Source organism: Azospirillum tabaci, from assembly GCF_014596085.1.
GTDB lineage: Bacteria > Pseudomonadota > Alphaproteobacteria > Azospirillales > Azospirillaceae > Azospirillum > Azospirillum tabaci.
In genome coordinates, this window is sequence record NZ_JACCJY010000003.1 from 56,935 (window position 1) to 282,530 (window position 225,596).

The 225,596-nt window shown below is 68.0% G+C and carries 201 protein-coding genes, 1 tRNA gene and 1 pseudogene (2 of these 203 only partly in view); 86 read left to right on the forward strand and 117 right to left on the reverse strand.

The genetic code is table 11. From position 1 onward, the window contains the following. The 3 genes in view from surE to H0B54_RS05355 are tightly spaced (at most 28 nt apart) and all read left to right on the forward strand, a layout consistent with a single transcriptional unit that may run on beyond the window. On the forward strand, positions 1-354 hold the final stretch of the coding sequence (gene surE / locus H0B54_RS05345; protein WP_188259529.1) for a 5'/3'-nucleotidase SurE. Its footprint begins 429 nt before the window's first position; only the last 354 of its 783 coding nucleotides appear in the window; the start codon falls outside the window, past its left edge; the stop codon is at positions 352-354. Positions 355-382: 28 nt separating this feature from the next. Next, the gene (locus H0B54_RS05350) at positions 383-1,036 is read left to right on the forward strand and encodes a protein-L-isoaspartate(D-aspartate) O-methyltransferase (protein ID WP_094302409.1); all 654 of its coding nucleotides are present in this window, start codon (positions 383-385) and stop codon (positions 1,034-1,036) included. A gap of 26 nt (positions 1,037-1,062) precedes the next feature. Further along, positions 1,063-2,352, forward strand: coding sequence for a peptidoglycan DD-metalloendopeptidase family protein (locus H0B54_RS05355; RefSeq protein WP_343068904.1), 1,290 nt, complete (start codon positions 1,063-1,065; stop codon positions 2,350-2,352). Here the strand turns inward: H0B54_RS05355 and H0B54_RS05360 are convergent. Then, positions 2,309-3,166, reverse strand: a complete 858-nt coding sequence (locus tag H0B54_RS05360; RefSeq protein WP_183178507.1) for an ATP-binding protein — start codon at positions 3,164-3,166, stop codon at positions 2,309-2,311. The two genes, H0B54_RS05355 and H0B54_RS05360, sit on opposite strands and share 44 nt — an antisense overlap. Before the next feature lie 138 nt (positions 3,167-3,304). Between H0B54_RS05360 and H0B54_RS05365 the strand changes: the two genes are divergently transcribed. The 5 genes from H0B54_RS05365 (at position 3,305) to H0B54_RS05385 (ending at position 7,578) form a co-directional block, all read left to right on the forward strand. Continuing rightward, the gene (locus tag H0B54_RS05365) at positions 3,305-4,045 is read left to right on the forward strand and encodes a hypothetical protein (RefSeq protein ID WP_188259531.1); all 741 of its coding nucleotides are present in this window, start codon (positions 3,305-3,307) and stop codon (positions 4,043-4,045) included. Positions 4,046-4,156: 111 nt separating this feature from the next. Next, positions 4,157-4,528: a preprotein translocase subunit YajC gene (yajC, locus tag H0B54_RS05370; RefSeq protein ID WP_094302412.1), complete on the forward strand. Its 372-nt coding sequence runs from the start codon at positions 4,157-4,159 to the stop codon at positions 4,526-4,528. Positions 4,529-4,564: 36 nt separating this feature from the next. Then, on the forward strand, positions 4,565-6,163 hold the full coding sequence (gene secD, locus H0B54_RS05375) for a protein translocase subunit SecD (protein ID WP_188259532.1): 1,599 nt from the start codon (positions 4,565-4,567) through the stop codon (positions 6,161-6,163). Positions 6,164-6,174: 11 nt separating this feature from the next. Beyond that, a complete protein-coding gene (gene secF / locus H0B54_RS05380) occupies positions 6,175-7,128 on the forward strand; it encodes a protein translocase subunit SecF (protein WP_094302414.1) in 954 nt (317 codons plus the stop codon). Between the two features lie 72 nt (positions 7,129-7,200). Beyond that, positions 7,201-7,578: an Mth938-like domain-containing protein gene (locus H0B54_RS05385; protein ID WP_094302415.1), complete on the forward strand. Its 378-nt coding sequence runs from the start codon at positions 7,201-7,203 to the stop codon at positions 7,576-7,578. An 87-nt stretch (positions 7,579-7,665) separates the two neighbouring features. Here H0B54_RS05385 and H0B54_RS05390 read toward each other — a convergent pair whose 3' ends face one another. The 4 genes from H0B54_RS05390 to H0B54_RS05405 all read right to left on the reverse strand — a co-directional run bounded on the left by H0B54_RS05390 (position 7,666) and on the right by H0B54_RS05405 (position 11,501). After that, positions 7,666-8,271 carry a superoxide dismutase gene (locus H0B54_RS05390; protein WP_188259533.1) on the reverse strand — a complete coding sequence of 202 codons (606 nt, stop codon included), beginning with the start codon at positions 8,269-8,271 and terminating at the stop codon, positions 7,666-7,668. A 68-nt stretch (positions 8,272-8,339) separates the two neighbouring features. Further along, positions 8,340-9,650, reverse strand: coding sequence for a hydroxysqualene dehydroxylase HpnE (gene hpnE, locus H0B54_RS05395; RefSeq protein ID WP_188259534.1), 1,311 nt, complete (start codon positions 9,648-9,650; stop codon positions 8,340-8,342). Between the two features lie 9 nt (positions 9,651-9,659). After that, entirely contained in the window at positions 9,660-10,583 is a 924-nt protein-coding gene (hpnD, locus tag H0B54_RS05400; RefSeq protein WP_188259535.1) for a presqualene diphosphate synthase HpnD, read from the reverse strand. Between the two features lie 45 nt (positions 10,584-10,628). Continuing rightward, complete coding sequence (locus H0B54_RS05405; protein ID WP_094302418.1) at positions 10,629-11,501, reverse strand: squalene/phytoene synthase family protein; 873 nt, start codon at positions 11,499-11,501, stop codon at positions 10,629-10,631. A gap of 120 nt (positions 11,502-11,621) precedes the next feature. Between H0B54_RS05405 and H0B54_RS05410 the strand changes: the two genes are divergently transcribed. Continuing rightward, positions 11,622-12,476 carry a phytoene/squalene synthase family protein gene (locus H0B54_RS05410; RefSeq protein WP_188259536.1) on the forward strand — a complete coding sequence of 285 codons (855 nt, stop codon included), beginning with the start codon at positions 11,622-11,624 and terminating at the stop codon, positions 12,474-12,476. Positions 12,477-12,486: 10 nt separating this feature from the next. Here H0B54_RS05410 and H0B54_RS05415 read toward each other — a convergent pair whose 3' ends face one another. The 5 genes from H0B54_RS05415 to uvrA form a co-directional block, all read right to left on the reverse strand. Further along, positions 12,487-14,565, reverse strand: coding sequence for a methyl-accepting chemotaxis protein (locus H0B54_RS05415; protein WP_188259537.1), 2,079 nt, complete (start codon positions 14,563-14,565; stop codon positions 12,487-12,489). A gap of 104 nt (positions 14,566-14,669) precedes the next feature. After that, positions 14,670-16,034 carry a methylenetetrahydrofolate--tRNA-(uracil(54)-C(5))-methyltransferase (FADH(2)-oxidizing) TrmFO gene (trmFO, locus tag H0B54_RS05420; RefSeq protein WP_188259538.1) on the reverse strand — a complete coding sequence of 455 codons (1,365 nt, stop codon included), beginning with the start codon at positions 16,032-16,034 and terminating at the stop codon, positions 14,670-14,672. Between the two features lie 142 nt (positions 16,035-16,176). Beyond that, the gene (locus H0B54_RS05425) at positions 16,177-16,653 is read right to left on the reverse strand and encodes an SRPBCC family protein (protein WP_188259539.1); all 477 of its coding nucleotides are present in this window, start codon (positions 16,651-16,653) and stop codon (positions 16,177-16,179) included. Between the two features lie 184 nt (positions 16,654-16,837). After that, on the reverse strand, positions 16,838-17,038 hold the full coding sequence (locus H0B54_RS05430) for a hypothetical protein (RefSeq protein WP_094302422.1): 201 nt from the start codon (positions 17,036-17,038) through the stop codon (positions 16,838-16,840). 115 nt (positions 17,039-17,153) lie between these two features. After that, positions 17,154-20,006: an excinuclease ABC subunit UvrA gene (uvrA, locus tag H0B54_RS05435; protein ID WP_188259540.1), complete on the reverse strand. Its 2,853-nt coding sequence runs from the start codon at positions 20,004-20,006 to the stop codon at positions 17,154-17,156. A gap of 479 nt (positions 20,007-20,485) precedes the next feature. On the opposite strand from uvrA, the gene H0B54_RS05440 reads away from it, so the two are divergent. Then, positions 20,486-20,983 carry a single-stranded DNA-binding protein gene (locus H0B54_RS05440; protein ID WP_188259541.1) on the forward strand — a complete coding sequence of 166 codons (498 nt, stop codon included), beginning with the start codon at positions 20,486-20,488 and terminating at the stop codon, positions 20,981-20,983. Positions 20,984-21,166: 183 nt separating this feature from the next. Next, positions 21,167-21,472, forward strand: coding sequence for a twin-arginine translocation signal domain-containing protein (locus H0B54_RS05445; protein ID WP_188259542.1), 306 nt, complete (start codon positions 21,167-21,169; stop codon positions 21,470-21,472). Here the strand turns inward: H0B54_RS05445 and H0B54_RS05450 are convergent. The 6 genes from H0B54_RS05450 to H0B54_RS05475 form a co-directional block, all read right to left on the reverse strand. Continuing rightward, positions 21,432-21,779, reverse strand: coding sequence for a hypothetical protein (locus H0B54_RS05450; protein WP_188259543.1), 348 nt, complete (start codon positions 21,777-21,779; stop codon positions 21,432-21,434). The genes H0B54_RS05445 and H0B54_RS05450 overlap by 41 nt on opposite strands. Then, positions 21,776-22,027, reverse strand: coding sequence for a hypothetical protein (locus H0B54_RS05455; protein ID WP_188259544.1), 252 nt, complete (start codon positions 22,025-22,027; stop codon positions 21,776-21,778). Before H0B54_RS05455 ends, H0B54_RS05450 begins: the two co-directional genes overlap by 4 nt. Before the next feature lie 146 nt (positions 22,028-22,173). Then, positions 22,174-22,626 carry a hypothetical protein gene (locus tag H0B54_RS05460; protein WP_188259545.1) on the reverse strand — a complete coding sequence of 151 codons (453 nt, stop codon included), beginning with the start codon at positions 22,624-22,626 and terminating at the stop codon, positions 22,174-22,176. 155 nt (positions 22,627-22,781) lie between these two features. After that, positions 22,782-23,408: a calcium-binding protein gene (locus tag H0B54_RS05465; protein WP_188259546.1), complete on the reverse strand. Its 627-nt coding sequence runs from the start codon at positions 23,406-23,408 to the stop codon at positions 22,782-22,784. Between the two features lie 256 nt (positions 23,409-23,664). Further along, positions 23,665-23,853: a hypothetical protein gene (locus H0B54_RS05470; protein ID WP_094302430.1), complete on the reverse strand. Its 189-nt coding sequence runs from the start codon at positions 23,851-23,853 to the stop codon at positions 23,665-23,667. 41 nt (positions 23,854-23,894) lie between these two features. Beyond that, a complete protein-coding gene (locus H0B54_RS05475) occupies positions 23,895-24,047 on the reverse strand; it encodes an entericidin A/B family lipoprotein (RefSeq protein ID WP_094302431.1) in 153 nt (50 codons plus the stop codon). 194 nt (positions 24,048-24,241) lie between these two features. Between H0B54_RS05475 and H0B54_RS05480 the strand changes: the two genes are divergently transcribed. The 3 genes from H0B54_RS05480 to coaD all read left to right on the forward strand — a co-directional run bounded on the left by H0B54_RS05480 (position 24,242) and on the right by coaD (position 29,223). Continuing rightward, positions 24,242-25,621 (forward strand): MATE family efflux transporter, encoded by a 1,380-nt coding sequence (locus tag H0B54_RS05480; RefSeq protein ID WP_172428354.1) that lies wholly within the window; start codon positions 24,242-24,244, stop codon positions 25,619-25,621. 200 nt (positions 25,622-25,821) lie between these two features. Then, complete coding sequence (gyrA, locus tag H0B54_RS05485) at positions 25,822-28,653, forward strand: DNA gyrase subunit A (protein WP_188259547.1); 2,832 nt, start codon at positions 25,822-25,824, stop codon at positions 28,651-28,653. 21 nt (positions 28,654-28,674) lie between these two features. Then, a complete protein-coding gene (coaD, locus tag H0B54_RS05490; protein ID WP_094302433.1) occupies positions 28,675-29,223 on the forward strand; it encodes a pantetheine-phosphate adenylyltransferase in 549 nt (182 codons plus the stop codon). A gap of 157 nt (positions 29,224-29,380) precedes the next feature. Here the strand turns inward: coaD and H0B54_RS05495 are convergent, their stop codons facing one another. After that, positions 29,381-29,557: a hypothetical protein gene (locus tag H0B54_RS05495; protein WP_188259548.1), complete on the reverse strand. Its 177-nt coding sequence runs from the start codon at positions 29,555-29,557 to the stop codon at positions 29,381-29,383. A gap of 149 nt (positions 29,558-29,706) precedes the next feature. Then, a pseudogene (locus H0B54_RS30485) lies at positions 29,707-29,892 on the reverse strand (calcium-binding protein); the annotation flags it as partial. A gap of 155 nt (positions 29,893-30,047) precedes the next feature. Between H0B54_RS30485 and H0B54_RS05505 the strand changes: the two are divergent. From H0B54_RS05505 to H0B54_RS05515, 3 genes are all read left to right on the forward strand, one after another. Further along, positions 30,048-30,123: transfer RNA gene (locus H0B54_RS05505), tRNA-Lys, on the forward strand. Positions 30,124-30,343: 220 nt separating this feature from the next. Next, positions 30,344-31,168, forward strand: coding sequence for a ferritin family protein (locus H0B54_RS05510; protein ID WP_188259549.1), 825 nt, complete (start codon positions 30,344-30,346; stop codon positions 31,166-31,168). A 10-nt stretch (positions 31,169-31,178) separates the two neighbouring features. Then, the gene (locus tag H0B54_RS05515; protein WP_188259550.1) at positions 31,179-32,186 is read left to right on the forward strand and encodes a YihY/virulence factor BrkB family protein; all 1,008 of its coding nucleotides are present in this window, start codon (positions 31,179-31,181) and stop codon (positions 32,184-32,186) included. Between the two features lie 26 nt (positions 32,187-32,212). Here the strand turns inward: H0B54_RS05515 and H0B54_RS05520 are convergent, their stop codons facing one another. The 6 genes from H0B54_RS05520 to hflX (H0B54_RS05545) all read right to left on the reverse strand — a co-directional run bounded on the left by H0B54_RS05520 (position 32,213) and on the right by hflX (H0B54_RS05545) (position 40,685). Continuing rightward, positions 32,213-33,175 (reverse strand): acetyltransferase domain-containing protein, encoded by a 963-nt coding sequence (locus tag H0B54_RS05520; RefSeq protein ID WP_188259551.1) that lies wholly within the window; start codon positions 33,173-33,175, stop codon positions 32,213-32,215. 47 nt (positions 33,176-33,222) lie between these two features. Beyond that, the gene (locus tag H0B54_RS05525; protein ID WP_188259552.1) at positions 33,223-34,173 is read right to left on the reverse strand and encodes a sensor histidine kinase; all 951 of its coding nucleotides are present in this window, start codon (positions 34,171-34,173) and stop codon (positions 33,223-33,225) included. A 216-nt stretch (positions 34,174-34,389) separates the two neighbouring features. After that, a complete protein-coding gene (locus H0B54_RS05530; RefSeq protein WP_188259553.1) occupies positions 34,390-36,372 on the reverse strand; it encodes an ATP-binding protein in 1,983 nt (660 codons plus the stop codon). 293 nt (positions 36,373-36,665) lie between these two features. Next, the gene (gene ilvD / locus H0B54_RS05535; RefSeq protein ID WP_188259554.1) at positions 36,666-38,531 is read right to left on the reverse strand and encodes a dihydroxy-acid dehydratase; all 1,866 of its coding nucleotides are present in this window, start codon (positions 38,529-38,531) and stop codon (positions 36,666-36,668) included. A gap of 166 nt (positions 38,532-38,697) precedes the next feature. Then, positions 38,698-39,144 carry a DUF2934 domain-containing protein gene (locus H0B54_RS05540; RefSeq protein ID WP_188259555.1) on the reverse strand — a complete coding sequence of 149 codons (447 nt, stop codon included), beginning with the start codon at positions 39,142-39,144 and terminating at the stop codon, positions 38,698-38,700. 134 nt (positions 39,145-39,278) lie between these two features. Further along, positions 39,279-40,685, reverse strand: coding sequence for a GTPase HflX (gene hflX / locus H0B54_RS05545; RefSeq protein ID WP_094302442.1), 1,407 nt, complete (start codon positions 40,683-40,685; stop codon positions 39,279-39,281). Positions 40,686-40,831: 146 nt separating this feature from the next. On the opposite strand from hflX (H0B54_RS05545), the gene H0B54_RS05550 reads away from it, so the two are divergent. From H0B54_RS05550 to H0B54_RS05565, 4 genes are all read left to right on the forward strand, one after another. Next, positions 40,832-42,478 carry a phospholipid carrier-dependent glycosyltransferase gene (locus tag H0B54_RS05550; protein WP_246472346.1) on the forward strand — a complete coding sequence of 549 codons (1,647 nt, stop codon included), beginning with the start codon at positions 40,832-40,834 and terminating at the stop codon, positions 42,476-42,478. 56 nt (positions 42,479-42,534) lie between these two features. Next, positions 42,535-43,269, forward strand: a complete 735-nt coding sequence (locus tag H0B54_RS05555; protein WP_188259556.1) for a TetR family transcriptional regulator — start codon at positions 42,535-42,537, stop codon at positions 43,267-43,269. Between the two features lie 137 nt (positions 43,270-43,406). Further along, complete coding sequence (locus H0B54_RS05560) at positions 43,407-43,835, forward strand: phasin family protein (RefSeq protein WP_014197176.1); 429 nt, start codon at positions 43,407-43,409, stop codon at positions 43,833-43,835. Positions 43,836-43,959: 124 nt separating this feature from the next. Further along, positions 43,960-44,295 (forward strand): tRNA-binding protein, encoded by a 336-nt coding sequence (locus tag H0B54_RS05565; protein ID WP_109069539.1) that lies wholly within the window; start codon positions 43,960-43,962, stop codon positions 44,293-44,295. Between the two features lie 65 nt (positions 44,296-44,360). On the opposite strand, the gene rimO is transcribed toward H0B54_RS05565, so the two are convergent. Beyond that, the gene (gene rimO / locus H0B54_RS05570; RefSeq protein WP_174440158.1) at positions 44,361-45,725 is read right to left on the reverse strand and encodes a 30S ribosomal protein S12 methylthiotransferase RimO; all 1,365 of its coding nucleotides are present in this window, start codon (positions 45,723-45,725) and stop codon (positions 44,361-44,363) included. 346 nt (positions 45,726-46,071) lie between these two features. Between rimO and H0B54_RS05575 the strand changes: the two genes are divergently transcribed. Further along, positions 46,072-46,509, forward strand: a complete 438-nt coding sequence (locus H0B54_RS05575) for a MarR family winged helix-turn-helix transcriptional regulator (RefSeq protein ID WP_094302447.1) — start codon at positions 46,072-46,074, stop codon at positions 46,507-46,509. A gap of 18 nt (positions 46,510-46,527) precedes the next feature. Here the strand turns inward: H0B54_RS05575 and H0B54_RS05580 are convergent, their stop codons facing one another. The 7 genes from H0B54_RS05580 to H0B54_RS05610 all read right to left on the reverse strand — a co-directional run bounded on the left by H0B54_RS05580 (position 46,528) and on the right by H0B54_RS05610 (position 55,018). Continuing rightward, positions 46,528-46,758, reverse strand: a complete 231-nt coding sequence (locus H0B54_RS05580) for a formate dehydrogenase subunit delta (protein WP_188259557.1) — start codon at positions 46,756-46,758, stop codon at positions 46,528-46,530. Between the two features lie 23 nt (positions 46,759-46,781). Beyond that, the gene (fdhD, locus tag H0B54_RS05585) at positions 46,782-47,579 is read right to left on the reverse strand and encodes a formate dehydrogenase accessory sulfurtransferase FdhD (RefSeq protein ID WP_188259558.1); all 798 of its coding nucleotides are present in this window, start codon (positions 47,577-47,579) and stop codon (positions 46,782-46,784) included. A 28-nt stretch (positions 47,580-47,607) separates the two neighbouring features. Then, positions 47,608-50,436: a formate dehydrogenase subunit alpha gene (gene fdhF / locus H0B54_RS05590; RefSeq protein ID WP_188259559.1), complete on the reverse strand. Its 2,829-nt coding sequence runs from the start codon at positions 50,434-50,436 to the stop codon at positions 47,608-47,610. A 19-nt stretch (positions 50,437-50,455) separates the two neighbouring features. Continuing rightward, a complete protein-coding gene (locus H0B54_RS05595; RefSeq protein ID WP_188259560.1) occupies positions 50,456-52,036 on the reverse strand; it encodes a formate dehydrogenase beta subunit in 1,581 nt (526 codons plus the stop codon). Then, positions 52,033-52,521: a formate dehydrogenase subunit gamma gene (locus H0B54_RS05600; protein WP_188259561.1), complete on the reverse strand. Its 489-nt coding sequence runs from the start codon at positions 52,519-52,521 to the stop codon at positions 52,033-52,035. Before H0B54_RS05600 ends, H0B54_RS05595 begins: the two co-directional genes overlap by 4 nt. A 156-nt stretch (positions 52,522-52,677) precedes the next feature. Next, positions 52,678-53,622, reverse strand: coding sequence for a LysR family transcriptional regulator (locus H0B54_RS05605; RefSeq protein ID WP_094302452.1), 945 nt, complete (start codon positions 53,620-53,622; stop codon positions 52,678-52,680). 130 nt (positions 53,623-53,752) lie between these two features. Continuing rightward, a complete protein-coding gene (locus H0B54_RS05610; protein WP_188259562.1) occupies positions 53,753-55,018 on the reverse strand; it encodes a multidrug effflux MFS transporter in 1,266 nt (421 codons plus the stop codon). A gap of 344 nt (positions 55,019-55,362) precedes the next feature. On the opposite strand from H0B54_RS05610, the gene H0B54_RS05615 reads away from it, so the two are divergent. Continuing rightward, complete coding sequence (locus H0B54_RS05615) at positions 55,363-58,860, forward strand: hybrid sensor histidine kinase/response regulator (RefSeq protein ID WP_246472347.1); 3,498 nt, start codon at positions 55,363-55,365, stop codon at positions 58,858-58,860. A gap of 33 nt (positions 58,861-58,893) precedes the next feature. Here the strand turns inward: H0B54_RS05615 and H0B54_RS05620 are convergent, their stop codons facing one another. The 3 genes from H0B54_RS05620 to H0B54_RS05630 all read right to left on the reverse strand — a co-directional run bounded on the left by H0B54_RS05620 (position 58,894) and on the right by H0B54_RS05630 (position 61,252). Beyond that, positions 58,894-59,856, reverse strand: a complete 963-nt coding sequence (locus tag H0B54_RS05620; RefSeq protein ID WP_188259564.1) for an EamA family transporter — start codon at positions 59,854-59,856, stop codon at positions 58,894-58,896. A gap of 115 nt (positions 59,857-59,971) precedes the next feature. Then, positions 59,972-60,514, reverse strand: coding sequence for a DUF2934 domain-containing protein (locus H0B54_RS05625; protein ID WP_094302456.1), 543 nt, complete (start codon positions 60,512-60,514; stop codon positions 59,972-59,974). Positions 60,515-60,676: 162 nt separating this feature from the next. Next, positions 60,677-61,252, reverse strand: coding sequence for an acyloxyacyl hydrolase (locus tag H0B54_RS05630; protein WP_343068905.1), 576 nt, complete (start codon positions 61,250-61,252; stop codon positions 60,677-60,679). 246 nt (positions 61,253-61,498) lie between these two features. Between H0B54_RS05630 and H0B54_RS05635 the strand changes: the two genes are divergently transcribed. From H0B54_RS05635 to H0B54_RS05650, 4 genes are all read left to right on the forward strand, one after another. Beyond that, positions 61,499-63,070: a bifunctional aminoglycoside phosphotransferase/ATP-binding protein gene (locus H0B54_RS05635; RefSeq protein ID WP_188259565.1), complete on the forward strand. Its 1,572-nt coding sequence runs from the start codon at positions 61,499-61,501 to the stop codon at positions 63,068-63,070. A 138-nt stretch (positions 63,071-63,208) separates the two neighbouring features. Next, the gene (locus tag H0B54_RS05640) at positions 63,209-64,075 is read left to right on the forward strand and encodes a universal stress protein (protein ID WP_188259566.1); all 867 of its coding nucleotides are present in this window, start codon (positions 63,209-63,211) and stop codon (positions 64,073-64,075) included. 150 nt (positions 64,076-64,225) lie between these two features. Beyond that, entirely contained in the window at positions 64,226-64,486 is a 261-nt protein-coding gene (locus H0B54_RS05645) for a hypothetical protein (RefSeq protein WP_188259567.1), read from the forward strand. A gap of 224 nt (positions 64,487-64,710) precedes the next feature. Then, the gene (locus tag H0B54_RS05650; RefSeq protein WP_094302459.1) at positions 64,711-65,070 is read left to right on the forward strand and encodes a hypothetical protein; all 360 of its coding nucleotides are present in this window, start codon (positions 64,711-64,713) and stop codon (positions 65,068-65,070) included. A 61-nt stretch (positions 65,071-65,131) separates the two neighbouring features. Here the strand turns inward: H0B54_RS05650 and H0B54_RS05655 are convergent, their stop codons facing one another. The 3 genes from H0B54_RS05655 to folK all read right to left on the reverse strand — a co-directional run bounded on the left by H0B54_RS05655 (position 65,132) and on the right by folK (position 66,573). Further along, positions 65,132-65,290, reverse strand: a complete 159-nt coding sequence (locus H0B54_RS05655; RefSeq protein WP_172428358.1) for a hypothetical protein — start codon at positions 65,288-65,290, stop codon at positions 65,132-65,134. A gap of 205 nt (positions 65,291-65,495) precedes the next feature. Continuing rightward, positions 65,496-65,903, reverse strand: coding sequence for a dihydroneopterin aldolase (locus tag H0B54_RS05660; RefSeq protein ID WP_246472348.1), 408 nt, complete (start codon positions 65,901-65,903; stop codon positions 65,496-65,498). Between the two features lie 163 nt (positions 65,904-66,066). Continuing rightward, positions 66,067-66,573, reverse strand: a complete 507-nt coding sequence (gene folK, locus H0B54_RS05665; protein ID WP_094302461.1) for a 2-amino-4-hydroxy-6-hydroxymethyldihydropteridine diphosphokinase — start codon at positions 66,571-66,573, stop codon at positions 66,067-66,069. A 234-nt stretch (positions 66,574-66,807) separates the two neighbouring features. Here folK and H0B54_RS05670 point away from each other — a divergent pair, with 234 nt between their 5' ends. The 3 genes from H0B54_RS05670 to H0B54_RS05680 all read left to right on the forward strand — a co-directional run bounded on the left by H0B54_RS05670 (position 66,808) and on the right by H0B54_RS05680 (position 68,554). Continuing rightward, the gene (locus H0B54_RS05670; protein ID WP_188259568.1) at positions 66,808-67,269 is read left to right on the forward strand and encodes a hypothetical protein; all 462 of its coding nucleotides are present in this window, start codon (positions 66,808-66,810) and stop codon (positions 67,267-67,269) included. Positions 67,270-67,369: 100 nt separating this feature from the next. Further along, complete coding sequence (locus tag H0B54_RS05675; RefSeq protein ID WP_188259569.1) at positions 67,370-68,044, forward strand: SRPBCC family protein; 675 nt, start codon at positions 67,370-67,372, stop codon at positions 68,042-68,044. 129 nt (positions 68,045-68,173) lie between these two features. Further along, positions 68,174-68,554 carry a c-type cytochrome gene (locus H0B54_RS05680; protein WP_035676169.1) on the forward strand — a complete coding sequence of 127 codons (381 nt, stop codon included), beginning with the start codon at positions 68,174-68,176 and terminating at the stop codon, positions 68,552-68,554. An 85-nt stretch (positions 68,555-68,639) separates the two neighbouring features. Here the strand turns inward: H0B54_RS05680 and pepN are convergent, their stop codons facing one another. Then, positions 68,640-71,297: an aminopeptidase N gene (pepN, locus tag H0B54_RS05685; protein ID WP_188259570.1), complete on the reverse strand. Its 2,658-nt coding sequence runs from the start codon at positions 71,295-71,297 to the stop codon at positions 68,640-68,642. A 241-nt stretch (positions 71,298-71,538) separates the two neighbouring features. Here pepN and H0B54_RS05690 point away from each other — a divergent pair, with 241 nt between their 5' ends. The 3 genes from H0B54_RS05690 to H0B54_RS05700 are packed head-to-tail and all read left to right on the forward strand — an operon-like array spanning position 71,539 to position 74,076. Further along, positions 71,539-72,264, forward strand: coding sequence for a hypothetical protein (locus H0B54_RS05690; RefSeq protein ID WP_188259571.1), 726 nt, complete (start codon positions 71,539-71,541; stop codon positions 72,262-72,264). Positions 72,265-72,269: 5 nt separating this feature from the next. Continuing rightward, complete coding sequence (locus H0B54_RS05695) at positions 72,270-73,454, forward strand: M48 family metallopeptidase (protein ID WP_188259572.1); 1,185 nt, start codon at positions 72,270-72,272, stop codon at positions 73,452-73,454. Positions 73,455-73,458: 4 nt separating this feature from the next. After that, positions 73,459-74,076, forward strand: coding sequence for a hypothetical protein (locus H0B54_RS05700; RefSeq protein WP_188259573.1), 618 nt, complete (start codon positions 73,459-73,461; stop codon positions 74,074-74,076). Positions 74,077-74,147: 71 nt separating this feature from the next. On the opposite strand, the gene H0B54_RS05705 is transcribed toward H0B54_RS05700, so the two are convergent. The 11 genes from H0B54_RS05705 to H0B54_RS05755 all read right to left on the reverse strand — a co-directional run bounded on the left by H0B54_RS05705 (position 74,148) and on the right by H0B54_RS05755 (position 83,519). Further along, a complete protein-coding gene (locus H0B54_RS05705) occupies positions 74,148-74,504 on the reverse strand; it encodes a HesB/IscA family protein (RefSeq protein WP_014197143.1) in 357 nt (118 codons plus the stop codon). Positions 74,505-74,521: 17 nt separating this feature from the next. Beyond that, entirely contained in the window at positions 74,522-74,929 is a 408-nt protein-coding gene (locus tag H0B54_RS05710) for an iron-sulfur cluster assembly protein (RefSeq protein ID WP_014197142.1), read from the reverse strand. Positions 74,930-74,952: 23 nt separating this feature from the next. Beyond that, complete coding sequence (gene sufU / locus H0B54_RS05715; protein WP_094302464.1) at positions 74,953-75,420, reverse strand: Fe-S cluster assembly sulfur transfer protein SufU; 468 nt, start codon at positions 75,418-75,420, stop codon at positions 74,953-74,955. Then, complete coding sequence (locus H0B54_RS05720) at positions 75,417-76,679, reverse strand: cysteine desulfurase (protein ID WP_188259574.1); 1,263 nt, start codon at positions 76,677-76,679, stop codon at positions 75,417-75,419. Before H0B54_RS05720 ends, sufU begins: the two co-directional genes overlap by 4 nt. Positions 76,680-76,693: 14 nt before the next feature. After that, positions 76,694-78,052 (reverse strand): Fe-S cluster assembly protein SufD, encoded by a 1,359-nt coding sequence (gene sufD, locus H0B54_RS05725; protein WP_188259575.1) that lies wholly within the window; start codon positions 78,050-78,052, stop codon positions 76,694-76,696. 2 nt (positions 78,053-78,054) lie between these two features. Beyond that, positions 78,055-78,807, reverse strand: a complete 753-nt coding sequence (gene sufC / locus H0B54_RS05730) for a Fe-S cluster assembly ATPase SufC (protein ID WP_040134065.1) — start codon at positions 78,805-78,807, stop codon at positions 78,055-78,057. Positions 78,808-78,839: 32 nt separating this feature from the next. Beyond that, positions 78,840-80,327, reverse strand: a complete 1,488-nt coding sequence (sufB, locus tag H0B54_RS05735) for a Fe-S cluster assembly protein SufB (protein WP_137141032.1) — start codon at positions 80,325-80,327, stop codon at positions 78,840-78,842. Between the two features lie 49 nt (positions 80,328-80,376). Next, positions 80,377-80,859: an SUF system Fe-S cluster assembly regulator gene (locus tag H0B54_RS05740; RefSeq protein ID WP_188259576.1), complete on the reverse strand. Its 483-nt coding sequence runs from the start codon at positions 80,857-80,859 to the stop codon at positions 80,377-80,379. A 286-nt stretch (positions 80,860-81,145) separates the two neighbouring features. Beyond that, positions 81,146-82,087 (reverse strand): hypothetical protein, encoded by a 942-nt coding sequence (locus H0B54_RS05745; protein WP_246472349.1) that lies wholly within the window; start codon positions 82,085-82,087, stop codon positions 81,146-81,148. An 11-nt stretch (positions 82,088-82,098) separates the two neighbouring features. Beyond that, positions 82,099-82,515 carry a phage holin family protein gene (locus H0B54_RS05750; RefSeq protein WP_188259578.1) on the reverse strand — a complete coding sequence of 139 codons (417 nt, stop codon included), beginning with the start codon at positions 82,513-82,515 and terminating at the stop codon, positions 82,099-82,101. Continuing rightward, positions 82,512-83,519: a hypothetical protein gene (locus H0B54_RS05755; RefSeq protein WP_188259579.1), complete on the reverse strand. Its 1,008-nt coding sequence runs from the start codon at positions 83,517-83,519 to the stop codon at positions 82,512-82,514. Before H0B54_RS05755 ends, H0B54_RS05750 begins: the two co-directional genes overlap by 4 nt. A 261-nt stretch (positions 83,520-83,780) precedes the next feature. On the opposite strand from H0B54_RS05755, the gene H0B54_RS29655 reads away from it, so the two are divergent. The 7 genes from H0B54_RS29655 (at position 83,781) to H0B54_RS05790 (ending at position 93,150) form a co-directional block, all read left to right on the forward strand. Next, entirely contained in the window at positions 83,781-85,217 is a 1,437-nt protein-coding gene (locus H0B54_RS29655; RefSeq protein WP_246472350.1) for a MerR family transcriptional regulator, read from the forward strand. 798 nt (positions 85,218-86,015) lie between these two features. After that, complete coding sequence (locus H0B54_RS05765; protein ID WP_094302616.1) at positions 86,016-86,555, forward strand: hypothetical protein; 540 nt, start codon at positions 86,016-86,018, stop codon at positions 86,553-86,555. Further along, positions 86,548-87,348 carry a response regulator transcription factor gene (locus tag H0B54_RS05770; RefSeq protein ID WP_172428359.1) on the forward strand — a complete coding sequence of 267 codons (801 nt, stop codon included), beginning with the start codon at positions 86,548-86,550 and terminating at the stop codon, positions 87,346-87,348. The genes H0B54_RS05765 and H0B54_RS05770 overlap by 8 nt, the downstream gene beginning before the upstream one ends. Continuing rightward, positions 87,329-88,960, forward strand: a complete 1,632-nt coding sequence (locus H0B54_RS05775) for a sensor histidine kinase (RefSeq protein WP_094302473.1) — start codon at positions 87,329-87,331, stop codon at positions 88,958-88,960. The genes H0B54_RS05770 and H0B54_RS05775 overlap by 20 nt, the downstream gene beginning before the upstream one ends. A 145-nt stretch (positions 88,961-89,105) precedes the next feature. Further along, positions 89,106-91,691: a cation:proton antiporter gene (locus H0B54_RS05780; protein ID WP_188259580.1), complete on the forward strand. Its 2,586-nt coding sequence runs from the start codon at positions 89,106-89,108 to the stop codon at positions 91,689-91,691. 16 nt (positions 91,692-91,707) lie between these two features. Further along, on the forward strand, positions 91,708-92,634 hold the full coding sequence (locus H0B54_RS05785) for a DMT family transporter (RefSeq protein WP_188259581.1): 927 nt from the start codon (positions 91,708-91,710) through the stop codon (positions 92,632-92,634). A gap of 117 nt (positions 92,635-92,751) precedes the next feature. Continuing rightward, positions 92,752-93,150 (forward strand): hypothetical protein, encoded by a 399-nt coding sequence (locus H0B54_RS05790; RefSeq protein WP_014197122.1) that lies wholly within the window; start codon positions 92,752-92,754, stop codon positions 93,148-93,150. 16 nt (positions 93,151-93,166) lie between these two features. Here the strand turns inward: H0B54_RS05790 and H0B54_RS05795 are convergent, their stop codons facing one another. The 5 genes from H0B54_RS05795 to rimI form a co-directional block, all read right to left on the reverse strand. Beyond that, on the reverse strand, positions 93,167-94,651 hold the full coding sequence (locus H0B54_RS05795; RefSeq protein ID WP_188259582.1) for an alkaline phosphatase D family protein: 1,485 nt from the start codon (positions 94,649-94,651) through the stop codon (positions 93,167-93,169). A 251-nt stretch (positions 94,652-94,902) separates the two neighbouring features. Beyond that, positions 94,903-95,082 carry an anti-sigma factor gene (locus tag H0B54_RS05800; RefSeq protein ID WP_246472351.1) on the reverse strand — a complete coding sequence of 60 codons (180 nt, stop codon included), beginning with the start codon at positions 95,080-95,082 and terminating at the stop codon, positions 94,903-94,905. Positions 95,083-95,462: 380 nt separating this feature from the next. Beyond that, the gene (locus tag H0B54_RS05805) at positions 95,463-95,936 is read right to left on the reverse strand and encodes a sigma-70 family RNA polymerase sigma factor (RefSeq protein WP_014197118.1); all 474 of its coding nucleotides are present in this window, start codon (positions 95,934-95,936) and stop codon (positions 95,463-95,465) included. Between the two features lie 466 nt (positions 95,937-96,402). Then, a complete protein-coding gene (locus H0B54_RS05810; RefSeq protein ID WP_188259583.1) occupies positions 96,403-97,884 on the reverse strand; it encodes a RimK family protein in 1,482 nt (493 codons plus the stop codon). Further along, positions 97,884-99,077 (reverse strand): ribosomal protein S18-alanine N-acetyltransferase, encoded by a 1,194-nt coding sequence (gene rimI, locus H0B54_RS05815; protein ID WP_246472352.1) that lies wholly within the window; start codon positions 99,075-99,077, stop codon positions 97,884-97,886. Before rimI ends, H0B54_RS05810 begins: the two co-directional genes overlap by 1 nt. A 289-nt stretch (positions 99,078-99,366) precedes the next feature. Between rimI and H0B54_RS05820 the strand changes: the two genes are divergently transcribed. The 5 genes from H0B54_RS05820 to H0B54_RS05840 all read left to right on the forward strand — a co-directional run bounded on the left by H0B54_RS05820 (position 99,367) and on the right by H0B54_RS05840 (position 107,134). Further along, positions 99,367-101,865, forward strand: a complete 2,499-nt coding sequence (locus H0B54_RS05820; RefSeq protein ID WP_188259584.1) for a glycogen/starch/alpha-glucan phosphorylase — start codon at positions 99,367-99,369, stop codon at positions 101,863-101,865. A gap of 285 nt (positions 101,866-102,150) precedes the next feature. Continuing rightward, positions 102,151-103,164 carry an aspartate-semialdehyde dehydrogenase gene (locus H0B54_RS05825; protein WP_188259585.1) on the forward strand — a complete coding sequence of 338 codons (1,014 nt, stop codon included), beginning with the start codon at positions 102,151-102,153 and terminating at the stop codon, positions 103,162-103,164. A gap of 166 nt (positions 103,165-103,330) precedes the next feature. Continuing rightward, entirely contained in the window at positions 103,331-104,938 is a 1,608-nt protein-coding gene (locus H0B54_RS05830) for a peptide chain release factor 3 (RefSeq protein WP_188259586.1), read from the forward strand. A gap of 218 nt (positions 104,939-105,156) precedes the next feature. Then, on the forward strand, positions 105,157-106,734 hold the full coding sequence (locus H0B54_RS05835; protein WP_188259587.1) for a sensor histidine kinase: 1,578 nt from the start codon (positions 105,157-105,159) through the stop codon (positions 106,732-106,734). Beyond that, the gene (locus H0B54_RS05840; protein ID WP_246472353.1) at positions 106,727-107,134 is read left to right on the forward strand and encodes a response regulator; all 408 of its coding nucleotides are present in this window, start codon (positions 106,727-106,729) and stop codon (positions 107,132-107,134) included. Before H0B54_RS05835 ends, H0B54_RS05840 begins: the two co-directional genes overlap by 8 nt. 10 nt (positions 107,135-107,144) lie before the next feature. Here H0B54_RS05840 and H0B54_RS05845 read toward each other — a convergent pair whose 3' ends face one another. The 8 genes from H0B54_RS05845 to H0B54_RS05880 all read right to left on the reverse strand — a co-directional run bounded on the left by H0B54_RS05845 (position 107,145) and on the right by H0B54_RS05880 (position 114,544). Further along, positions 107,145-107,924 (reverse strand): LamB/YcsF family protein, encoded by a 780-nt coding sequence (locus H0B54_RS05845; RefSeq protein WP_188259588.1) that lies wholly within the window; start codon positions 107,922-107,924, stop codon positions 107,145-107,147. Then, complete coding sequence (locus tag H0B54_RS05850; RefSeq protein WP_188259589.1) at positions 107,921-109,018, reverse strand: 5-oxoprolinase subunit C family protein; 1,098 nt, start codon at positions 109,016-109,018, stop codon at positions 107,921-107,923. Before H0B54_RS05850 ends, H0B54_RS05845 begins: the two co-directional genes overlap by 4 nt. Beyond that, on the reverse strand, positions 109,015-109,737 hold the full coding sequence (gene pxpB, locus H0B54_RS05855; RefSeq protein ID WP_188259590.1) for a 5-oxoprolinase subunit PxpB: 723 nt from the start codon (positions 109,735-109,737) through the stop codon (positions 109,015-109,017). The genes H0B54_RS05850 and pxpB overlap by 4 nt, the downstream gene beginning before the upstream one ends. An 11-nt stretch (positions 109,738-109,748) precedes the next feature. Further along, on the reverse strand, positions 109,749-111,050 hold the full coding sequence (locus H0B54_RS05860) for a TRAP transporter large permease (protein ID WP_188259591.1): 1,302 nt from the start codon (positions 111,048-111,050) through the stop codon (positions 109,749-109,751). 3 nt (positions 111,051-111,053) lie between these two features. Then, positions 111,054-111,563, reverse strand: coding sequence for a TRAP transporter small permease (locus H0B54_RS05865; protein ID WP_094302485.1), 510 nt, complete (start codon positions 111,561-111,563; stop codon positions 111,054-111,056). A 123-nt stretch (positions 111,564-111,686) separates the two neighbouring features. Beyond that, the gene (locus H0B54_RS05870) at positions 111,687-112,673 is read right to left on the reverse strand and encodes a TRAP transporter substrate-binding protein (RefSeq protein WP_188259592.1); all 987 of its coding nucleotides are present in this window, start codon (positions 112,671-112,673) and stop codon (positions 111,687-111,689) included. A 19-nt stretch (positions 112,674-112,692) separates the two neighbouring features. Beyond that, entirely contained in the window at positions 112,693-113,538 is an 846-nt protein-coding gene (locus tag H0B54_RS05875; RefSeq protein ID WP_188259593.1) for a putative hydro-lyase, read from the reverse strand. A gap of 43 nt (positions 113,539-113,581) precedes the next feature. Further along, positions 113,582-114,544, reverse strand: coding sequence for a LysR family transcriptional regulator (locus H0B54_RS05880; protein ID WP_188259594.1), 963 nt, complete (start codon positions 114,542-114,544; stop codon positions 113,582-113,584). A 163-nt stretch (positions 114,545-114,707) separates the two neighbouring features. On the opposite strand from H0B54_RS05880, the gene H0B54_RS05885 reads away from it, so the two are divergent. After that, positions 114,708-115,892, forward strand: coding sequence for an efflux RND transporter periplasmic adaptor subunit (locus H0B54_RS05885; RefSeq protein ID WP_343068906.1), 1,185 nt, complete (start codon positions 114,708-114,710; stop codon positions 115,890-115,892). After that, positions 115,889-119,011 carry an efflux RND transporter permease subunit gene (locus tag H0B54_RS05890; RefSeq protein WP_188259596.1) on the forward strand — a complete coding sequence of 1,041 codons (3,123 nt, stop codon included), beginning with the start codon at positions 115,889-115,891 and terminating at the stop codon, positions 119,009-119,011. The genes H0B54_RS05885 and H0B54_RS05890 overlap by 4 nt, the downstream gene beginning before the upstream one ends. A 54-nt stretch (positions 119,012-119,065) precedes the next feature. On the opposite strand, the gene H0B54_RS05895 is transcribed toward H0B54_RS05890, so the two are convergent. Further along, positions 119,066-119,953 (reverse strand): LysR family transcriptional regulator, encoded by an 888-nt coding sequence (locus H0B54_RS05895; RefSeq protein ID WP_188259597.1) that lies wholly within the window; start codon positions 119,951-119,953, stop codon positions 119,066-119,068. Between the two features lie 266 nt (positions 119,954-120,219). Between H0B54_RS05895 and H0B54_RS05900 the strand changes: the two genes are divergently transcribed. Further along, on the forward strand, positions 120,220-120,969 hold the full coding sequence (locus H0B54_RS05900; RefSeq protein ID WP_188259598.1) for a sulfite exporter TauE/SafE family protein: 750 nt from the start codon (positions 120,220-120,222) through the stop codon (positions 120,967-120,969). A 3-nt stretch (positions 120,970-120,972) separates the two neighbouring features. Here the strand turns inward: H0B54_RS05900 and H0B54_RS05905 are convergent, their stop codons facing one another. The 3 genes from H0B54_RS05905 to H0B54_RS05915 are packed head-to-tail and all read right to left on the reverse strand — an operon-like array spanning position 120,973 to position 125,937. Next, positions 120,973-124,104: an efflux RND transporter permease subunit gene (locus H0B54_RS05905; RefSeq protein WP_188259599.1), complete on the reverse strand. Its 3,132-nt coding sequence runs from the start codon at positions 124,102-124,104 to the stop codon at positions 120,973-120,975. Positions 124,105-124,120: 16 nt separating this feature from the next. Beyond that, on the reverse strand, positions 124,121-125,281 hold the full coding sequence (locus tag H0B54_RS05910) for an efflux RND transporter periplasmic adaptor subunit (RefSeq protein ID WP_188259600.1): 1,161 nt from the start codon (positions 125,279-125,281) through the stop codon (positions 124,121-124,123). Then, positions 125,278-125,937, reverse strand: coding sequence for a TetR/AcrR family transcriptional regulator (locus H0B54_RS05915; RefSeq protein WP_188259601.1), 660 nt, complete (start codon positions 125,935-125,937; stop codon positions 125,278-125,280). Before H0B54_RS05915 ends, H0B54_RS05910 begins: the two co-directional genes overlap by 4 nt. Before the next feature lie 340 nt (positions 125,938-126,277). Between H0B54_RS05915 and H0B54_RS05920 the strand changes: the two genes are divergently transcribed. Then, positions 126,278-127,357, forward strand: a complete 1,080-nt coding sequence (locus tag H0B54_RS05920; RefSeq protein ID WP_188259602.1) for a transglycosylase SLT domain-containing protein — start codon at positions 126,278-126,280, stop codon at positions 127,355-127,357. A gap of 267 nt (positions 127,358-127,624) precedes the next feature. Then, positions 127,625-129,574 (forward strand): methyl-accepting chemotaxis protein, encoded by a 1,950-nt coding sequence (locus tag H0B54_RS30170; RefSeq protein WP_343068907.1) that lies wholly within the window; start codon positions 127,625-127,627, stop codon positions 129,572-129,574. Between the two features lie 39 nt (positions 129,575-129,613). On the opposite strand, the gene H0B54_RS05930 is transcribed toward H0B54_RS30170, so the two are convergent. Continuing rightward, positions 129,614-129,964, reverse strand: coding sequence for a hypothetical protein (locus H0B54_RS05930; protein ID WP_188259603.1), 351 nt, complete (start codon positions 129,962-129,964; stop codon positions 129,614-129,616). 179 nt (positions 129,965-130,143) lie between these two features. Here H0B54_RS05930 and H0B54_RS05935 point away from each other — a divergent pair, with 179 nt between their 5' ends. Then, positions 130,144-131,133: a small ribosomal subunit Rsm22 family protein gene (locus H0B54_RS05935; protein WP_188259604.1), complete on the forward strand. Its 990-nt coding sequence runs from the start codon at positions 130,144-130,146 to the stop codon at positions 131,131-131,133. Between the two features lie 3 nt (positions 131,134-131,136). On the opposite strand, the gene H0B54_RS05940 is transcribed toward H0B54_RS05935, so the two are convergent. Continuing rightward, the gene (locus H0B54_RS05940) at positions 131,137-132,255 is read right to left on the reverse strand and encodes a DNA topoisomerase IB (protein WP_188259605.1); all 1,119 of its coding nucleotides are present in this window, start codon (positions 132,253-132,255) and stop codon (positions 131,137-131,139) included. A 145-nt stretch (positions 132,256-132,400) separates the two neighbouring features. Here H0B54_RS05940 and H0B54_RS05945 point away from each other — a divergent pair, with 145 nt between their 5' ends. From H0B54_RS05945 to H0B54_RS05955, 3 genes are all read left to right on the forward strand, one after another. Next, complete coding sequence (locus tag H0B54_RS05945) at positions 132,401-132,724, forward strand: hypothetical protein (RefSeq protein WP_188259606.1); 324 nt, start codon at positions 132,401-132,403, stop codon at positions 132,722-132,724. A gap of 73 nt (positions 132,725-132,797) precedes the next feature. Continuing rightward, positions 132,798-134,423 (forward strand): alpha-glucosidase family protein, encoded by a 1,626-nt coding sequence (locus H0B54_RS05950; RefSeq protein ID WP_188259607.1) that lies wholly within the window; start codon positions 132,798-132,800, stop codon positions 134,421-134,423. A gap of 167 nt (positions 134,424-134,590) precedes the next feature. Continuing rightward, the gene (locus H0B54_RS05955) at positions 134,591-135,697 is read left to right on the forward strand and encodes a TRAP transporter substrate-binding protein (RefSeq protein ID WP_094302501.1); all 1,107 of its coding nucleotides are present in this window, start codon (positions 134,591-134,593) and stop codon (positions 135,695-135,697) included. Between the two features lie 60 nt (positions 135,698-135,757). On the opposite strand, the gene H0B54_RS05960 is transcribed toward H0B54_RS05955, so the two are convergent. Next, positions 135,758-136,375 (reverse strand): glutathione S-transferase family protein, encoded by a 618-nt coding sequence (locus H0B54_RS05960; protein ID WP_343068908.1) that lies wholly within the window; start codon positions 136,373-136,375, stop codon positions 135,758-135,760. Positions 136,376-136,580: 205 nt separating this feature from the next. Between H0B54_RS05960 and H0B54_RS05965 the strand changes: the two genes are divergently transcribed. The 3 genes from H0B54_RS05965 to H0B54_RS05975 all read left to right on the forward strand — a co-directional run bounded on the left by H0B54_RS05965 (position 136,581) and on the right by H0B54_RS05975 (position 139,487). Beyond that, entirely contained in the window at positions 136,581-138,392 is a 1,812-nt protein-coding gene (locus H0B54_RS05965) for an extracellular solute-binding protein (RefSeq protein WP_188259609.1), read from the forward strand. Between the two features lie 17 nt (positions 138,393-138,409). Continuing rightward, positions 138,410-138,814 carry a response regulator gene (locus H0B54_RS05970; RefSeq protein ID WP_188259610.1) on the forward strand — a complete coding sequence of 135 codons (405 nt, stop codon included), beginning with the start codon at positions 138,410-138,412 and terminating at the stop codon, positions 138,812-138,814. 220 nt (positions 138,815-139,034) lie between these two features. Continuing rightward, positions 139,035-139,487 carry a hypothetical protein gene (locus H0B54_RS05975; RefSeq protein ID WP_188259611.1) on the forward strand — a complete coding sequence of 151 codons (453 nt, stop codon included), beginning with the start codon at positions 139,035-139,037 and terminating at the stop codon, positions 139,485-139,487. Between the two features lie 48 nt (positions 139,488-139,535). Here the strand turns inward: H0B54_RS05975 and H0B54_RS05980 are convergent, their stop codons facing one another. Both H0B54_RS05980 and H0B54_RS05985 read right to left on the reverse strand, forming a co-directional pair. Continuing rightward, positions 139,536-140,732 carry an E22 family MetX-like putative esterase gene (locus H0B54_RS05980; protein ID WP_188259612.1) on the reverse strand — a complete coding sequence of 399 codons (1,197 nt, stop codon included), beginning with the start codon at positions 140,730-140,732 and terminating at the stop codon, positions 139,536-139,538. Between the two features lie 103 nt (positions 140,733-140,835). After that, positions 140,836-141,156, reverse strand: coding sequence for a heavy metal-binding domain-containing protein (locus H0B54_RS05985; RefSeq protein WP_014197078.1), 321 nt, complete (start codon positions 141,154-141,156; stop codon positions 140,836-140,838). A 219-nt stretch (positions 141,157-141,375) separates the two neighbouring features. Between H0B54_RS05985 and H0B54_RS05990 the strand changes: the two genes are divergently transcribed. The 6 genes from H0B54_RS05990 (at position 141,376) to H0B54_RS06015 (ending at position 145,580) form a co-directional block, all read left to right on the forward strand. Further along, on the forward strand, positions 141,376-142,011 hold the full coding sequence (locus tag H0B54_RS05990) for an XRE family transcriptional regulator (protein ID WP_188259613.1): 636 nt from the start codon (positions 141,376-141,378) through the stop codon (positions 142,009-142,011). Positions 142,012-142,362: 351 nt separating this feature from the next. Then, entirely contained in the window at positions 142,363-143,319 is a 957-nt protein-coding gene (locus H0B54_RS05995) for a YqaJ viral recombinase family protein (protein ID WP_188259614.1), read from the forward strand. 31 nt (positions 143,320-143,350) lie between these two features. Then, positions 143,351-144,130, forward strand: a complete 780-nt coding sequence (locus H0B54_RS06000) for a hypothetical protein (RefSeq protein ID WP_246472354.1) — start codon at positions 143,351-143,353, stop codon at positions 144,128-144,130. Positions 144,131-144,171: 41 nt separating this feature from the next. Next, positions 144,172-144,495, forward strand: a complete 324-nt coding sequence (locus H0B54_RS06005; RefSeq protein ID WP_246472355.1) for a hypothetical protein — start codon at positions 144,172-144,174, stop codon at positions 144,493-144,495. A 39-nt stretch (positions 144,496-144,534) separates the two neighbouring features. Further along, on the forward strand, positions 144,535-144,855 hold the full coding sequence (locus H0B54_RS06010) for a hypothetical protein (protein WP_188259616.1): 321 nt from the start codon (positions 144,535-144,537) through the stop codon (positions 144,853-144,855). An 89-nt stretch (positions 144,856-144,944) separates the two neighbouring features. After that, positions 144,945-145,580: a LysE family translocator gene (locus H0B54_RS06015; RefSeq protein ID WP_188259617.1), complete on the forward strand. Its 636-nt coding sequence runs from the start codon at positions 144,945-144,947 to the stop codon at positions 145,578-145,580. Between the two features lie 15 nt (positions 145,581-145,595). Here H0B54_RS06015 and H0B54_RS06020 read toward each other — a convergent pair whose 3' ends face one another. Together H0B54_RS06020 and H0B54_RS06025 are read right to left on the reverse strand one after the other, a co-directional pair. Beyond that, positions 145,596-146,705: a diguanylate cyclase domain-containing protein gene (locus H0B54_RS06020; RefSeq protein ID WP_094302510.1), complete on the reverse strand. Its 1,110-nt coding sequence runs from the start codon at positions 146,703-146,705 to the stop codon at positions 145,596-145,598. A gap of 104 nt (positions 146,706-146,809) precedes the next feature. Continuing rightward, a complete protein-coding gene (locus H0B54_RS06025; RefSeq protein WP_188259618.1) occupies positions 146,810-149,179 on the reverse strand; it encodes a Tex family protein in 2,370 nt (789 codons plus the stop codon). A 395-nt stretch (positions 149,180-149,574) separates the two neighbouring features. On the opposite strand from H0B54_RS06025, the gene hyfB reads away from it, so the two are divergent. Genes hyfB through H0B54_RS06055 form a run of 6 tightly spaced genes read left to right on the forward strand, consistent with a single transcriptional unit; the run spans position 149,575 to position 156,788 of the window. After that, positions 149,575-151,632 carry a hydrogenase 4 subunit B gene (hyfB, locus tag H0B54_RS06030; protein ID WP_211109207.1) on the forward strand — a complete coding sequence of 686 codons (2,058 nt, stop codon included), beginning with the start codon at positions 149,575-149,577 and terminating at the stop codon, positions 151,630-151,632. Further along, entirely contained in the window at positions 151,629-152,585 is a 957-nt protein-coding gene (locus H0B54_RS06035; RefSeq protein ID WP_188259619.1) for a respiratory chain complex I subunit 1 family protein, read from the forward strand. The genes hyfB and H0B54_RS06035 overlap by 4 nt, the downstream gene beginning before the upstream one ends. Before the next feature lies 1 nt (position 152,586). Beyond that, positions 152,587-153,249, forward strand: a complete 663-nt coding sequence (locus tag H0B54_RS06040) for a hydrogenase-4 component E (protein WP_094302513.1) — start codon at positions 152,587-152,589, stop codon at positions 153,247-153,249. Then, positions 153,246-154,703, forward strand: coding sequence for a hydrogenase 4 subunit F (locus H0B54_RS06045; protein ID WP_188259620.1), 1,458 nt, complete (start codon positions 153,246-153,248; stop codon positions 154,701-154,703). The genes H0B54_RS06040 and H0B54_RS06045 overlap by 4 nt, the downstream gene beginning before the upstream one ends. 10 nt (positions 154,704-154,713) lie before the next feature. Then, positions 154,714-156,255 (forward strand): hydrogenase large subunit, encoded by a 1,542-nt coding sequence (locus H0B54_RS06050; RefSeq protein WP_188259621.1) that lies wholly within the window; start codon positions 154,714-154,716, stop codon positions 156,253-156,255. Positions 156,256-156,266: 11 nt separating this feature from the next. Further along, positions 156,267-156,788, forward strand: a complete 522-nt coding sequence (locus H0B54_RS06055) for an NADH-quinone oxidoreductase subunit B family protein (protein ID WP_188259622.1) — start codon at positions 156,267-156,269, stop codon at positions 156,786-156,788. A 7-nt stretch (positions 156,789-156,795) separates the two neighbouring features. On the opposite strand, the gene mazG is transcribed toward H0B54_RS06055, so the two are convergent. The 17 genes from mazG to H0B54_RS06140 form a co-directional block, all read right to left on the reverse strand. Beyond that, positions 156,796-157,605: a nucleoside triphosphate pyrophosphohydrolase gene (gene mazG, locus H0B54_RS06060; protein ID WP_188259623.1), complete on the reverse strand. Its 810-nt coding sequence runs from the start codon at positions 157,603-157,605 to the stop codon at positions 156,796-156,798. Positions 157,606-157,791: 186 nt separating this feature from the next. Continuing rightward, the gene (locus H0B54_RS06065) at positions 157,792-158,211 is read right to left on the reverse strand and encodes a hypothetical protein (RefSeq protein WP_188259624.1); all 420 of its coding nucleotides are present in this window, start codon (positions 158,209-158,211) and stop codon (positions 157,792-157,794) included. A gap of 69 nt (positions 158,212-158,280) precedes the next feature. Beyond that, positions 158,281-158,550 carry a hypothetical protein gene (locus H0B54_RS06070; RefSeq protein ID WP_246472356.1) on the reverse strand — a complete coding sequence of 90 codons (270 nt, stop codon included), beginning with the start codon at positions 158,548-158,550 and terminating at the stop codon, positions 158,281-158,283. Positions 158,551-158,683: 133 nt separating this feature from the next. Further along, on the reverse strand, positions 158,684-159,496 hold the full coding sequence (locus H0B54_RS06075) for an inositol monophosphatase family protein (RefSeq protein ID WP_188259626.1): 813 nt from the start codon (positions 159,494-159,496) through the stop codon (positions 158,684-158,686). Further along, positions 159,493-160,023 carry a hypothetical protein gene (locus tag H0B54_RS06080; protein WP_246472357.1) on the reverse strand — a complete coding sequence of 177 codons (531 nt, stop codon included), beginning with the start codon at positions 160,021-160,023 and terminating at the stop codon, positions 159,493-159,495. The genes H0B54_RS06075 and H0B54_RS06080 overlap by 4 nt, the downstream gene beginning before the upstream one ends. A 102-nt stretch (positions 160,024-160,125) precedes the next feature. Further along, complete coding sequence (locus H0B54_RS06085; protein ID WP_035675976.1) at positions 160,126-160,410, reverse strand: hypothetical protein; 285 nt, start codon at positions 160,408-160,410, stop codon at positions 160,126-160,128. 171 nt (positions 160,411-160,581) lie between these two features. Then, on the reverse strand, positions 160,582-161,841 hold the full coding sequence (gene hflX, locus H0B54_RS06090) for a GTPase HflX (protein WP_188259628.1): 1,260 nt from the start codon (positions 161,839-161,841) through the stop codon (positions 160,582-160,584). A 52-nt stretch (positions 161,842-161,893) separates the two neighbouring features. Further along, positions 161,894-162,142 carry an RNA chaperone Hfq gene (hfq, locus tag H0B54_RS06095; RefSeq protein ID WP_035675971.1) on the reverse strand — a complete coding sequence of 83 codons (249 nt, stop codon included), beginning with the start codon at positions 162,140-162,142 and terminating at the stop codon, positions 161,894-161,896. Between the two features lie 95 nt (positions 162,143-162,237). After that, positions 162,238-162,936, reverse strand: coding sequence for an HAD hydrolase-like protein (locus tag H0B54_RS06100; RefSeq protein WP_188259629.1), 699 nt, complete (start codon positions 162,934-162,936; stop codon positions 162,238-162,240). Further along, a complete protein-coding gene (locus tag H0B54_RS06105; RefSeq protein WP_188259630.1) occupies positions 162,933-163,796 on the reverse strand; it encodes a D-amino-acid transaminase in 864 nt (287 codons plus the stop codon). Before H0B54_RS06105 ends, H0B54_RS06100 begins: the two co-directional genes overlap by 4 nt. A 42-nt stretch (positions 163,797-163,838) precedes the next feature. Beyond that, a complete protein-coding gene (trkA, locus tag H0B54_RS06110) occupies positions 163,839-165,215 on the reverse strand; it encodes a Trk system potassium transporter TrkA (RefSeq protein ID WP_188259631.1) in 1,377 nt (458 codons plus the stop codon). 43 nt (positions 165,216-165,258) lie between these two features. Beyond that, the gene (ntrX, locus tag H0B54_RS06115; protein WP_094302525.1) at positions 165,259-166,659 is read right to left on the reverse strand and encodes a nitrogen assimilation response regulator NtrX; all 1,401 of its coding nucleotides are present in this window, start codon (positions 166,657-166,659) and stop codon (positions 165,259-165,261) included. Continuing rightward, positions 166,649-168,970, reverse strand: coding sequence for a sensor histidine kinase NtrY-like (locus H0B54_RS06120; protein WP_188259632.1), 2,322 nt, complete (start codon positions 168,968-168,970; stop codon positions 166,649-166,651). Before H0B54_RS06120 ends, ntrX begins: the two co-directional genes overlap by 11 nt. A 186-nt stretch (positions 168,971-169,156) precedes the next feature. Beyond that, positions 169,157-170,602: a nitrogen regulation protein NR(I) gene (gene ntrC, locus H0B54_RS06125; protein WP_094302527.1), complete on the reverse strand. Its 1,446-nt coding sequence runs from the start codon at positions 170,600-170,602 to the stop codon at positions 169,157-169,159. Beyond that, a complete protein-coding gene (locus H0B54_RS06130) occupies positions 170,599-171,801 on the reverse strand; it encodes a two-component system sensor histidine kinase NtrB (protein WP_188259633.1) in 1,203 nt (400 codons plus the stop codon). Before H0B54_RS06130 ends, ntrC begins: the two co-directional genes overlap by 4 nt. Then, entirely contained in the window at positions 171,801-172,787 is a 987-nt protein-coding gene (gene dusB / locus H0B54_RS06135) for a tRNA dihydrouridine synthase DusB (protein WP_188259634.1), read from the reverse strand. Before dusB ends, H0B54_RS06130 begins: the two co-directional genes overlap by 1 nt. 124 nt (positions 172,788-172,911) lie before the next feature. Further along, the gene (locus H0B54_RS06140) at positions 172,912-173,727 is read right to left on the reverse strand and encodes a cytochrome C assembly family protein (RefSeq protein WP_094302530.1); all 816 of its coding nucleotides are present in this window, start codon (positions 173,725-173,727) and stop codon (positions 172,912-172,914) included. 198 nt (positions 173,728-173,925) lie between these two features. Between H0B54_RS06140 and H0B54_RS06145 the strand changes: the two genes are divergently transcribed. Both H0B54_RS06145 and H0B54_RS06150 read left to right on the forward strand, forming a co-directional pair. Further along, the gene (locus H0B54_RS06145) at positions 173,926-175,122 is read left to right on the forward strand and encodes a bifunctional 2-C-methyl-D-erythritol 4-phosphate cytidylyltransferase/2-C-methyl-D-erythritol 2,4-cyclodiphosphate synthase (RefSeq protein WP_188259635.1); all 1,197 of its coding nucleotides are present in this window, start codon (positions 173,926-173,928) and stop codon (positions 175,120-175,122) included. Between the two features lie 71 nt (positions 175,123-175,193). Then, the gene (locus H0B54_RS06150; RefSeq protein ID WP_188259636.1) at positions 175,194-175,697 is read left to right on the forward strand and encodes a CinA family protein; all 504 of its coding nucleotides are present in this window, start codon (positions 175,194-175,196) and stop codon (positions 175,695-175,697) included. 13 nt (positions 175,698-175,710) lie between these two features. Here the strand turns inward: H0B54_RS06150 and H0B54_RS06155 are convergent, their stop codons facing one another. The 8 genes from H0B54_RS06155 to H0B54_RS06190 form a co-directional block, all read right to left on the reverse strand. Further along, complete coding sequence (locus tag H0B54_RS06155; RefSeq protein ID WP_094302533.1) at positions 175,711-176,178, reverse strand: type II toxin-antitoxin system RatA family toxin; 468 nt, start codon at positions 176,176-176,178, stop codon at positions 175,711-175,713. A 29-nt stretch (positions 176,179-176,207) separates the two neighbouring features. After that, positions 176,208-177,164 (reverse strand): lipoyl synthase, encoded by a 957-nt coding sequence (gene lipA, locus H0B54_RS06160; RefSeq protein ID WP_188259637.1) that lies wholly within the window; start codon positions 177,162-177,164, stop codon positions 176,208-176,210. Between the two features lie 262 nt (positions 177,165-177,426). Continuing rightward, positions 177,427-178,824, reverse strand: a complete 1,398-nt coding sequence (gene lpdA / locus H0B54_RS06165) for a dihydrolipoyl dehydrogenase (RefSeq protein ID WP_188259638.1) — start codon at positions 178,822-178,824, stop codon at positions 177,427-177,429. A gap of 13 nt (positions 178,825-178,837) precedes the next feature. Beyond that, the gene (locus H0B54_RS06170; RefSeq protein WP_188259639.1) at positions 178,838-180,187 is read right to left on the reverse strand and encodes a pyruvate dehydrogenase complex dihydrolipoamide acetyltransferase; all 1,350 of its coding nucleotides are present in this window, start codon (positions 180,185-180,187) and stop codon (positions 178,838-178,840) included. Positions 180,188-180,200: 13 nt separating this feature from the next. Beyond that, positions 180,201-181,598 carry a pyruvate dehydrogenase complex E1 component subunit beta gene (locus H0B54_RS06175; RefSeq protein ID WP_188259640.1) on the reverse strand — a complete coding sequence of 466 codons (1,398 nt, stop codon included), beginning with the start codon at positions 181,596-181,598 and terminating at the stop codon, positions 180,201-180,203. Between the two features lie 78 nt (positions 181,599-181,676). Beyond that, positions 181,677-182,693 (reverse strand): pyruvate dehydrogenase (acetyl-transferring) E1 component subunit alpha, encoded by a 1,017-nt coding sequence (gene pdhA / locus H0B54_RS06180; RefSeq protein WP_188259641.1) that lies wholly within the window; start codon positions 182,691-182,693, stop codon positions 181,677-181,679. 212 nt (positions 182,694-182,905) lie between these two features. Further along, entirely contained in the window at positions 182,906-183,277 is a 372-nt protein-coding gene (locus tag H0B54_RS06185; RefSeq protein WP_188259642.1) for an FtsB family cell division protein, read from the reverse strand. A 165-nt stretch (positions 183,278-183,442) separates the two neighbouring features. Then, the gene (locus tag H0B54_RS06190) at positions 183,443-183,829 is read right to left on the reverse strand and encodes an acyl-CoA thioesterase (RefSeq protein WP_188259734.1); all 387 of its coding nucleotides are present in this window, start codon (positions 183,827-183,829) and stop codon (positions 183,443-183,445) included. 197 nt (positions 183,830-184,026) lie between these two features. Here H0B54_RS06190 and parE point away from each other — a divergent pair, with 197 nt between their 5' ends. The 3 genes from parE to H0B54_RS06205 all read left to right on the forward strand — a co-directional run bounded on the left by parE (position 184,027) and on the right by H0B54_RS06205 (position 187,485). Beyond that, on the forward strand, positions 184,027-186,015 hold the full coding sequence (gene parE, locus H0B54_RS06195; RefSeq protein ID WP_188259643.1) for a DNA topoisomerase IV subunit B: 1,989 nt from the start codon (positions 184,027-184,029) through the stop codon (positions 186,013-186,015). Between the two features lie 55 nt (positions 186,016-186,070). Beyond that, the gene (locus tag H0B54_RS06200) at positions 186,071-186,835 is read left to right on the forward strand and encodes a hypothetical protein (RefSeq protein WP_188259644.1); all 765 of its coding nucleotides are present in this window, start codon (positions 186,071-186,073) and stop codon (positions 186,833-186,835) included. 92 nt (positions 186,836-186,927) lie between these two features. Further along, a complete protein-coding gene (locus H0B54_RS06205) occupies positions 186,928-187,485 on the forward strand; it encodes a hypothetical protein (protein WP_188259645.1) in 558 nt (185 codons plus the stop codon). Positions 187,486-187,500: 15 nt separating this feature from the next. Here the strand turns inward: H0B54_RS06205 and H0B54_RS06210 are convergent, their stop codons facing one another. Both H0B54_RS06210 and H0B54_RS06215 read right to left on the reverse strand, forming a co-directional pair. Beyond that, entirely contained in the window at positions 187,501-188,205 is a 705-nt protein-coding gene (locus H0B54_RS06210) for an alpha/beta fold hydrolase (protein ID WP_188259646.1), read from the reverse strand. A 36-nt stretch (positions 188,206-188,241) separates the two neighbouring features. Continuing rightward, positions 188,242-188,784: a hydrolase gene (locus H0B54_RS06215; RefSeq protein WP_188259647.1), complete on the reverse strand. Its 543-nt coding sequence runs from the start codon at positions 188,782-188,784 to the stop codon at positions 188,242-188,244. Positions 188,785-189,061: 277 nt separating this feature from the next. On the opposite strand from H0B54_RS06215, the gene H0B54_RS06220 reads away from it, so the two are divergent. The 4 genes from H0B54_RS06220 (at position 189,062) to H0B54_RS06235 (ending at position 194,284) form a co-directional block, all read left to right on the forward strand. Further along, positions 189,062-190,624 carry a DEAD/DEAH box helicase gene (locus tag H0B54_RS06220; RefSeq protein WP_188259648.1) on the forward strand — a complete coding sequence of 521 codons (1,563 nt, stop codon included), beginning with the start codon at positions 189,062-189,064 and terminating at the stop codon, positions 190,622-190,624. 6 nt (positions 190,625-190,630) lie between these two features. Next, the gene (locus H0B54_RS06225; protein WP_014198771.1) at positions 190,631-190,873 is read left to right on the forward strand and encodes an Lrp/AsnC ligand binding domain-containing protein; all 243 of its coding nucleotides are present in this window, start codon (positions 190,631-190,633) and stop codon (positions 190,871-190,873) included. Positions 190,874-191,056: 183 nt separating this feature from the next. Further along, positions 191,057-193,462, forward strand: coding sequence for an LPS-assembly protein LptD (locus tag H0B54_RS06230; RefSeq protein ID WP_188259649.1), 2,406 nt, complete (start codon positions 191,057-191,059; stop codon positions 193,460-193,462). A 96-nt stretch (positions 193,463-193,558) separates the two neighbouring features. Then, complete coding sequence (locus H0B54_RS06235) at positions 193,559-194,284, forward strand: hypothetical protein (RefSeq protein WP_188259650.1); 726 nt, start codon at positions 193,559-193,561, stop codon at positions 194,282-194,284. Here H0B54_RS06235 and H0B54_RS06240 read toward each other — a convergent pair. The 4 genes from H0B54_RS06240 to H0B54_RS06255 are packed head-to-tail and all read right to left on the reverse strand — an operon-like array spanning position 194,281 to position 198,344. Then, positions 194,281-196,293, reverse strand: coding sequence for an O-linked N-acetylglucosamine transferase, SPINDLY family protein (locus tag H0B54_RS06240; RefSeq protein ID WP_188259651.1), 2,013 nt, complete (start codon positions 196,291-196,293; stop codon positions 194,281-194,283). The two genes, H0B54_RS06235 and H0B54_RS06240, sit on opposite strands and share 4 nt — an antisense overlap. A 13-nt stretch (positions 196,294-196,306) precedes the next feature. Further along, complete coding sequence (locus tag H0B54_RS06245) at positions 196,307-196,642, reverse strand: YdbL family probable chaperone protein (RefSeq protein ID WP_188259652.1); 336 nt, start codon at positions 196,640-196,642, stop codon at positions 196,307-196,309. Then, positions 196,639-196,905, reverse strand: a complete 267-nt coding sequence (locus tag H0B54_RS06250; protein ID WP_188259653.1) for a YnbE family lipoprotein — start codon at positions 196,903-196,905, stop codon at positions 196,639-196,641. Before H0B54_RS06250 ends, H0B54_RS06245 begins: the two co-directional genes overlap by 4 nt. Next, entirely contained in the window at positions 196,902-198,344 is a 1,443-nt protein-coding gene (locus H0B54_RS06255; RefSeq protein ID WP_188259654.1) for an intermembrane phospholipid transport protein YdbH family protein, read from the reverse strand. The genes H0B54_RS06250 and H0B54_RS06255 overlap by 4 nt, the downstream gene beginning before the upstream one ends. Before the next feature lie 260 nt (positions 198,345-198,604). Between H0B54_RS06255 and H0B54_RS06260 the strand changes: the two genes are divergently transcribed. Then, positions 198,605-199,132 carry a peptidylprolyl isomerase gene (locus tag H0B54_RS06260; RefSeq protein ID WP_246472358.1) on the forward strand — a complete coding sequence of 176 codons (528 nt, stop codon included), beginning with the start codon at positions 198,605-198,607 and terminating at the stop codon, positions 199,130-199,132. A 99-nt stretch (positions 199,133-199,231) separates the two neighbouring features. On the opposite strand, the gene H0B54_RS06265 is transcribed toward H0B54_RS06260, so the two are convergent. Then, positions 199,232-201,877, reverse strand: a complete 2,646-nt coding sequence (locus tag H0B54_RS06265) for a protein kinase domain-containing protein (protein WP_188259655.1) — start codon at positions 201,875-201,877, stop codon at positions 199,232-199,234. A gap of 278 nt (positions 201,878-202,155) precedes the next feature. On the opposite strand from H0B54_RS06265, the gene H0B54_RS06270 reads away from it, so the two are divergent. After that, entirely contained in the window at positions 202,156-203,094 is a 939-nt protein-coding gene (locus tag H0B54_RS06270; protein WP_188259656.1) for an aldose 1-epimerase, read from the forward strand. A 16-nt stretch (positions 203,095-203,110) separates the two neighbouring features. On the opposite strand, the gene H0B54_RS06275 is transcribed toward H0B54_RS06270, so the two are convergent. Together H0B54_RS06275 and H0B54_RS06280 are read right to left on the reverse strand one after the other, a co-directional pair. After that, positions 203,111-203,920: a lysozyme inhibitor LprI family protein gene (locus H0B54_RS06275; protein ID WP_188259657.1), complete on the reverse strand. Its 810-nt coding sequence runs from the start codon at positions 203,918-203,920 to the stop codon at positions 203,111-203,113. Between the two features lie 12 nt (positions 203,921-203,932). After that, complete coding sequence (locus H0B54_RS06280; protein WP_188259658.1) at positions 203,933-204,859, reverse strand: hypothetical protein; 927 nt, start codon at positions 204,857-204,859, stop codon at positions 203,933-203,935. 258 nt (positions 204,860-205,117) lie between these two features. Here H0B54_RS06280 and H0B54_RS06285 point away from each other — a divergent pair, with 258 nt between their 5' ends. The 3 genes from H0B54_RS06285 to H0B54_RS06295 all read left to right on the forward strand — a co-directional run bounded on the left by H0B54_RS06285 (position 205,118) and on the right by H0B54_RS06295 (position 212,143). Beyond that, positions 205,118-208,462 carry a transglutaminase family protein gene (locus tag H0B54_RS06285; protein WP_188259659.1) on the forward strand — a complete coding sequence of 1,115 codons (3,345 nt, stop codon included), beginning with the start codon at positions 205,118-205,120 and terminating at the stop codon, positions 208,460-208,462. 191 nt (positions 208,463-208,653) lie between these two features. Next, positions 208,654-211,185, forward strand: coding sequence for a circularly permuted type 2 ATP-grasp protein (locus H0B54_RS06290; RefSeq protein ID WP_343068909.1), 2,532 nt, complete (start codon positions 208,654-208,656; stop codon positions 211,183-211,185). Next, positions 211,163-212,143, forward strand: a complete 981-nt coding sequence (locus H0B54_RS06295) for a transglutaminase family protein (protein ID WP_211109208.1) — start codon at positions 211,163-211,165, stop codon at positions 212,141-212,143. The genes H0B54_RS06290 and H0B54_RS06295 overlap by 23 nt, the downstream gene beginning before the upstream one ends. 202 nt (positions 212,144-212,345) lie before the next feature. Here H0B54_RS06295 and H0B54_RS06300 read toward each other — a convergent pair whose 3' ends face one another. The 3 genes from H0B54_RS06300 to H0B54_RS06310 form a co-directional block, all read right to left on the reverse strand. Further along, positions 212,346-215,468 carry an efflux RND transporter permease subunit gene (locus H0B54_RS06300; RefSeq protein WP_188259660.1) on the reverse strand — a complete coding sequence of 1,041 codons (3,123 nt, stop codon included), beginning with the start codon at positions 215,466-215,468 and terminating at the stop codon, positions 212,346-212,348. Between the two features lie 4 nt (positions 215,469-215,472). Then, positions 215,473-216,606 carry an efflux RND transporter periplasmic adaptor subunit gene (locus H0B54_RS06305; RefSeq protein WP_188259661.1) on the reverse strand — a complete coding sequence of 378 codons (1,134 nt, stop codon included), beginning with the start codon at positions 216,604-216,606 and terminating at the stop codon, positions 215,473-215,475. Between the two features lie 142 nt (positions 216,607-216,748). Then, a complete protein-coding gene (locus H0B54_RS06310; RefSeq protein ID WP_188259662.1) occupies positions 216,749-217,117 on the reverse strand; it encodes a hypothetical protein in 369 nt (122 codons plus the stop codon). A 167-nt stretch (positions 217,118-217,284) separates the two neighbouring features. Here H0B54_RS06310 and H0B54_RS06315 point away from each other — a divergent pair, with 167 nt between their 5' ends. Next, entirely contained in the window at positions 217,285-218,100 is an 816-nt protein-coding gene (locus H0B54_RS06315; protein WP_188259663.1) for a phosphodiesterase, read from the forward strand. Here H0B54_RS06315 and H0B54_RS06320 read toward each other — a convergent pair. Beyond that, positions 218,058-218,918, reverse strand: coding sequence for a glycosyltransferase family 2 protein (locus tag H0B54_RS06320; protein WP_188259664.1), 861 nt, complete (start codon positions 218,916-218,918; stop codon positions 218,058-218,060). The two genes, H0B54_RS06315 and H0B54_RS06320, sit on opposite strands and share 43 nt — an antisense overlap. A gap of 261 nt (positions 218,919-219,179) precedes the next feature. Here H0B54_RS06320 and H0B54_RS06325 point away from each other — a divergent pair, with 261 nt between their 5' ends. Beyond that, a complete protein-coding gene (locus H0B54_RS06325) occupies positions 219,180-219,806 on the forward strand; it encodes an ATP-dependent Clp protease proteolytic subunit (protein ID WP_094302560.1) in 627 nt (208 codons plus the stop codon). A 117-nt stretch (positions 219,807-219,923) separates the two neighbouring features. Here H0B54_RS06325 and H0B54_RS06330 read toward each other — a convergent pair whose 3' ends face one another. Continuing rightward, on the reverse strand, positions 219,924-220,136 hold the full coding sequence (locus H0B54_RS06330) for a hypothetical protein (protein WP_188259665.1): 213 nt from the start codon (positions 220,134-220,136) through the stop codon (positions 219,924-219,926). Between the two features lie 58 nt (positions 220,137-220,194). After that, positions 220,195-220,752 carry a hypothetical protein gene (locus H0B54_RS06335; protein WP_188259666.1) on the reverse strand — a complete coding sequence of 186 codons (558 nt, stop codon included), beginning with the start codon at positions 220,750-220,752 and terminating at the stop codon, positions 220,195-220,197. A 222-nt stretch (positions 220,753-220,974) separates the two neighbouring features. Between H0B54_RS06335 and H0B54_RS06340 the strand changes: the two genes are divergently transcribed. Continuing rightward, positions 220,975-222,459 (forward strand): tetratricopeptide repeat protein, encoded by a 1,485-nt coding sequence (locus tag H0B54_RS06340; RefSeq protein WP_188259667.1) that lies wholly within the window; start codon positions 220,975-220,977, stop codon positions 222,457-222,459. A gap of 4 nt (positions 222,460-222,463) precedes the next feature. Here H0B54_RS06340 and H0B54_RS06345 read toward each other — a convergent pair whose 3' ends face one another. The 3 genes from H0B54_RS06345 to era form a co-directional block, all read right to left on the reverse strand. Continuing rightward, entirely contained in the window at positions 222,464-223,492 is a 1,029-nt protein-coding gene (locus H0B54_RS06345; RefSeq protein ID WP_188259668.1) for a YcjF family protein, read from the reverse strand. Beyond that, entirely contained in the window at positions 223,489-224,904 is a 1,416-nt protein-coding gene (locus H0B54_RS06350; protein WP_188259669.1) for a YcjX family protein, read from the reverse strand. Before H0B54_RS06350 ends, H0B54_RS06345 begins: the two co-directional genes overlap by 4 nt. A gap of 79 nt (positions 224,905-224,983) precedes the next feature. Then, on the reverse strand, positions 224,984-225,596 hold the 3' portion of the coding sequence (era, locus tag H0B54_RS06355; protein ID WP_094302565.1) for a GTPase Era. It continues 404 nt past the right edge of the window; the window shows 613 of its 1,017 coding nt (coding positions 405-1,017); its start codon lies off the right edge, out of view; it ends in the stop codon at positions 224,984-224,986.

Below are 225,596 nucleotides of genomic sequence, written 5' to 3' on the forward strand. Positions count from 1 at the left end.
ATCGACTGGTCGGCGGCGGAGCGCTGGGGGGCGGAGGTGATCCGCAAGGCCGTCTCCACGCCCTGGCCGAAATACGTCCTGCTCAACGTGAACTTCCCCGCCTGTCCGGCGGATCAGGTCACCGGGATCCAGGTCGTCCGCCACGGCAAGCGCAAGATCGGCGACGAGCTGGTGGAGCGTGTCGATCCGCGCGGCAAGCCCTATATCTGGATTGGGACGCTGCGCGGCGAGGCCGACGTGGCACCGGACACCGACATCCACGTGGTCTTCCATGGCGGCATTTCGGTGACGCCGGTCTATCTGGATCTGACGCACACGCCGACGCTCCAGACCTTGCGGCACGCGTTCGAGTGAGGTCGTTTCCAATGTGAGTGGGTAGAATGTGACGGTCGAGGCACGCAAGATCCGGCTTTTGATGGCGTTGCGCCGCAACGGCGTGACCGACACCCGGGTTCTGGCCGCGATCGAGCGAATCCCGCGCGAACGATTCGTCCCCGACCCCTTCCAGGACCAGGCGTGGGAGGACACGGCGCTTCCCATCGACCTCGGCCAGACCATCAGCCAGCCGCTGATCGTGGCGCTGATGACTCAGGCGCTGGAGTTGGGGGAGCGGCAGACGGTGCTGGAGATCGGCACCGGCTCCGGCTACCAGGCGGCGGTTTTGTCGCGGCTGTGCCGGCGGGTCTACACCGTCGAGCGGCTGCGCCCGCTGCTGACCGAGGCGGAGGCACGATTCCAGGCGCTGCGCCTGAACAACATCACGACCCGCCACGGCGACGGGACGAAGGGCTGGCCCGAACAGGCGCCGTTCGAGCGCATACTGGTCACGGCCGCCGGAGGGCCCGAGGCGCCAAAGGACTTGACGGATCAGCTCGCCGTTGGTGGTGTCATGGTCATCCCGCTGGGGGGCGACTACCGCGGCCAGCGGGTCGTCCGCATCCGGCGGACCGAAACCGGTCTTACACGGGAGGACTTGTGGCCCGTCCGCTTCGTACCGTTGCTGTCCGACCCTCCGTCTCCCCCCGGAACGGAATAGCCGGCCCGTTCGGCGTGCCATTCGGCGTGACAGGACGCGCCCTCCTCGCGGCGCTGGCGGTGCTGCCGCTGCTCGCCGCCTGCCAGCAGCGCACCGGCGATCTGGCGCCGGTCACCTCGGTGTCCAACACCCCGGATTCCATCGGGGGCGCGGTGATCGTGCAGCGCGGGGACTCCGCCTACTCGTTGTCGCGGCGCTACAACGTGCCGCTGCGCGACCTTCTGGAGGTCAACCACCTGTCGCCGCCCTACCAGTTGCAGGTCGGGCAGCGTCTCGTTCTGCCGGTGTCGCGCCAGTACATCGTGCAGCGCGGCGACACGCTCTACGGCATCTCCCGCATGTTCAGCGCGGACATGAGCGAGCTGACGCGCCTGAACGGCCTGACCGCTCCCTACGCCGTGCAGGCCGGGCAGCCGTTGCGCCTGCCGGGCGGGCCGGGCGGTGGTGGCGACGCGCCGGGCGGCACCGCGGTGGCCCAGGCGCCGTCCTCCAACGCGGGGACCGCGGTCGGCGGCGTGGTGGCCTCGGCACCGGTCAAGCAGGTGTCGCGCGGCTCCATCCAGGCGGCGGAGCTGCCGCCTCCGGGCGCCTCGGCGCCGGCCCAGGCGGAGTCCCCGTCGCAGACCGCGACCGTTCTCGCCCCGGTGCCCGGCGCCAAGCCGGCCGCCGCGCCGGAGGTGGCGACCGCGGCGCCCGTCTATCAGCCGGGTCAGGCCCCGACCTCGCTGCGTCCGCCCGGCCAGAAGCCCGCCGTCCCGGAACCGGCGCCTGCGCCGCGTGTCGTCGAGGCCGCTCCGGTTCCGCCTCCGCCGCCAGCACCGGCCCAGGAGGTCGCCGCCGCTCCGCCGCCACCCCCACCGAAGGCGGTGGAGGAGTCGACGTCGCAGCGCGCCACCGGGCGCCTGCTCTGGCCGGTGAAGGGGAAGGTGATCTCGACCTTCGGGCCGAAGCCGGATGGTCTGCACAACGACGGCCTGAACATCGCCGCCAGCAAGGGAACGACGGTGGTCGCCGCCGACAACGGCGTCGTGGCCTACGCGGGCAACGAGCTGCGCGGCTTCGGCAACCTGCTGCTGGTGAAGCATTCGGACGGCTTCATCACCGCCTACGCCCATCTCGACCGCATCGATGTGGAGCGGGGGGTGGCGGTGAAGCGCGGGCAGGCCATCGGAACGGTCGGCCAGACCGGATCGGTGACGAGCCCGCAGCTTCATTTCGAACTGCGCAAGGGCAGCCAAGCGGTCGATCCGCGCGACCGCATGGAGCCGCGGGTCAGCGAAGGGGCTTCCCCAGACGGCCAGCCAGGTCCTGGATGAACTGCCAGGCCACCCGGCCGGAGCGGCTGCCGCGGGTTACCGACCACTCCACGGCCTCGGCCCGCAGCTGCTCCGCCGGGATGTCCAGCCCGAAGCGGGCGGCGTAGCCTTCGATCATCGCGAAGTAGGTCGGCTGGTCGCAGTTGTGGAAACCCAGCCACAGGCCGAAGCGGTCGGACAGCGACACCTTCTCCTCGACCGCCTCCGCCGGGTTGATCGCGGTGGAGCGCTCGTTCTCGATCATGTCACGCGGCATCAGGTGGCGGCGGTTCGAGGTGGCGTAGAACACCACATTCTCCGGACGCCCCTCGATTCCGCCTTCCAGCACGGCCTTCAGCGACTTGTAATGGGCATCGTCGTGGTCGAAGGACAGGTCGTCGCAGAACAGGATGAAGCGGCGCGGCTCGTCCTTCAGCCGGGCGAGCAGGCGGGGCAGGGTGGGGATGTCTTCGCGATGGATCTCCACCAGGGCCAGCGTGCCGGGATGGTCCTGCGCCACCGCGGCGTGCACCGACTTGACCAGCGAGCTTTTGCCCATGCCGCGCGAGCCCCAGAGCAAGGCATTGTTGGCGGGCAGGCCCGTGGCGAAGCGGGTGGTGTTGTCCAGCAGGATGTCGCGCTGCCGCTCCACGCCGCGCAGCAGGCCGATCTCCACCCGGTTGACGGCGGGCACCGGCTCCAGCCGGTCGGGATCGGCGTGCCAGACGAAGGCGTCGGCGGCGCCGAGGTCCAGCCGGCCCGGCGGCGGCGGGGCCAGCCGTTCCAGAGCCTCGGCGATGCGGGTGAGCAGGGGCAGCAACTGGGCGTCCGACATCGTATTCCTTTGCAGGCGTTTCTTCCGGTTTCGTTGCGCCGACCCTAACCCGGCGGCGCGCCGCCGGACAAGGCGCCGCGCTTGCGGGGGAGGGGTGCGCGCCGCTAAGGTGCGTGCAACGCGAACCGAGGGGCGGCCATGCACGCAGAACGTTCCGCTGATCTCCCCAACCCGGCGGGGAGCGCCGAACATGTCCTGAGGCGGCTGGAGGAGGCGCCCCTTCGCGCGGACCCCTTCCCGCATCTGGTGGTGCCGGACGCCCTGCCGGCGGACCTCTATGCGCGCGCCGTCGCCCACTGGCCGCGGTTCGAGGCGCTGGCCCTCCTGCAAATGGACACGCTTCCCCAGCGCTATCAGATGGTGCTGAGCGACCGCAACCTGAGGGACATGGAGCCGGAGGCCGGTGCGGTCTGGCGGGAGGTCCGCGATTCCCTGTTCGGGCCGGAGACGCTGAAGCGCCTCGCCCCGCGCTTCCCCTCGCTCGCCGCCAAGCTGGAGACCCCCGTGGCGGCCCGGCCGGCGACCGTCTACGCGCGGTTGGTGGAGGACCATGCGGGCCACGCCATGCTGCCCCACACCGACGTGTTCGGCACCTTCCTGTCCATGCTGCTCTACATGCCGGCGGACGGCAGCCGCCCGAATCTGGGCACGGCGCTGTACCGGCCCCGCGACCCGTCCTTCACCGCCAACGCCGGGCGGTCGACGGAACGGTTCCCGCGCGAGGATTTCGAACTGGCCGGCACCGCGCCCTTCCTGCCGAACCATCTGCTGGCCTACGCGCCGTCCGACCGCTCCTTCCACGGGGTGGAGCCGGTGGAGGCGCCCTGCCTGCGCCGCTTCCTGCTTCTCTTTGCCGTGATGGACAGCCGCGGCCCTTGAAGCCCGGCGGGCGTACCCCTATTCCATTGCATCGACGGCCCGGACCGTTATAGTCCCCGCGTCCGCGAGCGCCCGCTGCGCCTTCGGAACCAAACCACAGGGAGCCTCCAGATGTTCGTTTCGACGGCCTATGCACAGACCGCCGCGCCCGCCGCCGGTGGGGCCGACATGATCGTGCAGTTCCTGCCGCTGATCCTGATTTTCGTCGTCTTCTATTTCCTGCTGATCCGTCCGCAGCAGAAGAAGATGAAGGAACACAAGGGCATGCTGGAGGCCATCCGTCGCGGCGACCGCGTGGTGACCGGTGGCGGCATCATCGGCACCGTCACCAAGGTCGGCCCGGAAGACGAGCTTCAGGTCGAGATCGCCGAGAACGTCCGCGTCCGCGTCATGCGCTCCACCGTGAACCTCGTGCTGTCGAAGTCCGAGCCGGCCAAGAGCGCCGACGAGAAGGCTGAAGAAAAGGTTGCGGACCGCAAGTAACGCGGTTCTCCGGTAGCGAACGGGACTGGTTTACGAATGCTGTATTTTCCGCGCTGGAAGATTTTTCTGATCGTCGCGATCTGCGTGCTCGGGACCATCGTCACGCTGCCGAATTTTCTCAGCCGTGAGACGTTGTCGGCTCTGCCGAGCTGGTACGCGCACAACCGGATCAACCTCGGCCTCGACCTGCGCGGCGGGTCGCACCTCCTGCTCGAGGTGGACATGGGCGCGGTCATCCGTGACCGTGTCGAAGGCCTGGTCGATTCGGCACGCACCCAGCTCCGCAACGACAATGTCGGCTACACGGCGATCAACGCGGGCGACCGCGGCATCACCGTGCAGCTCCGCGATCCGGCGCAGGCCGACACGGCGGTGCGGGCTCTGCGCCAGCTCGCCAACACCATCGGCGGCGGCCCGCTGGGCGGCGGACAGCCGGACCTGGAGGTCGCATCCAGCGGTTCCACGGTCACCGCCACGCTCAGCGAGATCGCGCTGCGCGAGCGCGCCACCCAGGCGGTGGAGCAATCCATCGAGATCGTGCGGCGCCGCATCGACGAGACCGGCGTCAACGAGCCGACCATCGCCCGCCAGGGCAGCGACCGCATCCTGGTCCAGCTTCCCGGCGTCGAGGACCCCGACCGCGTGAAGCGGCTTCTCGGCACCACCGCGAAAATGACCTTCCGTCTGGTCGACATGAACGCCGACCCGACCGCGGGCCGCGCCCCTCCGGGCACCGACATCCTGCCTTCGGCGGAGGGCGGACGGACGCAGACCGCCTACGTCATCCGCAAGAAGGTCGAGGTGGACGGCGCCAACCTGACAAACGCCACCGCGGGCAACAACCCGCAGACCGGCGAATGGGTGGTGAATTTCGAATTCGACAGCATCGGCGCCCGCCGCTTCGCCGACGTGACCCGCGCCAACGTCGGGCGGCCCTTCGCCATCGTGCTCGACAACAAGGTCATCAGCGCCCCGGTGATCCGTGAGCCGATCACCGGCGGACGCGGCCAGATCAGCGGCAACTTCACCGCCGCCGACGCCAACGACCTCGCCGTCCTGCTGCGCGCCGGCGCTCTGCCCGCCCCGCTGAAGGTGATCGAGGAACGCACGGTCGGCCCCGACCTGGGCGCCGATTCGATCCGCGCCGGCCTGATGTCGGTCGCGATCGGCTTCGTGCTGGTCTGCGTCTACATGGTCGCAGCCTACGGCCTGTTCGGGGCCTTCGCCTGCCTGGCGCTGTTCATCAACATCCTGCTGACGATGGCCGCATTGTCGATGCTGAACGCCACGCTGACCCTGCCGGGCATCGCGGGCATCCTGCTGTCGCTCGGCCTGTCGGTGGACGCCAACATCCTCATCAACGAGCGCATCCGCGAGGAGGCGCGCAAGGGCCGGGGCGTGTTCGGGGCGATGGAGGCCGGCTTCGGCCGCGCCTATTCGACCATCATCGACTCCAACCTGACGACGGTCATCAAGATGGCGCTGCTGTTCATCTTCGGCACCGGCGCGATCAAGGGCTTCTCCGTCACGATCTCCTTCGGCATCCTGATTTCCCTGTTCACGGCGACGGTTCTCGTCCGTCTCATGATGGTCAGCTGGGTGCGCAGCGCGCGGCCCGCGGCCCTGCCGGTCTGAGAGGTTTCCCCATGTTCCGGCTTCGTCTGGTCCCCGACGACACCAAGATCCCCTTCATGCGGGGCCGTTACGCCGGCCTGATCGTGTCGGCTCTGCTGTCGCTGGCGTCGATCGTCCTGTTCTTCCACCCCGGTCTCAACTACGGCATCGACTTCCGCGGCGGCATCGTGATCGAGGCGCGCACGCCGCAGGCCGCCGACTTCGCGTCGCTGCGCCACACGCTGAACCAGCTCGACATGGGGCAGGTGCAGTTGCAGGAGTTCGGTTCGCCCCAGGACGTGCTGATCCGCCTGGAGCGGCAGCCGGGCGACGACGCGGCCCAGCAGGTTGCCGCCGACAAGGTGCGCTCCACGCTGGCCACCGCCATCCCCGGCACCACGGTGCGCCGTGTCGAGGCCGTCGGCGCCTCCATCAGCGGGGAGCTGTTCTTCAACGGCATGCTGGCGCTCGGCCTCGCCATGGTGGCGATGCTGGTCTACATCTGGTTCCGTTTCGAGTGGCAGTTCGGCGCCGGAGCGGTCGCCACGCTGGTGCTTGACGTGACGAAGATCGTCGGCTTCTACGCCATCACCGGCATGCAGTTCAATCTGACGGCGGTTGCGGCGATCCTCACGATCATGGGCTACTCGGTCAACGACAAGGTCGTCGTCTATGACCGCATGCGCGAGAACCTGCGCATCTACAAGAAGATGCCGCTGCGCGAACTGATCGACCGCTCGATCAACGAGACGCTGAACCGCACGCTGGGCACCTCCATGTGCACCCTGCTGTCGATCCTGCCGCTGGCCTTCTTCGGCGGCGAGGCGTTGCAGGATTTCGGCATCGTGCTCATCTTCGGCATTTTCCTGGCGACCTCCTCGTCCATCTTCATCGCCGCCCCCATCTTGCTGTTCCTGGGTGAGAACCGGCTGCGCCGCAACGCACCGGCGGACGGCGCGGCCCCGGCCGCCAACCCGACGCCCTGATCGACGGCGCTCTGATCGACGCCAACCAGATCGACGCCAACCAGATCGACAAGGACAGGAAACGGATAAGCGATGGCGGACATCACGCCGATCATCCCGTCGGACCGTCAGGTCATCGACGGGTACGGGGAAGGGCAGTTCTGCGTGTCCGGGCAATGGCGCACCGGGGCGGTGGTGGTCCTTCCCGACCGCACGGAGCCCTGGCGCCCCCAGGACTTCGCCGCCCTGACGGCGGAGGACTTCGCCCCCGTCATCCAAGCCGAGCCGCGGGTGGAGTTCCTTCTGCTCGGCTCCGGCACCCGGATGCAGCTTCTGCCCAAGGCCCTGCGCCAGAGCCTGCGTGACGCCGGGCTGGTGGTGGAGGTGATGGACACCGGCGCTGCCTGCCGCACCTACAACGTCCTGCTGGCCGAAGGCCGGCGGGTGGGGGCGGCGCTTCTGCCGGTGTGATCCGGTTCGCGTGCTTCGCTGCGACCGTTCAAACGAAAAAAGGCCCCCGATCGGGGGCCTTTTCCGTTGTGGCGATCCGTTGGTGGATCAGGCCGGGGCCTTCGACAGGCGCTCGGCCACGAATTCCCAGTTCACCAGGCTCTCCAGGAACGCCTTCACGAAGTCCGCGCGGCGGTTCTGGTAGTCGACGTAGTAGGCGTGCTCCCACACGTCGGCGGTCAGCAGCGGGAAGTGGCCCTGGGCCAGCGGGGTGTCGGCATTGGAGGTCTTGGTGACCTTCAGCTTCCCGCCGTCGATGTACAGCCACGCCCAGCCCGAACCGAACTGCGTGATGGCGGCGTTCGAAAATTCTTCCTTGAACTTGTCGACGCTGCCGAAATCGGCGATCAGGCGCTTCTCGAGCTCGCCCGGGATGGCGCCGCCACCGTTCTTCTTCATGCTCTGCCAGTAGAACGTGTGGTTCCACACCTGGCCGGCGTTGTTGAACAGGCCCTGCTTGGAGGCGTCGCCGTAGCTCTGCTTGATGACGTCTTCCAGGCTGGCGGTGGCCAGCGGGCTGTCCTTCGTCAGGTTGTTGAGGTTGGTGACGTAGGTCTGGTGGTGCTTGTCATGGTGCAGGTGGAGAGTCTGCGACGACATGAACGGCTCCAGAGCGTCATAGCCATACGGGAGCGGCGGCAGTTCGAACGCCATTGAGTTACCCTCTCTTCTTGGATTGTCCCATCTCGGCCCGCGCCTTGCGGTGCGGCACCTCCGTCCGCTCAAATAGGCCCACGGCGCGGCAAAGTGAAGGCCGGAAAAAGGCCGAGACGCGAAAAGGTGGTAGTCCTTGTGTCGAGGGCCGCCTGCGCGGCGAATTCGCCGGAGCGAACCGCACCTTCAAGCGTTGCCGGCAGTCCCATGTTCGTCCAATCGCCGGCCAGAACGAGGTTCTTCAAAGCGGTCCGGGCACCGGGGCGATTCGCCGCATGGACAGGAGATTGGTCCGGAGTCGCCCGTCGCTCCTTGACGATTCGGTGGGGCGGCAGGGCTGCGTCGGGCGTCCCAAGCGCCCTCGCCACATCGCTCCACAGCGTGGCGGCGACCGCTTCGGCGGGTTGACCGGCCAGCGCATCGGCATCGCTGACCGTCACCGACAGCACATCGCCACGCCGGAACAGCCAGTCCGCGGTGCCGCCCACCAATCCCAGGAAGGGCAGGCCGCCCGGCAGCTCCGTCGGGTTGGGCAGGCGGAAATGCGCGTTGACGATCGCCCGTCCGGCGGCGGGGACGGGCAGCGCGTCTGGAAGCAGGCGTCCGGCGATCCAGGCCGGCACCGCGAGAACCACCGCGTCCTCGCTGCCAAGCGGGATGCGCTCGCCGTCCACCGACAGGGCCGCGACACCATCACCCTCGCGCTCCAACCCGTCCACCCTGGTGCCGGTGCGGAGGTCTGCGCCGTGCCGCGTCAGCCACGCCACCGCAGGGTCGACCAGGGCGGCGGACAAACCCTTCTCCGCGAACAGGGGGCGGCAGGCGGCCTCTCCGCGCAGCAGAGTTTCCCGCAGCACGGCCCCGAACAGGCGGGCGGATACCCGCTCCGGCGCCCCGTTCATCACCGACACGGCCAGCGGCCGCCACAGCCGCTCATAGAGCGGCCCGCCGGGGGGGAGGGCATCGGCCACCGCCGCATCGGGACGGGCGGTCAGGGTCCGCAGGGCGGCAAGGTAATCGGCGGGGCGGCTTCCCGGCACGCGGCGGGCCTTGTCGAACAGCCACAGCCCGCCGGGCCGCAAACACCAGCGCTCGCCGCTGTTGAGGTCGCGGAAGGGGAAGGCGGCGGGGCGCAGCTCGGTCATGGCGCCGCCGGCGCCGACCCGCTCCAGATAGCCGAGCAGGGAGCGGTTGCCGCTGAGCGCCAGATGGCTGCCGTTGTCCACCACACGGTCCAGCGTGGAGTCGTAAAAGGAACGGCAGCGTCCCCCGGCTTGCGGCGCGCTTTCATGCAGGATGACCCGCCGCCCGGCCTCGGTCAGGCGGACGGCGGCGGATAGGCCGGCAAGGCCGGCGCCGACGATGTGGACGGTACCCAACCCGGCCCGTCAGGCGGCGGGCGGATAGCCGAGCGCGCAGCGCACGGCCACCAGGGCGCATTCGCGCTTGCCGACACGCACCCGTCGATCAAGGTCGCGCCAGCCCCGGGCGCGCAAGCGCACAAGCAGGCGGTGGTACAGCACCATCATGGCAACCGCCGCCCACAGCGAGCCGCGCCGCCCGGCGGCCGGCCCCTCGGCCAGCGCCCGCCGCGCCTCGGCGAAGCGCTCCTCGGCCAGGACGGCCAGCGCCTCGCACGTCTGGGGCAGGTTGGGGTGGGCGAGCACCGTGGCGGGGTCGGAACTGCCGATCCCGGCGTCGTCGAGCAATTCGCGCGGCAGGTAGAGGCGGCCTATCTCGGCGTCCTCCGTCAGGTCGCGCAGGATGTTGGTCAACTGCAACGCCTCGCCCAGCGACAGGGCGAAGGCTTCGGTGGAGGCGTCGGCCCGGTCGAACACGCGGATCGCCAGCATGCCCACTGCCCCGGCCACCCGGCGGCAGTAGAGCCGGAGGGTCGGCAATGCCGGGCCGGTCATGCCGCCGCCATTGCTGTCATCTGCGGGAATGTCCATCGCCATGCCGTCGATCAACGCTTCCAACTCGCCCCGCGGCAGGCCGTAGCGTTCGATGGCCCCCTTCAGCGCCGCCCCCAACGAACTGGACGGCGCGCCGCCGGCATAGAGGCCGCGGATCTCCGTCCTCCAGGCGTCGAGCGCCGCGCGCTTCTCCGCGGGCTCGCCGGGCTCGTCCGCGATGTCGTCGATTCGCCGGCAGAAGGCGTAGATGGCGAACATCGCCGCCCGCTTGGAACGGGGCAGCAGCAGCATCGGCCAGTAGAAGGTGCTGCCCGACCGCCCGGTCACCGCTGCCGCTGCGGCAGCCGGACTGCCGGCGGTGTCGCTCTGCGTCGAATCCAGCGATGGCTGCGGCATACGTCGGTCCTGCGTGGTGTCGGTCGGGGGCGAAGGGCGCGGAGTCTATTTGCTCCCGATGGCGCGCGCCAGTCCGCGTGCGGTGGCGAACAGCTTATGATGCGCGCCGAGCACCACCCGCTTCTTCAGCGGATCGCGGCTGCGCAGCCGCTGGGCCAGCGACTCGGCGAGGCTGAGGATTACCGAGGCTTCCATCCGCAGGCCGCGATGCTGGATCAGGCCGGGCAGCGGGGCGGCGCGCTCCAGCAGCCGGTCGGTGTGCTCCAGCGTACGGTCGAAGATGGCGCGCAGCTTGGCGTCGCTCTCCGTTTCCACCAGCCGCTCGACGCTGATCGCCGAATCATCGAACCAGACCAGCGGGATGTAGCAGCGCCCGAGCTGGCTCCAGTCCTCCCGGCAGTCCTGGAGGTGGTTCAGCACCTGGAGGGCGGTGCACAGCGCGTCCGACGCCGGACCGGCGGCCACCCCCTCGCCATGCAGGTCCAGCAGGTAGCGCCCGACCGGGTTGGCGGAGAAGCGGCAGTAGAGCAGCAGGTCGCTCCAGCTGTGGCAGCGCGCGCCGACCGCGTCACGCCGGAAAGCGCGCAGCACCTGCCGGGGGTGGCGATCGCTAACCCCGGTCGCCTGCAGACTGGCGCGCAGATCCAGCGCCGGCTTCAGATAGGCGTGCTTGGCCTGCCCGGTGGTCAGCGAGCGTTCCAGCGCCTCCAGATAGGCGAGCTTGGTCTCCGGTTCGAGATCGGGATCGTCGGCGATGTCATCGCCCAGCCGGACGAACCGGTAGAAGGCCATGACATGCGGCCTGAGATGCTTCGGCAGCAGACGCGAGGCGACCGGAAAATTCTCCGAGTCCGAGTCCTTGCGGGCGACCGGGCTGGGTTTGCGGGGCTTGGTGGGGGCGATGTTGAAATCGGCCATTGTTCCGCCTGCTGCGCGTCGGGGCTGGTGTGGAGAGCCTGTCTGCCTAATATAAGGCGCGAGCGGGCTTTGCCCCGCTTCCAAACTGTGCCACCCCCATTTTTCCAGAACAGGCATCACATGGCGAAGGCGACCCCCGACCTGTCCTATTGCGGACGGGAGGTGCGGAAATATGACAACGACCGTTTCCTGACTTGCCTCTTCGCCCCGGCGGAGCGCCGCGAAGCGCTGTTCGCCCTCTATGCCTTCAACCTGGAGATCGCCAAGACCCGCGAGGTCGTGACCGAACCGGTGCTGGGCCAGATGCGGCTGCAATTCTGGCGCGACGGGCTGGACAAGGTCTATGAGGGCGCCGCCGTGCCCAAGCACGCGGTGATGGAGCCGCTGGCCGCCGCGGTGCGGGAGGGCGGGTTGAGCCGCGCCCTGTTCGATCGGCTGATCGACGCGCGGGAGGCCGACCTGGACGACACCCCGCCGGCCAACATGTCCTGCCTCGTCAACTACGCGGAGGTCACCGGCGCGCCGCTCGTCCAGCTCGCGCTGGAGATCCTGGGCGCGAAGGGGCCCGAGGCGGCGGAGGCCGGGCGTCAGGCCGGGATCGGCTACGCGCTGGCCGGCATCGTCCGGGCGGTGCCCTTCCACGCCCGCCAGCACCGCCAACTTCTCCCCGCCGACCGCATGGCGGCGCACGGCGCCAAGCAGGGCGACCTGTTCGAACTGCGCTCCACCCCCGAGTTGCGCCCGGTGGCGCGTGAGGTGGCGGAGGTTGCCCGCGACCATCTGGCGAAGGCCCGTGCGCTCCGCCACGCCGTGCCGCGCACCGCCCTGTCGGCCTTGCTGCCCACGGTGCTGGCCGGGCTGCATCTGGACGCGCTGGCGCGGGAGGGCAACGATCCCTTCGCCCCGCGCGTTCTGATGCCCCACCCGCTGCGCCACGCCAAGCTGGCCTGGGCGGCGATGCGCGGCAGGTTCTGATCCCTCCGGGTCAGGCGGCGCGAATCATCGCCACGAACCGCTCCACCTCCTGGCGGAGCTGGTCGGCTTCACGCGACAGGTCGCCGGCGGCGTCGAGCGCCTGATCGGCCATCGAGCCGGTGGACCCCGCCGCCTGGGTGACGCCGCCGATGTTCGCCGACACGGCGGCGGTGCCCATCGACGCCTGCTGGACGTTGCGGCTGATCTCCTGGGTGGCGGCGCCCTGCTGCTCCGCGGCGGCGGCGATGGCGGTGATCGTCTCGTTGATGGCGATGATGCTCCGCCCCACCGTCCCGATGACGCTGACCACTGTGCCGCTGACGGTCTGCATGTCGGCGATCTGCCGGGAAATATCCTCCGTCGCCTTCGCGGTTTGGTTGGCGAGATTCTTCACTTCGCTGGCGACCACGGCGAAGCCCTTGCCGGCCTCCCCGGCGCGGGCGGCCTCGATGGTGGCGTTTAGCGCCAGCAGGTTGGTCTGCCCGGCGATGCCCTGGATCAGGTTCACCACGTCGCCGATCTTCTGCGCGGCGGCGGCCAGCCCTTCCAGCGTGCTGTTGGTGCGCTCCACCTCGGCGACCGTGTCCGCGGCCATCTGCGAGGAGCGCCCGATCCGCTCGTTGATCTCGCGGATGGAGCAGCTCAGCTCCTCCGCCGCGGCGGCCACCGTCTGGACGTTCTGGCTCGCTTCCTCGGCGGCGGTGGACACGGCGGCGGCCTGACGGTCGGTCTGGGTGGCGATGGCCGACAGGTTCTGCGCGGTGCTGCGCATCTCGCCGGCCTGTTCCGACACGGTGCGCACGACGCCGTCCACCGACGCTTCGAACCGACTGGCGACGTCGGCGAGGTCGCGCTTGCGGCGTTCGGCGGCGCGCTGCTCCTCGCGGCGGCGTTCTTCTTCCATCTCCGCCATGCGGGTGGCGTTGTCCTGGAACAGGGCCAGCGCCCGCGCGATGGCCCCGATCTCGTCGGTCCGCTCGGTCCCGGCGACGGAAACGCCACGCTGGCCGGCGACCACGGCCTCCAGCGTCCGGATGGTCCGCCGCAGCGGGGCGCCGACGATGACGTGGCTGGCAGCCAGCAGCGCCACCACCAGCACCGCCAGCAGGCCGAGGCCCCCGCCAATGGTGGCGTTGCGCAGGCTGTTCGCCGGGGCGTTCATCGTGTCCAGCGGCAGGTTGACCAGAAGCGACCAGGGCGTGTCCGTCCCGGCGACCGACACCGGGATGAACAGGCGCTGCACCTCGCCGCCGTCCGTGGCCGTCCGCGCCTCAAATCCCTGGCCGGCGCGGATCGCCGACAGGGCGGAGTCCAGCGCCGGGTCGCTCTTGGCGAGCGGCTGGCCCATTCTTGTGGGATCGGGGTGCCCGGCCCAGACGCCGCCGTTGGAAAGCAGATGGACCGAGCCAGTGCCGAAGGGCGTCACCGTCTTCAGCGCGTTCCAGATGCCGTCGGTGGACAGATCGACGCCGGCCACGCCGATGACCCGGTCGTTCTCGACGATGGGAACGACCATGGAAACCAGCAGCACTTGGCGGCCCGCCACCATATAGGCGTAGGGCTCGACCACCATGGCGCGGCGGCTGCGCTTGGGGGCCTGATAATAGGCGCCGTCGGGGCCGGGGTCGTCGTAGCCGATGATCGCCTCCAGCGCGACGGTGCCGGAGGCGCGGTTCCAGTAAGGCAGAAAGCGCCCCGTCTTATCGGACCCCGGCGTGCCCACGAAGTCGGCGTCCCGCCCGTCGAGCGCGTTCGGCTCCATCCCGACCCAGACGCCGAGGAAGGCCGGGTTGCTTTCGGCCAAACCCTTCAGCCAACCGGTGAGCTGCGCCCGGTCCACCGGACCTGCGGCTTTCAAGCCGACCAGCGAGGCGGCGACGAAACGGGCCGCGTCCATCGCGTCGTTCAGCTGCGCCTGGACCGATTCGGCGTAGCGATGGCCAAGCTGGTCGCCGCTCCGCAGCGACAAGGTCTGGATGTCGGCCGCGCTCTTCATCGTCAGGGCGGTGATTCCCGCCGCAAGGGCGAGAATCGTCACCAGGACCAGCACGATCACCTGTTTGAAAACCAACGACGTTGCCCGGAGCATGGCCATACCGCCCTATGGAGTGCGCAATTCCGGGGCGGATGGTCATCGGCGACGGTGAAGCCTGTCCTATGGGTTTCATGACCGTTTCATGACGGCGTGTTGGCTCAGACGGCGACGCCGGGCGCGGCGGCCAACCAGCCGCCGAGATCCTCCAGGGCGCGGCGGGTGTAGGCCAGCTTGCGGTCGCGACCGCGGATGCGCTCGTCCACCGGCGGGAACAGGCCGAAATTGACGTTCATCGGCTGGTAGGTGTCGGCGTTGGCGCCGCCGGTGATGTGGCCGAGGATCGCCCCCAGCGCGGTGGTGACCGGCGGGGCGGACGGTTCCCCGCCCAGCCGCTCGGCGGCGGCGAAGCGCCCGGCCAGCAGGCCGACGGCGGCGCTTTCGACATAGCCCTCGCAGCCCGTCACCTGCCCGGCGAAGCGGATGCGCGGCTGCGCCTTCAGCCGCAGCGCGCCGTCCAGCAGGCGCGGGCTGTTCAGGAAGGTGTTGCGGTGCAGGCCGCCGAGCCGCGCAAACTCCGCCTTCTCCAGGCCGGGGATCATGCGGAAGATCCGCGCCTGCTCGGCGTGGCGCAGCTTGGTCTGGAAGCCGACGAGGTTGTAGAGCGTGCCCAGCGCGTTGTCCTGGCGGAGCTGGACCACCGCGTAGGGGCGGCGTTCCGGCTTGTGCGGGTTGGTCAGGCCGACCGGCTTCATCGGGCCGTAGCGCAGCGTGTCGACCCCGCGCTCCGCCATCACCTCGATGGGCAGGCAGCCTTCGAAGTAGGGCGTGCTCTTCTCCCACTCCTTGAAGTCCACCTTCTCGGCGGTCAGCAGGGCGTCGATGAAGGCGCGGTACTCGTCCTTCTCGAAGGCGCAATTGATGTAGTCCTTGCCGGTGCCGCCGGGGCCGGGCTTGTCGTAGCGCGACTGGAACCACGCCTTGGACAGGTCCACGCTCTCCAGATAGACGATGGGGGCGATGGCGTCGAAGAAGGCCAGCGATTCCTCGCCCGTGAAGCCGCGGATCGCCTCGGCCAGCGGCGGGGAGGTGAGGGGGCCGGTGGCGATGACGACGCTGTCCCAATCCTCCGGCGGCAGGCCGGCGACCTCGCCGCGCTCCACGGTGATGAGCGGGTGGCCGATGATCGCCTCGGTCACAGCACCCGCGAAACCGTCGCGGTCCATGGCCAGCGCGCCGCCCGCCGGCACCTTGTGCGCGTCGGCGCAGCGCAGGATCAGCGAGCCGCAGCGCCGCATCTCCTCGTGCAGCAATCCGACGGCGTTGTACTCCGCGTCGTCCGACCGGAAGGAGTTGGAGCAGACCAGTTCGGCGAGCTGGTCGGTGCTGTGCGCCTCGGTCGGGCGGACGGGCCGCATCTCGTGCAGCACAACGGGAACGCCGCGCTGGGCGAGCTGCCAAGCGGCTTCGGATCCGGCGAGACCGCCGCCGATGACGTGAACGGGGGAAAGGGACGTGTCGACCATATCAGCAACTTTCACAAAGTTGCCGAACAAGTAGACCGTCATTGTCGCCACGGCAAGGCCAACCCAAACCACGGCGCGGAATCGCGACCAGGGTCGCCCGCCGGTTCCGGCGATCCTGGTCGCTCCGCCGAACAGCGGTGATTTACTGGGCGGCGAGCTTCTGCTTCAGCCCATCGAAGCCTGAGGTGAAGATACCGGAGATCACCTTGCGCGTTTCCTCGTCGCTGGCGCCGTTGGAGGTGTAGCGCGCCTTCCAGACGACGCGCGTGCCCTCGCCCGCCGGTTCGGCCGACAGGGAGGCCGCGTAGTCCTTGACCGGCAGCGGACTGGTCAGGATCGAATAGCGGATGCGGTGGCTGCTGGCGGAGGAGGAGAGCAGGCGCTCCTCAATCGCGCCGCCACCCTTGAGGGCCAGCACGCGCTCCTGCGTGCCGTCCTTCCGGCGCAGGGTGCAGCTTTCCACCGCCGGGTGCCAGGTGCCGAGGTTGCAGAAAGGGCCGATCTGCTGCCAGACCGTCTCGACCGGGTAAGGCAAGGTGACCGATTCCGTGACCTCGACGGCCAGGGCCGGGCTTGCCAGCGCGGCCAGAGTGGTCGCGACCGCGAACAGGGTGCGCATGGGGTTCCCTCCGTTGTTCGGCTGTTCCGGCGCGCATCGTTGGGCGCGCATTGAAATCCTAGCCGAGCGACGAGGGCGTGAAACTTGTACGTTGGTAGGACGAACAAGGCGAGGTTTGGTAAGACAACGGCCGGCCCCGCCTGTGCGGAGCCGGTCGTTTCTCTTGGGGCCGCGCGAACAGTCCTTATTCGCTCTTGGTGGTCGTCGTGCGCTCGGTGGTGGTCGAACCGCTGACCGGCGGGGTGGTCAGGCTTGAGGAGCCGTAGCCGGGCGAGGTGGTCGTGGTGGTGGTCGTGGTGCTGGTGGACTCGTCGGTCCCGCAGGCGCTGACCAGCAAGGCCGCGCCGAAAGCCAGCGCCACACCGGACATCATGGTCCTTGACATGCTCCGTCTCCATCCTGTTTGGCGAACGATGAAGAAGAAACGCCCCCGCCGCAGCTTTGTTTCCAGGACAAAAATCGGCCATAAGAAAAAGGCCGGGGATGACCCCGGCCCGTCTTCATGCCCTCTTCCGGCTTTTCGGCTTCGCCTTCAGGTAGGGGGCCAGATACTGGCCGGTGTAACTCCGTTTGACCTTCACCACGTCTTCCGGGGTGCCCTCCGCGACGATCTCGCCGCCGCCGGTGCCGCCTTCAGGGCCGAGGTCGATGATCCAGTCGGCGGTCTTGATGACCTCCAGATTGTGCTCGATCACCAGCACCGTGTTGCCCTGGTCGACCAGGGCGTGGAGCACCTCCATCAGCTTCTCGACGTCGGCGAAATGCAGGCCGGTGGTCGGCTCGTCGAGGATGTAGAGGGTGCGGCCGGTGGCGCGGCGGCTCAGCTCCTTGGACAGCTTCACCCGCTGCGCCTCGCCGCCGGAGAGTGTCGTGGCGGGCTGGCCGATGTGGATGTAGCCGAGGCCCACCCGCTCCAGAGTCTCCAGCTTGTCGCGGATGCCGGGCACCGCCTTGAAGAACTCCTTGCCCTCCTCGACCGTCATGTCGAGCACGTCGGCGATGGTCTTGTCGCGGTAGGTGACTTCCAGCGTCTCGCGGTTGTAGCGCTTGCCGTGGCAGACGTCGCAGGTGACGTAGACATCGGGCAGGAAGTGCATCTCGATCTTGATGACGCCGTCGCCCTGGCACGCCTCGCAGCGCCCGCCCTTCACGTTGAAGGAGAAGCGGCCGGGGCCGTAGCCGCGGGCCTTGGCCTCCGGCAGGCCGGCGAACCAGTCGCGGATCGGGGTGAAGGCGCCGGTGTAGGTCGCCGGGTTGGAGCGTGGGGTGCGGCCGATCGGCGACTGGTCGATGTCGATGACCTTGTCGAGATTCTCCAGCCCCAGCAGTTCGTCATGCTCCGCCGGATGCTCGCGCGCCCCCATCAGCTTGCGCGCCACCGCCTTGTAGAGCGTCTCGATGATCAGGGTGGACTTGCCGCCGCCCGACACGCCGGTGACGCAGGTGAAGGTGCCCATCGGGATGCGCGCCGAGACGTTCTGAAGGTTGTTGGCGCGTGCGCCCTTCACCTCCAGGAATTGGTCCTTGTGGCCGGGGCGGCGCTGGTCCGGCACCGGCACGAAGCGGGTGCCGTTGAGGAACTGGGCGGTGACGCTGTCGGGGTTGGCCTGGACCTCCGCCGGGGTTCCCTGGGCAATCACGGTGCCGCCGTGCTGGCCGGCGCCGGGACCCATATCCACCAGATAGTCGGCGGTGCGGATGGCGTCCTCGTCATGTTCGACCACGATCACGGTGTTGCCGAGATCGCGCAGCCGCTTCAGAGTCGCCAGAAGCCGGTCGTTGTCGCGCTGGTGCAGGCCGATCGACGGCTCGTCCAGCACGTAGAGCACGCCGGTCAGGCCGGACCCGATCTGCGAGGCGAGGCGGATGCGCTGGCTCTCGCCGCCGGACAGCGAGCCGGAGCCGCGGCTGAGCGTCAGGTACTCCAACCCCACCGCGTTGAGGAAGCCCAGCCGCTCGTTGATCTCTTTGAGGATGCGGTAGGCGATCTCCTTGTCCTTCGGACGCAGATGGTCATTCAGCGTGCTGAACCACGTCGCCGCGTCGGCGATGGACATCTCCGCCGCCTGGGAGATGTGCTGGCCGTGCACCTTGACGGCCAGCGCCTCCGGCTTCAGGCGGGCGCCCTTGCAGGTCTCGCAGGGCTGGGAGGACTGGTACTTGGACAGCTCCTCCCGCATGTAGGCGCTTTCCGTCTCGCGGTAGCGGCGCTCCAGGTTGTTGACGATGCCCTCGAAGGCCTTGTTCGTCTGGTAGCTGCGCAGCCCGTCGTCGTAGGTCATCGTGATCGGCGCGCCGTCGGAGCCGTAGAGGATGGTCTGGCGGACCTTCTCCGGCAGCTTTTCCCACGGCGTGTCCATGGCGATGCCGAAATGCTTGGCGATGCTCTCCAGCGTCTGCACGTAATACTGCGAGGAGGAGCCGGCCCAGGGGGCAATGGCGCCCTTCTTCAGCGACAGCCGCTCGTCCGGGACGACCAGCATGGGATCGAAGTAGATCTTGCTGCCCAGCCCGTCGCAGGCCGGGCAGGCGCCGAACGGGTTGTTGAAGGAGAACAGCCGCGGCTCGATCTCCGGGATGGTGAAGCCGGACACCGGGCATGCGAATTTCTGCGAGAAGACGGTCTGCTCGTGCGACTCGGCGTTCTCGACGAAGACGATTCCGTCGGCGAGGCCGAGCGCCGTCTCCAGCGAATCGGCGAGCCGGTTGCCCAGCCCCTCGCGGACGACGATGCGGTCCACCACCACGTCGATGTCGTGCTTCAGCTTCTTGTTGAGCGCCGGGACCTCGTCGATCTCGTGCATCGTGCCGTCGACGCGCACGCGCTGGAAGCCGCGCTTCCGGAGGTCCTGGATCTCCTTCTTGTACTCGCCCTTGCGGCCCCGGATGAGCGGCGCCAGCAGCAGCAGGCGCGTGCCCTCCGGCATCGCCAGGATGCGGTCGACCATCTGGCTGACCGTCTGGCTTTCGATCGGCAGGCCGGTGGCCGGGGAGTAGGGGATGCCGACCCGCGCCCACAGCAGGCGCATGTAGTCGTAGATCTCGGTCACCGTGCCGACGGTGGAGCGCGGATTCTTCGAGGTCGTCTTCTGCTCGATCGAGATGGCCGGCGACAGCCCCTCGATCGAATCGACGTCCGGCTTCTGCATCAGCTCCAGGAACTGGCGCGCGTAGGCCGACAGGCTCTCGACGTAGCGCCGCTGGCCTTCCGCGTAGATCGTGTCGAACGCCAGCGATGACTTGCCCGATCCCGACAAGCCGGTGATGACGATCAACTCGTCCCGAGGCAGATCGACATCGACGTTCTTGAGGTTGTGCTCCCGCGCGCCGCGGACACTGATGTGCTTGTTCATGGAGTGTTCTTAGCCGAAACCGGTGGGGAAGGGAAGACGCCAGAGAGGGGCCAGGGGAGAGCATCGAAGCCCGGACAGATATGTGCCATGCGCAGGCGACTTGCCACCGGCGCGCGTCCCTTTCCGGCCGCGTGGGATGCAGGGTCGCGATACGGGAATGCCGGGGAGCCGAGGATGGGGAACCACCAAGGAAATTGTTGGCGCCGCGGACTCTCTCTGCTATGTTTGTTCATGGAGTGTTCTCTTGCGCGCGGGCTGGGCGGGTTGATCCGGGCGGAAGGGGCGAAGCGCTCCGCGGCGGCGGTTGACCCGTGCCCATCCCGCATGCTTTGTGAAGCGCAAGGCAGGGTGGGGCATGGACCGATCCATGGATCAAACCGGCCCTGCGAACAGACACCCCCGGTATCCGGACGCCCTTCCGCCGGGCGCCCGAACGGGTCGGATGGGATACCGGGAACCCGCGCTAGGAGACACGTGCGATGAATGTATGGACGTTTACGGGGCGCCTCGGCGCGGATGGCGAGCTTCGCTCCACGCAGAGCGGCGAAAAGGTTCTGGGCTTCCGCGTCGCCAACGACGTCGGGTTCGGCGACCGGAAGACCACCCAGTGGGTGGACTGCTCCATCTGGGGCCGCCGTGCGGAGGCTTTGGCGCCGCACCTGACCAAGGGCAAGGCCGTGGTGATCTCCGGCGAGGTGACGATCCGCGAGTTCGAGAAGCGCGACGGCACCCGCGGCGCCGGCCTGTCGGTGCGTGTCAACGAGATCGACTTCACCGGCGGCCGTGAGGGCGAAGGCGGCGGCGGTGGTGGCTACGGCGGCGGTGGCGGCGGTGGCGGCTACGAGTCGCGTGGCGGCGGTGGTGGCGGTGGTTACGGCGGCGGCAGCGGTGGTGGTGGTTACGGTGGTGGCGGCGGCCGCAGCGGCGGCGGTGCTCCGCCGAAGCACGACGACCTGGACGACGAAATCCCGTTCTAAATCGTCCGGGAATGCCCTCCGCGGTTCTCGCGCCCGGATGAGCGCAGGGAGGGGGTATCTTCCCCTCCCGTCCGGTTCCGGCCGCAGGAATGTCATGGCCTGAACGGCGCAGGCCGGGCTTGACGAGGAACGTCCGCCAACCGAGATTTCACGGCGAGCGTCCTTCGTGATCCAGGAGCAGCCATGGCCACCCAACGCCGTCACTTCCTGCGCGCCCTTGCCGCCGTCGCGGTTGGTGGCGGTGCGGCGACCCTGCCCGGTCCCGCCGCAGCGTTCCGGGTGATTCCGAACGACGATTTGAAGGGCGTGCTGGACGAGGGCTGTGGTGCCACCGCCTACCATCGGCGGATGATCGACGAGGCGGTGCAGGCCGCCGGCGTCTCGCTGACGGAAGAGCAGCGCAACACGCTCCTCTCTCAGATATCCTGCCCGACCTGCCGCTGCCCCCTCAACCAGATCGACAATCCCGCGGCCGGCCTGCGCTTTTAAGGGCCAGTCGAGGCTTTTTGCGACGGCGCGCGCGCTCGGCAACCAGTTCCTTCAGTCCGCGCGGGATGCGCGTGCGCTCGCCCCAGCGGACGGCAATCCCGGCGGCGCGGCATTCCGCGGCCAGTTCCCGGCCATTCTCGTAACGGTGCTGGTCGAGCAGCGGCCATCCGTCCAAGCCACGGTAATCGAACGGGTGCCCGTCGAGAAAATCCCGGAACCCGTCGAAGAAGCGTGGGTGCAGGACCACCGGCTTGGCTTCCCTCCAGGACCGCGCGCCGAAGAAGCGGTTGTTGGTCACCCCGCTCATTGAAGGGGTCCCGGCCCGGAGCCCACAGGGGAATCCAGCACGGCCCGGCGCAGTTTGTCGAGCAGGCCCGCCGTCGCGCTCGGGCCGTGCAGGGCGGCGAGCCGGTCCACCGCTTCAACCATCATCGCCCAGGCGACCAGCCGCTCCGGCACGCCCTCGTGCCGTCCTTCGCCCCACAACGACCGCACCAGGTCCAGCGCCGCTTCGAATCCCGCCGGAACGCCCGGCGCATCCATGCCCTTCATCATCGTTCCCCCGTTGCCGCGTGTCGCCAAACAGCGTCAAGGGAACGTAACGTTATATCATAACGTATCAAAGACAAAAGGAAGCGCGCCGGCCAGACCCTGCGGCCCCGTCCCAGGGGCTTCCTCGCAGGGCCTGGCCGTAGGGAGGTTCAGCGCGGCGCGGTGGCGCGGTTCCAGTTGGTGGCGTCCGCCGGGTTGCCGGGCAGGGGAGCCAAGGCCGGCGCACTTGCGGCGGGCGCGGCGAACAGGGCGTCGAACTCGTTCGCCGTCATGCCGGTCAGGACGAGTGCCTGCCGCTCTTCCGAATAGCGCAACTGCCCAGAGTCCAGCGTCACATGGCGCTTCACCGGATGGACCGGCGCACCGCTCGCCACCACGAGTTGGACCGGCTCACGGGCCGGGGTGAGGACGACATCCTCGACCGCGCCCAGGATGCGGTTCTCGGGAATGGACTGCACCGTCAGCCCGACCAACTCCAGCGGCGACATCTGCGCCATGGGTCGTTGCGCGGCGCCGGTTTCCGCGCAGGCGCCGAGCGCGGCCAGGGCGCAGACAGCCAGCAGCCGAGTGGCGGGGCGGGGGGTGAGGCGTCGATGGTTCATGCGTGGCTCCTCCGTCGCGTGGGCAAGGCTATAACGCGGCAGCGGAGCGGAGGGGCAGCGGGCAAGAGCGGAAAAGGGCGCGGCCAGCCGCGGCCACGCCCCTTGCGCCGTCAGGCCCTCATGCCCGCGGTACTTCCTTCAGGTGAGAATACCGGTCAGGTGAAGACATAGTCGCGGCCGGACACCAACCCAACCGCATCCACGGTGAGCGACGACCCGTCCCGGAACCCGAAGGCCGTGCTGGTGGCGGTGGCGGAAACGGTCAGGTCGGCGGCGGAGAAGCCGCGGAACTCGATGCGGTCGATTCCGGCTTCGAAATAGGTGGTGTCGTCGGTCCCGAAGCCGCCCGGCGCCACGTCGAAGCGGAAGATGTCCGTGGCGTTGTCGCGGTAGCTGACCATGTGGTCGTTGCCGGCGCCGGGCAGGAAGACGTCCGACCCGTCGTCGCGCAGCGTGTCGATCAGCCAGTCGTCGCCGATTCCACCGACCAGGGTGTCGTCGCCGCGCCCCCCCTTCACCGTGTCGTTGCCCGACCCGCCGTCCAGCCAGTCGTCGCCGGCGCCGCCGAACAGCTGGTCGTCGCCCTGACGCCCGTGCATGCGGTCATTGCCCGGATCGCCGGCGTAGGGATCGCCCAGCCAATCATTCCCAAGCCCACCGTCCAGCAAGTCGTTGCCGAGACCTCCGGAGAGTGAATCATTCCCTCCATTGCCATAGACCGTGTCAGCGGAGTCGGTGCCGAGATGGCGCTCAGCGGCGTTGGTGCCCGAAAACGTGGCCATGGTTGCCTCTCCTCAATGATTAACAAACCGTTAACATCAAGGTGAGTGGAGAGAAAGGTAAAAAAACACTTAACGCAATGGTGCCAATTTTTGCCACGGTCCCTTGGGCGTTGTTGCTCATGTGTTTCGGTGTTGTTTTCAGATTCGAATCTTCGATTTACGGAAATCGGTAGCCGGACAACGAAAAAGGCCGGCGCCTTGCGGCACCAGCCTTCCTTGAAACGGCTTGTCGCCGACCGTCGCCGTATACGGCGCCTTAGGCCTGGGTCGGCGACGGCATGCCGGGAACGGGTTGGTCCGCCGGCGGCGGCATCTCCGGAGGGATGTCGGGATTCGCGGGGACCGGGTAGGGGTCCGGCGTGGTCGGACGGTCCGGCTGCGGGGTGTTGGGGTTGCTCGGGGGCGGCACCTCGGTGGGGCGCTCCGGCGTCATGGGGTCGCTCATGCGGGTGGCTCTCAGTGGTTGAAAAAGCGTGGTGGAGCGCGTCACTCGGCGGCGCGTTCGACGGCCCGTCCGCCGGCCTGGACATCCTGCCCGGCCCCTTCGATCGTGTTGCAGCCGACGAGCAGGGCGGCGAAGGTCAGGACGAAGCTGGCGAGGGCGATCTGGCGGACGGGGAACGGCATGGTGCGGCTCATGATCCCGAACTCCTCAAAGGATGCTGTTGTTTCGTCAACGCGGTGTCGCGGGCGTTGGTTCCGGCCCGTTCGGCGGATTTGCAACAGGGCGGAAGGAGAATGCGCTGCCACTTGACGTGGTACGCCGCAAGGTCAAGATGGCCGGTTCCGCCACCGGCGGTGACAACCGTAGACAAGCGACCGATACCCCGATCATGCCCGACCACGCGATTCCCGCCCCTCTCCTGACCGACCGTCTGCGCACCCACGCGGGTGAATTGCTGCGGCTGGCCGCCCCGGTCATCGTCTCGCGCGCCGGGCTGGTGGTCATGATGGCGGTGGACACCGCCATCGTCGGTCGCTACAGCGCCCAGGAACTGGCCTATTACGGGCTGGCCCACCTGCCGGCCAACCTGCTGGTCACCACCGGCGTGGGGCTGATGATGGGCGTGGTGGCGGTGACCGCCCATGCCCTGGGGGCGGGTCAGGACGCGGAGTGCGGGCGTGTCTGGCGCCGGGCCATTCCCTACGCGCTGCTGCTCGGCATCCTCTTCGCCCTGGCCTCGCTGGCCGGGGAGCCGTTCTTCCGCCTGACCGGCCAGTCCGCGGATCTCGCGGCGGGCGGCGGGCAAGTGATGGCGGTGCTCGGCTACGGCATGCCGGGCATGATGCTGTACGTCGCCACCGGATTCTTCCTGGAGGGGTTGAAGAGGCCCGTTCCGGGCATGGTGGCGATGATCCTCGGCAATCTTTTGAACGCGCTGCTCGCCTGGATGCTCGTCTGGGGGCATGGCGGTTTCCCGGCCCTGGGGGCGGTCGGCTCGGCCTGGGCGACCACCGCGGTGCGCTGGGGAATGGGGCTCGGCCTCGCCTTCTACGCTTGGCACATGAGCGACCACGCCCGCTGGGCGGTGCGCGACCCGGTCCGCGACTGGTGGAGCGGCAGCCGCAAGCAGCGCCATCTCGGCTACGCCGCCGGGGTCAGCCTGGGCGTGGAAAGCGGCGCCTTCGCCACGCTGGGCCTGTTCGCCGGGATGATCTCGCCGCTGGCGCTCGGTGCCTACACGGTCGGGCTGAACCTGACGGCGCTGCCCTTCATGGCGGCGGTCGGGCTGGCCTCGGCCACGGCGGTGCGGGTGGGGGTGGCCTATGGCCGGCGCGATCCGCTGGACATGGCGCTGGCCGGCTGGACGGGGCTGGGCGTCACCAGCCTGATACTGGCCGGAGTCGGGGTGCTCTACCGCTGGATGCCGGAGCCGCTGGCGGCGATCTACAGCGCCGACCCCGAACTGATCGCCGCGGTGGCGCCGCTGATCGCCTTCACCGCCTGGGTTCTGGTGGCGGACGGCGGACAGGTGGTCATGGCGAATGCGCTGCGCGGGCGCGGCGACGCCTGGGTTCCCACCGCGCTGCACTTCATTTCCTACGCGGTGGTGATGATTCCGGTGTCGGCCTTGCTCGCCTTCGGGCTGGACCGCGGCGCACGCGGTCTTTTTGAGGGAATTTTGATCGCCAGTGTGGTATCCGTGACCATCCTTTCGCTGCGCTTCGCGCTGTTGAGCCGCCCTCGTCCTGCAAAGGCCGAAGGCTATTGACCTGCAAAGGCCAGAAACCGTGGAATTGCCGGAGCGTTGTGTGCACATGCGAAAGCTGATAGGAATTCTTATATTACATGCAGCGGCCCGAAGGGCCGTGCGGACGTGCACCGTTGAGCCTTAAATGTTGAACCGAGAGCGTTGAACAGCAAGCGCTGAACACCGAGCATCGCCGCAGCCCGTAGAATGAGTTTGTCTCCTTGAGCACGACGCCCCTTCCTCCCGCCTCCGACATCGCGCCGGTCACCATCGAAGACGAGATGCGCCGGTCCTATCTCGATTACGCGATGAGCGTGATCGTGAGCCGCGCTCTGCCCGACGTCCGCGACGGGCTGAAGCCGGTGCACCGCCGCATCCTCTACGCGATGAAGGAGGGCGGGTACGACTCGACCAAGCCCTACAAGAAGTCGGCGCGCATCGTCGGCGACGTGATGGGTAAATACCACCCGCACGGCGACAGCGCGATCTACGACGCCATGGTCCGCATGGCGCAGGACTTCTCCATGCGCCTGCCGCTGATCGACGGGCAGGGCAACTTCGGTTCGATGGACGGCGACCCGCCCGCGGCCATGCGCTACACCGAGGCGCGGCTGGCCAAGGCGGCGGAGGCGCTGCTCGACGACATCGACAAGGACACCGTCGATTTCCAGGCCAACTACGACGATTCGGGCAAGGAGCCCACGGTCGTCCCGGCGCGTTTCCCGAACCTGCTGGTCAACGGTGCCGGCGGCATCGCGGTCGGCATGGCGACCAACATCCCCACCCACAATCTGAGTGAGGTGGTGGACGCCTGCTGCGCCTACATCGACAACAACGACGTCACCATCGAAGAGCTGATGGAGGTCGTGCCCGGCCCGGATTTCCCGACGGGCGGCATGATCCTCGGCCGCTCGGGCATCCGCTCGGCCCTGATGACCGGGCGCGGCTCCGTCATCATCCGCGCCAAGACCGAGATCGAGGAGGTGCGCAAGGACCGTCTCGCCATCGTGGCGACGGAGATCCCGTACCAGGTCAACAAGTCCAAGCTGATGGAGCGCATCGGCGAGGTCGTCAACGACAAGACGATCGAAGGCATTGCCGACCTGCGCGACGAATCGGACCGCGACGGCGTGCGCGTGGTGATCGAGCTGAAGCGCGACGCCATGCCCGACGTGGTGCTGGCCCAGCTCTTCCGCCACACCCAGCTCCAGACCTCCTTCGGCGTCAACATGCTGGCGCTGAACGGCGGCCGTCCGGAGTTGATGAACCTGAAGGACATCATCGCGGCCTTCGTCCGGTTCCGCGAGCAGGTCATCACCCGGCGCACCGAGTTCCTGCTGGGCAAGGCGCGCGAGCGCGCCCACACCTTGGTCGGTCTGGCCGTCGCCGTCGCCAACCTGGACGCCATGATCGCGCTGATCCGCAGCGCCCCCGACCCCGTCTGGGCGCGCGAGCAGATGATGGAGCGCGAGTGGCCGGCGATGGACGTCGCGCCGCTGATCGCGCTCATCGACGAGCCGGGCCGCGGCGTGTCGGAGAACGGCACCTACCGGCTGTCGGAAGAGCAGGCCCGCGCCATCCTGGACCTGCGCCTGCACCGCCTGACCGGGCTGGAGCGCGACCGGATCGGCGCGGAGCTGAAGGACGTGACCGACCAGATCGCCGATTATCTGGAGACGCTGGCCAACCGCGCAAAGCTGCTGGGCATCCTCCGCGACGAGCTGGTGGAGATGAAGGAGCGGTTCGGCACCCCGCGCCGCACCGAGATCCAGGAGCTGGAGTTCGAGGCCGACATCGAGGACCTGATCCAGCGCGAGGACATGGTCGTCACGGTCAGCCAGTCCGGCTACGTGAAGCGCGTGCCGCTGTCCACCTACCGCGCGCAGAAGCGCGGCGGCAAGGGGCGGTCGGGCATGTCGATGAAGGCGGAGGACGCGGTCAGCGATCTGTTCGTCGCCAACACCCACACGCCGCTCCTGCTGTTCTCGTCGCGCGGCATGGTCTACAAGCTGAAGGTCTACCGCCTGCCGCTGGGCAACCCGCAGGCGCGCGGCAAAGCTTTCGTGAACCTGCTGCCGCTGATCGACGGCGAGACCATCACCACCGTCCTGCCGCTGCCCGAGGACGAGGCCGTGTGGGCGGATCTGCACGTCGTCTTCGCCACCTCGAAGGGCAACGTGCGGCGCAACCGTCTGTCGGATTTCGCCAACATCCGCTCCAACGGCCTGATCGCCATGAAGCTGGAGGAGGAGGGCGAACGTCTGATCGCCGTGCGCACCTGCTCCGAGGCGGACGATGTCCTGCTGGCGACCGGCGGCGGCAAGTGCATCCGCTTCGAGGTTGCCGACGTGCGCGTCTTCGCGGGCCGCACCTCGACCGGCGTGCGCGGCATCCGACTGGCCGACGGCGACGAGGTCATCTCGATGACCACGCTCCACCATGTCGATGCCTCGCCCGAGGAGCGTGCCGCCTTCCTGAAGCGCAAGCGCGAGGAAGGCGTGGACATGGAGGGCGATGCGGCGCCGGAGGCCGACGAGGTGCCGACCGAGGCGGTGACGCTCAGCCCGGAGCGTTACGAGGAACTGAAGGGCCTGGAGCAGTATGTGCTGACCGTGACCGAGCGTGGCTACGGCAAGCGGACGTCCTCGTACGAGTACCGGGTGACCGGCCGCGGTGGCCAGGGCATCTGGAACATGGAGATGGGCGACCGCAACGGCTCCATCGTCGCGGCCTTCCCGGTGGAGGATACGCACCAGGTGATGATGGTCACCAACGGCGGTCAGGTCATCCGCATGCCCATTCACGACGTGCGCATCGCGGGCCGCAAGACGCTGGGCGTCACGCTGTTCCGCGTTGGTGTCGACGAGCGGGTGGTGTCCGTCGCGTCCATCGCGGAGGACGAGGACACCAACGGGAACGGGACCAACGGCAATGGCAGTCTGGGTGGCGATCCGAACGGCGGCGGGACGGCCTCCGTGGATGGCGTGCCCGTGGACGATAGGTCTGCAAATGACGCCGGTCCTGGCGATACGCCCGGTGACACGATCGAATAATAAGAGGCGGAAGGTACTCCCATGGCCAAGCGCCGCATCGGTGTCTATCCCGGCACCTTCGACCCGATCACCAACGGGCACATGGACATCATCCAGCGGGCGTCGCGCCTCGTCGATCATCTGATCGTCGGCGTCGCCCGCAACGCCGGCAAGGGTCCGCTCTTCTCGACGGATGAGCGTGTGGCGATGGTCCGGGAGGACGTGACCGCCCTCAACAACGCCGGGGCCAGCATCGAGGTGCGGGCCTTCGACACGCTGCTGATGCATTTCGCGGTCGAGGTGAACGCCACCGTGATCATCCGCGGCCTGCGGGCGGTTTCCGATTTCGAGTACGAGTTCCAGATGGCGGGCATGAACGCCCGCCTGAATCCGAAGATCGAGACCATGTTCCTGATGGCCTCGGAAAAGAGCCAGTTCATCTCCTCCCGCTTCGTGAAGGAGATCGGGCGGCTGGGCGGCGACATCCGCGGCTTCGTCAGCGGCCGCGTGGCCGATCATCTGGCCGAACGCTTTGCTCTGGAGGCTGGCAACGGGGACGCCAGCAAGCAGGTGCAGACGCTGAAACAGTGACGATGCCGGGATGCGGCCAATGGGATGCGGCCAACGCGGGATGCGGTTGACCCGTTGCAGGGCGCATCACGCTCCGGGGTTTGCCTGTTCTCGCACAGTTCCTGTTACGGCCGTGATGGGGCTTGTCTCCATCATGGCCGTACGGTCTTGGCGCGTCCTAGGCGCCGAAGCCTAGGAGAGCGGACAGGTCATAAGTGCTGCTTCCGACGGTCAGATGTTCGACCTCGGAGATCGTCGACGGTGCCCCCGCGTTGCTGAAGTAGCCGTGGATGATCACCCCGTTGTGGTTCACCGAGTCGGCACCATCCGGCAGGGTACATGATGTACAGGTCATTGTTGTTGACTTGGTAGAACCCGAGATCGTTGATCGACGAGATGCCGGCCAGGATCAACTGGGCCTGCGTTCCTGGGGAATAGCTGTCGGTGTCGTAGATGTACGAAACACCACTCCAGGTCACGTCATGGTAATAAACATCATTTCCGTCACTGCCATTGCAGATGGTCGGCGGTGCCGGCGGTAGTGCCACCAGCAATCAGAGTGTCGTTTCCCGAATTGCCTGAAACGCCACCATAAATGGTGTCTGATCCAGCTTCGCCCAGCAGAAAATCATTACCGCAATCACCATCAAGACGGTCGTTGCCGTTGGCGCCATAGATGGTGTCGGCGCCGGAACCGCCGAAGCAGCGCCGCCGCCCGGACTGTTGCCGTGGGGATTATGAGAAAGGGCGAAATTTCTGTGCGCTCTGCCCAACCCCGCTGTTGACCGGCACGCCACCGCCGCCTATGTTGCGCCCCGCACCGGCGACAGGCCGTGCGCATTTGTGATCCGGTAGCTCAGTCGGTAGAGCACGTGACTTTTAATCATGTGGCCGTGGGTTCGAATCCCACCCGGATCACCATTTTCCTCAAAAGTTCGGCGGTCTGACGGGTCGTCTGCTCAAACCCGAGGTTGCAAACCGATCTGAAACGGTTTGCAAATGTGGGGAGTACTTCTTCTCCTCTTGCCCTCTTCAAAAAGGTCGAGTGGGTTATCCCCCGCGTCACCCCTGCGATGTCCCGGAACCTTCCGCCATTCGCGGGTGTTGCTTGGCGGCAGCGTCAAGAGGGGGAGATGCCGGCATGAACCGAGCCACCGATCCGTATGCCGACACCATGAGCGGCGTCGCGGCGGGCACTACAGCAAGCACCACACCCACATCCGACGCCTCGGCATCGCCGCGCGGCCGGCGTGGGACGGATGAGATCGAGCAGGATATCCACGCCATCCGCGGCCGCATGGACGCGGTTCTCGACGAGATCGAGTTCCGACTCTCGCCCGGCCAGATGTCGGGTGGCGTCATCGAGGTGGTGCGGGACGTGGTGGAAGGCAACCCATCGCGCGTCGCCCGCGCCATCCGCTCGAACCCCTGGCCGCTGGCCGTGATGGCCGCGGGCGCCCTGTGGTTCGCCTGGACCGTCTCGCGGACTCCGGAGGTCGAGCCGGCCGTTTCGGGACCCGCTGCGGGACGGGTCGCCGACGGGACAACCCAGGATGTGTTGAGCGTTCTGGTCGCCGCGTGCCGCCAGGGGGCCACCGGATTCCGTCAAGCCGACATGGTTCTGGACGATCCCGACCTGAGGGCGCGGCTCACCCAGGTCGCCGGTCAGTTCGACCGAAGCGCCGCGGCCCTGGAGGCGGAGCTGGTGCGCCGCGGCGGTGGCCGCGACCTGCAGGCGCCCGTCCATGCCGTCTGGCGTGACCTGGATACGGAGTTGGGTGGCGCGCGGACGCGCGGCGGGCTGCTTCGTGGGCTGGAAAGCGGCGTGGAAGGCACGCTGGGCCTGTTCCGCAACAGCCTGCACGATGATCTGCCCGAGGAGCTGACGGTCATCGTCGGCGCCCATTTCCACGAGATCGAGACGGTGCGCCACCGCGTCGGCGCGTTGCGCGAAGCGGTAGCGTGAGGGAGGAGGCATGCTGGGGCTGAGCCGTCGCCACCGCAATCAGTATCCGCGCGTCGAGATGGGAGGGCGGGGGCGTTCGGCGGTCCAGCCGTCCGACATCCCCAAGGCGGGTTGGAAAGACATCCTCTGGCGCACCTGGGAGGAGCAGGGGAAGGACAACATCTCCATCGTGGCGGCGGGTGTGGCCTATTACGCCCTGTTCGCCATCTTCCCGGCGATCGCCGCGCTGGTCTCTCTGTACGGCCTCGTCTTCGATCCGGCGGGGGTCGAGCAGCAGGTCAACCAACTGGCCGGGCTGCTGCCGCCGGAGGCGCTGAACGTGCTGCGCGACCAGGCGCGCAACGTCGCATCGGCACCGCAGGAGGGGCTGGGCTTCGGCGTCCTCTTTGGCCTCGCCCTGACGCTGTGGAGCGCGTCGCGCGGCACCAACTCGCTGATCACCGCGCTGAACATCGCCTACGGGGAGGAGGAGCGACGCGGCTTCCTTAAGCTCGCCTTCCTGTCGCTGGTGCTGACGCTGGCCGGGCTGGTGTTCGTGATCGTGACCCTGGCGATGATCGTTGCGGTGCCCGCAGCCATCAATTTCCTTGGCCTGCGGGATACGCCGATCGGCTGGGCCGCCAGCCTCGCGCGCTGGCCCATCCTGGCGGTGGCGATCATGCTGGCGCTCGCCGTCCTCTACCGTTACGGCCCGGACCGGCGGCAGCCGAAATGGCGTTGGGTCACCTGGGGCTCGGCCGTCGCCACGGCGCTGTGGATCATCGCCTCGGTGGGCTTCTCGGTCTACGTCTCGAACTTCGGCAGCTACAACCAGACCTACGGGTCGGTCGGGGCGGGCGTGGTGCTGCTTCTGTGGTTCAACCTGACCTCCTACGTGATCCTGATGGGGGCGGAGCTGAACGCGGAGATCGAGCACCAGACCGCCCGCGACACCACGGAAGAGGATGGGCGCGGCCCGAAGCCGATTGGGCAACGGGACGCCTATGTCGCCGACACGGTGGGGAAGCGCCGGGCGTAGCGCCTTTCCCGGTCAGCGCTTCCCGGTCAACGGCTGCCGCAGCTTTGAATGACGCCGTCGACCTTGCGGGCGCTGTCCGGACTCAGCCGGTCGTGGACGAAGTCCGACCACAGGCCGACCCGGTTCAGATCGTCGGACACGCAGCGGCAGGTGGCGGTGCAGCGCGCCGCCTCCCCGCCGCTGGCGGTGCAGGTCGCCACGCAGGAGCTTTGGAAGCTGCGGACGTCCGCCGGGTCGGCGTCGATTCCCATCGCCAGCAGGGACAGCAGGCCAAACAGGACGGGTTGGTGCAGAAGATAGACCGCCAAGCTGTGCCGTCCGGCCCAGGCGAAGCAGCGCCCGACCGCTCCACCCGAAGTCTTCGCCGGGCCGGGACGCCACAGCCGCCCCAGCGCCATCCCGAACAGGTAGCCGCCGAACCAGGGAAACAGTGGCACGTAATCGTTCGATTCCGGCTCGAAGGTCATCAACCCGATCCAGCGCAGCCAGGGCTCGTCGAACAACGGCAAGGCAACCGTCTCGCCCACCGCGATCACCGCCACGCCGAGCAGCAGAAGCACCGGCCAGGGAAGGCGCAGCAGCGCGAGGCCGAGCAGGCTCGCCACCGCCATGTGATGCAGCACGCCGAAGAAGATCGGGCTGTCCGGAAACATCGCCAACGACACCGCCGACACGCCGCCAGCCGCCAGGACGAGCAGGGCGAAGCGCCGCAGGAATCGGCGCCGGTCGATCCCACCCTCCGCCGCCAGGGTAAGGCTGAGTCCCGACAGGATCAGGAAGCTGCCGAGGATGCCGGTGCGCGCGGCCAGCCAGAGTGGGTCGCCGAACAGATCGAAATCCGCCAGCCCCAGATACGTCAGGTCCCAGGAGCCGTGATACAGGGCCATGGCGAGCAGGGCGACGCCGCGCGCCATGTCGATGGCGCCGACGCGCCGCGCCGTCGTGATTGCCGGAATCGCCGATGCGGGGGAGGTGGGGAGGATGGGCATGGGCGCGACTTTTGCCGGAATGGTGCCCCCCTGTCCACCGGTGCCGGTCAGGAGGCCATGGTCTGGGAAAGAACCAGCCGGGCCGTGGTGCCCTGCCCGGGAGACCCGGTCATGCTGAAGGTTCCGCCGATCTGGGCGGCCAGCGAGCTGACGATCTTCAGGCCGAGGCTGGAGGGGCGCGTCAGGGTGAAACCATCGGGAAGACCCGCCCCGTCGTCGCGCACCGTCAGCACCAATTCCCCATCGCGGGCGCGCAGATCGACGCCGATCCGTCCGGCCTCGCCATTGGGGAAACCGTGCTCCAGGGCGTTGCTGACCAGCTCGGCCAGGATCAGGGCGAGCGGAATCAGGGTGTCCGGCGGCAGGTCGGACTCGGCGGCGCTGACCGTGCAGTCGATCCGCTCCGCCCCGGAGGTCTTCAGGATGTCCTGGCACAGCTCGCGCAGGAACGGCTCCATGTCCATCGGCCCGTCATGGGGAGCGTGGAGCCGGCGGTGCAGGCGGCCCAGAGTCGACAGCCGTCCGGCGGCCTCCTCCAGCGCCCGGCGGGCTTCGGGGTCCTTGACCTTGGACTTCTGGATCGCGATCAGCGAGGAGGCGAGTTGAAGGTTGTTCGAGACGCGGTGCTGAAGCTCGCTGAACATCACCTGGGTCTGGTGCGTCAGGCGGGCGCTGCGGTTGCGCTCCTCCGCCAACCGCTCCAGCGCCACGTTCATGGTGTGGATCACGGCGATGTCCACCGCCACGACCAGCCCGAAGAAGCCCAGCGCCAGCGCGCTGCCGGGTGCCAGGTCGAGCGATTGGCTGGTGCCGAGGAAGAAGTACCAGGAGGCCAGACCGCTCAGCAGTGCCGTCACGATGCCCGGCCACAGTCCGGCCAAAAAGGTGGTGACGATGACCGCCGGGAAGAAGGTCAGGAACGGAAACCCCGCCGGCAGCCGGTCGTCGAGGGCAAGGCGTGCCACCAGGGCGACGGCAAAGGTCGCCAGCGCGAACATGAACCCCAAACCCTTGTGCCCGCGCAATCGGGAGAGCTGGGCAAGAGTCATATGCGGCGGTCGTCCGTTTCGAAAGCGAGGAACGGACGATGCCGTTCGCGGGGAAGAGCGTCTACGATATGGAGATTCGTATGCGAACGCATCGTCTTTTATGCGGGTGCGCGGCGAATTAAGTTCGATCTTCGCGGGGATTGTACTGCGCTTGGCCCCGGGCTTTCATACGGACGTCACGGCCTTGCGGATTTCGGCGCATTGGGCCAGCAAGGGCGCCATCGAACGCTGTGTGGCCATGCGGTTGGCGACGTCCAGAGATTGCCGGGCCGCAGCGTGGTTCCCCAGCGCGGCCAGCCCGCGGGCCAGCGCGAGTCGTGCCCAGGCCTCGTCGCCCGACTGTCCCGCATCCGCGGCCTTCCCGGCGGCATCACAGGCGTTGCGGACGGCGTCCTCCGGCTGGCCGGAGAGCAAAGCGGCCTCGGCTATCCAAATCAGGATTTGCGGCTCGTGGCGCCGGATGCCGAGCATCCGCGCGTGCTCCCGGCTGCCGAGCAGCAGCGACGCCCCGTCGTTGAGCGCTCCGGTGCGGACCAGAGCGTAGCCCAGCGCACCGAGGACGAGAGGCTGGCAGGCGTGCAGGCGGATGGTTTCGGTGATGGCAACGGCCCGCTTCAGAGGCTCCACCGCCAGAGCGTAGCGCTGCCCGGTCATCGCGGCCCAGCCGAGATGCAGACAGGCATGGGCGAGAGACGCGGCGTGGCCGCCATCCTCCGCCTGGGCGAGCGCCGCACGGGCCAGCCGCAGCGACTCTTCCGGCTCGCCCAGTTCCGCCCGGCAGCGCGCACGGTGCGCAGCGATGCACACCGGAGCCAACACGGTGCGTCCGTGGAAGCGGCCCGTATCCCCCTGGGACGTCAACGCGGCGGCGGCGCGAAGGACGGTGTCGGCTTGGCGGAAGCGGCCCTCTTCGGTCAGGACGCGGCCCAGCTTGATGAGCGTCTGCACCTGTTGCAAGGGGCTTTGGGTTTGCCGCCAGATCCGCAGGGCTTGCAGGCCGGTCCGCCGAGATGCCTGCAGATCGCCGGTGGTCCAGCGCAGGGTGGCTAGAAGCGACAGGGCGCGCGCTGCGCGCAGCCGGTCCCCGAGATCTTCGGCAAGCGCGTGGGCCTTCTCCGCCGCCTTCACCGCGTTGCCGCTCGGTGGCGGTTGGGTGCGGGCCAGAGCGGTCCACAGGTCGATCCGGCGTTGCGCGTGCCTCCGGGTCTCGGGCAACCGCTCCAGTGCGGCCAGAGCGTCGATATAATGACGGGCGGCGTCGGCGGGGCGGCAGCCGGCCTCCGCCCGCCGTCCGGCGTGCCGCGCGCAGGCGCAGGCCAGCGCCCACGCCCCCGCCAACGGAGCGTGATGGGCCATCCACTCGATCCGTTCCGGCCGCCGGTCGCGGCGCAGCGAGTCCAGCAGAACGGCGTGCGACGCCGGAGCAGCCACATCTGTGTCGACGGCGTCGGCAGGCCCACCATCCGGTTCCGGCAGGACGAAGCGCCGGGACGGGCCGGGGGGCATCCAACCGCTGGTCCGATCGCAGGGCGCGGGAGAGCGGATGGTCACCAGGCACAGCCGTGCGTCCTCGACGATGTTGCTGAGCGCATCGAGCAGCGGCACCGTCAAGCCGCGCGCCCACTGGACGTTCTCCACCACAATCAGGACGGGCCGTTCGTAGCAGAGGTCCAGAAGCGCGGCGGCCAGCCCCTCCACCTGAAACTCCGCCCGCTGCGCGCCGTCCAGGCCCAGCCAGAGCGGTTGGACCGACGGAAGGCCCAGCAGGCCGCGCACCGCCTCTCCAGCCAGTTCTCCGCCGCCGCGTTCGGCGGCCAGGGCGATGTCCCGACGGGCTTCGTCCGAAGGGCCACCAGCCAAAGCCAGTAGGCTGATGGCCACCGCTTCAAGATCGTCGGGTCCGCCCAGCAGCGGCAGCAGCGATTGCGGCCAGCGCAGGACGCCGAAGCCAGCGGCAACGGGGCTGTGGACAAGGGCGCCGATCAGGCGGCCGGCATCGTCTTCCGCCGCGGTGAGGGAAACAATGGAACCGATGCCTTCCTCGGCCCGGTGCAGGGCATCCGTGATGTCCGCCAGCGCACGCCGGAACGCGGCACCATCGGGTGGCGCCCCGGCATCATCCCGAGCGACGGACCGCGGCTGCGCCATCGGTTTCCCCGTGGTGTTGATCTTTCGGAATGCACATCCCGTTCCGGCATGCCGGACCATGCGGAAAGACAATGACAGATTTCGTGCCGGATGGCCTGCGCTTCTTTTGGTGATGGAACGGGGAGATCGGAGACATACTGCCGCATGCCGCTTCACGGCCCGTTGCGCTCAAGAAGCGAAACGGCGCCGCGGAAGGCCGCGACGCCGATTCTTGCTGAACGTCCCTCATACAGCCCTTCCGAAAGTCTTAACCGGAAAGGTCTGGTCTTTCCGATTGGACCTTCGGCGCCGCGTCAACGCTTCACGGCGATGCCTTCCACCTGCGACACGTCGCGCACCGCACCGCGGTCGGCGCTGGTGGTCAGGGCGGCATAGGCGCGCAACGCCGGCGAGACGACGCGATTGCGGTTGGCCGGCTTCCAGGCGTCGGCGCCCTTGGCGTTCTCGGCATCGCGTCGGCGCTGCAACTCCTCCTCGGACAGGGCGAGGTTGATTTTGCGGTTGGGGATGTCGATCTCGATCCGGTCGCCGTCCTGGACGAGACCGATGGCGCCGCCCTGCGCCGCTTCCGGCGAGGCGTGGCCGATTGACAGGCCCGAGGTGCCGCCCGAGAAGCGGCCGTCGGTGACCAGGGCGCAGGCCTTGCCCAGCCCTTTCGACTTCAGATAGCTGGTCGGGTAGAGCATCTCCTGCATGCCGGGGCCGCCGCGCGGGCCTTCGTAGCGGATGACCACCACCTCGCCCGCCTTGACCGTGTCGCCCAGGATGGCCTCGACCGCCGCGTCCTGGCTTTCAAAGACGCGGGCCGGGCCGGCGAAGACGAGGTTGGAGGCGTCCACGCCCGCCGTCTTCACGATGCAGCCCTTCTCGGCGATGTTGCCGAACAGCACGGCGAGGCCGCCGTCCTTGCTGAAGGCGCTGTCGACGGAGCGGATGACGCCCTTATCGCGGTCGAGGTCCAGTTCGGGCCAGCGCTTCTCCTGGCTGAAGGCGATGGTCGTCGGGATGCCGCCGGGGGCGGCCTTGAACATGGTGTGCACGCCCTCGTCCTGGGTGCGCTTGACGTCCCAGCGGTCGAGCGCATCGCCCAGCGTCTTGGCGTGGACGGTGGCGACGTCGCGGTTCAGCAGGCCGCCGCGGTCGAGCTCGCCCAGGATGCCGAAGATGCCGCCGGCCTTGTGCACGTCCTCGATGTGGACGTCGGAGACCGCCGGGGCGACCTTGCAGACGTTGGGCACGCGGCGCGACAGCCGGTCGATGTCGGCCATGGTGAAGGGCACCTGACCCTCCTGCGCGGCGGCCAGAAGATGCAGCACCGTGTTGGTGGAGCCACCCATGGCGATGTCGAGCGTCATGGCGTTCTCGAACGCCTCGAAAGTGGCGATGCCGCGGGGCAGGGCAGTGGCGTCCTCCTCCTGGTACCAGCGGCGGCACAGCTCCACCGCCATGCGGCCGGCGGCGAGGAAAAGCTCCTTGCGGTCGGCGTGGGTCGCCAGGATCGTGCCGTTGCCGGGCAGGGAGAGGCCCAGCGCCTCGGTCAGGCAGTTCATCGAGTTGGCGGTGAACATGCCGGAGCAGGAGCCGCAGGTCGGGCAGGACCCGCGCTCCATCACCGCCGCCTCCTCGTCGGTCACCGTCGGGTCGGCGGCGGCGACCATGGCGTCGATCAGGTCCACGGCCTTGGTCTTGCCGCGCCAGTTGACCTTGCCGGCTTCCATCGGGCCGCCCGACACGAAGACCGCCGGGATGTTCAGCCGCATGGCGGCCATCAGCATGCCGGGGGTGATCTTGTCGCAGTTGGAGATGCAGACCAGCGCGTCGGCGCAGTGGGCGTTCACCATGTACTCCACGGCGTCGGCGATCAGCTCGCGCGAGGGCAGGCTGTAGAGCATGCCGTCGTGGCCCATGGCGATGCCGTCGTCCACGGCGATGGTGTTGAACTCCTTGGCGACGCCGCCGGCCTTCTCGATCTCGCGGGCGACGAGCTGGCCCAGATCCTTCAGGTGGACGTGCCCCGGCACGAACTGGGTGAAGGAGTTGGCGATCGCGATGATCGGCTTGCCGAAATCGCCGTCCTTCATGCCCGTCGCGCGCCACAGGCCGCGGGCGCCCGCCATGTTGCGGCCGTGCGTGGAAGTGCGGGAGCGATAATGCGGCATGTCTCTACCTCAGGGATCGAACATTGCGTGCGGATGCGCAGGGGCAGCAACACTAGCAATCCCGAAGGGCGGAAACCAGACCTCTCGTTCCCTTTTCCGTCCCATTTTCCGGCATACGGGGCATGGGAGGTCTGCAGAGGATGGGGGAGGGGGAGCGCCCCGCCCCTCAGCCGCGCGACGCGTCCCGGCGCGACGCCTTGCCCGGCTTTCCGCTGGAGGCGCCGCCGCGGGAGATCTGGCCGCCGGTCTTGGTCGTGCCGGTCTGCTCCGTCCGTCCGGCAGCCACCGCCGACAGATTCTCAGCCGCCGCCCGAGTGCCGCTGATCCGTGCGGCTTTGGGCGCCGCTTTGGGCGCGGCTTTGGAGGCAGCTTTGGGTTTTGCGGCGGCCGGCTTCGCGGCGGTTGCCTTGGAACGCCGTTTCGGTGGAGCATCCGGGGCGCTGCTTTCTGTTTCCTCGCTTTGCCGCTCGGCGCGGATCTCGTCGTCGACCTCGGCTTCGGCCTGGGCCCAATGGTCGTCGTGCCGTCCGTCGGGACGGCCCTCCCGCTCCCAGATGTCGTGGGCGCGGCGGCGAACGCGCTGGGCCCGATCCTGTTCCGGCTTTTCGGTCATGGGGCAGCTTCCTCCTGGTCATGGCGGGTCAGAGACCGGGCGGGTCACGAACCGGCCTGCCCGTCACAACGCAGGAGAGCGGCCGTGGTTTCAGGCCATCCGAAACGGCGGGCCAAATGGCGCGGGACGTATCGTCAGCGGCCTTCCTGACCGACGAACCGGCTTTCGAAGCGGGCGGCGTCGGCGGGGGCCAACGCCACATGCACATGGGCCTGCCCATCCTCGTCCCGGCGGTCCAACACCTGCCCATGCTCGTACAGCCACGCCAGGGCGCGCCCGTCCGACAGGTTGACGCTCAACTCCAGCACCTGCCGCTCGGCCGATATGCGCCGGTCCAGCAGGTCCAGCAGCTCATCCAGACCCTCCCCGGTCAGGGCGGACACGGCGACGGCGCGTTCCTCACCTTCCATCATCCGCTGGTTGGCGAGGCGCATGTGGAGCGCGCCGCGGGCGGTCGCGGGCATCTGGTCGGTCTTGTTCAGCACCTCCACCACCCGCGGGTCGTTGGCGGCGTCGATCCCGAGATCGGCCAGCACCGAATCCACGTCCGCCTTCTGCGCCGCCGCATCGGGGTGCGAGACGTCGCGGACATGCAGGATCAGGTCGGCGGCCTGCACCTCCTCCAGCGTGGCGCGGAAGGCGGCGATGAGTTGGGTCGGCAGCTCCGACACGAAGCCCACCGTGTCCGACAGCGCCATGGTCTTGCCGGAGGACAGAACGATCCGACGCACGGTTGGATCCAGCGTGGCGAACAGCATGTCCTCGGCGGTGACGCCGGCGCCGGACAGCCGGTTGAACAGCGTCGATTTGCCGGCGTTGGTGTAGCCGACCAGCGCCACCAGCGGCGTGCCGCCGCGTTGCCGGGCGGAGCGGTGCAGCTTGCGCGTCCGCCGCACCTCCTCAAGGTCCGACTTCAGGCGGCTGATCCGTTCGGCGATCAGGCGGCGGTCGAGTTCGAGCTGGCTTTCGCCGGGACCGCCCAGGAAGCCGAAGCCGCCGCGCTGCCGCTCCAGGTGGGTCCAGGACCGCACCAGCCGCGAGCGCTGGTAGGTCAGGGCCGCCAGCTCGACCTGCAACTGGCCTTCGCGGGTCTGGGCGCGCTCCCCGAAGATTTCCAGGATCAGGCCGGTGCGGTCGATCACCTTGGCCATGCAGCGGCGTTCCAGGTTGCGCTGCTGCACCGGACTCAGCGGATGGTCGATCACCACCAGGTCGGCGTGGAAGGCTTCCACCATGCCGCCGATCCGATCGGCGGTGCCACGCCCGAACAGGGTGGCGGGGTCGGGACGGGCGACGCGGATCACCTCGGCGTGCGGCACCTCCAGGCGGATGGCCTGGGCAAGCGCGATCGCTTCGGACAACCGCGCGTCGGGCTGGCGCGCTGTGCCGTGTCCATGGTCGGGGTGCTTGGGCAGGTCCGGCAGGATGACCAGGGCACGGCCGGCGGAGGGCGGTCCAGCGCCGTCAGGATCGTGGTCCTGGCCGTTGCGGGAAACGGAGGCGGTGGAACGGGGTGACGGGCGGTCGTCGGAATCAGACATCGGGCTGGCACCGTTCCTTCTGGCAAAGGGGGCGAACGATCAAGAGTTGCAGGTCCGCAAAAAACAGCCCGCCGCCGCCGCGGTTCCAAAACCGTCCGGAATCGTGCACAAACCGCTGGCGTGTAACCTCTGGACATACTCCCATCATGTCACCCATGGACCGCGGCGCCACTTCCCCTCAACCGGTCATGCCCGGCCGCTCCGCCGGGGTGCCCGACGCCGGCCTGCTGGAGCGCTGGCCCTGGTGGGGGCTGTGCGCGGCGCTGGCGGCGGTGATGGTGGTGTCGGCTCTGGCGATCGGTTTCCGCACCCCTTACTGGTCGCACGCCGATCAGGATCTGGTGCTGGCCTATCACGGGCTGCTGTTCAACGAGGGGCTGCCCCAGGAGTATTTCGATCACCCCGGCTACGGTTATTTCATGGTGATCGAGGTCTGGTACCGGCTGCTGCACGCGCTGGGGCTGATGCCGGTCGTCACCCTGTCCGGCCTGCCGCCCGCCGCCGACACCGCCGCCTATGATTCCGCCTGGCAGAATCTGGTGGAGGCCGGGCGGGCACTGTCCATCCTGATCACCACCACCTTCGCGCTGATCTACGCCAACCTCGTCCGCGCGCTGGTCGGCGACCGGCGGGTGGCCTTCCTGGCCGCCGTGGTCATGGCGTTCGGCATTGGCCTGTCTACCCAGGCGCGGCAGATGCGCACCGATCTGCTGTCGGCCTCCTTCGTGGTCACGGCGCTTCTTCTGGTGCTGGTCGCCGTCCGCACCGCACCGGGCTGGCGGCCCCTGCTTCTTCTCGGGTTGGCCGGGCTGCTGGCGGGGCTGGCGGTGGTGACGAAGATCCAGGCGATCTTCCTGGCGCTCGGCATCCCGGTGATCGCGCTGGCCTTCGGGCGCCGCTTCGCGGGGGAGGGCGGTCCCCACTGGATCGCCGTCGGGATGCTGGCGCTGGCGGCGGGTGCCGCGGCGCTGCCCGCGGTGGCCCTGATCCAGCACGGCATCGCCAGCGCCGGCCAGTCGCTCTACCCCTACCGCCCGGTCGGTGGCGGGCTGTCGGGGGTCTATCAGGGGATCATCGTTGGCTGGGTCTTCCTCGGCATGGCCGTCTATGCGGCGGTGTGGAGGGTACGCCTGTCCTACGCGGTGGCGGCCGTGGCGGCGGTGGCGCTCGAGCTGGCGCTCGGGGTGCTCGCCCTGACGCTCCGCCCGCATGAGCAGAACGTCATCGCCGTCGCCAATCTGATCGAGCACATGTTCGTCTTCACCACCTGGAAGCATCAGGCGGCGCTCCAGGGGCAGGAGCAGGTGCTGTCCGACGGGCTGGTGACGCTGCTGGCGAAGGGGCTGTGGCGCACGTTGGCGATCCGCACCATCGTCCTCCATCCCGACAACATCCCGCAAACCATCGTGGTGGAGTGGTTCATCATCGGCGGTTGCATCGTCCTGTGGCGCCGGGGGGAGCGGGCGGCCGCGGCGCAGGCGGCGCTTCTGCTGCTGGTTGCCTGGGGCTTGGAGACGCTGTTCTCCCTGCGCGGCTTTCAGCGGGCCTACGCCGCCTACACCGACCCGCTGATGGGGCTCGCCGCGGCCTGGGTGCTGCTGCGCCTGCCCGGACTGCTGGGGCGCGCCCGGCCGCGCCGCTGGATCGTCGGCACGTTGGCGCTGGTGGTGGTGGTCGCCCAGGTCTGGCCGGTCATCGAAGCCATCCGACTGCCCAACCCCGCCGGCCAGTGCGTCTGGATTCCCACTTATATGAAGCGGGTCGAGCCCTTCCCCTTCTGCCGCCCCGGTTGAGGTGCGGCGCGGGCGTCCCACATCATGGGGGCAGGCAGACCACGAGGTTCCACCCCATGGACGACACCGCCGACACCCCTTGGAAGATCGACCCTGACGCCCCCGACGCCGTGGGGAATGCCGCCGGAGGGGGAGGCGCCGACGAACTGGACCAGCGGGTGGCCGCCGCCGCGATGCGGCTGGCCGCCGGGCAGGGCTGGCGCAACACCGGGCTGCTGGCGATCGCACGGGCGGCGGGGGTGCCGCCCGACGTCTTCTACCGCCGCTTCCCCGATCGCTCCGATGTGTTGGCCGCCGTGTCGCGGGTCGCCGACACCGCGGTCCTCGCCGATGACGCACCGGCTGGCCCGGACGAGAGCGCCCGCGACCGGCTGTTCGACGTGATGATGCGCCGTTACGACGCTTTGCTGCCTTACCGGGACGGGTTGCGTTCGGTCGTCCGCGATCTGCGGCGGGAACCGCTGACCGCGCTGGCCTTCTCCCGCCATTTCGGGCGGTCGATGGCCTGGATGCTGCGTGCCGCCGGGGTGGAGGCCGACCGGACCGGCGGTGCCCTTCTCGTCGCCGGTCTGGGCGCGGTGCAGGCACGCGTTATGCGCGTCTTCCTGAACGACGACAGCGCCGACCTGTCGCGAACCATGGCGGCGCTCGATTCCGAACTGCGGCGGGCGGAACGCTGGGCTGGGGCATTACGCCGCAGATCCGGACGCGCCTCTTCCTCCGAATCGCAGACGGCGCCGCAGGACACCGGGGAAACAGCCGGGGAACCAGGAAGCGCGTCCGCCGGTTGAGGTTCTGTAGGATGCGGTGTAGCCCTTGGTGCGACGCACAAGGGCGTTGACTATCTTTTTGGCAATCTGCATAGTCGCGCCACAGGTTTGCTGCGCCGCAGCACGCCTAATGAATCCTTTCGTCGGGGGTGAGAACCATGGCCAAGCAGACCGGTAACCCGTTCCTCGAATTCGACCTGTCCAAGGTGCTGGGCGATTACAAGGTGCCCGGCCTCGACGTCGAATCGATCCTGGCGAGCCAGCGCAAGAACATCGAGGCGGTGACCGCCGCCAACCAGCTCGCGATCGAGGGTCTGCAGGCCGTGCTCCGCCGTCAGGCCGAGATCGTCCGTTCCTCCGTCGAGGAGGCCGGCAGCTATGTGAACCAGGTCGCCGCCGCCGGCACGCCTGAAGAGAAGGCCGCCAAGCAGGCCGAACTGGTTAAGGTCGCCTTCGAGAAGGCCCTGTCGAACATCAAGGAACTGGCCGAGCTGGTCGCCAAGTCCAACACCGAGGCCGCCGACGTGCTGTCCAAGCGCGTGTCGGAGAGCCTGGACGAGGTCAAGGCCGCCATCGCCAAGAAGTAAGCATCTCTCCCGCCGGGGAGTGCCGCAAGGGCCGCCCATCAGGGCGGCCCTTTCGCGTTTCAGCTTCGGCGCCGCCGGTGCTAGCCTTGCCCACAACGACCGCAACAGGGCAGGGACGAGACCCGTGACCATCAGTTACGACGATTTCCTGAAGGTGGACATCCGCGTCGGCACCATCACCGCGGCGGAGCCCTTTCCGGAGGCGCGCAAGCCGGCCTACAAGCTGACCATCGATTTCGGGCCGGAGATCGGCACCCGGCGCAGCTCCGCCCAGATCACCCGCCATTACACGCTGGATGAGCTGGTGGGCCGGCAGGTGCTGGGCGTGGTGAATTTCCCGCCCAAGCGCATCGGCCCTTTCACCAGCGAGGTGCTGTGCCTGGGCCTTCCGGATGCGGAGGGCGAGGTCGTGCTGGTCGGGCCGGGGCAGGGCGTGCCGAACGGCGGGCGGCTGTACTGAACCCACAAACGGCAAAAGGGCCGGGAGGCGTTGCCGTCCCGGCCCTTTCGCTTTTGGCGAAGCCCTTACTCGGCGCGTTCGATGGAGCCCCAGAGGTCGTATTCGTCGGCGTGCTCGATGGTGACGTCCACGATGTCGCCCGGCTTGACGTTCGTCTCGCCGTTCAGGAAGACGTTGCCGTCGATCTCCGGCGCGTCGGCGTAGGAGCGGCCAATGGCGCCTTCCTCGTCGACCTCGTCGATGAGAACGCCGAGCGTGAAGCCGACCTTCTGCTGGAGCCGCTCGGCGCTGATCGCCTTCTGGGTCTCCATGAAGCGCTCCCAGCGCTCCTGCTTGACCTCTTCCGGAACGGCGCCGGGCAGGTCGTTGGCGGTGGCGCCCTCGACCGGCTCGTACTTGAAGCAGCCGACGCGGTCGAGCTGCGCTTCCTTCAGCCAGTCCAGCATGAACTGGAAGTCCTCCTCCGTCTCGCCGGGGAAGCCGGTGATGAAGGTGGAGCGCAGCACCAGATGCGGGCATTCCTGCCGCCACTTCCGGATGCGGTCGAGCTGCTTCTCCTGGGCCGCCGGGCGGCGCATCGCCTTCAGCACGGTGGGGGAGGCGTGCTGGAACGGGATGTCCAGATAGGGGAGGATGCGGCCCTCCGCCATCAGCGGGATCACCTCGTCCACATGCGGGTAGGGGTAGACGTAGTGCAGACGCACCCAGACGTCGAAGTTCGCCAGCTCGCGACAGAGGTCGATGAAGCGGGCTTTCACCTTGCGCCCGTACCAGTCCTCTTCCGCGTATTTGCGGTCGATGCCGTAGGCGCTGGTGTCCTGGGAGATGACCAGCAGCTCCTTGACGCCGGCGGTCGCCAGCTTCTCCGCCTCGCGCAGGACCGAGACGACCGGACGGCTGACCAGATCGCCGCGCAGGGACGGGATGATGCAGAAGCTGCAGCGGTTGTTGCAGCCCTCGGAAATCTTCAGATAGGCGTAGTGGCGCGGGGTCAGCCGCAGCCCTTCCGGCGGCACCAGATCGGTGAAGGGATCATGCACCGGCGGCACGGCGTCGTGCACGGCGTTGACCACCTGCTCGTACTGGTGGGGGCCGGTGACGGCCAGCACGTCCGGATGGACCTGCCGGATCATGTCCGATTCCACGCCCATGCAGCCGGTCACGATGACCCGGCCGTTTTCCTTGATCGCCTCGCCGATGGCTTCCAGCGATTCCTTCTTGGCGGAATCGAGGAAGCCGCAGGTGTTGACCAGAACGACGTCGGCGCCGTCGTAGGACGGCGAGATGTCGTAGCCTTCGGCGCGCAGGCGCGTGAGGATGCGCTCGGAGTCGACGAGCGCTTTAGGGCAGCCCAGGCTGACGATCCCCACCTTGGGGGAGGAGGCCGGGTTGGTCTTGAAACCGGGAATGGACGGGGGCGTGCTGGTCATGGCGCGCATATATAGGCGAGTCGCGGCGCAACGCCAGACAAAACGCGCGGCGCAGCCCCGACACGAGGTGGTAGGTGCCCTGCGTTGTCTCCGCACCGGTCCGGAGGTCCGGACGGCGCCACAGGGGGGTGCGACACCTTGTGCTGGATGGGCTTTGAGGTCAATGTTTCGTTTACTGTGCCGATGCCGTAGTGTGCGCCCCGTCGTCGGGGGTGGGGGAGTCGTGGACTTGCCTACTGGGGTATGTTAGTTTTGTAACCATATAGTCTCTGCATCGTACAGACTCGCGGACGGCCTCTCGCTGCGCTCCGGGTCAAATTTTGACAACTGTCGAGACCCCGCTGCCATGTCGAAAAGCCCCCAGTCCCTGGCATCGGCGCAGGCGATCGCCGAGGTCATGATGCACATCGGTCACATCGCCGACAGCATGGGCTACACGCAGGGTTTGAAACCTTCGCAGTGGACGGCGCTGCGCTACTTCGCGCGCGCCAACGACAGCCAGCGGACCGTGTCCGCCTTTGCCGACTTTCACGCGACGACCCGCGGCGCGGCGTCCCAGATGGTCGAGGTTCTGGTGACGAAGGAACTGCTGACGCGGGTCCCGGTGCCGGAGGACCGCCGTGTCGTGCAGCTTCACCCGACGGAGAAGGCGCTGGCCCTTCTCGAATACGACCCGTTGAAGGATTTCGCCGCGGTCATCGCGGCCCTGCCGGGGCCGGAGCAGTTCCAACTCGCGGATCTGCTGTCGCGCGTGCTGAAGGGGTTGCTGAGCCAGCGGGCGTAGGGAGGGGGCAACGCGTTCCTACGCGCTGCCCACGGTCGGCCCCCTCAGCCGCTCGACCGCCTGGGTGACGATCTCATGCAGACCCTCGCCGCCCGCGCTGCTGTGATCCAGCAGGCGCTGGCGCATGCGCGGCTCCCAGAAGGCGCGGATGTGGCCGGCGGTTTCGGTCACCGCTTCGTCCTGCGGGTAGGACTGGAAATAGCTGGCGATCTGGTTCGCCATGCGGACGAGTTCACGTGTGGTGTCCATGGGTCGGCTCCCGGAAAAGCGTTTTAACGGAACAGCATGACGCCGTTGCCGCGCGCGCGGGCGGCCAGCGTCATGCCGGCGGCACGGGCGAGCTTCAGCGCCAGAGCTGTGGGGGCGGAGATGGTGGCGAGCATGGGGATGCCGATGGTCGCGGCCTTCTGGACCAGCTCGAAGCTGCACCGGCTGCTCATCACCGCGAAGCCGCCGGACGGATCGATGCCTGCGCGGGCCAGAGCGCCGGCCAGCTTGTCGAGCGCGTTGTGCCGCCCGACATCCTCCCGCGCCATCACGATGCGCCCGTCCGCCCCGGCCCAGGCCGCCGCGTGGAGCGATTTGTTGACGCGGTTCATCGGCTGGTGGTCGGGCAAGGCGGTAAAGGCGGCGGCCACCGCCTCCACCGACGGGGTGAAGCGCGCCGTCACCTTCGGCGGCTCGCGCACCGCGTTGGCGAGGCTGTCCACCCCGCATAGGCCGCAGCCGCTCCGCCCTTCCATCGACCGGCGGCGGAGCGAGCCGCGCAGAAGACGCAACGGGTCGGCCTCGATGGACAGGACGATGCCGTCCTCCACCTTGCGGACGTCGATGCGGTCGATGTCGGCGGTGCTGCCGACGATTTCTTCGCACAGGCTGAAGCCCAGCGCGAAGTCCTCCAGGTCGGCGGGAGTCGCCATCATCACGGCGTGGGAGCGTCCGTTGTATTCGAACGCCACCGGAGTCTCCTCGGCGACGAGCCACGTCACGTTCGCCTGATTCGCGACCAGATCGGCGGTTTCCGGAAAGCCGGTGCCGCTGGCCGGCAGGGAATGGGCGTGGGTGAGCATGGCTGGTCCTCCGCTTCGCGTTGCCGCATTACTCCGCCGCCACTTCCACCAGCGCGCCGCGGCGGATCTGCCAATCGGACGGGTGGTTGCTCAGCGTCACCTGCACCGCGGTCACCTTGTATTCGGGGCAGTTGGTGGCCCAATCCGAATTCTCGGTGGTGACCACGTTGGCGCCGGTCACCGGGTGGTGGAAGGTGGTGTAGACCACCCCCTGCGGCATCCGGTCGGAGATGCGCGCCCGCAGTGTCGTGGCGCCGACGCGGCTGGCGATGGAGACCAGATCGCCGTCGCGGATGCCGCGTTCCTCGGCGTCGTGGGCGTGGACCTCCAGGATGTCCTCCGGGTGCCACGCCACGTTGGCGGTGCGGCGGGTCTGGGCGCCGACGTTGTAGTGGCTGAGGATGCGGCCCGTCGTCAGGATCAGCGGGTAGAAGCGCGAGGCGCGCTCCTCCGTCGGCACATACTCGGTGATCATGAAGCGGCCCCGGGACGCCTTGCCTTCGCGGACGAAGCCGTCGGCGTGCATGATTGGCGTGCCGACCGAGTCCTCGTCGGTGCAGGGCCACTGCACGCTGCCCACCCGGTCCAGCTTCGCGAAGCTGACGCCGGAGAAGCTGGGAGTCAGGCGGGCGATCTCGTCCATGATCTGCGCGCTGGTCCGGTAGAACATGGGATAGCCCATGGCGGTGGCGAGTTCGCAGACGACCTCCCATTCCTGCTTGCCGGTCTTGGAGGGCATCACCGGGCGGACGCGGTTGATGCGGCGCTCGGCGTTGGTGAAGGTGCCGTCCTTCTCCAGGAAGGAGGTGCCGGGCAGGAAGACATGGGCGAAGGCCGCGGTCTCGTTCAGGAACAGGTCCTGAACCACGACGATCTCCATGGCCCGCAGGGCGGCGAACACATGCTGGGTGTTCGGGTCGGACTGGGCGATGTCCTCACCCTGGACGAACAGGCCCATGAAGGTGCCGTCCACCGCGGAGTCGAACATGTTGGGGATGCGCAGGCCCGGCTCGGGGTCGAGCGCCGCGTTCCACACCTCCTCGAACTGTTGGCGGACCACGTCGTCGGAGACGTGGCGGTAGCCGGTCAGCTCGTGCGGGAAGGAGCCCATGTCGCAGGAGCCCTGGACGTTGTTCTGGCCGCGCAGCGGGTTCACGCCGACGCCGTCACGCCCGATGTTGCCGGTCGCCATGGCGAGGTTCGCCATGCCCATCACGGCGGTGGAGCCCTGGCTGTGCTCGGTCACGCCCAGGCCGTAATAGATGGCCGCGTTGCCGCCGGTGGCGTAGAGCCGGGCCGCCGCGCGCATCTCCGCCGCCGGGATGCCGGTGTACTGCTCGGTGTTTTCCGGGGAGTGGCGCGGATCGCGGACGAAGGCCTCCCAACGGGCGAACTCCATCGGGTCGCACCGGTCGGCCACGAAATTGCGGTCGACCAGCTCCTCGGTCACGATCACATGCGCCAGCGCGTTCATCGCGGCAACGTTGGTGCCGGGACGGAGCTGGAGGTGGTGCGTGGCCGAGACGTGCGGGCTGCGCACGAGGTCGATGCGGCGCGGGTCGATGACGATCAGCTTGGCGCCCTGGCGCAGCCGCTTCTTCATGCGGGAGCCGAAGACCGGGTGGCCGTCCGTCGGGTTGGCGCCGATGACCAGGATCACGTCGGACTTGTCGACGCTTCGGAAGTCTTGCGTTCCGGCAGACGTGCCGAAGGTTTGCTTCAGGCCGTAGCCGGTCGGGGAATGGCAGACGCGGGCGCAGGTGTCGACGTTGTTGTTGCCGAAGGCGGCGCGGATCATCTTCTGGACGACATACACCTCCTCGTTCGTGCAACGGGACGAGGTGATGCCGCCGATGGAGCCGCGGCCGTACTTCTGCTGAACCGCGCGCAGGCGGGTGGCGGCGTAGGTGATCGCCTCCTCCCAGGAAACGACGCGCCATGGGTCGTCGATCGACTCGCGGATCATCGGCTTCATCTGGCGGTCGGCGTGGGTGGCGTAGCCCCAGGCGAAGCGGCCCTTGACGCAGGAATGGCCCTCGTTGGCGCCGCCATCCTTGTGGGGGACCATGCGGACCACGGTGGTGCCCTTCATCTCCGCCTTGAAGGAGCACCCCACCCCGCAATAGGCGCAGGTGGTGATGACGCTGTGCTCCGGCTGGCCCAGTTCGATCAGCGATTTCTCGGTCAGGGTCGCGGTCGGGCAGGCCTGGACGCAGGCGCCGCAGGACACGCACTCGCTGTCCATGAACTGTTCGAGCGCGCCCGGCGACACCTTGCTGTCGAAGCCGCGGCCGTCGATGGTCAGGGCGAAGGTGCCCTGGACCTCGCCGCAGGCCCGCACGCAGCGCGAGCAGACGATGCACTTGGACGGGTCGAAGGTGAAGTAGGGATTGCTCTCGTCCTTCACGGCGGAGCGGTGGTTCTCACCCTCGTAGCCGTAGCGGACGTTGCGCAGGCCGACCGCGCCGGCCATGTCCTGAAGCTCGCAATTGCCGTTGGTCGGGCAGGTCAGGCAGTCCAGCGGGTGGTCGGAGATGTACAGCTCCATCACGCCGCGGCGCAGCCGGCCCAGACGCTCGTTCTGGGTGTGCACCTTCATGCCCGGGGCGACCGGCGTGGTGCAGGAGGCCGGGGTGCCGCGCCGCCCCTCGATCTCCACCATGCACAGACGGCAGGAGCCGTAGGCGTCCAACATGTCGGTGGCGCACAGCTTAGGCACGGTGATGCCGGCTTCCATCGCCGCGCGCATCACCGAGGTGCCTTCCGGCACGGTCACCGTGCGGCCGTCGATGTCCAGCGTCACCATGGTGGCGGACTCGCGGGCCGGGGTGCCGTAATCGATGTCTTGGATGGACATGGGGTCTGGTCCTTTCCACTCACTCGGCCGCGACAGCCGCGGGGCTGCGGGTGAAATCCTCGGGGAAGTGCTTCAGGGCGCTGCGCACCGGGATCGGCGTCATGCCGCCCATGGCGCAGAGCGAGCCGTCGGTCATGACCTCGCACAGGTCGTTGAGCAGCGTGATGTTCGCCGCCACCCTCTCGCCGGCGATGATGCGGTCCATCACCTCGACGCCACGCACCGCGCCGATGCGGCAAGGGGTGCACTTGCCGCAGGATTCGGCGGCGCAGAACTCCATGGCGAAGCGGGCCTGCCTGGCCATGTCCACGCTGTCGTCGAAGACGACGATTCCGCCGTGGCCGACCATCGCTTCGACCGCCGCGAAGGCCTCGTAATCCTTCGGCAGGTCGAACAGCGAGGGCGGCAGATAGGCGCCCAGCGGGCCGCCGGCCTGCACAGCGCGGATCGGACGCCCGGTGATGGTGCCGCCGCCGAACTCGTAGAGCAGCTCGTGCAGGGTGACGCCGAAGGCCTTCTCGACGATGCCGCCGTGCTTGATGTTGCCGGCGAGCTGGAAGGCCAGCGTGCCGCGCGACCGGCCGACGCCGAAGTCGCGGTAGCAGTCGGCGCCCTTGTCCAGGATGATTGGCACCGAGGTCAGCGACAGCACGTTGTTGACGACGGTCGGCTTGCCGAACAGCCCCTCCAGCGCCGGCAGCGGCGGCTTGGCCCGGACGGTGCCGCGCTTGCCCTCCAGGCTTTCCAGCATGGAGGTCTCCTCGCCGCAGATGTAGGCGCCGGCGCCGACGCGGACGTCGAGGTGGAAGCGATGGCCGGTGCCGTGGATCTCGTCGCCCAGCCACTTCTCGTCATAGGCCAGCCGGATCGCCTCGCGCATCGTCGCGACGGCGTGCGGATACTCGGAGCGGATGTAGATGTAGCCCTCGGTGGCGCCCACCGCGATGGCGGCGATGGTCATGCCCTCGATCAGGCAGAAGGGGTCGCCCTCCATGATCATGCGGTCGGCGAAGGTGCCGCTGTCGCCCTCGTCGGCGTTGCAGCAGATGTATTTCTGGTCCGCCTTGGCGTTCAGCACCGTGTTCCACTTGATGCCGGTCGGGAAGCCGGCGCCGCCGCGGCCGCGCAGGCCGGATTCGGTGACCTCGGTGACGATCTCCGCCGGGGTCATGGCGAGCGCCCGCTCCAGCCCGCGGAAGCCGCCGTGCAGCCGGTAATCCTCGACCGACAGCGGGTCGATGATGCCGCAGCGGGCGAAGGTCAGCCGCTCCTGCTTGGCGAAGTACGGGATCTTCTCGGTCAGGCCGTGGGCCAGCGCGTGGTCGCCACCTTCGAGGAAGCCGGCATCGAACAGGCCGGCCACGTCCTCGGCCATCACCGGGCCGTAGGCGACGCGGCCCTCGGGCGTCTCCACCTCGACCAGCGTCTCCAGCCACAGCATGCCGCGGGAGCCGTTGCGGACGATGCGCAGGGGGATGCCGCGCTTGGTGGCCTCGGCGCGGATGGTGGCGGCGGTCTCGTCGGCGCCCACCGACAGGGCGGCGGCGTCGCGCGGCACGTAGATGGTATGAAGGGCCACGGTGTGCAGGGGCTCGCTCATCTTGCGGTCTCCGCAGCCAGGGTGGAGGCGGCGATGGCGTCGAAGCGGGCCGGGCTGACCCGGCCGTGCAGCGTCTCGTCCACCATCACGGCGGGGGCCAGGGCGCAGTTGCCCAGGCAGAAGACCGGCTCCAGCGAGAAGGCGTCATCGGCGGTGGTTTCGTGGAAATCCACCTTCAGGCGGCGGCGGATGTGGTCGATCAGCCCGTTGGCGTTCATCGACTGGCAGGCCTCGGCCCGGCAGACCTTGATCGTGTGGCGGCCCGGACGGCTGCGGCGGAACTCGTGGTAGAAGGACACCACCCCGTGCACGTCGGCGCGCGACAGGTTCAGCTCACGCGCCAGCAGCGGGATGGCCTCCTCGTCGATGCAGCCGAACTCTTCCTGAAGAGCGTGCAGCATCGGCAGCAGGGCCCCGCGCAGGTGACGGTTGGCGGTGATCACCGCCGTGGCGCGTTCCTCGCTCCATGGAGATCGGGCGTTCATGGTCTCCTCCCCCGCGCTCACCTGGATCGGCGGCGCTTCGTTGGTGTCTCGTCCGTCAGCGTTACGGACATTGGGGGAGGCGGGCAAATTTGATTTTCTGATGCGGTGATAGGGTTTGGCTATCACCACATGGACCGCGCGGTTATGCTGTTGAGATCATAGCCCTTTTGACAGACCCCAGGGGGCAAGCGCCTCGTCGGTCAAGGCGCGCACGCGTTCGGCGAGGCCCGGTTCCGCCGCCACGGCGGCCAGGGCCTTGGCGAGCGGTGCCGGTGGTTCGCGGTCGGCGTAGACGAGTCCGACGGCGTAGGTCAGGTCGGGCTCGGTCAGCGGCAGGGCCACCAGATCGGGATGGAGCGCGACCAGGGTGAGGAGCTGGCTCGGCACAACGCTGGCCGCCAGACCGCTGCGCACGATGGTGTAGATGGTGACGATGGAGTTCGTCTCCATCAGCGGAACCACCGTCCGGTCGGCCATGCGGAAGGCGGTGTCGGCGATGCGCCGGTTCTGCATGTCGGGGGTGAGCAGGCACAGCGGCAGCTCCGCCGCGTCCGCCCAGCGGATGCTGGTGGCGCCCTCCCGGACCTGGCGGCGCTGGGCCAGCAGGAAGTAGCGCTCCGAGAACATCGGTACGGTGCGGACGTTGCTCAGCGGCTCGTTGTCGAGATAGGTGACGGCGGCGTCCAACTCGAACCCGTCGAGGTCGCGCTGGATGTCCCGCGAGCTGAGAGAACGGACGCTGGAGCGGATCTGCGGGTAGCGCTCGGCGAAGCGGGCCAGCACATGGGGAACGGCGGGCAGAGCGGTCGGGATGGCGCCGATCCGCAGATGGCCCGACAGGCCCTGGCCCAGCGCCGTCAGCTCCTGATAGAGCCCATCCCGCTCCGCGACGATTCGGCGGGCGTATTCCAGCACCTTCAGCCCTTCCGGCGTGAAGCCGGAGAATTTCTGCCCGCGCTCGACGATGGGCACGCGCAGTTCGTCCTCAAGCTGGCGGATGGCATTGGACAGCGTCGGCTGGGAGACGTGGCAGGCCTCCGCCGCCCGGCCGAAATGCTGCTCACGCGCCAGGGCCAGCAGATAGACGAATTTGCGGAACACAGTCCCCTCCCGCGCGTGATGGGCCGGTGCCCGCTTGGCGCCCTCCAAAGGCGTCGCGCACGTTATGCCGAATCGGACACACCGGGGGCAAGGACGGCGATGCCTTGCCGTCCGATGACAGCCTCAGGCGTCATTCCCCTGGCTGCGCCGCCGGCGCGGCGTGAGCGGAGCGCATCAGGGTGCCGCGCTCCGTCAGCAGGACGGTCAGCAGCGCCACCACGCCCAATACGGTGAAGCCGATGGTCAGCGGGCGTACGGTGCCGTCGAAGGACTGGCCGACGATCCAGCCGACCACCGCCGCCATCGCGGTGCTGAAGAAGCCGACGAAGGACGATCCCATACCCGCCACATGGCCCAGAGGCTCCATCGCCATGGCGTTGAAGTTGGGGGCGATCAGGCCGAAGCAGAAGAAGATCGCCGCCATGAACAGGCCGAGGCCAAGCAGCGGCGGATGTTCCGGAAAGCCCAGCAGCGCCATGGCGACGCCGGTCAGCGTGTAGCCGATCAGGGCCATATGCGACACGCGGTGCATGCCAACCCGCCCGACCAGCCGAGCATTCACCAGCGAGGCCAGAGCCATCACGCCGGCGATGGCGCCGAAGGCCACCGGGAACATCGCGCCCAGCCCGTAAACGTCCACGAAAATCTGCTGGGCGCTGCCGACGTAGCTCAGCAGCCCGCCGAACAGCAGGCCCATCGCCGCGGTGTAGCCGACCGTCGCGCGGGTCGTCACCACCTTGTGGAAGGCGTGGCCGAGTGCGGCGGGGGACAGCGGCATCCGGTCCTCCGCCGCGCGTGTTTCCGCCAGCCGCAGCATCGACCAGGCAAAGGCCGCCACGGCCGCCAGGAAGAGCGCGCCGAACACCCACGGCCAAGTGCCGAGATGCAGGATTCCCTCGCCGAGAGCCGGGGCGATGATCGGCACGATGATGAAGATCATCATCACGAAGGACATCACCCGCGCCATGTCGCGCCCGACGAAGCGGTCACGCACGATGGCGATGGCGACGACGCGCGGGGCGGCGGCGCCGAAGCCCTGCAAAGCGCGGGCGGCCAGCAGCGTGGTGAAGCTGGGGGCGAAGACCGCGCCCAGCGACCCGATGGCGAAGATCACCAGACCGGCGGCCAGCACCGGCTTGCGCCCGAACCGGTCGGACAGCGGCCCATGGAAGGGCTGCCCGACGGCGAAGCCCAGCATGTAGGCGGTGATGACGAGCTGCCGGTCGTTTTCACGCACCACGCCGAAGGAATGGGCGATGTCCGGCAATGCGACCAGCATGATGTCGATGGACAGCGCCGTCAGCGCCATCAAAAGGGCCATGAGCGCGACGAACTCGCCGAAGCGGATGTCGCCGCTTCGACCGGCGGAAGCGGAATGGGGAATGGAATCAGGCATTGCGCCACTGTGCCGCCCGCCAGTCTCCGCGGCAAATCGAATTCCCGCAGGCCCGCCATCGATATTTGGACATCGACAATTCAGGGCTGTGCCACCTTGCCGCCCTGTGCCCCGCACAGTACCACTTTGTGGGGCGTGCCCAACTTTCATTTGAGATATTCAAGAACTTCGCGCGATATCGGCTGAAAATAGCGATAGACGGGCGGATTCTGTGGGAGTCGCTTGAGTGTCTGTCTATAGTGGGCTGCGTCAACAGTTTGCGAAAACCGGGTATGCGCCTTCGTCTCCCTTTTGTGGCCCTGCTGGCGCTTCTTCCGCTCGTTGCCTTTGCGGTGGCCTCGATCATGCTGGTCGACCGTCAACAGGAACAGTCTGTGGAAGAGCTGGTCCGCCACGCCACCGACGCGGCGGTGCGGACGGTGGACGGGCGCGTCCTTGTGACGCGCAGCGCGCTTGAGATTATGTCCACTTCCCGCTCGCTGGACATCGGCGATCGCGCCGTTTGGAAGGATCGGGGAGAACGTGCGCTGCAGCAGCGTTTGGATTGGATCGCTTTGGAGGTGCGCGACCGCCAGGGTGTCGTCAACCTGCTCCACCGGCCGCAGGAACCGGAGGCCGGCGGCATCGACCCCGCCGCCCGGTCCGCCCTGGCGGATCAGGTGTTCCGCTCGGGAGAGGTCTGGATCAGCGGCGTCATCAGCGACCCGGCCGGCAAGGTGGAGCCGGTCTTCGGGGTCAGCGTGCCGGTTTGGGGTGTGGGCGAGGTGCGGCTGGTCCTGACCGCCTATGTGCGGGCCTGGTCCCTGCACCAAGTCCTGATTGATCAGGTGGCGACGCCGAACTGGATCGTCGCGCTTCTCGATCGTGATGGGCGGTTCATCGCCAGATCGAAGTCTGAAACGGCCTTCGACCCGGCGATCGGAAAGCCGGCGCACGAGTCCCTCGCCCACGCATTGAAGACCGGCGACGAGTTCTTTCTGTCCCGCACACAGCAGGGGCAGGAGGTGCTGTCGGCGAAGGCCGGCTCCGTGGCGGCGCCCGGCTGGCTTCTAGCCCTCGGCACGCCGGCCGAGCCGATCCAGGCGGCGGCGCGGCGCACGACCTACACGATCGCCGGCGGTGGGCTCGGCGCTCTGGCTGTGGCGGCGCTGGTCGCCTGGACCCTCACCCGCTCCCACGACCGGCGAGAGGCGGCGGAGCGGCGCGCGCGCGCGGCGGAAGCCGCGGCGGCGGCCGACCGGCGGTCCCACGCCATTCTGGAAAGCACGACGGATGGCGTCTACGAACTCGACCGGTCCTGGCGCATCGTCTTCATGAACGGGCGCGCACGCGGCCTGATGGGCGGCAGCAGCGACCTGACCGGGCAGCGGCTGTGGGAAGCCTTTCCCGACGCCATGGGAACGGTTCTGTGGGACCGCCTGAACGTCGCCATGAGGGACCGCCATCCCGACGAGTTCGAGGCCTATTTCGCGCCGCTCGGCGTCTGGCTCTTCCTGCGGGTGTTCCCATCGTCCGCCGGGTTGGCCATCTATTTCCAGGACATCAGCAAGCGCCTGCTCGCCGAACGGGCGCTGGAACGCGCGGTGGAGCAGGCGAACCAGATCCTGGAGAGCATCGGCGATGCCTTCTACGCCATCGACCGCGACTGGCGGATCACCTACGTGAACAAGCGTGCCCAGGAGATGTTCGAGCGCCCTCGCGAAGACCTCGTCGGCCGCCGCCTGCTGGACCTCTTTCCCGAAGTCGCGGGCAACACCGTCATCCGCAGCTTCGAGGCCGCCATGGCCGACCAGCAGCCGCGGGAGTTCGAGGCGCTGTCCGGCATCTTCCAGCGCTGGACCATGTTCAACGTCTATCCGCAGGCGGGCGGCGGCCTGTCCATCTACTTCCGCGACGTGTCCGCCCACCGCGCGGCGGAGGCGGCCCTGCGGGCCAGCGAGCACCGCTACCGCACGCTCCTGGAAGCGTTGCCACAGATGGTCTGGACCTGCCGGGCGGACGGCAGCTGCGATTTCCTCAGCCAGCAATGGCTGTCCTACACCGGCCAGCGGCTGGAGGAGGCGCAGGATTTCGGGTGGTCGGAAACCGTTCATCCTGACGATCGAAAGCGTCTCCTCACGATTTGGGCGCAGGCGGTCGAACAGCGGACGATCTTCGACACCGAGGCGCGCATCCGCAGCGCGGCCGGCACCTACCGCTGGTTCAAGCAGCGTGCCTTGCCGATCACCGACCCGGAATCCGGAGAGGAACGCTGGTTTGGCACCTCTACCGACATCACCGACATCTTCGAGGCCCGCGATGCCATGCAGACGGCCAAGGAGGAGGCGGAGGAGGTTGGCTTGCGCTTCCGCACGCTGGCGGATTCCATCCCGCAGCTCGCCTGGATGGCCCGCCCGGATGGGCGCATCTTCTGGTACAACCAACGCTGGTATGACTACACGGGTGTCGTCGATGGCGCGGATGCCGCTTCCGATCCGCTGTGGGATGGAATTCTTCCCGCCGACCATGCCGAACGCGTCACCGCCAGCCTCCAGCGGTCCTTCCAGACCGGTGAACCGTGGGAGGACACCTTCCCCATGGCGGGGCGGGACGGTGCCTTCCGCTGGTTCCTGTCGCGGGCGTTGCCCGTCCGCGATTCCGACGGCACCGTTCTCCTGTGGTTCGGCACCAACACCGACGTGACCGATCGTCTGGAGGCCGAGGACGCCCTGCGCCGCGCCAAGGAGGAGGCGGAGCGGGCCGCCCTGTCCAAGTCCAAGTTCCTCGCCTCGGCCAGCCATGACCTTCGCCAGCCGATGCAGTCGCTGTTCCTGTTCTCCGGCGCGCTGCACGGCCATGTCCAGGGCGAGAAGGGGATGAAGGCGCTGCGCCATCTCGAAAGTGGGCTGGACGCGCTGAAGGGGCTGCTGGACAGCCTGCTCGACGTGTCGCGTTTGGACGCCGGGGTGGTCAAGCCGACGCTGGAGGATTTCCCGGTGGCGCTGCTGCTCGACCACATCGCGGCGGGCTATGCCCCGGTGGCCCGCGGCAAGGGGCTCGACTGGACGATGGAGGGGTGTCCGCTGAACATCCGCTCCGACCGCGTCTTGCTGGGCCGGATGATCCGTAACCTCGTAGAGAACGCCATCCGCTACACGGAGCGGGGCAGCATTGCCATCGCCTGCACGGTCATGGGCGGGCGGATGCGGATAACGGTCGCCGACACCGGCATCGGCATTTCCGAAGAGCATCTGCCACGAATCTTCGAGGAGTTCCATCAGGTCGGCAACCCGGAGCGCGACCGCAGCCAGGGGCTTGGGCTGGGCCTCGCCATCGTTCAGCGCATCGGGCAGCTTCTGGGTCATCCGGTGACCGTCCGCTCCGCGCCCGGCGCGGGGTCCGTCTTCACCATCGAGGTGCCGCTGGGCGAGACGCTGAAGCCCGTGGAGCCGATGGCCGCGACGCTCAGGACGTCGGCAAGCGGGGACGAGCGGCTGGCCATGGTCGTCGACGACGACGCCATCGTGCTGCTGGGCCTTCAGGCCATCCTGCGCGAATGGGGGTACGAGGTGCTGATCGCCGGTTCGGGGGAGCAGGCGGTGGACAAGCTGCGCTCCGTCAGCCGCAAGCCCGACATCATCATCGCGGACTACCGCCTGCGCGAAGGCAAGGTCGGCACCGACGCCATCCTCGACATCCGCCGGCTGTTCGACGCCGACATTCCGGCGATCATCGTGACCGGGGAAACCGGTCCGGAATGCCAGCGCGACGCCGTGCGCCACGGCTTCGGCCTGATGCACAAGCCGGTAACCCCGCGCCAGCTCGCCGGGGCCATGGAGCGCTCCCTGCAACCGGCCGAATGAGGCCGGCGGATTGAGATCGTCAGGCCTCGACGGTCAGTCGCCGCCGCCGCCCATCGCGGGCGGGCTGGGCGGCAGGCGGCGGCGGGTTTCGCGGTGCAGGATGTACAGGCCGCTCACCGCCACGACGGCGGCTCCCAGCACCATGTGGAGCGTCGGCATCTCGCCCCACAGCATCCAGCCGAACAGCACGGCCCACAGCAGCGAGGCGTAGTTGAAGGGCGCCACCACGGCCGCCGGCGCCAGCGAATAGGCCCGCGTCAGGAAAAGCTGGGCGCCGCCGCCAAGCACGCCGGTGGCCGACAACAGGGCGAGGTCGGTTAGGCTGTGCGGGGTGATCCACACGAACGGCATGACCAGCGCCAGGATCAGGGTGGTGATCGCGGTGAAGTAGAAGACGATCGTGTTGGCGTGCTCGGTCTTGCTGAGCTGGCGGATCGCCACCATCGCGAAGGACTGGCAAAAGGCGGCGCCAAGCGCGACGAGCGCGCCCAAATGCGTCAGCATCTCGCCCGACGGCCGGACCATGATGAGGACGCCGACGAAGCCGACCAGCACCGCGCTCCACCGGTGGATGCCGACCTTCTCGCCGAGCAGCGGCACCGACAGGGCGGTGAGGAACAGCGGGGCCGAGAAGTTCAGCGCCACCGCATCGCCCAGCGGCAACAGGTTGAAGGACCAGAAGGTCAGCGACATCGCGGTCAGACCGACGACCGAGCGCCAGACATGGCCCATCGGGCGTTCGGTGCGCAGGCTGTTGATCCAGCCACCCTGCAGCGAGATGACCACCGCCACCGGAATCAATGCCATGGCGTTGCGGAAGAAGGTCACCTCGATGACGGGGTACGTCTCCGAGAGCAGCTTCACCAGCACGTTCATCACGGAGAACAGCAAAACCGATCCCAGCATCATGACGATGCCGAGCGGTATGTTCTCCACGCGGATGTGGCGGGGCGTCGCGGGACGGGCGGGGGCGGGGGAGAGGGGAGGCGCGGTCACGCCCGGATGCTATCAACTGCAACCACCCGCGTCACGTTGCCGCGACACGGGTGGTCATGTCCTGACGGAATGGCCGGATTGCGGTGTGACGCCGATCCGGCCGTTGCGCGTGTCGTCAGCGGTTGTTCAGCAATTCGGCGATTTCGCCTTCGGCCCGCAACCAGTGATCCATCTCGCGGCCGTTCGGGCGGCCCTCACGCTCCCAGATCTCATAGGCGCGCTCCTGCACCATGCGGTTCTTCTGGCCATGGAGCAGCCCCTCGGCGATGTGCATGTTGATGCGCGAGAGCGACACCAGCTTGCTCGTCTCGATGGAGCCCCGGGTCGCCTCCATGGTGGTGACGGTGACGTACTGCGCGAGGTTGCGCAGGTTCGCCTTGACCTCGGAGTCCAGTGTGTTCTCTTCGTTCTGGAGCACCGTCTTGATGGCGACCCAAAGGCGAAGATTGTGGTCCAGCGCGTGGCTCGCCTTCTCGGGCGTGTCGGCTTCGACCAGGAGGCTGGCGGCATGCAACAGGGCGACCGCGTCCTGCTCGATGGCCGCGAAATTGGTGTTCAGGACGATTTCCGCCCCGGTGTCGGTGGCGAGCGCCTCGGCCGCTTCAAGCGACGGAGCGGCGTCGACGGTCTTTGCGGTGGCGGTCTTGCGCTTGGCCATGATCGAATCCCCGGCGTTGGTCCCCGAGGTCAATAGAACCAGCCGTCATTAACAACTGGTTAAGGCGAGTATTGCCAACCCCTTTGCGCAGCCTCCGCGTCAGAACAAACGTCCAGCGATTCGTGAATGGTCATGTTGCGCCGCAAAACAAGCGTCGGATTCTCAGCGTCCGGTGAACGCTCCGAACGGCATGCGATAGTAGAATCCGAAGACGTTGTTGGCCGGTGCGGCGGCGTCCGCGGTGGGGCCACTGGTGTCGATGCGGCTGTAGCCGAGGCTGAAGCGCGCCTTGTTCTCGAACTGGTAACCGAGTTCGAGCTGGGAACGGAACTCGACCACGCTGCCCGTGCCCGCCGGATCGCGCGGGGTGACCGGCAGGGTTCCGGCACCGACGCTGGGCGTGAAGACGAAGGAGGACCCTCCCAGCGGAATGTCGATCAGGATGCCGCCCATGCCATAGAGGCTGCCATCCGGCGCGCTGGGACCGAGGGACACCCAGGGGCGCACCTCCGCGTATCCGTCGAGTTTGGGCAGGATGGAGGAGCCGATGCGGATCTTGTTGTGCAGGTCGGACACCTTGGTGTCCGGCGTTTCCCCGACGTTGTAGGCGAGCCCGCCGATCTTCCAGTTGCCGATCCGGTCTTCGGGCATGGACAGGGTCTGCGCGCCTGCGGGAGCGGAAAGCGCGAAGCCCGCCACGGCAACCACCAGACAGAGGCACGAGGTCCCATGACGCACGGCGGCCTGCTCCCGATCGATCGTTGACCGTCCTACTCCGGCTGCTCCAGCCTACCGCGTCCGATCCCGACGCGGTTGTGGCATTACGCGTTGCACCGCACCCCCGCGCAAGCGCGTAACGGGGCTACTCCCAGATGTCGTGCGCCCCGCCCTCCGCGTCAATGGTGGAAGGGCTCCCCTGTTTGCGGGGGCCTAGGCGGTTTGCCGGGCTCATCGGTGATGGCTGGGGCGTGCTAGACTTTCGCCATGCAGCACACCGCTTCCGATCCGAAGCAGGACCCGACGCAGGGTCCGATGCAGATGGCGGCCGCCTTTCTCGCCGATCCGGCGAGCCACGGCGGCGCGGCGGTGGAGCGTGTCGAAACCCACGCAGCCATGATCTTCCTGGCCGGCGACCGCGCTTATAAGCTGAAGCGTGCGGTCCGCTACCCCTATCTGGACTATTCGACGACCGAGCGGCGGCGCGCGGCCTGTGTGGAAGAGTTGCGCCTGAACCGGCGAAGCGCGCCGTCGCTTTATCTCGGCCTGGACTCGGTGGTGCAAAGGGCGGACGGCTCGCTCGCCTTCGGTGGCGAGGGTGCGGCGGGCGGCACGGCGCTGGACTGGCTGGTCGTGATGCACCGCTTTCCGCAGGACGCCCTGCTGGACCGCTTGGCGGAACGGGGCGGTCTCGACGACGATTTGATTCGCGACTTGGCCGACGCCGTGACCGCTTTTCATGAATCCGCGGAACTGCGTCCGGATGGCGGCGGGGCGGTGGCGATGCGGGAGGTGGTTGAAGGCAACATCGCCGAACTGCGCGCCAACCCATCCCTGTTTCCGCCGGAGCGTGTGGAACGGCTGGCCGGGCGGTCGGCGGACACGCTGGCGTGTCTGGGCCCGCTGCTTGAGGACCGGCGGCGGGCAGGATTCGTCCGGCATTGCCACGGCGACCTGCATCTGCGGAACATCGTGTTGCTGGGCGGAAAGCCGGTCCTGTTCGACGGCATCGAGTTCGACGAGCGGTTGGCGGTCATCGACGTCGCGTACGACCTCGCCTTTCTGCTGATGGATCTGGAGCGGCGGGGGCTTCGCCCCCTCGGCAACGTATTCCTCAACCGCAGCCTGGACGTGACGGAGGACTACGGCGCCTTGGCGCCGCTGCCCCTGTTCCTGTCGGCGCGCGCGGCCATCCGGGCCAAGATCGCCGCCAGCGCGGCGACGTTCCGCCCCGACGCGGCTGCGGCGCGGAGGTCGGAACGGGAGGCCGTGGCCTATCTGGACCAAGCCCTTGCGGCGTTGGAACCGCCGCCGCCACGGCTGATCGCCATCGGCGGCCTGTCCGGCAGCGGCAAGACCCGGCTGGCCCGCGCCCTGGCGCCGTCTCTGGGCGCGTCGCCGGGGGCGGTGGTCCTGCGCTCCGACGCGTTGCGCAAGCGCCTGTTCGGGGTCGGGGAGGCGGAGCGGCTTCCGGAGGACGCCTACACGCCGCCGGTAACCGAGCGGGTCTATGCCGAGCTTCTGGAGCGGGCGCGGACCGTGCTGGCCGCCGGGCACGCCGTCGTGCTGGACGCCGTCCATGCTCGTCCGGAGGAACGGGCCGCCGCGGCCGGTCTCGCAGCGGAAGCCGGTGTGCGATTCGACGGCATCTGGCTGGACGCCCCTTTGGACACGCGGATCGCCCGCATCGTGGCCCGCCGCGGCGACGCCTCCGACGCCACGGCGGAGGTGGCCGAGCGGCAGGCTGTCTATGATCTGGGCCCGCTTGAGTGGGTGCGCACGAATGCTGGCAGGGATGCGGGGGAAACGCTTGCGGCCGTGCTGGAGCGACTGGTGTAATTCCAGGTGGAACGGGCGCCGCCGGTTCCCCATGGTCTAATATAAGGGCGGCGCGGCGCTGGAAACGGTGCATCCAGCCGTCGTTCCGACAGGCACCGTCCATAAGATGGGCCGGCGGAAACGGCCCGGGGGGAGATCATGTCACTCAAGACGATCCTTGTGCCGCTGGCCGGCCTCGACGGCGACACGGTGGCGCTGAACGCCGCGCTGAAGATCGCGCGCGAATTCGATGCCCATGTCGAAGCCCTGTTCGTGTCGCTGGACCCGCGGGACGCCGTGCCCATGCTGGGCGAGGGCATGTCCGGCGCGATGGTCGAGGAGATCATGCGCGCCGCCGAAGGGGAGTCGAAGACCCACCTCCACACCGCCCGCCGCACCTTCGACGACGTTGTGCGCGCCGCGGATATCGAACTGCGCGACATCCCGACCGGCGTCGAGGCGCCGACCGCCCGGTGGCGGGAGGAGACGGGCCGCGTCGAGGAGGTGGTGCCGCGCGAAGGGCGGCTGGCCGATCTGCTGGTCTTCGCCCACACCACGTTGGACAGAAACACCCAGGTTTACGCCACGGTGGAAAGCGCCCTGCTGGGGGCGGCCCGCCCGCTGTTGCTGGCGCCGGCCACCCTGCCGGATGAGATCGGGCGCACGGTGGCGCTCGCCTGGAACGGCAGCCCCGAATCGGTGCGTGCTTTGACCGGGGCGATGCCTTTCCTGACCGGTGCCGACACCGTCCATGTGCTGACCGCCGAGACCTCCAACACCCAGGCTGCGGCAGGGCGTCGCATCGCCCAATATCTCGCTTGGCACGGCGTTAACGTTCAGGTAACCATATTGAAGCCGGGATCGGAACCCGTCGGCCAAGTCATCATCAACAAGGCCACGGAGCTTGGGTCCGACCTCCTCGTGATGGGGGGCTACGGACACAGCCGGATGCGGGAAATGATCCTGGGTGGCGTGACCCGCTATGTGCTGAATCACGCCGGCCTGCCCGTGCTGATGGCCCATTGATCAAAGGGCCTCTCTGTTAAAGGCCGGGCTTCTCCGATCCGACGCGCGGCGCCGCCATGTCGGGCGCCCTCCACGCCGATGGTTTTCGACCACAAGGGCCACCCGGACTCCGGTCCGGGTAAGGTCCGGCAATCGGGAAGGGAACGCGCCATGTTGACGATCGACGATTGCATCGCGCTCAGCGATCTGACCGAAGAGGAAATCGACGCCATCGCGGAGCATGAGCATCTGCCGGAAATCCTGGCGGTGGAACTGGGCTGCTGCCTTGCCCACGACGCCGAAGGCATCCGCCGGATCGCCCGCATCATCCGCGAGGACATCGACCGGGCCCGCAGCCATGGGCAGACCGTTCATGCCCGCCAGTTGACGGCCGTCCTGGACGGCTTCGTGCACCAGCACCCGGCCCTGTAAAGCGAGCCTGCAAAACGATACGGCGACAGGAAGGAAACGCCCCACACGCACCGTGACGGTGCGCGGTGGGCACGGGGAGGCGCGGAACAACCGGCCCCCCGTTCGGTTGGCATTGGCGGGATCGCGTCGGGGGGACGGCGGGGAGCGCGCTCGGCGCGCTCCCCCAACCGTCGGAGTTCCGTGACGCGCTGTCTTGTTCCGCTGCCAGCAAAGGACGAAAGACCGTGCCCTTGAAGACAATCCGCCTCGAACTGGCCCGCACCGCCGACCATCCGGAAGGCAGCGCGGAGCATGGCTATGAGTTCATCGCCCCGCTGACTGCGGACGGCCATCTGGATCTGGAGGAATGGCGGAGCCAGAAGGCCGCCTGCACGGTCCGCCGCTTCTGGCGCGGGGAGGACGAGCAGACCGGCCACCTCATTCATCGGGGCAAGGGATGGCTGTTCGATTACGACGCCGACGACAGCGACGACGACGAACCGATCTTCCGCTTCGACCGCCACACGCTGGTGGAAGGGGAGTACATCTCCATCACCGAGCATGATGGTGAACAGCGCCCATTCCGCGTCGTTTCCGTCCGCTGAACGACGGCTGGCTTCCGTGGCGGTCCGCCTGGTCCGGACCCGCCACCCCAATTCCGTCCGCTCAGGCGGCCAGCCGTTCCTCGCGGTCGCGCAAATTGCGTCCGACCTGTTCGAGAAGCTTCCGCAGAGTCTCGGCGGTCATGCCATCCCGATTCATCAGGGCGACGATGATCGGCTCGTCCAGGATTTCCGACAGGGTCGGAGCCGTCAATTGGTCCATGTTACCCTCCCTGTGCATTCCGGCCGGCCTTGAGGCGGCGTGTTTCTATTGTACTTAAGATACGGTATTTCGCAACAATGCTGCATCGCGAAATATTCTATCGCGGCTTGCGTAAGGGTAGGGAGCCGCTGAGTGTTCATGCCTGAACACAGACCCGATGCCTATATCGGCAAAAGAGTTACCGCGATGGTGGAGGGAGGTGGAGTCAGTGCTCCGCGTCGCGGTTCCGCATGATCGTGACGCCGGCTCCGGCCGTGTCCGGAAGCAGGGACGGCAGTTCGACGTCGACGCGCACGTGGCGGACCTTCGGCTGGGCCATGCACAACGCCGCGGTGCGGTCGGCCAGATAGTCGGGGCCGGGCACCGTTTCCTCGGCGCACAACCGGCGCAGATCTTCCACGATGTCTTCGTAGGACATGACCGCGGTTATGTCGTCGGGAAAGCCGAGACCGGGATGGCTGACCTTCAACTCCAGACTGATGCGGACGGTGTGGCGTCCGGAGCGCCCGGCGAGCGACACGGTGGCGGTAAAATCGCGCAGCAGGATGGTGTAGGTCGCCGCTGCGCCGTGGGAACCGGAGCCGGTGTGTCGGGAAACGGGATCGTTGGCCAAAAAAGACATCTCCTGGCGGGCGGCGGCCCTGGTCGATGCCCCGTCCGGGGCGGCCGCCTCTCGTCGCTGCGCCGTGCCCACTATAGCGCAGGCGCCCGCCCATTCGGCAAGGTCAGACCATCGATAACGCCAGACCGTCGACAACGTCAGTCCGTCGACTGCGTCAGACCGCCACCGGAAGCTCCGTGCCGGTGCGGATCACCGTGTCGCGCCCCGGTACGGCGGCCAGAAGATCATCGAAGCTGCGCGCGATGGCCGGGTGCTGAAGGCCGCCCGCGATGTCGGCCAGCGGGGCCAGGACGAAAGCGCGCTCCGCGATGCGGGGATGGGGGATCTCCAGTTCCGGCGCGTACATCACCAGTTCGCCGTAGAGCAGAATGTCGATGTCGATGGGACGCGGCCCGAAGCGAAGGCCGCCTTCCAGGTCTCGGCCCATCTCCGCCTCGATGTTCTTGACATGGCGCAGAAGCTCCCACGGGCCGAGCGCCGTCTGCGCGCGCAGCACCATGTTCAGGAAGGACGGTTGGTCGGTCACGTACATCGGGGCGGTCTCGTAGACGGGCGAGGCCAGCGTAACCCGGACCTGCGGAGAGAGCCGGCGCTGCGCCGTCGCCAGATTGGCGGCGCGGTGGCCCAGATTGCTGCCGAGCGCAAGGTAGACCGTGGTCATCGCAGAACCGTCGCTAGTCGAAACCAAACCCTCGTCAGTCATACCATGATCCTCCGTTCCATCAACCGTCAAAGCGTCATACGGCGGCGCCGTCGCATCCGAAACCCGCCTTTTGCCCCGTGAGAGGGGGCGCGTGGAGCACGCTCCGGTTTAGGTAGCCGGCTTTCTCCGGGAACCGCAAGCGGCGCGCGGGGTTGTGCCAGTCGTGCGATGCTGCATCGGAGGGGGATGGTCATGACGGTTCGGCAGGTCGGGACGGCAGCGCTTTTGGGGCTGGCCGGGGCGCTCCTGGCGTCCTGCGCCACGGGGCCGGACCCGCAGATCGCCCAGCGTGCCCAGACCGAACTCGTTGGCATGCCGAAGGAGCGGCTGCTCGCCTGCGCCGGGGTTCCGGCGCGGCAGGCCCAGGCCGGCGGGCGGGAATACTACACCTACGTCTCCGACCCCGGCGTGGCGATCAGCCCGTTGGGCGGCAGCAGCATCGGCGTCGGCGGCTTTGGCGGGGGCGGTTCCAGCGGCGTCGGCGTCGGGCTGGGATTCGGCCTCCCGATCGGTTCCTCCTCCCCCGGCATGTGCGAGGCCACCTTCGTCCTGGGGCCGGGCGGGGTCGTGGAGCAGGTGTCCTACCCGGGCAACGCCTCGCTGTCCGCCTGCACGCCGATCGTCCAGAACTGCGTGCCGCCAGCGCCGCGCTGAACCGTTCCTTCCTGGCTGAAAGGGGGACTGTCGCCGGTTGCGGCCTTGCCGTATCGTCCGGCTATGGCTTGGCTGTAAAAAGGCAGGGGAGGACCACGTCATGGACATGAGCGGCAGCCAGCGCATCACGGCCCCGCGGGACAAGGTTTGGGCGGCGTTGAACGATCCGGACATCCTGCGCCAGTGCATTCCCGGCTGCGAGGAGGTGCAGAAAACCTCCGACACGGAATTCACCGCGAAGGTGGTCGCCAAGGTGGGGCCGGTCAGCGCCAAGTTCTCCGGCAAGGTGACCCTGTCGGACCTCGACCCGCCCAACGGCTACACCATCACCGGGGAAGGCTCCGGCGGGGCCGCCGGCTTCGGCAAGGGCGGCGCCAAGGTCTCGCTGGAACCGGACGGCGAGACGGCCACGGTCCTGTCCTACACCGCCCACGCCACGGTCGGCGGCAAGCTGGCGCAGATCGGTTCGCGTCTGGTGGACGCCACGGCGCGCAAGATGGCCGACGATTTCTTCAACCGCTTCACGGCGGTGGTCGGCGGGCCGCAGCCTGACCCGGTCGCCGATCCGCTCGCCGATCCGGTCGTGGAGACGGTCGCGCAGCCCGCTGCGATGAGCGCGGCCGCTCCGCAACCGGTGACGCCCGCCGTGGCGCCCCCCGCCCCTGAAATCCCGATCCCGCTTCCCGCCGCCCGGGGGCGGGGCGGCTTCTATGTGCCCTGGGCGGCGCTGGCCGTGGTGGCTGTTCTTGTTCTTCTTCTCGCATGGATGAAATAACCCGTATTTGGTGTTTGTGCTGCGGGCGCGACACGTTGGGGGGTTGGCCTTAACCACAGAATGTGTATGCTGCGCCCGAACCTGCCGGCATCAGAACGCCGGCTTCATCCGGAAGGGGGAATCTGACCAATGAACAAGCATATCCTGGGCGCCGCCCTGATCGCCGGCATTGCCATGGGCGCGGGCGCCGCGCAGGCCGCTGACGCCGCCGCCGGTAAGGACGTCTTCAAGCAGTGCATGGCCTGCCACACCGCCGAGCAGGGCAAGAACAAGGTCGGTCCGTCGCTGTTCGGCGTTGTCGGCCGCCCGGCCGCCTCGATCGACGGTTTCAAGTATTCCAAGCCGATGCAGGAGAAGGCCGCCGGCGGGCTGGTCTGGACCCCGGACAACCTGAAGGCCTACATCACCGCCCCGAAGGAAGTCGTTCCGGGCGGCACGATGGCCTTCGCGGGCATCAAGGACGCTGGCAAGGTCGACGATCTGATCGCCTTCCTGGGTGAGCAGAAGTAAAGACGCCCGCGTTTCGGCGCGGGGGTACGGACGGGCCGGAGGGGAAACCCTCCGGCCCTTTCCATTTTGGCCCGCCCGTTCTGGGTCAGCCCGCCGCCTCCAGGCTCTTGCTCGCCACCTCGAAGACGTCCGGCGACAGGCCGGGCGTGGCGACGATGCGCTCCAACTCGGCCTTCATCAGGGCACGGCGCGGCGCGTCGTAGCGGCGCAGGCGCGAGAAGGGACCGACCATGCGGGCCGCCACCTGCGGGTTCATGGGGTCCAGGCGAAGGACCTGATCCGCCAGGAAGCGATAGCCCGCTCCACTGGTGTCGTGGAATCGCACCGGGTTGCCGCCCGCGAAACCGCCGATCAGCGCGTAGACCTTGTTGGGGTTGCGGATTTCGAAGGCGGGGTGGGCGAGCAGTTCGGTCACCCGCTCCAGCGTGTCGGGCCGGTGCGAGGTCGCCTGCACGCCGAACCACTTGTCCACGACCAGCGCCTCGCCCTTCCAGCGCTCGTAGAAGCCGGCGATAACCTCGTCCCGCTCGGGCGCGTCGGAATTGCTGAGGAACTGGAGCGCCGCCATCACGTCGGTCATCGCCTGGGCGCCGCGATACTGGCCGAGGCAGAGGTCGAGCGCCTCCTCGTCCTCAAGCGCCATCAGGTAGGCGAGGCACAGATTCTTCAGCGCCCGCCGTCCGATGGCCGCGGCGTCCACCGAGAAGGGCTCGTTCCCCGCGTTGCGGCGGTGGGTGTCCAGCCAGCCCGGCCGCAGCGCCTCGGCCAGCCGGCGGCGGGCGAACTCGCGCACGGTGTGGATGGCATCGGGGTCGATCACCTCCATCTGCGTGCCGAGGTAGCTCTCGGTCGGCAGCACCAGGGCCTGCGCGGCGAAGGCCGGGTCCTGGTCGGCATCCTTCAGGACCGCAGCCACCGCGTTGATGAAGCTCTGGGGCAGCGCCAGTTCCCGCCCGGCCTGTCGGTCGGCGACGAGGGAGAGCAGCAGCCGGGTCGCCAGCGTCTGCCCGGCCTCCCAGCGGTTGAAGGCATCGCTGTCGTTGGCCATCAGGAAGGTCAGGTCGCCGTCGGTCAGGTCGGCCCGCAGCTTCACCGGGGCGGAGAAACCGCGCAGCAGCGACGGCACCGGGCGGGCCGGCACGTCGACGAACGTGAAGGTCTGCTCGGTCTCGGTGATGTGCAGGGTGCGGCTGGTACCGGCCGGCTCCGTCTCGCCGGTCAGGCGCAGCGGCAGGTCCGCCCCGTCCGGACCGAGCAGGCCCATGACCAGCGGGATGTGCATCGGTTCCTTCACCGGCTGGCCGGGGGTGGGCGGCACGGTCTGCCTGACGGTCAGCCGGTAGGTCTTCGACGCGTCGTCATAGGCGCCGCTCACGTCCAGCTCCGGCGTGCCGGCTTGGCGGTACCAGAGCTTGAATTGGGTCAGGTCCACGCCGGTGGCGTCGGACATCGCCGCGGCGAAGTCGTCGCAGGTGACCGCCTGTCCGTCGTGGCGCTGGAAATAGAGGTCCATGCCCTTGCGGAAGCCCTGCGGCCCCAGCAGCGTGTGGTACATGCGGATGACTTCCGACCCCTTGTCGTAGACGGTGGGGGTGTAGAAGTTGTTGATCTCCACATAGCTGTCCGGGCGCACCGGGTGCGCCATGGCGCCCGAATCCTCCGGGAACTGCACGGTGCGCAGGCGCTGCACGTCGGCGATGCGCTTGACCGCCCGCGAGTTCATGTCGCTGGAGAATTCCTGGTCGCGGAAGACGGTCAGCCCCTCCTTCAGCGACAGCTGGAACCAGTCGCGGCAGGTGACGCGGTTGCCGGTCCAGTTGTGGAAATACTCGTGCGCCACCACGGCCTCGATGCCCAGAAAGTCCTGGTCGGTGGCGGTCTCCGGCTTCGCCAGGATGTATTTGGTGTTGAAGACGTTGAGGGACTTGTTCTCCATCGCCCCCATGTTGAAGTCGCCGACCGCGACGATGTTGAAGATGTCGAGGTCGTATTCCAGCCCGAACACCTCCTCGTCCCAGCGCATCGACTTGATGAGCGAGCGCATGGCGTGGTCGACTTTGTCCTCGTTCCCCGGCTCGACATAGATGCGCAGGGTCACGTCGCGGCCGGACGCGGTGCGGAAGCGGTCCTCCTGGTGCACCAGCGTGCCCGCGACCAGGGCGAACAGGTAGCAGGGCTTGGGGAAGGGGTCTTCCCACACCGCGCGGTGGCGCCCGTCGGGCAGGTCGCCGGACTCGATGAGATTGCCGTTGGACAGCAGCACCGGGTAGCGCGCCTTGTCCGCGGTGATCGTGGTGGTGTAGCGGGCCATCACGTCGGGCCGGTCGGCGAAATAGGTGATCTTGCGGAATCCCTCCGCCTCGCACTGGGTGCAGAAGTTGCCGGAGGACTTGTAGAGCCCCTCCAGCGCGGTGTTCTCCTGCGGCTTGATGCGGACGACGGTTTCCAGCGTGAAGGTCTCCGGCACGCTGTGGACGGTCAGATGGTCCGGCGTGACGGTGTAATCGGCGTCGCCCAGTGGCTGCCCGTTCAGCGCCACGGACACCAGTTCCAGCCGCTGCCCGTCCAGCGTCAGCGGCTGGGTTGCCGCATCGTCGCGCACCGGGTTGCGTCGCAGCCCGAGCTGCGCGCGGACCGTGGTCACCTCCTCGCCGAGGTCGAAGAACAGATCGACCGTGTCGATCAGGTGCGCGGGCGGGCGGTAGTCCTGCAGGCGGATGGCCTTGGGCGTGCCTTTGTCCATGGGGCTTTTCTCTAACCTTGTTTTGGCCGTGTCGGCGTCGCGGGGACAGACTCTAGCATGGAGAGTGGGGACGCGGGACGCCGTTGGACAGGGGCAAGGCGCATCCATCGTGCCCTGCCCATCCGGACATGCAAGCAGTGACCACAGGTGGCGGTATCTGTTGATTTTGCCCCTAATGATACATAGAACTGCAGGAGGTAACCCGATTGATGTGAATATCCCAGTATGATGGAGCTTTGGCGTGTACGGTCGATCGTTTCCCGCGCTTTCCGTGTTCGGTAGAGTTCTCGCTGTTCTTCTGTCGGTGGTTCTGCTGTCCGCCTGCCAATCCAGCGTAAAGCATGTCGAGACGATCAAGCGCCCGGGCAACAGCACCCGGATTGTGCTGATGCCTCTGGATGTTGAGCTCAGCGAGCTGTCGGCCGCCGGAATGAAAGAACCGAAGGCTGAATGGACCGAGGCGGCGCGCCGTCATCTGGCCGTGGCTTTCGACGAGCAACAGGCCGATTTGGGGCTGAGCATCGCCGCTTTCGACGACAGCAAGGCCAATCCGGAAGTCGTGGACACCCTGCATCAGCTGCAGAGGCTGCATGAAAAGGTCGGCACGTCGGCCATGATCCACCACTTCTTCGACGTCAAGAAACTGCCGACCAAGCGCGGCAAGTTCGACTGGACTCTTGGAACCACCGCAAGGACGTTGAAAGAGGCGACCGGTGCCGATTATGCGCTGTTCGTCTGGGTGCGTGACAGTTACGCGAGCGGTGGCCGGGTCGCCTTGATGGTCGCGGCGGCGGTTTTGGGCGTCGGGGTGCAGGGCGGCACACAGGTCGGCTTCGCGTCGCTGGTCGATCTCGAAACCGGTGACATCGTCTGGTTCAACCGGCTGATGCGGGGCGCCGGCGACCTGCGCACGGTGGAACCGGCGCGCGAAACCGCCAAGGTGCTGCTGGCGGACTTCCCGAAGTGACCGCCATGCATCGCCATACAATGCACCGCCGGAGTTTTCTTGCGGGCTGCGGCTGCTGTTCGGCCTTGGCGCTGACCGGTTGTACGACCACCGGGACGGGGGATGGCAACACCGCACCCGGTTACCGGCCGTCCGCCGCGACGGACAAGGGTGGCCTCTGGCAGGTGATGGACCGGACGGAGAGCGAACTGAAGCGGTCCCGCGCCCTGGTGCGCGATGAGGCCGTGAACGCCTATCTGCGCGACATCGTGTGCCGCATGACCGCGGATCACTGCGCCGACATCCGGGTCTATGTCGTGCGCACGCCGGTGTTCAACGCATCGATGGCGCCGAACGGGATGATGCAGGTCTATTCCGGCCTTCTTCTGCGCACCCGCAACGAGGCGCAGCTGGCCGCCATTCTGGGTCACGAAATCGGGCATTACCTGCGGAAGCATTCGTTGCAGAAATGGCGCGACGCGCGGGCCAAGGCGGATTTCGGGGCGTTCCTGAGCCTCGGTCTGGCCCTGGCCGGCATTCCCGCGGTGGGAAGCCTGACCCAGATGGCTTTGCTCGCCAGCATATTCTCCTACTCCCGCGACCAGGAGCGGGAGGCCGACGACATCGGCATCCAGCTCATGGCGAAGGCCGGCTACGCGCCGGGAGAAGCCGCCCGCGTCTGGGAACAGCTGGTCGCCGAGAAGAAGGCGATGGCGGAGGAGGCCGAGCGCAACGTCTTCTTCGCGTCGCATCCGGAGCCGGAGGAGCGGCAGGCGATCCTGAAAGCGAAGGCGTCCGGCTTGGCTCAGCCGGGGCAGACCGAAGGGGCCGAACCTTACCGCAAAACCTTGCGGGGCCTGCGCCGGACGTTGTTCGAGGATGAATTGCGGATGCGTCAGTTCCCGCGGACGCTGGTTCTGCTCGATCAGCTCTGTTCCGACATCCCGCCCGATGCGGACATCATGCATTTCTACGGCGAGGTCCACCGTCTCCGCGCCGAGAACGGGGACTTGGGCCGTGCGCGGGGCTGGTACGAACGGTCCCTCGCCGCCCCGGACGCCCCGCCCGAAGCCTGGCGCGGTTTCGGCCTCGTCCTGCGCCAGCAGGGGGAACGGGGACCGTCGGCGGAAGCCTTCCAGCGTTACTTGTCGCTCGCACCGAGGGCGACGGACCGCGACCTCATTCAAAGCTACATCGCCCTGGAGAGTTGATCCTATGCCGCAGTTTGCAATCCGCACCCTGGCCCACACCATGGCCGTGCTGTGCGCCTTGGTGGCGCTGTCCGGCTGCGTGCACTACGCGCTTGTCCCATCGACGGAAAAGGTGACCGTCCGCAGCGGCATGACCGTCGAACCGGGCATCGAGTGGAACCGGATCACGGCCTTGGGATCGGCGGATACGGGAAACCTGGATTTCTGGACGGTCGATGGCGAACAGTTGGACCTGCTGATCCTCGCCGCGGGGATCGAGGATGGAAAGCCCCTGTTCAACATCACCGGAAGCAATGAAAAGCCGCCGGTCTACCGGGCGGGGATGCCGACCGAAGACCTGAGCAGCCTGTTCGAATCGGCCTTCACCAAGACCTTCAAGGCAAAGGTCTTCACGGTCCGCTCGCTGAAGCCGCAGACGGTGACCGGAGGTGAGGGGATTCGCCTCGATTTCTCCTTCTCAGGAGAGGATGAGCTGGATCGTGATGGTGTGGCGGTCCTGGTTCAGAAGAACGGCAGGCTGTACATGGTCGCCCATCAGGGGGCGCGGTTGCACTACCGCCCGAAATACGCTCCGGAGGTGGACCGCATCATCGCGTCGATGCGCATCATCGACAAAGCCTAACCGACGCATCCCGTTCCGGATGCCCGGCGTTCAACGCCTCTCCCGCTGGAAACGGGAGAGGCGGGTGCCCATCAAACGTGGAAGCTCTCGCCGCAGCCGCAGCGGCCCTTCTCGTTCGGGTTCTTGAAGACGAAGCCGGTCTGGAACTTGTCGTCGACGTAGTCCATCTCGCTGCCGATCAGGAACATGACGGCGGCGGGGTCAATCAGGACGGTGACGCCCTTGTCCTCCACCACCTCATCGAACTTCATCTTTTCCTTGGCGTACTGCACGTCGTAGCTGAGGCCGGAGCAGCCCTTCGCCTTCACGCCGATGCGCAGGCCGATGTAATCGTCGGTCGCCTTGGCCATCAGCATCCGCACGCGCTCCGCGGCGGCGTCGGTGATGGAGAGGGCCTTGGGGAGAGAAGCCGTAGAAGCCGTAGCCATGGGGGATCTTCGCCTCCTTAAAACATGTCCAGTTGGACCCGCGCGACCTCGGACATCATGTCCTGACGCCAGGGCGGTTCCCAAACCAGTTCCACCTTGCATGTGGTGACGTCCTCGACGGACTCAACCGCCTGCTGCACCTGCATCGGCAGTTCGCCGGCCACCGGACACATCGGGCTGGTCAGGGTCATGTCGATCTCGACCTCGTTGTTCGGGCCGATGTCGACGCGGTAGATCAGCCCCAGCTCCCAGATGTCGACGGGAATTTCCGGGTCGTAGCAGCTCTTCAGCGCCGAGATCACCGCCTCGCTCAGCGCGGCGCGCGGGTCGTAGGCGGCCTTGGCCGCAGCCATGTCCGCTTCGGTCTGGTTCATCGGCTTGGCCTCCGCGGCGTCGGCTTCCTTGGAGATCGCGTCATCGGGCATCGCGTTTCACCGTTTCCTGCAACTTACTCGCTGCTCGCCTTGTCCTCGCCTTCGATGGCCGCGTTCATCGCGTGCCAGGCGAGGGTGGCGCATTTCACGCGCACCGGGAACTGACGGACGCCGGACAGCACCATCAGCCGTTCCATGGCGTCCTCGTCCACCGGGCCGTGGTCGCCGTGGTCGTGGTCGTCCTTGGTGCAGAGATCGTGGAAGGTCTCGAACAGGGCCTTGGCCTCCGCCTCGGTCTTGCCCTTGATCACCTCCGTCATCATGGACGCGCTGGCGGTGGAGATGGCGCAGCCGCGGCCCTGGAAGGCCACATCCTCCACCACCCCATCCTTCAGCTTCAGATAGACCATGAAGCGGTCGCCGCACATGGGGTTCTCGCCCTTGGCCTCCCGGTTGGCATCGTCGGGATGCCGGAAGTTCCGGGGGTTCTTGCCGTGGTCCAGGATCACCTCCTGGTACAGCTCGCGCAGTTCGTCCATCATGCTCCGAAGAACTCCTTCACCGCGATCACCGATTCGACCAGAGCGTCGGCTTCCGCCCGCGTGTTGTAAAGGGCGAAGCTGGCCCGCGCCGTGGCGCCGACCCCGAAGCGCTCCATCAGCGGCTCCGCGCAGTGGCGGCCGACGCGGACGGCAACGCCGTACTGGTCCACGATGGTGCCGAGGTCGTGCGGGTGAACGCCCTCCAGCGTGAAGGAGATGATCGGACCCTTGCCCGGCGCGGTGCCGTAGACGCGCAGGCCGTCGATCTGGGAAAGCTGCTGCGTGGAGTACTGGAGCAGATCGTGCTCGTGCGCCGCGATGGCCTCGCGGCCCAGCTTTTCCATGTAATCCAGCGCCACGCCCAGCCCGATCACCTCGGTGATCGCCGGGGTGCCGGCCTCGAAGCGGGCCGGCGGAGCCTTGAAGGTGGTGCCTTCGAAGCTGACGCTCTCGATCATGTCGCCGCCGCCCTGGTAGGGAGGCATCTTCTTCAACAGATCGTACTTGCCGTACAGCACGCCGGTCCCGGTCGGGCCGTACAGCTTGTGGCCGGTCATGATGTAGAAGTCGGCGTCGATGTCCTGCACGTCCACCACACCGTGCACCGCGGCCTGGCTGCCGTCGAACAGCACCGGCACGCCGCGCTCGTGCGCCATGCGGGCGATGATCTTGGCCGGCGTCACCGTGCCCAGCACGTTGGAGCAGTGGGTCATCGCCACCAGCTTCGTGCGGTCGGACAGCAGATCCTCATAGGCGTTCAGGTCCAGCACGCCATGCTCGTCCACCGGGACGACGCGGATGCGGATGCCCTTGTCCATCTGGAGGAGCTGCCACGGCACGATGTTGGCGTGGTGCTCCATGACCGAGACGATGATCTCGTCGCCTTCCGACAGGAAGGTCCGGCCATAGCTGTGGGCGACGAGGTTGACGGCCTCGGTCGCGCTGCGGGTGAAGACAATGTTGCGCTCCGACGGGGCGTTCAGGAAGCGGGCGACCTTGCGGCGGGCCTCCTCGAACTGGTCGGTCGCGGTCTGCGACAGGAAATGGACGCCCCGGTGGATGTTGGAATAGTCCTCCTCCAGGAAGCGGGTCATGGCGTCGATGACCTGCCGCGGCTTCTGCGCGGAGGCGGCGCTGTCCAGATAGACGAGCGGCTTGCCGGGCTTGCCCTTCCGCTCATGCACTGTGCGCGACAGGATCGGGAAGTCGGCCCGCACGCGCTCCACGTCAAAGGTGGGGAGGGTGATCTGGGTGTCCATCTCCGGGTCCCTCCTCAGCGCACGTTCTGCCAGTCGGCGACGTAGCTCTGGAAGGCGTCGCGGACGCTCTCCTCGGCGATCTCCTCCAGCGCTTCGGACAGGAAGGCGCCGATCAGCAGGCCGCGGGCCTCCGCCTTGTCGATGCCGCGGGCGCGCAGGTAGAAGAGCTGGTCGTCGTCCAACTCGCCCACCGTGGCGCCGTGGCTGCACTTCACGTCGTCGGCGTAGATCTCCAACTCCGGCTTCGCGTCGATCTCCGCGGTGTCGGAAAGCAAGAGCGCGCGGTTCTGCTGGTAGCCGTCGGTCTTCTGAGCGTCGGGACGGACGATGATCTTGCCCTGGAAGACGGCGCGGGCCTGATCGTCGATCACGCCCTTGTAGACCTCGCGGCTGGTGCAGCAGGGCTTGGCGTGGTCGATGAAGGTCGTGGTGTCGACATGCTGGCCGCCGCGCACCATGTAGGCGCCGCTGACATGCGTGTCGCCTTCCTCGCCATCCAGGACGCTGTTCACCTCGTTGCGCGACAGCTTGGCGCCGATGGTCAGGATGAAGTTGTCGTACACGCCCTTGCCGGCCACCTTCGCCGCGGTGTGCGACAGGTGGAAGGACTCCGCGTGCTCGCGCTGGACCTTGTAGTGGTGGACCGACGCGCCCTCGCCGACGAAGACCTCGGTCACGCCGTTCGACAAGGTGGTGCAGGAGCCCAAGCCCACGTGATGCTCGACGATCACGGCGTGGGACTCCGCCTCCGCGACGATCAGGCCGCGCGGGTGGAAGGCGGTGGGTTGCGCCTCGGAGCCGACGGACACGAAGACCAGCTCGATGGTCTCGTCCACCGTGACGCCGCGCGGCACATGCAGCACCGGCCCGTCCGCCAGGAAGGCGGTGTTCAGCGCGACCAGCGTCCGATCATCGGGAGCGGCGATGCGGCCCAGATGCTCGGCCACCAGATCGGGCTTGCGCGTCAGGGCGTCGGCGAGGTTCAGAAGCTCGACCCCGGCCGGGAGGCCGGTGGTGGAGGACAGCTCCGCCCGGAAACGCCCGTCCACGAAGACCAGCCGCGGGCCGGTCGCGCCGTCCGCGCGCACGGTCGGCAGCACGTCGAAGCGGACAGCCTCGCCGGTCTCGGCCGCTGGCTGGAAAGTCAGCTTGTCGAGCGCGCGCAGGTTGGTGTAGCGCCAGGACTCGTTCTTGACGGTCGGCAGGCCGAGCGCGGCGAAGCGGGCTTGGCCCTGGCTGCGCAGCTCGTTCAGCCAGGACAGGCCGGCGCCGGGCAGGCCGTCCTTGACCCGGTCGAACTGCTCCAGGAAGGGCTTGGCCGCCGCCGGGTCGTAGCCGCGGGGGGCTGGTGCCGTGAGGGTCGTGCTTGCCATGGTCAGGCCGCCTCGTTCACGCCGAACTCGGCGTAGCCGTTCTTCTCCAGCTCCAGCGCCAGCTCCTTGCCGCCGGAGCGCTGGATCTTGCCGAAGGCCAGCACATGGACATGGTCCGGCACGATGTAGTCGAGCAGGCGCTGGTAGTGGGTGATGACCAGCATCGACCGCTCCGGCGAGCGGAGCGCGTTCACGCCCTCGGCGACGATCTTCAGCGCGTCGATGTCCAGGCCGCTGTCCGTCTCGTCGAGGATGGCGAACTTCGGCTGGAGGACGGCCATCTGGAGCGTCTCGTTGCGCTTCTTCTCGCCGCCCGAGAAGCCGACGTTGACCGCGCGCTTCAGCATCTCGTCGGTCATGTTCAGCGCCTTGGTCTTCTCGCGCACCAGCTTCAGGAACTGCATGGCGTCCAGCTCCGGCTCGCCGCGCTGCTTGCGGATGGCGTTGAGGGCGGACTTCAGGAAGGTGGTGTTGGCAACGCCGGGGATCTCGACCGGGTACTGGAAGGCCAGGAACAGGCCGGCGGCGGCGCGCTCCTCCGGCTCCATCTCCAGAAGGTCCTTGCCGAAGAAGCTCACCGAGCCTTCGGTGATCTCATAGCCGTCGCGGCCGGCCAGCACGTAGCTGAGCGTGCTCTTGCCCGAGCCGTTCGGCCCCATGATGGCGTGCACCTCGCCCGGGTTGATCGTCAGGTCGATGCCCTTGAGGATTTCCTTGCCGTCCACCGTGGCGTGCAGGTTCTTGATCTCGATCATCGTTTCTTCTTCCTTCGCGATACGGTGGGCGGTCAGCCGACGCTGCCTTCGAGGCTGATGCCGACGAGCTTCTGGGCTTCCACGGCGAACTCCATGGGCAGCTCCTTCAGCACTTCCTTGCAGAAGCCGTTGACGATCAGCGACACGGCGTCCTCTTCCGACAGGCCGCGCTGGCGGCAGTAGAACAGCTGGTCCTCGCTGATCTTGGCGGTCGTCGCCTCGTGCTCGACGCGGGCGGTGCGGTTGCGGTTCTCGATGTAGGGCACCGTGTGGGCGCCGCACTGGTCGCCGATCAGCAGGCTGTCGCACTGGGTGTGGTTGCGGGCACCCTCCGCCTTCGGCAGGATCTTCACCAGCCCGCGGTAGGTCTGCTGCGCCCGCCCGGCGGAGATGCCCTTCGACACGATGGTCGAGCGGGTGTTCTTGCCGATGTGGATCATCTTGGTGCCGGTATCGGCCTGCTGGAAGTTGTTGGTGATGGCGACCGAATAGAACTCGCCCACCGAATTGTCGCCCTGCAGGATGCAGCTCGGGTACTTCCAGGTGATGGCGGAACCGGTCTCCACCTGCGTCCAGGAGATCTTGGAGTTGCGGCCGCGGCAGGCCCCGCGCTTGGTCACGAAGTTGTAGATGCCGCCGACGCCGTCCTCGTTGCCCGGATACCAGTTCTGGACCGTCGAGTACTTGATCTGCGCGTCGTCCAGGGCCACCAGCTCGACCACCGCGGCGTGAAGCTGGTTCTCGTCGCGCTTGGGCGCCGTGCAGCCTTCCAGATAGCTGACGTAGCTGCCCTCGTCGGCGATGATCAGCGTCCGCTCGAACTGGCCGGTGTTGGCTTGGTTGATGCGGAAGTAGGTGGACAGCTCCATCGGGCAGCGCACGCCCTTCGGGATGTAGACGAAGCTGCCGTCCGTGAAGACCGCGCAGTTCAGCGTCGCGTAGAAATTGTCGGTGTAGGGCACGACCGAGCCGAGATACTTCTGGACCAGCTCCGGACACTTGTGCACGGCCTCGGAGATGGAGCAGAAGATGATGCCCATCTCCTCCAGCTTGGCCTTGAAGGTGGTCGCGACCGACACGCTGTCGAACACGGCGTCGACGGCGATGGCCGGGCTCTTGCCCTCGGCCCCCTCGACGCCGGCCAGGATCTCCTGCTCGCGCAGCGGGATGCCCAGCTTTTCATAGGTCTTCAGCAGTTCGGGATCGACCTCGTCCAGCGACTTCGGACGGTCCTTCATCTTGGGCGCGGCGTAGTAGTGCGCGTCCTGATAGTCGATCGGCGGGTAGGACAGCTTCGCCCAGTGGCGCGGCTCCTCCATTTCCTGCCAGACGCGGAACGCCTTCAGGCGCCATTCGAGAAGCCATTCCGGCTCCTCCTTCTTGGCGGAGATGAAGCGGACGGTGTCCTCGTTCAGGCCCTTGGGCGCGACATCCGATTCGATGTCCGTCGTGAAGCCGTACTTGTACTTCTGCTCCGTGACGGCGCGGACCTGTTCGACGGTTTCGGTCGTGGCGGCCATGCTTGTCTCTCGTTCCCTGAAAGCGTTGTCCGATGAAGGCGCCGAAACGTCAGACGGCGGCGCGCCGTGCCGGGCTGGGGCCGGCTCCAATCTTGTCGAGCGGGCCGGGTGGGCCATCTGCCCAGCCGGGCGGTCCCATCATGTCGGCCAGCGTCACCTGTTCGAGCGCGCCGCGGATGGCGCTGTTGACCTTCTCCCAGCCGCCGCGCATCGGGCACAGGCGCTGCACGCCGCATTGGCTGTCGCCACCCTCCACGCAGGCGGTGAGCGCGATCGGGCCGTCGAGCGCCGTGATGATCTCGGCGATTGAGATTGCATCGGCGGGGCGGCTGAGCGCATAACCACCCGCGGCGCCGCGGTGAGAGGTCGTGAGGCCCGCCGGGGTCAGCGTCTTCATGAGCTTGGCGACCGTGGGGGAGGGCACGCCCGTGCGCTCCGCCAGATGGGAGACGGTGTGAACCGTGCCCACATGGCGCGCCATTTCGCTCATCACGACGATGGCGTAGTCGGTCAGCTTGCTCAGCCGGATCATGACCACCCCGATACAGGACTAAATTGGTCCAGATTAAGTGGCCATCATAGGACCTTTGTCAAGCGGAACCGGTGCCGGATAACCGGGAAAAACACTCGGGTATAAGGATGGCAGGACTGCGCCCGGCGCACGCTGCGGCGAACTGTCGCGGACGATGACCGGTGGCGGGAAACCATGCGAACCGGTCGGACAAAGAAAAGCCGGCCCCGCGGTTGAGTCCGCGGGGCCGGTGCAGTCAGCGTGGAACCCGAAGGGAGCCGACGGGGAAGCCGTGAGCGAAACCGGATCAGCCCGGCTTGCGCGCCTCTTCCCGAGCCGCGTCGCTGGCCGCGCTCACCGCGTCGCCGACCTCTTCCTTGGCGGCTTCGACCGCCGCGCGGGCGGCGCGGGTGCCGCGGTCCATGGCGTCGAGGGCCATTTCCTTGGCGCGGTGCGTCGCCTCGTCGGCGTAGTCGCCGACCCAGCGGTCCTCATAGCGCGAGGACGGGATGCTGGCGCCCAGCGCGGCTCCCAGGGCGACGCCCATCACGCCGGCCACCACCGGGTGGTCGTCCACCATCTCCCAGAAACGCCCGGTCGCGCTGTGCAGCCGGTCCGACGCCCGGAAGTGGCTGGCGCCGCCATGGTTGCCGCCATTGTTGCCGATGTGGCTTTCCACGCGGCTGCTCATGTCCCGGCGCGTATCGTGCGCCCGGTCGCGGGCGTGGTCGGTCAGACCGCGCACACGATCGCCGGCCTCGTCCACGACGTCGCTCGCCCGTTCGTAGACGTGGCTCGCCGCGTCGCGGACACTGCTGCCGGCGCTGTAGAAGGTGTCGCGGGCGTACTGCGCGGCGCTGCCGGCGCGGTCGCGGACGTTGTGCATCGCCCCGCTGCGCGCGATGCGCCGGTCGTAGCCCGAGGCGGTGAGGGCCAGCCAGCCCAGCCCGATGCCGATCATGGCGAGCGGGATCGGGTTGCTGCGCATGGTTTCGCCGACCGAATGGGACCGCTGGTGGGTCTGGTTGCGGATCGGCTCGTAATAGCGGTCCTGGGCGCGTTCGCCGTAGCCGCCGGTGGTGGTGTTCCGGTTCATGGTCTGCTCCATCAGGTGACGGGGAGCGAGCCGCGCGGTCTTTCGCTTCAGGACCTGGATCGTGTCGCCGATCCGGGCTTGGCGTTCGCGGATCTCCCGTTGCATCGCGTCGTAGTCGCGGGGCGTTCCGCGCCCCTTTTCACCGCCGTTCATCGAGCCGCCGCTCATCGGGCGAGCTGGGAGCGGGCCCAGCGCTTGTCGTCCCGCAACGTCTCGATGGTGCGCTGCGGCTGGAGATTCTCCGGGCTGAGCCGCTTCTTGCCGATCATCGCCAGCACGCCGCCGATGACGAGCACGACGGCCCCGACGATGACCGCGGCCAGCCAGGGCTCGACCACCTTTGACAAGGCCAGCACCGCCGCAGCCAGCAGGACCAGCACGCCCGCGAAGGCGATGAGCCCGCCGGCGGCGACGTAGGCCACACCGCCCGCCGCCTGCCCGGCCTTCTCGGTCAGCTCGGCCTTGGCCAGTTCGATTTCGGTGCGGGCGAGGTTGGTGGTTTCCCGCGCCAGATCGGCGAACAGGCCGGTGATGGGTCGGTCTTGCCGCGGATCGTAGGAACGGTCCTCCGCAGCGCTCATGGCTTGATCCCCTGGATCGGAGTGCCGGAAGCCGGCTTGGTGTCGGAGGCGGCGCCCGGCGTGGTGCCTGCCGTGGTGCCGGGCGTCGTGCCGGGCGTCGTGCCGGCAACCATTTCGGCGGCGTCACGGGTGCGGGCGGCGGTGGTCGCCGCGGTGGCGGTGTTCAGTGGACGCGGGCTTTCCTGGTTCCGGCCGATTCCGCTCCCCGCAGAGAGGCCCACCGCAGAGGTCATGCCGGTCGAGGTCATGCCGGAAGAAGCGATGCTGGACGACAGGCCGGATCTCGGGCGCGGCGCGGTGGCGCTTTCCATGGCCGGGGAGCCGGAAATGCCACTCGCCATGCCCCGGCGGTGGCCGGCCAGATCCCGGTCGGTGCGCAAAGCCTCCTGCCCGGCGCGGTCGGCGCCCCGCAGGCCAAAGTCACGGTAGTCGTGGTGGTCCTGATCGTAACGGCCGCGGTCGCGCCGGCCATAACCGCCAGTCAGATGCGACGACGACGCGCCGCGAAATCGCCGTTCTCCGGAGCTTTTGACGAAACGGGCAAACAGGAAGCCAACAGCGAAGGCGGCACCGACAAACACCTCCGGCTGACGCCGTGCAAAACGTTCCACTTGGCCGACCATGTCGTCCATCGTGGAGTTGCGCAGCATGTCGGCCACCCGCTCCATTCGATCGGCGGCCTGCCCGGCGTAATGGGCGGCGGTGCCGTTGTTCTCTTCGTTCAGCTGCTCCGCAGCCTTGTGCAGCGCGTTGGCGACGCTGCCCAACTGGTCTGCAGCACGGTCCGTCTGCATTTCCAGAAGCGAACGGATGCGGCCCTGGGCGGCTTCGATGGTGTTGCGGCCGGCGTCGGTGGCCTCACCGGCCATGCGGTTGAGATCGTTCGAGGAACCCCGGTTCTGCGAACGGTCGTTGCCCATTCCCATGTTCGCCCCACTGTTCGCCATCGGGTCCGGCGTCTTGCGGTTCGGTTCGCCGGTGCCCAACGTATCGCGGTCTGCCATCTGTTTTCCTCCTCGGGATCGGCTGCGGAAATGTCCCGGCCCGCAGCCTGCGGCAATTCGCCGCGCTCTGCGGCGTCCGTTGTCGGGAATCAAACACCCTCATGGGCATCGGAGTTCCGGCATGTGTATTGCGTTCATGCGGAGCAACGCGGGGTTGCCGGAGCCAACTCGGAGATCGCTGTCGGAATTGGACGGGCGGCGAAAATGTGCTAAACTTATCCGAGAATTCGCGAAGGTTCCAACGAACCGGAGGAGGCGGCCGTGAACGGCATTTTTTCCGCTCTGACCAGCGGCCAGAACAGCCTTTTCCAGCTCCAGAAGTCCAAGAAGGACTGGGAGCGGGCGATGGAGGCCATGGATTACAAGGACGCCACGCAGCGCCTTGCCGACAAGGCCGACCAAGCGAAAATGCCGTTCACCATGACGCCGGAGCAGCAGAAGAACTTCACCGCCGTGGTCAACGCGCTGGAGGAAGCCAAGCGTGTCGGCGGGCCGAAAGCCGTCGCCGCGCAACGGCTGGAGGAGGTCGAGCGCAAGATCGCCGAACTGAAGATGATGATGCGCCACAACCATGGCGACCGGGAAAAGCTGGTGCAGCTGGCGCGGGAGGCGGCGATTCTCGCCAAGCAGGCCGGACGGGCGGCGAAGGAGTATGGCGCCGGCGTGGCCGCCGCGGCGGAGATGGGGCTTCCCGGTGGGGCCGGAGCGCCGTCCATCGGCGGCATCACCATCGAGCGGACGATCACCCGCACCTCCGTCACCGTCGTTCAGACGGAGATCGCCGTGGATGTGACGATGACCATCCGCGGCGACGGGGCGTCGGCGGAAAACGGATCGACCGAAGGGGCGCCGCCGGACGTGTCCGCGGTTCCACCGCCCCCGCCGCTGTCGGTGGACGGCACGGCAGCGGAGGCCACGGCTGCCGGCATGGCTGAGGGCGAGAAAGCGGCGGAAGAGGGGAACGCGCGCTCCGCCGAAGCCGTGGCGGCGGAGGCCGCCGGTCTGGTCAACGCTCCCGGCGTTGTGGCCTCGGATGGCAAGGCGTCTTCAGACGGCAAAGCCGCCACAGGGAGGGCGGACGAAGACAAGAAAAAGGACAAGGCCGAGGGCGCAGAAAAGGACGAAAGCGCGACGGACGGGCCGGGGACCGACCTTGAGCAATTGATGAAGGACATGGCGGCCAGCCTGAACGCCACCCCCAACGCTCCGCCGGGCGACAGGATTCGCAATTACATCCAGCGGATGATGGCCGACAACGACCTGAAGATGTCGCGCTACCGCGAGGCCGACGAGTTCGGGCGCCGGGTGGAGGCTGTCCTCGCCGAGGCGAAGTCGGTGATCACCGAGGCGAAGGCCGCCAACGAGTTGGATCAGGCCGAGGAGCGTCGCAAGGCGCGGCGGGAGTCCTTCAAGGATTACGACAAGGTCGTGGAGGAGGCGCAGGACAACGTCAACGAACTGCGTCAGGCGGCTTTCGGGTCCAGCACGACCCTGAAAGACTTCGTGGAGGCGGTGACCGATACGGACGGGACAGAAGGCGGTTCCGGCGATCCGGACAGCACCGGTGGGGAGGTCACAAACACGCCTTCGGCTGACAGCCTGCCGGCTTTGGGCGGGGTGGCTTTGGACGGGGTGGCTTTGGGAGGGGTGGATCTGGGGATGCCGGCCCTGGCGGGTTCGGTCAATCTGCTCGCTTAAGAATGCCCCCGAGCCGAAACGGAGAACACCCCCTTCGCACGCGTGTGGTGGTCGCTTTGGCGGTATCGCCAACTGGGTAATCCAGCCTATTTCGCAGTCAAAGCGGTCTTGACGAGGGATCCGGACAGGCGCAGGATCGTCCTTGTGAAGGTTGATGCTCGAAAAGCATTGTACGCACATTGCCGACCGGCGATAACGCCGGCCGGAGAGAAGGCTGGAGTTCAAGCGGCAACATCACGTGAGACGCCTGTGCGGCGCTCTCATCTTACCGATACTGTTGCCCGTCCGGCTGACCGGCGGTGGAGCCATACCCGGGTGGCTCCGCCGCCGATTGTTTTTGGGCGCTTTTCCGCCCTTTTCTTTTCCCCTTCCCATCCGCCGGTTCTCTCACCCTGAGGCTCACGGTGCCACGCGCCATGTGCACGGATCCCTTGTGCTTTTCCCGTCCTAGGATAAGCCAAAGGAAAGTAAGGGTATTTGAGGTGACCGGCGCCCTCCCATCTAGCCTCCAAATAGGCAAATTAGTTCGAAATCCGACCTATCGATAGGAGTAGGAACAAAAATTGGCCGCAAATGCGCGCAAAAAGGGGGTATCAAACAGGGGTTTAACGCCACATTAACCAGACTGGACTGACCTTGATCTCACGGAGGCGGCAAGTGCAGGCATGGGGCCAGCAACACCGCCCGCGAATTCAACCACGATGCTTGAAAGGCCCGACGATGACGATGACGGGTACCATATGCGAAGTGGCTGGAACCAACGCCGGAGTGGGGTGCCGGCGGCGGAAGGCGGGCCTTGTGCTGGCGGTTCTTCTGCTGGCCGGGTGCCCCGGCACCACGGTTCCTCTCGAAACACAGACCGCCGGACCGACCGCCATGGCCGTTCCGGTGCCGAAGACGAAGCCTGCTCCCCCGCGCGTCAAGACCGCGGGCAAGGATCAGGCGGCCACGCCGGCGGTGAACGGTCCGGGGACCGGTCCCGCCGCCGAGGTCATCGCCATGGCTGGGACAGAGGTGGCGGGGCTGCCCCCCGTACCGTTCGGCGGCGCCAGCCCGCCCGCCACCCTGTCCCCCGAAACGCTCGTCGGCCTGGACCAGGTCCAGACCCGGCGTCTCCTGGGCACCCCTGCCGCAACGGAAGAGGCGCCACCTGCAAAGGTGTGGCATTACGCTAAGGGCGATTGCTCGCTCAAAGTCTTCTTCTTCATGGACATGACGTCCTCCCAGGACTTCCGTGCCCTTTCCTACGATATGAAGAGCAGCGAAAATGTCCCAGATGTCGATAAACGATGCTTCGCTCAACTCCTTGCCCAAGGCTGGGATGTCCGCAATGACTGAGGCCGCCGTCGCCCGCGTGGCGCTGGTCGACGACGACGACCTGTTCCGCGAATCCCTCAGCCTCAACCTCGCCGACGAGGGGTATGAGGTCATCACTTTCGACCGTGGTGAACCCGCGCTCGATTTCTTCGCCGAGGGCGGTTCGGTGGACATCGTCCTGCTGGACTGGCGCATGCCGAAGATGGACGGCATCGACGTCCTCCGCCAGATGCGCTCCCGTGGGATCGACCTGCCGGTGATCTTCCTCACCGTTCTGTCGGACCAGATTTACGAAGAGGCCGCCCTGGCCGGCGGCGCGCTCGACTTCGTGGAGAAGTCGCGCAGCCTGTCGATCCTGCTGAAGCGCATGCGCCTCATCGTGGACGGCTCCAAGGGCACGCCGGAGGAGGCCGAGGGGCCGAAGGAGTCCGTCTACGCGCTGGGCAATCTCGACCTGCGCCTGGACAACAGCCGTGCCCTGTGGAACGGCAAGCGCATCGACCTGACGCTGACCGAGTTCAACATCGTCAAGCTGATGGCGACCCGTCCGGAAGAGGACGTGTCGTACCGTGAAATTTACGACCTCGTTCATGGCAAGGGTTTCCTGGCCGGCTATGGCCCGTCGGGCTACCGCGCCAACGTCCGCGCCTTCATCAAGCGCATCCGCCAGAAGTTCCGCGTGGTGGACGCCGAGTTCGATTGCATCGAGAACTATCCGGGCTTCGGCTACCGTTGGGGGAATGGCACCGGCGGCGCCGGCCGCACGCGCGACGACGACGCGGATGTGATGGCCGATGGCGCTGCTGCCGATTGAGGCCCGCGGGCCTGACGGGGTGCGGGACGGGGCGGAACTCACCAAGGGAGGCTTCTCCATGGCGGGTTTCCCCGGCGGCCGGTTGCGGTGGCTGTGGCACTCGCTGGCCAGCCGGCTGGCGCTGCTGACCATCGTCTTCCTGGCGGTCCCGGTGCTGATCTACGATCAGTTCCAGCGCGCCGACACCACGACGCAGACCCTGTTGTTGCAGAGTGCGCAGCGGCAGGGCGAGCTGATCGCCCGAGCGCTGGAGCCGGACCTGTCCCGCGCCAACCGCGCGGCCTTGCCGCAACTTGGCCCCATCCTGCGCCGCTTCGCGGACGGGAACACGCGGCTGAAGCTGCTGGTCCGGCCGCGCGCGCTGGCCGGCAACAACCTGATGGGCAGCGACGGATTCTACTACGTCGCCGCCGCCCCATCGGTGCCCACCGACGACCTGGACGCCGAGCGGCACCAGCTCCTCGAACAGGGGGTGCTGGACCGGCTGGGCGCCTCCTGCGCCGGGAACGAGCCGTTGGCGCTGCGCCTGCCGCGCTCCTCCGGCGGCTATGAGATTCTGACCTCGGTCACGCCGATCAACACGGCCTTCGGCTGCTGGGCGCTGGTGACCAGCCACACCGCCGGCGGCTATCTGGACTCCTCCCTGGGCCGGCCCTACTGGAGCACGCCGGTCGTCCAGGCCGCGGCGATGATCTACATCGTCATGGCGGCTTTGGTCATGGTCGTCCTGCTGGGAGTCTGGCGCAACCTGCACCGCTTCGGCGATTTGGCGCGCGACATCGTGTCGGGCGGCATCGGCGAGGGCGGGCAGGGGTCCTTCACCAACCGCAACACCGTGCCGGAGCTGTCCGGGGTGGCCGAAGACTTCGACCGGCTGGTCGACACCCTGCGCGAAAGCGCGCGGTCTCTGCGCCGCGCGGCGGAGGACAACGCCCACGCCTACAAAACGCCCATCGCGGTTATCCGCCAGTCGGTGGAGCCGCTGCGCCGCTCCCTGTCCGCCGAGGACAACCGCAGCCAGCGGGCCCTGACCATGATCGAGAAGTCGGTGGACAAGCTCGACGGTCTGGTCTCCTTCGGGCGGCGCATGGACGAGGCCGCCGCCGACCTTCTGGTCCCGCCGCGCCGTCGGGTGGACCTGTCCGATCTGGTCGAACGCATGGCCGGCGGCTACACCAGCCTGCTCGCCGAACGGCAACTCCACATGCGCTCACGCATCGAATCCGGGGTCGTCGTGCGGGCCAGCGAGGACATCCTGGAGACCGTCATCGAGAATCTGGTGGAGAACGCCGTCAGCTTCTCCCCGCCGGACGGCACCGTCAGCGTGCGGCTGTCGCGCAACGGCGCCTGGGCGGAACTGGTGGTCGAGGACGAGGGACCGGGCGTCGATCCGGCAAACCTGCCGCGCATCTTCGAACGCTACTTCTCCCAGCGCGAGCCGGGACGGGGCATGCCGGAGGACGCGGCGGCCCAGAACCAGGCCGAGGCGACCCATTTCGGCATCGGCCTGTGGATCGTGCGGCGGAACATCGAGGCCTTCGGCGGCAAGGTCCGCGCCGAAAACCGCTCCACCGGCGGCTTCCGCATGACGGTGACCCTGGCGGTGGCGTAAGCCTGTACGTTCCCCTCCGTACCGGTGTGGCCGGACTGTACGTCCGGTCACACGTACGGAACAGCTTTGTCCCTTATCCTGACCTTGCTCCCGCCCCGATCGGGCGATACCGTGCGCCGCGACTCTCCAAGGGCAAGGCAGCCCCATGCACGTCATCGTCATCTACGTCCTCGCGGTATCCGGCCTTCTTGCGCTGGTCAGCCTGCTGCCGCCTCTGGCCGCCCGGCTGCGGGTGCCCTACACGGTTCTGCTGGCCGCCGTGGGCGTCGCCCTGGGGCTGGCGATCCAGACCTTCGCCGGCCAAGGCGGCACCGGCCCCTTCCATGACTTCCTGAATTCCCTGGCCGAGATGGACATCTCGTCCGAGGTGCTGATCTACGTGTTCCTGCCGGTGCTGCTGTTTGAAACGGCTCTGGCGGTGGATGTGCGGCGGCTGTTCGACGATGTGTGGCCGATCTTGCTGATGGCTGTGGTCGCGGTGTTCGTCTGCACCTTCGCCGTCGGCTACGCGCTGACCCTCTTCACCTCGATGGGGCTGGTGGCCTGCCTGCTGCTGGGGGCGATCGTCGCCACCACCGATCCGGCGGCGGTCGTCAGCATCTTCCGCGACCTCGGCGCGCCGCGCCGCCTGACCATGCTGGTCGAGGGCGAAAGCCTGCTGAACGACGCCGCGGCCATCGCGCTGTTCACGCTTCTGCTCGGCATGCTGACCCGCAACGCCCATGGCGGAGCGACGGAAGCGGCGATGGAGTTCCTGCGCGACTTCGCCGGCGGCGTGCTGACCGGCTACGTGTGCGGGCGCCTGGTCTGCATGATCGTCGAGCCGGTGCGCGACCAGCCGATGGCCGAGATCACGCTGACCGTGGCGCTCGCCTATCTCAGCTATGTGCTGGCGGAGCATTACGTCGGCGCGTCAGGGGTCGTGGCCGTGGTCACGGCGGCCCTGGTGGTCGGCTCGGTCGGGCGCACGCGCATTTCTCCGGCCACCTGGGGGGCGCTGGAACATGTCTGGAAGCAGCTCGGCTTCTGGGCGAATTCGCTGATCTTCCTGATGACGGCGCTCCTGGTGCCGCGCCTGCTCGGCGGCATCGGCTGGAGCGACGTCGGGCTGGTGCTGGTCGTGGTCGGAGCGGCCACGGTGTCCCGCGCGCTGGTGCTGTTCGGCCTGCTGCCGCTGCTGTCCGGCGCCGGTCTGGCCCAGCGCGTCAGCCACGCCTACAAGGCGGTGATGCTGTGGGGCGGCCTGCGCGGCGCGGTGTCGCTGACGCTGGCGCTGGCCGTCACCGAGAACGGGCGCGTTCCCGACCGGGTGCAGGGCTTCGTCGCCGTGCTGGTCACCGGCTTCGTCTTCTACACGCTGTTCATCAACGGCACGACGCTGCGCGCCGTTATCAACCTGCTGGGCCTGAACAAGCTGTCGCCGGTCGAGCACGCCATGCGCAACCGCGCGCTCGCCCTGTCGCTGGCCGGCGTGCGCGAGCGGGTCGAGGATCTGGCCCACCGCTACGAGGTCGACGAGCAGGCTGTCGGCTCCACCGTCTCCCAATACACCGACCGGCTCGACGCCATCGTCCGGGAGCGGTCGACCGAAGCGCCGCTGAACAACGAGGACCGCGTGACCATCGGCCTCGTCATCCTGGTGAACCGTGAGGAGGAGCTGTATTACGAGCATTTCCGCGAGGGCATCCTGTCGCGTGGGGTGGCGGAGCTGTTGAACCGCCGCACCGGGCGCCTGCTCGACGCGGTGAAGACCCAAGGCCGCGCCGGTTACCGCGCCTTCGAGGAACCCTTCATCTCCTTCACGCCCTGGATGCGGGTCGCCAGCCTGCTGCACCGGCGCCTGGGCATCCACGCGCCGCTGGCCCGCCGGCTCGCTTTCCGGTTCGAGATTCTTCTGGGCGTGCGCACCGTGCAGCGCGAGCTGCTGGAATTCATCAACGACAAGGTCGGGCAGGTTCTGGGAACCGACGTCGCCTGCGAACTGGAGGGCATCCTGACGGTGCGCCTCGCCATGGTCGAGCAGGCCCTGGCCGCGCTGAAGCTGCAATATCCCGACTATGCGCTGCTCCTGCAGAGTCGCTACGTCAGCCGCGCCGCCCTCCGGCTGGAGGAGGCGGATTACCGGGCGCTCTTCGCCGAATCGATCATCAGCCAGGAGATCCTGAGCGACCTCCAGCGTGATCTGGACGACCGCCGCCGTGCGCTCGACGCGCTGCCGAAGCTTGATCTGAGGCTGGATCTGATGGACCTCGTCGGGCGGGTGCCGCTGTTCAAGGGGCTGGAGGGCGACCGCGTGCGCGGCATCGCCACCCTGTTGAAGCCGCGGCTGGTGTTGCCCGGGGAAACCATCGTGCGGCGCGGCGAGCGTGGCGACGCCATGTTCTTCATCGCGTCTGGCGCCGTGGAGGTGCTGGTTCCGGGTCTGGACGAACCTGTCCAACTCGGCACCGGAGACGTGTTCGGCGAGATGGCCCTGCTGACCCGCCAGCGGCGCAATGCCGATGTGCGTGCGATGGGCTATTGCCAACTGCTGGTCCTGGATGTGAGAGACTTCCATCGGCTGGTGAAGAAGGACGCAAGCCTGCGCGCCCATCTCCAGTCGGTGGCCGAAGCGCGGCGCAACCCGCCGCCGAAGCCGGTCGAGACCGTTCAGGAGGTCGCGTCGCCGGTGGCGGACGCGCCTGCGGTGGTCGAGGCCCCCGCCGCCGAGAGCGCACAGGCACGGGGATAGGAGACGACGGGAGACGATGACCGTGCAAGCGACCACCGCCGCCGCGGGCGGGCGGCCCGATTGGGTGCGCCTGATGCCGGGCGTCTTCGTCCTGCTGTGGAGCACCGGGTTCATCGGCGCCAAATACGGCCTTCCCTACGCGGAGCCGCTGACCTTCCTGCTGGTGCGGCTGGGGCTGGTGGCGGTGATCCTCGGCCTTGTCGCCCTGGTCACCGGCGCGCCCTGGCCGAAGAGCTGGGCCGAGGCCGGACGCATCGCGCTGGCCGGGCTGCTGGTGCACGGCGTCTATCTGACCGGTGTGTTCTGCGCCATCGCGAAGGGCATGCCGGCGGGTGTGACCGCTCTGATCGTCGGCATCCAGCCCCTGCTGACCGCGGCCCTCTCCGGCCCACTGCTGGGCGAGCGGGTGAGCGGGCGGCAATGGGTGGGCTTCCTGATGGGGCTGGCCGGAGTTGGGCTGGTGGTGGGCGAGAAGCTTCACTTCGACTCCACCGACGCGCTGGGCATCGGGCTTGCCCTGGCCGCCCTGCTGGGCATCACCTTCGGCACGCTTTACCAGAAGCGCCACGGCACGGCGATGGACCTGCGCAGCGGTGCCGCCATCCAGTACGCGGCGACGGCGGCGGTGCTGGCGGTGCTGGCCCCGCTGTTCGAGACCATGCGCATCGACTGGACCGGCGAATTCATCTTCGCGCTGCTGTGGCTCAGCTTCGTGCTGTCGGTGGGAGCGATCTTCCTGCTGTTCCTGTTGATCCGGCGCGGCGCGGCGGCGCGCGTGGCGAGCCTGTTCTATCTGGTCCCGCCGGTGACGGCGGTGATCGCCTGGGCGATGTTCGGGGAACGGCTGGGGCTGCTGGCCCTGTCCGGCATGGCGCTGGCGGTCGCCGGGGTCGCCCTGGTCAACCGCAGTGCCGTCAACCGGAACGGCAAGCGCGCGGCCTGACGCCGTGCGCATTGCCTCGGCGGGGCGGTCCGACTATGCTTCCTCGCACCGGCAAAAGATCCGGCGGAGTCCGCTGGTTCAACCACGCTTCGGCAAACCACATCGGAAGTGAGTGTCATGGACGGCCTGGAGCCCATCTCGCTCGATGACAACCAGACCCTGCAGGCCATCGGCATCCTGGCCGACGTTCTGGACGGGGTGGACGGCCCGGGCGGGCTGGACACGGTTCTGGTTTCCAAGGCGCTGCGGCAGGTGATCGCCACCAAGTCCCAGCCGGCCTTCGAATTCGCCACCCGCGCCTTCAACACGCTCGACGCCGACGTGCGCCGTCAGGTGGCGGAGACCGCCGATCAGGCGGCCCACGATTCGGTCGAGCTGCGCGCCCGCGTCGGTGGCTTCCTGGCGACCTCGGCCAAGGCGCCGGGAGCCGGCGGTCCGGCCACGCCGGCGCAGGCCACCAGCTTCCTCAACGCGCTCAATCTGCGCAACCGCCGCCGGTCGCCGCAGTCGGAGTGAGCCGGCCTGGCTCCGGTCAGATCACCTGGGTGTAGCGGTTCGGCTGGCCCTCGGCCGACCAGCGGGCGTGGATCTGCCCCTTGCCGTCGAAGATCAGCGACAGCCAGTTGCGCTGCCGGATGATGCGCTTGCCCGATTCGGGAAAAGGCGGCATTTCGAAGACATAGCCGTTGGGCAGGGTCTCCTTGCGGCCGGCCAGCCATTCCAGGGCGAAGGCGGTGGCCTTGGCGGGCGGCGGATGGACAACCCCCGACGCGATGAGCTGCCAGATCTCCACGCCGCCGCCGCGCAGCACGGCACGCGCGCCCGCGTGGATTTCGCCGGAGACGGAGGTGATCCGGCACCCGGTGCGCCGGGAGAATTCCGCCAGCAGGTCGAGCAGGCGCAGCCACTCCTCGGCGTGGGCCGGGCTGCGCCACTGGTCGCGCAGATCGTCCTCAATCCCGACGCGGACTGGCGACAGGCCGACCGCCCGCTCCATCACCCCGGTGTCGAGGTAGAGCAGTGGTACGCTGGACATCAGGATCAGGTGGCGGCAGCCCTTGAAGCGTTCCAGCCACTCCGGCAGGGCGTCCCACACCCGGTCCGACAGAACGCGGCGGGGGGTGCGGTCGCTGCGCATGTCCAGCGCCAGAACGCCGACGTCGCCCAGCCGAAACCCCTGGCTGAAGGAGTCCAAGGGCGCCCCCCACACGCATTCGGGCTGGGCGTCCTCCATGGCGGCCAGCTGGAACAGCGAGAAATGGCGGCGGGCGGCCGTGTAGGCGCCGCGCCAAGCCGGGGATGTCATCTCCTCGTCGGGGTGGGAACCCCAGCCGTCGAAGATGTCATGGTCGTCCCACATCATCACCGAGGGAATGCGGGCCGTCACCGCCGCGGTTTCCGGCTGGCCCCAGACCCGCAGATAGAGGTCGAAGTAGAAGTCCGCCGCCTCTTCCGCCATGGCGGGGGTGAAGGGCTCCCCCAGGCGGGCGGCATCCGTCCGCTTCTTCCAAGCGCTGAGCAGCGGCGGCTGTCGCCACACCGCATCGGCGTAGAGCTGGTCGCCGCCTTGCAGCAGCAGGTGGAAGCGTTCGCCCTCGTGGCGGCGGCGCAGGTCACCCCACAGGGCGTTGCGCGGCGCGTCCAGCCCGGCGATCTTCTCCTCGTCTTCCGCTCCGTTGCAGGAGACGTAGGCGATCCGCGGCGACGACGTGCGCCCCGGCACGGTCACCGCCCAGGTATCCCCCGGTGATGCGCCGTCGGTGAAGCCATAGGCGGCCTCGACATCGCGGGCGCCGCGCGGAATGGCGAAATCAAAGCGCCAGACGTGCCGGTTGCGCCATTGGGCGAGGTGGCGGGGCGGAACGGGCAGGGTCACGCCGTCCACCCGCAGATCGTAGGGTTCGGCATCGCCCTCCAGCACGAAGAGGGCGGACAGCCACCAGCGGTCGCCTTGCTCTCCCCGGAAATAAAGGACGGGACCCAGAATGATGTTCGGTGCCGGCCTGCCGCGCGCCATGGACGCTGTTCATCCTCTTCGTTCCCGCCGGTCCGGGCGCCCATGGCCCAGCTTCCGTTTCCGCGGCTCCTGTTTATGGGAAAAGCCGCCGGTCTGTAAAAGGGGCAAGCGTTGATCCGAAGGGGGAAGCCGCGTGGAAATGCGGGAGAATCCGCCGCACTGGTGGGAAAGCCGGGGTGCGGGCAAAAAAAGCGGGCGGCCGGATCTCCCGGTCGCCCCTCATGTGACGATGGAACACGGGAATCGGGGGGCTAGCTCTTGCGGCGCTGCCTCAGCAGTTCGAGCATGCGCGCCGGTACCGGTTCCTCCAGCACGGGATCGTAAAGGCGGTGAAGCTCCTCCACATGGCTTCTGTGGAAGGTCACCACGGCCTTCGCGTCGGCATCGTCCTCTACGGACTGCTCGAACTCCTGACGCTCCTTATCGTCCAAGGCACCGTCAAGATATGCGTTGATATGGTTCATCGTCACACGCTTCATATCTTTTGATCCCGGAACGCCTCCGGAGGCCATCCCCCTGAGACGGAAACGATCCGCGACGCAGAGTTCAATATAGTACGGCGGGCACGGCGTCGGGAGTGGTGTCTTACCTCTTCTTATGGGGATGATGCCGATACCGCCAAATGATAGGCGAAGCGTATCCGTTCGTTCCCCGTGGATGTTAGGCCACTCCGCAGCAGCCATACTCGTTTCGCACGCGGGATGTAACAGCCGCTTCCATCGGTTGTTCCGGCGCCGGATTGCCCGGACGCGATAGAAGAATCAACCTGTTGTAAGGTTGCCATACTTCGCGGCGCATTCCCTGCCGTGCCTTAGGCGGCCATCAGGTTGTTCAGCCGCTCACGGGCTCGGCACAAGCGGGACCGGATGGTGCCGATGGAAACGTTCAGCTTCTCGGCGGCTTCCTGATAGGGGCGGCCCTCGATGGCGACCAGCTTCACCACCTTGCGCTGGCTGGGGGTGAGGGCGCCGAAGGCGCGGTCGACGTCGCGGAAGACGAGCCGGGCAATCTGCGAGGCTTCGACCGACATGGCGCCGTCCCACAGTTCCACCTTGGTGACGTGCTTTTCACGCTGGAGATTGTTGAAATGCAGATTCTTCAGCATCGTGGTCAGCCAAGCCTGCATGTTGGTGCCGGGCTCGAAACGATGCTGGCGGGACAGAGCGCGGGCAAGACAGTCCTGGGTGAGATCCTCGGCAGCGCTGACGTCGCGGGTCAACTTGCAGGCATAACGCTGCAGGTTCGGCATGCAACGGATCAGTTCGGCTTCGAAACAATACGCCATTGTTGCTCTTCCTCCAGCTTCTCTTCGTTCGGCGGGGCTGCCGGTCTGTGGTGACGGCGCCCCAGGCCCGAGATTTCAGTTCCGATATTTCGGTTCCCGGAATTTCAATCCGGTTCGATCGCTTATCGACGCGTGGTCCCTTCCGGTGCAGGCATGGGCCGCTCCGGTCTTGTGTTCGTGTCGGTGGCGTAGAATTCGGTGGTGCTGCCTAGCAGTGTCCGGGCGTCGGTCCGGTGCAGCACATCGAGCAGTTCGTCGTCATCAACGGTCTCCCGCTCCCCAGCCTGGGCAACTCCAAAGCCCTGAAAAGCTTCGGTGTTGCTCCCGTTCGTGGTGACGTTGATTTCATAACGCGGGGGGAAGGGGCTTGTTCCCCGGCGGCCACAGCCGAAAACATCTTAGGAGGAGAAGTGTTTGGAATCTGGGGGTCATCCAGACGGATGGGGGAACTGCCCAAACGGGAATTTCAGGTCGCGGAGCTGGGCTTGCGCGGCCGGGACTCCAGACGGCGCAGGAATTCGCCCATGATGAGGCGGTACAGCTCGTCCTTCAGCTTGGCGTCCTCGACGCCGAGGTCGATGCTGGGGTTGTCGTTGATCTCGATGACGAAGACGCCGCGCTCGTTCTGCTTCACGTCCACGCCGTAGAGTCCGTCGCCGATCAGTCCCGCCGCCTTCACCGCGGTTTCGATGACCTCGCGCGGCGCCTCGTCGATGGCCAGCGTGCGGGAGGAGCCCTGCTCGGCGCGGCCGTTTCCGCCGTGCTTAACGATCTGCCAGTGCTTCTTCGCCATCAGATACTGGCAGACATAGATCGGTTGCCGGTTCAGCACGCCGACACGCCAGTCGAATTCCGTGTACATGAATTCCTGGGCCAGGATCACGTCGGACTGCTCGAACAGGCCCTCGGCCGTCGCTTCCAGCTCGCTGCGGGTCTGCACCTTGAAGACGCCGCGGGAAAAGGAGCCGTCCGGAATCTTCAGGACGATAGGGTAGGGGATCTCCTGGTCCAGCGTCGCCAGCCCGCGCTTGTCGAAGATCACCGTCTTCGGCGCCGGGATGCGGTTGGCGCGCAGCAATTCGGCCAGATAGACCTTGTTGGTGCATTTCAGGATCGAGTTCGGATCGTCGATCACCGGCAGGCCTTCCTTCTCCGCCTTCTTGGCGAAGCGGTAGGTGTGGTGGTCGAGATTCGTCGTCTCGCGGATGAACAGCGCGTCGAACTCGGCGAGGCGGGCGTAGTCCTTCTTCTCGATCAGCTCCACCGCGATGCCCAGGCTCTCCCCCGCCTTGACGAATTTCTGGAGAGCGCGCGGGCTGGAGGGGGGAAGCTCCTCCTTCGGGTTGTGCAGGATGGCCAGCGTGTAGCGCGGCGTCGCCTTGGCCGTGGGCTCTCGCCAGGAGGTGCGGGTGTAGGCATCCAGCGCCACCTGGAACAGGGGCTCCTGGTCGGGCCGCAGGTCGGCCAGCGACAATGGCTCCAGGGCATGGACGGTCCAACCCTCCTTCAGCCGCACCTGAACCTTCAACAAGGGACAGCGGAACAGGTCGAAGATCGTCCGGGCGATGTCCTGGAACCGCGCATCGTCGGCCTGGCCGAAGAAGAGGGTGAGGTTGAAGGAGGCTTCCGGCGGATGGTCCATCCGCTTGATGGCCTTGCGCAGCGCCTCCTCCACCTCGGCCAGTTGGGCGCGGTAGAAGGACTTCTGCGACAGGTCCAGGATGGTCCGCACGGAGGGGATCACCCGCTCGCCGCGCGCCTCCGCCAGCAGAGAGACGTAATAGCCGGTGCCCAGATAACGGTAGCTGCGCGACAGGTTCAGCACCCGCGCGCCGCGCGGCGCCTGCTCCGGGCGCGCGATGTAGTCGCGGGCGCTGATCACCGGCAAGCCGTCCTTCGCCCATTTCACGTCCGCCCGGCGGTCGACGACGAGGAGATGCGCGGGCATCAGTCGGCGGACCCATCGGCGGACCCATCGGTGGGCTGGGGACGGAGGAGAAGGGCGGCCTTCAACTGGGCCTTGCCGTAGCGGGCCATGCGCTCGAAGTCGGCTTTCGGGATCGGCATGTTCATCCGGTCGATGTGAGCGTGGTGACGGTCGTACACAAGCGGATCATGAACATAGAGAAAGCGATCGTCGGCACCGGTCACGACGACCCAGTGCGGAAATTTTTCGTGGTAGATCCGGTAGGAGCTGATGAGCACGATGGGGATGGCGCCGCCCGCCACCGCGTCGGCCATGTCCTGGGCGCTCAGGGTGTTGTGGCGGACGGCGGCGCCGCTGCCCTCCAGTTCGTCGAGGAAGTCCTCGTGCACGATGCGCATGACCTCCTTCTTCTCGTCGCTGCGCACGCTGTCCAGGAAGGGGGTGGCGTTGTCTTTGATGTGGATGTCCACCGCGAAGCCGCGCCGCGCCGCCGCCAGCGCCAGACCGAACGGGCCGCAGCCGCCATGGCCGGAGGTCATGAACACGGTCGTCGATTCCCGCCACAGGCGGATCTCCAGTTTCCGCCCCAGCTCGATCTCGGCGGGCTTCAGCGCTTTCATCGCCATCATCAGGGCCGACGGGCCGCAGGTGAAGTCCAGGGTCTGCTGGTAGTAGGGAACCAGAGGCCCGCCCAGCGGCGCGCTGGGACCGCTGTGGCCGAGGCGCTTCTCCAGCCGCAGCGCCTCCATATGGTCTTCATAATAGTCGGTGTAGACGCCGAACTCGCGGTAGCCCGCCTTCTTGTAGAGATCGATGGCCGCGGCGTTGTCGCGCCGCACCTCCAGCCGCAGGTAGATGCAGTCCCGCGACCGGGCCGCCTGCTCCGCCGCGGCGAGGAGGCGCTTGGCGACGCCTTGGCCGCGGTGGTTGGGATCGACGGCGAAGGAGTAGAGCCGGGCGAGCGAGGTCCCGGAATGGAAGGACACCAGGGCGTAGCCGACGACCGTGCCGCTGTGGACTTCCACAAGGCCAGTGGCCTTGGCTTTCGTCAGCAAATATTGAAAACTACGTCGGGTCAGGCGGTCGGTGGCGAAGCACCGTTCCTCAATGGCCAGCAGCGCGGGGATGTCCGCCGGCTGGGCCTGACGGAGCAGGATGGTGGCGTCGCCGGGGAGGTCCTGGCGGGAGCCCGCAGATACGGTATTGTCGAGCATCGGGAGGTTCAAAGAGGCTGACACGGACGCCATCTTACTCCCTCCAGCGGAGCTTCGCAGCGAATACCGACCTTCGGTGCGCTGCGTGGATGGTTTCCGTTTTGGCACAGCGCGTGTGGCACAAGGGTAAGTCTTGGCTGTTGCTCTGGACGAACGGCCTAGCCGATTCGACTGGTTGGGCGCAGCGACTTAAACGTTGCTTAACCATGGACCCCGGAAACTGCCGCCGATGGAAGACCGGCTAAGAAACCGCCGCTCCAGTTGGCCCTGGAAAGAAGAAAGTCAAGACATGGACGCTCGGTATAAGTCCCGCGAGATCGAACGCCGCAGTCTGGATGTCGACGGGCTGAAGCGCTCGTTTCTGGAATGGCTGGTTTATTCCGTCGGCAAGGACGCGCGGGCGGCGACCAGGCGCGACTGGTTCCACACCGTGGCGCTCGCCGTGCGCGACCGCCTCGTGGACCGCTGGATGGACACGACGCGGACCTATTACCAGCAGGACGCCAAGCGCGTTTACTACCTCTCGCTGGAATTCCTGATCGGCCGCCTGCTGACCAACAGCCTCGCCAACCTCGGCATCACCGACCAGTGCCGCCAAGCGCTCGACCGCATCGGCCTGAATCTCGACGACGTGGTGGAGGCTGAGCCGGACGCGGCGCTCGGCAACGGCGGCCTCGGCCGTCTGGCCGCCTGCTTCCTTGACAGCATGGCGTCGGAAGCGCTGCCCGGCTACGGCTACGGCATCCGCTACGAGTTCGGCCTGTTCGAGCAGCGCTTCGAGCATGGCTGGCAGGTCGAGTATCCGGAGCAGTGGCTGCAGTTCGGCAACCCGTGGGAGTTCCCGCGTCCGGAGGTGCTGTATCCGGTCCAGTTCTACGGCCGCGTCGAGGAGTTCCGGGATTCGGTGGGCGAGCGCGCCTACCGCTGGGTCGATGCCGAGCGCGTGCTGGCCATGGCCTACGACACGCCGGTGGTCGGCTACGGCGGGGACACGATCAACACGCTGCGCCTGTGGTCGGCCCGTGCCACGCGCGACTTCAACTTCGGCCACTTCAACGACGGCGCCTACATGAAGGCGGTCGAGCAGAAGGTGCTGACCGAGAATCTGAGTCGCGTCCTCTACCCGAACGACGCGACGGAGGGCGGCAAGGAGCTGCGGCTGAAGCAGGAGTATTTCTTCACCTCCGCCTCGCTGCAGGACATCCTGCGCCGTTATCTGCAGCACCATTCCAACTTCGACAGCCTGCCGGACAAGGCGGCGATCCAGCTCAACGACACGCATCCGGCCATCGGCATCGCCGAGCTGATGCGGCTGCTGGTGGACCAGCACGGCGTCACCTGGGACAAGGCGTGGGACATCACCCGCGCGACCTTCTCCTACACCAACCACACGCTGCTTCCGGAGGCGCTGGAGGCGTGGCCGGTCCGCATGATGGAGCGCGTGCTGCCGCGCCACATGCAGATCATCTACGAGATCAACGCCAAGTTCCTGAACCGCTCCAAGGCGCGGGCGGCGGGCGACAACGGACGGCTGTCCCGCCTGTCGCTGATCGACGAGCGCGGCGACCGCCGGGTGCGCATGGGCAATCTGGCCTTCCTCGGCTCGCACAAGGTCAACGGCGTGTCGGCCCTGCACACCGAGCTGATGAAGCAGACCGTCTTCGCCGACTTCCACGCGGAGTTCCCGGAGCGCATCAACAACAAGACCAACGGCATCACCCCGCGCCGCTGGCTGCATCAGGCGAACCAGCCGCTGGCCGCGCTGATCACCAGCCGCATCGGCAACGGCTGGATCAAGGACCTCAGCCAGATCAGCGCGCTGGCGGAAAAGGCCGACGATCTGGTCTTCCGCGAGGAGTTCCGCCGCGCCAAACGCAAAAACAAGAAGCGGCTGGCCGCCTACATCGCGCGCCAGACCGGGGTGGACGTGCAGGTCGACAGCCTGTTCGACGTGCAGGTCAAGCGCATGCACGAGTACAAGCGCCAGCTCCTGAACATCCTCCAGGCGATCGCGCTGTACAACGAGATGCGCGACAACCCGACGGTCGCCTGGGTGCCGGTGACCAAGATCTTCGCCGGCAAGGCGGCGCCGAGCTATCACATGGCGAAGCTCATCATCAAGCTCATCAACGATGTGGCGAAGGTGGTGAACCACGATCCGTCGGTGCACGACAACCTGAAGATCGTGCTGCTGCCGAACTACAACGTGACGGCGGCGGAGATCATCATGCCGGCGGCGGACCTGTCGGAGCAGATCTCCACCGCGGGCATGGAGGCATCGGGCACCGGCAACATGAAGCTGGCCCTGAACGGCGCGCTGACCATCGGCACGCTGGACGGCGCCAACGTCGAGATCCGCGAGCATGTCGGCGAGGACAACATCTTCATCTTCGGCCTGACCGCCGAGGAGGTGAACGACCTGCGGGCCAGCGGCGGCTTCAATCCACGGGAGGTCATCGCCTCCAACCCCAGCCTGAAGCGGGCGCTGGACATGATCTCCACCGGTGTCTTCTCGCCGGACGATCCCCACCGCTACCACCCGATCCTCCAGGCGTTGACCGACGGCGGCGACCATTTCCTGGTGACGGCGGACTTCGCCGACTATTGCCAGGCGCAGCAGGCGGCCATGGACCTCTACCGCGACCAGGAGGAATGGACCCGCAAGGCCATCCTGAACACCGCCAACATGGGCTGGTTCTCGTCCGACCGCACCATCATGGAATACGCGACGGAGATCTGGGACGTGCATCCCGTGAAGCCGGAGCATCCCGCCGAATCCGAGGGCTGACGCCGGCCCGCCAGAAAGTGGACAAAAATTGTTCTGCGAAGGCGCGGGCGCTTTACAAGCCCCGCGCCTTTCGTTTATCTAACGAGTTATGAATCGCTCGCTCGCCATCACCACCACCACTACCAAAACGACCCGCTCCGGCGGGCCGTCGGACGGTGGCGTGCGTTGATCGAGTAAGACGCTTCACCCACCACGAAGGCCCCGCCGGACACGGACGGGGCCTTGGTGCATCTGGGGCCGCCGTCCACGCTCGATCCGGGCAAGACCAAAGGACGGACCACACCCATGAGCACCTCTTCTCCTTCTCCCCGCCGCGTCGCCATCGTCGGTGCCACGGGCGCCGTCGGCCGCGAGATGGTCGATGTTCTTCACCGCCGTTCGTTCCCGGTCGCGGAACTCGGCCTGTTCGCGTCGGAGCGCAGCGCCGGCCGCACGGTCGAGACCCCGTTCGGCGAGAAGACTCTCGTGGCGTTCGACGTCGAGAAGGTGAAGGGCTACGACATCGTCCTGCTCGCCGTGTCCGGTGATTTCGCCAAGGAGCACGCGCCGGCCATCGCCGCGGGCGGGGCGCTGGTGATCGACAACTCCTCGGCCTTCCGCTACGACGACAACGTCCCGCTGATCGTGCCGGAGATCAACGCCCACGCCATGGGCGACGCCAAGCTGATCGCGAATCCCAACTGCACCACCGCCATCGCCGTCGTGGCGCTCGGCCCGCTGCACAAGGCCTTCGGCCTGAAGCGCGTGATCGTCTCCACCTATCAGGCGACCAGCGGCGCCGGTGCGGAGGGCATGGCCGAGCTTGAGGAACAGACCCGCAACCAGCTCGACGGCAAGCCGGTCGTCAACAGCGTGTTCCGCCACCCGATCCCCTTCAACCTGATCCCCCAGATCGACGCCTTCCAGGAGAACGGCTACACGAAGGAGGAGATGAAGGTGACCTGGGAGACCCGGAAGATCCTGGAGATCCCGGACCTGCCGGTGAGCTGCACCGCGGTGCGCATTCCGACCTACCGCGCCCATTCCGAGGCGATCACGGTCGAGACGCTGTCGCCGGTCACCCCGGACGCCGCCCGCGCCGTGCTGGCCGACGCCCCGGGCGTGGTGGTGAAGGACGTGCCGGCGGACGGCGTCTACCCGATGCCGATCAACGCCACCGGCCAGTTCGACGTCGAGGTGGGCCGCATCCGCACCAGCCTGATCTTCGGCGACCACGGCCTCGACCTGTTCGTCTGCGGCGACCAGTTGCTGAAGGGCGCTGCGCTCAACGCCGTGCAGATCGCCGAGCTGAGCCTGTAAGGCACACCGGAATCCTTCATCCTTCCTTCCTCTCGGTGGGAGGGATGAAGGCTGGAATGGGCCGGTCTTCGCTGCTATCTATACGTCCGTACGAAGAGGGCCGTGGGGCGTTCCGCCTCCCGGCCCTCTTCGCCGTTGTCTGCACCGCTGAGTTACGGGAACGCGCATGTCCGAGCTTCTGGACGCTGTTTCCCGGCGTCGAACCTTCGCGATCATCGCGCACCCCGACGCCGGCAAGACCACCCTCACCGAAAAGCTGCTGCTGTTCGGCGGCGCCATCCAGATGGCCGGCGCCGTCAAGGCCCGCGGCGAGCAGCGCCGCGCCAAGTCGGACTGGATGAAGGTGGAGCGCGAGCGCGGCATCTCCGTGACCGCCTCCGTCATGACCTTCGATTACGAGGGGCGCACCTTCAACCTGCTGGACACGCCGGGCCACGAGGACTTCTCGGAGGACACCTACCGGACGCTGACCGCGGTGGACAGCGCCGTCATGGTGATCGACGGCGCGAAGGGCATCGAAAGCCAGACCCTGAAGCTGTTCGAGGTCTGCCGCCTGCGCGACGTGCCCATCGTGACCTTCTGCAACAAGATGGACCGCGAGGCCCGCGACCCCTTCGACCTCATCTCCGAGATCGAAAGCTCGCTGGCGCTGGAGGTCACCCCGGCGAGCTGGCCCATCGGCATGGGCCGCGACTTTCTGGGCTGCTACGACCTGATCCGCGACCGCCTGATCCTGATGGACCGCACCAAGGGCGACGAGATCGACGACGGCATCGAGTGCAACGGCCTCGACGACCCGCGCCTCGATGAGCTGCTGCCGGCCCACGCCGTGGCGAAGCTGCGCGAGGATGTGGAGATGGCCCGCGGGCTGATGCCGCCCTTCGACCTGGAAGCCTACCGCGCCGGCCACCTCACGCCGATCTATTTCGGCTCGGCCATCAACAACTTCGGCGTGCGCGAACTTCTCCAGGGCTTGGCCGATAACGCCCCGCCGCCGCGCCCCCAGCCGGCGGAGCAGCGCTCGGTGCAGCCGGACGAGGGCAAGTTCAGCGGCTTCGTGTTCAAGGTCCAGGCCAACATGGACCCGAACCATCGCGACCGCATCGCCTTCGTGCGCATCTGCTCCGGCAAGTTCAAGCGCGGGGCCAAGCTGAAGCATGTCCGTTCGGGCAAGCTGATGGCGGTGAACAACGCCGTGCTGTTCCTGGCCCGCGACCGCGAGCTGGCGGAAGAGGCATGGCCCGGCGATATCATGGGCATCCCCAACCACGGCAGCTTGCGCATCGGCGACACGCTGACCGAGGGCGAGGATCTGCGCTTCACCGGCGTGCCGAGCTTCGCGCCGGAACTGCTCCAGCGCGTCCGGCTGGAAGACCCGATGCGGGTCAAGCACCTGCGCAAGGCGCTGGAGCATTTCGCGGAGGAGGGGGCTTCGCAGGTGTTCAAGCCGCTGACCGGAGCGGATTGGGTGGTCGGCGTGGTCGGCCAGCTCCAGTTCGAGGTGCTGGCCGCCCGCATCGAGGCGGAGTACGGCCTCGCCGCCCGCTTCGAGGGGGCGGGGGTGGACGCCGCCCGCTGGATCGAGACGGACGACGAAGACCAGCTCAAGAAGTTCCTCGACCTCAACCGCTCGGCGGCGGCGGAGGATCATGACGGGGCGCTGGTATTCCTGGCCCGCAATGCCTGGCACCTGAACCGCACGCAGGAGGATTTTCCAGCCCTGCGCTTCCTGAAGACCCGCGAGCAAAACCGCAAGGTGCACACCGCGGCGTAACGTTCATCCAGAACCATGCGGAGCGCGCTGACCATTGACTGGCATCGCGTTCCGCGTGTTGCTCCATCTCTCCGATTCGAGTAGCGTTTGCTGATGCAGCCTCCGCGGCATGGTGCCGCAAGGCTTTGTGCTCCAAGGATTTGTGGCGAGATTAGAGAAACGGCGGCATCTCCGGACCCGGCTGGACCGCGGACGGTGACCGAAAAATGAGGGGCGGCATGTTCGGTGGCGTGGAAGCCTTCTTCGACACCAGCGCGTACTTGCCTCACGGCGTGTGCCTGTTCTGGCGTCCGGAAATCCTGACCCTGCACATCGTGTCCGATGTGCTGACTGGCCTCTCCTATTACTCGATTCCGGTGGCGCTGCTCTACTTCGTGCTGAAACGCCGCGACGTCGCTTTCACTTGGGTCATCTGGCTGTTCGCTGCCTTCATCCTGGCCTGCGGCACGACGCATTTCTTCAGCCTGTGGACCTTGTGGTACCCAGACTATGCCGTGGAAGGCATCGTCAAGGCGCTGACCGCGCTGGTGTCCGTGCTGACCGCCGTCGCCTTGTGGGTGCAGATGCCCAAAGCGCTCGCTCTGCCCAGCGCCACGCAACTCGCCGATGCCAACGGAGCCCTCCGGCGCGAGGTCGAGATCCGGCGTCAGGCGGAACTGCGCTACGCCAGCTTCTTCAACAATCTGGCGGAGGGCCTTTTCGTCGTCACGGTGCTGCCGGATGGAGCCTTCGCCTTCGACACGCTGAACCCCGCCCACGCGCGGGCGACCGGCATCGACCCGGACACCATCCGCGGTCGGCTGGTCCGTGAGGCCGTGCCGCCGGACACCGCCGAGTTGGTGATCGAACGCTACAGCGCCTGCGTCGCCGCGGGTGGCCCGATCGATTACGAGGAGACGCTGGATCTCCCAATCGGGCGGCGCACCTGGCACACCGTTCTGGTGCCGGTTCGCGGCGAGGACGGGCAGGTGGTCCAGATCCTGGGCAGTTCCCGCGACATCACCGACCGCAAGAGGCTTCAGGAGGAGTTGGTCCAGACCTCCAAGCTGGCGACCCTCGGCACGCTCGCCGCCGGCATGGCCCATGAGATGAGCCAGCCCCTGAACATCATCCGGATCTGGGCAGAGAACGCCCTGTCGCGCCTGCGCGACGGCGACACCGACACCGCGCGCCTCGACAAGGTGCTGACGATCATGTCGGAACAGGCGGAGCGCATGGGCCGCATCATCGACCACATGCGCACCTTCAGCCGCCGCGATGGCGCCACCCAGCGCTTCGACCCTGCGGCCAGCGTCCGGTCCGCCGTCGAACTGGTGTCCAATCAGTTCGCCCTGGAAAACATCGAGGTCGTGAGCGACATTCCGGCCATCGACTGCGTCACGCGCGGGCGCCCCCTGCAGTTGGAGCAGGTGCTGGTCAACCTGCTGTCCAACGCGCGCGACGCCATTCTGGAATGGCGCGCCGACCCCAACGGGTCGCCCGCCGCAGGGCGGATCGCCGTTGGGATGCGCTGCGACCTGACCGCTGGGAGGGCCGTCATCACCATCACTGACGATGGCGGCGGCATCGATCCGGACATCCTGCCGAGCATCTTCGACCCCTTCTTCACGACCAAGGAGGTCGGGAAGGGGTCCGGGCTTGGCCTGTCCATCGGTTATGGCATCGTCGATTCCATGGGTGGGCGGATTGATGCGGAGAATGTCGATCACGGAAACGGCAGCCGTGGCGTCCGTTTCACCATAACCGTGCCGGTGTTCCATCCCTCCGCTCAGAACGTGGAGCGCGCTCATGCCTGACCCTGTCCCCGCTCCGTTGCACGTTCTGGTGGCCGAGGACGAAGCCCTGGCCGCCATGGCGTTGGAGGATTTCCTGTCCCGCAAGGGATTCCGGGTGACCCTGGCCCAGGACGGGCAGGAGGGGCTGGAGCGTTACAGCGCCGACCCCGCCGACCTCGTCATCACCGATCTGCGCATGCCGCGGATGGACGGCCGCGCCCTGATCCGCGAACTGCGGATCAGGGCCGCCGGGCTGCCGATCCTGGTGATGACCGGCTTCCTGTCGATGGAAGCGGGGGAGGACGACCTGACGTCCGAGCGTTGGCAGCCGCTGGTGGTGTTGCGCAAGCCGGTCAGCCCGCAGGTGATCCTCGACACGCTCACCAGCCTCGCCCGAGCGGCGAAGCTGCGGCCCGTATGATCAACCCTTCTTAGAAGCGATCCCGCATCTCCGGCAGGGGGACGATGCGGACCCCCTTGGCCTCCAGCGTCCGGCGCAGGTTGCCTGCCATGGCCACCGCGCTCGGCTCATCGCCGTGGACGCAGACGGAATGGACGGTGCAGGGAATGCGCTTGCCGGTGACCGACAGGATCACGCCTTCCTCCAGCATGCGCAGGACGTTGGCGGCCGCTACGTCCGGGTCGTGGACCATTGCGCCGGGCTGGCCGCGCGGCACGAGGTTGCCGTTGTCGTCGTAGGCGCGGTCGGCGAAGACCTCCTCCGCCGTGGGCAGGCCCAGCGTGCGCCCGGCCCGCGCCATCTCCGAGCCGGCGGTGGCGAGGTAGATCAGCGAGGGATCGACGCCCTTGATCGCCCGCCCGATCGCCAGGGCCAACCCCTCGTCCACCGCCGCCATGTTGTTCAGCGCGCCGTGCGCCTTCACGTGGGTGACGGTCCCGCCGGCGGTGGCGGCGATGCCCATCAGCGCGCCGATCTGATAGGCGACCATCGCCTCCACCTCCGCCGCCGACATCCGCAGAGGGCGGCGCCCGAAGCCCTGAAGGTCGGGGTAGGAGGGGTGGGCGCCCAGGCTGACGCCCTTCGCCACCGCGTTGCGGACGGTCCGGGTCATCACCAGCGGGTCACCGGCGTGGAAGCCGCAGGCGATGTTGGCGGAGGCGACGATGCCCAGCATGGAGTCGTCGTCGCCGATGTCGTAGGCGCCGAAGCCCTCGCCCAGATCGGCGTTCAGGTTCACGGTGATGGTCATGGTGCCCTCCCGCACATTTGTTCTCGGTTCAGGATGTCGCCGTTGCCGTTGACGATGTCGACGACCCCGGACACGAGGTTTTCCGCGTAGAGCGCCTCCAGATCGACGCCGCCCGCCGGGCGCACCGGACGGATGGCGCGGACCCAGGCCGCGATGGTCTGTTCCTGGCGCCGCCGGACGGCCTCCGCCTCCTCCACCGTGACGGCCCGGAAGCTCAGGGCGCCGCCGGGGCTCAGCCGGCCGACGCGGGGCAGGTCGGCGGAGATCACCGTGGCGATCTTCGCGTAGCCGCCCGCCGTCTGGTGATCGTTCAGCAGAAGGATCGGCTGGCCGTTGCCCGGCACCTGGATCGAGCCGGTGACCAGCCCGTCCGACGGGATGTCGGCGGAGCCGGTGTGGGCCAGCGTCGGACCGTCGAGCCGCAGGCCCATGCGGTCGGCGTCCTTGCCGACGCGGTAAGTGGCCGACAGGAAGGTCTCCACCGCCTCGGCCGTGAAGCGGTCCTCCTGCGGGCCGAGCACCACCCGCACCGGCCCGCCGCCATAGTCCGGAGGCTCCGGCAACTCGACGTCGGCGCCGGGCGGGGCGTCGTTACGATGGAGCGGCAGGCGCGTTCCGTCGCCCAGCGGCTTGCCGCCGAGCGGTCCGATACCGGCGCGCACGTAGGTGGACAGGCTGCCCAGGAACGGCTCCAGGGCGAAGCCGCCGGCCACCGTCAGGTAGGCAACCGCCGCCCCGGTGACGGCGCCCAGCTTCAGAATGTCGCCGCGCGCCAGCGTGTGGCTGCGGTGGGATTCCAGCGGCTGGGCCGATTGACCCTCGCGCTCCAGGCTCAGCGCCATGGAGCCGACGACAGCGACGCGCACGCTGTCGGCCTCCACCTTCAGCGCTGGACCGAGCAGGGCGATTTCCACCCCCGCCGTGCCCGCCGGGTTGCCGACCAGTGCGTTGGCGAGGCGCAGGCCGATGGGGTCGAGCGCGCCGGCCACCGGCATGCCGAGTTCCTGATGGCCGAAGCGGCCCAGGTCCTGGATGGTGGCGAACAGCCCCGGCCGGACGACCGTGAGGCAGGGCGTGAGGCAGGGCGTGCTCATGGCGTGGCCCTCAGCGTGTCGGAATCGAAGCGTCCGGCGGCGGCGGCGGCGGACAGGGCGTCGAAGCGGGCGCGGTCCACCGCCTCGAACCGCACCCGGTCGCCCGCGGCGAGCAGGACCGGGGAGGGGCGGGCGCCGTCGTAGAGCGGCACCGGACAGCGCCCGATCAGGTGCCAGCCGCCGGGGCTCTCCCACGGATAGACGGTGGTCAGCCGCCCGGCGGTGGCGACCGAGCCCGCCGGCACGCGGACCCTCGGCTCGCTGCGCCGCGGCTTTTCCAGCTCCGCCGGCAGGTCGCCCATGTAGGCGAAGCCCGGCATGAAGCCCAGCATGTAGACGAAATACTCCGTCGACCCGTGGAGGGCGATCAGCCGATCCGCCGACAGACCGAGCGCGGCGGACAGCTCCGCGAGGTCCGGCCCCAGATCCGCGTCGTAGCAGACCGGCAGGCGCCACAGGGTGCCTTCGGCCCGCGCGTCCGCAGCATGGGCCAGTTCCGCCTCGACGGCCGCCTGGACCTCCCGGCGGCTGGTCACCGCCGGGTCGTAGACGACCTGGAGCGAGCGGAAGGTCGGCACCGTCTCCACCAGTCCCGGCAGGGCGGCCAGCTTCAGCCGGGCGTGCAGAGCCATGACGCGGGCGTTGGTAGGGCGGTCGATGCCCTCTCCGAACTCCACGTTGAAGGCCGTGTCGCCCGCCGTGGTGAAACGGACGTCCATGATGCCGCTCCTCACCCGATCATCAGCGAAGGGAGCCACGTCACCATGCCCGGGAAGATCCAGAGCAGGGCCACCATGACGATCATCAGCACGAAGAAGGGCAGGCTGGCCTTGGCGATGGTGAAGATGTTCTTGCCCGTCATCGATTGCAGGACGAACAGGTTGAAGCCCACCGGCGGCGTGATCTGCGCCATCTCCACCACGATGATGATGTAGATGCCGAACCACAGCAGGTCGATACCGGCGTTCTGCACCATCGGCAGGATGACCGAAGTGGTCAGCACGACCATCGAGATGCCGTCGAGGAAGCAGCCCATGACGATGAAGAACAGCGTCAGCACGATCAGCAGCGCCGCGTTGGACAGCTGCATGGAGGTGATCCATTCCGCCAGCAGGCGCGGGATGCCGGTGTAGCCCATGGCGACGGTCAGGAAGGCCGCTCCCGCCAGGATGAAGCCGATCATGCAGGAGGTGTGCGCCGCACCCAGGACGCTGTCGCGGAAGGTCGCCCAGCTCATCGTGCCGGTGACCATGGCCAGCACCAGCGATCCCAGCACGCCGATCCCCGCGGCCTCCGTCGGCGTGGCGACGCCCGCGTAGATGGAGCCGAGCACCGCGGCGATCAGGAGCATGACCGGGATCAGCGACCCGGTGTCGCGGATCTTCTCGGCGAAGCTCTGCCGTGCTTCCCGCGCCGGCACCCGGTCGGGATTCAGCAGCGACCAGCCGCCCACATAGGCCATGAACAAACCGGTCAGCACGATGCCCGGGATGACGCCCGCGATGAACAGCCGGGCGATGGACACATCCGCGGCCACGCCGTAGACGATCATGATGATCGACGGCGGGATCAGCAGGCCCAGCGTGCCGGCCCCGGCCAGCGAGCCGACGATCATCATCGGGTCGTAGCCGCGCCGGGTCAGTTCCGGGATGGTCATCCGCCCGATGGTCGCGGCGGTCGCCGCGGAGGAACCGGAGACGGCGGCGAAGATCGAGCAGCCGACGATGTTGACGTGCATCAGCCGCCCCGGCAGCCAGCCCGTCCATGGCGCGAGCCCCTTGAACATGTCGGACGAGATGCGGGTGCGGAACAGGATCTCGCCCATCCAGATGAACAAGGGCAGGGCGGTCAGGGTCCAGCTCGTGCTGGCGCCCCAGATGTTGGTCGCCATGACCATGCCGACGGGGCGGGTGGTGAACAGCGCCATGGCGACGAAGCCGACGCCGGCGAGCGCCAGGGCCACCCAAATGCCGGTCCCCAGCATCAGAAGCATCGTCACCACGACGACGATGGATGCGGTCGTCTGGTCCATCGGTCAGCCCTCGCTCTGCATGCCGGCGCTTTGATAGGACGCCTCGCGTCCCTGGATCACCGCCAGCAGGTCGTCCAGGAAAGCGACCACGAGGATCACCAGCCCGACACCCATGGCGGCCTGCGGAATCCACAGCGGGATGGGCAGCACGCCCTGTCCCAGATCGCCGAAATCGTAGGAATCGTAAGTCATGCGCAGCCAGTACCACGCGAAATAGCCGCTCAGCGCCGTGCCGAAGCCAAGGCAGATCAGCTCCACGACACGCCGGGGGCCGCCGCGCAGGCGGTCGACCAGCACGCCGACGCGGATATGCGCGCCGCGGCGCAGCGCCGGACCGAGCATGAGGAAGAAGGAGGCGGCCATGCAGTAGCCGGCCAGTTCGTCGGCTCCCGGCACCATGCTGTTGGCCAGCCGGGCGAAGACCTGGGACACGATCAGCACGGCGATCAGCACCAGGAACACCGCGCCCAGAATCTCGGCGGCGCGGTAAAGGAAGGTCAATGCGGTGCGCATGGCGCGACCACCTCCGGGTAGAACGGGCGGGGGATTTTTTTGGTGGTGGGCGTATTACCCGCACCCGGGCCCTCCCCCGCTAACGCAGGGGAGGGCCCGGGTGCGGGCCAGCGTCGCCGCCGCTTACTTCCGGAAGGCCGAAACAATCGCCTCGCCGTCGGCGCCGGCGGCCTTGGTCCATTCCTCGGTCATCGTCTTGCCGATGGCGGCGAAGCCGTCCTTGATCGCCGGGGTCGGGGTCAGCACCTTCATGCCGTTGCCGGACAGCGTCTTGTTCAGCTCCACCGTCTTCTTCTCCCACTCGGTCCAGCCGGTGGCCTCGGCCTTGGCGGCGGCCTGCTCGACGGCCTTCTTCGTGGCGTCGTCCAGGCCCTTCCAGACCTCAGTGCTGACGAACACCATGTTGCGCGGCAGCCAAGCCTGCACGTCGTAATAGACGTTCACGAAATCCCACGCCTTGGTGTCCACGCCGGTGGCGGCGGACGTCATCATGGCGGTGACGATGCCGGTGCCGAAAGCCTGCGACACCTCGGCGGCCTCGATCTTGGTCGGCACGGCGCCGGCCAGTTCGGCGATGCGGGTGGTGGCCGGGTTGTAGGCGCGGAACTTCTGCCCCTTCAGGTCGGCGACAGAGGCGATCTCCTGCTTCACGTAGAGGCCCTGCGGCGGCCACGGGATCGAGTAGAGGAGCTTCAGGCGCTGACGCTCCAGCTTCTTCTCCAAGTAGGGCTTCGACGCCTCGTAGAGCTTCTTGGAGGCAGCGAAGTCGGTCGCCAGGAAGGGCACGGAATCGAGGCCGTAGAGCGGATCCTCGTTCGCCCAGGAGCTGATCAGCACCTCGCCGAGCTGGGCCTGGCCCGACTGGACGGCGCGCTTGATCTCCGGATGCTTGACCAGCGAGCCGTTGGAATGAACGGTGATCTGGATCTTGCCGTTGGTCGCCGCCTTCACGTCCTCGGCGAACTGGCGCACCGTGATGGTGTGCAGGTTCGTGTCGGGGTAGGGGGTCGGCATGTCCCAGGTCTCGGCAAAGGCCGCGACCGGGGTGGCGCAGAGGCCGATGCCGAAGGCGGCGGCGGCGAGGCGGGTACGCAGGGTGATCGCGGTCATGTGATGAAGCTCCCTGTTCTTATCTGAAGAGTTGCGCGACCGAAGGGGACACGCCCTCCAGCTCCGCGTTCAACCGGTCGGTGACCAGCATGTGTCCGGGGCTGTGGGCGATGGCGAAGGGCAGGCGGGCGGCGGCGAGCGCCACCTGAGGGGTGACCCCGCAGGCCCAGAAGACGGGGACCTCGCCGGGGGCGAGCGGAACGGCGTCGCCGAACTCCGGCTGCGACAGGTCGCGGATGCCGAGCGCGGCCGGGTCGCCGATGTGGACCGGCGCGCCGTGGACGGCGGCGTAACGCCCGGTCACCGCGGCGGCGCGTTCGGCCTGCGCGGGCGTCATCGGGCGCATCGACACCACCATGCGCCCGGCGAAGGGCGGGACGGCCACGCAGTCCCGGTCGGTCACGTACATCGGCACGTTGCAGCCGCGCTCGATGTGGCGGACCGGCAGGCCGGCGGCGAGCAGCGCCTCCTCGAAGGAGAAGGAGCAGCCGATGGCGAAGGCGACCAGATCGTCGCGCCAGACGGACAGCAGGTCCTCCGGCTCCTCCGCCAGCAGGCCGTCGCGGTAGACGCGGTAGCGCGGGAAGTCGGTGCGCAGGTCGAGGTCCGCGCCAAGCTCCGCGAAGCGGTGATCGCCCGGCGCGGACACGGCGAGCAGCGGGCAGGGCACGGGGTTGGAGCGGCAGAACCGCTCGAAGGCGGCAGCCACCGCGGCGGGGACGATGGCGAGGTTCGCCTGCACATGGCCCGGCGCCAGTCCGGCGGTCGGCCCGCGATGCTCGCCCCGGCGGATCGCCAGACGCGCCAGCAGGGCGGCGGAGGCGGTATCGGGCGGAAACGGGGTGCTTGGGGTCACGGACTGCATGGCGGGCAAAACCTCGGTGACCAAACTGTTGTGTCCTAAGGGTTCACGCATCCGTCCGATCCGTCAAATTTTCATTTTGGATCGTTTGCGATAAACGGCGTTTATCAATCGGCGCCCCGTGCCGCTGCGCCCGCACAATCTCCAGCGCCATATCCGCCACGATGGGCACCAGCGGGTTGTCGCTGTCCACCGGGTGGCAGATGGTGAAGTCGAGGTCGGGCAGCGGGTCCTCCGCCGGGATCAGCCGCAGCAAGCCCTCGGCCAGTTCGCGCTCGATCACCGCGGGCGGGATGGCGCTGATGCCGATGCCATCCAGGGTCATCCGCACGATGCTGGCGAGCGAGCTGTTGCCGTAGAAGCGCAGCGGCGGCAGACCGGGCCGCTTGAACATCTGCTGGATGGCCACGGACGGCTTGGTCTGGCGGGAAAAAGTGATGACCGGGTAGCGCGCCAGATCGGCCAGCCCGAGCCGCCCGGCGGGCAAGTCCAGCGACGGGCTGGCCACCCAGGCCATGGGGTAGCTGCTCAATTCATGGTTGCACATGTCCGGCTCGGCCACCGGCCCCAGCATGAAGGCGATGTCCAGGTCATGCGCCAGCAGCCCGTTGCGCAGGTGGATGGAGGTGTCGACCTCGATCTCCAGGCTGACCAGCGGGAAGCGGTTGTGCAGCCGTTCGATCAGGCGGCTCAGCCAGGTGTGGACGATGGTTTCCGCCACGCCGAGCCGGATCAGCCCACGCAGGGTCGTCGATTCGGCGACCGCGTGCACCAGTTCGGCCTGGAGCGTCAGCATCCGCTCGGCGTGGTCCAGCAGCTCCATGCCCTTCAGCGTCAGCGTCACCCGCCGCGTGCCGCGGTTGAACAGCTGGACGCCCAGCTCCTTTTCCAGCTGGGCGATGCGGGCGGAGATGGCCGGCTGGGTGGTGTTCAGCCGGCCGGCCGCGGCGCGGAAACCGCCCAAACGGGCGATCCACACGAAGGCTTCCAAGTTCTTTAGGTCCAGCATCGCCGAATCGCTCCGCAGCCCATACCCGCTGTTACAGTCTGTTACCAAATGGCTGTAGGATGGACATTAACCTGCAAAGCCTCTCCTGCGATAATGAACCGCATTGCCTTATGGCAGGATGGTGCGCACCGGCCGGACCGGGCAGCCCTACCGGGAGTTCGACGTGACGAAACGCATAGCGCTGTTTGCGCTCCTGCTGGCCGCGCTGATCGGCGGCGGCTATTGGTACACGCACCAGGCGGGCGGGGCCGACGCGCAAACGGCGAAGGCCGCCGCCCCGGCGGGACCGCGCGCCCTCCCGGTGGTCATCCAGACGGTCGAGAAGCGGGCGGTGCCGGAGCGGCTGGGCACCATCGGCTCGGTCCAGCCGGTGGCCGCCATCGCGATCAAGGCGCGCGTCGATTCGGTGGTCGAGACGGTCCATTTTACCGAGGGGCAGGAGGTGAAGGCGGGCGACCTGCTCTTCACCCTCGACTCCCGCGCGCTGGAGGCGCAGCTCCGGCAGGCGCAGGCCAATCTGGAGCGCGACCGCGCCAACCTCGACAAGGCCCGTGGCGACGTGAAGCGCTACGAGCAGCTCGTCCGCTCGAACACCGTGGCCCGCCAGCAGTTTGATGCGGCGGTGGCCACCGCCGACGCGCTGGAGGCCACGGTGAAGGCCGGGCAGGCGGCCATCGAGGCGGCCAAGGTCTCGCTCAGCTTCACCCGCATCACCGCCCCCATGGACGGGCGCACCGGTGCGGTCAACGCCAAGCCGGGGACGATGGTCCGTGCGGCGGACGCCACGCCGCTGGTCACGCTGACCCAGCTCCGCCCGATCACCGTCGCCTTCAACGTTCCGGAACGCCACCTTCCGACCATCCGCGCGGCGATGGAGACGAGCAAGCTGGCGGTCTCCGCCGGCATTCCCGGCGCGGGCGTCCCGCCCGCCGAAGGCGTTCTGAATTTCGTGGACAGCCAAGTCGACCAGCAGACCGGCACGATCCTGGTGAAGGGCCAGTTCGCCAACGCCGACACCCGGCTGTGGCCCGGCCAGTTCGTCGACGTGGTCCTGACCCTGCGGGTCGAGCCGCAGGCCCTGACCCTGCCGGAAGAGGCGGTGCAGACCGGCCAGCAGGGCCGTTTCGTCTATGTGGTCAAGCCGGACGACACGGTGGAGATCCGCAACGTCACCGTGGCGCGCAGCCAGGAGGGGATCGCCGTCATCGCCGACGGGCTTCAGGCCGGTGAGCGCGTGGTGGTGGACGGCCAATCCCGGCTGTTCCCCGGCGCCAAGGTCGCCGCCGCCAAGAACGGCGGCAAGGAGGGCGCCAACGGCAGGGCTCCGCTCACCGGAGGCGCATCATGAACCTCTCGGAGCTGTGCATCCGCCGTCCGGTGATGACCATCCTGCTGACGGCGGCGCTGGTTCTGGGGGGCCTCGCGGCCTATCGCCAGTTGCCCGTCGCGGCGCTGCCGCGGGTGGATTTCCCGGTCATCAACGTCTCCGCCACGCTGCCCGGCGCCAGCCCGGAAACCATGGCGGCCTCCGTCGCCAGCCCGCTGGAGCGTGAGTTCTCGACCATCGCCGGCATCGACACGATCACCTCGACGTCGAGCCTCGGCAACACGTCCATCACCATCCAGTTCGTTCTGGAACGCGACATCGACGCCGCCGCGCAGGACGTGCAGGCGGCCATCGCCCGCACCCAACGCCGCCTGCCGGCGGAAATGACCACGGCACCCAGCTACCGCAAGGTGAATCCGGCCGACCAGCCGGTGCTGATGCTGGCGCTCTCGTCGCCGACGCTGACTCTGTCGGCTCTGAACGACTTCGCGGAAACCGCGGTCCAGCCCAAGGTCGCCACCCTGCCGGGCGTCGCCCAGGTGCAGATCTACGGCGCACAGAAATACGCCGTGCGCGTCCAGGTGGATCCCAACGCGCTGGCCGTGCGCGGCATCGGCATCGACGAGCTTCAGAAGTCCCTGGCCGCCGCCAACGCCAACACGCCGGTCGGCACGCTGTCCGGCGCCAAGCAGCAGCTCGTCCTCGCCGCCAACCCGCAGCTTCCCGACGCCGAGTCCTTCAGCGACCTGATCGTCGCCTACCGCAACGGCGCCCCGGTCCGGCTGGGCGACGTGGCGAACGTCCTGGACAGCGTCGAGAACGCCCGCACGGCGAGCTGGCACAACGGCACCCGCGCCATCGTCATGGCCGTGCAGCGCCAGCCCGACGCCAACACGGTGGACGTGGTGGACCGGGTGCGCAACCTGCTGCCCAGCTTCCGCGCACAGCTTCCGCCCAGCGCCAAGGTGGAGGTGGTGAACGACCGCTCCACCTCGATCCGCGAGGCGGTGGAGGACGTGCAGTTCACGCTGGGCCTGACCATCGCGCTCGTCGTTCTGGTCATCTTCCTGTTCCTGCGCCGCCTGACGGCGACGATGATCCCGGCGCTGACCGTTCCGATCTCGCTGATCGCAACGGCGGGTGGGATGCATCTGATGGGCTTCTCCATCGACAACATCTCGCTGATGGCGCTGACGCTGGCGGTCGGCCTCGTCGTCGACGACGCCATCGTGATGATGGAGAACATCGTCCGCTATGTCGAAGAGGGGATGCAGCCCTTCGAGGCGGCGCTCAAGGGTTCGCGGGAGATCGGCTTCACCATCATCTCCATCACCGTATCGCTGGTGGCCGTCTTCATCCCGATCCTGCTGATGGGCGGGGTGGTTGGGCGCGTCTTCCATGAATTCGCTCTGGTGGTGACCATGGCGATCGGCGCATCCGCCTTCGTGGCGCTGACGCTGACGCCGATGATGTGCGCGCGCATGCTGACCCATGAGCCGCATGGTGCCAAGGAGGGCTGGTTCGGCCGCGTCCTGGAGGGTGGCTTTAGCGCGCTGCACCGCGGCTACGCCGTGACCCTGAGGCTGGCGCTGAAGCACCGGCCCGTGATGGGACTCGTCATGATCGCGACGGTGGTCGGCTCCGCCCTGCTGTTCCAGGCGATCCCCAAGGGCTTCTTCCCGACGGAGGACATCGGCCAGATCACCGTTTCGACGGAAGCCGCGCCCGACATCTCCTTCCCGGCCATGGCCGAGCGGCAGCAGGAGGTGGCGAAGATCGTCAGAGCCCACCCGGCGGTGGCGGACATGACCTCGTCGGTCGCCATCGGCGGCAACTCGGTCAATTCGGGCCGCATGTTCATCGTGCTGAAGCCGCGCAGCGAACGCCCTCCGGCGGGCGAGGTGATCCAGCAACTCCGCCGCCAACTGTCCGGCATTCCCGGCATGGCGGTCTACATGCAGCCGGTGCAGAACCTGCGCATCGGCGGCCGTTCGTCCAAGAACGAATTCCAGTACACGGTCCAAGGCTTGAACCCGGAGGAGTTGTACGCCTGGTCCGCAAGGCTGGAGCGGGCGATGCACGACATTCCCATCCTCCAGGACGTGACCAGCGACCTTCAGCTCAACAGCCCGCAGGCTTACGTGCATGTGGACCGGGAGAAGGCGGCGACGCTGGGGATTGGGATCGACCAAGTGCGCTCCACCCTCTACAGCGCCTTCGGTCAGCGGCAGGTCTCCACCATCTACACGCCGACCAACGACTATCAGGTGCTGATCGAGCTGGCGCCCAAGTACCAGCAGGACGACAACGCCCTGTCGCGGATCTATGTGCGGTCCGGTTCCGGCAAGCTGGTGCCGCTGGACGCCTTCGCCAGCGTGCAGCGCACCGCCGGGCCGATGACGGTCAACCACCAGGGGCAGCTTCCCGCCGTCACCCTGTCCTTCAACGTGGCCCCCGGCCATTCGCTGGGCGAGGCGGTGAACGCCGTCCGGCAGGCGGAGCTGGAGATGGCCCTGCCGCCGGGCATCACCACCGGCTTCGCCGGCACCGCCCAAGTGTTCGAGGACGCGCAGAAGAGCCAGGGGCTGCTGCTGCTCGCCGCGGTGCTGGTGATCTACATCGTGCTGGGCGTGCTGTATGAAAGCTTCATCCACCCGCTGACGATCCTGTCCGGCCTGCCGTCCGCGGCCATCGGGGCGCTGGCGACGCTGATGGTGTTCGGACAGGAGCTGAGCGTCATCGCCATCATTGGCATCCTGATGCTGATCGGCATCGTGAAGAAGAACGCGATCATGATGATCGACTTCGCCATCGACGCGCAGCGCAACCAGGGCATGACCGCGCGCGAGGCGATCGAGCAGGCGTGCCTTCTGCGCTTCCGCCCGATCATGATGACGACCATGGCGGCGATCATGGGCACCCTGCCCATCGCCGTCGCCCACGGCGCCGCCGCGGAGCTTCGCCAGCCGCTCGGCCTCGCCGTGGTCGGCGGACTGTGCGTGTCGCAGATCCTGACGCTCTACATCACGCCGGTGCTGTTCCTCTACATGGAGGACGCCGGCAACGCCGTCTCCCGCCTGTGGAGGCGCCGCTCCGCCGCTGCCCCCGAGGCGCCGCATCCGGTGCCGGGCGCGGAATGAGGGAACGCCGCCCGACACCTCGGAGCGATTCCCCTCTCCCCTCCGGGGAGAGGGTTAAACAGCGCTGGCCAGCCGCTTCACCAACTCACGGCTGTGGCTGGGCAGCGCGTCCAGCCGGCGGACGCAGACGACCAGGGACCGCACCGCCCAAGGATCGGTGAGGCGCACCGCGCGAATCTTCGTGAAGCGGCGGCAGCGCTTCGCCGAGGCTTCCGGGACGATGCCGAGCCCCACCCCCTGCTCGACCATCCGGCAGATCCCGTCGAAGCCGCGCACGCGCACACGCAGTTTCAGCGGGCGACCGGCGCGGATGGCGTGCTCGTTGATGTGCTGCTGAAGGGCGTTGCGCGCCGCCAGTCCGACGAAATCCTCCTCCAGGACCTCGCGGAAGGACACGCTGCGGCGGTTCGCCAGCGGATGGCCGTGCGGCGTGACCAGCACCATGCGGTCGGTGCGGAAGGGAAAGACCTCCAGCCCCGACAGGTCGGCGTGGTCGGACACCACCCCGGCATCGGCCAGACCCTCCGCCACCGCCCTCACGATCTCGTGGCTCGACTTTTCCTCAAGGTCGATGTCGATGTTGGGGTGGGCGGCCAGGAAGGGCGCCAGGGCCTCGGGAAGGAATTCGGCCAGGGCGGCGGTGTTGGACAGCAGCCGCACATGCCCCTTCAACCCCTTCGCGTAGTCGCCCAACTCGCCCCTCATCCGCTCGACCTGCTGGAGGAGAAGACGGGCGTGATGGACCAGCGCCTCACCCGCCGGGGTCGGGCGGACGCCCCTCCGTCCGCGCTCCAGCAGCGGCACGCCGAGCGTCTCCTCCATCCCACGGATGCGCGCGCTTGCCGAGGCGAGGGCGAGGTGCGTCCGCTCCGCGCCGTGGGTGATGCTTTCCGCCTCCGCCACGTTCAGAAACAGCCGCAGGTCGGTCAGGTCGAAGCGCATGGGCAGGGTCTCCGGCGAGGAACCAGCCTTCGTCTGAAGCGAAGGCTGTCAGCGTGACATCCACATTGCCGGAAGCCACGGCCTGGCCTCAAGTGGCATCAGATCCCTCTCCCGTCCCGGGAGAGGGTGCCCGCGAAGCGGGCGGGTGAGGGTCGTACAAGGATCAAGGAGTTCATCCTCGGCGGCACCCTCACCCTTCCCACGCTTCGCGCGGGCCCCTTCCCTCTCCCGAGGCGGGAGAGGGAAATTGACGAGAGACTGCCGTAATGACCGACCTCCCTCTCCTCATCGTCGCCGCCATGGCCTTGACCTTCCTGCTGGCCGGGTTCGTCAAGGGCATGATCGGCCTGGGCCTGCCGACCGTCGCCATGGGTCTGCTCGGCCTCGTCATGCCGCCCACCGAGGCGGCGGTGATCCTCATCGTGCCTTCGCTGGTGACGAATCTCTGGCAGCTGGCCTTCGGTCCCGGGCTGGGCGCCACGGTCGAGCGATTCTGGCCGATGATGCTGGGGATCACGCTGGGCACCTGGGCCGGGGCGGGGCTGCTGGCCGGAGCCTCGTCGGGGCAGGCCGCGGCGGCGCTGGGCGGGGCGCTGGCGCTCTACGCACTGGCCGGGCTGGTGAAGCTGCCGCTGCGGGTGCCGCCGACGGCGGAGTCCTGGCTGTCGCCGTTGATCGGCGTGGCGACCGGGGTGGTGACGGCCGCCACCGGAGTCTTCGTCATTCCCGCCGTGCCCTACCTTCAGGCGCTGGAGCTGGAGCGCGACCGGCTGATCCAGGCGCTGGGCCTGTCCTTCACGGTGTCCACGCTGGCGCTGGCCGCCGGTCTGGCGCAGCACGGGCTGTTCGACGGCGCGCTGGCCTGGGGATCAGCGGCGTCGCTGCTGCCGGCCTTGGCCGGGATGGCGCTCGGCCAGAGCCTCCGCCGGCGGGTGCGGGCGGAGGTGTTCCGGCGCTGCTTCTTCCTCGGCCTGCTGGCGCTCGGGCTGTTCCTGACGCTGGAGCATCTGGGGTGAAGACTACTCCGCAGCCGTGCCGTGCGCCACGGCGTCCGGGTCCTTGTGGGCGAACCAGCGCTTGAAGCGGCGGGACAGCGCGTCGAGGTAGGTGAGGATCACCGGAACCACAAGGAGGGTGAGCAGGGTGGAGCTGATGAGGCCGCCGATCACCGCGTGGGCCATGGGTGCCCGCTGCTGCGCGCCCTCGCCGATGCCGAGCGCCAGAGGGATCATGCCGAAGATCATCGCCATGGTGGTCATGACGATGGGGCGCAGGCGGATGATGCCGGCCTCCACCACCGCGTCGCGCAGCTCCACCCCGCGGGCGCGGGCCTGGTTGGCGAAGTCGACCAGCAGGATGGCGTTCTTAGTCACCAGACCCATCAGCATGATGAAGCCGATGGCGCTGAAGATGTTCAGCGTGGATCCGGCGACCAGAAGCCCCAGGAACACCCCGACCAGCGACAACGGCAGCGACATCATGATGGCGATGGGCTGGAGGAAGCTGCCGAACTGGGAGGCCAGGATCAGGTAGATCAGGATCACCGCCAGCAGCAGCGCCTGGGTGGCGTAGGCCGACGTCTCCGCGATGTCCTTGGTCGAGCCGCCGAAGACGATGCGGTAGCCGGGCGGCAACTTGATCTCCGCGATGGCCGCCTGCAGTTCCTTGCCGGCGTCGCCGGCCGGGCGGCCCTGGACGTTGGCCTGGACGTTCACCTCGCGCGATAGGTCGCGGCGGTTGATCTGCGAGGCGCCGAGCGTCGTCTCGACCCGGCTGACCTGCGACAGCGGCACCATGCGCGGCGCCCCCTCGGCGTCGTTGGAGCCGGTCAGGTAGATGCGGTCGAGGTCAGCGCGGCCCACCCGGTCGCTTTCCGGCAGACGCACCAACACGTCGTAAGTCTCGCCGTCCGGCGCCTTCCAGGTGGACACCTTGTCGCCGGCGAAGAGGGGGCGCAGCGTATCCGCCACCTGCGCCGTGCCGACGCCGAGGTCGCTCGCCAGATCGCGCTCCAGCCGGACCGACAGGGTCGGCTTGGCCGCCTTGAGGCTGACGTCCACGTCCACGAAGCCGCGGATGCCGGCCATCGCGGCGGTCACCTGCTTGCCGATGCGGTCCAGTTCCGCAATGTCGCGGCCCTGAACGGACACCTGGATCTGCTTCTGCACGCCGCCGACGCCGGGAATGCCGATGCCGATCTGGATGCCGGGGATCGCCGACAGCCGTTCGCGCAGCGGCGGGGCCAGCGTGTTGGGCGTGCGCGTGCGCTGGTCGATCGGCTTCAGCCTGACATAGACGCTGCCCCGGTTCTTGCCGACCGACGCGCCGGTGTTCACCGTGGAGTAGGTGTAGGCGACTTCCGGGAACTCGCGGATCGCCGCCTCCACCTGCCGCAGCTTGGCCGCGGTGTAGTCGAGGGACGAGCCGACCGGCGTCTCCACATCGACGATGGATTCCCCGAGGTCGGCGGCGGGCACGAACTCGACGCCGATGCGCGGCACCAGGAGGAAGCTGCCGACGAAGATTCCCAGGGCCATCAGCAGGACCAGCCAGCGCCAGCGCAGCGCCCAGCGGAGCGTCCGGCCATAGACCCGCGCCAGCGCGTCGAAGGCGCCCTGGAACCCCGCCGCAAAGCGCCCGAAGACGCCGCGCCCGTGCCGCCCGTGGGCCGCCGGGTCGTACCACAGGCTGGACAGCATGGGGTCCAGCGTGAAGGACACGAACAGCGAGATCAGCACCGCCGCCGACACGGTGATGCCGAACTGCAGGAAGAAGCGCCCGATGATGCCGCCCATGAAGGCCACGGGCAGGAACACCGCCACGATGGTCAGCGTGGTCGCCAGGACGGCCAGACCGATTTCCTTGGTGCCGTCCAGCGCCGCCTGCCGGTGCCCCTGGCCCTTGCCCAGATGGCGCATGATGTTCTCGCGCACCACGATGGCGTCGTCGATCAGGATGCCGATGGCCAGCGACAGCGCCATCAGCGTCATCGTGTTCAACGTGAAGCCGAAGGCCGCCAAAACGCCGAAGGTGCCCATCACCGCCACCGGCAGGGTCAGCGCGGTGATCACGGTGCTGCGCCAGGAGCCCAGGAACACCATGACGATGGCGATGGTCAGCACGCCGCCCTCGACCAGCGTGCGCTGCACGTTGCTCAGCGAGTTGGTGATCCCGCGCGAAGTGTCGCGCACCACCTCCAGGGCGACGTCGGAGGGCAGGGAGCCGTCGCGACGCAGCTCCTCCAGCGCCTTGTAGAGGCCGCGCGCCACCTCAACCGTATTGGAGCCCTGGATCTTCACCACGTCGACGGCCAGCGCCGGCTGGCCGTTGAACAGGGCGACGGACTCTTGCTCCTCCTGACCGTCCAGCACCTCGGCGACTTGGCGCAGCCGCACCGGCTCGCCGCCGCGGCGCGTGACGATGATGTCGAGAAGCTCCCGCGGGTTGTTGACGCGGCCATCGACCTGGACGACGCGCTCCGCCCCGTTGCCGGAGACGGTGCCGGCGGGAATGTCCTGGTTCTCGTCGCGAATCGCCTTGAGGACCTGATCGACGCCGACGCCCAGCGCCTCCAGCCGTTCGGGCCGCAGCCGCACCTGGACCTGCCGCTTCACCCCGCCGGCGATGGTCGCCCGCCCGACGCCACGCACGTTCTGCAGGCGCTTCAGGACGATCTGGTCGGTCATGGTGGTCAGGTCGCGCAGGGACCGGATGTCCGACTTGACCGCGAGGGAGAGGATGGGCTGGTCGTCCGGGTTGAAGCGGGTGATCTGCGGGTCCTTCACCTCGTCCCGGAACTTGGGGCGCAGGGCCGACACCTTCTCGCGCACGTCCTGCAGCGCCTGGGTGGAGGCGGTCTTCAGATCGAACTCGGCGATCACCACCGACTGGCTCTCGTAGGAGCGGGAGGTCAGCGTCTTGATGCCGGCGATGGTGTTGACCGCGTCCTCGATGGGGCGGGTGACGTCGGTCTCGACCGATTCCGGACTGGCGCCGGGATATTCGGTGGAGACGACGACCAGCGGGAAATCCACGTCGGGAAACTGGTCGACGCCCAGCCGGTTGTAGGAGAACAGGCCCAGCACCATCAGAGCCACCATCATCATGGTGGCGAAGACGGGGTTGTCGACGCTGATGCGGGTGATCGGCATGGCGCGGCCCGTTCCCTTACGATCCCATGACTTTGACGGCCCGCCCGGCGGTCAGGCCGGGCAGGGGGGCTGTGACCGCCAGATCGCCGTCGGCCAGGCCGCGCACCTGAACGAGATCGCCGCGCGCCCAGACGCCCAGCACCTCGACCTTGCGGCGCTCCACCCGGTCCCCGGAGACGACCAGCACGAAGTCGCCGTCCCGGTCGTGGCGCACCGCGGCCGGGGGCAGGGCGAAGGCGCCCTCCACCTCGTCCACCACCGCGTCGCCCGCGGCGAACATGCCGCCGCGCAGAGCCCCGTCGGCGTTGTCGAGGACGATGTAGACGGGGATGGCGCGGGTGCCGGCGCGGGCCATGGGGTTGATGCGGGCGATCTGACCGACGAAGTCCCGCTCGCCGAAGCCCTCCACGCGCAGCCGCACGGTCTGGCCGGGCTTCAGCCGAGCCACGTCGTCGGCGGGCACCGTCGCCTCGACCTCGACGCGGCTGAGATCGACGACGGAGAACATCTTGGCGTTGACCGCCAACGTCTCGCCGGGGTTGACCGCCCGCTCGGCCACCGTTCCGTCGATCGGGCTCGCCACCACCGCGTCGCGCAACGCCTTGCGGGCGAGGTCCACCTGGGCTTCCAGCGCCGCGACGGTGGCCTGCTGGAAGCGGAAGGTGCTCTGCGCCTGATCCATGTTGGTTTCCGAGACGATGTCCTTCTGGCGCAACGCCAGATTCTTGGCGCGGGTCTTGTCCGCCAGGACGAGCTGCGCCTTGGCGCCTTCCAGGTTGCTCAGCTTCTCGTCCAGCTTGGCCTGAAGCTCCACCGTGTCGAAGCGGGCCAGCACCTCGCCCTTGCGGACGGCCTGCCCCTCGCGCACCGGCACCTCGACCAGCCGGGCGGCGACCTCCGACTTCACCATGGACTGTTCCATCGGCTTCACGGAGCCGCTGAGCCGCACCAGCTCGGTCAGGCGGCGCGGGGCCATCCGGGTCAGCTCGATAGGCGACAGCTCCACCGCCCGCTCCGCCGGGGGCAGGCTGGCCGCCGCCGGAGACACCGCGTCGCGGCTGCTCGTGGTCTTCCAGGCGACGCCACCCGTGGCCAGCGCCCCGACGATCAGCAGGGGCAGCAGCAGGTGGCGCCGCGGCTTGGCGGCGGGACCAGCGGAACGGGCGGCGTCGATCATGGGGTGCGGTCCTTGGGTTCGGCCCTCAGTCCGTTGAGGACGAGGTCGAGATAGGCGTCGAGGTAGGATTCGGCGGAGGCCGCGGCGGGGTCCGGCTCGAAGGGCCGCAGCGAGTGGTTCCACAGCGAGAGCATGCTGAGCGGGGCGGCGATGACGCGGGCCATCTGCTCGACGTCGACGGGCCGGAACTCCCCGCGCTCGATGCCGCGGCGCAGGATGCGCGCGAAGAAGCGCCGCCCGCGCAGGACGACCTCCTCCATGTAGAAGCGGGCGAGATCGGGGAAGTTCTGCGCCTCGGCGATGACCAGCTTCGACAAGCCGGCGTTGGGGCTCTGCTCCATCTCCCAGAAGCCGCGGGCGAGGCCGCGCAGGAACTCCTCGCTGCTGCCGGTGAAGCTGTCCAGCAGGTCTTCGCTCATCTGGAATTGCGGCAGGATGGACTGCCGGACGACCGCTTTGAACAGCCCTTCCTTGTTTTCGAAATAGAGGTAGGGCAGCCCGACGCTGACACCGGCCTTGCGTGCGACGTGCTCCAGCTTGGTTGCGGCAAATCCGCGCGAGATGAACAGGTCGCGCGCCGCCTCGATCACCTCGGCGGGGCGGGCCTCCTTGCGCCGGGACCGGCGGGGCGGGGGAAGGGGAGAGCTGTCGGGCATCGGCGCGTGTCTATAAATGAACGTTCATTCAATATGGATTGGTGTTTGAAAAGTCAAGAGGTTGAGGGGGCTGCGGCAATCGGGCCACAAGTTTTGGGCGTGACAGGAATGGGTCTCTCGCCTGCACGGCAAAGACGGCATCACTGTCAAACAGGGCAGAAAAAGGGCAAATCCGGATGAACAGCATTTGCCTGAAAACCATTCCAATGGGCTATGAAAAAGGGAAAGGCCGTGGAATCAGGACATTACACCCGCCTTGTTGCTTGACAGACGGCACCATTACATCGCAAAGAGAGGGTAACGCTTTCGATCTTTGTGCAACCAGCACGGACCCCACCTCGTGGCTTATCGCGACTTCACCGCGGCCCGCGCCGCCGGTGCCGCCCTGATTCTCGCCCTCGGCTTGGCGGGTTGCGCCTCGAACGCTCCGGAAACGGCGGAGCTTGCCGTCAAGGCCCCGGAGGTGGCCGAAGTCCCGATTGATCCGAAGGACCCGCTCGGCCGCTGGGTCCCACACATCCGCGAGGCGTCGGAGCGGTTCGACGTGCCGGAGAAGTGGATCAGAGCCGTGATGATGCGCGAGAGCGGTGGGCGCTCCGTCGTGAACGGGCGCACCATCACCAGCCATGCCGGCGCCATCGGGCTGATGCAGGTGATGCCCGGCACCTACGACATGATGCGCACGCAGTACGGGCTGGGGTCCGATCCGTCCGATCCGCGCGACAACATCCTGGCCGGCACCGCCTATCTGCGGGAGATGTACGACCTGTTCGGCGCGCCGGGCTTCCTCGCGGCGTACAATTGCGGTCCGGCCTGCTACGCCTCGCACCTCGCCGGCAAGCAAAGGCTGCCGCGGGAAACGCGGATGTACATCGCCGCCCTGACGCCGACGCTGCGCGGCGTGGCGCCGCGCGAGCCGTCGCAGTCGGCGGGGGCCAGCGCGATCGAGGTCGCCATCGTTCCGGCGAGCGCTCCAATGCCGTCCGCCAAACCCTCCGCCAAGCCGGCGGCACCGGTTGCCGTGGCCGCGGTGGTGCCGGAACCAGTGGCACCGGTGCCGCAGACCCCGGCCTCCCCGGCGCCGGTCGCCGTGGCCGCTCTGGAGCCCCGCCCGGCGCCGCTGGTGCCCTCGCCGGTGGTGGTGGAACCCGCCGGCCGCGGCGAGGCCCGTCCGCCCGTGGAGTTCGTCGCTGCCACCGACCGGGACGCGCCGGCCGCCACGGCGGCCCGCTCCGGACGGACGCCGTCCCGCACGGTGGAAACCTTGGTCGCCGAGGCGATGCTGCCACCCAACGCGGTCGGCAAGGGGGAACGGGTGGTCATCCGCTTCGTGTCTCAGCGCAGCGGCGGCTGCGGCAGCCTCGAGGGCCGGGACCGCGTCTGCGTAGCGCTGGCCGGAGGAGCCGGGGCCGGTCTGTAACGGCTTCAGTCCCTCCCCGTTTCACAGCACAGGCAACAACCAGAGGCGGCGCCACCGGACGGTCGGGCGCCGTCTTCGGTTTTCCACAATAGCCTCATCCGCACATCCCCGAGCATATAGGTACTCAAACAATAAGGCTTCGGAGGAGCCGCCCCGCGCGGCCCATCCGGAACAACGAAGGGTTCGGGGGAACGCTGCGTGCGAGGTGTGGAGATGGTATCCGGTGCAAGTGATCGGGCAAAACGCTCGACCTTTCAAGTTGTTGTGGTGGATTGCCTGATTGCGGGCGTCGTGGTGGCCGCTTTGGCGGTGTTCGGCGGCATGACCGCCATGGAGGCGACGCGCATCGCCGACGGCAACGCCGAACTGGCGCAGCGGGTGGCCGAGAACCAGCGGATCGCGCTGGAGGCCGAACGGCTCGCCAAGCTGGGCGAGGCGGTGATCGCCAGCGGCGACGAGGCGACGCGGGCCGAGGCGCTGTCCGGCCTGGACGCCCACGCCGCGCGGATGTCCGCCAACGCCGCGCCGGAGATCGCGCAGACCGTCGCCAAGGCGGTCGCGGCGAGCCGGGAGGCCGCGACCATCGGCGCCAAGGTCGAGGCGCTGGACAAGAAATTCGGCTTCAACATCAGCCGGGCGGAAAATCTGTCGGGCGACATCGCCCGCGGCCTGTCCGCGGCGATGCGCGCGACGACGCAACCGGCGGATGAGCAGGCTCTCGCCACGCTCTTCTCGACGATCCGCGACGCCAAGTTCCTGCTGACCCGCCTGCCGTCCCAGCTCTACCCGCCGGCCGTCGGCAACGACCTGCGCCAGTTTCGCGAGCACATGGTGAAGGCGATGGAATTGCGCCGGCATCTGCCGTCCGCTGACGAGTTCGAGAGTGTCGCCGACGACATCGCGTCCTTCGCCGCGCTGGACGAGGCCTTCGCGCAGCGCACCGAAACGCTGCGCCTGACCACCGATGCCCACGCCCACAACCAGGAGGTCCGGACGCTGGTCGACGGGCTGGTGCAGGGGATGAACGCCGCTTCCGACGCGGTGACCGCGCGCAGCCAGGAGGGGGCGGCGGCGCTCACCGCGGTGCTCGACCGGCTGACGCTGATCGCGCTGGGGGCCTTCGCGCTGATCGGGCTGATCGGCGGCCTGAACATGCTGCTGGGCTACCGCTTCATCATGCGGCCGGTGCGCGACGCCAGCCGGGCGCTCCAGGCGCTGACCCGCGGCGAGGGTGCGGTGCCCCTGCGGCCCTCGCCCCTGCGCGAGATCGCCGACATCCACGGCGCGGTCGAGGCCTTCCGCGAGGCCCTGGACGCCCGCCAGCGGGCGGAGGAGACCCGCCGCGACCAGGAACGGCGCGCCGAGGAGGAACGCCGCGACCTGATGACGGAACTGGCGGACGGGCTGGAGCGCACCGTGCAGGCGGTGGCCGGGTCGCTGTCCGTGGCGGCGGCGGAGGTCACCGACTCCGCCCGTGCCGTGGCCGGCATGGCGTCGGACACCGCGCAGCGCACCCGCGCCGCCGCGGACGCCGCCGGCACGGCGACCCGCAACGTCGGCGCGGTGGCCTCGGCCAGCGAGCAGCTCTCCGCCTCCATCAACGGGATCGGGCAGCAGATCGCCCAGTCGCGCAGCGTGGCGGAGGACGCCGTCGCCGAATCCCGGCGCGCCGACGGGCTGACCAAGGGCCTGTCGGACTCCGCCCAGAAGATCGGTGAGGTGGTCGCCATCATCACCGCCATCGCCCAGCAGACCAACCTCCTGGCGCTCAACGCCAGCATCGAGGCGGCGCGGGCCGGCGACGCCGGCAAGGGCTTCGCCGTCGTCGCGACCGAGGTGAAGGCGCTCGCCTCCCAGACCGCCTCCTCGACGGAGGAGATCGCCACGCTGGTCCATGGCATCCAGCAATCGACCATGGGGGTGGTGGAGGCCATCGCCCGCATCGGCTCCACCATCGCCGTGATCGGCGAGAGCGTGTCCGGCATCGCCGCGGCGGTCGAGCAGCAGCGCCAAGCCACTTCGGAGATCACCCACAACGTGCGCATCGTGGAGTGCATGAACACCGATGTGTCGTCCAACATCGGCGACGTCAGCCGCGTGGCGGTGGACACCGGGCGCTCCGCCGACGCCATGATGGGGGCGGCCGACCGCCTGTCGGAACTGGCCGGCACCCTGAACGGCGCGGTGGACGATTTCCTGCGGCAGGTGCGGGCCTGACGCTGGATCTTCAGACCGGAGCGCTTTCCGGCGCTCCGGTCATCGGATCTTCGAGCGGTCGCCCTTGTGGGTTTCCAGATACGCTTGCAGCTTGGGATCGTCGAGAACGGGCTTTCCATCGACGCCGTAGATCAGGCAGGGAACGCCCTTCGAATTGGCCTCGCAGATGCTGATGGCGGTGGATTCCGAAGGCCCCGCGCAGCCGCCGAACTCCGGGCAGTAGACGATTCCGACGGCGCGGCCATTCTCACTGACCGCAAAGGCCTTGGCGTGGGGGATGGCGGCCCAGTCGGCAAAATACTGCATGGCCGCGGGGGCCATGCGGATGGGCCTTTGTGCGTAGGTGGTCTGGCAAGCGGCAAGCATCGTGACGCAGGTCACGAGCACCATGGCGTTTATTTTCACAAAGCCCCCTTCGCGCACGACCAACCTATGTGAGAATATTTAGTAGAACATTCTCTTTGTGGACGCAATGCGCGTGATGCCCATCCGCGCATTGTCCGTTTCCGAACGCCTGCGCGGCGTGCTAACAGGCGGAACGACAACCACGCCTGCCTGCTTCCGGACTCATGGAACTCCCCCCCTCGCTCCGCCACGCGGTGGACCGCGCGCTCGACGGCATCGCCCTGTCCGACCTGAAGCGCGCGGCGGATCGCCTCTCCCAACGCTACCGGGCGGAGGTGCGGGACGGGCGTTTCCACCTGTCGGACGATCTGGCGGCGCGGGCCTATCTCGCCACCCGCCTGCCGGCGACCTTCGCCGCCGTCCGCTCCAGCATGGAGGCGGTGGCTAAGGCGCTTCCTGATTTCGCGCCGGTCACAGCTCTGGATGTCGGGGCGGGGCCGGGCACGGCGCTGTGGGCGGCGTCCGACTGCTGGGCCAGCCTGGACGACGCCCTGCTGATCGAGGGCAGCCCGGCCATCCGCGCCGTTGGCGAGACACTGTCTGGGACTGCGACGCCCGCGCGGATCGAATGGCGGGCCGGCGACGCCACGGGTGACCTGCCCGATCTGGAACTGCGCGATCTGGTGACCCTGGCCTATGTTCTGGACGAATTGGCGGAGCCGGCGCGCGACCGGCTGGTCGACCGGCTGTGGTCGCTCACCGCCGGGACGCTGCTGATCGTCGAGCCCGGCACGCCCGCCGGCTGGGCGCGGATCGTCCGGGCGCGGGAGCGGCTGGTCGCCGCCGGTGCCCATCTGGTGGCGCCCTGCGTGCACAGCGCCGCCTGCCCGCTGGCGGCACCGGACTGGTGCCATTTCTCCCGCCGGGTCGCCCGCTCCCGCCTGCACCGCATGGCCAAGGGGGCGGAGGTGCCTTGGGAGGACGAGAAGTTCGTCTACATCGCCGCGTCGCGCCAGCCCGGCGCGCCGCCCGATGCCCGCATCATCGCGCCGCCCTGGAACGCCGGGAACGGGCGCATCGGCTTCAAGCTCTGTGGTCGGGACGGCGCCCGGACGGAGCGGATTCTCGGCAAGCGCGACGGCGGCGCCTTCAAGGCCGCGCGCCGGCTGGACTGGGGCGACGGCCTTTCCGCCCAGGATCAGCCGGAAGCATAAGCCTTACGCCGCGCGCCGCCGCCGGCTCTCGTTGGCGCGGGATCGGCGTTCGCGCTCCAGCCGGCCGCGCAGGAAGGCCAGGACGGCGGCCTCCTCGGCTTCCAACTCGGGAAGCTCCTCGCGCAGCTCGGTCTCGACCTCGCGGGTCAGCGAGTCCAGAAGGTTGCCCTCCAGATAGGCGTCCAGAATTTCGGGATGGACGTAGCTCTTGCGGCAGACGCTGGCGGTGTTGCCGAGACGGGCGGCCACCTGCTCGATGGCGTGGGTGACGTTGCGCTTGGCCTTGGCGGTGTTGTCGAAGGTTTCGAACTCCCGCAAAGCCATGGCGGCCAGAACGGTGCCGGCCCAGGTGCGGAAGTCCTTGGCGGTGAAGTCCTGCCCGGTGACGGCGCGCAGATACTCGTTCACGTCCCCGGAACTCACGGCGTAGCGCTGCCCGTCGCGATCGATGTACTGGAACAGCTCCTCCCCCGGCACGTCGCGGCAGGCGCGGACGACGCGGGCGAGGCGGCGGTCCTTCAGCGCGACGTTCCATTCCTTCCCGGACTTGCCCTTGAAGGAGAAGCGGATTTCCGCCCCGTCGATGTCGGCGTGGTCGTCGCGCAGCGTGGTCAGTCCGTAGCTGCGGTTCTCCCGCGCGTAGCTTTCGTTGCCGACGCGGATCAGCGTGGTTTCCAGCAGGCGCACCACGGCGGCCAGCACCTTTTCCCGCGGCAGGCCGCGACGGGCGAGATCGCTGTCCACCTGACGGCGGATGGCCGGCAGGGCGCGGCAGAAGTCCAGCATGCGCCCGAACTTCGTGCCCTCACGCATCTCGGTCCAGCGGGGATGGTAGCGGTACTGCTTGCGCCCGCGGGTGTCGCGGCCCGTGGCCTGGAGGTGGCCGTCCGGGTCCGGGCAAATCCAGACGCCGCGGTAGGCCGGCGGGATCGCCAGCTTGCGGATGCGGTCCAGCGTGTCCTCCTCGGTCACACGGGTGCCATCGGGCCACTGGTAGGAAAAGCCCTTGCCGGCGCGGCGTCGCCGGATGCCCGGCTCGTCGTCGCAGACATAGTTCAGCCCGGCGCAGGCCGCGGCCTCTTCCGCCTCAGTGCGGGGATCGGTGACCGTCAGTCCGTCCATGCTGGAGTCCCCATCGGTTGCCAGCCCATCGGCTGCCAGCGGGAAACATCCGCGCCGGCTTTTGGTTGCATGGTTGCGGCGGGCCCGCCGTTCGGCGACCATGGCCCCGGCCTCGAGGCCCGCCGGCACCGAAGGGATGAGGACGATGGACGAGACCAAGCTGACCGCCGCACTGCCAAATCTGGACATCCAGATCCTGCACCGGGACGACCCGGAGCGTGGGGCCGAGACGATCGCCGTGCAGATCACCGCCACGCCGTCCTTCGACGCGCTGCGCGGGATGATGGGGCCGGCGCTGCTGGCCTCGGCCAACCCGTTGCTCAACCCGGCCTTCGCCAACGCCAACCCGATGCTGGCCCCGTGGCTGGCCCCATGGGCGGCGCCGATGCGGATGTGGAGCGACGCCATGCGTCAGGCTTGGGCGCCCTGGTTGCGCCTGACGTCACCGCCGAGCGGTCGGGAGCCGTGACCAAAACGGGTCGGTAACCGATCGTTAGGGCTATGGGGAGACCCTTTCCACGAGTCTCTTGTGGAGGGTCCTCATGTCGCAGGCGTCGTCGTGGCTGCGCGGTGCCGCGCTGTACCAGATCTATCCCCTCAGCTTCCTCGACCGGAACGGCGACGGCTGGGGCGATCTGGAAGGCGTGCTGGAAGGCATCGGCCATGTGGCGTCGCTCGGCGTGCAGGGGGTGTGGATCAGCCCCTTCTATCCGTCGCCGCAGAAGGACTTCGGCTACGACATCACCGATCACCGGGCGGTCGACCCGCGCATGGGCCGGCTGGAGACGGTGGACCGCATCATCGAGGCGGCGCACGGCCACGGGCTGAAGGTGATCCTGGATCTGGTCTGCGGCCACACCTCGGATGCGCACCCCTGGTTCGGCGCCAGCCGCCGGTCGCGTGGCGGCGAATTCGCGGACTGGTACGTCTGGGCCGACCCGCGACCCGACGGCACGCCGCCCAACAATTGGCTGTCGGTGTTCGGCGGCCCCGCCTGGACGTGGGAGCCACGGCGGCGCCAGTACTACCTGCACCACTTTCTGTCCAGCCAGCCCGCCCTGAACCTGCACGACGAGGCGGTGCTTCAGGCGCTCGACGACACCGCGGCCTTCTGGCTGGAGCGCGGGGTGGACGGCTTCCGCATCGACGCGGTGGACTTCTTCGCCCACGACCCGCAGTTCCGCTCCAACCCCGCGGCGGCTTGGAGCGGGGCGGAGCCGCCGGCCAAGCTGTTCGCCCTGCAACAGCATCTCTACGACATGATGCACCCGGCCATTCACACCGTGCTGAGCCGGCTGCGCGCGGTGGTCGACCGCTATCCCGACCGGGTGCTGCTGGGCGAACTGTCGAGCCAGCCGGGCGCGGCGCGGCGCATCGCCGCCTATTGCGGGCCGCAGGGGCTGCACGCCGCCTACACCCTGTCGCTGGCCAAGCAGCCCTTCACCGCGCAGAACTTCGCCGGGGCGCTGACCGGCACGCCGCAGCCCGAGGCGATCTGCTGGAGCTTCTCCAACCACGACGTCGAGCGCGCCGCCAGCCGCTGGCTGCCGCCCGGCGCCGATCCGGAGCGCTTCAACGCCCTGCTGGCCACCCTGTTCGCCACGCTGCCCGGCACCGTCTGCCTCTACCAGGGGGAGGAACTGGCGCTGCCCAACGCGGTGTTGGAGCCGGAAGACCTGCGCGACCCCTTCGGCATTGCCTATTGGCCCGACTTCCAGGGGCGCGACGGCAGTCGCACGCCGATTCCCTGGCGGTCCGGCGCCGCCAGCGCCGGTTTCTCCAGCGCGGTCGAGACCTGGTTGCCGGTGGCAGAAACCCACCACGCCCTGGCGGTGGACGCGCAGGAGCGACGCCCCGGCAGCCCGCTCGACATCTGGCGGGAGGCCCTGCGCCTGCGCCGTCGTCATCCGGCGCTGACGCAGGGCGGCGTGGCGGCGGTGGAGGAGGCCGGCAGCGTGCTGGCCTTCGAGCGGGCAGTGGAGGGCGAAGACCTGCTGGCCGTCTTCAACCTCTCCGACCAGCCGGCGGAATACGCGCTGAAACGCAAGCCGCCGATGGCAGCACTCGACCTGCCGCGCCCGCCGGGAGCGCCGGCTCCCGAGGTCACCGCGGACGGGCGGACGCTGATCCTGCCGCCGCTCTCCGCCTTCCTGGGACGGCGCGGCTGACGGGCGCGCGTAATCCGTAGGGCCAGGGTAGACCTGTCATGCGCATTTGTGCGATGAATCGGAACGAAAACGCTGCTTTGTTACACTTGTGAAAATTCCCTCGCAACAAGTGGTCCGACGGGCTGCTTGAAACGAAAAGGGAAGGCGGAGTCCACGGGAGAAGAATCGTGAAAAGACGTGCGTTTCTGAAGTCGGCGGGTGCGGGCGCTGCGGCCGCGGGTGCGGGGCTGGCGGTGGCCGGCGTGGCCGCGCCGGCCATTGCGCAGTCGCAGCCGGAAATCCAGTGGCGCCTGGCGTCGAGCTTCCCGAAGAGCACCGACATCCTGTTCGGCGCTTCGGAGCTGATCGCCCGCCGCGTCGCCGAAAGCACGGACGGCAAGTTCCAGATCCGGGCCTTCCCGGGTGGTGAGCTGGTGCCCGGCCTCCAGGTGCTCGACGCCGTGCAGAACGGCTCGGTCCAATGCGGCCACACCTGCGGCTACTACTATGTCGGCAAGGACCCGACCTTCGCCTTCGACACGGCCATTCCGTTCGGCCCGAACGCCCGTCAGACCACCGCCTGGTTCCAGGCCGGCGGCCTGGAGCTGATGCGCGCCTTCATGAAGAACCACAACGTCATCCAGTTCCCGGCGGGCAACACCGGCGCCCAGATGGGCGGCTGGTACCGCAAGGAAATCAAGACCGCGGCGGACTTCCAGGGCCTGAAGATCCGCATCGCCGGCATCACCGGCCAGATCATGTCGAAGATGGGCGCCACCCCGACCCAGATCGCCGGCGCGGACGTCTATCCGGCGCTGGAGAAGGGCACCATCGACGCGACCGAGTTCGTCGGCCCCTACGACGACGAGCGTCTGGGGTTCCATCAGGTCGCCAAGTACTACTATTACCCGGGCTGGTGGGAAGGCGGGCCGAACGTCTCGCTCTACGTCAACCTGCAGGAGTGGGAGAAGCTCCCCAAGAGCTATCAGTCGATCCTGACGGCCGCCTGCGCCGAGGCGAACACCTACATGATCGCCCGTTACGACTCGGAGAACGCCAAGGCTCTGAAGCGTCTGGTCGCCAAGGGCACCATCCTGCGCGCCTACCCGCGCGACCTGATGGAGCAGGCCCACAAGATCGCCTTCGAGTATTACGACGAGCTGGCGAGCACCAACCCGAACTTCAAGACGATCTACGAAAGCTGGAAGCCGTTCCTGGACGAGACCCAGCTGTGGTTCCGCGTCGCCGAGCTGCCCTACGACAGCTTCGCGGCGACGGCCGGCACCAAGAAGTAAGAGCGTCCGCTTAAAAAGGGCCCCCATCCGCATCGCGGGTGGGGGCTTTTTCTTTTGGGATCAGCCGACGTCCTGCTGCGGCATCAGCGCCATCTGGCGCTTGGCGCCGGGCTGGGCCAGAACACGGGCGTGCCATGCCTGGACGTTGGGGTAGGTGGCGATGTCGATGTTCGACTCCTCCACGAGATCGATCCACGGGAAGGCGAAGATGTCGGCGATGCTGAGCCGCTCGCCCTCGATGAAGGGGCCCGCCAGATGGCGGTCGAACTGGGCCAGCCCGCTGGCCGCCGCGGCGTCGATCCAGGGCAGGGCGTTGGCGTCGCCGTGGAACTTGCGCACCGCGCGGGCGCGCTGGACCGGCAGCAGCACGTCGGCCAGCCAGGACAGCCACTCCGCCAGCCTGACCTTCTCCTGCTCGTCCCGGCCGCCGAACTGGCCGGTCTTCTCCGCCAGATAGGTCAGGATGACGCCCGATTCGGAAATGCTGAGGTCGCCGTGGACCAGGGTCGGCACCCGGCCGAAGCGGTTGATGGCGAGATAATCCGCCGACTTCTGCTGGCCGCCGCGCAGATCGACATGGCGGTAGGTGAACGGCACCCCGGCCATCGACAGAAACAGGACGACGCGGGTGGCGGGCTGCGAATTGAAATTGCCGTAGACAGTGAATTCGGCGGACACGGTCGAAGAACCCTCCATGCTTGGTCGCGCTTGGCCGCGCGGATTGCCGAAAACCATGACCGCAAGCCCGCCGGGACACCAGAGCAAATCGCAGGGTGCGACGCCGCGGGTTGAGGAAGGGGGTTTCGCACCGCTTCACCTCTCCCACATGTTATCAGAGCGGAACCGGGGCCAGCGCTCCGAAGGGACTGATGGGAGGATGGGCATGCGCCGTGTGGCCGCTGGAATGTTGATCGGGCTGATCGCCGCCGCCGTGGCCGGATCGGTGGGCGCGCAGCCGCGGCACGGCATGGCGCTGTATGGCGAGCCGAAATACGGGCCGGACTTCCGGCATTTCGATTACGTCAACCCGGGCGCCCCGAAAGGCGGGAAGGTGACGCTCCAGGCCATCGGCTCCTTCGACACGCTGAACCCCTTCACACTGCGCGGCGTGCCGGCGGCGGGGGCGACGCTGATTTACGACACGCTGATGACCGGGTCGGCGGACGAGGCCTTCACCGAATACGGCCTTCTCGCCGAAAGCGTGGAGATGCCGGAGGACCGCTCAGCGATCACCTTCAACCTGCGCTCCGATGCGCGGTGGCACGATGGAAAGCCCGTCACCGCCGACGACGTGGTGTTCTCCTTCACCATCCTGACGGAGAGTCATCCCTTCTACCGCAGCTATTACGGCGCCGTGGACAAGGTCGAGGCGGAGGGGGAGCGCCGCGTCCGCTTCACCTTCAAGCCGGGCGACAACCGCGAGCTTCCGATGATCGTCGGGCAGTTGCCGGTGCTGCCGAAGCATTATTGGGAGAGCAAGGACTTCCAGGCGACCACGCTGGACCCGCCGCTGGGCAGCGGTCCCTACCGCATCGCGTCCTTCGATCCGGGCCGCGGCATCACCTATGAGCGGGTCGCCGACTATTGGGGCAAGGACCTGCCGGTGAATGTCGGGCGGAACAATTTCGGCAGCATGGCCTACGAGTATTACCGGGACACCAGCGTCGCCCTGCAGGCCTTCCGCGGTGGGCTTTACGACTTCCGACAGGAGAACGTCGCCAAGACTTGGGCCACCGGCTACGACTTCGACGCGGTGCGCGACGGCAAGGTGGTGAAGGAGGAGATCGCCAACGAGGTGCCGGCGGGTATGCAGGGATTCGTGTTCAACACGCGCCGCCCGGTCTTCGCAAACCCCAAGGTGCGCCAGGCCATCGCCTACGCCTTCGACTTCGAATGGACGAACCAGACCCTGTTCTACGGCGCCTACAAGCGGACGGAGAGCTACTTCGAGAACTCGCCGCTCCAATCCAAGGACCTGCCGCAGGGCCGTGAACTGGCGATCCTGGAGCCGCTGCGCGGAAAAATCCCCGCCGAGGTCTTCGAGAAGACCTACCACCCGCCCAGCACGGAGGGCCAGAACGGGCTGCGCCGCAACCTCCTGGAGGCCAAGCGGCTGCTCGACGAGGCGGGGACCGATGTGCGCAACGGGGTGCGGGTCGACGTCGCGACCGGCAAGCCGCTGGACTTCGAAATCCTTCTCGACAGCCCAACCTTCGAGCGGGTGACGCTGCCCTTCATCGAGAATCTGAAACGGCTTGGCATCCGCGCCAGCATCCGCACGGTGGACACCACCCAGTACGAGAACCGCACGCGTGACTTCGATTTCGACATGGTGGTCCATGTCTGGCCGCAGTCCCTGTCGCCGGGGAATGAGCAGACCGGCTACTGGGGATCGGCCTTCGCCGACCGTCCGGGAAGCCAGAACATGGCCGGGATGCGCAGTGAGGCGGTCGATCACCTGATCGGCGAGATCGTCCGCGCCAACAGCCAGGAGGATCTGAAGGCCGCGGTGTCGGCGCTCGACCGGGTGCTGCTGTGGAACCATTACGTGGTGCCGCACTGGTACTCCGGCGTCTACCGCGTCGCCTATTGGAACCGGTTGAAGCGCCCCGACACCGTGCCGCCCTATTCCATTTCCTTCGACTCCTGGTGGCTGTCGGACGCCTCGTCCGCCGGCGCCGGCAAGTCGCCATGACGGGCGGAACGGATTCCATGGACGCGCAGTCGTTGGACAGGACGCGGACCATCCTTGTCGTCGATGACAACGCGCTGATGCGCAAGCTTCTGGTTCGCTGCCTGGAGGAGGGCGGCCACCGCGTCAGCGAGACGGACGACCCGCGGGGCGTGCTCGACCTGATGCGCGCTCTGAAGCCCGACCTGGTGATCATGGACGTGGTGATGCCCGGCCTGTCCGGGGTCGAGCTGGTCCGGATGATCCGCGCCGACCGGGCCTTGGCGAGGACGTTGGTCGTCGCGGTGACAAACCTGTCCACACCCACGGACATGCTGCGCTTTTCCAACGCCGGTTTCGATGCGCATGTGCCCAAGCCAATCCAGCCGAGGGACTTCCTGGCGACGATCAACGGCTATCTTGATGGCAAGGGGGAACGACTGTAAAAAACCATTTTTTACCAGGATGTTGAGTGAATTTCATGAACTGATTTCCGAAGTTTGGGCCTTCGCATCGAGAGGCTGCCAAAATGAATTAGGAACGACAGGCAGCGATCTGATAAATATAACTTTTATTGGATAAGGCCCGCCCTTCGACGCGCGATCCTGCTCTCTGACGAGCGATCTGTGCTATGGTCTGCCGCCATCGCCGTTTTCACCGCTCGCCATGAAACTCGCCATCGCCGTACCGCTGTTGCTGATGCTGATGGCCGTTCCGGCGGCTGCGGACCCGATGCGGGTGGAGCGGACCGATCCCGGCCATATGCGCGCTTTAAGTCGCTCCTCTCTTCCCAAAGAGGTCATTTCTCCTCGCACCCGCTACGTGCGCAGCCAGGCGGTCTACAATCTGCCGAAGGGGCTGGACGGGCTGACCCGCTACGACGCCGCCCTGTCAAGGCTGTGCCAGCGCGGCGCCTTCGGGCAGGAGACGGACGGATTCTACTGGGCACGAACGCCCGACAAGCGTTATGGCGTCGCCTTCTCCGGCGGGGCGAACCTGTCCGACCCGCAGAACAAGAGCAAGACCGGTCAGGTGTATTTCTTCGACGGCCAGGACAGCCGCTGCGACGTCTATGTCGGCGATCAGGCCAAACTGATGCCGCATTATGTCGGACCCTGAAAGAAGGCCCCGCCGGGCGGACGTCTCCGGGCGGGGCGGTCGCGTTCGTTACTTCGCCATGAACGCCGATATCGTGTCCCCGGCCTTGGCGATGTTGGCGATGCCGTCGAGATGGCCGAGGCTGGTGGTGATCGCGTCGCTGTAGGTGACCGCGACGCCCTGCTTCTCCAGCCGCGCCTTCAGCGGGTGCATGGCGCGCTCCGGCGGGAAGACGAGGTCGTCGGCGGATGGGATCAGCAGCACCGGCGCCTTGATCTTCGCCAGCCCTTCGTCCAGCGCGCCGCCGCCGCCCACCAGGAAGGTCTGGTTGGCCTTCACCAGATACAGGAAGTGGTTGGCGTCGCTGACCGCGGCGCGGGCCGCCGCCGCCTTGTCCAGCCACGCTTCGATGGCGTACTGGTTGTTCATGCTGGCGGCGGGGTCCTTGCCTTCCTCCGCCCAGCCGCGGCCGAAGGTGGCGTCGGCCCATTTCCAGTGGCGGGCGTGCAGGGTCACCAGCTTCAGCGCCTCGATCAGCCCGGCCTTGGGCTCCGCCTTGCTGTAGTAATCGCCGCCCTGCCAGTTCGGATCGACGCGGATGGGGGCCGCCCACAGGTTCAGCCAGCCGATCAGGAAGGGGTCGGCCTCGGCTCCACCGATCACCGCGACGACTCGCTTGACCATTTCCGGGTAGGACGCACCCCATTCCAGCGCCTGGAGCGATCCCATGGATCCGCCCATTACCGCGTGCAGAGATTTTACATTAAGACTATCCAGCAATGCCTTTTGAACATTGACAAAATCTCGGATGGTGACGATCGGAAAACTCATCCCGTAGGGCTTGCCGGTGTCCGGATTGACGCTGGCCGGGCCGGTGGTGACGACGGTCGGGTCCTTCGGCGACAGATTCACCAGCGTGTCGGAGCTGATGATGAAGAACTTGTCGGTGTCCAGAGGCTTGCCCGGCCCGATGATCGAATCCCAGTAGCCGGGGGCCGGGTCCTCCGTCTTGTACTTGCCGGCGGCGTGGCTGTTGCCGCTGAAAAAGTGGGTGACGAGGATGACGTTGTCCCTGGCGTCGTTCAGCTTGCCATAGCTTTCCCAGCCGATGCGGAGGTTCTTGATCGTTCCGCCGCCCACCGTGGTGTAGGACGGCATCTCGAACACCTTCTTCTCCACGAGGCCCTCGAAGGCCAGGGCCGGGGCCGCGCAGAAGAGGCCGGCGGCCAGGGCCAGGCCGCCGAGCCGTTTCGCCAGAGAACGCATGTCGTCCCTCCCGATTCTCAGGTCCCTATCGATGCGGGGAGGGAGTGTAAGTGGGTGCGACCGCCCGTCCAGGCGGGCAATCGGCCTAAACGGTTGGGGGAACTCAGCCCAGCCGGACGGCGGTTCCGTTGATCGAGACCATCAGCATGCCGTTCTCCTTGCCCAGCACCTCGTAATCGATGTCCACACCGACGATGGCGTCGGCCCCCAGCGCCCGCGCGGCGTCCTGCAAATCGGCGAAGGCGGCCTCGCGGGCGTCGCGCAGGGCGTTCTGATAACCGCCGGCCCGACCGCCGACGATGTCGCGAATACCGGAGAACAGATCGCGGAACATATTCACGCCAAGAATCGCCTCGCCCGCGACCATGCCCAGATACTGGGTGACGGGACGGCCTTCAACGGTGTCGGTGCTGGTGACGATCATCGGTTCCTCCGAATGTGGTTTTGCGCCCTCCAGATGGCGGCGCGCACGGCGTGTCGCAATGGGTGGGGAAGGGGCTCAGCGGGAGAGGAGGAGAGTCCGACGCGATACTGCGAAATCGCAGCGCATCCTCGGCGAAATTGCGACATAAGCGAAGAAACCTTGCGCGTTCATTCAACGTTCTCTCTTATAGGACGCTTTTTGGGCGGGGAGGACGGCGGAATGGACGACACGCGGCGGGCGATCCTGCGTTGGATGACCGGCGTGATGGAAGCCCAGGGCTGGAGCGCCGGGGCTTGGGCGCGGCTGGCCGAGGTCACTCCCACGAACATCACGCGCTTCCTGCGCGACCCGGCGCGGGGCAGCGTTCCCAGCGCCGAGACCCTGGGCCGATTGGCTCGCGTTGCCGGCTCCGAGCCGCGCTTCCTGGACGAAACCGCCTACCCGGCCGTTGCTCGGGTGCCGCTGCTGTCGGTCGAGCAGGTGCGGTCCTTTCTGGAACTTGGGCGCAGGGCGGGGGAAGCCTTCATCGCTGCGGCCCTGACGGGCGGGGCGCGGGGCATCGCTGTGGACCGCCCGGCCTCGCGTCGTGCTTTTGCGCTGACCATCGCCTCCTCCAGCCTGAATGCCGCCGGCGTCCTGCCGGATGACTGCGTGGTGCTGGAACCGCTGGACGTGCTGGCCCCGCAGGCGGGCGACGTGGTCGTCACAGTGGGCGACGGAACGGTGTGCGGCTACCGATTCTTCCCGCCTCATCTGCTGCCGGTCAGCACCGATCCCGGTTGCCGCCCGACGCCCATCGAGCGCGCCAATGTCGCCGGTGTCGCCGTTCACGTCACGCGCTGCCTGCGCGCCTGATCGCGAGCATTTGCCGGGAATCTCGAAGAAAATCCGCCTATCGGCGCTGCGAAATTCTTTTCCGCAGCCCCTTTGACGACGCGAATCCATAACCATCTGTGCCGAGTCGCCCGATTCGGTCACAGCGAGACCGCGGCGGCGCCGAATTCTACTTAGTTTTTTGAAAAGGTTCGAAGATTCGACCCTACGGCCAAGCCGCAGGTTCTCTTTTTGTTCTTGAATCCTGCATGTTCGCAGCCCATATTCACGCTACGGGGTATGGTTAACGCCACGAGCGCTGCGAAGACGCATCGGGCGCCCACCAGGACGGTGGCCAGAAACGCACGGAAACGGCTGGGGGCCGGCAGGGGAATGGCAATTACGGACGCGCAGCGCGCCGCGCGGGCAGGGCGTATCGGGTCTTCCGACGCCACCCGCGTCATGGCGGGCGACTGGCTGAGCCTGTGGCGCGAGAAAACGGGGCGCTCGGCGCCGGCCGATCTTGACCTCGTCGCCGCGGTGCAGATCGGCATCGCGACCGAACACTTGCACCCCCGCTTCGTTGAGAAGGCCACCGGCCTTCCCTGCGTGCCGGCGGAACGGACCTGGGTCCATCCGGAGCATGACTGGATGGTCGCCCACCCGGACTTCCTGACCTGGGATCTTTTGACGTGGGAGGATGATGGGGAGACCGGCGCGCCGGACACGCTGGTGGAGGCGAAATTCTCCGGCGGCTTCCAGACGGACGCGGAGTTGGCCCAGCGGTACCACTGGCAAGTCCAGCACCAGCTGGTGGTCACCGGGCTGGACCGGGCGATGCTCTCCATCCTGCGCCCCACCGGCCACGCGCTCGTCCGCGTGCCACGGCGGGACGCGGATTGCGGGCGGCTGATGGAGACGCTGGCCGCCTTCTGGTGGCACGTCGCCAACGATGTGGAGCCCGGCGACCCGCTGCCCGCGGAAGCGCCGACCTACGAGACCCGCCGGGTGGTGGATATGGCCCGGCACAACCGCTTCGCCGCCTTGGCCGCGGAACTGGTCGACCGCCGGGCCGCCGCCCTCGCCTTGCGGGAGGCCGAAGCCGCCCTGAAAGCGCTGATGCCCGCCGACGCGCGCATCGCCTTTGTGGCGGGAGAGGAACCGGGCCGCGGTTTGTACCTCGCCCGCGACCGCGAGGGACGCCTGTCGCTGCGCTACGGCGCGCCGCCACGGCGGGCGCTCGATACCGCCGAACCGTGGCAGCCCGCCACGGCCGATCCGTCCCCTGACCCGAGCCTGGACGCTGTGCTCAGCGGCGGCTGGGGTGAGGGGAGAGACGAACGCTTCTGACCAAAAGGGGAACCCGACGACCATGGGACGCATGAGCAAGACCGACACCGTTGCCGAAACCGAGAAGACCGTCAGCACGGCCGCTCCGAAGATCGCGGGTTCCCAGACCGCCGCCCCGGACCCCATGCATTTGTGGAACCGGCTGAAGCGGACGGACCCGAAGGCGACCAAGCCCTTCACCCGCTCCGGCGGCTTCCGCGGCACGCAGATCGACCCGACCTGGCGCCTGATGATGATGACCGAGGTGTTCGGCCCGGTCGGCAAGGGCTGGGGCTATGAGCAGATGGACTGGACCATCGCCGAACGCATGGTCTTCATCTGCGCCCGCGTCTGGTATCTCGACCCGGAGACGGGCGAGAAGTGCTGGACCGGTCCGCAGTGGGGCGGCACCGAGATGGTCCGCCGCCGCAACGGCATCGAGGCGCCCGACGACGAGTGCTTCAAGATGTCGATGACCGACGCGGTGGGCAAATGTCTGGTCCAGCTCGGCCTCGCCGCCGACGTGCATATGGGCCAGTTCGACGACAGCAAGTACCGGGAGGAGGCGGAGGCCTTCTACGCCGCCAAGTCCAACCCGGACCTGCAGCCTGCCGCCATCGCCGCTTTCGAGGAGGAAATCCGCAAGCGGCTCGGCGCCTGCCTGGACCTGGACGACCTGGAGGAGTTGTGGCGCACCGGCGCCGGCACCCGCCTGCGCGAGATCGGCACGGTGGACCGCACGGCCCAGCACCGCATCACGAGCCTGTTCGCCCAGAAGAAGGCGGAAATCCTGAAACAAGACGAAGAGGGCGGCGATCTGGAGGCCGCCTGAGCCACGCCCGTCCTGCGGCGTGGAAGGGAGAAGCCCTGCCGATGACACCCGCAAGCACCACCAAGCACACCCACGCCGAACGCTCTCCCAGCGGTCTTTTCCGCATGAGCGCCTGGGAAGGCGAGATGGAGCGCACCTACTCCCAGCTTCCGCGGTGGTATTGGAACGAGGCGGAACGCCGGAAGCAGTACGCCCGTTGGGTCGAGGCGGAGGCGGAATCGCTGGCCATGCGGCTGTCGGGGCTGCTCCGCCCCGACACCCCGGTGGACGCCGCCGGCCCGGCCCGTCTTCTGGTCGAATCTCTGGCCCGCGACGCCGAATGGGCGCGCAGCCTGGAAGACCGGCTGCTCCGCAACGCCGCGTGATCGAAAGGTCGCCTGATGTTTAAGAAGGATGCACGCGCCATGACCATCGAAGAGGTCCAGTCCCGGCTGCGCGCGGCCCACGCCCGGATCGGGCATGAGGGACGCTTTGCCCTGACGCTCACTTTGAACGGGACCGAGGACGGCTACATCACCCATTGGTTCCGCCCCGACCCGCACGCCTTCGAGGACTGCCGGGCCGTCGGTTCCGGCTCGATCGCCGAATGCCTCGCCGCCCTCGACCGCTATGTGGAGACCTACCGGCGCCAGCCGACGACGGAGGAGGTCGGTCGGACGATCGGCCTGCCGGACATGCCTCCGCGTGCCCGTCACGGCACAAGCTTTCTGATGGCCGCGGAGTGAGCGGGCGGGACACCGCGACCATTTCGTCGGCTGACGATCCCGCTCGCCATCCGTAAACTGCGGCCTTCCCGATCAGCGGAGCCGCAGACATGGATGGATCCGTTCTTGCCCTGTTGAGCATTCTCGGCGCCCTGGCCGTCGGCGCCGTCAGCCCCGGACCCAGCTTCGTCCTGGTGGCCCGCACGTCCATCGCCGTGTCGCGTCGCGCAGGACTTGCCGCCGCCTTCGGCATGGGCATCGGCGGCGTGGCCTTCGCCACATTGGCCCTCCTCGGTCTGCACGCCTTGCTGATCCAGGTCGGGTGGCTCTATCTGGTGCTGAAGGTCGCGGGCGGCCTTTACCTCGCTCACATGGCGGTGCGGATCTGGCGGGGGGCCGCGGAGCCCGTCCGCGTTCCGGACGGGGCCGCTGATTCCGACGGTGTCCTGCGCTCCTTCGGGATCGGTCTGGCGACGCAGATCAGCAACCCGAAGACCGCCATCGTCTACGCCAGCATCTTCGCTGCCCTTCTGCCGGCCTCGCCGCCATCCTGGATTCTGCTGGCCCTGCCACCCGGCGTGTTCCTGGTCGAGACGGGTTGGTACGCCATCGTCGCCGTGGCTTTCTCCGCCGGGCGCCCCCGCGCCGCCTATCTGCGGTCCAAGGCGTGGATCGACCGGTTGGCGGCCTCGGTCATCGGAGCGCTGGGCATTCGGTTGGTGATGGACGCGGCAAGGCCGTCTTGACGGACGCTGTCCCGCTCAGGCGGTGCCCAGTTCCAACCGGTTCTTGCCAAGGCGCTTGGCGCGGTACATCGCCTGATCGGCGCAGCGCAGCAGCACGCCGGCGTCCGCGCCGTCCGACGGATAGAAGACCATGCCCACGCTGGCCGACACCGACAGGTCCAGGCCGGGCAGGGGCCGGTCGATGGAGTCGATGACCTTTTCCGCCACGGCCCGTGCGTTCTCGACGGAGATGTCTCCTTCCAGCAGGACGGCGAATTCGTCGCCGCCGATGCGGGCGGTTGTGTCGCTGTTGCGCAGCGCGCCGGACAGGCGTTGCGCGGTGGTCACCAGCACCTCGTCGCCCTTTTGATGCCCGTGGGTGTCGTTGACCTCTTTGAACCCGTCGAGGTCGAGGAAGAGCAGGGCGAAGCTCTTGTCCTCGCGTTTGGCGCGGGCGATGGCGTGCTCCAGCCGGTCTTCGAAGCGGATGCGGTTGCACAGCCCGGTCAGCGCGTCGTGCCCAGCGAGGTAGCGAAGCCGTTCCTCCAGATGGTGCTGGGCGGTGGTGTTGCGGGCAATCCCCTCCACCCCGATGGGACGCCCGGCGGGGTCGCGTCGGATGTAGGCGTTGGCTGAGATCCAGAAGGTGCTGCCGTCCTGCCGCCGCATCGGCATGCGGTGGTCGCGGACCTCGCCGCCCGACTCCTCCAGCGCCGCGAGGAACTTGGCGCGCCCATCCTCCTCCACGTAATGGTCGGCGATGCGGGTGCCGATCACCGTCTCGGGAGTCAGGCCGAATTCCCGCGCGAACTGTGGGGAGGCCATGCTGACCCGGCCGTCCAGATTCGTACGGAAGAAGGCATCCGGCAGCTTTTCGATGACCGAGCGGAGGTCGGCCTCCGACTGGGCCAGCCGCTCCATCGTGGAGCGCAGCGCATCCTCCGACCGGGTGCGGCGCTGGAACTCCTGGCGCAGGAAACCCCACAGAACCAGAGCGGTGAACAGGACGAAGGCGGTGCCCTTGACGTTCTGGATCAGCACCACCTCGCCCAGACCGGCGGCGTCCAAAAGGCGGTCGGACCCCACCACCCACGCGGTGGCGAGGACCGTGTACAGTCCGACGATTCGGGTTGCCGAAGAGAACATGGGCGCCTATGCGGTTGGCGTCGGTGCACACTAGCCTTTGGCGCACGAACCGTCCATGGGGAGCGTACCGGCGCATGTCGGGACGCTCCCCACCTTGCCAAGCCTTACCGCTTCTTTCCGGCCTGCGCCCGCGCAAAAGCTTCGGCGAGGGCGTTGTTGATGGGCTCCGGGGCCTTGGCGGGTTTGGGGGGCGGCTTGGGTGCGGAGCCGCCCTTGCCGGGCGGCGGGCCGCGGCGGTCGTCACGGCGCTTGTCATCGCCACGCTGGCCCTCTCCCCGGCTTTGGCCTCTCTCCGGCCGCGGGGCGGCGTCGGTCAGGCGCATGGTCAGGCCGATGCGCTTGCGCGGGATGTCCACCTCCAGCACCTTGACCTTCACGATGTCGCCGGCCTTCACAACCGTGTGTGGGTCCTTCACGAAGCTGGTGGACAGCTGGGAGATGTGGACCAGCCCATCCTGGTGCACGCCGATGTCCACGAAGGCGCCGAAGGCGGTGACGTTGGTCACAACCCCTTCCAGAACCATGCCGGGCTGAAGGTCCTTCAATTCCTCGACCCCCTCCTGGAAGGTGGCGGTCTTGAATTCGGGGCGGGGGTCGCGGCCCGGCTTCTCAAGCTCCTTCAGGATGTCCTCGATGGTCGGCACGCCGAAACGTTCGTCCGTGAAGTCCTCGGCGTTCAGCCCCCGCAAGAAACGGGCGTCGCCGATGACGCTGCCGAGATCCTTGCCGGTCTTCTTCAGGATGCGCTCGACCAGCGGGTAGGCTTCGGGGTGGACGGCGGAGGTGTCCAGTGGGTTGTCACCCTCGCGGATGCGCAGGAAGCCGGCCGCCTGCTCGAAGGTCTTCGGGCCGAGGCGCGCCACGTCGAGCAGCTGCTTGCGCGAGCGGAAGGCGCCGTTGCGGTCACGGTGCTCCACGATGTTGCGGGCGATCGTCTCGTTCAGGCCGGACACGCGGGTGAGCAGCGGGACGGACGCCGTGTTCAGGTCCACGCCCACCGCGTTCACGCAGTCCTCCACCACCGCGTCCAGCGAGCGGGCGAGCTTGCCGCCGGACACGTCGTGCTGGTACTGGCCGACGCCGATGGACTTCGGCTCGATCTTCACCAGCTCGGCCAGCGGGTCCTGAAGGCGGCGCGCAATGGAGACGGCACCGCGCAGGCTGACATCCAGCTTCGGGAACTCCGCCGCCGCGGTTTCGGAAGCGGAATAGACCGACGCGCCGGCCTCGCTGACCACCAGCTTGGTGAGCTTCAGCTCCGGGTGGCGCTTGAACAGGTCGGCGACCAGCTTGTCCGTCTCGCGGCTCGCCGTGCCGTTGCCGATCGAGATCAGTTCCGCCCCGTGGCGCACCGCCAGGGCGGCGATGGTGGCGATGGAGCCGTCCCAATCGTTCTTCGGCTGGTGCGGGTAGACGGTGGCGGTGTCGACCAGCTTGCCCGTGGCGTCGACCACGGCGACCTTCACGCCGGTGCGGATGCCGGGGTCGAGGCCGATGGTCGTGCGCGGGCCAGCGGGGGCGGCCAGCAGCAGGTCGTGCAGGTTGCGGGCGAAGACGCGGATGGCCTCGTCCTCGGCGCGCTCCCGCAGGTCGCCCATCAGGTCGGTCTCGACGTGCGGGCCGATCTTCAGCTTCCAGGTCCAGCGGACCACGTCGGACAGCCACTTGTCGGCCGGGCGGCCCTGGTCGCGGATGCCGGTGTGGGCGGCGATGGTCCGCTCCGCCGGGTGGGGCTGTCCCTCCTCGACCGGCAGGTCCAGGCGGATGTCCAGCACGCCCTGCGTCCGGCCGCGGAACAGCGCCAACGCGCGGTGCGAGGGCACCTTCGCCCAGGGCTCGTCGAACTCGAAGTAATCGGAGAACTTGGCGCCCTCCGCCCGCTTCTCCTCGATCACCTTGGACGTCACCACGCCCTTGTCAGCCATGGCGGCGCGCAGCTTGCCGACCAGCTCGGCGTCCTCGCCGAAGCGCTCGACCAGGATGTGGCGGGCGCCGTCCAGCGCCGCCTTGACGTCGGCCACCCCCTTATCGGCGCTGACGAAGCCGGCGGCCTCGGCGTCCGGCTGAAGGGACGGATCGGCGAGCAGCCGGTCGGCCAGCGGCTCCAGCCCCGCTTCGCGGGCGATCTGCGCCTTGGTGCGGCGCTTCGGCTTGTAGGGCAGGTAGAGGTCTTCCAGGCGCGTCTTGGTGTCGGCCTGACGGATCTGCAGTTCCAACTCCGGCGTCAGCTTGTCCTGCTCGCGGACGGAGGACAGGATGGCTTCGCGCCGGTCCTCAAGCTCGCGCAGGTAGGACAGCCGCTCTTCCAGCGTGCGCAACTGCGTGTCGTCGAGCCCGCCCGTGGCTTCCTTGCGGTAACGGGCGATGAAGGGAACGGTCGATCCTTCGTCGAGCAGCTTGACGGCCGAGGCGACCTGGGATTCACGGACCGAAAGCTCGTCGGCGATGCGTTGGCTGATGGACGTGGACGGCATGGAGGACCGGTGACTGGTGAAAGGGAAGGGGCCTCCTATAGCGCGAAGCGGGCCCACCCGGCCAGTGCCGATCTGGGAGAGGGCGGGGAGACCGGTCCGGAGTGGACGCGCGAAACCGAAGCTCTCTGCTTGCGAAAAAGTATAGTTAAAGAAAAAGCCCGCTCTGTTTACGCGCTGTTAACCTTAATGGGCGCATATCTTCCCCTGCAACTTGGTTGCGTTTCCTCCCGAACAGACTCCGGCGGCTCCCAATTTGGTGAGCCGCCTTTTTTCTGTGCGCGTGGCGCCCAAAACACGCGCATCCGCAAGATGAATGCGACAGAGTTTTTCCCCTTGCGTTCGTTGGGAGAAACATCCTTACTGTTTGTGGGACTAATCCAAACGGATTCGCTGCCTTGGGACTGGTCGTTTCGGCAATCGCCTTCCTGTTCGCTGTGGCCGTCGCTGGCGCCGTGGCAAGGCGGCTGCCGCAAGCACCCACGGTCGTCTATGGCGGAACGGCGGGCGCCTGCGCGCTGATCGCGCTGTGGGCGGCGGTCCGGCTGGCCGGGGGCGGTCCGGACGCGGCGCTGGTCCTGCCGGTCGGGCTGCCCTGGATTCAGGCTCACCTGCGCGCCGACGCGCTGTCCGCCGTCTTCCTGATGGTCGTGAATATCGGCGGCATCACCGCCAGCCTGTTCGGCTGGGGGTACGAGCGGGCGCATCACGACCGCCACGGCGGTTCTCACGGCGGCTCTCACGGCGGCACTCAAGACGGGCCGGTCCTGCCGCTCTACCCGCTGTTCCTGGCGGGCATGAACATGGTGCTGATCGCCGCCGACGCCTTCACCTTCCTGCTGTCCTGGGAGTTCATGTCGCTGGCCTCCTGGCTGCTGGTTCTGTCCACCCACCGGGAGCCGGAAACGCCGAAGGCCGCGCGCCTCTACATCATCATGGCGAGCTTCGGGACGGCCTGCCTGCTGCTGGCCTTCGGGGTGCTCGCGACGGCGCATGGCGACTACAGCTTCGCCGCCATCCGCGCCCACGCCCCGGCGGCGGGGGCCGCCGCGCTCGTCGTGGTGCTGATCCTGCTGGGGGCGGGGTCGAAGGCCGGGCTGGTGCCGCTGCATGTCTGGTTGCCGCTGGCCCATCCGGCCGCGCCCAGCCACGTGTCGGCCCTGATGTCCGGCGTGATGACCAAGGTCGCCGTCTACGCGATGATCCGCGTGCTGTTCGACCTGCTGGGCGAGCCGGAGTGGTGGTGGGGCGGGGTGACCATGGGCTTCGGCGCCCTGACCGCCGTGATGGGCGTGCTCTACGCGCTGATGCAGGACGACGTGAAGAGGCTGCTCGCCTATTCGACGGTGGAGAACATCGGCGCCATCGTCATCGCGCTGGGACTGGCGCTGGTCTTCAAGGCCGCCCACACGCCGGTGATTGCCGCGCTCGCCCTGGCGGCGGCGCTGCTGCACGTGGTCAACCACTCCCTGTTCAAAAGCCTGCTGTTCTTCGCGGCGGGCGCCATGCTGACCGCTACGGGGTCACGCGATCTGAACCGGCTGGGCGGGCTGATCCACCGGATGCCGACCACCGCCGTCCTCGCCCTCATCGGCGCCGCGGCGATCTCGGCCCTGCCGCCGCTCAACGGCTTCGTCGGGGAATGGCTGCTGTTCCAGGCCATCCTGAACGCCCCGGCTTTGTCGGCATGGTCGCTGAAGATCGAGATCGCCGTGGTCGGTGCCGCCCTGGCGCTCGCCACCGCGCTCGCCGGCGCCTGCTTCGTGCGGCTCTACGGCATCGCCTTCCTGGGACGGCCGCGGTCGCGCGCCGCCGGGGAGGCGGTGGAGGTCGGGCGGGCGATGCGGCTGGGGATGGCGGTTCCGGCGGTGCTCTGCGTCGTTCTCGGCGTGCTTCCGACCCCGTTGATCCGCCTGTTCGAGCCGGCGCTGCGCCTGCTGGTGGAGGCCGGGCCGTTCGACGGGCGCGCCTACCAGCCCTGGTTCTGGCTGGCCCCGACCTCGGCCATCGGCAACTCCTACAACGGCCTGATCATGCTGGTGGTGATCGCGCTGCTGTCGGTCGTGCTGGTGCTGGGCATCCACCGCAAGGCAAGCGACCGGGTGCGCTGGTCGATCCCCTGGGGCTGCGGCTTCGACGGCCCGGACCCGGCGGCGGTCACGCAATACACGGCGTCCAGCTTCGGCCAGCCGATCCGGCGCGCCTTCGGCAGCACGGTGTTCCGCGCCCGCGACCATGTGGACATGCCGGCACCGGGCGACACGCGCCCCGCCCGCCTGTCGGTGACCTGGACCGACCCGGCCTGGGTCGTGGTGGTCGAACCGCCGGCCCGCGCGGTGGGCTGGCTGGCCGAGAAGGCCAACCGCTTGCAGTTCATGACCATCCGCCGCTACCTCACCCTGATGTTCCTGGCGCTGGTCGTGCTGCTGGTGATGGTGGCGGTGACGCAACGATGACGCTGCTGCTCGCCACCCTCCATCAGATCCTGCAAATGCTGCTGGTGCTGACCTTGGCGCCGCTGCTGACCGGCTGGGTGAGGCTGGTGAAGGCGCGGCTGGTCGGACGGCGGGGGCCATCCGTGCTCCAGCCCTACCGCGACCTGCTGCGGTTGCTGCGCAAGGAGGTCGTGCTGGCCCGCAACGCCTCCTGGCTGTTCCGCTCCGTGCCCTACATGATGTTCACGGCGATCTGGCTGGCGGCGGGGCTGGTTCCGGTCTTCACCACGCAACTGGCCCTCGCCCCCACGGCGGACCTGATCGCGTTGATCGCCCTGCTCGGTTCCGCGCGCTTCTTCCTGGCGCTCGCCGGGATGGACACGGGGACGAGCTTCGGCGGCATCGGCTCGTCGCGCGAGATGATGATCGCGGCGCTTGCCGAACCGGCGATGCTGATGATCGTTTTCTCGGTGGCGATCCTGGTCCGCAGCACCTCGCTGGCCGAGATCGCCGATTTCATGATGTCCGGCGCGGTCGGGCTGCGCATCTCCCTGGCCCTGGCGCTGATCGCGCTGGTGATGGTGGCGATCGCCGAGAACGCGCGCATCCCCATCGACAACCCGGCCACGCATCTGGAACTGACCATGGTGCACGAGGCCATGGTGCTGGAATATTCCGGCCGCCATCTCGCCTTGGTCGAGGCGGCGAGCATGCTCAAGCTGCTGCTCTACATGGCGCTGATTGCCTGCGTCTTCGCGCCCTGGGGCATGGCCACCGCCGGGTCCGGCGTGGCGGCGGCGCTGGGCGGCATGGTCGTTTTCGTGGCGAAGCTGGCCGTCGGCGGGACCTTGCTGGCGCTGTTCGAGACGTCCATCGCCAAGATGCGCGTCTTCCGCGTCGGCGAGTTCCTCGGCGGCGCCCTGCTGCTGAGCCTGCTCGGCGCGATCTTCCTCTACGTGTCGCGGGGGGTGTGAGGTGAGCGACCTGGGTTATGACGCCGCGCACATGCTGGGGGCCGTCGTCCTGCTGATGAGCTTCGCCCTGCTCTACCAGCGGCGGCTGTTCTCGCTGCTCAACGTCTTCACCATGCAGGCCCTGGCGCTGACCGCGACGGCGGCGTGGCAGGCCTATTCTCATGGGGAGCCGCACCTCTACATCACCGCGCTGCTGACGCTGGTCCTCAAGGCCATCCTGATCCCGGTGGCGCTGCACCGCATCGTCGTGAAGATGAAGATCCACCGCACCATCGAGCCGGCGCTGGGGATCGGGCTGACGATGGTGGCCGGCGTGTCGCTGGTCACCCTGTCGATTCTGCTGGTGCTGCCGGTGACCGCCGACGCCACCGCCCTGACCCGCGAGAATCTGGCGCTGTCGCTGTCGGTCGTCCTGCTCGGTCTGCTGATGATGATCTCCCGGCGCAACGCGGTCAGCCAGGTGGTCGGCTTCATGTCCATCGAGAACGGGCTGATCCTGGCGGCGGTCGGGGTCGCCGGCATGCCGCTGGTGGTCGAGATGTCGGTGGCCTTCTCCGTCATGGTGGCCTTCATCATCTTCGGCATCTTCCTGTTCCACATCCGCGAGCGGTTCGACACGCTCGACATGCAGAAGATCGAGAGCTTCCGGGGGGAAAGCGATTGAGCGCCGTCGCCGTCATCGTCGCCACCCCGCTGATCGGCGCCGCCGTCCTCGCCCTGGTTCCCGGCCACCGGCTGGGCGCGCGGCTGAACATCGGCTTCTCCACCGTCACGCTGCTGGCGTCGTTGGTCCTGTTCGGGCTGGAGCCGTCGAGCGGGGCGCTGTTCGTGGTGGACGCCTTCAACATCTACCTGATCGCGCTCACCGCCTTCGTCGGGCTGACCACCAGCGTCTTTTCCGCCAGCTACATCGCCCACGAGATCGCGGTGGGAAAGCTGGACGAGCGCAAGCTGCGCTTCTACCACGCCATGTACCAGGCCTTCATGTTCACCATGCTGCTGGCCCTGTCGGCCAACAACCTGGGCGTCATGTGGGTGGCGGTGGAGGGGGCGACGCTGACCACCGTCCTGATGGTCAGCTTGTACCGCACCGCGGCCAGCATCGAGGCGGCGTGGAAGTACTTCATCCTGTGTGGCGTCGGCATCGCGCTCGCGCTGTTCGGCACCATCCTGATGTACATGGCCGCCCAGCCGGTGATGGGGCCGGGCATGGCGGCGATGACCTGGACGGAGCTGATGGATCATGTCGCCAAGATCAGCCCGGCGATCCTCAACCTCGCCTTCGTCTTCCTTCTGATCGGCTACGGCACCAAGGTCGGGCTGGCGCCTCTGCACGCCTGGCTGCCGGACGCCCACGCGGAGGGGCCGACGCCGATTTCCGCGGTGCTGTCCGGCCTGCTGCTGAACGTGGCGCTCTACGCCGTGCTGCGCTTCAAGATGCTGCTGGCGGCGAACGGGCAGGCCATCGCGCCGGGGCCGCTGATGATCGCCATGGGACTGGCCTCGCTGCTCCTGGCCGGGCTGATGCTCTACCGGCGGCGCGACGTGAAGCGCTTCTTCGCCTACAGCTCCATCGAGCATATGGGCATCATCACCTTCGCCTTCGGCATGGGCGGGCCGCTCGCCAACTTCGCGGGGCTGCTGCACATGGCGATGCACAGCCTGACCAAGTCGGCCATCTTCTACGCGGTCGGCCACGCCGTGCAGGTCACGGGCACGCAGCGGATGGACCGGATTTCCGGCCTGACAGTCAGCCATCCCGCCCTCGGCTGGGGCCTGCTGGCCGGGGTGGTGGCCATCGCCGGGCTGCCGCCCTTCGGCGTCTTCATGAGCGAGTTTCTTCTGGTCACCAGCACCTTCGCGCGGGAACCTCTGCTGGCCCTGCCGCTTGTGGTCGGCATCCTGGTCGCCTTCGGAGCGCTGGTGCTGCGGGTCCAGCAACTGTGTTTCGGGGCGCCGGGCGGGGTGGAGGGCGGCGGTGCGTCGGTGGAGCCGGTGCCGGTGCAAGGAACCTTGGTTCCGCTCTACGCGCATCTGGCGCTGGTTCTGGTGGCGGGGGTTTGGCTGCCGGGTCCGCTGGTCGCGTGGTTCCAGACCGTCGCGGCGCTGCTGGGGTAGGGGAGGCGGCATGTACGGGGAAGAACCGCTGTTCGGCCTGTTGAACCGCGTCGGCACGCCGGTCGAGGGGCACCGGCCCTGGCCGCGCTACCGGCTGGGCCGCGACGGCTGGCTGCGCCTGATCGAGGGGCTGGCGGGCAACGCCTGGAGCCTTCTCGGCCTGTGGGGGGAGCCGAAAGCGGTCCATGCCGCCTTCCGCGAGGATTTCTCCGGCGACGTCGCGGTGGTCAGCCTCGACTGCCCGCAAGGCCGTTTTCCGAGCCTGAGCGCTGTGCGCCCCGCCGCCAACCGGCTGGAGCGCGCCGCCCACGACCTTTACGGCCTGACGGCGGAGCGCACGACCGACCCACGCCCCTGGCTGGACCATGATGCCTGGGGCGTGCGCCGCCCCCTGTCGGAACAGCCGGCAGCCCCGGTGCCCAACCCCGGCCCCTACACCTTCCTGCCAGTCGAAGGCGAAGGGCTGCACCAGATTCCGGTCGGCCCCGTTCATGCCGGCATCATCGAGCCCGGCCATTTCCGCTTCACCGCCAACGGCGAGACCGTTGTCCGGCTGGAGGAGCGGCTCGGCTACGTCCACCGCGGGGTTGAGGGGCTGATGCAGGGCAGGCCGGTGACGGAGGCGGCGAAGCTGGCCGCCCGCATCTCCGGCGACGCGACGGTGGCGCACAGCCTCGCCTTCGCCCGCGCCGTTGAGGCGGCGCTCGGCATCGAGGTGCCGGCGCGGGCGGTGTGGCTGCGCGCCCTGATGGCCGAGCTGGAGCGGATTGCCAACCATCTGGGCGACATCGGCGCCATCTGCAACGACGCCGCCTTCGCCTTCATGCTGGCCCAGACCAGCCAGTTGCGGGAGCGCGTGCTGCGCACGGCGGACGCCTGCTTCGGACACCGGCTGATGATGGACCGGGTGATCCCCGGCGGCGTCGCCTCCGATCTGCCGGAGCGCGGCGCGGGCCTGCTGCTGGAGCTAGTGGCGGAGTTGCGGAAACGCTTCCCGCCTCTGGTCGCCATCTATGACGGCAAGGCGTCCTTGCAGGACCGAACGGTAACGACGGGGATTGTGTCCGCCGATCTCGTCACCCGCTTCGGTGCCGGGGGGCATGTCGGCCGCGCCTCGGGCCGCGACCAGGACGCCCGTCGAAGCCCCGGCTACGCACCCTATGACGAACTGGCTTTCGAGGTGCCGGTGCTGACCGAGGGCGACGTGAACGCCCGCGTCTGGGTCCGCATCCGCGAGGTGGAGCAGTCCTTGTCCCTGATCGAGCAGATCGTGGTCCGCCTGCCAGCGATCTCGCGGGGCCTGGACCACCCGTCGATCCCGCTGGAGTCCGGGCGGGGCGGGGAGGGCATGGCCCTGGTCGAATCCTTCCGTGGCGAGATTCTGACCTGGGTGCGGCTGGACGCGGAGGGCGTCGTCACCCGCTGCCACCCGCGCGACCCGTCCTGGTTCCAGTGGCCGTTGCTGGAAGCGGCCATCGGCGGCAACATCGTCGCCGACTTCCCACTGTGCAACAAGTCGTTCAATTGTTCCTATGCGGGACACGACCTGTAAGGAGGCCGCCGATGCTGAAGCACATCCTGACCTCCCTGACCGGCGGCCCGGTCACCGAAGCCGCTCCGGCCCCCGCCGATCCGGCGTTGGCGGAACTGGCCGGAAAGCTCGACAAGGCCGCCAAGGCCCGGCTGGGCCGCAGCCTGTCAATCCGCGAGGTCGATGCGGGGTCCTGCAACGGCTGCGAGCTGGAAATCCACGCGCTGAACAATCCGATCTACGACCTGGAGCGCTTCGGCATCCGCTTCGTCGCCTCGCCGCGCCACGCCGACGTCCTGCTGGTCACCGGTCCGGTCGCCCGCAACATGCGCGAGGCGCTGGTCCGCACCTGGGACGCCACGCCCGGTCCGAAATGGCTGGTGGCCTGCGGCGACTGCGCCGTCAGCGGCGGGCTTTTTGCCGGCGGCTACGCCTGCGACGGCCCGGTGGAGCAGGTGCTGCCGGTGGATCTGCGCATCCCCGGCTGTCCGCCGCGGCCAACCGATCTGCTGGCCGGCCTGCTGGCCTTGCTGGAGACCAGCGCGGCGCGGTGAGGGAGGGTCAGGATTCCCCGCGTTCCTCGCGCTTGGCCTGCTGCCAGAAAGCCTCCATCTCGTCCAGCGACGCCTCCTTGGGCGTGCGGCCCTGTTCGGACAGAAGCGCCTCGATGCGGTGGAAGCGGCGTTCGAACTTGGCGTTGGTGCCGCGCAGCGCCGATTCCGGCTCGACCTTCAGGCGGCGGGCAAGATTGACCAGCGCGAAGAGAAGGTCGCCCAACTCGTCGGCTACCCGTTCCGGGGCGGAGCCGCTGTCCATCTCATGGCGGAGTTCGCGGACCTCCTCCTCGATCTTGTCGAGGATGTCCCGCGCGTCGGTCCAGTCGAAGCCGACGCGCGCGGCGCGGTTCTGCAGCTTCAAGGCGCGGGTGAGGGCGGGCAGGCCGGCGATCACGCCTTCCAGGGCGGACGGGGCGCGGCCTTCCTCGGCGGCCTTTGCCGCGCGCTCGGCGGCCTTGTGGTCTTCCCAGCGCGAGGTCTGCATGTCGGCACCCTTTACTTCCTCGGCGCCGAAGACGTGGGGGTGGCGGCGGATCATCTTGTCGGCGATGACACCCGCGACCTCGTCGAAGTCAAACAGGTTCTCCTCGCGGGCCATCTGGCTGTAATAGACCACCTGGAAGAGCAGGTCGCCCAGCTCCTCGCGCAGCGCCGGCATGTCGCCTTTCTCGATGGCGTCGGCCACCTCATAGGCTTCTTCAATCGTGTGCGGCGCGATCGTGGCGTAGGTCTGCTCCAGATCCCACGGGCATCCGCCGTTGGGGTCGCGCAGGCGGGCCATGACGTCGATCAGGCGGTCGATGTTGCGGGCCATGGAAAACCATCTTCGGCAGCGGAACGGATCAGGGAGGGGACCTTAGCCGAGCCATTGCCGGGAGAAAAGCAAACACGTCCCGTCGACGCATCGTCGCCGCACCTAAATCATATAAGCTTGATTATGGAAAATAATATCACGGAGACGCGAGGAGGGCGGTGTTTGTCCGCCCTCCGTTTCCCGGCGTCAGCCACCGCGAAATCCCTTCAGACTCTCAGCGGGTGGCGCAGGCGGAAAATCCGCGTTGCGGGCCACCTCGATCAGCGATTCCACGAAGGAGCGGTACGGATCGCCGGCGGGCTCGGGGGCGTCCGCCGGTTCGACCGGCCCGTCATAGCCGGTGTCGCTCGGAGTGAGCGCTCCATACACGGAGCTATCCAGCGTCGGCGACAGAAAAATCGAATGGGTCGTCGCGTCGGGCTCGCCGACATGGCGCTGGGAACGCATCAGCGAGAAATTCCCATCGGCATCCGGCTTCGACAGGACCATCACGCCATGCTCCACGGCCTCCTTGTCCCGCGCGTTCTGCCGCGCGTCGTTGTCGAAGGCGCTGCGTGGATAGATGCTTTCAATGCTCAAGGGGTCGTGAATGTTGGCCGTCTGCATGGATCACCCGCCATTGTTGCGTTGGTCCAACACGCACCGGCGATGGCGGGTTCCGCAACCGGGAACGGCTCACTCATTCATGGACGGGGCGTGCATGGTCGGCCGAGCCTTTCGGCGCTGCGGCGGCGCCACGCTGAGCACCGGTTCGGAGTCGATCGCACGAACCACCTCATGATCCAAGGCGACCTCCGCAGCATCGGAATCGGTGGTGCATTGCGCTGCACCGGCGCCCAACTCCGTCCCGCCTGTGGGCTGACACTCGGCGATCCGCTCGGCGCAGGCCGGGAGCGCCAGCAGTGACGCCACCAACAGCACGCGCTTCAGGGCAATGGCCTTCATGATCGGGCGCTCCGCAAGGCTCACGGCGGCCGTTTCCGGCATCCTGGCACTATAAGGCCGCCGTGCCCGCAGAGTTCCCACCGAATCCGGTCCTCTGCGGAGGACGTGTGCGGTAGTCCGGTGCGTGCTTGCCTTAACCGAACAGATGCCGGTGCATTGCCTCCCAACTCGCGCGGTCGGGGGTCAGCATTACCCCACCGTTGAGGGCGGTCGGACGATAGGGCGAGCCGTCGAACAGCGCGCTGTAGCCGCCGGCCTCTGTGTGGAGCAGGACGCCCGCCGCGTGGTCCCAGGGCATCAGGCGGTGGTACATCGAGAAATGCGCCCGGCCGTCGAGCAGACGCAGATACTCCTGCGCGGCGCTGGACAGGCAGACGCGCGGGCCGAGGGAACGGCCGCGCTCGTCCAATTGGCGCCCCAGATCCTCCGCGCAGAACCGCGTCGACAGGGCTCCGGTCATCTCGGCCAGGGGGACCGCCGGGGCGACCGTGACGCGTTTGCCGTTCAGGTGGGCGCCCTGCCCTTTCACCGCCGTGGCGATGCGCCCGTCGCACGGGTCATAGATCCAGCCGGCCAGCGTCTCGCCGCGGCAGGCCAAGGCAATGATCACGGCGAAGAGCGGCCGCCCGTTCGCGAAGTTCAGGGTGCCGTCGATCGGGTCGATGATCCACACCGGCGCGTCGCCGTGGATGCGGTCGAGCAGGGACTTGTCCTCGGAGACGGCCTCCTCCCCCACCACCGTGCTGCCGGGAAGCAGGTCCAGCAGGCGCGGCGTCAGGGCGCGTTCGCCCGCCTCGTCGGCCAGGGTCACGAGATCCGCTGGCCCGGTCTTCTCGCGGATGCCGGCGTTCGCCAGATCGCGGAAATAGGGAAGGATCTCGCTCTCCGCGACCTCGCGGATGATCGCGGAGACGCGGTCGACGTCAGGAATCGGAAAATTCGTCACGGTTTCGGTGCCGTTTTGTTGGATCGGGGGTCGAGTCTCAGGACCGTTCCGCCATCCTTCGGCGGCTCCGGCAGCATGACTTTGCCGTCCAAACCGCTGTCTTTCAACGCTTTGACCAACGCGTCATAGGTGGCTTGATCGGCCGCCGGGTTCGGGGCGGGCGACGTGCCGGTCAATGGGCCGGGTTCCGGCGGCTTGCGCGGCGCGTTCGGATCGGGCGGGGACTGCGGCGCGTCGCGCGCTTCCCGCGTCTCTTCCTTGGGCGGCGGCGGGGGCGGACGCCACAGGCGGAAACAGTCGGTGAAGGTGGCTTCCTTGCAGGCCTTCAGCAGTTCCTTCGGATCCGGCGCCACGACCAGCGGGCTGAATGGGGCGGGAGGAAACGCCGCGGGCTCCGGTGGCAGGGGGTCCTCCGGCGCGACCGGCGGCTCCTCGACGAATCCCGGTGGCAGCGCCCGCTCGGCGGCGGCAACGGTGCCCGCGAAGGCCAAAAGTGCCACGGGCAGAAGGACGAGCGGTACGCGCAAGGGAATCCGGACGAAAGAAGAAGCGGGCCGAGTGCCCATTATGGCGCCCTGCCCGCCGCATAGCCACGGACAAATCCTTGTCGCGGCACCCTCCCCGCTCCGTCAGGAGCGCGGCAGGCTGTCGCTGGGGGTGGCGTGCAGCGCCCAGGCGGCCAGTTCGGACCGCAGGGCGGCAATCTTGCTGCTTTCCGTCGGGTTGGTTTCCTTGCGCCAGGCGTCGCTGATGATTTCCAGAAGACGGGCGCGTCCGGCGTTGTCGCGCGACAGTTCCTGGATGCGCAGCACCGCGGCACCGGGCGACAACTGCTCCTGCCGGGCGACCAGGGTCACCTGATCGGCCAGAAAGGCGGTGATCGAAAAGTGTGTTGGATCGGTCTGCAAACGCATAGGCGGGCCTCCTCCCGGGGATACCCATCGGCTCCCCGGCTCAAATATCGGGGGCGCGTTGGGAAAAGGCTACACCTCGGACGTCGTAGGACGGGGCTGAAATCGGGCGCGTCATGTCGTCGCACGTGCACGAACGAATTATGACGCGCCCGATTCCTTTATGGCGAAAGATCAGCCGTGCACGAACCGTTTCTCGAAACGGGCCAGATCCGCCGGGTCGATGGCCACCTGGATGTGGGCCTGGACCTCGTCGTCCCGCCGCTCCAGCACCTCACCTTTTGCATAGAGCCACGCGAGCGCCGCTCCGTCCCCCAGCTCGACGGACAGGTCCACCACATGGCGGTGGGCGTTCATCCGCTGGTCGAGCAGCCGGTCGAGATCGGCGATCCCCGCCCCCGACAGGGCGGACACCGCGACGGCGCGCGGGTTGCGGGCGGTCTGGGCCAGGATCGCATCGCGAGACTCCTCGTCCAGCGCGTCGATCTTGTTCAGCACCTCGATCACGCGGTCGTCGGCGTCAGGGTCGATGCCCATGTCGCTCATGACCTCGTGCACGTCGGCCTTCTGGGCCTCGCTGTCCTGGTGGGACACGTCGCGGACATGCAGGATGATGTCGGCGGCGTCGACCTCCTCCAGCGTGGCGCGGAAGGCGGCGACGAGGCCGTGCGGCAGGTCGGAGATGAAGCCCACCGTGTCCGACAGGATCACCTTGCGCCCGGACGGCAGGGTCACCTGACGCATCGTCGGGTCGAGCGTGGCGAACAGCAGGTCCTTGGCGAAGACGTCGGCGTTGGCCAGCCGGTTGAACAGCGTCGACTTGCCGGCGTTGGTGTAGCCGACCAGCGCCACCACGGGGTACGGCACCTTGGCACGGGCCTTGCGGTGCAAACCACGGGTGCGGCGAACCTCCTCCAGCTCCTTCTTGATCTTGACGATGCGGTCGCCGATCAGGCGGCGGTCCATCTCGAGCTGGGATTCGCCGGGGCCGCCGAGGAAGCCGAAGCCGCCGCGCTGGCGTTCCAGGTGGGTCCAGGAACGGACGAGGCGCGATTTCTGGTAGGTCAGGGCGGCCAGCTCGACCTGGAGCATGCCTTCGCGCGTGCGGGCGCGGGCGCCGAAGATCTCCAGGATCAGGCCGGTGCGGTCGATGACCTTGACCTTCAGGGCCTTTTCCAGATTGCGCTGCTGCACCGGCGACAGCGCGTGGTCGAGGATGACGAGGGATGCCTCCGTCTCCTCCACGATCTGGGCAAAATGCTCCACCGTCCCCGACCCGAGAAGGATCGAAGGCTGCGGGCGGTTGACCCGCGCGCATTCGGCGTGCACGACCTCCAGATCGATGGCGCGGGCAAGGCCCACCGCCTCGTCCAGGCAGGATTCGGGATGGCGCAGGACCCCGTCCGCCTCATTGCGGAGGACGGGGTGGACCACGATGGCGCGGCCGGAGGCATCAGGCGTCCGGCCGTTGCCATTGGTCGAAAAATCAGACGTTTTCACCTTCCTTGGGCGGCTCGAAAAGTTGAATCGGATGCGCGGGCATCACGGTGGAGATGGCGTGCTTGTAGACGAGCTGCGAATGCGCATCGCGCCGCAGCAGTACCGAGAAGTTGTCGAACCAGGTGATGATTCCCTGAAGTTTAACACCGTTCACGAGGAACACGGTCACGGGAGTCTTGTTCTTGCGGACGTGGTTGAGGAACACGTCCTGCACGTTTTGGCTTTTTTCAGACATTTTATGTCGCCCCCTTCTTCAGTGTTTTTTGGGGCCCCTTGCTAGAAGCCCGCCCCCTGCAGCGATAAGGTCATGGTTGGTCGCAACCGTCTCGACTACTGGTCATCCGATATGGTGTCACCACCGCTGCCCACCAACCCGCACAATGCATGGCACGTGTCGTACCGGTGGGCCGGAGGGAAGCGGGTGAAGCCGCTCCCCTCGCCCGCCCCTATTAGCACCGGGACCATTCCCGCGCCATGGGCACATTCCATGTCGATGTCGGCGTCTCCCACGAACCAGACGTCCGGGCCGGGCGGAATGTTCGCCGGTTCCAGCGCCATCCGCACCGGCGCGCCGTGCGGCTTATCGAATTCGGCGTCCTGGGCGCCGACCAGACGCCCGAAATAGCCGGTCCAGCCCAGCGCGTCGGCCTCCGCCCGCAGGAAGCGGCCGGTCTTGTTCGACACCACCGCCTGATAGATTCCGCGCTCCGCGAAGCCGCGCAGCAGGGATTCCGCACCCGGCAGGGGTCGGAGATGCTCCAGGTGATGGGCCTCGAAATAGGCGTAGAAGAGGTCGCGCGCGTCCGTCCAGCGCTCCCCGAAGATGCGGGGGAAGCTGTCGCGAAGCGACTGCTTGATGCGCTCGCGTGCCTCCTCCTCGGTCCAGGCCGGATGACCGAAGGTGACCAGCGCGTGGTTCAGCGCGGCGCGCACGGTGCCCCAATTGTCGACCAGCGTGTTGTCCCAGTCGTAGAGGACGGCGCGCGGCAGCACGGGCAGGCGGTCGATGACGGTGGCGGCGTCGCTCATGACGGCACCCGTCCGGCCACGTAATCCAGATAGGCCTGCCGCAGTGTGCGGGTGATCGGCCCCGGCCTGCCCTCGCCCACCGGCTTCCCGTCGATGCGGGTCACCGGCAGCGCGAAGGTGCCGGCGGAGGACACGAAGGCTTCGCGGGCGGCGAGCGCCTCCTCCACCGTGAAGCTGCGCTCCTCCACCGGGATGCCGCGCTCGCCGGCCAGCCGCAGAAGCGACAGGCGGGTGATGCCGTTGAGGATCTTCTGCGACGGGGCGCGGGTCACCAGAACGCCGCCCTGCGTAACGATCCAGGCGTTGGAGGAGGAACCCTCCGTCACCGTCCCGTCCGGATCGATCAACCACGCTTCGTAGGCGCCCGCTTCGGCGGCCTGCTGCTTCGCCAGCACCGGGGCGAGAAGGCCGACCGTCTTGATGTCGCGCCGACCCCAGCGGATGTCGGGCACCGTGACCACGGCAACGCCCTTTTCGAGCTGCTCCGGCTTGGCGAAGGCGGTGACCCGCTTGATGGTCATCACCAGGGTCGCGGGGACGTCCACCGGGAATTTGAAGTCACGCGGGGCGACGCCGCGGGTGACCTGGATGTAGAGCGAACCGTTGCGGACGCCGTTCCGCCGCACCAGTTCGCGGGCGATCATCGTCACGACGCGGGGTGCCGCCGGCCAGTCCATGCGCAGCTCCGACAGGCTGCGGCCCAGACGCTCCATATGGCCGTCCAGATCCGCGAAGCGCCCGTCGAGGAGGGTCACCACCTCATAGACGCCGTCGGCGAACTGGAAGCCGCGGTCTTCGACATGGACCGCCGCCTGCCGGTGCGGCAGGTAACGGCCGTTGACGTATGCCCATCGAGCCATGGATGTTCTTTTTGTTGGTGCCGAAAACGATACGGGGAACGATCAGAAGAATTCAAGCCGGACGGCGAACATCTTCTCCACCTTTTTCACCTGACCGGCGGTGGCGAGAATGATGACGCGGTCCTTCGGACGGATCACCGTGGCGGGGCGCGGGATGATCACCTCGTCGCCGCGCACGATGGCTCCGACGATGACTCCGGAGGGCAGATTTACCTCCCGCAGCGGCGTGTTCACCACCGCGGAGGTTTCCAGTGCCTCGGCCTCGATGACTTCGGCGAAGCCGTCACGCAGGCTGTGCACCGCGCGGATGCGGCCGCGGCGGACGTGCTGGAGGATGTTCGACACGGTGATGGCGCGCGGGCTGACCACCGCGTCGATCCCCAGCGGCGACACCAGCGAGGTGTAGGACGCCTTGTTGATCAGCGTGATGGCGCGCTTCGCCCCGTGCCGCTTGGCGAGCAGCGAGGACAGGATGTTGCCCTCGTCGTCGTTGGTTACGGCGACCACCGTTTCGGTGGCCCGGACGTTGGCCTCCTCCAGGATTTCCGGGTCCAGCCCGTCGCCGTGCAGCACCATGATGCGCGACAGGCGCTGCGCCACGAACTGGGCGCGGCTGCGGTTCATCTCGATGATGCGGGCAGTGACGTGGGGGTATTTCGCCTCCAACTCCTCCGCCAGACAGAGTCCGATGTTGCCGCCACCGAGGATGATGATGCGGCGGGCTTCCACCTCCTCATGGCCGAAGGCGGCCATGGCGCGGTTGAGATGGCGGTTGTCGCAGGCGAAGTAGACCTCGTCGCCGGGCAGCATCTGGTCGTCGCCACCGGGGATGAAGGACCGGTCGTTGCGGATGATCGCCACCACCTCCAGCCCGAGATCGGGGAACAGGCCGGTCAGCTGGCGCAGCGGCGTGTGCAGCACCGGGCAGGTTTCCGTGCACAGCACGCCGACGACGCGGACCTTGCCGTCCGCGAGCGGAATCATGTCGAAGGCGCCCGGCACCTGGAGCCGACGGGCGATGGCGCGCGCCACCGCGATCTCGGGCGAGATGATGACGTCGATCGGCATGTGGTCGCGGCTGAACAGGTCCGCCCAGATCGGCTTCAGATAGCTCTGGTTGCGCACTCGGGCGATCTTGGTCGGCACTTTGAACAGAGCGTGCGCGACCTCGCAGGCCACCATGTTGATCTCGTCGATCTGGGTGACCGCGATGATCATGTCGGTCTCGCCCGCCCCCGCCGCCTCCAGAACGTCAGGGTGGGAGGCGTGGCCGACCATGGCCTGCACGTCGAGCGTGTCGCTGATCCGCTGGATGAGTTCCGGCGAATGGTCGATCACCGTGACGTTGTTGCCCTCGGACGCCAGATAGCGCGCGATGTTCGAGCCGACCTGCCCGGCTCCGCAAACGATGACCTTCACGGCCTTCTTACCCTTCCCTGCCCCACCTGTGTCACCAACGCGCTCATTCCACGAACAGCTTGCCCTTCTCGCTGCCGTGCACGCCGAGCGATTTCAGCTTCCGGTGCAAGGCGGAGCGCTCCATCCCCACGAAGGAGGCGGTGCGGGAGATGTTGCCGCCGAAGCGCGTCACCTGGGCCAGAAGATATTCGCGCTCGAACACCTCGCGCGCCTCACGGAGCGGCAGGCCCATGATCTCGCCCCCCTTGTCCCATTTCAGGACGGTGGGGGTGATGGCGCCGATCTCCGGCGGAAGCTGGTCGGCGCGGATCGGCTCCTTGGGGTCGCCCTGCGCCATGATGAGCAGCCAATCGACCACGTTGCGCAGTTGGCGCACGTTGCCCGGCCAGTCGTAGGCCTGGAGCGCGGCCATGGCGTCCTCGCCGAACTCACGGGCCGGCAGACCCGCGGCTTCGGCGGAGCGCTGCATGAAATGGCGGGCCAGCAGAGGAATGTCCTCGCGCCGCTCGGCCAGCGAGGGCACGCGGATCGGCACGACGGCGAGGCGATAGAACAGATCCTGGCGGAAGCGGCCCTGGTCGATTTCCGCCTGAAGGTCGCGGTTGGAGGTGGCGACGACGCGCACGTCCACCTCGACCCGCTGGCCACCGCCGACCCGCTCGAACACCTGCTCCTGCAGGGCGCGGACAATCTTGCCCTGGGTTTCGAGCGGCATGTCGGCCACCTCGTCGAGCAGCAGCGTGCCCCCATGGGCCTGCTCGAAGGTGCCGATCTTGCGGCCGCCACCGTCCACCCCGGCCTCCGTCCCGAACAGCTCCATCTCCAGCCGGTCGGGGCGCATGGTGGCGCAGTTCAGCCCGACGAAGGGACCGCCGGCCCGGCGCGACCGCGCGTGGATCAGCCGGGCCACCACCTCCTTGCCGGAGCCGGCGGGGCCGGTGATCAGGACGCGGCTTCCCGTGGGCGCCACCTTCTCGATGCTCTGGCGGACGTGGTTGACGGCGGTGGATCGGCCGATCAGCTCCACCTCTCCGCCGGCCCGCAGCTTCAGCTCCTCGTTCTCGCGCTTCAGCCGGGCCGCCTCGATGGCGCGGTCGACCATCAGCAGCAGCCGGTCGGCCTTGAAAGGCTTCTCGATGAAGTCGTAGGCGCCGATCTTGATCGCCGAGACGGCGGTCTCGATGTTGCCGTGGCCCGAGATCATGATGACTGGCAGGTTCCGGTGGTCGCGCATCAACTGTTCGAGGATTTGAAGCCCGTCGAGCCGGCTGCCCTGAAGCCAGATGTCCAGAACCACGAGGCTCGGACGGCGCGCCGAGACCTGGGCGAACGCCTGATCAGCGTCGGCGGCCTCGCGCGTCTTCATGCCTTCGTCGTTCAGGATGCCGGCGATCAGCATCCGGATGTCCGCTTCGTCGTCGACGATCAGAATGTCATGCGCCATGGGCTGCGTGCCTCTTCTCTTCACCGGTCTCCGCCGGCGTACCAACGCCGCCGGGGGCGTCGCCCGCGGCCGTGCCGGAGCTGGTGGACGTGTTGGGGATGACCAGACCGACGCGCGCCCCGCCGCCTTCGCGGTCCTCCAGGGTCAGCACGCCGCCATGGTCCTCCATGATCTTCTTGACGATTGCCAGCCCCAGTCCCGTGCCTTTCGCGCGCGTCGTCACGTAGGGTTCGGTCAGCCGGTCGCGCTCCTCGGTCGGCAACCCCTTGCCGTTGTCCTCGACGATCATGGCGATGCGCTCGGCATCGGTCTCGACCCGGATGGCGACGTGGCCGGGCGGCAGTTCCGCGCCTTCGGCGGGCGGCGGGCGGCCTTCGATGGCGTCCGCGGCGTTCTGCAGCAGGTTGGTCAGCGCCTGGCTGATCTGGCGGCTGTCGCAGGGCACCGTCAGCGGCCCCTGGGGAAGCTGCATGTCGAACTTGATCTTCCCGGCGTGCGCGCTGGACTGCAGGAACACCGCCTGCCGGACGAGGTCGTTGAGATTGCAGGGCTTCATCACCGGCTGCGGCATGCGCGCGAAGGCCGAGAACTCGTCCACCATGCGCCGGATGTCGTCCACCTGCCGGACGATGGTGTCCGTGCACATGGTGAAGACCTCGGTGTCGCTGGTGATCTCCTTCAGGTACTTGCGGCGCAGCCGTTCGGCGGAGAGCTGGATCGGCGTCAGCGGATTCTTGATCTCGTGGGCGATGCGGCGGGCGACGTCGGCCCAGGCTGCCTTGCGTTGCGCGGAAACCAGTTCGGTGATGTCGTCAAAGGTCACGACATAGCCGCGGATGTCCCCGCTGCCCCGCCCTTCGGTGGAGATGCGGACGAGCAGGGTCAGCGGCGTCGTGCCGGGACGGCGGATCTGGATCTGATCCTGCACCACGCGGCCGGGGCGGCCCGGCGCATGGTCCAGAAGCTCCCCCATCTCCGGCGACAAATCGGCAAGCTTCACCCCGACCATGCTGTCCGCATCGTCGACGCCGAGAAGGCGCGCGGCCGAGAAATTGGGCAGCGTGACGCGCCCTTCCGCGTCCAATCCGATCACGCCCGCCGACACGCCGCCCAGCACGGTCTCGGTGAAGCGGCGTCGCTCGTCGATCAGGCGGTTGGCGGATAGAAGCTCGTGCCGTTGGCTTTCGATCTCCGTGGTCATGCGATTGAAGGCGCGCGACAGCAGACCAAGCTCGTCCTCGGCGGGCGGCTCGGTCACGCGCACGGTCAGGTCGCCGGCGCGCACCCGCTCGGCCGCCCCGATCAGGGCGCTGATCGGCCGCGCCAGCCGCGTCGCAAAGATCAGCCCGGCCCACACCGCAGCCAGCAGAAGCAGCAGAGCCACGACCAGGAAGATCAGGGTGAAGGTGATCTGCAGACTGCCGCGCTGGCTTTCCAGCGCCCCGAATTCCCGCACCGCCCCTTCCGCCGAGGCCATGTGCGAGAGCACGCGCGGCTCCACCATGCGCCCGACATAGAGATAGGTGTCGGCGAAGCGGTCGAGCCGGACCAGGGCGCGCACCCGGTCGTCGTTCTCGCTGACGATCATCGCCACCTCGCCGCGGCGGGCGGTGGCGAGCTTGTCGTCGGGGATCGGGTCGAACTCCAGCGCGAAGGTGTAGCCGGAGCGCGCGACGATGGCGCCGGTCGTCCCGTTGAAGACGATGGCCTCTGACAGGGCGCGCAGCATCGCCTGGGTGGCGACCACCTGCTCGAACCGCTCGGGATCGCTGGCGAGGCGCGCCGCCTCCTGGTTCAGGTCGTTCGCCATGGCGAGCGCGTCGGCGCGGATGTTCTGCTGGTGCTCATGCAGATAGGCGCTGGCCACCGCCAGGGACTCGTTCACCGCCGTGCGCACCCGTTCGCTGAACCAGGACTGCACGCCGACATAGAAGAAGACCGTGGAGAAGATGGCCATGATGATGGCCGGCGCGACGGCGAGCAGGCTGAACACGGCGACCAGCCGTACATGCATCTGCGACCCGGCGAGGCCGCGCCGCCGCCCGATCCACAGATAGACAATGCGCCGCGCGATCAGCACGCCGAGCAGAAGCAGCAACGCCAGATCGAGGGTCAGCAGCCACGTGACGGTGCGCGGGTTGGTTTCCCCGAAGGGTGCGCTCTCCGTCAGTGCCGTGTACGTTGCAAATCCCGCCACCAGGGCCGCCAGCGACAGCGCGAAGGCAAGCCGCTTCGCCAGCCCGACACGGGCTGCCCAGCGAAGGAACTGCTGCCAAAGCGGCGTGGCGGCTTCAGGGGGTGTAGGCGACATCAATCCGGCAACCTGTCTGTTGCCAGAATGATACACGAGCTGTTGCCGTCCTGCCAAGCGGCAACCCCTCTGCCTTTCGCACAGTCCCTAAGGAGCATCGCGAAGGGCAGAGGCGCCGGAAGCCTGTCGCAAAAACACCACGCTGTGGGATCGGGGCGGCGCCGGGCTTCGGCCCCCGACGCCGGATCACTTCAACCCGCGCACCACCTGGATGTCGAGATCGCGGATCTTCTTGCGCAACGTGTTGCGGTTGAGGCCGAGCAACTGCGCCGCCTTGATCTGGTTGCCGCGCGTGGCCGAGAGGCTGAGCGAAATCAAAGGCCGCTCCACCTCGCGCAGCACCCGGTCGTAGAGGCCGTTCGACGGCATGCCGTCCTTGTGCGCAGCGAAATAGTCCTTGAGGTGCCGCTCCACCGCGGCGGACAACCCCTCGCCCTGCGGCTCCTCCACCGGCTGGGCCGCCGGGGTGGCGTCGGCAAGCTCCGCCTCCACCACGTCCAGCCCGATGACCTCCTGCGAATAGAGCGCGGCGAGGCGACGGACAAGATTCTCCAGTTCACGCACGTTGCCCGGCCAGCGGTAGCGCTTCAACCGGTCCATGGCGGGCTGGTCGATGCTCTTCACCGGCAGCCCCTGGGCCGAGCACTGGTTCAGGAAATGGCGGACCAGGAGCGGCACGTCCTCCGTACGCTCGCGCAGCGGCGGCAGGCGGATGGGAACGACGCACAGGCGGTAGAACAGATCCTCGCGGAACAAGCCCTGGCGGATCAGGGTGCGCAGGTCGCGGTGGGTCGCGGCGACGATGCGTACGTCCGTCTTGATGGGTGTACGCCCGCCGACGGTGGTGTACTCGCCCTCCTGCAGCACGCGCAGCAGGCGCGTCTGCGCCTCCAGCGGCATGTCGCCGATCTCGTCGAGGAACAGGGTGCCGCCCTGCGCCTGCTCGAACCGGCCGGTGGAGCGGTTGGTGGCCCCGGTGAAGGCGCCCTTCTCGTGGCCGAACAGCTCGGACTCGATCAGTTCGCGCGGGATGGCCGCCATGTTGATGGCGACGAAGGGACCGTTGCGGCGCTTGCCGTAATCATGCAGCGCGCGGGCTACCAGTTCCTTGCCGGTGCCCGACTCGCCGGTGATGGTCACCGTCAGGTCGGTGCCCATCAAACGGGCAAGGACGCGGTAGATCTCCTGCATGGCCGGCGAGCGGCCGATCAGGGGAAGCTGCTCGTCCGCCTCCCCCGCGTCGGCGGGCAGAGAAGCCGGCGGGGTGTTGGAGTTCAGCGCCCGCTCGACGACCGAGACAAGCTCCTTCAGGTCGAAGGGTTTGGGCAGATACTCGAAAGCACCGCGCTCCGCCGCCTTCACGGCGGTGATCAGCGTGTTCTGCGCGCTCATCACGATGATGCGCAGGTCGGGCCGGATCTTCTTGATCCGCGGGATCAGATCCAGGCCGTTCTCGTCGGGCATCACCACGTCGGTGATGATGAGGTCGCCCTGCCCGTCCGCCACCCAGCGCCAAAGCGTGGAGGCGTTGCCGGTGGTGCGCACCTCATGCCCGAGGCGGGCGAGCGCCTGGGTCAGCACGGTGCGGATGGCGCGGTCGTCATCCGCAACCAGGATCGTGGCTGCACTCATCCGATGGCCCCTCGGATGCCTCTGGCCGGTGCAGGATCGCCGCTCATCTGCGCTTCATCGAACATGGGTAGCGAGACCTTGAAGACGGTGCGGCGCGGCTGGCTATCAAATTCGATGACGCCACCGTGGTCGCCGACAATTTTGGCTACCAATGCAAGCCCCAGGCCAGTCCCATTGACCTTCGTCGTGATGAACGCATCGAACAGGTTGGAGCGCAGGTCGTCGGGTATGCCGTCCCCATTATCCTGAACGGACACCAGCAACGGGAGATGCAGGCGGGTGTCGCCGCCGGGCAGGGCCATGCGGACGCCGTGCTGATAAGATGTGCTGAGAATGATCTCGCCGCCCGATTCCGGTGCAGCTTCTGCCGCATTTTTAATCAGGTTGAGGAAAATCTGGATGAGCTGGTCGCGGTTGCCATAGACCGGCGGCAGGGACGGGTCGTACCGCTCGATGAAGCGGATGTTCCGCGCGAATCCGCTCTGGGCCACCTTGCGGACATGCTCCAGAACGGTGTGGATGTTCACCGCGTCGCGCTCCAGCGGGCGCTGGTCCGAGAAGACCTCCATCCGGTTGACCAGGGCGACGATGCGGTCGGCCTCGTCGCAGATCAGCCGGGTCAGCACCCGGTCGGACTCGCTGCAGTTCTCCTCCAGGAGCTGCGCGGCCCCGCGGATGCCCGACAGCGGGTTCTTCACCTCGTGCCCCAGCATCGACGCCATCGCGGTGACCGAGCGGGCGGCGTTGCGGTGGGTCAGCGAGTTGTCGATCTTGCGGGCCAGCGTGCGCTCGTTGACCGTCAGCAGCACATGGTCGGCGGGCTCGCCCAGGGCGGTCACCCGCACGGTGACGTGGTGCGGGCCGATGCGCGGCGTGTCGATGACGACGCCCTCTTGCGAGGCGCGGTGGCGGCCCTGCTGGACCTGCTCGATCAACTGGCTGACCGGACTGTTGGGCGGCAGAAGCTCCGCCAGCGGCATGCCTTCCATCATGGCGGCGGACAGGCCGAAGAACTCCTGCGCCTCCAGATTCACATAACGGATGTCGCCGGCACCATCGACGACCAGGACGGGGTCGGGGAGCGCGTTCAGCATGACGGACGGATCGATGCAGGAGCGGACGGGGCGGTAGGAACTGGAGGGTGCACGGGGCCGCGCCGGGCGGCGGGGCAATGGAGCAGCGGCAGATGCACGGGCCATCAGGCAGCCATCCTTTCGATCGCCGGGGCATAGAAGTCGCGGATGAAGCCGCGCACTCGTTCGGGATCGGACATGCGGTTGACCTCCGACCGGAATTCGGCGGAGTCGCGCAGGCCCGTGGAGTACCAGGAGATGTGCTTGCGGGCGACGCGCAGCCCGCCCTCGACGCCGTAATGGGTCAGCATGGCGTCGTAATGCTCCAGCAGCGTGTCGAGCTGCTCGTGGAGCGGCGGGTCGGGCAACCGCTCGCCGGTGCGGATGTAATGCATCACCTGGGCGGGGAACCAGGGGCGCCCGTAGGCGCCGCGCCCGATCATCACCCCATCGGCGCCAGACTCGGCGAGCGCACGGTCCACGGCGTCGAAGGACGTGATGTCGCCGTTGACCACCACCGGGATCGACACCGCGTCCTTCACGGAGCGGATGAAGGACCAGTCGGCGGTGCCGTTGTAGAACTGCTCGCGGGTGCGGCCGTGAATGGTGACCAGCTTGATCCCGCACTCCTCCGCGATGCGGGCCAGCCGGGGCGCGTTGAGGCTGTTGTCGTCCCAGCCCTTGCGCATCTTCAGCGTCACCGGGATGGAGACCGCCTTTGCCGTGGCCTCCAGGATGCGGGCGGCGAGCGCCTCGTCCCGCATCAGGGAGGAGCCGGCGTGGCCGTTGACCACCTTCTTCACTGGACAGCCGAAGTTGATGTCGATGATGGCGGCCCCGCGGTCCTCGTTCAGCTTCGCCGCCTCGGCCATCACGTCGGGCTCGCACCCGGCAAGCTGGACCGCCATGGGGAACTGCTCCGGCTCGCATTCGACCATGCGCAGGGTCTGGCGGTTCTCGCGGATCATCGCCTGGCTCGCGACCATCTCGGATACGACCAGCCCGCAGCCGGACTGCTTCACCAGCCGCCGGAACGGCAGGTCGGTGACGCCGGACATAGGGGCGAGGATCACCGGACCCTCAAGCGAGATGGTGCCGATTTGAATGGCCATGTTCACCTGCCCACATGATGGGCACATTAGCTATATGATGAGAATTTGTGCACGGTAGCACAGCGTTTCGGCATGTTGCAAGTGCACATACCGCGAGCGCCGCGCTGGCTGTCATGCGCGGGGGCTAGCCGAGCAGGACGTCGGTGACGAACTTGACGCCCGGATAGGCGAGGGTCAGGAGCAGATAGGCGATCAGCACGAGACGCGCGGCCATCCGCCCGCGCACGCCGGTGCGGGCGTGGGCGAGCAGCAACCCGCCGATGACGACGAAGCTGGCGACCGACAGCAGCGTCTTGTGGTCGGCGCGCAGCAGCGCGCCGGTTTCGTAATAGAGCACCGCCATTCCCGTGGCGAGACCGGCCCCCAGCACCGCCTCCGACGCGCCGAGAAGGTGGAGCTGCATCCGCTCGCTTTCCGCCACCGGGGGCAGGAACCGGGTCAGCGGCGTCGGGCGTTTCGATTTCAGCGCCCGCTCCTGCAGGAAGGCGGCGAGCGACGCCACGGCGGCCATGGTCAGCAGCGCGTAGGTGATGACCGACACCGCGATGTGCAGGTCGATCCAGATGCCCGGCGCCCCGCCGCGCAGCACCGGCGCCGGCGCCTGCTGGGCCAGCGTCGCGAAGGCGCCGACGGTCAGCAGATAGGGCAGAAGCAGCGGCGACAGCCGCCACGCCGACCGGGTCAGAGCGCTCATTGCCATGAACAGCAGCATGCAGGCGGCGATGGTGATCCACAGTGCGGTGGACAGGCCGGTGTGCCAGCGTCCCGCCACCTGGGTCAGCGCCCAGGCCGCCGGCCCGGCGAAGCCCAGAGCCAGGGCGCTCCAGAAATAGGCGGATCGTCCGTCCGCCCCCTGCCCCGCGATCCGGTGGTAGGGATAGATGGACGCCGGCAGCAGCGCCATCAGCGCGGTCAGGCTGTAGACGATGTTCTGCGACATGCGGCGGACCCGTGCCCTTCCCTCTGCGGAAACCCAAAGTCGCTGTTGGACAAGTCTTCGCTGCTCCAGCCCTAGGGGCTCTTGGCGGAACGCTGGTGAGCGGCTAGGCTCCGCTGCGTCCGGCCGCCATGACGTAAGCGTCAGGCGGACGGCCCGTCAAGCGCGGATACCATAGCCCAAACGGCAGGGAAACGCCCCATGTCTTCCTTGAACGCGTCTTCCTTGAACGCGTCTTCCTGCATCGCACTGATCGTCGCCGCCGGTACCGGCCAGCGGTTCGGCGCCGAGCGGCCCAAGCAGTATCTCGACCTCGCCGGCCAGCCCGTGCTGCGCCGCACGGTGGAGGCTTTCCGGCGCCACCCCAAGGTGAGCGCGGTGCGGGTCGTCATCAATCCCGCCTTCCGCGATCTCTACGACGCGGCCGTCGCGGGGCTGGACCTGCCCGAGCCGGTGGCCGGCGGGGCCTCCCGCCAGGACTCGGTCCGCAACGGGCTGGAGGCGTTGGCCGAGTCGGCGCCGGACTTGGTGCTGATCCACGACGCGGCCCGCCCGTTGATCGATTCCGACACCATCGACGCGGTGATCGCGGCTCTGGCCACCCACCCCGCGGCGTTGGCCGCGGTGCCGGTCGCCGACACGCTGAAGCGCGGCAATGGCGGTCCGGACGGCGGGCTGGTGGCCGGCACGGTGAACCGCAGCGGCCTGTGGCGCGCCCAGACCCCGCAGGGCTTCCGCTTTCCCGAGATTCTGGCCGCGCACCGCGACGCCGCCGGGCTGGAATTGACCGACGACGCAGCGGTCGCCGAACGCGCCGGGCTGCCGGTCGCGCTGGTGCCCGCCAGGGAGGAGAATTTCAAGGTGACGACCCCCGACGACCTGACCCGCGCCACCCGTGCGCTCGACTCCGCCCTGTCCGACATCCGGACCGGGTCGGGCTTCGACGTGCACCGATTCGCCGAGGGCGATCACGTCACGCTGTGCGGCGTGCGGGTGCCGCACACGCACCGGCTGGAGGGCCATTCGGACGCCGACGTCGGGCTGCACGCGCTCACAGACGCCATCCTGGGCGCGCTCTGCGCCGGAGACATCGGCAGCCACTTCCCGCCCAGCGACCCGCAATGGCGCGGCGCCGACAGCGCGCTGTTCCTGAAACACGCGGCGGAGCTGGTGACGGCGCGCGGCGGGAGGATCGCCCATGTCGACGTGACGATCATCTGCGAGCGCCCGAAGGTCGGCCCGCACCGCGAGGCGATGACCGCGCGCGTTGCCGAAATTCTGGGCATGCCGGTGGACCGGGTCAGCGTGAAGGCGACGACGACGGAACGGCTGGGCTTCACCGGGCGCGGTGAGGGCATCGCGGCCCAAGCGATGGCGACGGTCCGCCTGCCGGGATAGCATGTGCCTTCCATTGCCCTCTCCCGGGACGGGAGAGGGGCTGGTTTTGGACGACGACGAAAGGGACCCGCATGTTTCCCGATCACATCCGTGAACTCGCCGCCAAGCTGCTCGCCGAGTACGAATTGGCCGGCTACACCCTGGCGACCGCCGAATCCTGCACGGGTGGCCTGATCGCGGGGGCGCTGACCGACATCGCGGGGTCGTCCAAGGTGGTGGACCGCGGCTTCGTCACCTACTCCAACGTCGCCAAGTCGGAGATGCTCGGCGTGCCGCCCAGCCTGATCTACGCCCACGGCGCGGTCAGCCCGGAGGTGGCGGTGGCGATGGCGGTGGGGGCTCTGGCGAAGTCGAAGGCTGACGTGACGGTTGCGGTCACCGGAGTCGCCGGACCCGGCGGCGGGACACCGGAAAAGCCGGTCGGGCGTGTCTACATCGCCACCGCGATCCGGCGCGGGGCCGCAAAGCACAAGGAATACACTTTCCCCGGCGACCGCGAGGCGGTGCGCCTCGCGACCGTGCAGACCGCGCTGGAGCGGCTGCGCACAGCCCGACCGGAAACCGCGATTCGTTAGGAGAACACGGAGTTCAGGCGGTCCGCGCCGTGGCGGGCCGGGTGGCGCCGTTGCCATAGAGTTGGGCGGCGCGGGTCTCGAAGGCCTGCACCATGCGGCGCACCGCCTCGTTGAACAGCACCCCCATGATCTTCTGCAGCATCTTCGAGCGGAACTCGAAGTCCACGTAGAAATCCACGCAGACGCCGCCCTCGTGCGGGGTGAAGATCCAGTGGTTGTTCAGGTACTGGAACGGTCCCTCGGTGTACTGGACGTTGATGCGGCGGCTCGCCTCGTCCAGTTCCACGCGCGAGGTGAAGCGTTCGCGGACCATCTTGAAGCCGATCACGAGGTCCGCGAACATCACGTCGCCTTCGCGGCGGCGGATGCGGGCGGCGAGGCACCAGGGCAGAAACTCCGGGTACTTCTCCACATCGGCGACCAGCCGGTACATCTGTTCCGGCGTGTAGGGAAGAACCTTCTTTTCCGCGTGCGTCGGCATACCCGCTCCGTTTCTCTTTCGGCCGCCTCTCAGCCCGCCGCTGCCGCGAGCTTGCGGAGGCGAGCCTCGCGCAGCATCGCGAAGTCCGCCCCCGCGTGATAGCTGGAGCGGGTCAGCGGCGTCGAGGCCACCATCAGGAAACCCTTACCGCGGCCAAGTGTTGCGTAGCTCTGGAATTCTTCCGGAGTCACGAACCGATCCACCGCCGCGTGCTTGGGCGTCGGCTGGAGGTACTGGCCGATCGTCATGAAGTCAACATCGGCGGCGCGCAGGTCATCCATCACCTGCCCGACCTCCTCGCGCGTCTCGCCCAGGCCCACCATGATTCCGGACTTGGTAAACATCGACGGGTCCAGCTCCTTCACCCGCGCCAGCAACTGCAGCGAGGTGAAGTAACGGGCGCCCGGACGGATCGTCGGGTAGAGGCGCGGCGCGGTTTCCAGATTGTGGTTGAAGACGTCGGGCTTCGCCTCGACCACCACCTCCACGGCACCCTTCTTCTTCTGGAAGTCGGGAGTCAGGATTTCGATGGTCGTGTCGGGCGACGCCGCACGGATGGCGCGGATGGTCCGGGCGAAATGCTCCGCCCCGCCGTCCTCCAGGTCGTCGCGGTCGACCGAGGTGACGACGACATGGCTCAGCTTAAGCTGAGCCACCGCCTCCGCCACATTCTCCGGCTCGTGCGGATCGAGCTGGTCCGGGCGGCCGGTCCCGACGTTGCAGAAGGCGCAGCCGCGGGTGCAGACGGCGCCGAGGATCATGAAGGTCGCGTGCTTGTGCTTCCAGCATTCCCCGATGTTCGGGCAGGCGGCCTCCTCGCACACCGTGTTGAGCTTGAGCCCGCGCATCAGGTTGCGCGTCTCGTTGTATTCCTGGCTGGTCGGCGCCTTGACGCGAATCCAGCCCGGTTTGCGCTGGATCGGGTTGTCGGGCTTGTGGGCCTTTTCGGGATGGCGAAGCTTCTCGGGGTGATCGGCCACGGTCATGGTCTGAAGTGCTCCCACGGGCTGCCCGATGGCAGCGCCGATGCTGAACGGTAACGCGCCGCCGACCGCGCAAGGGGCGGCGCAGGGAAACGGCGCAAGGCCGGCGGACACGGTCCCGCCGGATAGGCCGGAATGACCGACCGGTCAAGTCTGATTATCGGCCGCGGCGAAACAACACCGCCAAAAGGATGACGGCGCCCGAATCGTTGCTCCCCCGCCCCGGAGGGCGAGGGAGGAAACGACCGTCGATCAGACTCTCCACTTAAAAGTGGATGGCCCGGCCGTAGGCATCAAGAACCGACTCGTGCATCATCTCCGACAGGGTCGGATGCGGGAACACCGTCTGCATCAGCTCCTGCTCGGTGGTCTCCATGGTCTTGGCGACCGTGTAGCCCTGGATCAGCTCCGTCACCTCGGCGCCGACCATGTGGGCGCCCAGCAGCTCGCCGGTCTTCGCGTCGAACACGGTCTTCACCATGCCGTCCGCCTCGCCGAGCGCGATGGCCTTGCCGTTGCCGATGAAGGGGAAGCGGCCGACGCGGACCTCGTAGCCCGCCTCCTTCGCCTTCTTCTCGGTCAGGCCGACCGACGCGATCTGCGGGTGCGAGTAGGTGCAGCCCGGGATGTTGCGGACGTCCAGCGCGTGCGGGTGCTTGCCGGCGATGTGCTCGACGGCGATGACGCCCTCGTGGCTGGCCTTGTGGGCGAGCCAGGGAGCCCCCGTCACGTCGCCGATGGCGTAGACGCCCGGCTCGTCCGTCTGGCAGTTGGCGTTGGTCTTGATGTGGCCGCGATCGGTCTGGACCTTGGTGTTCTCCAGGCCCAGATTCTCCGTGTTCGGCGAAATGCCGACGGCGAGGATCACGCGGTCGACCGTGATGTCCTCGGTCTTGCCGTTGGCCTCCACCGCCACCGTCACGCTGTCGGCGCCCTTGCGCAGGTTGCCGGCCTTGCCGTTGGTGATGATCCGCATGCCCTGCTTTTCGAACTGCTTGCGGGCGAAGGCCGAGATTTCCTCGTCCTCGACCGGCAGGATGCGGTCCATCACCTCGACCACCGTCACCTTGGCGCCCAGTTCGTTGTAGAAGCTGGCGAACTCGATGCCGATGGCGCCGGAGCCGATGACCAGCAGCGACTTCGGCGTCGTGTTCGGGGTCATCGCCTTGCGGTAGGTCCAGACGAGGTTGCCGTCGTCCTCCAGACCCGGAAGGGTGCGGGCACGGGCACCCGTGGCGATGATGATGTTCTTCGCCCCGAAGGTGCCGACCGCCGCGCCGCCCTTGGTCACGGCCACCTGCCCCTTGCCGAGCAGCTTGGCCTCGCCCTCGATGACGGCGACCTTGTTCTTCTTCAGCAGGTGCTTGACGCCGCCGTTGAGCTGCCCCGCCACCTTGCGGGAGCGCTGAACGACCTTGTCCAGGTCGAAGGACGGGTTCTGGATAACCAGCCCGTAATCCGCGGCGTGCTTGGCGTTGCGCAGCACCTCGGCCGAGCGCAGGAGCGCCTTGGTCGGAATGCAGCCCCAGTTGAGGCAGATGCCGCCGAGATTCTCGCGCTCCACCACCGCGGTGCTGAGGCCGAGCTGGGCGGCGCGGATCGCCGCCACATAGCCGCCCGGACCGCCGCCGATGACGATGAGGTCGTAGTTCATGTCAGCCATGGTCCGCGTCCCCTTACAGCAGCATGCTCAACGGATCCTCGATCAGCTTCTTGAAAGCCGCGAGGAATTCCGCACCCTGCGCGCCGTCGGCGACGCGGTGGTCCACGGTGACCGAGACGGTCATCACGGTGGCGATGGCGAGCGCGCCGTTCTTCACGACCGGACGCTGCTCGCCGGCGCCGACCGCCATGATGCAGGCCTGCGGCGGGTTGATGATCGCCGCGAACTCCCGGATGCCGTACATGCCGAGGTTGGAGATCGAGAAGGTGCCGCCCTGGTACTCCTCCGGCTTCAGCTTGCCGTCGCGGGCGCGCTCCGCCAGACCCTTCATCTCGTTGGAGATTTCGGCCAGCCCCTTGGTCTCCGCCTTCTTGACGATGGGCGTGATCAGGCCGGTCGGGGTGGCCACGGCGACCGAGATGTCGACGTGGTCGTAACGGAGGATGGCCTCCTCCGACCAGGCGGCGTTGATGTTCGGGAACTTCTTCAGCGTCAGCGCGGCGGCGCGGATGATGAAGTCGTTGACCGACAGCTTGTAATCCTTGGAACGGGCGTTCAGGTCGGCGCGGACCTTCAGCAGCGCGTCCAGCTCGCAGTCGATGGCCAGGAAGTAATCCGGCACCGTCTGCTGCACCTCGGTCAGACGACGGGAGATCGTCTTGCGCATGGAGCTGTTCGGCTGGGCCTTGTAGCGCATGCCGAGCTTGTCCGACAGGTCCTTGGCATCGATGCCCGCGGCCTTCGGGGCCGGAGCGGCGGCCGGAGCAGCCGCCGGGGCCGGAGCCGCGGCGGGAGCCTGGGCAGCGGCCTGCGGAGCGGCGCCCTTGGCGGTGCCGCCGGCCTTAGCGGCCTCGATGTCGGCCTTGACGATGCGGCCGTTCGGGCCGGTGCCCTTGACGGCCTTCAGGTCGAGACCGGCCTGCTCGGCCAGACGGCGGGCCAGCGGGCTGGCGAACACGCGGCCACCGCCCTGGGCGGCGGGAGCCGGAGCGGACGCGGCCTGCGGAGCCGGAGCCGGGGCACCGGTCGGGGCCGGAGCGGACGCCGCCGTGGCCGGAGCCGCGGCGGGCGCCGCCGCCGGGGCGGGAGCGGCGGCCTTGGTGAGCGCGCTGTCGTCCTCGCCCTCTTCCAGCAGCACGGCGATCGGGGTGTTCACCGCGACGCCCTGCGTGCCGGCCTGCACGAGGATCTTGCCGAGACGGCCTTCGTCGGCCGCCTCGACTTCCATAGTGGCCTTGTCGGTTTCGATCTCGGCGATCACGTCGCCGGACTTCACCGCGTCGCCTTCCTTCTTCAGCCACTTGGCGAGGTTGCCCTCGGTCATGGTCGGAGAGAGGGCGGGCATGAGAATCTGGATGGTCATTCACTCGCCCTCCTTACTTGCGGTAGCAGGCCTTCTTCGCCGCTTCCGCGATGCGGTCGGGCGAAGGAAGGACGAGCTTCTCCAGGTTCGCCGCGTAGGGCATCGGCACGTCGAGGCCGGTCACGCGGATCACCGGGGCGTCCAGATAGTCGAAGGCCTGCTCCATCATCAGGGCCGACAGCTCGGCGCCGATGCCGCAGGTCGGCCAGGCCTCCTCGACGGTGATGAGGCGGTTGGTCTTCTTGACCGAGTTGACGATGGTCTCGGTGTCGAGCGGACGGATCGTGCGCAGGTCGATGACCTCGGCGCTGATGCCCTCCTTCTCCAGCAGGTCGGCGGCGGCGAGCGCGTAGCTGACCATCAGCGAATGGGCGGTGATGGTCACGTCCGTGCCGGCGCGGCGGATCTTGGCGCGGCCGATCGGAACGATGAAGTCCTCGCTCTCCGGCACCTCGAAGGACTGGCCGTAGAGGATCTCGTTCTCGAGGAAGATGACCGGGTTCGGATCGCGGATCGCCGACTTCATCAGGCCCTTGAAGTCCGACGCGCTGTAGGGGGCGACGACTTTCAGGCCGGGCACGCTGGCGTACCAGGGGGTGAAGTCCTGGCTGTGCTGCGCGGCGACGCGGGCGGCCGCACCGTTCGGGCCGCGGAACACGATCGGGCAGCCCATCTGGCCGCCGGACATGTACAGCGTCTTGGCGGCGGAGTTCACGATGTGGTCGATCGCCTGCATCGCGAAGTTGAAGGTCATGAACTCGACGATCGGGCGCAGGCCGCGGAAGGCCGCGCCGACGCCCAGGCCGGCGAAGCCGATCTCGGTGATCGGCGTGTCGATGACGCGGTCGGCGCCGAACTCCTGGAGCAGGCCCTGCGACACCTTGTAGGCGCCCTGGTACTGCGCGACTTCCTCGCCCATCAGGAAGACGGTCGGGTCGCGGCGCATCTCTTCGGCCATGGCGTCGCGCAGCGCTTCGCGGACGGTCTTCTTCACCGTCTTGTCGAAGAACTTGTCCTCGTCCGACGCCGGCGGCGCGGCGGCCGGACCGCTGGCCGGGCCGACCGGCAGGGTGGCCGGGGCGTGCGCGCCCGAGTCCTTCACCACCGGCTCGGCGGCGACCTTCGGGGCCGGCGTCGGGGAGCCGGAGACGGCGTCGGTCACGCTCTCGCCCTCGCCGAGGATCACGGCGATCGGGGTGTTCACGGCGACGTTCTCGGTGCCCTCGGCGACCAGGATCTTGCCGATGCGACCTTCATCGACCGCCTCGACCTCCATGGTCGCCTTATCGGTCTCGATCTCGGCGAGCACGTCGCCGGACTTGACCTCGTCACCTTCTTTTTTGACCCATTTCGCCAGCTTGCCCTCGGTCATGGTGGGCGACAGCGCCGGCATCAGCACTTCGATCGGCATTCCTCAACCTCCGGCGGCGCGGGTTCACCGGGAGGCGAAGCCTCCGGCCCTCGGCGCCGCTCCTGCTTATCGTTGTCGTCAGGCTTCGACCAGGACGTCGGTCCACAGCTCCGCCGGATCGGGCTCGGGGCTCTGCTGCGCGAATTCGGCAGCCTCGGTCACCACGGCCTTGACCTCGCGGTCGATGTCCTTGAGCTGGTCCTCGGTCACGAAAGCGCCTTCCAGCAGGACGCGCTTCAGGTTGTCGATTGGATCGGACTCGCTCCGCATCTTCTCGACCTCCTCCTTGGTCCGGTACTTGGCTGGGTCGGACATCGAGTGGCCGCGGTAGCGGTAGGTCTTCATCTCAAGGATGACCGGGCCGTTGCCGGAGCGGATGTACTCCACCCACTTGTCGGCGGCCTCGCGGACCTCGAGGACGTCCATGCCGTTGACCTGATGGCCGGGAATGCCGTAGGCCGCGCCGCGCTGGTGCAGTTCGCCCGCCGAGGCGCGCTCCTGCGAGGTGCCCATGGCGTACTTGTTGTTCTCGATCACGTAGAGCACCGGCAGCTTCCACAGAGCCGCCATGTTGAAGCTCTCGTAAACCTGACCCTGGTTGATGGCGCCGTCGCCGCAATAGACCGCGGACAGGCCATCATCCTTGTTGTACTTGTGCGAGAAGGCGAGGCCGGTGCCCAGCGGGACCTGCGCGCCGACGATGCCGTGGCCGCCGTAGAAGTTCTTCTCACGGCTGAACATGTGCATCGAGCCGCCCTTGCCCTTGGAGTAGCCTCCACGGCGACCGGTCAGCTCGGCCATCACGCCCTTCGGGTCCATGCCGCAGGCCAGCATGTGGCCATGGTCACGGTAGCTGGTGATGACGTCGTCGTTGTCCTTCAGCGCGGCCTGGATGCCGACCACAACGGCTTCCTGGCCGATGTAGAGGTGGCAGAAACCGCCGATGAGGCCCATGCCGTACAGCTGGCCCGCCTTCTCCTCGAAGCGGCGGATCAGCAGCATCTCGCGATAGAACTTGATCATCTCCTCAACCGAAGCGGCCTGCTTCGGCGCGGAGTCAGTCTGCGCCTTCGGACGGCGTCGTGACGCGGCCATGTTTCCTCCCCAGGGTTTATGCAGCGACGGCAAGCGAACAGCCAGGGCTGCAGCACGTTGCGAGGGTACATCCCACTTATGAGGGTGCATCCCCCTCGCACCGGAAGCGGATGCGGGGCGCACAGTACACGACAAGCGCGTTCGACGCAAATATCTGTTTTTAAACGCGAAATTCGGCGTTAACCGGCTTTCGGTTAATTCACTGATATGACCTACTTCTCAGCGCTAGCATCACCTTCGCCCTGCGCCGGAGGGAGTGCGATTATGACGTCGCGGGGGCCGGAAAGGTTCAACATCGTGCGCGCGCGCTCGTCCAGCATGTCGCGGTCGAGGTGGTCGCTGCGCATCAGTTGCGCGCGGCGGTCCATTCGCTCGCGCTCCGCTTTCACCTGATCCAGGACGGATTCCGCCGTGGCGATCTCCGCCTTCAGGTGGTTCATGGCGAGCAGCCCGCGATCCCCCTGGACGGCGTAATAGACGAAGTAAGCGACGACACAGGAGCCGATGGCCGGCCCGATGGCCTGGCGAAGGGCGCTTTTCGCGGCGCGTTTCAGCGAGTCGGTGAGGTTCTGGAGCATGGTCATGGCGGTATGATGGAATCATACGCGATTCCTTCGGTCAAACGGAAAAGAAGCAATCCGAAAGAATTCACCGCGTCATGCTCTTCGCACCGCCGAGTAATAGGCCGCTTCTACCCTCAAAGGAAGATTACACAGTGTGCAACCTTCGAAAGAAGCAGGTCCGCGGCGTCACTCCGGCGGCACCTCGCGCGGGCGACGATCCTCGCCGATGGCGACGTAGGTGAAGACGCCCTCCGTCACCTTGATCGCCTCCCCTGCGCTGCGCTGGCGGCGCACCCAGGTCTCGACCCGGACGCGGATGGAGGTTCGACCCACCTTCGTCACGTGGGCGAAGCAGCTCACCTCGTCGCCGACATAGACGGGCTTGTGGAAGGTCATCGCCTCGATTCCCACCGTCGCCACGCGCCCGCCCGCGCGACGCAGGGCGGCGACGCCGCCAGCCAGATCCATCTGGGCCAGCAGCCAGCCGCCGAAGATGTCACCGTTGGGGTTGGTGTCCGCCGGCATGGCGATGGTGCGCAGGGCCGGCCCGCCTTCCATATCCGGGTGGGCCATATCCGGGTGGGCCATTTCCGGGTGCGCCGGGATCTGGTCGGTGGGGGTGCCGTCGCTCATGGTGCCTCCGCCCTCGTTCGTTTGGGCCATCGTTGACCGGGGGTCGAAAAAGCGCATCACAAAATATGGTGCGAGGGGTATATAGGAGCCACCGCATGCGCTTGCGCAGCCCTGACGAAATTCCTATAACTGGGGCCATGAGCGATCTTTTCGAGAACACGGCGCGCAAGGCCGAGACCTATTCCGCCCAGGATATCGAGGTTCTGGAAGGGCTTGAGCCCGTCCGCCGGCGCCCCGGCATGTACATCGGCGGCACCGACGACCGGGCGCTGCACCATCTGGTGGCCGAGGTTCTGGACAACGCCATGGACGAGGCGGTGGCCGGCCACGCCAGCCGCATCGACCTGGAGCTGACCCTCGACGGCACGGTGGTGGTGCGCGACAACGGGCGCGGCATCCCGATCGACGACCACCCAAAGTACCCGGGCAAGTCGGCGCTGGAGGTCATCCTCACCACCCTGCATTCGGGCGGCAAATTCTCCAACAAGGTCTACCAGACCTCCGGCGGCCTGCACGGCGTCGGCCTGTCGGTGGTCAACGCCCTGTCCGACCGGCTGACCGTGGAGGTGGCGCGCGACCGCCAGCTCTTCGTACAGCACTACAGCCGCGGCCTGCCCCAGGGACCGCTGACCCGCCAGGGTGCGGCCAATCGCCGCGGCACGACCATCCGCTTCCACGCCGACCCCGAGATCTTCGGCGAGGCCGCCCATTTCGAGCCGCACCGGCTGTACCGGCTGGCGCGCTCCAAGGCCTACCTGTACCGGGGCGTGGAAATCCGCTGGAGCTGCGACCCGGCGCTGCTGTCGCCCGACAGCACCACCCCGCCGCAGGAGACGTTGCACTTCCCCGGCGGTCTCCTCGACTATCTGAACGCCGCCCTGAAAGAACGCCGGGCGCTGACCCGCCTGCCCTTCTCCGGCGCGCTGGATTTTCCGAACCAGCAAGGCCGCGTGGAATGGGCCATCGCCTGGCCGGAGGATGACGAAGGCTTCTCCCACACCTATTGCAACACGGTGCCCACCCCGCAGGGCGGCACCCATGAGGCCGGCCTGCGCGCCGCGCTGACCCGCGGCCTGAAGGGCTACGGCGAGCTGACCAACAACAAGCGCGCCGCCCAGGTCACCGCGGACGACGTGATGGGCGACGCCTGCATCCTGCTGTCGGTCTTTATCCGCGAACCGCATTTCCAGGGTCAGACCAAGGAGAAGCTGGTGACGGCGGAAGCCCACCGGCTGGTCGAGGCGGCGATCAAGGACCACTTCGACCACTGGCTGTCCGGCGACCCGTCCTCCTCCAAGGCCCTTCTGGAACGGCTGATCGAGAAGGCGGAGGAGCGCGCCAAGCGCAAGCAGTCCAAGGAGCTGGGACGCAAGTCCGCGACCCGCCGCCTGCGCCTGCCGGGCAAGCTGGCCGACTGCTCCCGCAACTCGCCGGAGGGCACCGAGATCTTCCTGGTCGAGGGCGATTCCGCGGGCGGCTCCGCCAAGCAGGCGCGCAACCGCGAGACCCAGGCCATCCTGCCGCTGCGCGGCAAGATCCTGAACGTCGCCTCGGCCTCCTCCGACAAGATGAAGGCGAACCAGGAGCTGAACGACCTCACCCAGGCTTTGGGCTGCGGGGTTGGGAAGGACTTCTCCAGCGACAAGCTGCGCTACGAGCGGGTCATCATCATGACCGACGCGGACGTGGACGGTGCGCACATCGCCTCGCTGCTGATGACCTTCTTCTACCGGGAGATGGGCGGGCTGATCCAGAACGGGCACCTCTATCTGGCCCTTCCGCCGCTCTACCGCATCAGCCACGGCGCCAAGTCGGTCTATGCCCGCGACGACGCGCACAAGGACCAGCTCATGAACAAGACGTTCAAGGGCAAAAAGGTGGAAATCAGCCGGTTCAAGGGCTTGGGCGAGATGATGCCGGCCCAGCTCCGCGAGACGACCATGGATCCCGCCAAGCGCACGCTGCTGCGCGTCGTCGTGCCGAACAGCGCCGATCCGGAGCAGGCGGAGGACGTGAAGGCCACCAAGACCCGTGTCGAGGAGCTCATGGGCCGCCGTCCGGAGCTGCGGTTCCAGTTCATCCAGGAGAACGCGAAGTTCGTCCGGGTCGACGATATCGACGTGTGACCCCCGGCACTGTACGCTCGTTCGCGTGCAGACCAACGCCATGGACCCCGGCCGCATGACCTCGCCGCTCGCCCTGTACCAGACGGACCTGTTCCGCCCCACCTACCGCCCGTGGAAGGGGGAACGCTGGGAGCTTCTGCTCGCCCCGATGCTGATCTGCAAGGGCTACTGGAGCGAAGCGATGCTGGTCACCGACATGGCCGGGCTGATCCGCCACGACGGTCCGGCGTCGCGCACCTGGATGTCGATGACCCCGATGGAGATCGAAAGCCAGGAGATCGGCTGCCGTTTCGCGACGGGGCACACGGTGGTCATGGGGCTCGGCATGGGTTGGGCCGCCGCCAACGCCGCCCTGCGGCCCGAGGTCACCCGCGTCACCGTGGTCGAACTCGATCCCGAGGTGATCGCGGTGAACGCCACCATGGACGTGGTCGGCCAGCTTCCGCCCGAGGCCGCCGCCAAGGTGACGGTGATCCGGGGCGACGCCCTCGCCTACGTGCCCGACGTGCCGGCGGACACCCTGATGGCCGACATCTGGCAACCGCTCTACGGCGATGACCGGCTGGAGCAGGTGCGCCGCATGCGGGACAACACCGGCGCCTCCCGGGTCTACTACTGGGGCCAGGAGATGGACATCGCCCATCGCGCCCGCCAGCTCGGTCTGGTTCTGGACGACGACTCGGTCGCCCGCATCGTCGGAGACATGGGTTTGCCGCTGATCGGCCCCGCGGAGGTCCCCAACTATCCGGAGCTGATCGAGCGCGCTGCCCGGAACTGGCTGCGCACCGATTGGACGCCGCCGGGATACGCGGCCGGCTGAACGGTGGCTCTTCCGGGGGCGCGGGCTTGCCGGACCTGAAGCGGCGCCCCATGATCGTTCACCCCATGTCCATTCAGCAGCCCAGGCGAGCCATGACCTTCCTGTCCCGTGCCAGCGTTCTCGCCCTCTGCGCGATGGCGGCGGCCTGCACCAACGAACGCGTGGTGGCTGATCTGCCCGTCCCCGCCTACACGCTGAGCGAGGTGTCCTACGCGGCTTCCAATCGCGATCTGCGCGTCGTGATCCACGGCAATCCCTTCGGCATGGACCCGCAAACCTTCGGGCCGCTGGTGACCGCCAACATGCAGAACCGCATATCCGGCGTGCGCACCAACTTCACCACCACGCCGAACCAGACGGCGCGGCCCGATTACCGCGTCGTCCTGGCCTTCAACCCCGCCGAGACGACCCTGAACTCGTATCTGTGCAGCGGCCAGCCCCTGCGCACCAGCCCGCCCGGCGGCCCCGTCGTGGTCCAGGGGGCTTTCTGCCGGGGTGGTGGAGCGCTGTCGTCGGCCACCGGCTGGCTCGACCGTCCGCAGGGACCGAACGACCCGGACTTCCGGTCGCTCATCAGCGACATGACCTTCGCCCTTTTTCCGGCCCGCCGCGCCGACCTGGACGGCTGCAGCGGAGGTCCTGACTGCTGAGGTGGGGACGGGCGTTCAGGCGTAGAGAAGCCACTGCCGAAGCAGCGCGGTGACCGCCTGCGGCTGCTCCATGGCCGACAGGTGGCCGCAATCCTCGATCAGGGCAAGGCGAGCGCCGGGGATGCCCTCGGCGATCTCCTCATGCAGCGCCGGGGGCGTGATGGCGTCCTGCCGCCCGCACAGCACCAGCGTCGGGCAGGCGATGGCTCCTAGGCCGGGCCGGCTGTCCGGGCGGTTCATGATGGCGGTCTGCTGGCGCACGTAGCCCTCCGGCCCGACCCGTTGGGCCTGGGCCTGCAGCGATTCGACCAGGGCGGATTCGCCCGCCCGGTCCGGATGGACGAGGCGCGGCATGCCGGAGGCCACCACTTGGCGCAACCGTCCCTGGCCCACCAGACGCACGGCGTCCTGGCGCGTGGCGGTCTGCTCCGGCGTGTCGGGGCGGGCGCTGGTGTCGAGCAGGGCGAGCTTCGCGACCCGCTCCGGTGCCTGCCGCAGAATTTCGAAGGCGACGTATCCTCCCATCGACAGGCCGGCGAGCGCGAATCGCGCCGGGGCCTGCACCAGCACCGCGGCGGCGAGCGCGGCCACCGAGTCATGGCCGGTCAGATCACCGACGGCCGGCTCCGCCACATCGGCGAGATGGCTGGTCTGGTGCTCCCACAGCGCGGCGTCCAGCGGCATGCCGGGCAGCAGGATCAGTGGAATCCGGTCGCTCATGCCTCTTCCTTTCTCGTTCCGGCCTTCTTGTTTCGATCAGCGGATCAGTTCCAGCACCGCCTTGAAGGCGGGGATGTCCGAGCGCTCCATCCATTCGAACAGGACCATCTCCGTGCTGACAATGGTCGCCCCGGCGGCGCGCATGCGGGCGATGCCAAGCTCCGCGTTGGCGGCAACACGCGACGACACGGCGTCCGCCACCAGCACCACGTCATACCCCAGACCGATCAGCGACAGCGCGGTCTGCATCACGCACACATGGGCCTCCGACCCGGCCAGCACGACCTGCCGACGGCCGAGCCGCTCCAGCCGCTCCAGAAAGGCCGGCTCCCGCGCGGCGGAGAAGCTGATCTTCTCCACCACCCCGTCCGGCGGCAGCAGGGCACGCAGGGAGGCGGCGGTCGGACCGAGTCCCCTGGGATACTGTTCGGTGGCGAAGGCCGGCACGCCGAGCAGTCCGGCGGCCTTCAGCAGCGTCGCGGCGTTGCGTTCGACCTGCTCGGACTCGGCGATGGCCGGCATCAGCTTTTCCTGGATATCGACCACCACCAGGACGGAACGTTGGGAGGAAAGAAGCATCGGAGGGCTGCCTTTTTTCATTATCCGGTCCAGACGGAGAAACGAGCCGGAAGAAGGGTCACGACCGCCGCGCGGGCCGGATTTCCGCGGTTTGTACGGACTTTGCACAGCCTAACCGAGCGGGCGCGGAGCGCCAAGCGGCCCATCCGGACCCGCGCGATGCGCGATTTCATCACAAGGTCTATTGACAGCGCCCTTTGACTTCATATTCTGCCGCACCATCTACTCGTCGGGCCGTACCGGCACGATTTTCGCACTCCAGACAGAAACAGGTTGGATGCTCTTTTCGGAACTTGGGCTTGGACCTGACGTCCTGCGGGCAATCGAGGACAAGGGTTACACCCAGCCGACGCCAATTCAGGAACAGGCCATTCCCTGGGTCCTGCAAGGCCGCGACGTGCTCGGCTGCGCGCAAACCGGCACCGGGAAGACGGCCAGCTTCACGTTGCCGATGATCAGCATCCTGGCTTCGGGCCGGGCGCGGGCGCGCATGCCGCGGTCGCTCATCCTCGAGCCGACCCGGGAGCTGGCGGCGCAGGTCGCCGAAAGCTTTGAGACCTACGGCAAGCACCACAAGCTCAGCATGGCGCTCCTGATCGGCGGCGAGACCTTCACCGAGCAGGTGAAGCGGCTGGACCGCGGGGTGGACGTGCTGATCGCGACGCCGGGCCGTCTGATCGACCTGTTCGAGCGCGGCAACATCATGCTCAACGACATCAAGGTCTTCGTCATCGACGAGGCGGACCGGATGCTCGACATGGGCTTCATCCCGGACATCGAACGGATCGTCAGCAAGCTGCCCAAGCTGCGCCAGACGCTGTTCTTCTCCGCCACCATGCCGCCGGAAATCCGCCGTCTGGCCGATGCCTTCCTGTCGAACCCGAAGGAAGTGACCGTCGCCCCGCCGGCCTCCCCGTCGGAGACGGTGACCCAGGCCATGGTCCTGGTGCACGAGGAGGACAAGCGCAAGGCGCTGCGTCACCTGCTGCGCACCGAGGACGTCAAGAACGCCTTCATCTTCTGCAACCGCAAGCGCGACGTCGCCATCCTGCAAAAGTCGCTGGAGAGCCACGGCTTCAACGCCGGCGCGTTGCACGGCGACATGGTGCAGTCGAAGCGGATGGAGACGCTGGAGGCCTTCAAGAAGGGCGAGATCACGCTGCTCGTCTGTTCCGACGTGGCGGCGCGCGGCCTGGACGTGCAGGGGCTCAGCCACGTCTTCAATTTCGACGTGCCGATCAGCGCGGAAGACTATGTCCACCGCATCGGACGCACCGGCCGGGCCGGCCGTTCCGGCCGCGCCTTCACGCTGGCCAGTCCGCTGGACGGCAAGCAGGTTTCGGCCATCGGCCGTCTCATCAAGCGGGAGATTCCGTTGATCGCGATTGACGGCCTCGAGTCGGCCGAGTTCCTCAGCGAGGACGAGGCGCGCCGTGGCCGCAGCCGGGGCCGTGGCAAGGACAAGGAGCGCGGCGACCGCGCGCCGCGCGCCGAGCGCGCCGAACGTCCCGACCGCGAGGAGCGGGCGCCCCGTGAGGAGCGTCAGGCCCGTGAGGAACGCCAACCGCGCGAGGAGCGGCCGAGCCGCGAAGACCGCCCGGTGCGCGAGGAGCGGCAGCCCCGTGAGGAGCGCCAGCCGCGCGAATCGCTGGCCGCCGTCGAGAACCGCCGCCAGGAGCCGCGCCGGGATCGGGACCGCGACCGCCGCCGCCGCCGCGACGAGGACGAGGACGACACACCCGTGATCGGCTTCGGCGACCATATGCCGGCCTTCATGCTCCGCTCGGCGCGGCGCCCCGCCCCGGCCGAGCCCGCCGAGCAATCCTCGCAGGAGGGCTGACCGCAAATGCAGACCATCTTCGTCATGGTCAAGTGCGAGCTGGGCAAAGCCTATCAGGTGGCCGATCAGGCCGTTCAGGACATCGAGCAGGTGTCGGAGGTGCACTCCATCTCCGGCCAGTACGATCTGCTGATGAAGTGCTATCTGCCCCAGGATCTGGACATCGGCCGATTCGTGACCGAAAACATCCAGACCCTGACCGGGGTGCGCGACACCTTCACCCTCATCGCCTACAAGGCCTTCGCCTAGGGGTTCGACGGGTGCGGAAACCGCCCTGACGAGGCGCGGATCAGGTAGGAAAATGGGGACCTCCGCGTCTTGCGGTCGGTCCCCTTTTTCATGACTCCGCCTTACGGCAACAGGCTTTGGACAATTCGCGAGACGCGCCGCGAAACCGTTGACTTGGCCGGTTGGTTACCTCAAACGTTCCGCATGTCCCAGCTCCCGTCCCGACATGCCCGGCGCGCCCGCGCCACCAGCCCGAAGATGCACCGCCCGTTGGACCGCCGGTCGCTGGTCCTGCGATCCGGCATCGTCGCCCTGATGGCCGCCTGCGGCATCGTCCTGGCCGATCTGGCCGACGCCCAGCAGCCTCCCGCTCCGCCGCCGCAGGCGAACGCCGCCCCGCCGGTCGGGCCGGATCAGGGCGGGCGGCTCGAAGTCGTCGTTCCCTCGTCGGAACCGACCACGGGAAAGCCGCAGGACCCTCCGGTCCTTCTGGGAGCCGACACGGTCACCTTCGACGAGGCGAATAGCCTCGTGACGGCGTCGGGCAACGTGGAACTGTCGCAGGGCGCACGGACGGTCCACGCCGACACGATCACCTACAACCAGAAGACCAAGGTGGTCATCGCGTCGGGCAACGTCCGTCTGGTCGAGCCGTCGGGCGACATCCTGTTCTCCAACTACGCGGAACTGACCGACGACATGCGCGACGCGTTCGTCGAGAACGTCCGCGTGCTGATGACCGACAACAGCCGCATGGCCGGCGCCGAGGGCGAGCGACGCGGCGGGCGGTTGATCCGCCTGAACCGGGCGGTCTACAGCCCCTGCGAGCTGTGCAAGTCCGATCCGACCAGCCCTCCCGTCTGGCAGATCCGCGCGGCCCGCGTGGTCCAGGATAACGAGGAGCACGAGGTCCGCTACCGTGACGCCTTCATGGAAATGTTCGGCGTTCCCTTCTTCTACACACCCTACCTGTCCCACCCCGATCCCACGGTGGACCGGCGCTCGGGTTTCCTGACGCCCAGCTTCCGGAGCAACTCCGAACTCGGTTTCGGCGCCATCTCCCACTATTATTGGGATATAGCGCCGGACCAGGACGCCACCCTCGACGTCGGCGGCTACTCGAATCAGGGCCTGTTCCTGGGCGGCCAGTACCGCAAGCGCTTCGAGAACGGGCGGCTGCAGCTCGACGTGTCGGGGACGCAGGGCGAGATTCCCAACGGCACGCTGAAGGGCGCCGACGACCGGCGCTGGCGCGGGCACGCCTTCGCCAGCGGCCTGTTCGACATCGACGAAACCTGGCGCTGGGGTTTCAATCTGAAACGGTCCAGCGACGAGCTGTATCTGCGCCGCTACTTCAACATCCGCGACGAAGTGTTGACCAGCCGGGCCTTCGTCGAAGGATTCAACGGACGCAACTATGCGGCGGTGAACGCCTACAGCTTCCAGGATCTGCGCTGGGGCAACACGGTGCAGGAACCCTACGTGCTGCCTGAGGCGCGCTACAACGCCCTGGGCGAACCGGGCAGCCTGCTGGGCGGGCGCTGGTCCCTGGACAGCAGCCTGCTGGCCGTCGCCCGTCCGGGCAGCAGCGGCCCGGACACCCAGCGTCTGGCCGTGCAGCCCGGCTGGCAGCGCGACATCTATTCCAATCTCGGCTTCGTCACCACGATCGAGGGCAGTGTCCTGCTGGCCGGGTACACAGCCCAGCGGTTCGATCCGAACGATCCGGCCGGAACTGGCAACGACAGCATCCAACGCCTGCGCTTCTTCCCCCAGGCCATGGCCACCGTCCGCTATCCCTTCGTCCGTTACGGCGAGAACAACTTCCAGACCATCGAGCCGATCGGCCAGATCAGCGTGTCGCCGCGGGTGGACAACGATCCGGCCTTCCCGAACGAGGACAGCCTCGACGTCGAGTTCGACGAGGTCAACCTGCTGATGCCCAACCGCTTCACCGGCATCGACCGGCTGGACGGGGGACCGCGCGCCACCTATGGCCTGCGCACGACGTTCCAGGGCTACAAGACCGGTTCGGCCAGCCTGTTCGTCGGTCAGAGCTTCCGCGCCGACGACACGGACAACTTCCGTGGCGGATCAGGGCTCGACAAGAAGACGTCGGATTACGTCGGTCGTCTCGATCTGCGCCCGGCGGATTGGCTGGACGTGAATTACGGCTTCCGCATCGACCACGACACGCTGAAGCCGCGCCGGCATTCGGTCAACGCGTCGGCCGGCGTGCCGCTGCTGCGCGTTTCCGGCACCTACACCTATGTCGACCAGACCGAGAATCCCTACGTCGTCGAGCGGAACGAGGTCGAGCAGGCGGGCATCTCGGTGTCGTCGCAATTCTCGGAACACTGGTCGATCGGCGTGTCCCATTCTCAAGCCTTCCGTCCCGATGCGGGACCGCGCTCCAGCGCGGGCATCCTCCGCTATCAGGACGAATGCCTGATCTTCGAAACCATCGCCCAGCGCGACTACACCGTCATCCAGAACGGCGAGCAGGAAGGAAACACCATTTTCTTCCGCTTCGTGTTCAAGAATGTCGGCGAGTTCCGCACGCCGGGGATCAGTGCCGGATTCCTCGGCCCGTCCGGAGCCAGCAACTGATCGGGAGCGGCGTCTCCGGCCAAGGTCAAGGGGTTGCATCGGGCGGCCGATCTGGGTAGCCATAGCACCCTCTTCTTCCGCTCGGGTTTGCTGCACATGGCCTTGGGACGCTACGACTACGAACGCCGTTATCGCCGCCGCTTCTGGGCGGGGTTCGCGAAGTTCGGTCTGTTCGCCGCCGTTCTCCTCGGTGTCGGTCTGTTCGCCTACCAGATGGGCATCGAGCAGTTGAAGGGCCGCGACGTCACGTTGCGGGAGGAGATTTCCACCCTGTCGCGCCAGAAGGCGGAGCTGGAACTGCTCGCCAGCCAGATGCAGCACGCCGCCCGGACGGCGGAGGCCCGCGCCGCGGAGCTGGAGAGCCGGCTCCAGCGCGAGGTACCCTCGGGCGATCTCGCGCGGCTGACCGGCTTGGTGTCGGAACGGCTGAAGGGCGGCATGGACCCCAACCGTCTCGCCTTCGTGATCGCCCAGGTCCAGGCGGTGCGCAACTGCCAGCCGGCGGAAAGCAAGCGATTCGCCCTGGCCACGCCCCTCCTGAAATCGGGAAACCGCAGCACCAGCTTCAACAACGGGGCGGTGACGGTGAGCGGCGAGGGCCAATCGTCACGCAACACGCAGGGCAACGCCGAAAGCTGGTTCGACCCGGCGCAGCCGGTGACCATCAAGATCGCCGGCATGGGCGGCAAGGAGACGGTCGCCAAGGGTGTTCTGCCCTTGCACCAGACGGTGGTGCTCGACAACACCGAGTACCGCTTCACCTTCACGCCCGGCGCCCGCTCCTTCGTGGACGTGACCGCCGACCGCTGCCCCTTCCCTTAATCCTCGTCCCGAACGGCAAAGGCGCGGGGCGGCTTGCCGGCCGCGTGGATGTCCCACATCGTCGCGTAGGCGCGTTCCAAGGCGCGGGCGAAGCGGTCGGTGTCGAACAGCGGCGCGCCGTCCCGCTCCGCGGCGAGGCGCGTTTTCAGCCGGGCAAGACCGTCCGGGTCGCCGGCCAGCCGCAGGGCCGCAGCCTCATAATCGTCAAGCGAGCGCACCGCCAGTTCGGGCAGCCCGGCGGCGCGCAGCAGGCTTGCCCCGACGCGGGACGCGAACCCCTCCCCCGGCACCGTCAGCACCGGCAGGCCCGCCCACAGCGCGTCGCTGGCGGTGGTGTGGGCGCCGACCGGCGTGGTGTCGAGGAACAGGTCGGCCAGACGGTAGCGCGCCAGATGCTCCGCCGGTGGGCGCCGGGGGGCGAAGACCAACCGGCCCTCCGCCACGCCCCGGCGCGCGGCCTCCCGCCGCAGATTCGCGCTCGCCTCCGGATGGCTGTCCAGCAGCCACAGCGCGCTGTCCGGCACCGCGCGCAGCAGTCCGCACCACCGGTCGAACAGATCCGGCGTGATCTTGTAGGCGGCGTTGAAGCAGCAGAAGACCACGCCACGCTCCGGCAGGCCACAGGCCGCGCGGGACGGGGTCGGACCGATCGGCCGGCTTCGGTCGTTGGGCTGATAGCAGAGCGGAAGCTGGACGATCCGCTCCGCGTAGAAGGGCTGGTGATCAAGCGGTGTGACCAGCGGATCGCCGATCACGTAATCGATGCAACCCGCCCCCATCGTCCCCGGATAGCCCAGCCATTGCGCCTGCACTGGGGCGGGCCGATGGGCGGCGATCTCCGGCCGGGCGTGCTGGGTGAAGCCCTTGAGGTCCACCAGGATGTCGACCCCGTCGTTCCGGATGCGGGCCGCGGCGTCGGCGTGGGAGCGGGTGGAAAGGTCCACGAATCGGTCGAAGGCGGCCGACAGCCGTCGCCTCATCGGGCCGCCGTCATCGGGCCCATAGCTGTAGCCGGCGACCTCCACCCGGCTCCGGTCGTGACGCTCGATCAGTTCGGCGATGAGGGCGGCGGTGGCGTGCTCGTGATAGTCGGCGGACAGATAGCCGACGCGCAGGCGGCCGCGCGATACGGCGTCGCGGCGGACCGGCATGGCGGCGATGCCCCGCGTCCGCCAGTCCGCGTAGCGGCTGGCGCAGGCCAGCTCCGTCGCCGGACCGGCGCCCTCGCCAAGGAAGATCCAGGGATGGACCTGCCGCGTCGCACCGCCGCGCACCAGCGCGGTCAGCTGCGCGGAGCGCTCCGCCAGCCCGTCCCAGCGGCAGAGATGTCGCATCTGCTGGACGAGCTGGGCGAGCACGCCGCCTGGGTCGGACAGACCAAGCGCCAGTGCGCGTTCGAAGGCCGGCAGGCTATCCGCGAGGCGTCCGGCCTCCTTCATCACCAACCCAAGATTCGCATGGGCCTCGGCGAGATCGGGACGCAGGGCCAGGGCGTTGCGGTAACAATCGGCGGCGGCATCCGCCAGCCCTGACTCCTGGATCGCCGCGCCGAGGTTGAGCCACCCGGGAACCAGCGTGGGGTCGAGCGACACGGCCCGGCGCAGCGCCGTCTCCGCCGCCTCCCGATGGCCCAACACGCGGAGCAGGACGCCCTGGTTGCAGGGGGCCGGAGCGAAGCGCGGCATCAGCCTCGCGGCCTCGCCATAGGCATCGGCCGCCTCCGCGGAGCGGCCAAGCGCCTGAAGAGTCAGGCCGAGATTGAAATGGTTGCCGCCGAAGTCGGGCAGCCAGCACAGGGCGGCGCGATGGTGAGCCTCGGCCTCGGCCGCCCGCCCTTGCCGCCGCAACGCCTCGCCGTAGGCGGAGCGGGCCACCGCCTCTTCCGGCGTGCCAGGCTCGCCCAGTGCGTCGAGCGCGCCGAACAGACCGGCCTGCGCCGCGGAGTCGCCGGGCAGGGCGGCCAGGGCCGCACGGCACGCCCCGATCCGGGCACGGAGGGCGGCGGTCATCGCCGGTGGCCGCCTATTTGCGGACCCAGCGCCCGCCCGACAGCACATACTGGCCGGCGGGAGTCCGCTCGATCAATTGCTTTCCGGCCAGGGCCTGGACCTGATCCACCGAGGTGCCGTTGCTGCCGGCGATTTCGCGGTAGCGGGCGAGGCGCTGGGCGTTGACCTGCTCGGCCAACTGGGCCGCGGTGGCCGGCGCGCCGGGGACCGCCCCGACCAGCCCGTCCGGCCGTTCGCCGATCTGCCCGGCGGCCTTGGCGGCGCCCAGAGCGTCCTGGGCCGGCGCCATCATAGGAACCGACAGGGCAAGCGCCAGGACCAGCCCGGCGGTGGCAAACATGCGCTTCATGGCTTTTTCCCTCCCTTCGCACCGCCCGAGGCGTCCTGGGCCGGCGGCAGTCCGAACAGGGCCGGATCGTCCGCGATGGCCTTCTCCAGGTCGCGCTCGACCTTCACCCGGACCTCTTGTTCGATCCGGATGTTCAGGTTGATCTCGATGGGCTTGTCCGGGGCCTCGACCTTGACGGTCGGCGTACAGGCGCCCATTCCGGCCCCCAACCCAGCGATCAGTGCGGCGGTCAGGACGCGCCGGCTTCGAACCGTGTGTCTCATGGATTCTTTCGTTGGAACTCCGTCATGCGGTCGCGCACCGTCTCGGGTATGCGGTAGGTGTCCAGGCTCTGCCGCAGAATCCGGTCGAGCGCGCCGCTCACCTTAAGATTAAGCGCGACCGGATAGCCATCGTAGAATGCCGGATTGGACCCGCGGATGGCGATCCCGACCGCCAGCTCTCCGCCGGCCTGCCCCTCCATGGTGGCGCTCAGCGTGTCGTAGCGGAAGTCGGTCAGCGCCCCCATCAGCAGGGCCGTCGGACTGCCCTCTTCCCCCTTCAGGAAGCCCGGCGGATTCTCGGGATCGTAACGCAGCGTGCCGGGACCGTCGGCCTCCAGCAGCCCGTTGTCCAGATGGACGGAGTCGGCCTCGATGCGCACCGGCAGGCTCCCGCTGACCGTTCCGCTCGCCTTCAGGCCGTCCACCGCGACCATCGCCAGCATCGGGCCGAGATGGACCCCCTCCGCCCGCAGCGTCACCGTTCCCCGCGGCGCCACCGGGTCGATGGCGAAGGGGTCGGCCCGCAGAACCCCGCCGGCCCAATGCCATTCGGCGCGCTCCACGCTCAACCGGCCCTTCGCGCCGTATCCGAAGCGGAAGCTCCCATCGGTCAGCGGCAACCCGACGTCGAGAAGCTTCACCGCCAGCGTCTGGCCGGGCGCGACCACCGGCGGAAACAGGCTGGGAAGGGACAGAACTCCGTTGATCCCGCTGGCCGAGACCGGCCCGAACCGTCCGGCGAGGTCGGCGAGCAGCAGGTCGCCCTGGGTTTTCAGCGCCGCACCGTCCCAGGTCAGACGGGCCTTTGCCGTCAGGGTGCCCGCTGTCTCGGCAATCGTGTCGGCGCCTGTCCAGTGGGTCAGGACCGGCAAGCCCTTGGCTGGGGCCGTCAACGTCGCCTGCCCGCGGTGAAGCGTGCCGTCGCGGGTCATCGTCAGGCGCAGCGTCCCGTTGGCCGTGCCCCGCGGTGTCGCCAGCGTCACCGCGGTCTCGCCGAGTTGGATGGCGTCGATGGGAATTGCGAAGGCGTCATCGCCCGCCGCGCCACCGTTGCCCGCCGTCTCTGCAGAGCTGGTCAATGGGTAGCCGGCGATGCGCAGGCCGCCGTCCTTGGCCACGTCCAGCCTCAGGCGGGCATCCGCTAGGTCCAGACGTTCGATTCGCCCCTCCCGAAGGACGTCCAGCGGGTGGCGGAGGATGAGCGTGCCGCCGACCGCCCCCTGTCGGTCCAGGCGGACCAGGGCGCGGGTCTGCTCCGCGGACAGGTCGGTCACCGTCACGGCGGCGTCCGGAAAGCCGGCGCGGCGCAGCGCCTGTGTGGCGACGGTGCCGGCCAGATCGGTCCGGTGCTGAACGAGCAGGACGGCCGCCCCGCCGATCAGCGTCAGCTTCACCAGCACCAGCCATCGTCTCAACCGCCGCACGCTTTGCTGCCGCACGCCCCACCCCTTGCCCTCGAACTCGCCATGCTCTCTTTCGGGTATGAACACCCGAAGGGCAGTGTATCGTCCATCGCGGTCTGGGCGCGACCGTGCAGAGCTGAGACAATGGTGAGCCGGCAGGGAGCCGGTGCTCGGACCTCCGCCGATGAAGGCAGCCCCGCAGGGCGTCTTTGCATCGGCGCCGGTTTCCCCTATGGTCGCGTCCGCGGAATCGGCACATCGGAGTGTTTCGCATGTTGCGGTGGACGCGCATTCTCATGGCGGCACTGTTCGCCACTTTCATCTTCGCTCAGGGGGAGGCCAAGGCCTTGGATCCGGAAAACACCCTCTACCTCGACCTCAAGGACGGCCGCGTGGTCATCGAACTGCGCCCCGACCTGGCACCGAACCACGTCGCCCGCATCAAGGAACTGACCCGTCAGGGCTTCTACAACGGCGTCGTCTTCCACCGCGTGATCGACGGCTTCATGGCCCAGACCGGCGATCCGACCGGCACCGGCACCGGCGGCTCCGGCAAGAAGCTTAAGGCCGAATTCAGCGGCGAGCCGCATGTCCGCGGCACGCTGTCGATGGCCCGCACGCCCGACCCGGACAGCGCCGACAGCCAGTTCTTCATCTGCTTCGCCCCGGCCCCGTTCCTGGACAAGCAGTACACCGTCTGGGGCAAGGTCGTCGAAGGCATGGAGTTCGTCGACAAGATCAAGAAGGGCAGCCAGTCCCGCAACGGTCAGGTCAGCGACCCGGACAAGATCGTCAAGATGCAGGTTGCCGCCGACGCCAAGTAACGGCTTCGGGATCGGACCGCCAATCAAGCGGTCCGCTTCAGGCGATCGGGGCGGTGAAACCGCGCACCGCCCCAACTCCTGTCCCGATCCGCCCGGCGCTCACGGCCCGTTCATCGCCGCGGTCAGCGCCACCAGGAGATCCCGCATGCTGCGGGGACGGTCCTGCCAGCGCATCGACAGGCCGCACAACAGCACCTTCTCGAACCCCGGCGGCACCGTGGCGCCGCCTTCGGCCAGACGGGGCACCCGATCGCTCATGAAGCGGCTGGTGGCATCGGGCGGTGTTTTTCCGGTCAGCGCGTAGTAGGCGGTGGCGCACAGCGCGTAAACGTCCGTCCAGGGTCCCTGCTTGCCATCCGGCGCGTATTGCTCGGGGGGCGCGTAGCCCGGCTTCAGGATCACCGTCAGGTCGGCGCTCTTTCCAGCGGCGTGACGCGCTGCGCCGAAATCCAGCAGTTTGCGTTCGCCGCCGCTCGTCAGGAAGATGTTGTCGGGGCTGATGTCGCGGTGGATCAGGCCCTGTTCGTGCACGGCGTGCAGCGCCTTGATGATCGGTGACAGCAGGATCAGCGTCTGGCGCGCCGCGATCCGCCCGCCGCTTTCGGCGACATGCCGCTTCAGGGTCCGTCCGTCCAGAAGCTCCATGACGAGGTAGGCGGTCTCGTTCTCCTCGAAGAAGTCCTGGACACTGACGATCTCCTTCACCTCCCGCAGGCGGGCGAGCATCCGCGCCTCCTCCAGGAACTTCGCCAGTCCGGCCGAAAAGCCGCGCGCATGATCGTCGGAGAACGGGACGACCCCCGACGATCCGGTGGCGCGGGATACCAGATTGGTCGGATAGAACTCCTTCACCGCGACCCTGATCTGAAGCCGTTCGTCCCAGCCGAGGTAGGTGGCTCCAAAGCCCCCCTGCCCCAGGACCCGTCCCACGAGGTAACGGCCCAGAAGCCGGGTCCCAGGAAGAAGATGGACGCCGGCGCGGTTCTGAAGGCGGACCGGATAACCGCAATCCCGGCACGCCTCGCGCGGCGCTTTCGGCACGAAGCAGGCCGGGCACAGGCCCGGCGCGGCGGCGGCCGATGCCTCCATCGTCACCGCGGCGACGCTGACCGGAGAGGCGATGCCGCGGACCGGTGGCGCCACCACGGTCGGCAGCGCCGTGGCGCCGCAGGGTTCGAAGGCGGCCCCTGCTCCCGATTGGCTGACCGGTGGGGATGGCTTGGCCGAGGGCAGCGGCATCTGGCTCAGCCGGTCCAGCAGCTCGTAGAGGCGGCGGACCTCCGCCTGGGCGATGTCGTCGCCCTGGGCACCAGCCAGTTCGGCCTGGAACTGCGGCTGGCGGACGGTGTCCAGGATGTGCTGGCGCAGCGCCGAAAGCGCCCCGTCATCGCTGACCAGACCGCAACAGGCCAACTCCGCCAACCGGATGATCCGGCGGCGCGGCAGCGGTTCGATCTGGCGCAGGCGCTGGACGAGCCTGCCCCGGCGGGCGAATTCGTCGGCCACCGAGCCCGCGCGGGCGGCGATCCTTTCCCGGTCTTGCTCCGGCAGGGCGGACCCCCGAATGGCCTCCACCGCCCCGGACAGGGCCTGCCGCACCAGCGCCGTGTCGGGCGTCTGGAGCACCATGTTTTCCACCAGCAGCTCGTTCTTCAGGGCGGCGTCCAGCGCGTCCACGATTTCGCCCATGTGCCGCTCCGCGGCGGGCACCGCTGAAACGGCGGCCAGATAGTGGATTCGGCAGATCAGGTCCGGCTGTGTTTCGCTGAGTCCGACGATGGAACGCCGGTAGGCGCTCGCCCCGCCCTGCTCCAACCGGCGGGAATAGCGGACAGTCAATGCGTCGGCCATGGCGGCCCCACCGGTCAGCCCCGCCGGGGACAGCAGATGCCCCATCAGCGTGCGCAGCAGGTCGGCCTCCTGCTCCGCGGTGCCGCGTCCGAGCGTCTGAGGCGCACGGAGCTGGCGCCGGATGCGCTCCAGCACCATGCTGCGGGCGGCGGGCAGGCGGCCCTGGCGGAACAGACCGTTGAGCCCCCCCAGACGGTTCGGCCCGAACGCCTCAATCGGCACGCGCCCGTACAGAAGGTTGCACAGCGTCACCAACGGCGACCCGCCGGCCGGCGTGCTTCCCAACAGCTCGTGGGTGGCGGCGGGAGAGGCCAGCACGTCGCCGATCACCTCGTCCAGCGCCGCGGACAGCGCATCCTGCCGTTCCGCCGGGAAGAGCTGCATCAGCGCGTCGAGCTTCGACGTCCAGGTTCGGCATTCCTCCAGTTCCAGGCAGACCGCCGCCCGCAAGTCGAACCCCGCGTCGCCGGTCGGCGACTTTCCCGGCGCGCTGCGCAGAACGGACTCAATGAGGGCGCGCCCCCGCGCCAGCCCGGAGAAGGCGGTTTGGACAGCACGGGCCTTCGCCGCGGTTTCGGAAACCGCGTTGTCCAACGCGCGGCGGCGGGCCTTCGCCTCCTGGCCGGGAAGGCGGGCCTGCACCGTGGCGATCCTGCCCAGGGCGGACTCCATCAGCGTGGCCTTGGCCTGCAGTGCCTTCAGATGCCGGGCGTTGTGGATCAGCTCCGTCGGGGTCAGCACGAGGCTGTCGAGATGCTGGCGCAGGACGATGCCGATGACCATACGCGCCGGCCCGCCATGGTGCTCGGCGAGCGTGTGGCACAGCACCGCCTCGTCGAGCGTGCCGACGGAGCCGGGTGCCCCTGCGGAAGCGGGCGTCCTGGAGGCGGGCATTGACACGGGCGGCCTTTGGGCGGGATCGGCGCGGTGGATGGCTTGGAGGGTCGGTCATAATCCGCGCGATCCGGTAAACAGCCGGTATACGCGGGCCAAATTGGCTGAACGGTGCGGTTGCACGACAGCTGGGGGTGTTTGCGCAAAGGTGTTGCAAGGGGCCATTGGGCTTGGCCCATCGCACACTTTTGCGCGCAGCCCCGCCCTTCCCTTCCCCTGCGGGCTGTGCGATACCCGAACCGATACCGGCGTCCAACCACCGCCGGCAGGAGATTCGGATGGAGCAGGTCGAGTTGGACCAGGGAATCGACGTCCAGATCCTAACGCTGAATCGCAGCGCTGCGAACGGCTCCCTGGAATGCACGCTGTGCCCCCGGCGCGGCGGCGTCGTGGCCCGCCTCGCTTGGCACGGCGCGGACGGAACGATCGACCTCCTGCGTCCGGCCTCCGACTGGGCGTTGCGCCACGGCTCGGCCAACGACATGGGCTGCTTCCCGCTTGTCCCCTTCTCCAACCGCATCGGTGGAGGGCAATTCAGCTACGACGGACGACAGGTGCGGCTTCCGCTCGACGGGGACGGCAACCCGCACGTCATTCACGGCCATGGCTGGCGTGCCGACTGGACGGTCGAGGACGCCACCGAGTCGGCCGCGCGCATGGTCTTCCGGCATCGCGCCGACGCTTGGCCCTGGCGCTACCGCGCGACGCAGACCGTGGTGCTGGAGGAGGATGGGGCCAGCCTGACCCTCTCGCTCGTCAACGAGGACGACGCGCCGATGCCCGCCGGGATCGGGCTGCACCCCTATTTCCCGAAGCCTCCGGGCACCCGGCTGACCGCCCGGGTCGGCGGCGTCTGGTTGAACGGACCGACCATCCTTCCGGTGGAGCGCGTCGCGGTGCCGCCCCGCTGGGCCTTCACGGACGGGATCGTCATGGACCGGACCGTTCTCGACAACGGCTTCACCGGTTGGGACGGAGTGGCGGCGCTGGACTGGCCGACGCTCGGCCGGCGGCTGTCGATCGAGACGGAGGGCCCGTTCGGCCATCTCATCGTCTATGCCCCGCCGGACCAGGACTACCTCTGTGTCGAGCCGGTGTCCCACATGACCGACGCGGTCAATCGCAAGGAGCAACCCGACACCGGCTTGCGCCGTCTGGAACCGGGCGAGGAACTGAGCGGCACCATGCGTCTGCGCCTGGAGCCGCTCGCCCGTTGAAAGCCGAACCCCGGCGTCAGCGGCAGCGGACGAAGGTGGCGCCGAAGGCCGGTTGATCCAGCGTCAGGAACAGGCGGTCCAGCCGCGGCGCGTCGGCAGCGTCCAGGCGCAGCGTGCCCTCCGGCAACCCCTCCTCCCCGCCGAAGGACAGGCCGTCCGCCGGATCGCCCTCGCCGGGCGCCAGCGGACCTTCCAGGGGAAAGGCGGCAATCCGCGGGTCGTGCAGGCTGAAGGCGCCGTCGCCGGTGATTTCCAGGTAGGAGGTCCGGCAATCGTCGATCGGCGTCCGGGTGGCCGGATCGGCCTTTGCCCAACGGCCGGTCAGGGCCGGCACATCCGCCGCGCGCTTCACCGCGCCCGGCTTCGCTTGGCCCTGGACGTTGGCTGGAGCCGGGCGTAGCGGGGCGGAGGCGGAAACGGTCAGCGGCTCGTCCGCCACCGGGGCGCGGCGGGCGGCCAGCTCCAGTTCCAGCGCCCTGGTGCGCTCAGCCATCTGGCGTGCCAAGCAAGCGGCGCGGTCCTTGCCCTTCTTCGGGTCGGCCAGATCGGCCTCTGCGACCGGGCAGGCTGCGTCCCGCCGCTGGAGCCATGCGCGCTGGCCGGCGGCGACCGCCTCCTCACCCGCCTTCCCGGCCTCGTCGGCCAGCGCCCGCAGCGCCGAATCGAGCTTGTCGGCGGTGGCCTCCAGAGACGTGTCCCGGCAGAGCAGCAGCGCCACCGGCGTCTCCCCGGCGCAGTCCACGGGCTTGGCGGCCTCCCCGCTGGTGTCCGCCGCCATGGCCGTGCCGGCCATCAGCATGCCCGCCAGAAGAATCGCTGCCCGCATCGCACAAATCCCTTACGCCGGAAACGCTTCCAGGACGGCCTTCACCTGCCGCTGGAAATCCTGGTCGCTGCGATAGCGCGTCAGGACCGTCTTGTCACGCTGAACGAGGAAAAAGATGTCCTCCCGGCTGGGCAGGGAGCGCGGGTTGGGCTTGTCCAGCAACTCTCCGTTCCAGCCGATCCGCGCCATGAAGTAGACAGCGCGGGAATTCAGCATGAACAGCTTGTTGTCCGGCGTCATTTTCTCCCGGCGCAGCAGCGCGTAGAGATAATAGTTGCGCCCATGAAAATAATTCACGTAGATCGACTGCAGCGCCGCAAAACGCTCGTCGGGACTGGTGTATTTCTTGATCTGGCGTTCCAGCTTGAACCCCGCAAAGAAATACTCCCGAGCCTCGTTTTCAAAGGAGAAGGCGGAGCCGCGGATCTGGGTGAGTTGCTCCCCATATTTGCGCAGAACACGCCCCATCAGCAGTTCGAGGAATCGGCGCTCCGCCGCGAGGTCATCCGCGGTCTGCAGGATCAGTTCGAAGACATGGCGGAGATGATAGGGGTGCCGGACCATGATGACCGGAACGCTCGACGCTGGACGTTCCCCCGGTGCCCGTCGCTCCCCCAGCAGGGTCGCGGTCGGCGACACCGAGGCGATCACCGAGGAAATGGTGTCCTGCATCTTCCAGCGCCGCTTCGCCTGGGCGGATTGCTTGCCGATGTGGAAACGCGCCAGACGGCGTTGCCACCGGCTGCGCCATGTCTCCTTCGGCGCCTTGTGGGTCGGCAGATTGCCGACGACCAGCGGGTTGCCGAGCACGTCCGCCGGCGGCGGCAGCGGATTGAAATTGAAGTACTTGCCGGTAACGACGCCGCGCGCGGCACCGCCGGGCACCCCATCGCCCGCCGTCGCACCACCACCCACGGACAGGCCCGCCAGCGTCGCCATTCCCGATGCACACCCTGCCTGCTTCACTCCCGTCCGGCGGACAAGGCCGGCGGACAGAGATCGCCCTTTATAAGGCGGTCCGTGCGGCGATGAAAGGCGCAACCGATCCAATATGCATCTGCTTGTTTTTTGTGCAACCAGTTCGTGCCGCGTCTGCGAAGGCGCTCTGGTCTGCGCGAACTCTTCGATGGTACTATGCCCTCTCCGTGCGGCGGAGGGCCGCAGGGACCGGCCAGCGCAGACAACGGGTGGAACTTCATGGCGATCCACGTCGCTCTCAACCACAAGACCGTCTACCGTTACGACCGTTTGGTCAATCTGGGACCACAGATCGTCCGGCTCCGCCCGGCCCCGCACTGCCGCACCCCGATCCTCAGCTATTCGCTGCGCGTCACCCCGAAGCACCATTTCCTGAACTGGCAACAGGACCCGCAGTCCAATTTTCAGGCCCGCTTCGTCTTCCCGGAAAAAACCCGCGAGTTCGTGGTGGAGGTCGACCTCGTCGCGGAGATCGCCGCGATCAACCCCTTTGACTTCTTCCTCGAGGAGAAGGCCCAAACCATCCCCTTCGCCTACGAGCCCTGGCTGGAGCGCGAACTGCGCCCCTATCTGGAGGTCGAGGAGCCGGGTCCGCTGCTCGCCGACTACATGACCGGCATTTCGCGGGAACCGGCGGCCTCCATCAACTTCCTGGTCGACATCAACCAGCGGCTCCAGAAGGACATCGGCTACGTCATCCGCCTGGAGCCCGGCATCCAGACCTGCGAGGAGACGCTGGGCAAACGCACCGGGTCCTGCCGCGATTCGGCATGGCTGCTGGTGCAGATCCTGCGCAACCTGGGTCTGGCCGCGCGGTTCGTCTCCGGCTATCTGATCCAGCTCACCGCCGACCAGAAGGCGCTCGACGGCCCGTCCGGTCCCGAGGCCGACTTCACCGACCTGCACGCCTGGACCGAGGTGTTCCTGCCCGGCGCCGGCTGGGTCGGCCTCGACCCCACATCCGGCCTGCTGGCCGGCGAGGGGCACATCCCCCTGGCCTGCACGCCCGACGCCTCGTCCGCCGCCCCCATCTCCGGCCTCATCGACGAGTGCGAGGTGGAGTTCGGGCACGAGATGTCGGTCACCCGCATCTATGAGGCGCCGCGCGTCACCAAGCCCTACACCCCCCAGCAGTGGGCGGGGATCGAGGCGCTCGGCCACCGCATCGACGAGGAACTGGTCGCCGGCGACGTGCGCCTGACCATGGGCGGCGAGCCGACCTTCGTGTCCATCGACGACATGGACGGGGCGGAGTGGAACACCACGGCGCTCGGGCCCAACAAGCGCAAGCTCGCCGCCGACCTCGTGCACCGGCTGGCCAATCGCTTCGCGCCGGGCGGGCTGCTGCATTTCGGCCAGGGCAAGTGGTATCCCGGCGAATCGCTGCCGCGCTGGGCGATGACCGTCTACTGGCGCCGCGACGGCGAGGCGCTGTGGGCGAACAGCGACCTGCTGGCCCGCGAGGACACCGACTACGGCCACACGGCGGAGGATGCCGGCGCCTTCCTGGTCACGCTGGCCAAGAAGCTGGGGCTGGACCCGGCGCTGGTGCTGGCGGCCTATGAGGACCCGTGGCACTACCTGCGCCGCGAATCGCTGCTGCCGGTCAACGTCGATCCGCTGGACAGCAAGCTGGAGGACAAGGAGGAGCGGGCGCGTCTCGCCCACGTCTTCACCCGCGGCCTGAACGAGCCGGTGGGCTTCGCCCTGCCGATCAACCGCAAGATGACCCAGCAGGGGCCGGTGTGGCTGTCCAGCGCGTGGCCGCTGCGCCAGGAACGGCTGCTGCTGATGCCGGGCGACAGCCCGGTCGGCTACCGCCTGCCGCTCGGCTCGCTGCCCTGGGTGGCGCCGCAGGACTATCCCTACTCCTGGGAGACCGACCCGTTCGAGGAGCGGGCGCCGCTGCCGCCCAACCGGGTGCCGCTGCGCCAGCACGCGCTGCGTGAGCAGGCCGAACGGCAGGACGCCTCCCGACGCAACGAACGCGTCCAGCGCGCCATGGCCGAGGTGCGCAGCGAGATGCCGGACCACGGCAAGTCCGCTTGGTGGGTGGTGCGCACCGCCCTGACCTGCGAGGCGCGCAACGGCCGCATCCACCTGTTCATGCCGCCGATGAACACGCTGGAGGACTATCTGGCGATGCTGGCGGAGATCGAGGCGACGGCGGTCGAGCTGGACATGCCGGTGGTGATCGAGGGCTACCAGCCGCCGAAGGACCCGCGCCTGAACTCGCTGGCCGTCACCCCCGACCCCGGCGTGATCGAGGTGAACATCCATCCCTCGCACACTTGGAACGAGCTGGTCCGCAACACGCTGGAGCTTTACGAGGACGCCCGCCAGTCGCGCCTGGGTGCCGAGAAGTTCATGATCGACGGACGCCACTGCGGCACCGGCGGCGGCAACCATGTGGTGATGGGCGGCGCCACCGCGGCGGACAGCCCCTTCCTGCGGCGGCCCGACATGCTGCGCAGCCTGATCACCTTCTGGCAGAACCACCCGTCGCTGTCCTACGCCTTCTCCGGCCTGTTCATCGGCCCGACCAGCCAGGCGCCGCGCGTGGACGAGGCCCGCGACGACGCGCTCTATGAGCTGGAAATCGCCTTCAACCAGATCGACAAGGCCGCCGCGACGGGCGATTGCCCGCCCTGGATGGTCGACCGCGTGCTGCGCAACCTGCTGACCGACGTGCAGGGCAACACCCACCGCGCCGAATTCTGCATCGACAAGCTCTACTCCCCGGACAGCTCGACCGGGCGGCTGGGTCTGGTCGAGTTCCGCGCCTTCGAGATGCCGCCCCACGCGGAGATGAGCCTGACCCAGCAGCTTCTGCTGCGCGCCCTGGTCGCGCGTTTCTGGAAGGCTCCCTACAGGGGCAAGCTGGTGCGCTGGGGGACGGAGCTGCACGACCGCTTCATGCTGCCCTACTTCGTGCAGCAGGATCTCGCGGACGTCGTCGCCGACCTGCGCGATCACGGCTATCCCATCGAGGAGCGCTGGTTCGACCCGCACATGAACTTCCGCTTCCCGGTCTACGGCCACGTCAACCAGCGCGGCATCTCGCTGGAGCTGCGCATGGCGCTGGAGCCCTGGCACGTGCTGGGCGAGGAGCCGGGCGGCGGCGGCACCGTGCGCTACGTCGACAGTTCGGTCGAGCGGGTGCAGGTGCGGGTCACCGGCCTGACCGACGCGCGCTACGCCATCACCTGCAACGGCCGCCGCGTGCCGCTGATCCCCACGGGGACGGAGGGCGAGTTCGTCGCCGGCGTGCGGTACCGGGCGTGGCAGCCGCCCTCCTGCCTGCACCCCACCATCCCGGTGCACACGCCGCTGGTCTTCGACATCCTCGACCTGTGGGCGGGCCGCTCCATCGGCGGCTGCACCTACCACGTCATGCATCCGGGCGGGCGCAACTACGACACCTTCCCGGTCAACGCCAACGAGGCGGAGGGGCGGCGCCTCGCCCGCTTCTTCCCCTTCGGCCACACCCCCGGCCCGATGGACACCCCGGCGGAGGAGCGCAACCCGCAGTTCCCGATGACCCTGGACCTGCGGCAGGGCTGACCGGTCCTCCCCGCCCCCGGCCGGAATACGCCTTTCGGCCGGGGGGCGCCGATGCGCCGCTTGCATCGGCGGGACCGGGCGTTCACACTTGCTGCGCATTGCACCGCCGTGAACGTACGATCCGAACCTTGGCCGACCGCGATTCGCCCTTTCTTGACCCCAGCGCGCCCCCTCCACCGGGGCTGCGTCCGGTGCCGTTCCTCCAGGGGTCGCTGTTCGGCGAGGCCGACGCCATGGGCTATGGCCGCGGCGAGGTCTATGACGAGATGGTCACCGGGCAGGGCCGTCTGCGCCCGCACTGGCAGACCTTCATGGGCACGCTGGGTCCCCTCGACCCGGAGCTGATGGCCGAGAGGTGGGAGGAGGCGCGGCGCCTGCTGCACCAGAACGGCGTCACCTACAACATCTACGGCGATCCCAAGGGGATGGAGCGGCCCTGGCCGCTCGACATGGTGCCGCTGCTGATTCCATCCCACGAGTGGAAGGCGGTCGAATCGGGGCTGATCCAGCGCGCCACGCTGCTGAACGCGGTGCTGGCCGACATCTACGGGCCGCAGACCCTGACGCGCAGCGGACGGCTGTCCCCGGCGGTCATCCACGCCGATCCCGGATTCCGCCGCGCCGTGCACGGCATTGCGGTGCCCAACGACATCCACCTGCATTTCTACGCGGCGGACCTCGCCCGCGCGCCGGACGGGCGCTGGTGGGTGCTGTCCGACCGCACCCAGGCGCCGAGCGGCAGCGGCTACGCGCTGGAGAACCGGGCGGTGATGGCGAAGGTCCTGCCGGACAGCTTCCGCCATTGCCAGGTCGAGCGCCTGTCCCCCTTCTTCGAGGCGTACAAGGAGACGCTGCTGTCGCTGAGCCCGCGCCGCGACCAACCACGCATCGTTCTGCTGACGCCCGGCCCCTACAACGAAACCTATTTCGAGCACGTCTATCTGGCCCGCTACCTCGGCATCACGCTGGTGGAGGGGGCGGACCTGACCGTGCGCGACCGTCAGGTCTATCTGAAGACCCTGTCGGGACTGGAGCCGGTGGACGTCATCCTGCGCCGCCTGGACGCCGATTTCGCCGACCCGCTGGAGCTGCGCGCCGACAGCTCGCTGGGCGTGGCGGGGCTGATCGAGGCGGTGCGCGCCGGCAACGTGGTGGTGGCGAACGCGCTCGGCTCCGGCTTCATGGAATCCATGGCGGTCAAGCCGTCGCTGCCCATGCTCTGCCGCCATCTGCTGGGCGAAGAGTTGAAGATGCCGGGTGTCGCCGTCTGGTGGTGCGGCAACGACGACGAGCGCGCCTACGTCATCGAGCATCTGGACGGGCTGGTGGTGAAGCCGGCCTTCCCGTCGCTGTCCTTCGAGCCGATCTTCGGCGCCGACCTGTCGGCGGGGGAACGCGCCGCGCTGGTCGAGCGCATCAAGGCCCGCCCCTGGTGCTACGTCGCGCAGGAGCGTCTGGCCCTGTCCACGGCGCCGGTCTGGCAGGGCGGTCGGCTGCAGCCGCGCCCGCTGGTGCTGCGCGTCTTCCTCTGCGCCCGTCCGGACGGCAGCTACACCGTCATGCCCGGCGGCCTGACCCGCGTGTCCACCGAATCCGGGAAGCTCGTCGTCTCCATGCAACGGGGCGGCGGCAGCAAGGACACCTGGATCCTGTCCGGGCGCCGGGCCGAGGCCACCCCGGCGATGCCGCGTCCGCAGCCGGCCCAGGAGCCGCAGCCGGCGCCCAAGGCGGCCTCCGCCGACCTGCCCAGCCGGGTCGCCGACAGCCTCTATTGGCTGGGCCGCTACGCGGAGCGGTCGGAGGGCACGGTGCGCCTGCTCCGTTCCACCCACTCCCGCCTGACCGACGGCAACGTGCCGGGCGCGTCGCTTCAGCTCCGCCCACTGCTCCATCTGATGGCCTGGGAGGGCATGATCCCCTGGGACCTGACGCGCGTTACGGCGCTCGGCGGCGGACGGGCATTGCGGGCGGCGCTCTACAGCTCCGTCGTCGATCCGGACCATCCCAACAGCCTTCGCGCCCAGGTGCAACGGGTGCACCGCACCGCCTATTCGGTGCGCGACCGCCTGTCGCTCGACATGTGGCGGGTGGTCACGATGCTGGAGCGGCAGAGCCAGCCACCGCCGCACAAGCTCGACGCCGCCGCCATGCTGCTGCGCTTGGACGACCTGATGACCTGCCTGGCCGCCATCGCCGGGCTGGAGCAGGAGAGCATGACTCGCGGCCAGGGCTGGCGGTTCCTCGACATCGGGCGGCGCATCGAACGGGCGCTCCACATCATCTCGGTGATGCGCGGCATCCAGGTCCACGCCCTCGACCGCCAGGACGAGCCGGTCCAGGTGGCGACGCTGAGCGTGCTGCTGGAGCTGGGGGAAAGCGTGATGACCTACCGGTCCCGCTACCTGACCAGCGTGCGCCGCCGCCCGGTTCTGGAGCTGCTGCTGGCCGACGAATCCAACCCGCGCGCTCTGGATTTCCAGCTGGCGGCGCTGGAACGGCATGTGGCGGCCCTGCCCAGCGGTTCGCAGGCCGTGCCGGGCGACACGGCCGCCTCGGCCCGCTCGATCCTGGGCGCCGCCCGCGCCTCGCTGCGCGCGCCGGACGCGTTGGACTCGGGCGCCGCCCTGCACACGCTGCTCGACTCGCTCGCCCTGTCGTTGCCTGAGATTTCCAACCTCCTGACCCACGCCTATTTCAGCCATGCCTTCGCCCGACCGGCCTGACCTCTCCCCGACCATAGCCGGCGCGGCCCCCGCCGATGAGCACTCCGGCGACGGATTCGGCGTGCGCTTCCGCGTGCGCCACACGACCCGCTACGACTATGCCGAGGACGTGTCGGTGTCGCACCATCTGCTGCACCTAACGGCCCGCCCGCACCCGCGCCAGCGCGTCCGCCGATGTGCGCTGACCATCCTGCCGGGTCCGGCGGTGCAGTCGTCGCACACCGACTATTTCGGCAACACCGTCACCTACGTCGCGATGCAGGAGCCGCACCGGCAACTGGTCGTCACGGCGGAGAGCGAGGTGGAGGTCGGCCCGCCCCCGACGCTGGACGCCGCCTTAACCCCATCCTGGGAGCATGTGCGCGATGCGCTGGGCGGCCTGACCGGACCGGAGGACGGGGCGGAGGTGGTCCAGTACCGCTTCGACAGCACGCTGGTGGCGGCCAGCCCGACGCTGCAGGACTACGCCGCGCTGTCCTTCACGCCCGGCCGCCCGGCAGCGGAGGCCGCGCTGGACCTGATGCAGCGCATCCACGACGATTTCACCTTCGACCCCACGGCGACGACGATCGCCACCCCGATGGCCGAGGTGATGCGGCACCGCCGCGGCGTCTGCCAGGACTTCGCCCACATCGTGGTCGGCTGCGTGCGCGCCGTGGGTCTGCCCGCCCGCTACGTCTCTGGCTATCTGCGCACCTTGCCCCCGCCAGGCCGCCCGCGTCTGGTCGGCGCCGACGTCAGCCACGCCTGGGCGTCCGTCTGGTGCGGCGCCGAGGCCGGCTGGATCGACGTCTGCCCGACCAACGCGCGCCGCGCCGACCAGGACTTCATCACCATCGCATGGGGCCGCGACTACGACGACGTCAGCCCTGCCCGCGGCGTCCTGATGGGGGCCGCCGGCCACACGCTGTCCGTCAGCGTCGATGTCGAGCCGCTGGAGGAAGACGGGGCGCCCTGATACGGTGCGGCCGTCATGTTCGGTCTTTCCAGCCCTCTCCCCTCCGGGGAGAGGGTGGCCCGGAGGGCCGGTGAGGGGGTTGTGCTTTTGCCGGACGTACCGCCACGCACATCCCCCTCACCCTAAACCCTCTCCCCAGAGGGGAGAGGGGACTTCGCTTCCATTCACACCGCTTATGAGATGCAACCCCTTGGCCGGATGGTCACTCCGCCGGCTGCGGGTGCGCGCCCGTGGGGTGGCTGGCGGAGCCGTCCACCGCCGGGAGGGGCTTCTTCTTCGCGATGTAGCTGTAGACCGTCGGCACCACGAACAGCGTCAGGAAGGTGCCCAGCAGCATGCCGCCGACGATCACCGCGCCGATGGCCTGCCGGCTCTCCGCACCCGCCCCATGGGCGTTGGCGAGCGGCACGGCGCCCAGAACCATGGCGCCCGTGGTCATCAGGATCGGGCGCAGGCGCAGCACGGCGGCTTCCTCCACCGCCTTGCGGATGTCCACCCCCTCGCGCTGGAGCTGGTTGGCGAACTCCACGATCAGGATGCCGTGCTTGGTGATGAGGCCGACGAGCGTCACCAACCCGATCTGGCTGTAGACGTTCATCGTCGCGCCGGTGAAATGCAGGGCGGCCAGCGCGCCGGTCATCGACAGCGGCACCGTCAGCATGATCACGAAGGGATCGATGAAGCTCTCGAACTGCGCCGCCAGCACCAGATAGATGAAGGCCAGCGCCAGGATGAAGACGAAATACAGGCCTGTCGCCGATTCCCGGAACTCGCGGCTCTGCCCCGCATAGTCGGTCTGGGCGGTGGCCGGCAGCACCCGGTTCGCCGCCTCCTGGAGATAGCCTAGCGCCTCACCCAGCGAGGTGCCCGGCGCCAGCGTGGCGGTGATGGTGACGGAGCGCAGCTTGTTGAAGTGGTTCAACTCCTTGGGTGCCACTCGCTCCTCGATGCGGACGAGGTTGGCGAGCGAGATCATCGCCCCGGTGCTGGTGGCGACGCCCGCCTCCGCCGCCATGGTGGGCGTGCCGCGGACGTAGATGGAGGCGATGTCGTCCGGGTTGCGGCGGTCGACGTCGCCGACCTGGACCACCACGTCGTACTGCTTGCCCTCCTTCTTGAAACGGGTGACCTGCCGCCCGCCCAGCAGGGTCTCCAGAGTGCGGCCCACCGTCTCCACATCCACGCCGAGGTCGGCGGCCTTGTCGCGGTCGATGGTGATGCGCAGTTCCGGCTTGTTCAGCTTCAGGTCGGTGTCGAGGTTGGTCAGGCCGGGGAACTTCCGCGCCTCCGCCATCAGCCCGTCCACCATCTTCTGAAGCTCGTCGTAGGGCAGCGAGCTTTGGATGACGAAGTTCACCGGCTTGTCCACCGGGCTCTGCCCCAGCGACGGCGGGTTGGTGACGAAGGCCAGGATGCCGGGAATGCCGAACATCTTGGGGAAGAGCTGGGCGGTGATCGCCTGCTGCTTCACGTCGCGCTCGTCCCAGTCGATCAGGCGGACGAAGGATATGCCCTGGTTGACCACCGGGAAGCCGACCACGACGAAGAACTTCTCGACGATGGGGATCTGGCGGAACAGGTCCTCCATCCGCTTGGCGTAGCTTTCCGTGTAGTCGAGCGTCGAGCCCTCCGGCGCGATGGCGATGCCGACGATAGTGCCGCGGTCCTCGACCGGCGCCAGCTCCGACTTGAGCCCGGTGAACAGCGTGTAGCTGAGTCCCGCCACCACCGCACCGACCAGCAGCACCAGCGGGCGCGCCTTCAGCGACAGGCGGAGGATGGACCGGTAGCCATTGGTCAGCCCATTCAGCAGCCGCTCGATGGCGTTGTAGAGCGCGTTGTGCTTGGTCTGGTGCTTCAGCAGCTTCGAGCACATCATCGGCGACAGCGTCAGGGCGACGAAGCCCGACACGATCACCGCCCCCGCCAGCGTCAGCGCGAACTCGGAGAAGAGGCGGCCCGTGCGCCCGGTCATGAAGCCGATGGGCGCGTAGACCGCGGCCAGCGTGATGGTCATCGCGATGACCGCGAAGCCGATCTCCCGCGACCCCTGCAACGCCGCCTGGAAGGGCGGCACGCCTTCCTCGATGTGGCGGTAAATGTTCTCCAGCATCACGATGGCGTCGTCCACGACGAGGCCGATGGCCAGCACCATGGACAGCAGCGTCAGCGTGTTGACCGAGAAGCCGAAGGCGTACATCAGCGCGAAGCCGCCGATCAGCGACACCGGGATGGTCACCAGCGGCACCAGCGTGGCGCGGAAGCTGCGCAGGAAGACGAAGATGACCAGCACGACCAGGACGATGGCCTCGAAGATCGTGCTGAACACCGCGTCGATCGACTTGGCGATGAAGACGGAGCTGTCGTAGCCGACATCCACCCCCATGCCCTCCGGCAGGGCGGCGCGGATCTTCGGCAGCGCCTCGTTCACCGCCTTGGACACGTCCAGCGGGTTGGCGGTGGACTGCTTCACCACGCCGATGGCGACGGCGCCGCGCCCGTTGAAGCGGGCGCTGACCCGTTCGTCCCGCGCCCCCAGCTCGGCCCGGCCGACGTCCTTCAGCCGGACCAGATAGCCGCCGTCGTCGCGCAGGATGATGCGGTCGAACTCCTCCGGCGTGCGCAGGTCGGTCTCGGAGACGACGGTGAACTCCCGCGCCTTGCTCTCCACGCGGCCCGCCGGGATCTCGACGTTCTGCTTGCGCAGCGCGTTCTCAACGTCCTGCGGGGTGACGCGGTAGGCGGCCATGCGCTGCGGGTCGAGCCACAGCCGCATGGCGAAGCGCCGCTCGCCGAAGATCCGCACCTGGGCGACGCCGGGCAGGTTCTGCAGGCGGTCCTTGACGTAGCGGTCGGCGAAGTCCGTCACGTCCAGCGGCGAATGGCGGTCGGACGAGAATGCCAGGTAGATGATCGGCTGGGCGTCGGCCTCCACCTTTGCGATGACCGGCTCGTCGATCTCGTTGGGAAGCTGGGCGCGCACGCGGCCGACGCGGTCGCGCACGTCGCTGGCCGCCGTGTCGACGTTGCGGTCCAGGCGGAAGCGCAGGGTGATCTGGCTCTTCTCCGCGCGGCTGATCGAGGACATCACGTCGATGCCCTCGATGCCCGACAGCGAGTCCTCCAGGATCTGGGTGACCTGGCTTTCGATGATCTCGGCCGACGCGCCCTTGTAGGTGGTTTCCACCGTGACGACGGGTTCGTCGATCTTCGGATACTCGCGCACCGACAGGCGCTGGTAGGACACGATGCCGATCAGCATGAGCGCAAGGCTCATGACCGTCGCCAGGACGGGCCGGCGGATGGAGATGTCGGAGAGGACCATCGGCTCAGCTCCCCGCCGGCTTGTTGTTGATGACCACCACCGGGGCGCCGTCACGGATCTTCAACTGGCCGGCGGTCACCACCACGTCGCCGGGCTGCAGGCCGGCGGTGATCTCCACCTCGGCGTTGCGGCGCTCGCCCAGCGTGACCGTGGTCTGCACCGCCTTGCCATCCACCACCTTGAAGACGAACTGCTTGTTGCCGAAGGCGCTGACCGCCTGTTCGGGCACCAGCACGGCGTTCGGGGTCTGGTCCAGCGTCAGGGCCACCCGCGCGAACAGGCCGGGGCGCAGCGCGCCCTCCTTGTTGGGGACGCGGGCGCGGATCACCACGGCGCGGCCGTTCACATCGACCAGCGGGTCAATGGCGTAGACCGTGCCGTCGAAGGTCCGCCCGCCGAAGGAGTCCACGGCGACCTTCAGGGTCTGGCCGGTGCGGACGGTCGGCAGATACAGCTCCGGCACCCGGAAATCGAGCTTCAGGGTGTCGATGGCCTCCAGATTCACGATGTCCTTGCCTGCGGCCACCACGTCGCCCACCGAGACCTTGCGCAGGCCCAGCACGCCGTCGAAGGGCGCGGTCAGGGTCAGCTTCTCCAACTGCGCCTTGGCGAGCTGCACCGCCGCCTCGTCGGACTGGAGCTTGGCGAGCGCCTGCTCACGGTTGCGGGCGGGGCCGGTGCGCTGGCGGTACAGCTCCTCGGCACGGGCCAGCTCGGCGCGGGAGAAGGCGATGCTCGCCTGCGCCTGGGCGAGCGTGGCGCGGGCGATGGAGTCGTCCAACCGGATCAGCACCGCTCCCTTCCTCACCGCCTGCCCCTCCTGGAAGGCGATCTCGGAGACCTTGCCCGCCACCTCGGGCCGGATGACCACCGACTCGCTGGACAGCAGCGAGCCGACCGCGGTGACTTGGCGCGACACGGTGCCGGTCTTGACCGCCGATGCCTCCACCGGCATCGGTGGGGTGCCGCCCGGTGGTCCACCCGCCGCCGGCGCACCGGACGACGCGCCGCCGGGAGACGGAACCTTGCCGGCGAGAAGCGTGTTGATGGTTCCGCCCTGCTTGACGAAGTACCAATAGGCGCCGCCGCCGAGAGCGACCAGGACCAGAAGGGCGACGATGCGAAGCGTGTGGCGCATGGATACGGAACCCGCACAGGCCCGCCGGCCCGCCGGACGGGCGTGCGGGGCGTTTCGTGTCAACCGGGCCGCTGTGATGGGCGGGCGGTAAACTGAACTATATCGTTCAGTTCAGTTCCGGAGTCGAGACGGTTGCAAGGGTTCAGGCGCGGGAGCGCGGCGGTTCGGGTTGCACGACGCGGCCCTTTTCCATGTCCAGCCGCGCGCCATCGGGAAGAATCATCGTCAAATCAGCGGGTTGACCGGGGCCTACCGCATTGCAGCAGCCGCGCGGACGAACCGGTCCGCCATCGAGGCAAAGGCCGGGCGCGCAGCAGGGCGCCTCGCCCGCCGGTAGAACCGCACGAATCCGATCGCCTTCAATGCGAACGTCGGCCAGCAAGACCCCGTCCGCTCCGGGTGGCGGCGTGCCTTCCCCGAGGTCCGGGCATTCGATGCGGGCGCGCTTCAACCAGAACTTCCCGGACGCCAGCAATCGTGCGAGCAAGCAGGCGGAGGTGGACGCGCTCATTCCCCGATCCGATGAAGTGGCGGCAAGGCTGTCGTTCGACCGACGGCTCAGCCTGTCACGGAAGCGTAAAGGAAGTTTTGCTCTGGTTGGACTCTTGAAGACATCCGGAAAATCGGCGATGTGACAATCCTTGGTCCTTCCGACCTTCGCGTCCCAAGGGGTGCCCGATGCTGATCGCCCAGATGTCCGACCTGCATGTGACGGCCCCCGGCACCGCCCCGACAACCGCTTACGACACGAACGCCCGGCTGGCCGCCGCGGTGGCCCATCTGAACGCGATGGCGCCGCGCCCCGACGTGGTCCTGATCACAGGGGATCTCGTCAACGGACCGAAGCCCGGCGAGTACGAGGCGCTGTCCGCCCTGCTGGAACCGCTCGCCATTCCCTTCCGCGTGCTGGCGGGCAACCACGACGACCGCGTGGGGCTGCGCCGGACCTTCGCCGGCACCGGCTGGATGCCCATGGAGGGCTCGTTCATCCACTACGCGGTCGATGAGTTCCCGGTCCGCATCCTGATGCTCGATTCGGTCAGTCCCGGCACGGCGGTGGGCGGCCTGTGCGCCGACCGGCTGTCCTGGCTGGCGGAGCGTCTGGCCGAGCAGCCGGAGCGGCCGACCGTGCTGGCGCTTCACCATCCGCCCTTCGACACCGGGCTGGCCTTCCTCGACACGCTGCGCTGCCTGGAGGGCGCGGAGGAACTGGGGCGGCTGGTGCGCAGCCGTCCGAACGTCCGGGCCGTGCTGTGCGGCCACACCCACCGCCAGACCGCCGTCTCCTGGAACGGAACGCACGGCTACGTCGCCCCATCGGTGGCTTATCAGATCGCGCTGGATCTGGCGCCGGAGCCGCCCTACCGCTGGACGGACGAGCCATCCGCGCTCGCCCTCCATCTCTTCACTCAGGATGGCGCGGTGGTCACGCACCTGAGCGTGATCGGCGCCTATCCCGGCAGGGAGTTCTCCCGCAAGGCCAGGAACTCCTGAAAATTGGCGCAGCGTCCGGCGGCGTGCGCGGCCATGTAGGCCGCGTTCAAGGCACGCTTGGCCTCCAGAGCGGCGGCGAAGCGGCGGCGCAGCGCGGCGTCGGCGATCCGCAGCCCATCGCCGGCCAAGCGGCCGAGAACATGGCGGTAGCAAAGGTCGGCCCGCGTGCCGCTGTCGGCGGAGCAGGTGATCGACCCCTCCCGCTGCCGGTACTCATACAGCGGTTCCAGCACCAGCGGCAGGCGGCCCACCCGGTCGAGGACCTGGACGTTGAAGACCACGTCGTCGCAGAAGTCGACGCCCTCCTCCCAGCCGGGGACGAGATCGCGGCGGACCACGAAGAACATCGGCACGGAGGTTTCCAGAAAGGCCGCGGCGTCCAGCGTGGTGATCCCGGCACCGGGCGGGAACAGGATGGAGAGAAAAGAACCGTCGCCGTCGCGCACCACCGCGACATTGTCCGCCGCCGCTCCATGCGCCGCCGCCAGCGGGGCGAGCCGCGCCAGCCGGTCCGGCTCGAACCGGTCGTCGGCGTCCAGCGGGGCGATCAGCGGCAGGCGCGCGCAGCGCAGACCGGCGTTGCGGGCCGCCGGGGCGCCGGATCCGACGCGGCCGGTTCCGGTGAAGGTCAGGCGCGAGTCGACGATGCCGGCGGCCTCCAGGATCGCGCGGTAGTCGGCGCCGTCGTCGCTGACCACCACCGCTTCCCAATCGGGAACGCTCTGCGCCAAGAGGCTGGACACGGCGCGGGCAATGGTGCCCTGCGCGCGGTAGGCCGGAATGATGACCGAGACGCCGTTCCCGCTGTCCCCATCCATGCACCGTCCTCCGATTGTGCAAGGGGCAGTGTGCCGCTCCTTTCCGGGGGCGTGCAAGCGGCGAACCGCGCCGATACGGATAGCCTGAGCGTGACTATGACGGCGCCGGGGTGGGATTTGGCGTCGCGGCCCGTTGAACAAGGAACCGATACGGGCTATGTGGAGACACGAGTGGCGTGGTTCGGTCCCCATCCGACATCCCAGGCCCCCGCAAGCCAAAGCCCCCCGGTAGACACGCCGACCTCAGGGAGTTCAAAAACGATGGCGCAAGACGGATACACCCGCTTCGACGACGAACCCGAGCAGGAGCCGGACGAGAAGTCGAAGGAAAGCGCCCCGCCGCCGTTCGCTGCCGTGCAGTCGAACCTGTTCAAGGCGCGCACGGTGCTGATCTTCGGGCAGATCGACATGAAGCTGGCGCAGGCCGTCTCGGCCCAGCTGCTGGCTCTGGCCCACGAGAGCAACGACGACATCACGGTCGTGGTGAACTCCCCCGGCGGCCACGTCGAGGCGGGCGACACCATTCACGACATGATCCGCTTCGTGAAGCCGCGCGTGAAGATGCTTGGCACCGGCTGGGTCGCCAGCGCCGGCTGCCACATCTTCCTGGCCGCGAATAAGGAAGACCGCTTCTGCCTGCCGAACACCCGCTTCCTGATCCACCAGCCGCTGGGCGGCACCGGTGGCCGGGCGACGGACATCGCCATCGAGGCGAAGGAAATCATCCGCATGCGTGAGCGCCTGAACCGCATCATCGCGCGCGAGACCGGGCAGCCGGTGGAGAAGGTTTCCAAGGACACCGACCGGAACTACTGGATGCTGGCCGACGAAGCCCGCGAGTACGGCATCGTCAGCCACGTCATCGAGTCCTTTGACGAGCTGAAGTAAGCGCTCCTCCGGAACGCACAAAGCCCCTCTCCAGCGAGAGGGGCTTTTTTTATGGCCGCCGTTCTGTGGACAGCGGCATGGCTCGCACCGTCGAGACAAGCCAAGCGGAGCAACCGCTTACACGACGATGTTTACATTCTGCCCACGCGTAGCCGTGACGTTGCCACCGGCCGAGGAGCCGTCCGAGCCGCCCTGAAGCAGCGTGGCGATCGCCTGATCCTGCTGCTGCGCGGTCTGATTCAGCGTTTTCACGCCGAAATCGATCTGTCCCTGCGCCTGCCGCAAACCGATCGCAGCGCCCAGAGTGGAGGATGAAACATCGAGAGCCATCGGAGGATGCCTTCACAAGGAAAAGTCGGCGGACGGAACAGCGTCCGCCTTCCGCCGGTCAGATGACCACGTTGACGGAACCGGACCCCGCCGAGGGGGCGGCAGCCGCGTGGGTCGTCATTGGGGCTGAGGCTACCACCGGCTGCGTCGGCGCGGAAGTCCCCTGCGACACGCCGGAGCGGCCCGCGCCGGTCCCGGGATGGCCCGGGGCCCACCGGTGCACGGGGGCTCCGTTGCCGGAGCTTCCGCTCGGCCCGGTGCCGTTCCGCTGGTCCTGCCCGTCCGAACCACCGACGAGAAGCTCAAGCGACGCCTTGCCGCTCTTCCGGTCCTTCTGCGCTTCGCGGTATTGCCGCAGGGCCGCCTCGGTCGGAATCTGGTCGAGGGTCGCCCCGTCCTCCGGGCTCCGGAACAGCAGCACCAGCCGCGACGCGTCGGCGTCGTAGCGGTACGCGGTTTTCGTGTAGCGTCCGGAAAGAGGTTCGGACTGACCGGTGACGGGGTCCTTTGCGGGCGGAGTCCCGGTGTCGGCCCCGGTTTCAACAGCGTCGCTGCTGCGGGCCGTCATGAAGGCCAACGGCCTTGCAGCCGTTGCGGTGGCGATGGCCACGTTCATGACATTACACCGATGAATGGACAATCCAGACCATATATTGCAGCCGCACTCGTGCATTGTAAAGGGTTCGTTCACCTTTTTTCCGGCTATGCCAAAGGACAAAATCCTACAGGCTGTTTCCGGCACCAAAGCTTCGCATTTCGGGACCATTGGGGCCGCCGCCTACCCTTCTCACAGCCGTGACGCTTGCGGAGGGGCGCCGGGGTGCTTAAGCCTGTATGCATGGCTACGATCGCGGAAGCGCTGACGCTCGCCCTGGACCATCATCTGGCCGGCCGGCTGGCCGAGGCCCAGCAGCTCTACCACCACGTCCTGGATGTGGACCCGGAGCAGCCGGACGCGCTGCATTTTCTGGGGGTCCTGGCCGGGCAGGTGGGGGAGCAGGCGCTTGGCCTGCAACTGATCGCCCGCGCCATCGCCCAGAGGCCCGAGGCAGCGGACATGCACGCCAACAGCGGCAACATCCGCCGCTCGTTCGGGCAACCGGAGGGCGCGGTGGACGACTACCGGCGCGCCGTCGCCCTCCAGCCCGATTTCGCGGAAGCCTGGACCGACATGGCGAACGCCCTGCGCAGCTTGGGCCGCTCCGCCGGGGCCGTCACCGCCCTGGAGCGAGCCGTCGCGTCCACCCCCGCCCTGACCATCGCGGTGGAGCGGTTGGGCGCGCTGCGCCACGAGGAAGGGCGCCTTCTGGTGGAGCAGGGACGCGGCACCGAATCCCTCCGCCCGCTGGCCCGCGCCGCGGAATTGCTGCCGCTTGACGCCGACGTCGCCTTTCTCTACGGCAACGCCCTGTTCGCCATGGGACTGCGGGAGGATTCCACCCTCGCCTACCGCAACGCCCTGGCCATCACGCCGGATTTTCCGTCCGCCGCCTTCAATCTGGGGATCGCACTGGGGGGTGTGCACCGGCTGGAAGACTCCGTCCGCGCGCTGGAGCGGGCCGCCCGCCTGGACCCCCGCCATCTCGACGCCATCGACCGGCTTGTCGTCGCCCTTGCCCTTCTCGGGAGGGAGGACGAGGCCGCCGTCTGGGGCGAACGCGCGCTGGAGCTGAAGGACCGGACGGCCATCGACACAGCGCCCGCCCTGCCCTCATTGCCCGCCCTGCCACGCGGGGCGGAGCGGCGGCGGCACAACGTCATCGCCTTCAGCCTGTGGAGCGGCCAGCCCGCCGGCGCCCACGACCCGACGGAGATTCTGCGGCAAACCGTGGCGCTGTATGCGGGCTGGGTCTGCCGGGTTTATCACGACGGCGCCATTGCCGCCGACCGGTTGGCCGAACTCGCCGCAGCGGGGGCGGACCTCGTGGCGGTGGCCGCCGACGCGTCGACCGGCGGTCCTTATTGGCGGCTGACCGCGGCCGACGACTCTACGGTGGCCCGCTTCCTGTGCCGCGACTGGGACGCGCTGCCGTCCGCCGACGGAAAGGCCGCCGTCGATGCCTGGGTCGCTTCAGGCCTGCCCTTCCACGTTCTGCGCGACGGGGTGCTGCACACGGAGGTGATGTCCGGCGGTCACTGGGGCGGCGTCGCCGGGCTGCTGCCCGACCTGCTGCCGCTGGCCGAGCGCCACGCCGCCGCCGAGGCGGACCGGGCACAGGATCACCGGTTCCTGCGCCGCATCGTCTGGCCGATGATCCGCGACCGCGCCCTGATCCACGACCGCGCCCATCCCCGGCACGGCCTGCCCTTCCCCACGGTGTGAGCGGCTACAGCACCTGCTTCGGCAGGGACAGCAGTTCCTTGCGGATCTGGCCCATGCTGGGGCGGTTGTCTGGACCGAAGGCGATGGGCCGGCACAGATGCATGGCGGTCAGCCCGACCCGCGCGGTCAGCAGTCCGTTGATCACCCCCTGCCCCATGCGGGTCGAGATGGCCGCGGCAATGGAGCCGCCCAGCGCCTCAACGGCGACGTGGTGGGCGCTCTCGGCCACCCCGGCCACCGCGAGGTTGGCGAGCATCCGCCGCAACAGCCGCAGCGACCCGACATAGCCGGGCCGCGCGCCGTAGAGCGCCGCGATCTCCCGCACCAGCTTCAAGTTCCGCCACAGCACCACGGCGAGGTCGACGACCGCGGCCGGGCTGAGCGCCGTCGCCACCGCCGTGTCGCGCGACGCGCGCAGGACGGTCTGGTAGGCGCGGCGGTCCAGCGGCCCCATCACCTCCCGGTCGAGCAAGCGCAGGATTTCCGCGTCGTCGTGGGCGTCGGTCACATGGTCGCGCACGCGCTCCAGCGAGGGCGCCAGATCAGGACGCCCCTCGTAGAGGCGGGTCAGCGACCCGGCGAAGCGCTCGGCGTGCCCCGGCTCCCCGGCCTTGGTCACGATCTCCGTGGACAGGCGCCCGGCCTCGCCGCGCAACTCCTCGATCCTGCGCAGGCGGCGAAGCGCGCGCAGTTCGCGCAGCAGCATCGCGAGCGCCGCCCCGCCCGCCACCGACACGGCGGCGGCTACCAGAACGCCCAGCGCGGCGCTGGTGGCGAAGGCGCGGTTGAACAGGTCCCAGGTGTCGAAGCCCAGCGCGATCAGCAGCAGCGCGGCGACCGAGCCGGCGAGCCAGCGGCCCAGCCGGTTTCGCGGCCGGCCCTCCGCCAGCAGGGCTGGCAGGCGCTCCGCCGCCGAACCGGCCAGGGGGCCGGCGATGATCGCCTCCTCCTCCGCCGCGGGGACCGGGGCGGCGCGGGTGGGGTCCAGCTCCATCGGCGGGACCCATTGGCGGTCGCGCGTGCGCTCGCTCATTCCAGATAATCCCCCAGCAGAAACTGCATGGCCTGATCCAACCGGATGTGCGGCAGGCCGCGCGCCTCCCGGGCGAGGTCGGCGGGCGGCAAGAAGGACATGAAGTTGTAGGGCCGCTCCTGCCCCGGCGGGAAGTCGGCGTCCTCGGGAATCTCGCCGGGGAACAGAACGGTCGGGCGGTCGCGCCCGAGCGGCACGCCGCGCACGCAGCGCAACTGCCGCCCCTCATGCTCGGTCACCACCGTCTCGGTTGATTTCAGGGCGGCGATGGCCATGGTCTCGACCTGCGCCCCTTCGAAGCGGATGCCGGCGCGGGCGTCGGACACCAGCCGGTCCAACAGGTGGCGCAGGCTGTTGTGCTGGTGCGAGGCGACGTGGTCGGCCTTGGTCGCGGCGAACAGCACGCGGTCGATCTTCCGGCCCAGCAGCCAGTCCAGCCAACTGCTGGCGCCGTGGCGGAAGGGCTCCAGGCTCAGTTCCAAGGCGCGCTTCATGTCCGCCATGCCCGCCGGGCCGGAGTTCAGCGCCCCCAGCACGTCGATCAGGACGATCTGCCGGTCGAGCCGGGAGAAATGGTCGGCGAAGAAGCGGCGGACGACGTTCGTCTTGTACGCCTCGTAGCGGTCCTCCATCAGCGCCCACAGGCTGCCGCGCGCACGCGGCCGGTCACCCGGCAGCGGGCAGAAGGTCAGCAGCGGCGCGTTCGCCATGTCGCCCGGCTCAACGAAGCGTCCCGGCTGAATCAGGCTCAGCAGATTGTCAGAGCGGCGGCAGGCGTGCAGGTAATCGGTGAACAGCGCCGCGCCGCGCCGCGCCTGCTCCTCCTCCGCCGGGGCCGCCGTGTCGAGGGTGGCGAGCCAGCCGCGCCAGGAGACGGACAGCTCGTCGCGCGGCGCCCGCCCGGCCAGTTCCAGGGTCAGCGCGCTCCATTCCGCGAAGGACTGATGCAGCAGCGGCAGGTCGAGCAGCCATTCGCCGGGATAGTCGACGATGTCCAGATTCAGCGTGGCGACCGGCTGCACGGTGCGCTTCAGCACGGCGTTCGGACGGTAGCGCATGGACAGGCGGAGCTGGCTGATGCCGCGCGTCTCGGTCGGCCAGTGGGGCGCCGGTCCGGTCAGCTCGGCCAGCCGCTGCTCCACCTCGAAGCGGGGGACCTGGGCATCGGGCTGCGGGCGCAGGCGCGACGCCTGGAAGCGGCCGGAGGACACGACGTCGAGGAAGGGAAGCCGCCCGGCCTTCAGCAGGTTGTCGACCAGAGAGGTGACGAACACGGTCTTTCCGGCCCGCCGCAGCCCGGTGACGCCGAGACGGACGTCCTGCTCCAGGATGCCGCCGGAAACGAGATCGCCGGCCCGCCCCAACAGGCGCGAGCCGGCGTCGTACAGGTCGTTGAAAATGGGCACGCGCACGGTCAGCCGGTCCGTGTAGGGGACGATCGCCCCTCTATATGGGGGACCGTCCGCCCACGCCTATACCCTGACCGGTGCTTTAGGACGCCCCGAAGTCGAGGTTCCAGGCCTCGTAGCGCTCCGGGTCGTTCTCCCAGTCCTCGCGCACCTTGACGAACAGCATCAGGTGGACGCGCTGCTCCAGCATCTCCTCCAGCTCGGTGCGGGCGGCCTGGCCCAGCGCCTTGATGCGGGAGCCCTGCTTGCCGAGCACGATGGCCTTCTGGCTGTCGCGCTGGACATACACGACCTGGGAGATCTTGACCGACCCGTTCTCGAACTCCTCCCATTGCTCGGTCTCGACCGTCGCCGCGTAGGGGAGTTCCTGGTGAAGCTGCTGGAACAGCTTCTCGCGGGTGATCTCCGCCGCCAGGAGGCGCATCGGCATGTCGGAGATCTGGTCTTCCGGGTAGTGCCAGGGGCCTTCCGGCATGCGGGCGGCCAGGAAACCGCGCAGATGCTCCACGCCGTCGCCGGTCGAGGCGGACAGCATGAAGATGTCGGTGAAGATGCCTTCCTGGTTGAAGCTGTCGGCGAGGCCCAGAAGCTTCTCCCGCGGCACGAGGTCGATCTTGTTCAGGATCAGGATGGCCTTGCGCCCCTGCTCCTTCAGCCGGGCGATAATGCCCTGCGTGTCCTGGTCGATGCTGCGG

What these genes read in the sequence shown, in the direction of transcription:
- H0B54_RS06145 (WP_188259635.1), top strand. Translation starts at nt 173,926, where the DNA reads ATGTCTTCCTTGAACGCGTCTTCCTTGAACGCGTCTTCCTGCATCGCA.
- H0B54_RS05810 (WP_188259583.1), bottom strand. Translation starts at nt 97,884, where the DNA reads ATGCCCGCGCATCTCCTCGTCGTCGACCGCCGGGCGGACGTGAAATGG.
- H0B54_RS05680 (WP_035676169.1), top strand. Translation starts at nt 68,174, where the DNA reads ATGAACAAGCATATCCTGGGCGCCGCCCTGATCGCCGGCATTGCCATG.
- H0B54_RS05455 (WP_188259544.1), bottom strand. Translation starts at nt 22,027, where the DNA reads ATGATGAAGGGCATGGATGCGCCGGGCGTTCCGGCGGGATTCGAAGCG.
- H0B54_RS05755 (WP_188259579.1), bottom strand. Translation starts at nt 83,519, where the DNA reads ATGGCAGACCGCGATACGTTGGGCACCGGCGAACCGAACCGCAAGACG.
- uvrA (WP_188259540.1), bottom strand. Translation starts at nt 20,006, where the DNA reads ATGAACAAGCACATCAGTGTCCGCGGCGCGCGGGAGCACAACCTCAAG.
- H0B54_RS05440 (WP_188259541.1), top strand. Translation starts at nt 20,486, where the DNA reads ATGAATGTATGGACGTTTACGGGGCGCCTCGGCGCGGATGGCGAGCTT.
- H0B54_RS05465 (WP_188259546.1), bottom strand. Translation starts at nt 23,408, where the DNA reads ATGGCCACGTTTTCGGGCACCAACGCCGCTGAGCGCCATCTCGGCACC.
- H0B54_RS06025 (WP_188259618.1), bottom strand. Translation starts at nt 149,179, where the DNA reads ATGCCGTCCACGTCCATCAGCCAACGCATCGCCGACGAGCTTTCGGTC.
- H0B54_RS05425 (WP_188259539.1), bottom strand. Translation starts at nt 16,653, where the DNA reads ATGCGCACCCTGTTCGCGGTCGCGACCACTCTGGCCGCGCTGGCAAGC.
- H0B54_RS05705 (WP_014197143.1), bottom strand. Translation starts at nt 74,504, where the DNA reads ATGGCTACGGCTTCTACGGCTTCTCTCCCCAAGGCCCTCTCCATCACC.
- H0B54_RS06250 (WP_188259653.1), bottom strand. Translation starts at nt 196,905, where the DNA reads ATGAGACACACGGTTCGAAGCCGGCGCGTCCTGACCGCCGCACTGATC.
- H0B54_RS05830 (WP_188259586.1), top strand. Translation starts at nt 103,331, where the DNA reads ATGTCCGAGCTTCTGGACGCTGTTTCCCGGCGTCGAACCTTCGCGATC.
- trmFO (WP_188259538.1), bottom strand. Translation starts at nt 16,034, where the DNA reads ATGGTCGACACGTCCCTTTCCCCCGTTCACGTCATCGGCGGCGGTCTC.
- H0B54_RS05860 (WP_188259591.1), bottom strand. Translation starts at nt 111,050, where the DNA reads ATGGACCAGACGACCGCATCCATCGTCGTCGTGGTGACGATGCTTCTG.
- H0B54_RS05645 (WP_188259567.1), top strand. Translation starts at nt 64,226, where the DNA reads ATGTTGACGATCGACGATTGCATCGCGCTCAGCGATCTGACCGAAGAG.
- hpnD (WP_188259535.1), bottom strand. Translation starts at nt 10,583, where the DNA reads ATGCCGCAGCCATCGCTGGATTCGACGCAGAGCGACACCGCCGGCAGT.
- hflX (WP_094302442.1), bottom strand. Translation starts at nt 40,685, where the DNA reads ATGTCTGATTCCGACGACCGCCCGTCACCCCGTTCCACCGCCTCCGTT.
- H0B54_RS06225 (WP_014198771.1), top strand. Translation starts at nt 190,631, where the DNA reads ATGCAGACCATCTTCGTCATGGTCAAGTGCGAGCTGGGCAAAGCCTAT.
- parE (WP_188259643.1), top strand. Translation starts at nt 184,027, where the DNA reads ATGAGCGATCTTTTCGAGAACACGGCGCGCAAGGCCGAGACCTATTCC.
- H0B54_RS05825 (WP_188259585.1), top strand. Translation starts at nt 102,151, where the DNA reads ATGAGCACCTCTTCTCCTTCTCCCCGCCGCGTCGCCATCGTCGGTGCC.
- H0B54_RS06020 (WP_094302510.1), bottom strand. Translation starts at nt 146,705, where the DNA reads ATGTTCTCTTCGGCAACCCGAATCGTCGGACTGTACACGGTCCTCGCC.
- H0B54_RS05780 (WP_188259580.1), top strand. Translation starts at nt 89,106, where the DNA reads ATGCACGTCATCGTCATCTACGTCCTCGCGGTATCCGGCCTTCTTGCG.
- H0B54_RS05450 (WP_188259543.1), bottom strand. Translation starts at nt 21,779, where the DNA reads ATGAGCGGGGTGACCAACAACCGCTTCTTCGGCGCGCGGTCCTGGAGG.
- H0B54_RS05910 (WP_188259600.1), bottom strand. Translation starts at nt 125,281, where the DNA reads ATGATCGACGCCGCCCGTTCCGCTGGTCCCGCCGCCAAGCCGCGGCGC.
- yajC (WP_094302412.1), top strand. Translation starts at nt 4,157, where the DNA reads ATGTTCGTTTCGACGGCCTATGCACAGACCGCCGCGCCCGCCGCCGGT.
- H0B54_RS05905 (WP_188259599.1), bottom strand. Translation starts at nt 124,104, where the DNA reads ATGCCGATCACCCGCATCAGCGTCGACAACCCCGTCTTCGCCACCATG.
- H0B54_RS06035 (WP_188259619.1), top strand. Translation starts at nt 151,629, where the DNA reads ATGACGCTGCTGCTCGCCACCCTCCATCAGATCCTGCAAATGCTGCTG.
- lpdA (WP_188259638.1), bottom strand. Translation starts at nt 178,824, where the DNA reads ATGGCTGACATGAACTACGACCTCATCGTCATCGGCGGCGGTCCGGGC.
- H0B54_RS05845 (WP_188259588.1), bottom strand. Translation starts at nt 107,924, where the DNA reads ATGACCATCACCGTGAACCTGAACGCCGATCTGGGCGAGGGCTTCGGC.
- rimI (WP_246472352.1), bottom strand. Translation starts at nt 99,077, where the DNA reads ATGCTCGACAATACCGTATCTGCGGGCTCCCGCCAGGACCTCCCCGGC.
- H0B54_RS05965 (WP_188259609.1), top strand. Translation starts at nt 136,581, where the DNA reads ATGCGCCGTGTGGCCGCTGGAATGTTGATCGGGCTGATCGCCGCCGCC.
- H0B54_RS06170 (WP_188259639.1), bottom strand. Translation starts at nt 180,187, where the DNA reads ATGACCATCCAGATTCTCATGCCCGCCCTCTCTCCGACCATGACCGAG.
- H0B54_RS05515 (WP_188259550.1), top strand. Translation starts at nt 31,179, where the DNA reads ATGCTGGGGCTGAGCCGTCGCCACCGCAATCAGTATCCGCGCGTCGAG.
- H0B54_RS05410 (WP_188259536.1), top strand. Translation starts at nt 11,622, where the DNA reads ATGGCGAAGGCGACCCCCGACCTGTCCTATTGCGGACGGGAGGTGCGG.
- H0B54_RS06185 (WP_188259642.1), bottom strand. Translation starts at nt 183,277, where the DNA reads ATGACCATGCTCCAGAACCTCACCGACTCGCTGAAACGCGCCGCGAAA.
- H0B54_RS05550 (WP_246472346.1), top strand. Translation starts at nt 40,832, where the DNA reads ATGTCACCCATGGACCGCGGCGCCACTTCCCCTCAACCGGTCATGCCC.
- H0B54_RS05615 (WP_246472347.1), top strand. Translation starts at nt 55,363, where the DNA reads ATGCTGGTCGACCGTCAACAGGAACAGTCTGTGGAAGAGCTGGTCCGC.
- H0B54_RS05540 (WP_188259555.1), bottom strand. Translation starts at nt 39,144, where the DNA reads ATGACCGAAAAGCCGGAACAGGATCGGGCCCAGCGCGTTCGCCGCCGC.
- H0B54_RS05820 (WP_188259584.1), top strand. Translation starts at nt 99,367, where the DNA reads ATGGACGCTCGGTATAAGTCCCGCGAGATCGAACGCCGCAGTCTGGAT.
- H0B54_RS06175 (WP_188259640.1), bottom strand. Translation starts at nt 181,598, where the DNA reads ATGCCGATCGAAGTGCTGATGCCGGCGCTGTCGCCCACCATGACCGAG.
- H0B54_RS05635 (WP_188259565.1), top strand. Translation starts at nt 61,499, where the DNA reads ATGCAGCACACCGCTTCCGATCCGAAGCAGGACCCGACGCAGGGTCCG.
- H0B54_RS06270 (WP_188259656.1), top strand. Translation starts at nt 202,156, where the DNA reads ATGGAGCAGGTCGAGTTGGACCAGGGAATCGACGTCCAGATCCTAACG.
- H0B54_RS06315 (WP_188259663.1), top strand. Translation starts at nt 217,285, where the DNA reads ATGCTGATCGCCCAGATGTCCGACCTGCATGTGACGGCCCCCGGCACC.
- H0B54_RS05975 (WP_188259611.1), top strand. Translation starts at nt 139,035, where the DNA reads ATGAAACTCGCCATCGCCGTACCGCTGTTGCTGATGCTGATGGCCGTT.
- H0B54_RS05875 (WP_188259593.1), bottom strand. Translation starts at nt 113,538, where the DNA reads ATGCAGTCCGTGACCCCAAGCACCCCGTTTCCGCCCGATACCGCCTCC.
- H0B54_RS06120 (WP_188259632.1), bottom strand. Translation starts at nt 168,970, where the DNA reads ATGTCGCCTACACCCCCTGAAGCCGCCACGCCGCTTTGGCAGCAGTTC.
- H0B54_RS05600 (WP_188259561.1), bottom strand. Translation starts at nt 52,521, where the DNA reads ATGAACGCCCGATCTCCATGGAGCGAGGAACGCGCCACGGCGGTGATC.
- H0B54_RS05610 (WP_188259562.1), bottom strand. Translation starts at nt 55,018, where the DNA reads ATGCCTGATTCCATTCCCCATTCCGCTTCCGCCGGTCGAAGCGGCGAC.
- H0B54_RS06260 (WP_246472358.1), top strand. Translation starts at nt 198,605, where the DNA reads ATGGCGGCACTGTTCGCCACTTTCATCTTCGCTCAGGGGGAGGCCAAG.
- H0B54_RS05945 (WP_188259606.1), top strand. Translation starts at nt 132,401, where the DNA reads ATGGACGAGACCAAGCTGACCGCCGCACTGCCAAATCTGGACATCCAG.
- H0B54_RS06305 (WP_188259661.1), bottom strand. Translation starts at nt 216,606, where the DNA reads ATGCGCCACACGCTTCGCATCGTCGCCCTTCTGGTCCTGGTCGCTCTC.
- H0B54_RS05985 (WP_014197078.1), bottom strand. Translation starts at nt 141,156, where the DNA reads ATGATCGTCACCAGCACCGACACCGTTGAAGGCCGTCCCGTCACCCAG.
- H0B54_RS05415 (WP_188259537.1), bottom strand. Translation starts at nt 14,565, where the DNA reads ATGCTCCGGGCAACGTCGTTGGTTTTCAAACAGGTGATCGTGCTGGTC.
- H0B54_RS05795 (WP_188259582.1), bottom strand. Translation starts at nt 94,651, where the DNA reads ATGGCGCGCGGCAGGCCGGCACCGAACATCATTCTGGGTCCCGTCCTT.
- H0B54_RS05675 (WP_188259569.1), top strand. Translation starts at nt 67,370, where the DNA reads ATGGACATGAGCGGCAGCCAGCGCATCACGGCCCCGCGGGACAAGGTT.
- lipA (WP_188259637.1), bottom strand. Translation starts at nt 177,164, where the DNA reads ATGACCGTGGCCGATCACCCCGAGAAGCTTCGCCATCCCGAAAAGGCC.
- H0B54_RS06000 (WP_246472354.1), top strand. Translation starts at nt 143,351, where the DNA reads ATGAGCAAGACCGACACCGTTGCCGAAACCGAGAAGACCGTCAGCACG.
- dusB (WP_188259634.1), bottom strand. Translation starts at nt 172,787, where the DNA reads ATGGCCATTCAAATCGGCACCATCTCGCTTGAGGGTCCGGTGATCCTC.
- sufD (WP_188259575.1), bottom strand. Translation starts at nt 78,052, where the DNA reads ATGGCAAGCACGACCCTCACGGCACCAGCCCCCCGCGGCTACGACCCG.
- fdhD (WP_188259558.1), bottom strand. Translation starts at nt 47,579, where the DNA reads ATGCTCACCCACGCCCATTCCCTGCCGGCCAGCGGCACCGGCTTTCCG.
- folK (WP_094302461.1), bottom strand. Translation starts at nt 66,573, where the DNA reads ATGACCACGGTCTACCTTGCGCTCGGCAGCAATCTGGGCCACCGCGCC.
- H0B54_RS05580 (WP_188259557.1), bottom strand. Translation starts at nt 46,758, where the DNA reads ATGGACACCACACGTGAACTCGTCCGCATGGCGAACCAGATCGCCAGC.
- sufC (WP_040134065.1), bottom strand. Translation starts at nt 78,807, where the DNA reads ATGATCGAGATCAAGAACCTGCACGCCACGGTGGACGGCAAGGAAATC.
- ntrC (WP_094302527.1), bottom strand. Translation starts at nt 170,602, where the DNA reads ATGAGTGCAGCCACGATCCTGGTTGCGGATGACGACCGCGCCATCCGC.
- H0B54_RS05775 (WP_094302473.1), top strand. Translation starts at nt 87,329, where the DNA reads ATGGCGCTGCTGCCGATTGAGGCCCGCGGGCCTGACGGGGTGCGGGAC.
- H0B54_RS05595 (WP_188259560.1), bottom strand. Translation starts at nt 52,036, where the DNA reads ATGAGCGAGCCCCTGCACACCGTGGCCCTTCATACCATCTACGTGCCG.
- H0B54_RS05990 (WP_188259613.1), top strand. Translation starts at nt 141,376, where the DNA reads ATGGACGACACGCGGCGGGCGATCCTGCGTTGGATGACCGGCGTGATG.
- H0B54_RS06130 (WP_188259633.1), bottom strand. Translation starts at nt 171,801, where the DNA reads ATGGCCCGTGCATCTGCCGCTGCTCCATTGCCCCGCCGCCCGGCGCGG.
- H0B54_RS05555 (WP_188259556.1), top strand. Translation starts at nt 42,535, where the DNA reads ATGGACGACACCGCCGACACCCCTTGGAAGATCGACCCTGACGCCCCC.
- H0B54_RS05710 (WP_014197142.1), bottom strand. Translation starts at nt 74,929, where the DNA reads ATGCCCGATGACGCGATCTCCAAGGAAGCCGACGCCGCGGAGGCCAAG.
- H0B54_RS06205 (WP_188259645.1), top strand. Translation starts at nt 186,928, where the DNA reads ATGACCTTCCTGTCCCGTGCCAGCGTTCTCGCCCTCTGCGCGATGGCG.
- H0B54_RS05495 (WP_188259548.1), bottom strand. Translation starts at nt 29,557, where the DNA reads ATGACCTGTACATCATGTACCCTGCCGGATGGTGCCGACTCGGTGAAC.
- H0B54_RS05900 (WP_188259598.1), top strand. Translation starts at nt 120,220, where the DNA reads ATGACCGACCTCCCTCTCCTCATCGTCGCCGCCATGGCCTTGACCTTC.
- coaD (WP_094302433.1), top strand. Translation starts at nt 28,675, where the DNA reads ATGGCCAAGCGCCGCATCGGTGTCTATCCCGGCACCTTCGACCCGATC.
- H0B54_RS05405 (WP_094302418.1), bottom strand. Translation starts at nt 11,501, where the DNA reads ATGGCCGATTTCAACATCGCCCCCACCAAGCCCCGCAAACCCAGCCCG.
- H0B54_RS06300 (WP_188259660.1), bottom strand. Translation starts at nt 215,468, where the DNA reads ATGGTCCTCTCCGACATCTCCATCCGCCGGCCCGTCCTGGCGACGGTC.
- H0B54_RS05475 (WP_094302431.1), bottom strand. Translation starts at nt 24,047, where the DNA reads ATGAGCCGCACCATGCCGTTCCCCGTCCGCCAGATCGCCCTCGCCAGC.
- H0B54_RS06065 (WP_188259624.1), bottom strand. Translation starts at nt 158,211, where the DNA reads ATGCAGACGGCCAACATTCACGACCCCTTGAGCATTGAAAGCATCTAT.
- H0B54_RS05915 (WP_188259601.1), bottom strand. Translation starts at nt 125,937, where the DNA reads ATGCCCGACAGCTCTCCCCTTCCCCCGCCCCGCCGGTCCCGGCGCAAG.
- ntrX (WP_094302525.1), bottom strand. Translation starts at nt 166,659, where the DNA reads ATGGCGCATGACATTCTGATCGTCGACGACGAAGCGGACATCCGGATG.
- H0B54_RS05575 (WP_094302447.1), top strand. Translation starts at nt 46,072, where the DNA reads ATGTCGAAAAGCCCCCAGTCCCTGGCATCGGCGCAGGCGATCGCCGAG.
- H0B54_RS05980 (WP_188259612.1), bottom strand. Translation starts at nt 140,732, where the DNA reads ATGCGTTCTCTGGCGAAACGGCTCGGCGGCCTGGCCCTGGCCGCCGGC.
- H0B54_RS05360 (WP_183178507.1), bottom strand. Translation starts at nt 3,166, where the DNA reads ATGTCGGACGCCCAGTTGCTGCCCCTGCTCACCCGCATCGCCGAGGCT.
- mazG (WP_188259623.1), bottom strand. Translation starts at nt 157,605, where the DNA reads ATGGCCCGCAACATCGACCGCCTGATCGACGTCATGGCCCGCCTGCGC.
- H0B54_RS05750 (WP_188259578.1), bottom strand. Translation starts at nt 82,515, where the DNA reads ATGAGCGCTGCGGAGGACCGTTCCTACGATCCGCGGCAAGACCGACCC.
- H0B54_RS06310 (WP_188259662.1), bottom strand. Translation starts at nt 217,117, where the DNA reads ATGAGCGCGTCCACCTCCGCCTGCTTGCTCGCACGATTGCTGGCGTCC.
- H0B54_RS05470 (WP_094302430.1), bottom strand. Translation starts at nt 23,853, where the DNA reads ATGAGCGACCCCATGACGCCGGAGCGCCCCACCGAGGTGCCGCCCCCG.
- H0B54_RS05970 (WP_188259610.1), top strand. Translation starts at nt 138,410, where the DNA reads ATGGACGCGCAGTCGTTGGACAGGACGCGGACCATCCTTGTCGTCGAT.
- H0B54_RS06230 (WP_188259649.1), top strand. Translation starts at nt 191,057, where the DNA reads ATGTCCCAGCTCCCGTCCCGACATGCCCGGCGCGCCCGCGCCACCAGC.
- H0B54_RS05770 (WP_172428359.1), top strand. Translation starts at nt 86,548, where the DNA reads ATGACTGAGGCCGCCGTCGCCCGCGTGGCGCTGGTCGACGACGACGAC.
- H0B54_RS06200 (WP_188259644.1), top strand. Translation starts at nt 186,071, where the DNA reads ATGACCTCGCCGCTCGCCCTGTACCAGACGGACCTGTTCCGCCCCACC.
- H0B54_RS06240 (WP_188259651.1), bottom strand. Translation starts at nt 196,293, where the DNA reads ATGACCGCCGCCCTCCGTGCCCGGATCGGGGCGTGCCGTGCGGCCCTG.
- H0B54_RS05460 (WP_188259545.1), bottom strand. Translation starts at nt 22,626, where the DNA reads ATGAACCATCGACGCCTCACCCCCCGCCCCGCCACTCGGCTGCTGGCT.
- H0B54_RS06345 (WP_188259668.1), bottom strand. Translation starts at nt 223,492, where the DNA reads ATGAGCGAGCGCACGCGCGACCGCCAATGGGTCCCGCCGATGGAGCTG.
- H0B54_RS06015 (WP_188259617.1), top strand. Translation starts at nt 144,945, where the DNA reads ATGGATGGATCCGTTCTTGCCCTGTTGAGCATTCTCGGCGCCCTGGCC.
- H0B54_RS05995 (WP_188259614.1), top strand. Translation starts at nt 142,363, where the DNA reads ATGGCAATTACGGACGCGCAGCGCGCCGCGCGGGCAGGGCGTATCGGG.
- H0B54_RS05695 (WP_188259572.1), top strand. Translation starts at nt 72,270, where the DNA reads ATGCATCGCCATACAATGCACCGCCGGAGTTTTCTTGCGGGCTGCGGC.
- H0B54_RS05865 (WP_094302485.1), bottom strand. Translation starts at nt 111,563, where the DNA reads ATGCGCACCGCATTGACCTTCCTTTACCGCGCCGCCGAGATTCTGGGC.
- H0B54_RS06275 (WP_188259657.1), bottom strand. Translation starts at nt 203,920, where the DNA reads ATGCGGGCAGCGATTCTTCTGGCGGGCATGCTGATGGCCGGCACGGCC.
- H0B54_RS05890 (WP_188259596.1), top strand. Translation starts at nt 115,889, where the DNA reads ATGAACCTCTCGGAGCTGTGCATCCGCCGTCCGGTGATGACCATCCTG.
- H0B54_RS06220 (WP_188259648.1), top strand. Translation starts at nt 189,062, where the DNA reads ATGCTCTTTTCGGAACTTGGGCTTGGACCTGACGTCCTGCGGGCAATC.
- H0B54_RS06325 (WP_094302560.1), top strand. Translation starts at nt 219,180, where the DNA reads ATGGCGCAAGACGGATACACCCGCTTCGACGACGAACCCGAGCAGGAG.
- H0B54_RS06285 (WP_188259659.1), top strand. Translation starts at nt 205,118, where the DNA reads ATGGCGATCCACGTCGCTCTCAACCACAAGACCGTCTACCGTTACGAC.
- H0B54_RS05670 (WP_188259568.1), top strand. Translation starts at nt 66,808, where the DNA reads ATGACGGTTCGGCAGGTCGGGACGGCAGCGCTTTTGGGGCTGGCCGGG.
- pdhA (WP_188259641.1), bottom strand. Translation starts at nt 182,693, where the DNA reads ATGGCCGCGTCACGACGCCGTCCGAAGGCGCAGACTGACTCCGCGCCG.
- H0B54_RS06055 (WP_188259622.1), top strand. Translation starts at nt 156,267, where the DNA reads ATGCTGAAGCACATCCTGACCTCCCTGACCGGCGGCCCGGTCACCGAA.
- H0B54_RS06105 (WP_188259630.1), bottom strand. Translation starts at nt 163,796, where the DNA reads ATGGCTCGATGGGCATACGTCAACGGCCGTTACCTGCCGCACCGGCAG.
- H0B54_RS05655 (WP_172428358.1), bottom strand. Translation starts at nt 65,290, where the DNA reads ATGGACCAATTGACGGCTCCGACCCTGTCGGAAATCCTGGACGAGCCG.
- H0B54_RS05560 (WP_014197176.1), top strand. Translation starts at nt 43,407, where the DNA reads ATGGCCAAGCAGACCGGTAACCCGTTCCTCGAATTCGACCTGTCCAAG.
- H0B54_RS06295 (WP_211109208.1), top strand. Translation starts at nt 211,163, where the DNA reads ATGCCTTCGCCCGACCGGCCTGACCTCTCCCCGACCATAGCCGGCGCG.
- secD (WP_188259532.1), top strand. Translation starts at nt 4,565, where the DNA reads ATGCTGTATTTTCCGCGCTGGAAGATTTTTCTGATCGTCGCGATCTGC.
- H0B54_RS05785 (WP_188259581.1), top strand. Translation starts at nt 91,708, where the DNA reads ATGACCGTGCAAGCGACCACCGCCGCCGCGGGCGGGCGGCCCGATTGG.
- H0B54_RS06245 (WP_188259652.1), bottom strand. Translation starts at nt 196,642, where the DNA reads ATGAAGCGCATGTTTGCCACCGCCGGGCTGGTCCTGGCGCTTGCCCTG.
- H0B54_RS06070 (WP_246472356.1), bottom strand. Translation starts at nt 158,550, where the DNA reads ATGAAGGCCATTGCCCTGAAGCGCGTGCTGTTGGTGGCGTCACTGCTG.
- H0B54_RS05740 (WP_188259576.1), bottom strand. Translation starts at nt 80,859, where the DNA reads ATGATCCGGCTGAGCAAGCTGACCGACTACGCCATCGTCGTGATGAGC.
- hfq (WP_035675971.1), bottom strand. Translation starts at nt 162,142, where the DNA reads ATGTCTGAAAAAAGCCAAAACGTGCAGGACGTGTTCCTCAACCACGTC.
- H0B54_RS05935 (WP_188259604.1), top strand. Translation starts at nt 130,144, where the DNA reads ATGGAACTCCCCCCCTCGCTCCGCCACGCGGTGGACCGCGCGCTCGAC.
- H0B54_RS05385 (WP_094302415.1), top strand. Translation starts at nt 7,201, where the DNA reads ATGGCGGACATCACGCCGATCATCCCGTCGGACCGTCAGGTCATCGAC.
- H0B54_RS05510 (WP_188259549.1), top strand. Translation starts at nt 30,344, where the DNA reads ATGAACCGAGCCACCGATCCGTATGCCGACACCATGAGCGGCGTCGCG.
- H0B54_RS05745 (WP_246472349.1), bottom strand. Translation starts at nt 82,087, where the DNA reads ATGAACGGCGGTGAAAAGGGGCGCGGAACGCCCCGCGACTACGACGCG.
- rimO (WP_174440158.1), bottom strand. Translation starts at nt 45,725, where the DNA reads ATGACCAGCACGCCCCCGTCCATTCCCGGTTTCAAGACCAACCCGGCC.
- H0B54_RS06085 (WP_035675976.1), bottom strand. Translation starts at nt 160,410, where the DNA reads ATGCGTTTGCAGACCGATCCAACACACTTTTCGATCACCGCCTTTCTG.
- H0B54_RS05850 (WP_188259589.1), bottom strand. Translation starts at nt 109,018, where the DNA reads ATGAGCACGCCCTGCCTCACGCCCTGCCTCACGGTCGTCCGGCCGGGG.
- pxpB (WP_188259590.1), bottom strand. Translation starts at nt 109,737, where the DNA reads ATGGACGTCCGTTTCACCACGGCGGGCGACACGGCCTTCAACGTGGAG.
- H0B54_RS05390 (WP_188259533.1), bottom strand. Translation starts at nt 8,271, where the DNA reads ATGGCGTTCGAACTGCCGCCGCTCCCGTATGGCTATGACGCTCTGGAG.
- H0B54_RS05720 (WP_188259574.1), bottom strand. Translation starts at nt 76,679, where the DNA reads ATGGACACCCAGATCACCCTCCCCACCTTTGACGTGGAGCGCGTGCGG.
- H0B54_RS05525 (WP_188259552.1), bottom strand. Translation starts at nt 34,173, where the DNA reads ATGTTCGCGCTGGCGACCTTTGCCGTCGCCCTGGTGGCACGCCTTGCC.
- H0B54_RS05880 (WP_188259594.1), bottom strand. Translation starts at nt 114,544, where the DNA reads ATGCTGGACCTAAAGAACTTGGAAGCCTTCGTGTGGATCGCCCGTTTG.
- ilvD (WP_188259554.1), bottom strand. Translation starts at nt 38,531, where the DNA reads ATGCCGCATTATCGCTCCCGCACTTCCACGCACGGCCGCAACATGGCG.
- H0B54_RS05530 (WP_188259553.1), bottom strand. Translation starts at nt 36,372, where the DNA reads ATGGCGCAGCCGCGGTCCGTCGCTCGGGATGATGCCGGGGCGCCACCC.
- pepN (WP_188259570.1), bottom strand. Translation starts at nt 71,297, where the DNA reads ATGGACAAAGGCACGCCCAAGGCCATCCGCCTGCAGGACTACCGCCCG.
- H0B54_RS05895 (WP_188259597.1), bottom strand. Translation starts at nt 119,953, where the DNA reads ATGCGCTTCGACCTGACCGACCTGCGGCTGTTTCTGAACGTGGCGGAG.
- H0B54_RS05930 (WP_188259603.1), bottom strand. Translation starts at nt 129,964, where the DNA reads ATGGTGCTCGTGACCTGCGTCACGATGCTTGCCGCTTGCCAGACCACC.
- H0B54_RS05835 (WP_188259587.1), top strand. Translation starts at nt 105,157, where the DNA reads ATGTTCGGTGGCGTGGAAGCCTTCTTCGACACCAGCGCGTACTTGCCT.
- sufB (WP_137141032.1), bottom strand. Translation starts at nt 80,327, where the DNA reads ATGGCCGCCACGACCGAAACCGTCGAACAGGTCCGCGCCGTCACGGAG.
- H0B54_RS05805 (WP_014197118.1), bottom strand. Translation starts at nt 95,936, where the DNA reads ATGGCGTATTGTTTCGAAGCCGAACTGATCCGTTGCATGCCGAACCTG.
- H0B54_RS06280 (WP_188259658.1), bottom strand. Translation starts at nt 204,859, where the DNA reads ATGGCGACGCTGGCGGGCCTGTCCGTGGGTGGTGGTGCGACGGCGGGC.
- H0B54_RS06320 (WP_188259664.1), bottom strand. Translation starts at nt 218,918, where the DNA reads ATGGATGGGGACAGCGGGAACGGCGTCTCGGTCATCATTCCGGCCTAC.
- H0B54_RS05520 (WP_188259551.1), bottom strand. Translation starts at nt 33,175, where the DNA reads ATGCCCATCCTCCCCACCTCCCCCGCATCGGCGATTCCGGCAATCACG.
- secF (WP_094302414.1), top strand. Translation starts at nt 6,175, where the DNA reads ATGTTCCGGCTTCGTCTGGTCCCCGACGACACCAAGATCCCCTTCATG.
- H0B54_RS05840 (WP_246472353.1), top strand. Translation starts at nt 106,727, where the DNA reads ATGCCTGACCCTGTCCCCGCTCCGTTGCACGTTCTGGTGGCCGAGGAC.
- fdhF (WP_188259559.1), bottom strand. Translation starts at nt 50,436, where the DNA reads ATGTCCATCCAAGACATCGATTACGGCACCCCGGCCCGCGAGTCCGCC.
- H0B54_RS06215 (WP_188259647.1), bottom strand. Translation starts at nt 188,784, where the DNA reads ATGCTTCTTTCCTCCCAACGTTCCGTCCTGGTGGTGGTCGATATCCAG.
- H0B54_RS05790 (WP_014197122.1), top strand. Translation starts at nt 92,752, where the DNA reads ATGGACGGCCTGGAGCCCATCTCGCTCGATGACAACCAGACCCTGCAG.
- H0B54_RS06210 (WP_188259646.1), bottom strand. Translation starts at nt 188,205, where the DNA reads ATGAGCGACCGGATTCCACTGATCCTGCTGCCCGGCATGCCGCTGGAC.
- H0B54_RS06340 (WP_188259667.1), top strand. Translation starts at nt 220,975, where the DNA reads ATGGCTACGATCGCGGAAGCGCTGACGCTCGCCCTGGACCATCATCTG.
- H0B54_RS06150 (WP_188259636.1), top strand. Translation starts at nt 175,194, where the DNA reads ATGTTTCCCGATCACATCCGTGAACTCGCCGCCAAGCTGCTCGCCGAG.
- H0B54_RS06155 (WP_094302533.1), bottom strand. Translation starts at nt 176,178, where the DNA reads ATGCCGACGCACGCGGAAAAGAAGGTTCTTCCCTACACGCCGGAACAG.
- H0B54_RS06010 (WP_188259616.1), top strand. Translation starts at nt 144,535, where the DNA reads ATGACCATCGAAGAGGTCCAGTCCCGGCTGCGCGCGGCCCACGCCCGG.
- H0B54_RS05365 (WP_188259531.1), top strand. Translation starts at nt 3,305, where the DNA reads ATGCACGCAGAACGTTCCGCTGATCTCCCCAACCCGGCGGGGAGCGCC.
- H0B54_RS05870 (WP_188259592.1), bottom strand. Translation starts at nt 112,673, where the DNA reads ATGACCGCGATCACCCTGCGTACCCGCCTCGCCGCCGCCGCCTTCGGC.
- H0B54_RS05445 (WP_188259542.1), top strand. Translation starts at nt 21,167, where the DNA reads ATGGCCACCCAACGCCGTCACTTCCTGCGCGCCCTTGCCGCCGTCGCG.
- H0B54_RS05480 (WP_172428354.1), top strand. Translation starts at nt 24,242, where the DNA reads ATGCCCGACCACGCGATTCCCGCCCCTCTCCTGACCGACCGTCTGCGC.
- H0B54_RS06140 (WP_094302530.1), bottom strand. Translation starts at nt 173,727, where the DNA reads ATGTCGCAGAACATCGTCTACAGCCTGACCGCGCTGATGGCGCTGCTG.
- H0B54_RS06050 (WP_188259621.1), top strand. Translation starts at nt 154,714, where the DNA reads ATGTACGGGGAAGAACCGCTGTTCGGCCTGTTGAACCGCGTCGGCACG.
- H0B54_RS06330 (WP_188259665.1), bottom strand. Translation starts at nt 220,136, where the DNA reads ATGGCTCTCGATGTTTCATCCTCCACTCTGGGCGCTGCGATCGGTTTG.
- H0B54_RS05640 (WP_188259566.1), top strand. Translation starts at nt 63,209, where the DNA reads ATGTCACTCAAGACGATCCTTGTGCCGCTGGCCGGCCTCGACGGCGAC.
- H0B54_RS06235 (WP_188259650.1), top strand. Translation starts at nt 193,559, where the DNA reads ATGGCCTTGGGACGCTACGACTACGAACGCCGTTATCGCCGCCGCTTC.
- H0B54_RS06335 (WP_188259666.1), bottom strand. Translation starts at nt 220,752, where the DNA reads ATGAACGTGGCCATCGCCACCGCAACGGCTGCAAGGCCGTTGGCCTTC.
- H0B54_RS06190 (WP_188259734.1), bottom strand. Translation starts at nt 183,829, where the DNA reads ATGGCCCACCCGGATATGGAAGGCGGGCCGGCCCTGCGCACCATCGCC.
- H0B54_RS05950 (WP_188259607.1), top strand. Translation starts at nt 132,798, where the DNA reads ATGTCGCAGGCGTCGTCGTGGCTGCGCGGTGCCGCGCTGTACCAGATC.
- H0B54_RS06005 (WP_246472355.1), top strand. Translation starts at nt 144,172, where the DNA reads ATGACACCCGCAAGCACCACCAAGCACACCCACGCCGAACGCTCTCCC.
- H0B54_RS05430 (WP_094302422.1), bottom strand. Translation starts at nt 17,038, where the DNA reads ATGTCAAGGACCATGATGTCCGGTGTGGCGCTGGCTTTCGGCGCGGCC.
- H0B54_RS06265 (WP_188259655.1), bottom strand. Translation starts at nt 201,877, where the DNA reads ATGCCCGCCTCCAGGACGCCCGCTTCCGCAGGGGCACCCGGCTCCGTC.
- H0B54_RS05940 (WP_188259605.1), bottom strand. Translation starts at nt 132,255, where the DNA reads ATGGACGGACTGACGGTCACCGATCCCCGCACTGAGGCGGAAGAGGCC.
- H0B54_RS05700 (WP_188259573.1), top strand. Translation starts at nt 73,459, where the DNA reads ATGCCGCAGTTTGCAATCCGCACCCTGGCCCACACCATGGCCGTGCTG.
- sufU (WP_094302464.1), bottom strand. Translation starts at nt 75,420, where the DNA reads ATGATGGACGAACTGCGCGAGCTGTACCAGGAGGTGATCCTGGACCAC.
- H0B54_RS06100 (WP_188259629.1), bottom strand. Translation starts at nt 162,936, where the DNA reads ATGAGCGACGCCGCCACCGTCATCGACCGCCTGCCCGTGCTGCCGCGC.
- H0B54_RS05625 (WP_094302456.1), bottom strand. Translation starts at nt 60,514, where the DNA reads ATGGCCAAGCGCAAGACCGCCACCGCAAAGACCGTCGACGCCGCTCCG.